The organism is Actinoplanes sp. NPDC051346 (assembly GCF_040682215.1).
Classification (GTDB): Bacteria; Actinomycetota; Actinomycetes; order Mycobacteriales; family Micromonosporaceae; genus Actinoplanes.
Window position 1 is genome coordinate 701,478 of record NZ_JBFBAJ010000001.1, and the last position, 226,335, is coordinate 927,812.

Consider the following 226,335-nt stretch of genomic DNA (forward strand, 5'->3'; position numbering starts at 1 on the left):
CACTGACCAGGGGACGCAATTGATCACCGATCGGCAGCGCGCCGCACACCGCCGCTCACTGACCAGGGGACGCAATTGATCACCGATCGGCAGCGCGCCGCACACCGCCGCTCACTGACCAGGGGACGCAATTGATCACCGATCGGCAGCGCGTCGCGCGGGGACTGCACACGGTCGCCGAGGTTCTGGAGTTGGCCGAGAACGGCCTCGTCGTTCTGGATCCGTATTCGGTGCTGATCAGCACGTCGGCGCGGCTCGGCCCCGGCAGTGTCTGCTATCCGGGCGTCGTGGTCGAGTGCGACGCGGAGAGCACGTGCGTGCTGGGCGTGGACAACGTGCTGCTGCCCGGCACCTACCTCGTGGCGACCGGCGGGGGCTCGGTGCGCCTGGGCGACGGCAACCGGATCGGTGAGGGAGGTGCCCGACTTACCTCGGAGCATCCGGACGCACCGGTGCGGATCGGCGACCGCGTGCGCGTCAACGGCGGTGCGGCGATAGCCGGTCCTGCCTGGCTCGGCGACGGCAGTCAGGTGCTCGGAGCGATCAACGCTCAGCGGGTCACCCTGGCCGCCGGGGGCGACTGGACCCATCCGGATCCCGACGCCCGCGGCGGGGTGCTGAAGGGGCTGGGCCGCGCCCGGGGAATCGAGGTCGGGCTCGGCGAGGTCGTCAACGGGTGCGGTGACTTCGCCGCGGCACCCGTGGAGCGGCAGTTGGTCTATCACCCTCGCTGACGACAGGTGCGGTGGCGGGCGATCGTGTCGCGGAACCAGAGGGCCGACTGCTTCGGCGTACGCTGCTGCGTCCCGTAGTCGACGTGCACGATGCCGAACCGCTTCGCATAGCCCTCCGCCCACTCGAAGTTGTCTATCAGGGACCACGCGAAGTAGCCACGGATGTCCACGCCCTGTTCGCACGCCGCCGCCACCGCCGCGATGTGCTCGGCCAGATAGGCCGTGCGGTCCTCGTCCGCGACGAAGCCCGACGCGTCGGCCGTGTCGTCGAAGGCCGCGCCGTTCTCGGTGATGACGAGCGGCAGACCGGGGTAGTCGCGGTGCAGCCGGACCAGCAGCTGGGTGAGGCGTTCCGGGGTGATCGGCCAGTTCATCGCCGTCCGCGGGCGGTCCAGTGGCACCCCCCGGACGACCGGATGCCCGTCCGGGCCGATCCTGCCGCCGTTCTCGTCGGTGCCGCTGAAGTCCTGCCCGAAGTAGAAGTTGACGCCCAGCACCTCGATCGGCGTGGAGATGACGTCGAGGTCGCCGTCCCGCACGGGGAAGGCGGTGCCCCGGGCGGCGAGGTCGTCGACCACATCCCGTGGGTACGAGCCCTTGCGCAGCGGGTCGAGGTAGGCGCGCAGTCCCATGCCGTCGGCGCGGCGGGCGGCGTCGTGGTCCGCCGGTGCGTCGGTCGCCGGGTCGGCCGTACCCATGTTGAGGGTGATGCCGAACGTGTGCTCGCGGGTCGCCGCGGCCTTCATCCGCCGGGTGGCGAGGCCGTGGCCGAGCAGCAGGTGGTGGGTCGCCGCGACGGCCGCGTCGAAGTCCCGGCGGCCGGGGGCGTGTACGCCGGTCTGGTAGCCGAGCCACGCCGAACACCACGGCTCGTTGAGCGTGGTCCACGTGTCGACGCGGTCGCTGAGCCGTTCGAAGACCAGCATCGCGTAGTCGGCGAAGCGGTACGCGGTGTCCCGGTTCGGCCAGCCCCCGGCGTCCTCGAGCGCCTGCGGCAGATCCCAGTGGTACAGGGTGACCCACGGGTCGACGCCGGCGCCGAGCAGTTCGTCGGTGAGCCGGTCGTAGAAGGCGAGACCGGCCGGGTTGACCGGCCCGCGCCCGTGCGGCTGGACCCTCGGCCAGGCCACCGAGAAGCGGTAGCTGTCCACGCCCAGGCTCTTGATCAGTGCCACGTCCTGCGGCATCCGGTGGTAGTGGTCGCAGGCGACGTCGCCGTTGTCTCCGCCGGTCACGGCCCCGGGCGTGCGGCAGAACGTGTCCCAGATGGACGGTGTGCGGCCGTCCTCGGCGGCGGCGCCCTCGATCTGGTAGGCGGAGGTGGCGACGCCCCAGGTGAATGACGGGGAAAAGGCGGGGATCATGCGTCTCCTGAGATGGGGTGGAGCCAGCAGGCCACGGTCCGCGTCGACCCGTCGGGGGTGTCGGGGTTGCCCAGCACCGGGATGTGTCGGGCGCACGGGTCGAAGACCTTGGGGCAGCGGGGGTGGAACGAGCACCCCGTGGGCATGCCCTTGAGGTCGGGCGGCGAGCCGGGGATGCCGCTGAGCTCGCGCCGCGGGCCGCGCAGCGCGGGGAACGAGCCGAGCAGGCCGGCACTGTAGGGGTGCAGCGAGTTGCGGTAGAGCGTGGCGGCCTGTGCCTGTTCGACGATGCGGCCGCCGTACATGATGGCGATGCGGTTGGAGAATTCCACCAGCAGCGACAGGTCGTGGGTGATGAAGATGACCGAGAAGCCCAGCCGTTCGCGCAGGTCGATGAGCTGGCCGAGGATCTGCCGCTGCATCACCACGTCGAGGGCGGTGGTGGGCTCGTCCATGATGACGACCTGGGGTTGCAGGATCAGCGCCATGCCGATCATCACGCGCTGCCGCATGCCGCCGGAGAGCTGGTGCGGGTAGGCGTCCATCCGGTCCGACGAGATGCCGACCAGCCTGAGCATCTCCCGGGCCCGGGCGTCGCGGCGGGCCGCCGGCATCGACGGTTCGTGGGCTCGAAGGACATCGGTCAACTGCGTCGAGATTTTGTGTACGGGGTTCAGCGAGTTCATCGCACCCTGGAACACGATCGCCGTCTGCGCCCAGCGGAACCGTCGCAGGCCGTCGTCGTCGAGGCCGAGCACGTCGTACGGCTCCGCGTCCAGCGGGTGGTAGACGACCTTGCCGCCGCTGATCACGCCGGGCGGGGCGAGCAGCCGGGTGAGGCCGTACGCGAGGGTGGACTTGCCGGAGCCGGACTCGCCGGCCAGGCCGAGGACCTCGCCGCGGTGCAGGGTGAGGTTGACGTCGCGGACGGCGTGCACCGCCTGGTCGCCCAGGCCGTAGTCGACGTTGAGGTTCGTGATCTCCAGGACCGGCTCGCGGCTCACGGCGTCGCCTCCTTCGATGAGCGGTTCACCGGCGTCGCAGCGGTGGTGATCGCGGGGATCGGTCGCGCGTGGGTGTGTGGCGCCGGTGAGTTGCTCAGCACCGGGGTGAAGCCGACGCGCATCCGTACCGTGCGGCCGGAGGCGGTCTTGACCTTGGTCTTTCCGGCGCTGCGCAGGCGCGGGCTGACGAACTCGTCGATGCCGAAGTTGATCAGCGAGAGAGCGGTGCCCAGCAGGGCGATGGCCAGGCCGGCCGGGACGAACCACCACCAGGCGCCCTGCGCGAGCGCCTGCTGGCTCTGCGCCCAGAAGAGGATGGTGCCCCAGTTCCACTCGGACACGGTGCCGATGCCGATGAAGGCGAGGGTGATCTCGGAGGTGACCGCGAAGATGACCGTACCGACGAAGCCGGAGGCGATGATCGCGGTGAGGTTGGGCAGGATCTCGAAGAGGATGATCCGCCAGGTCTTCTCGCCGTTGGCCCGCGACGCCTCGATGTAGTCGCGGCGCCGCAGCGACAGGGTCTGCGCCCGCAGCACCCGCGCGCCCCAGGCCCACGAGGTAAGACCGATGATGAGCGCGACCAGGGTGTCGCCGCCGCCCGGCGCCGCCGCCGTCACGATGATGATCAGCGGGAGCGCCGGCATCACCAGGAAAACGTTGGACAGCGCGGAGAGGCTGTCGTCCCAGCCGCCGCCGAGATATCCGGCGGTCACTCCGATGAGGACACTCAACACGGTGGCGAGCGCCCCGGCGGTGAGGCCGACGAGCATCACGCCGCGGGTGCCGACCAGCACCTGGCTGAACACGTCCTGGCCGAGGTGCGTGGTGCCGAACCAGTGCTCGGCCGACGGCCCCGCCACGAGGTGTGTGCCGCGGGCGTCCGGATCGTAGGGCGCGATCCACGGTCCGATGATCGCGAAGAGGACGTAGACGCCGAGCAGGGCCAGGCCGGTGGCCGCCTTGGCGTTGGCGACGAAACGGAACCGCCTGCGCCGGGCCGGTGGCTCTCCCACGACCTGCTCGATGCTGGAGGGGGTAATGGTCACCGGTCAGCCCTCCTTGCGGGTACGGGGATCGAGCAGCAGATAGGCGACGTCGGCGACGAGGTTCGCCAGCAGCACCGAGATGGTGATCACCAGGAAGATGCCCTGCATCAGCGGGTAGTCCTTGGCGCCGACCGCCCGGAAGAGCAGGAAGCCCAGCCCGGGATAGGAGAAGACGATCTCCACCAGCAGCGTGCCGCCGACGATGAAACCCAGCGCCAGCGCGAATCCGGAGACGTTGGGCAGCAGCGCGTTGCGGGCCGCGTAGCCGAGCGCCACGCGGCGCTCGGGCAGGCCCTTGGCGTGCGCGACCGTGATGTAGTCCTCCGCCGCGACGGTCACCATCATGTTGCGCATGCTGAGGATCCAGCCGCTGACCGACGAGACGAGGATCGTCAGCGCGGGCAGCAGGCTGTGCTGGATCGCGCTCGGGATGAAGTACTGGTCCCAGGCCGGCACCAGGCCGGGCTCGAACCCGCCGGAGGACGGGAAGAAGCTGCCCGGCCCGGCGAGCAGGTAGATCGCCAGCAGCCCGAGCCAGAAGTACGGCACCGAGGAGAGGAACGTGGTGGTGGGCAGCAGGCCGTCGATCCACGACCCGCGCCGCCAGCCGGCGAGCACGCCGAGGCCGGTGCCGAGCAGGAAGCTGATGACGGTGGTGATGCCGACCAGGGCCACGGTCCAGGGCAGCGCGTCGCCGATGACCTCGGAGACCGCCGTGGGGAACGCCGTGAACGACAGGCCCAGGTCGCCCCGGAAGAGCTGCTGCCAGTAGTCGAGGTACTGGCTCCAGAGGCTGGCGTCCTTGTCGAGGCCGAAGAGCACGTAGAGGGAGTTGATCGCATCGGTGTTCATCGACCCCTGGTAGCGCGCGAGCAGCGACTGGATCGGGTTGCCCGGGATCATGCGGGGGATGAAGAAGTTGATGGTGATCGCGGCCCACGCCGTGAAGGCGTAGAACAGGATCCGCTGAAGCAGATATCTCATCGCACGCCCTCTCGGTCGTACAGCCAGCAGGCGGCCCAGTGACCGGGCACGTCGCCGATCTCGATGCGTACCGGGAGGTCGGTGGCGCAGCGCGGCATCGCCGCCGGGCAGCGCGGATGGAACCGGCAGCCGGCCGGGGGTCGGATGAGGCTCGGCGGCTCGCCGTCGCCCCGGTCCGCCGCGTCGCTCGCCAGAGCGTGCAAGCGGTCCGGGTCGGGGGCCGAATCGATCAGGAGCCGGGTGTACGGGTGGGCGGGCGACTGGGTGACGCTCTCGCTGTCGCCGCCCTCGACCATCTTGCCCGCGTACATCACCAGCGTCTCGTCGGCGAAGTAGCGCGCCGACGCGATGTCGTGGGTGATGTAGAGGATGGCGAGGTCGAGCCGATCCTTGAGGTCGCGCAGCAGGTTGAGCACGCCCAGCCGGATGGACACGTCCAACATGGACACCGGTTCGTCGGCGAGCAGTGCCTCCGGGTTCGCGCCCAGAGCCCGGGCGATCGCGACGCGCTGCCGCTGACCCCCGGAGAGCTCGTGCGGGAACTTGTCGAGATAGCGCTCGGGCGGGGTCATGCTGACCCGGGTGAGCAGGTCGGCGAGGGCCTTCTCGAGCTCCGCCGCCGTCCTGCCGGCGTTGCCGTGGATCCGCAGCGACCGGGTGAGGTGGTAGCGGACGGTGTGCACCGGGTTCAGCGACGCGAACGGATCCTGGAAGATCATCTGGACCCGCCGAACGTAAGCCCGAAACTGCCGGCCGCCCCTGACCCGGGTCGACTCACCGTGCAGCCGGATGTCCCCGCCGGTCCGCGGATACAGCTGCGCGAGCAGGCGCGCGACGGTGGACTTGCCGGAGCCGGACTCGCCGACCAGCGCGACCACCCGGCCGCGCCGCAGCGTCAGGTTCACGTCGTCGGCCGCGTGCACGGCGTCGTGCTCGCGCCGGAACAGCTCACGCAGCCCGCGGCGGACGGGGAAGTGCTTGGTCAGGCCGATCGCCTCGAGCACCACCTCATCGGCCGGCGGTGCCGCGTCGGGGCTCAACGTCATGCCGACTCCTTCGCATTCCTTCGCAGAGGGAACCGCGCGCCCCCGGGGCGGCCCGGGGGCGGCGGAGCGGGTCAGGAGTTGGCGGGCCTGAGGTGCAGGACGACGTCGAGCGCGTTGGCCTGGGTGGGCTGGCCGGCACCGTAGGGGTTGGTGTCGTCGGGCCAGCCGACCCAGTTCTTCGTGCTGTACGCCATGCCGACGTTGTCCGCGCCGAGCGGGATCATCGGAACCTGCTCGACGAAGATCTTCTGGATCGTCTGGAGCGCGGCGGTCCGGGCGGCGTCGTCCGTGGCGTTCGCGTACGCCTCGAGCGCCGTCGTCGCCGCTGCGTTGTCGAAGCGGCCGAAGTTGCCGCCGGGCGACGCGGTGCCGATCGGCTTGAGCAGCTTGCCGTTCATGATGGTCTGGTAGATGTCGTAGGGCGTCGAGCCGCCGTTGGTCCAGCGGACGGTGGCGCCGAAGTTGCCCTCCTCGACGTTGCGGAACCACGCGTCCTGGTTGGCCTTGTCGACGGTGGCCGCGATGCCGATCTCGGCCAGGTTGCTCTTCACGATCTCGATCGAGGTCTGGTAGTCGGACCAGCCGCTGGGATCGGTCAGGCTCAGCGTGACCGGCTTGCCGGACGGGTCGGTCAGCGTGGTGCCGTTGAGCTTGTAGCCGGCCTGCGCCAGCAGGGCCTTGGCGCCCGCCACGTCGACGCTGTGGTTCTTGCCCTTGAACTCGGGGGCGATGAAGGCGTCGCCGGCGGGCGTCGGCAGGCCGGTCACGCTGGTGATCAGCGGATGGAAGTAGCCGCCCTCGGCCTGCTGGAAGATGTCCTGGCGGTTGACGACCAGGTTGACCGCCTGGCGCAGCTTCGGGTCGTCGAACGGCTTCTTGGAGGTGTTGAGGTAAAGGCCGTGGATGCCGAGCACCGCCGGTGCCCAGACCTTGTAGTGCGCCGGGTCCTTGTCGAGGAACACCGTCTTGTAGTTGGGGATGAAGACGAAGCTCCACTCGTTGGAGCCGTCCGTCAGCGCGGTGGTCTGCGCGTTGTTGTCGGTGTAGGACGTGTACCGCAGCTCCTTGACCTTCGGCAGGTCCTGCCAGTAACCCTCGGTGCGCGCCGACAGCGTCGTGGTCTGCGGCGTGAAGGACTTCAGCGTGTACGGACCCGAGCCGACCGGGCTCTTGTTCGGGTCCTTGCTCGGGTCGGCGACCTTCTCCCAGATGTGCTTGGGCACGATCGGCGTCTGACCCAGCCACTTGTCCTTGTAGACGAACATCGACCGGGTGAACGTCACCGTCACGGTGTTGCCGCTGGCGGAGATGGCACCGTACGGGGTGGCGGCGGAGTTGATCGCCTCGTTCTTCTTGGCCAGCTCGAAGGTGTACGCGACGTCGGCACCGGTGACCTTCTGGCCGTCCGACCAGGTGGCGTTGTCCCGGACGGTGATCGTCACCTTCCTGAAGTCCGGCGTCCACTCGGCGCCGGTCGCGAGCCAGGGCTTGGATTTCTCCGCCGGCTTGACCGGGTTCCACATCATCAGCGGCTCGTAGATCATCCACTTGTAGCCCAGCGAGGCGGCGGCCGACGTCGTGAGGAACGGATTGTGGTTCTCCGTCTGCGGACCGTTCGGCATGCCTACGGTGAGGAAGGGTGTGCCGCCGGCCGAGTTTCTGTTGCCGGCGTTCGGCGAGTCGCTGCACGCGGCGATTCCGCCCGTGGCGAGCACGCCCGCCAGGGCAGCCGCGAACAAAGTCCTTCTCTGCATTTCCGATCTCCTCAGGTGATGCGAGTGGGGTTCCAGGGGTGCCGGATCGCCGGCGACGAAGTCACTCAGTGACCGGGCCGGCTCCGGTGGAGGCCCGGGCCACGAAGGTGGCGGGTATGACGGTCGGGCGGTTGGGCAGGGGTGAGCCCTCGAAGTGGGCGAGCAGGGTGCGCGCCGCGGCCTCGCCCATCTCGCGCAACGGTTGGTGCACGGTGGTGAGCGGCGGGCGGGTGTGTGCCGCCAGCGGGATGTCGTCGAACCCCACCACCGCGACGTCCTGCGGGATGCGCCGGCCGCTGTCGAGCACGGCCCGCATGGCGCCGGCGGCGGAGAGGTCGTTGTGGGCGAAGACCGAGTCGAACTCGAGCCCCGCCTCGATCGCCGCGGTGACCGCCGCGACGCCGCAGGCGATGGTGAAGTCGCCGGAGAGCACGTGCTCGGCGGGGATCGGGTGGCCCGCCTCGGCGTACTCGGTGGCGAAACCGTCGAGGCGCTGTGCGGTGCAGCCGAAGCGTGCCGGCCCGGCGATCACCAGCGGCCGGCGGCGGCCGATCCCCAGCAGGTGCCGGGCGGCCGCGCCGGCACCGGTGAAGTGGGTCGTGCCCACGCTCGGAATCTTTCCGGGCTGGACGTCGCGGTCGTCGATGAGGACCACCGGCAGGCCGCGGGCGTAGAGGCCGGCGATGTAGTCGAGAGTGCCCTCCGGCTCGATCACCAGCAGGCCGTCGAAGCTCTTGGCGGACACTTGGGCGCTGAACTGGCGCATCGACTCCTCACCGCGATTGCAGGTGAACAGCAACAGGCCGTAACGCTCGGTCTCGAGCACGTCGACCGCGCCCTGCAGGACCTCGCCGATCCACGGCCAGGTCAGCGAGGGCACGAGCATGCCGACCACGCGGGTTCGTCCGCGGGCCAGCCCGACAGCCCGGGAGCTGGGCACGTAACCCAACTCCTCGATCACCGCCCGGACCCGTGCGGCGGTCGACGCGTCCAGCTCACCCTTGCCGTTGAGCACTCGCGACACCGTGGTCTTGCTGACCTGCGCGCGGGCGGCGACATCGGCGATGGTGATGGGCACGGGTCCTCCGGCAAGTGACGTCCGAGCGCGCGGCATCGCCATCTCGGAACCGGTTTCGGGAGCGGTTCCGGAAGTAAACATTGGTGAGTCTCGTCACGTCAACGAGGGCATATCTTTATTTAGGTCTCGAGGCCATAACCACGAAGGCCATCGCTCGTTAACGACTTTTCGACCCGGTCGACGAGCTCCGGTAGCACCCGACCCAGCGGGCCGTCGACCACGAGGTCCGCGTACGGCTTCCCCCGGGTGACGCCCTGGTTGACGATCGCGACGCGGATGCCGTTCTTCGCCGCTCGCAGCACGAACCGTCGGCCGGACATGACGGTCAGCGACGAGCCGAGGACGAGCAGGGTGCGGGCCCCGGCGACCAGTTCGAAGCCGCGGGAGACCCGCTCCGGCGGCACCGTCTCGCCGAAGTAGACGACGTCCGGCTTGAGCAGGCCGCCGCAGGCCGCGCAGTCGACCACCGTGAAGCCGTCCAGCGCGGCGTCGTCGATTTCCACGTCGCCGTCGGGGTTCACCGCGGACACGGCCGCTCCGAAGCCGGGATTGGCGGCGTCGAGCCGGCGCTCGAGCTCGGTGCGCTCGCTGCGGCGTCCACAGCCGAGGCAGGCCACGCGGGAGAGAGCGCCGTGCAACTCCACGACGGCGTGGGCGCCGCCGGCCTGGTGCAGGCCGTCGACGTTCTGGGTGATGATCCCGTCGAGCCGCCCGAGCTCCTGCAGGCGTGCCACCGCCCGGTGCCCGGCGTTGGGGCGGGCGTCGCCGATCGTGCGCCAGCCGAGGTGACTGCGCGCCCAGTAGCGCTGCCGGGCAGCCGGATCGCCGATGAACGTCTGGTATGTCATCGGGGTGCTCCGCCGGGCCGCCCCCGAGGGGCCGCGGTAATCCGGGATGCCCGACTCGGTGGAGAGCCCCGCGCCGCTGAGCACGACCACCCCACCGTCGCCGACCCAGTCGGCCAGCTCATCTACTCGCTCCACCCGACCATGGTCCCTCGCCGAAGTCACCCGCCGGAGTGGGACGAAGTGCTCAGTCGATGTGATCTGTGCACGGACCAGCGGATGACGGTAGGTTGATCGGGTGGCTGTCGTCGCGCGCCTGCTTCCCCGTCTCTGGGACGGGCGCCGCCTGCTGCAATTCCTGACCGGCCTGGCGCTGATCGCCCTCGCTTTCGCCGCCCCGGCCGTGGCCGCCGCGCCCACGCCGTCGGACACCGCCGTGATCGTCACCGTGCATGCCCCGTGCCGCGGTGCGGCTCCGGACCGGATCGAGGAGCGTGCACCGGCCGAGCGCGCCGACTCCGTCCCGGCGGCGCGGGTCCCGGTGCTCGGGCCCGATGTCGCCGCCGACGCCGCGCGGCTCGTCGACCGGCGACTGCTGCTGCCCGGCAGCGTCGCCCAGAGCTGCTATTCCGGGCGCGCCCCGCCGCTCGCCTGAGTCACCTGTTCCTCACCCGTGACGCCACGGGCCGTCCGCTTGCCCGTGGGCGGCGCGCCGGGCGTCGCCGACGTCGTTCCCCTCACCGAAAGCGAACCCCCCGACGCACACGAGAGAAACCGGTGCCGACCGTGGAAACCGCTGCCGTCCTTTGGATGACCCTGATGCTCGCCGTCGCCGCCGCGGCGGCCGCCCTCGCCCTGCCCCGTCGTGCCCATCCGCACGACCGTCGTCCGTCCGCGCCCGCCAATCTCGCCGCGGCGCATCCCGCTGGATACGCCGACGAGGTGGGGCGGGCCGTCACCTGTGCGGCCGAGACCGCCCGCCTCCGTCGCGCCGATTGGCAACGCGCCCAGGAAACGGTCGACGAGGCCTGGGCCGCGTTCGACGCCGCCGACCGTGTGGCGCGCCGCTGCACCGCGGCGGCGGCGTTCCCGATCCTCAGGCAACGCCGCACCCGCGCCGAGATCGCGGACCGGGAACGCTTCCTGCACCGCACCGCGCTCGCCGCCTGCCGGCGCAAGGAGCTGTCGATCGCCCAGCTCAACGAGGCCCTCGCGCACCGCGACGGATGGAATCCCCGCCGGCACCCGGTGGCTCAGGAAGCCGCCCTGCGCTCCGCCGTCCGGGAGCATCGCTTCGCGGCGTACCAGGCGGCCACCGAGCGGGAACGCGCCGCCTGGGAGGAAGCGGAGAAGGCAGCCGCGGCCCTGCGCACCCTGCGTGCCGAGGCGCTGGCCGCTCGGCTGCGCGCCGGCCGTGACCCCCGCCCCATCGGCGACCCCCGGTCCGCGCACGCACGGGAGCGGGCCGGACAATGGAGTCCCACCGAGCCGGTGGCGCGCCCAGCCACCCTCGCGGCGCATTGACCCTCCAGTGTGGATCGTCCGCTGACGTTCCCCGTTGCGACGCGGGAGTTAGACGAGCCGGGTACCGTCACAGAGGCGTTGACGGGTGAAAGGCAGGAAGCCACAGTGTCATTGACTCCGGCGGGCCGCCCGCCCGACGCGCGGCTGCACCGCGCCGCGCGGATCGAGGACGCCGTCCACGAGGTCGTCGAGCGCCGGCTGCGTCAGCGTGGCTGGCGGCCGGTGATCACGGCGTACACCGGATATGGCGCCCCGGGCTGGGCCCGCGTCATGGCGCGGGTCGTGCTCACCCGTCGCTCCCCGACGCCGAAGCGACGGGAAAAGGTGCGCGGCTGGCGCAGCTTCACCAGTTCGCCGGTGAACAACGCGTTGGTGCGGATCGAGATCGGCGGCCAGGTGCACGAGACGCGCACCGACCGTAGCGGCTACGTCGACACCCGGGTGAGAGGCGACCTCGCACCGGGGTGGGGCTGCGTGCGGCTGCTCACCGAGGGCGCCGAGCCGGTGGAGGCGCCGATCCGGGTGGTCGACCCGGCCATGAAGTTCGGCCTCGTCAGCGACATCGACGACACCGTCATGGTGACCGCCCTGCCGCGTCCGCTGCTCGCGGCCTGGAACACCTTCGTGCTCGACGAGCACGCCCGCACTGCCGTGCCGGGCATGGCCGTGCTCTACGAGCGGCTCGTCACCGCGAACCCGGGCGCGCCGGTGTTCTATCTCTCGACCGGCGCGTGGAACGTGGCGCCCACGCTGAACCGCTTCCTGTCCCGCCACCTCTACCCCGCCGGTCCGCTGCTGTTGACCGACTGGGGGCCGACCCCGGACCGCTGGTTCCGCAGTGGCCAGGAGCACAAGCGCAACACCCTGGCCCGGCTCTCCGCCGAGTTCCCGGACATCCGGTGGCTGCTCATCGGCGACGACGGACAGCACGACCAGGAGATCTATTCCGAGTTCGCGCAGGCGCACCCCGACAGCGTGGCCGCGGTCGCGATCCGTCGCCTGTCACCGACGCAGGCCGTGCTCGCCGGTGCCATCCCCGGGCCCACGAGCGACGCGGAGGCGGTCGGCTCGGGAGGCAAGACCTGGTTCTCCGCGCCGGACGGCGCCGGCCTGTGGTCGCTGCTGAGGGACACCCACGTTGTCTGAGCGCCGGGCGTCCGGGCGTCAGTCGTCCGCCGTCGTCGTCCTCGGCTGGTCCGCCGTCGTCGTCCCCGGCTGGTCCGCCGTCGTCGTCCCCGGCGGCTGGTCCGCCTCGGAGACCCGGGCGTGCAGGCGCTCCCGGATCTCGTCCGGCGAATACGCCCGCCTGCGCCGCTCCTGGCGCGCCATTACCACCCCGGTGGCGGCGACTCCCGCCAGCCCGGCCAATCCCGCTACTTTCCACCAACGCATCTGCCGAGGATAGACACGTGGTTGCCGACATCAGCCTCGACGAGGCCATCGATCTGACGCGTACGGGTGACGTGTGGCTGTTCCGCGGTCGCTCCGGCCCGGACCGCGCCATCCAAGCCATGACCAACAGCCCGGTCAACCACGTCGGCATGGCGATCGTCATCGAGGACATGCCGCCGCTGATGTGGCACGCCGAGCTGGGCAAATCCCTGCCCGACCTGTGGTCGGGGACCTTCCAGCGCGGGGTGCAGCTGCACGACCTGCGCGACGCGGTGACGGTCTGGGCGCACCGGTACGGCCAGCGCGGCTGGCTGCGTCAGCTCGAGCAGCCGGTGACCAGGGACATGGAGGACCGGGCCCTCAAGACGGTGGCCCGGCTCGACGGCACGCCGTTCCCCTCGACCGCCCGGCTCGCCTGGCGCTGGGCGCGGGGCCGGGTGCCGCAGATCCGCCTGCCCTGGCAGCAGAGCGTACGGACCGGCGACGACGACCTGGAGTTCGCGTACTGCGCGGAGGTGGTCGCGGTGACCTACGAGGAGATGGGTCTGCTTCCCCGGGGCCGACAGCCCAACTGGTACGACCCGGGCCGCTTCTGGAGCGGGGACGACCTGGAGCTCTCCGACGGCTACCGGCTCGGCGCCGAGATCGCCGTCAGCATCCCCTGACCGGGCGTCAGCTCGCACCTACGCCGAAGCGGCCGCCCGAAGGCGGCCGCGTCACGATCAGCGGCCGCGGCGCCCGCCGACGCGGGTACCCGACGAGAAGGCGGCCGCACCGCCGGACTGGGTGGTGTGCACGGGCGTCGAACCCGTGCCGGCACTGCGCCGGCTCCGGGGCTGACCGCCGCCCTGGGCCCGTCCCGGCTGACCGGCGCGCGCGCCGCCCTGACCGGCTCGTGCACCCTGGCCGCTTCGCGCGCCACCCTGGCCACCTCGCGCGTCACCCTGGCCGCCTCGTCCGGCCTGGGAACGGCCGCCCTGCGCGGGAGCGTCGGACGGGCCGCGGCCGCCGGTGCTCTGGTCGCGTCCGCCGCCGGCCCGGCTCCGCCGAGACCGTCCCGGCCGGGCCTCGCCGGCCCCGGAGGGCTCCGCGGCGGCCGGCGCCGACGGCGCGGTGAAGGTGCGTTCGCCCGGTGCGAGCTCGGCCAGCAGGGGGTGACCCGGCCGAGTCCTGGTCGTGGTCGGCTTGATGCCCGCCTTGCGGGTCAGGTCCCGCACGTCGCCCTGCTGGTCGTCGGTCATCAACGTGATGACCGTGCCCTGCGCGCCGGCCCGCGCCGTACGCCCCGAGCGGTGCAGGTAGGCCTTGTGCTCCACCGGCGGATCGGCGTGGATCACCAGCGCCACGTCGTCCACGTGGATGCCGCGGGCGGCGATGTCGGTCGCGACGAGGGTCTGCGCGCTGCCGTCCGAGAACGCCGACAGGTTGCGGTTGCGGGCGTTCTGCGCGAGGTTGCCGTGCAGCTCGACGGCCGGCACCCCGGCGGCGACCAGCTGGCGGGTCAGCGTCTTGGCCCGGCGCTTGGTGCGGGTGAACACGACCGTGCGGCCCGGCGCGGCCACCAGGTCGACCAGCACACCGAAGCGGTCGTCGTGCTGCACGTGCAGCACGTGGTGGGACATCTCCACCGGCGCCTCGGCGGCCGAGTCCACGTGGTGGGTGACGGGCTTGTGCATGAAGCGCTTGACGAGCACGTCGACGCCGCCGTCGAGGGTGGCCGAGAAGAGCATCCGCTGGCCGTCGCGCGGCGTCGCGTCCATCAGCCGCCGGACCACCGGCAGGAAGCCGAGGTCGGCCATGTGGTCGGCCTCGTCCAGCACGGTGATCTCGATCGCGTCGAGGCTCGCGTGCCCGCTCTGCAGGTGGTCGGCGAGCCGGCCCGGGCAGGCCACGACGATGTCGACGCCCGCCTTGAGGCCCTTGATCTGCGGGTTGGGGCCGACCCCGCCGAAGACGGTGAGGGTGCGCAGGCCCATCGCGGCGGCGAGCGGGGCGAGGGTGGCGTCGATCTGGGTGGCGAGCTCCCGGGTCGGCGCGAGGATCAGCGCCCGGGGCCGCCCCGGCCGGCGCGGCGTCGCCGACTGGGCGAGGCGGGCGATGACGGGCAGGACGAAGGCGTAGGTCTTGCCGGAGCCGGTCCGCCCGCGGCCGAGCACGTCACGACCCGCGAGCGAGTCGGGCAGCGTCGCGGCCTGGATGGGGAACGGGGAGCTGATGCCGAGACCGGCGAGTACCTCGGCGAGCTTCGTGGGCACGCCGAGGTCGATGAACGAGGACATGTAGGTGTGAACTCCGAACGGTTGAGGGGTCGTCCTGCCCGGCGCAGACCTCACGGGTCGCGGCGCGTGGTGGTCGATCCGTAACGCGGCCCGAGGCAGAACTGGTCGTGACCGCGAGATCAAGTGTACCCACCCCTCGACCGCAACCCCGCTGCACCCGAGTGTGACCCGTCCTGCACCCGGCGAACCGGACCGTTTCTCCTCAGTGCCGGCGTCTCCCCCCGACCCGGCCAGGTACTGAAGGAGACCCCCATGAGCGGTGTTGTTGAGGTTGACCGCCGTCGCGAGGACACGGTACGGGCGCACATGCCGCTCGTCGGGCACCTGGTCCGCGAGATGCTGGCCCGGGTGCCTTCCCACGTGAACCGGGACGACCTGCTGTCGGCCGGGTACGCGGCTCTCGTCGCCGCGGCCCGAGGGTTCGACGACGACCGCGGCGTGCCGTTCGCGCGGTTCGCGGCGGCCCGGGTCCGTGGCGCCCTGCTCGACGAGCTGCGCGGGCTGGACTGGGCGAGCCGCTCGGTGCGGCAGCGGGCCCGGCGTACCGACTCGGCGCGCCAGGAGCTGACCGCGGAGCTGGGCCGTACGCCGACCCTGGCCGAGGTCGCCGAGCGGCTGGGCTGTTCCGTCGAGGACATTGAGTCGGCGGACGACGACGTGCAGCGCGCGGTCGTGTTCAGCCTGCAGGGCTTCGCCACCGCGGGCGCGGACGACATGGTGACCGAGCCGAGCGCCGGCCCGGAGGACATGCTCATCCGCCGGGAGCGGGTGGGCTACCTGCGACACGCGGTCGAGGTGCTGCCCGACCGGCTGAAAGCGGTCATCACCGGCTACTTCTTCGACGAGCGCCCGATGGCGCAGATCGCCGCCGACCTCGGTGTCACCGAGTCGCGGGTGTCACAGCTGCGGGCCGAGGCGTTGTCGCTGCTCAAGGACGGGCTGAACACCCATCTGGAGCCGGGCATCGCGACGTCGGAAAAGGACGGCTGTGTGGCGCGCCGCCGCGCGGCGTACTACGACCAGATCGCGACCCGCGGCACGCTGCGGGACCGGCTGGCGATCACCGGCCCGGACGGTCTGCCGGTCGCCGCCTGAATCTCCGCAAGCCGGGGCTCGGTCATCACGCGATGACCGAGCCCCGTGGCGTTGGTGGGGGCGTTTGTGGGCAGGTCAGGCGTTGGCGCAGGTGCCGGCCTTCTTCTGGGCGGCGATTGCCTTGTCGGCGCCCTTGGCGTAGAGGGCCAGGCCCTCCTTGGCGGGCTCGAGCTTCCAGCCCTGCTGCTCGTACACCATGGTGTAGGACTGGGCGGCGACGAGCTGCTTGGCGATGACCACCGCCTTGTCGGTGCCCTCCATGCGGGCACTGGTCAGCTGGATGGCCAGGCCCTTGCGGGAACACGCCTCGTTGAGCTTGACGTACTCGGCCTTGCTGATGGCGGCCTTGCCGGCGGCCGTGTACATCTCCCAGGCGCCGCCGAAGTCGCCGCCGCTGAAGCGGTCGAACACGGTCTGCGCGGCGGCCTTGGCGCCCTCGATGGTCTTCGGCTCGGGACCGCCGGCCGCGGCCGCGGCGGCGTTGCCGGCGGGAGCGTTCTCGGCGTCGTCGGAGCAGGCGGAGGTGAAGGCGAGGGCGGCGACGGCGGCGAGCACCAGGGCGCCGGCGCGCCGGAACGGGTGGTTGTGGTTCATGACCCCGTTCAACCCGGCACGGGCCGACACGTAACGGCAAGCGTCGCTGTTGACGGATTCCTGACAATCGCTGCGGCGGCCGTAACCTCGCTCAGCCGGTCGCCGCCGGAAACCCGCGTCGGCTATTCTGAGCGTTTCCACGGGAAACAAAAAAGCGACCAGGAATGGTCGCTGACCTGCAGAATGCTACCACAACAGGGAGTGGTTTTGTCAAGCTCCGCCGACGGTACGGACACCTTGCGGAACGATGACATCGAGTCCGAACAGGCCTATCTGACCGCCCTCTACGCCCGCCTCGACGAGCTTCGTGACCAGGCCGGCGAGCGCCTGCGCGCCATCCTGCTCGAGGCCGGCGGCACCCCACAGGGCCGTTCGCAGCGGGAGGCCACCCGCGGCCACTGGGCCGAGCAGGTCGCGCAGATGAATGCCGTCGAGAACGGATTGTGCTTCGGCCGCCTCGACTTCTCGGCCGGAAATCCGACCTACATCGGGCGGCTCGGAATGTTCGCCGAGGACCGCGAGCGCGATCCGCTGCTGATCGATTGGCGGGCGCCGGCCGCGCGGCCTTTCTACCTCGCCACGGCGGTGTCCCCCGAGGGGGTCACCCGGCGCCGGCACCTGAGGACCCGGGGGCGCGAGCTCACCGGCATCGACGACGAGGTGCTCGACCTGCACGCCGGCGGTGCGGGCGGACGGGAGGACGTGACCGGCGAGGCGGCGCTGCTCTCCGCGCTCACCGCCGGGCGTACCGGCCGGATGCGCGACATCGTCGAGACGATCCAGGCCGAGCAGGACGAGGTGATCCGCTCCGGCCTGGCCGGCGTCATGGTCGTGCAGGGCGGGCCGGGCACGGGCAAGACCGCCGTCGCCCTGCACCGCGCGGCGTACCTGCTCTATACGCATCGCGCGCAGCTCACCAAGCAGGGTGTGCTGATCCTCGGTCCGAACGCGACGTTCCTGCGCTACATCTCCCAGGTGCTCCCGTCGTTGGCCGAGACCGGTGTGTTCCTCGCCACCCTGGGCGACATGTTCCCGGGTGTGACGGCCCGCGCCGGCGAGTCCCCGCGGACGGCGGCGCTCAAGGGCCGGCTCGCGATGCTCGACGTGCTGGCCCGGGCGGTGGCCGATCGGCAGACCGTGCCGGACGACTACGTCGAGGTCGACCACGACGGCTATCCGCTGCGGATCGAGCGGTGGGTCTGCGAGAACGCCCGGGCCGCCGCCCGCCGCTCCGGCCGCCCGCACAACGTGGCCCGGCAGATGTTCGTGACCGAGGCGATCCACGCGCTGTCGGTGCAGATCGCCGAGCGCATCGGCGCCGACCCGCTGGGCGGCGACAACCTGCTGGAGGAGGCCGACCTGGCGGAGACCCGGCGAGAGCTGCGCGAGGACGAGGACGTGCAACGGGCCCTCTTCGAGTTGTGGCCGGTGCTGACCCCGCGGCAGGTGCTGCGGGACCTGCTCGGCGACCCCGACCGGCTGGAATCCGCGGCCCCGGAGCTCGACGCGGACGAGCGGGCGCTGCTGCTGCGCGACCGTCGGTCCGGCTGGACCCCGGCCGACGTGCCGCTGCTCGACGAACTCGCCGAACTGCTCGGCGAGGACGAGACCCTGCGGGCCCGGGCCGTGGCACGCGAACGACGGCGGGCGATCGAGTACGCCGAGGGCGTGCTGGAGATCGTCGCGGGCTCCCGGTCGCTCGACTTCGAGGACGAGTCCGAGGAGAAGGACGAGATCCTCTCCGCGCTGGACGTGGTCGACGCGGGCGCCTTCGTGGAGCGGCACGAGGTGATCGACACGCGGACCGCGGCCGAGCGCGCCGCCGTGGACCGCACCTGGGTCTTCGGTCACGTGATCGTCGACGAGGCGCAGGAGCTGTCCCCGATGGCCTGGCGGCTGCTGATGCGCCGCTGCCCGAGCCGGTCGATGACGGTGGTCGGTGACGTCGCGCAGACCGGTGAGCTGGCCGGGACGACGACCTGGGACCAGGTCTTCGAGCCGTACGTGGAGCAGCGCTGGCGCCTCGCCGAGCTGACCGTGAACTATCGCACGCCCGCCGAGGTCATGGCCGTCGCGGCCGACGTGCTGGCCGCCGTCGATCCGTCGCTGCGGCCGCCCCGGTCGGTTCGCGAGTCCGGGTGCGTGCCCTGGGCCAGCCGGGTGTCACCCGACGCGCTCGCCGGCGACCTGATCGCGGCGGTGCGCCGGGAGGCGGCGACGGTGCCCGACGGCCGGGTCGGCGTCATCGTGCCCGCCGCCCTCGAGGAGTCCCTGGGCGACGCGCTCACGGCGGCGATCCCCGAGGCGGCCGTGGAGGAGCAGCCCGACCTGCGCAACCACATCGTGCTGATGACCGTGCGGCAGGCGAAGGGCCTGGAGTTCGACAGCGTGCTGGTGGTGCGGCCGGACGAGATCATCGCCGAGAGTCCGCGCGGTCTCAGCGACCTGTACGTCGCCGTGACCCGGGCCACGCGACGGCTCGGCGTGCTGCACACGGCGGACCTGCCGAAGGTGCTCGCCGGCCTGGCGTGACAAAGCGGAGGGGGCCGGCGCAGGTGCGCCGGCCCCCTCCCGCTCAGGTACGAACCTGTCAGGCGGCGCCCTTGGCGAACGGCGTGTGGCCGTAGGCGTTGGTCATCGCCAGCCGCGACTGCATGGAGGTGTTGCTCGAGATCGCGGCGTAGTAGCCGGCCCGACGACGGGCGGTGATGCCGTCCGGGTTCTCCGGCACCGGGGCCAGGTGCGGGTCGAGGTGGGTGTTGAGGCCGTCCTTGAGCAGCGACAGCGCCTCGGCGCGCAGCTGCGAGATGCGGCTCTCGGTGACGCCCAGGTCGGCGGCGATCTCCGCCATCGGGCGCTCCTTGAGGAAGTACTCGGAGATGACGTAGTGCAGGCGCTCGGGCAGCGAGTCGATCGCGTGGTGCAGGTAGCCGATCTGCTCACGGCGCAGCAGCATGTCCTCCGGGCCCGGGGTCGGCTCGGTCACCAGGTCGTCGGCGCTGCTCGTGGTGAAGCCCTGCAGCGACAGCACGGTGGCGCGCTGCACGTCGTTGTCCGTCTGGTGCAGGTCGTTCGTGGTGGTGCCGAGCGCCTGGGCGAGCTCCTCGGGGGTGGGGGTGCGGCCCAGCGTCGTGGTGAGGTTCTGGCGGGTCGCGTCGGTGGCGCGCGCCTTGGTGCGCACCGAGCGGGTGGCCCAGTCCAGCGACCGCAGCTCGTCGAGGATCGCGCCCCGGATGCGGGTGGTCGCGAACCGGTGGAACGGGATGCCGCGGGTCGGGTCCCAGCCGCGGGCGGCGGTGACGAGCGCGTGCAGGCCGGCGCTGGTGAGGTCGTCGCGGTGGATGTGGTTGGGGATGCGGGTGAGCATGTCGCGCACCAGGTGACCGACGAGCGGCATGTGCGTACGGATCAGCTCTTCCTGCTCCGCGGCGGACAGGGCCGGCACAGTGGTCGCGGTGTCGGCGGCGAAGTCGGCAACGGTCGTCATGGTGCTGGTCATGTCGTTTCCCCCGTGTTCTCGTCGGTGGCCCGTGACTGGTGGGCGACACCGGCTGACAGGGAGAAACTTTGGGTGACTCCGGGTGGAGGAAACGGTCGCGGACAGTTGCCGCCTGGTTGCTTCGTCTCTTTTCCTCAAGAACCCCGGAAGGGGCCCTTCTCAGACGCTCCGGAGGAGGTCCCAGACGAAGCGCTCAGGCGCGAACGCCTCGGCGTAGCGCACCCGCGCCTGGGCGCCGTAGTGCCGGGCGGTGGCGGTGGGCAGCTCGGGATCGGTGACCACGGCGAGCTTGCGTTCGAGATACGCGGTGATGTCGACGTACAGGGTGGGTTCGAACCTGAGCGTCGACTCTCCGGCGTAGTGCAGGATCCGACCGCTGTGCCGGGCCGCGCATCCGGTCGCCGCGGCCGCCGTTCGCCGCTCGGCGTCGGAGTCGTCGGGCGCGGGCACATAGATCACATCGGCGTCGACCCCGGTGAGCACGTTCTCGATGGCGGCGACCGCGGCTCCGTCCCAGGCGGCGCCGGGCACGTCCCGCGTGCGGCGGTCGGCGCCGCCGCGGCCGCGCTCCCGCCGGTCCTGCGAGCGGCGGCGATCGGCCGCCTCGGGGCCCCAGACCAGCAGGCAGTCGAGGGCGCGGGCGGACGCCTCGGCGCCGCGGGTCAGCGGATGCTCCGGGCCGTCGCAGGAGAGCACCAGCATGGTCACCGAGTCTCCGGCGGCCCGGTGGGCGGCGAGCGTTCCGGCGCAGCCGAGCTCGAGGTCGCCGGGGCGGGCACCGACGGCGAGGACGCTGCGTGCCACGGACTGCCCTCCTCGTCGCTCGGCGCCGAGCCGGGGTCGGCGGCGCTGAGAGTCCATCGGCGGGCGCACCCTCCGAGTTGAGGGTTGTGGCGCGGCTACGGCAGGCTGGTCACATGGACCTCAGCGACACCGGCACCATCGTCACCGTTATCGCCGGCATCGCCATGCTGGTGGGCGTTCTGGGAGTGGTGATCCCGGTGCTCCCCGGGCTCATCCTGTGCTGGGCGGCGGTGCTGCTGTGGGCGCTCCTGGGCGACGCCTCCGGCGGGCGGTGGCTGGTGCTGGCCCTGGCAACGGTGGTGGCGGTCGGCGGCACGGTCGTGAAGTACTTGTGGCCCGGGCGGCGGTTGAAGAGCAGCGGCGTGCCGACCTCGTCGCTGGCCGCCGGGGGAGTGCTCGGCGTGATCGGCTTCTTCGTGGTGCCGGTGGTGGGGCTGGTGCTCGGTTTCGTCCTCGGTCTCTTTCTCGCCGAGCGGGCGCGGCTGGGACCGGGACAGGCGTGGCCGTCGACGCGCGGGGCGCTCGCGGCGGTGGGCCTGTCGATGCTCGTCGAGTTCGCCGCGGCCCTCGGCGTCGCGGTGATCTGGATGTTCGGCCTGCTGAGCACCTGACGCCGCTTCAGTCGAACAGCTGGGTGCGGGTGCGCCGGATCCGGCGGCGCTGTCGGCGGAGCAGGAGCAGCAGCGGCGCGGCGGCCAGCGTGACCGCGATCGCCGCGGCCGCCCCGGTGGGCAGCGTGGGAGCCGTCGCGGCGCGGGCCTCGCCCGGCGCGGGCGCCGGGCCGCTCGCCGCCGGCGCGGCCGACGGAGCGGACCCGCCCGGGGCCATACCGCCGGGGTCCACGAGCTTGCCCACCGAGGCGTCCTCGGGCAGCGAGAAACCCCAGTCCAACAGGGCGGCGCCCTGCTGCCAGCTGAGCAGCGGTCGGCGCTCGGCGCCGAGGAGTGTGGCGACCAGCCGCCGACCGTTGCGTTCCGCCGCGCCGACATAGCTGTGCCGGGCGAGGTGGGTGAAGCCGGTCTTGCCGCCGAGCGCGCCCGGATATTCGAAGATCAGCCGGTTCTCGTTCTGAATCTGGAAACCGCCCACCTTCGGCCGCTTCTGCGCGGGGACCCGGGCCGTTCTGGTGAGCGCGTACCTGACGAAGACCGGATCGGCGAAGCACTCGCGCGCGATGAGCGCCAGGTCGTACGCGCTGGTGAACTGCCCGGGACCGTCCAGTCCCGAGGGGGTCACCGCGTGGGTCTGGAAGGCGCCGAGCCGCTGTGCCTCGGCGTTCATCGCGGCGAGGCCCGCCTTGACCCCGCCGGCGCCTCCACCGAGGCGCGCCAGCGCGTTCGCCGCCTCGTTGCCCGAGTTCAGCAGGAGGCCGAGCCACAGCGTGGCGATCGAATACTTCCCGCCCTCGACGAGCCCGACCGCGGAACTACCCGGCTCGATGTCGAGATCGCCTCGGGTGACCGTGATCGTCCTGCGCGGGTCGAGCTTGTCCATGACCGCGGCGGCGAGCAGGAGCTTCTGCACGCTGGCCGGTGTGCCGTACACATGCGGTCCGCAGCCGCCGAGCACCTCGCCGGTGTCGAGGTCGGCGACCAGCCAGCTCGTCGCGGTGAGCGCGGGCGGTCGCCTCGCGCCGCTCGGGATCACGAGTCCGTCCGTGGCCAGGCCGTCGCCACCGACCGCCCGCAGCACGGGGTCGTCCTTCGGCGGGGTGGGCAGCGGCTCCCGATCGGTGGGCGGCGGCTTCACCTCCAGCCGGGGACAGGGCACGGTCGCCGGCGTCGCCGGCGCCTCCACCGCGGTGGCTGCCGCCGGGACCGGCGCGTGAAGGGCGGCCGCGCACACGGCGACAACCGTGGCGACCGCCGCCGCGGCACGGCGCCCCGGTCGGGAAGGTGTGCCGTCGGTCAGCACGGCTCGAATGCCTCGGCAGTGGTGGCGACGCCGGCTTCCATGGCAACGACCCTAACGCCCATCGTCAACGAGCGCCGGCCGCCGAGTCCGCTGGCGCTCGCGGCCCGACCCGGGATTGCGCGCAAATTGCGCCGAGGCATTTTGTGAAGGCCATGGCTCGATAATTGCCGGCCCTCGCCGATATTCTGTGAACTACGGCAGAACTGTTGCGCGCGGAGTCCATCGCGCGCCACACTGAGCCCGGTTCTTAGGATTCTCTTCAGGAGTCGTTATGGCGCGGCAGGTAATCACCACCCTCATCGACGACATCGACGGAAAGCCGGCCGACCGCACGGTGGAGTTCAGTCTCGATGGCACGGCCTACACCATCGATCTGTCCGAGGCCAATGCCGGCAAGCTTCGCAAGGCGCTGGACCCGTTCATCAACGCGGGCACGCGAATCGGCCGTTCCGGGTCCGGTCGCGCGGCCGCCCGCACGGCGCCGGTGCGCACCGCCGGCAGCCGCGACGAGAACAGGCTCATCCGTGAGTGGGCTGCACAGCACGGACACCAGATCTCGGAGCGCGGTCGCATCCCGCAGAGCGTCAGCAGCGCCTATCGGGCGGCGCACGGGCGCTGAACGCCGCCGGCGGTGCGGGCCATTAGCGCTCCGCCTGTGGCATCGCAGATGGTGAATGCCGGGGACTCGTGCCCCGGCTTCGTGTTATGGCATGCCGGCCTAGCGAATGCCGCCCGGCGATGCCCGACGTGCGTGTGACAGCAAAGTTTCCGCCGGGTTAGGCTCCGACCGGCCGAGTCCTGCACGGAAAGGCCTGCACTCGGCGCGGGGATTCTCGGCCGCCGTGGGGATTCGGCGTCTTTGTCGGTCCGGCCCTCAGCAATCCCGCAGGCGCGGCAGCATCTCCGCGACCTTTTCCAGCACCTTCTCGTCGCCGGCGTACCAGCTCGACGACCGGGGCCAGTGCGTCATCACGTCGGTGAATCCCAGCTCCGCCGCGCGGCCCACCGCGTCCTCGAACGCGCCCACACTGCTCAACGAGTAGACCGGCGACGAGTCCAGGTTGAGATAACGGGCGACGGCCGGCCGGCCCGCGCGGTCCAGTGCCGCGCCGAAGCGGTCGCCCGCCTCGCGCACCGAACTCCACCAGGCCCGCTCGTCGTCCAGCGCCTGGGCTCCCGTGGTCACCCAGCCGTCGCCGTGCCGCGCCGCCAGGTTGATGGCGCGCGGGCCGTTCGCCGCGACGATCAGCGGGGGCCGGGGCTGCTGGACCGGTCCCGGCAGGGTACGGGCGTCCACCGCCCGGTAGTGCTGGCCCGTGTACGAGACGTGGTCCTCGGCTGTCAGCCGGCCGAGGAGCTCCACGAACTCGGTGAAGCGGTCGACCCGCACGCGCGGGGTGAGCGGCTCCTGGCCCAGCACCTCGGAGTCGAAGCCGGTGCCGCCGGCGCCCACACCCAGCAGCAGCCGACCGCCGGAGATGTCGTCGATGGACAGGGCCTCGCGGGCGAGGTGCACCGGGTGGCGGAAGTTCGGGGAGGCGACGAACGTGCCCAGGCCGATGTGCTCGGTGACGGTCGCCGCGGCCGTCAGGGTCGCGATCGCGTCGAACCACGGTCCGTCCACGAGGTCCCGCCAGCCGAGATGGTCGTACGTCCAGGCGTGGTCGAACCCGTACTCCTCGGCCCGCCGCCAGCGGTGCCGCGCGGAGGACCAGCGTTCTTCCGGAAGGATCACGATGCCGATGCGCACCGGGGGACCGTACCTCAGGGCGAGGATCAGGCCGTACGCAGTCCGTCGCTGGCGCCGTCGGACACCGCCGTCGCCGCGTCGTCGAAGGCGGCGAGGGCGCGCACGAGCTCCGCGCGGCGTGCCGGGCTCATCCGCTCCAGCACCTCGCCGAGCGCCGCCCGCCGGTGTTCCCGCAGCTCGTCCAGCAGCCGGTGGGCGGCCGGGGTGGGCATCAGACGCACCTCGCGGCGGTCCCGCGGATCCGGCACCCGCCGCAACAACCCGGTGGCCTCGAGCCGGTCACACAGGCGGCTCGCCGACGACGGCACCACGTTCAGGGCCTCCGCCAAGCGGTTCATGTTGGTGTGCTCGTTGCGCGAGATGATCGTCAGGACTCGCAGTTGCGCGGGCGGCACCGCGGGTGACTGTGCCAGCCGCGCGCTCTCGAAAACGCCCAGCAACGCCTCGACCGTCGACTCCACCGCCGCGGCCACATTCGTCAGGCGCTCCATGCCGGTCCTCTGTGCGCAGGTAGTGGTGCTTGCAGCCCGCATCCGTTCGCCGAGGCGAGGATCAGCGCCGCCAGTCGAGGCAGACGGTGACCGCGTCGTCGTCGGGCTCCACACCTCCGTGGTATTCGCGGAGGTTGCGCATCACCGTACCGACTGCCTCGGTGGCCGGCTGCAACCGCGTCCTGCGCAACGCGGTCAACAGGGCGGATTCACCGTACGGGGGCCGCCCGCCGGGAGCCGCGGCGTGCACACCGTCGCTGACCACCAGCAGCCGGTCGGCCGGTTCGAGGAGGAACTTCTGGGTTTCGTACCGGGTCTCGCCGAACATTCCGAGCGGAAGCTGCTGCTCGAGGACGACCGGCTGGATCTCGCGGTCCCGGGCGATCACGGCGCGGGGTGAGCCGGCGTCGACCGCCTCGACCTGTCCGTCCACGAGGTCGATCTCCAGCAGCAGGGTGGCGGCGTGGCCGTCGCCGCCGAACCGGGCGTAGACGGCGTCGGAGGCGAGTTCGGCCTGCTCGACGATGTTCGCGCCGGAGCGGCGGGCGTTGCGCATCGCGTTGACCGCGACCGTGGTGAGGACCGCCGCCTCCAAACCGTCTCCGTGCCCGTTGAGCACCGTGAGGGTGAGGCGGTCACCGGCGATGGACCAGTCGTAGTGATCACCGAAGACCGCGTACGCGGGCTGAAGCTGGCCCGCCACGAGGAACCGGTCGTCGCCCAGTGAGCGGCCGGGCAGCAGCTCCCATTGCAGTTCGGCGGCCATGGTGAGGCGCTCGCGTCGCTGGGCGCGCCGGTAGCGGTCGGTCACCGCGTCGGCCGCCCGCAGCGCGACCGCGAGCTCGTCGGCGACCGTCGCGAATTCCTCGGTGAGGCAGCCGTCCGGGGGCGCCGGGGTCTCCACGGAGAGGACGCCGAGTCGTTCGCCCCAGACGCTCAGCGGCAGATAGGTCCTCGCGGAGTCGGACGCGATGTCGGCCACCGGCCGCTGACTGCCGAAGCAGCGCTGGGCGAGCACGTCGCCGAGCGGGCCGTCCGGGTCGAGCAGGGGCCGCAGGGCGGTCAGAGTGAGGTCGCCGAGCAGCACCTCGACCCGGCCGGCACGATGGTGCCGGCGCAGGTGCTCGGCCGCCACCTCCGGCAGCCGGTCCGGCGGTGCCGCACGCAACAACGCGCCCACTGGCGTCGGACGGTCGGACAAAGGGAAGCCTCTTTCGCGCGGGAGACGGCAATATTTGCTGTAGAGCAAGAATGATAGGGAACGCGTGCGGGGACTCCGCGCCGGGCCGCGCGGTGGATGGTCCGCTCCGGGGACGGGGCGCGTCAGCGCGTCGCGGCGAACGACTTCTCGAAGTGGATGATGCTGCCCCGGCGGGGCGTGGACTGCATGCGTACGTTCTCGCTGAGCGCCTTGATGAGAAACAATCCGCGGCCCCGTTCGCCGGCCGCCTCGGGCCCGCCGACGGTCTCGGCGTCGAAGCCGGCGCCGTTGTCGGCGACGTCGATCGCGCAGTGGTCCTCGGCGACGTCGAGGCTCACCTCGATGGCGTCCGCCCCACGGGCGTGGTTCACCACATTGGCGCAGGCCTCGGTCAGGGCGACCTCCAGGTCCTGGCCGGCCTCCCGATCGACGTGGAAGACCGACAGGGCACAGCGCAGCAGCCGCCGTACGGCCGGGACGCTGTCGACCTCCCGGGGCAGGTTCAGGTGAACCGAGATCCGCATGCGATTCGTCCTCCTCCCACTCGACCGGCCGCGCCGATACCCGCACCCCCTGTGTTCCCGGCCAGGTACCGGGCTAACCACACCCGGTGTGCGACGGCGATAGGGTCGGACCATGATTCGGTTCGGCTACAAGGCATCGGCCGAGCAGTTCGCCCCTCGCGAGCTGCTCCGCTACGGCATCGACGCGGAGCAGCACGGCTTCGACTCCGTGTTCGTCAGCGACCACCTTCAGCCGTGGCGGCACGACGGCGGGCACGCCCCCGCGGCGCTGCCCTGGCTCGGGGCGCTGGCCGCCAGCACCGAGCGGGTGCTGCTGGGCACCAGCGTGCTGACGCCGACGTTCCGCTACCACCCGGCGGTCATCGCGCAGGCGTTCGCCACGCTGGGCTGCCTCGCCCCGGGTCGCGTCATCCTCGGCGTGGGCTCCGGCGAGTCGCTCAACGAGGTGCCGCTGGGCCTGACCTGGCCCGAGGGCAAGGAGCGGTTCGCGCGGCTCAAGGAGGCGGTGGCGCTCATCCGGCAGCTCTGGACCTCCGACCGGGTGACGTTCGAGGGCGCGTTCTACCGCACCGAGCTCGCCACCATCTACGACAAGCCCGAGCAGCGGGTCCCGATCTACATCGGCGCCTCCGGTCCGGCCGCGACCCGGCTCGCCGGCCGCGTCGCCGACGGCTTCATCACCACCAGCGGCAAGGGGCACGGGCTCTACACCGACACGCTGCTCCCGGCCGTCCGGGAGGGCGCGGAGAAGGCGGGCCGGCCGCTCGACGACCTCGACCTGATGATCGAGGTCAAGGTCTCCTTCGACCCCGACCTCGAGAAGGCCCGCAACGACACCCACTACTGGGGTGCGCTCGCCCTCTCGCCCGAGGAGAAGACCGGCGTCGAGGATCCGATCGAGATGCAGCGCCGGGCCGACGCGCTGTCGGTCGACCGCACGGTGACCCGCTGGATCGTCTCCTCGGACCCCGACGAGCACGCCGCGAAGGTCGCCGAGTACCTGGACATGGGCTTCAAACACCTGGTGTTCCACGCGCCCGGCCCCGACCAGGACCGGTTCCTGCGCGTCTACGGCGAGCAGGTTCTGCCCCGGCTGCGTGACCGGAAGTCCTAGGGGTTGTCGCGCCGATCGCCTCTGATGATCCGCTGGTCGCCGCGGCGGCGGGGGCGTGGCGGAGGGGACACGGAGTGCCGGGCGCTACGACGGCCGGTTTCCTGCTCCGGCACGACGGCCTCCGGGGCAGCCGTCGTGCCGAGGGCCGGACGGTCGGCGGACCGCAGCGGGGCCCGGCGGCGGGCGTACTCGATCGCCACCGCGCGTGCCATCCGCAGGGCGACGGGCAGCAGGCGCCGCTGCCGGTCGCCGTGGAGCCGGGGGTAGCCGACCGTGGCGACCTCCACCACCCGCAGCCCGCGGGTCGCCATCCGGATCGTGATGAGGGTCTCGATCTCCGGGCCGTCGCCCCAGGCGGCCCGCCCGCGCTTGAGCCCCGGCACGTCCGGCCCGGGCAGCTCGAGCAGCGGCAACAGCTCCCGCCAGTACGCGTTGTAGCCGCAGCTCAGGTCGGTGAACCGGGTCCTGAACAGCAGGTTGACGACCCGGCTCAGCAGCGCGTGCCCGACGCGCTCGGCGGGCCGGGCGTCCCGGTGCTCGCCGCCGTATCGGAACCGTGAGCCGTGCGCGGCCTCCGCGCCGGACAGCAGCGCGTCGACGAACCGCAGGATCTCGCCCGGGTCCGCCGACCCGTCGGCGTTGACGGTCACCACGATGTCGCCGGTGGCCGCGGCGAACCCGCACGCCAGGGCGTTGCCCTTGCCCGAGCGCGTCTGGCGTACGACGACCACGTCGGGGCGCACCTCACGGGCCACCGCGACGGTGTCGTCGTCCGAGCGCCCGTCCACGACGACGACCTCGTCGACCGGGGGCAGGTTCTCCAGCACCAGCGGGAGGTTGTCCTCCTCGTTCAGGGCGGGGATCACGACGGTCACGGTGGGTGACGACGCGGCGCGGGACGGCGCCGAGCGTCGCGACGAGGGAGGCATGGGCGGTGGCTCCTCGGCGGCGGGATGGCGATGGGGGTCGCACGGACGGGTCACAACTTACCAACTGATTACGGTGCGTCAACTCCGGCGCCAGGCCCAGTAAGGTGCGGGGAGTCGCCCACCAAGAGGGGAAGTCCGTGACAACGATCGAGGCTGTGGTCTTCGACCTGGACGGCGTCATCATCGACACCGAGGAGGTCTGGGAGCAGGTGCGCCGCGCCTATGTCGCGGAGCACGGCCGTGAGTTCCTCCCCGACAGCCAGACCCGCATGATGGGCATGAGCACCGGCGAATGGTCGCGGCACCTGAGCGAGGAGGTCGGGGTCCCGCGCCGGCCCGAGGAGGTGGCCGCCGACGTGCTCGGCCGGATGGCCGGGCGCTACCGCGAGGCGCTGCCCCTGATCCCCGGGGCGGTCGAGGCCGTCCGCCGCCTCGCCGCCCACTTCCCGCTCGCCCTGGCCAGCTCGTCGGCGCGGGTCCTCATCGACCAGGTGCTCGAGACGGCCGGGCTGCGGGACGCCTTCCGCGTCACGCTCTCCACCGAGGAGGTCGACCGCGGCAAGCCCGCGCCGGACGTCTATCTCGCCGCCGTCGACCGCCTCGGCCTCACCCCACGGGTCTGCGCCGCTGTCGAGGACTCCAGCAACGGCCTGCGGGCGGCGGGCGCGGCCGGCCTGGCCGTCGTCGCCGTCCCGCACGGTGTCTATCCGCCCGCGGCCGACGCCCTGGCGCTGGCGAGCCTCGTCGTCCACGACCTGGCCGAGCTGACGGTCGAGGCGGTCGGGAAACTGCGCTGAGCGGCCTGTCCGCCGCGGCGGTCAAGGCAGCTTGTGCCCTGGGCGCACCCGCGCGGTGAGGCCGTGGGCGGTCGACGGTGCCGACGACGACGGGGTCAGCGTGGCGGGCCCGGCGACCGGCAGGACCAGCGTGCTGCGTGCCAGGTCGACCTCGACCGTCGCCCGCCCGTTGAGCCAGTCGACGACCGCCTTGCTGATCACGCCGTTCGCGTCGTACTCCTTGAGCTCGCTCTCGTTGCCCCGGCCGCAGCAGGAGTAGTAGGGCGACGCGTCCATGACGACCGGGACCTTGACGCCGGGTGCCGTTCGCGGGCGGACCAGGTCGACCGCCACGCGGTCGGGCACGCCGTCCTCGTCGGCGTCGCTGGGCGTCCGCACCCAGACGCTCTCCCGGATGGCGTTCCGATCCTCGGTGGCGAAGAGGGTTCGGGGAGGCCCGGGGGCGACTGAACGGCAACCGTGGCGGCCCTTTTGATGGAGAAATCGGTGCGGCTCGGGTGCAGCTGGGTTGCACAGCGTCCCCAAGGTTCCAGTCGGGCGCCCTGCTTCCGATACTCAGGGGCATGGAACCCGTCGCCTCAGTGAGCCTCGCCAGCGGCGCGACACAACGCCCGTTTGGCTGGCAGATGCAGCTTCGTGTCGACTACGTCGTCAACCAGGTCATGCTGACGCACCGCGGACAGTCCGAGGATGCGGTGGCACAGGAAATCAACGATCAGCTCCGCAATGTCGGCGTCGTGCCGAACAAGCGGCAGATCGCCCAATACGCGGTGGCGATCAGCCAGTTGCCCGAGATGCCCCCCAGTAGCCGCACATCCTGAAGGTTCTTCGAGTTCCCCGCCCCGTGACCCGTCACCGGGCGGGGAACCTCAGAATCCGGTCGTCGCCATCGCGGACGTCACCACGCCCGTCGGTGTTCGACGTGGTGAGCCACAGCGCGCCGTCCGGTGCCACCTCCACGGTGCGCAGCCGGCCATAGCGCTCCTTGAGCTCGGCCTTCGCCGTGCCGCCGCCGAGCGGGACGGTCCACAGTCGTTCGCCGCGCAGCCCCGCCACATAGGCGGTGTTTCCCGCGACGGCCACGCCTGACGGTGACGCCTCCGGGGTCGTCCACGTGACCAGTGGGTTCACATACCTGCTGTCGTCGCCCTTGCCCTCGACCTCCGGCCAGCCGTAGTTGCGCCCCGGTTCGATCTTGTTGAGCTCGTCGAAGCGGTTCTGGCCGAACTCGGCGGCGTACATGGTCTTGTCGGCGGTCCAGGCGAGGCCCTGCACGTTGCGGTGCCCCAGGCTCCAGACCGGCGATCCCGCCCGGGGGTTGCCCGGCGCGGGCCTGCCCTCCGGGGTGAGCCGCAGAATCTTGCCGTTCGGATCATTCGGGTCCTGCGAGGCCGACGGGTCGCCGGCGTCGCCCGTGCCGGCGTAGAGCATGCCGTCCGGCCCGAAGGCGATCCTGCCGCCGTTGTGGATCCCGGCCTTGTCGATGCCGTCGAAGATCACCTTCGGGGCGGCGGCGTCGTCGAGCGTGAACCGGACGATGCGGTTGTCGTCGGCCGCGGTGAAGTACGCGTACACATGTTTGGTCGTGGCATGGTCCTTCGCCACCGCGAGACCGAGCAGCCCGCCCTCGCCGGCGGCCGAGACCCCGGGCACCCGGTAGACCTCGCGGGGCGGGCCGCCGCCGGCCGGGATCCGCAGGATCCGGGCGGTGTCGCGCTCGGCGACCAGCGCGCCGCCGTCCGGGAGGAACGCGAGTCCCCACGGCGTGTCGAGGTCGTCGGCCACCGTCTCCGCCCGGCTGAGGTCGGGAACGCCGCCGGTCGCCGACGGTGTGGCGGAGGAGGGGGTGGAGGCGACCGACGCCGACGGTGCAGGCACGACCGGCGCGGCGGGGGAATTCTCATCACTTTCAGAGCAGGCTGTAAGCAAGACAGCACAGGCCGTTGCGGCGGCGAATCCCCAGCGTGTGGCGGAAGTCATCCCTCTACCGTGCCCGGGTTGCCTGTGAGGAAACTGAAAATTCACCCGTCTGAATGCTTGACACCGCCTCCGACCTGCGGTCAAGGTCCACTCACGACCTTGGAATCCATGGAGGCCTCCACCATGACACCAGCCCGCTGGGCGACCGCCTGCGCGCTCTCCCTCGTGACCGCGGCCGCCGCGGTCCTACCAGGGATCACGCCGGCCGCCGCGGCTCCTGCCGACGACCCGCTGAGGGTCTATGTCGGCACCCTCGACGCCGCGCAGCTCCAACGGTTGCGCGCCGTCGGCATAGACCACGACGAGAGCGCGGTGACCGCTGCCGCGGACGGCAAGGTTGCCGTCGAGACCATCCTCGGTGAGCGGCAGGCCGAGCGGCTCGTCGCCGCCGGCGTACCGCTGACCGCCAAGCGCACCACGGCCCGGATGCGGGCCGAGGCGGCGGCACCCACCGTCTTCCGGCCGTACGCCGCGGCGGGCGGCATCCGCGACGAACTGGCCACCACGGCCGCGAGCCATCCGCGACTCGCCAAGCTCGTGACCATCGGCAAGTCGGTCAAGGGCGTACCCATCCAGGCGGTCAAGGTGACCCGCGACGCGCGCCACGTGCCCGACGGACGCCGTCCGGCCGTGCTCTACATGGGCGGGCAGCACGCTCGCGAGTGGATCACCCCGGAGATGAACCGCCGGCTGCTGCACCACGTCCTCGACTCCTACGGTACGGACGCCACGATCACGAAGGTGCTGAACACCACCGAACTGTGGTTCGTGCCGGTCGCCAACCCCGACGGTTACGACTTCACGTTCACCGAGGGCCACCGCCTGTGGCGCAAGAACCTGCGCGACAACAACGGCGACGGCCAGATCACCGCCGGCGATGGCGTCGACCTCAACCGCAACTTCGCGGAGAAGTGGGGCTACGACAACGAGGGGTCCTCGCCGGACCCGGCCAGCGAGACCTACCGCGGTCCCGCGCCCGCCTCCGAGCCCGAGACCCAGGCCCTGGACGCGCTGTTCCGGCGGATCGGCTTCGAGTTCCTGATCAACTACCACTCCGCCGCCGAGCTGCTGCTCTACGGCATCGGCTGGCAGGTCAGCACGCCCAGCCCGGACGACCAGATCGCGGTGGCGCTGGTCGGCGACGACGCTCACCCGGCAGTGCCCGGCTACGACCCCGACATCTCCGCCGAGCTCTACACCACCAATGGCGACACCGACTACCACGCCCAGGTGCGCACCGGCGCCATCGGCTTCACGCCGGAGATGAGCACCTGCCAGACGATCTCCGGGCTGGACCCGGACGACCAGTGGGACCCCGACGACTGCGAGAGCGGCTTCAACTTCCCGGACGACGAGAAGCTGATCCAGGACGAGTTCGCCAAGAACCTGCCGTTCGCGCTCTCCGTCGCCCAGTCCGCCAAGGACCCGGCCAACCCGGTGTCGGTGGTCGGCCGCAGCACGCCCGACCTGGCCGTCGACGCGTTCGACACCTCGTACGGCTCCGCGCAGCAGGTCGCCGTCACCGCCCGGCGCGGCATGCGCGCCGTCACCCTGCACTACTCGATCAACGGCGGCCGGGAGCGGACCGCGCGCACGGCCGAGTGGAAGGGTGGCGAACGCTACGGCGGCGTTCTCGACAGCTACTTCGCCGAGGTGCGCGGCACCGTGCCCCGAGCCCGCCCCGGCGACAAGGTCAAGGTGTGGTTCACGGCCCGCAAGGACGGTGCCAAGGTCACCTCGACGGACTTCACCTACACCGTCGCCGACAAGATCGGCGGTGACGTGCTGGTGCTGGCCGCAGAGGACGTCACCGGCATCTCGCCCGCCGCCACCGACGGCGCGACCAGCGCCCGGTACGCAGGCGTTCACGTCGCCTCGCTGAAGAAGGCCGGATACCGAGCCGACGTCTACGACCTCGACACCCACGGTCGGGCGGCGCCGCACCCGCTCGGCGTGCTGTCGCACTACGAGGCGGTCGTCTGGGAGACCGGCGACGACATCATCCCGCGGGCGGTCGGCCAGCCGGCGGGCACGGTGGCCCGCTCGGCGGTGGAGACCGAGCTCGCCGTCCGCGACTACCTCAACGAGGGCGGCAAACTGCTGCTCGGCGGCAAGAACGCGGGCCTCGCCCAGGGCGCCGACGGCTCCTACCGTTACCTGCCCACGGGGCCGGGGGAGTGCACCGACCCGGAGAACCCGGCGTGTCTGCAGCTCTTCAACGATTTCCAGCAGTACTGGCTGGGCGCGTACTCGTACGTCGACGAGGGCGGCTCCGGCACCGACGGCAACCCGTTCCCGCTCGACGGCGTCGCCGGCGCGTTCGAGGGCTACTCCGCCACGCCGGGCGCCGGGCACACCGCCGCGTTCCTGGCCACGTCCAGCTTCCTGGACCCGAAGAAGTTCCCGCAGTTCGCGTCCTCGGCCGCACCGGTCGACTGGAAGCTGCCGGGCGCCGCGCCGTACGAGCCGTACGACGGTGACTGGTATCTGTGGAGCGGGCAGGCGGACAGCTCGTACAAGCGGCTCACCAAGACCGTCGACCTCACCGGTGCGCAGGCCGCGCGCCTGAAGTTCCGCACGTCGATCGACGTCGAGACCGACTGGGACTTCATGTTCGTCGAGGCGCACACGGTGGGTTCCGACGACTGGACGACCCTGCCCGACGCTGGCGGGCTCACCACCGCCAACACCGGCGAGAGCTGCAAGTCGGAGGTCGTCAGGCTGCACCCGTTCCTCGCCCACTACCAGGGCGCGGACTGCACGCCGACCGGCACGACCGGCACGTGGAACGCGGTCACCGGTTCCAGCGGCGGATGGAAGGAGTTCGACGCCGACCTGTCCGCGTACGCGGGTAAGAAGGTCGAGCTCTCCATCAGCTACATGTCCGACTGGGGCACCCAGGGCCTCGGCGTCTTCCTCGACGACGTCCGGGTCGAGATCGGCGGCACGGTGGCCGAGCGGACCTCGTTCGAGAGTGACCTCGGCGGCTGGACGGTGGCCGGACCGCCGCCGGGCTCGGGCGCCAACAGCACGAACTGGTCGCGCAGCCAGCTCGCCTTCGACTCCGGGGCCGCGGTGACCACCACCGACAGCGTCTATCTCGGATTCGGCCTGGAGACGCTGGCGCCGGCGGACCGCGACGAACTGGTCCGGCGGGCGATGAAGCACCTGAAGATTCCAACTTTCCGGGGCTAATGTCCCCAATCGGTGGATCGCGCCGCGCGCTTCGTCTAGACATGAGGCGCGCGGCGCGCTGCCGTGTAGGGCGGAGACATCGCGGTGCGTGCAACCCCCCGGTCGTTCCTGGCCGCGTTCCTGGCCGTCCTGACTTCGGTGGTGTCCGCGGCGAGCCCGGCCCAGGCCGCCCGCGACCGGACGCTGACCTGGAAGCCCTGCGTCGAGGACAAGACGGCGCAGTGCGCGAGCCTGCGCGTGCCTGTCGACCGCGCCGCGCCCTACGGCCCGTCGGTGACCGTCGCCCTCGCCCGCCGCCTCGCCACGGACCCCGAGCGCAGGATCGGCACACTGGTGGTCAACCCCGGCGGTCCCGGCGGCTCCGGCGTCGACTTCGCCCTGGACAGTCCCTGGTTCTTCAGCAAGGCGATCCGCGGCCGCTTCGACATCGTCGGCTTCGACCCGCGCGGCGTGGCCCGCAGCAATCCCGTGAAGTGCACGGCGAAGCTGCTCGTCGCCGGCCCACCCGTCCTCGTGGCCAGTGCCCGGCGCTACGACGAGACGATCGCCTACAACCGCCGCCTCGCCGCCGACTGCGCCCGCCGCACCGGAGCCGTCTTCGGCCACGCCGACACGCTGAGCGTGGTGGACGACATGGACGCCGTGCGGGCCGCCCTCGGCACGGAGACGATCAGCTACTACGGCGCCTCGTACGGCACCCTGCTCGGCGCGCAGTACGCCGAGCGTTACCCGCACCGCGTCCGCGCCCTGGTCCTGGACAGCGTCATGGACCACAGCGGCGACACCGGCGCCTTCCTCGACGCCGAGACCCGGGCGGCCCAGGACTCCTTCAACGAGTTCGTCGCCTGGTGCGCCCGCAACGCCCGGTGCGCGCTGCACGGCCGCGACGTCCGGGCCGTCTGGGCCACGCTGATGAACCGGGCGCGCCGGGGCACCCTGACCGATCCGTTCGACCCGTCATACCGCCTCAACCTGTATGACCTGCTCGGCGTGGCGTTCGGCTCGTTCTACGACCCGCAGTGGCACACGCTCGCCCACTTTCTGAAGGAGGCGTCGGGGCCGGCGGGACGCCGCGCCCGCGAGCCCCTCACCGACGCGGAGTACAGCTTCCCGGCGGTCTTCTGCGACGACTGGGCGCTCCCGGTGCGAGGCTGGAACGACCTGCGCGACCGGCTCGCGACGCTGGCCCGCGGCAACCCGGAGATGCCCGTGTCGCCCCTCGCCATGACCTCGGTGGCGAGCTGCCTGGGCTGGCCGCTGCCACCGGACAACCCGCAGCGCGCGTTGGCGACGGCCCGCACCGGACCGGTCCTGCTGATCAACGCCCGGCATGACCCGGCGACGCCGCACGTCTGGGCCGCCGAGACGGCACGGCAGCTCGGGCCGAAGGCCACGTTGGTCACGTACGAGGGGTGGGGCCACACCGTCTACGGACGTTCCCCCTGCGTGACGACCCTGGTGGACCGCTACCTGCTGACCGTACGGCCGCCGGCCGCCGGCAGCTCCTGCCCGGGAGTCGAACCGAAGCCGGGCGGGGTGGGCAGACGCCCGTCGCACGCGGCACTGCTGCGCCGGGCGGCCAATCACGCTGGGTGACGCGCGTGTCCCGGGTTGTGCCGGCTCGCCGGTGCCGGTAGAGAGGGATCGTCCACTCTCATCTATCGCGCCGGAGGCACGATGCGGTTCACGCTCGCGCTCGCCACCACCGCCACCCTAGTCAGCCTCACCCTCGTGCCCACCGGCGCGACGGCCCAGACCCGCACCGCGGGCCCCACCGCGACCGGCTTCGGCGGAGCGATCTCCACTGTCGACGCCACCGCCACCGCTGTCGGCCTGGACGTGCTGCGCCGCGGCGGCAACGCCGTCGACGCCGCGATCGCCGCGGCCGCCGCCCTCGGCGTCACCGAGCCCTTCTCCGCGGGCATCGGCGGCGGCGGCTTCTTCGTGTACTACGACGCGAAGGACAAGACCGTCAGCACCATCGACGGGCGCGAGTCCGGGCCGGCCACGATGACCGAGGACGCCTTCATCGACCCGGCGGACGGCCTGCAGTACGACTTCCCGGAGGCCCGGGTCAGCGGCCTCTCGGTCGGCACCCCCGGCACCCTCGCGACCTGGGAGGCGGCCGCCCGGAAGTGGGGCACCCGCCCGCTGGGCAGCCTGCTGCGCCCGGCCGCCGACGTCGCCGACCGAGGATTCACGGTCGACGCCACCTTCCGCCAGCAGGTCGCGGAGAACGCCGCCGCCTTCGGCCAGTTCGACTCCACCCGCGAGCTCTACCTGCCCGGCGGCGCGCCACCCACGGTCGGCACCACCCTGCGCAACCCCGACCTCGCGGACACCTACCGGCTCATCGCCAAGCGCGGCACCGGCGTCTTCTACCGCGGCTCGATCGCCGCCGACATCGTCCGGACCGTCCAGCACCCGCCGGTCGCGGACGATCCGACCGGCACCTGGACGTACCCGATCCGCCCGGGAGACCTCCGCAGGTCGGACCTGGCGGCGTACGAGGTCCGCTACCCCGAGCCGACCAAGTCCGACTATCGCGGCCTCACCGTCTACGGCATGTCGACCCCGTCCAGCGGCGGCACAGCCGTCGGCGAGGCCCTGAACATCCTCGAGAAGACCGACCTGTCGAAGGAAACAACCATCCAGGCACTGCATCGGTACGTCGAATCCACCGCGCTCACCTTCGCCGACCGCAACCGTTACGTGGGGGCGTACACCCCGCAGTCGGTTCTCGACAAGCTCATCAGTGACGACTGGGCGAGCCAGCGTGCCTGCCGGATCGACCCGGCGAAGGCGATGACCAAGCCGGTCCCGCCCGGCGACCTCACCGCGACCGGCTGCACCCCGGCGTCCGTGGGCGGCCCGGTCGAGCAGGGGCAGAGCACGACGAACCTGACGGTGGCCGACCGGTGGGGCAACGTCGTCGAATACACCCTGACCATCGAGCAGACCGGCGGCAACGCCATGGTCGTGCCCGGCCGTGGGTTCCTGCTCAACAACGAGCTCACGGACTTCAACTTCGTACCCACCCAGGGCACCGCGCCGGACCCCAACCTGCCCGGCCCCAACAAGCGCCCCCGCAGCTCGATGTCCCCGACCATCGTCCTCAAGGATGGCAAGCCCTTCCTCGCCCTCGGCTCCCCGGGCGGCGCCACGATCATCACCACCGTGCTCCAGGTGCTGATCAACCGCATCGACCTCGGCATGACCCTCCCCGAGGCAATGGCGGCACCGCGCGCCTCCCAACGCAACAGCGCCGGCATCCCGTCCGAGGCGGCGTTCCACGCCCGCTACGGCCCCGGCCTCGAAGCGCTCGGCCACACCTTCGCGGCGGACGTGACGGAGCTGGGCGCGGCAACGGCGATCGAGTTCACCCGCCACGGCGGCATGATCGCCTCCGCTGAACCGGCCCGCCGGGGAGGCGGCTCGGCCGCGGTCGTCCGACCCCGCTACTGACAGCTTGGACATAAAGGGGCGGGCCCGCCGGGCCCGCCCCTTTTATGATTCGCGGGTGAGGTCGACGCGCCGGGGTGGCGGACCGAATTCCTCCTGGCAGGCCTGCATCGTGCGATCGAGCAGGTCGCGGAGCTGGGCCAGATCGTCGGCGGGCAGCCGGGCGAAGACGGCTCGTTCCAGGGTCGCCTGCTCGACCACGATGGCACGGAAGAGCTCCACGCCGTGCTCGGTGAGCTCGGCGAGCATGGAGCGCCGATCGGTCGGAGCCGGCACCCTGCGGAGCAGGTCGAGTCGCTCCAGCCGATCCAGGCGGTTGGTGATCGTGGTCGCCGGGGCCTGGGTGCCGGCCGCGAGCTGACTGGGCGCGAGCCGGTACGGCTCACCGGTCCAGTAGAGCCGGGCCAGGATGTCGTAGTCGCGGGCGCTGATGGCGTGCGGGGCGGCGATCCGGCCGCACGCGTTGGCCAGGTATCGGCTGATCAGATGGATCCGTTCGACGACCCCCTCGGTGAGGGGGTCGATCTCGTTCACGCGCGAAACCCAGTCTGAAATCAGCGGATCCGTCACAGCTCGAACTCCTCGTCATCCACTCTGGACATCCATCGATGCTACGGCCTACCCTCCCCTCAGATACTACGACTTCGGAATAACCGATGTGGGAGGAACTGTGCGCGTCCGAGCAATACTCGTGCTGGCGACCGCCTTGGCGGCCTCGCTCACGATGCCCCCGGCCGCCTCCGCGGCCCCGGCTCCGGCTCCGGCGGCCGTGCCGGCCAGCTACCACTGGGAAAACCCGGCGACCCCGAACGCCCGGACCTTCACCCAGGCCGCCGTCGACCAGCTCGGCCGTTCCTACTGCTGGGGCGGTGGTGACCTCTCCGGCGCCACGTACGGCAACCCCGACTCGGGCTGTCACCCCCACCAGAGCACCGTGGGCGCCGGCTTCGACTGCTCCGGCCTGGTCCACTACGCGCTGGGCCGGGCCAACCTGCCCATGGAGGACCGCACCGCCCAGGGATTCAGCGCCCTGGGGTCCACGGTGAGCGCCAAGGAAGACCTCCTGCCCGGTGACCTTCTCTTCTACGACAGCGGGGCCGACGGAGAATACGAGCACGTCGCCATCTATCTCGGCCGCAACCTCGACAACGCCGACCGCCCGGAGGTCGTCGAGGCGCACGGCATCAAACCGGGATCGGTCGCGCCGGAATTCCAGGTCAGGATCCGCGCCTACGATCCCGGCGAAGCCACGCTCGTCAAGCGGATCTTCACCCTCGCGCCGGCACCCACCGCGAGCGCCACGGTGACCGGCCCCGGCAGCGTCACGGTGAACTGGACCGACCGCTACGCCACCGAGCACGGCTTCCAGATCATGACCGGCCTCACCTTCTCCGAGGTGCCCGCCGACGTCACCACGAAGACCTACACCGGCCTGGCCGCCGGAACCCAGGTCTGCTTCACCGTCCTCGCCTTCATCCGGTCACCCTTCGCCGGCGGCGGCTACGAGCAGCGCTCCGACTGGAGCAACAACGCCTGCGTCACCGTCCCGGCCGCCTACCCACCCGCCGCTCCGGGAAGCCCGATCGCCACCCCGGTCAACGCCACCACCATCCGCGTCAGCTGGACGGACCGCTCCAACAACGAAACCGGCTTCGAAATCAACAACGGCGTGACGACGGTACGGGTCGCCGCGAACGCCACCTCCTACTTGTGGAGCGGCCTCACTCCGGGCACCTACATGTGCTTCCGCGTCCGAGCGGTCAACGCCGTCGGCGCCTCCCCCTGGACCCCCGGCTGGACCTGCACCACCACACCCAACAACGGCCCCGCCGCACCATCCGCCGTGGCGGTGACCACCCTCGGCACCTCGGTCCACGTCACCTGGCGCGACAACTCCTCCAACGAAACCGGCTTCAAACTCACCAAGCGCCAGGGAGGCACCGTGACGCAGGCGGGCGTCACCGGCCCCGACACCACCGAGGTCTGGCTGCCCGGACAGCCGCCTCGCACGCAAATGTGCTTCGCCGTCGCCTCGTTCCACGCGGGCGGCCAGTCACCCTGGACCCCCGAGGTCTGCGTGACCACCCCCTGACCGGCCTCATAGGTCCGGGGCGGTCTCCGCCCCGGACCCCCAATCGGTTCTTCAAACCCAGGACAGGCGGGGCGGGTCGTCGCTTCCCTCCATGACCTGCTCGGCGGCCTCAATGGCGGCACCAGGCTGGAAGCCATCATGGTGCTCTTCTGCCGTCGTTCCACCGTCGTTGATGGCAAAGCGGGTTTCAGCCGTAATCGGTATTCGAGCCGATGCGATCGTGACGTTCCGCGACGCGGACGAGCCGCGCCCGCTCAGCGGCCGTCTCGTCGCCGCCGCGCACCGGCATCCGGACGGGTGGTCGCTGTTCATCCCGGACTTGGATCTGCGCACCGGCCACGAGACGGTTGACGACGCGGCGGCGACCGTCGCGCGCATCACCGGGATCCGGCACGTGTTGATGGTCTGGACCGAGGTAGGCGTGGCGTGATCGGCCGCCGATGGTGGCGATGCCTGCCGTGGGTTCGGCGCCGCGCCCGGCGGGCGGCCCTGGAGGCGGCGTGGGCTTGGCAGGCGGAGGAACGGGAGGCGGCCCGCCGTCGGATCATTGCCGCCGCCCGGCAGAGCACCGACCCGGTGTGGACGTTGCTCGACCAAGGAGAGCCGCCTATGCCGTCAGGGCGATCGTCAGCGCGCCCGCCGTCACCATGACGGCCGCCCAGAGTTTGTCCACGTTGAACCAGGCTCGGCGCAGTACCTTCAGTCCGGCGAACTCATAGACCGCGACCGCGCACATTCCCAACACCACGAACATGGCGACCGTGTGCACCCCCGCCGCGAGGATCCCGGCGAGTGCCCCCGCTGGTGCCGCCGCCAGGGTTGCCGCGTGGCTGGCGTGGGCGCCGGCGGTCACCGGTGTCGTCGCCAGGACCGGGAGGAGCATGAGGCCCGCGCCGTGGGCGGAGGACATCAGGAACGACCAGCCCGCGAGCTGGGTCGGTGACAGCCGCATGCCCGCCCAGCGGAAGTGCCGCGCCGACAGCAGCCGCCACAGGCCGAAGGCGACCAGGACGGCACCGCCCGCGATCGCGACCGCGTTGCCGGCCACGAGCGATTCCGTGGCCGAGACCACGGCCGCCACGATCGCCACCGAGGCGAGGTGGCCGGCGGCGATCGGTGGCAGGGACGTGAGCAGCACTGCACGGCTGCCTTCCTGCATGCCGCGCGCGACCGCGAAGAGCCAGCCCATGGCGGGGTTGAGGCCGTGGAAGGCGCCCAGGGCGGCGAGCGCGGCCAGGTGGCCAACCGTCACGGGAAGCAGTACGAGTCGGACGAGGCGTCGCCGCCCTGCAGGCGGGTCTGGTGCACCCGCAGGCCCCGGAAGTCGTCGCCGTGCGGGAAGAAGCGGTCGTCGAGCGTCATGCCGCCGGCCTCGGTGTCTACGTCGATCTTGGCCATCCAGGCGCCGACGCCGTCGGGGTAGAACTGGTCGTCCCAGGAGCCGTACAGCGAGTTGGTGACGTAGACCCGGCGGCCGTCGCGGGAGATCTCCACCATCTGGGGGCCGCCCGCGAGGCGTTCGGTGGGGGAGGCGGGGTGGGCCACGCGGCCGGTGATGCCGCCGAGGCGGATCGAGCCGGTTTCCCTGGGGTGGAAGGGGTCCGAGACGTCGAACTGTTTGAGTTCGCCCGTGCCCCAGGCGGAAACGTAGAGGAAGCGGTCGTCGACGGAGAGGTCGATGTCGGTGATCAACGGGGGAACCGCGCCGAAGGGTTGCAGGGCCGGGGGCAGGTCGGCGGCGTCGGCCGGTTCGGCGGGAATATCGATGATCTTGGTGACCGCGAACTGTCCGTTGTGGCGGTGCCACACCCAGACCGAGGCGGAGAGGTCCTCGACGTTGGTCACGACGCCGACGAAGCCGTACTCCTTGCGCGGATCGTGGGCCGGGCGGAGCTCCAGCGGCATCTGGTACTGGTCGCCGAGGTCGACGGTCTGCACCAGGCTGCGCTTGGCCAGGTCCCAGAAGTGCAGGCGGTGGCCGTACTCGCGGCCCGCCAGCAGTTCGGGGTTGATCCCCTCCTCGATCATCGACGGCGTGCCCCATTCCGAGGACACCAGCACGTCGCGGGTGAGGTGCCACCAGAAGTCGTACGCGAAGTATTGGTCGCCCCGGTCGCGTTCCCACGGGCCGCGCACCTCGAACGTGGTGTGGTCGAGCACCGCGATGCCGCCGGGGCCGTCGGAGGAACCGCCGCCGAGCGCCGAGACGTAGATGCCGTCCGGTCCGCAGTGGATGGTGTGCGGCCGCGAGTAGCCCGCCTTGCCGGCGAGTTCCTCCGCGGTGATCTCCTTGACCAGCACCGGATTGCGCGGATCGTCCTTGGTGTCGAGCACATACAGCCGGGAGGACCGCAGGCCCGGCACGATCAGATAGCGGCGTTCGACGTGCGGATGCGGCGCCGTCGGGCACAGTGCGCTGCTGCACGCGTTCCAGCCGAAGTGATGGACCTCGTCGCCGGTGTGCGGAAGATCGGTCCAACCCACCACTTTCGCGTACGTGTCGGAGCCGGGATCGGTATCCACCACGGCGATGGCATCCGGCCTGGTGGCGGAGCGGTCGAAGGCCGCGACGTAGGCGAGGCGCTCGGCAGGCGCCGTGAGCGCGTCCCGCGGCGAGGGGTAGAACGTCGGATCGGGTGTCCACCTGGTCATAGGCCCATCGTCGTCCGACGACCACCGGCGTGAACAGGGTCACATCTGTGAAGAGGTCGTCAACGAGCGTCGAGCGGCAGGCGCACGAGAACAGTGATTCCCGACCCCTCGGCCTCGGTCAGCTGAATGCTGCCGTGGTGGCGCCCCACCACCGCCCGGCTCAGCGTCAGGCCGAGCCCGGATCCGGGAATGGCCTGGTCGCGGGTCCGGCTGGTCCGATACAGGCCGGTGAACATCTTCTCCCGCTCGTCCGTGGGTACGTCCACGCCGGTGTCGGTGACGGCCAACTCGGCGGCGCGCCCGGCGGCCCGCAGACGCACCGTGACGCGCCCACCGTCGGGGCTGAACCGGACCGCGTTGCCGAGCAGATTGTCCACGACCTGCCCCAGCCGTCGCCGATCGCCGGGCAGGACCAGCCGGTCCGGCAGGCTCTCCTCGACGGTGAGCGGTTCACCCTCGACCGCCTTGCGGGTACGGATGATCGACTCGCGTACGACCTCGGCGAGGTCGACCGGAGCGAACTGGACGCGGGCGTGTCCGGTGTCGAGGGCGGAGAGCTCCAGCAGCTCGTCGATGATGTGCCGCAGCCGGTTGGTGTTGCGGTCGATCACCTCGAGCATCCGCGGCCCCTGGAGCACCAGCATCTCGGAGTCGGCGTCCCGCAGCAGCTCGGTGTACGCGGCGATCGACGTCAGCGGCGTCCGCAGCTCGTGCCCGACCAGCGCCAGATACTCGTTCTTGGTGCGGGTCAGCTGCCGTTGCAGGTCCTCCACCATGCGCCGCTCGACGAACTGGCCGATGTGCGCGGCGATCCCGGACAGCAGCGCGACCAACTCGTCGTCGGCTTCCTCGGCGCTGTCGGAGAAGACGGTGAGCACCCCGAGCGTCTCCAGCCCGTTGCGTACGGGCAGCGCCAAAGCGGCGTGCAGCTGCGAACCCGCGGCGGTCTCGGGCGAGATGAGGCTCTGCGGCAGGGCGACGTCGCGGATCCACAGTGGCTTGCCGGCCTGCCACGCCCGCCCGGCGAGCCCGGTGCCGTACGGCAACTCCGCCGGCACCTCGATCTCCGCGGACCATTCCGGCACATGCCAGTGCGCGGCCGACCGGAGCACCCCGGCGGCGTCGTCGACCAGCCACAACTCGGCATGCGTCCAGCCCAGCGTCGAGACGATCGCCTCCAGCACGCGCGAACCGGCCGCCGCCACGCTCGGCGCGTCGCCCAGCGCGGTGATGACGCTGAGCTCGCAGGTGCGGAACCGCTCGGCCCGCTTGCGCCGGGTGACATCCCGCACGGCCTGGACCGCGCCGAGGGTACGCCCGTCCGGCCCGACGATCGGTTGCGCGTCGACGACGTAGTGCCGCGTCCGCCGTCCCCGCCCCGAGAAGATCAGGTCGTGGCCCCACAGCCGTTCGCCGCGCAGGGCCCGGTACAGCGAGATGTCGTCCGGCAGGACAGGCTCGCCGTCGCCGTCGGTGAGATTCGCGATCACGGCGTCGCCGTCGAGGTCCCCCGGCATCCGCGCGGCCTCCCACAACTGCTGCATGCGGGCGTTGACCAGCAGGATCCGGCCGTCCGCGTCGCACGCCGTCACTCCGTCGTGCAGGCTGTCCAGCACGGCGTCGAGGAACCGCCGCTGCCGGTCGATCTCGTGGGTCGCCCGCCGCTCGGTGATGAGCAGCGTGCCGACCTGGGCGGCCTCGGCGACAGCGGCCCGGTCGTCGTCGCTCCAGCGCCGGGGCTCGGCGTCGAAGGCGCAACATACGCCGATGACCGTGCCCTGCTCGTCGCGGATCGGCAGGCCCAGGTAGGAGCCGGCCAAACCGTGCGCCCGGATGGGGGAGTCCGCCGGCACCCGGTCGTCGGTCGTGAGATCGTCGATAGCCAGCCCTTCGCCGGTGCGCACGACGATGCCGGCGAGGGTGTTCCCGATCGGGATGTCGGCGTAGTCCGCGCGGGGAAAGGGAAGCCCGGACCCGCCGTAGAGCAGCAGCCGGTCGCCGTCGACGAAATAGACGACGCCGCAGCGCGCGCGCACCGCCCGCGCCACGAGGGCGGCCACCTGGTCGGCGGCGTCACTGATCAACGCCCCGCGCCGAAGCTTCGGTTCATCCACGGCCGGGCCGAAGTGCGAGGTGCGCGGCGACGACTCAACACCCGTACCCGGAATCCCGGCTGTCTCTGGGGTCTCACCGGTTTCGGCATGGTTGTCGCCGGACGTGCGGTGCTCGTCGGCGTTCGCATCATGACTGTCCGCACGCCCCAGGCGTGTCAGGCCCTGCATGCTCTCCAGGCTTTCGAGGCCGAGATCGCTTCGTGCCATGCTCCGACCTCCGCCCCCCAGGGTACGGGCGCGAAAGCCGTAAAATTGGCAAACCGGTTCAGCGTCGCCGGTACACGAGGTCGAAGATCTCCCGCCCCGCCCCCACGCCCCGCTGCTCGAACTTCGTCAATGGCCGGTGCGCGGGACGCGGCGCGAACCCGCCGTACGCGTTGATCAGTCCGGGATCGGCGTCGAGCGTCTCCGCCATCGCCCCGGCATAGTGCGCCCAGTCGGTGGCGCAGTGCAGCGTGCCACCTGGTCGCAGCCGCTCCCGCAGCAGGGCGACGTGCGCGGGCTGGATCAGCCGCCGCTTGTGGTGCCGCGCCTTCGGCCACGGATCCGGGAAGAACGCGTGTACGGCGTCCAGGCAGCCGGGCGCGAGCCGCCGGACCAGCTGCATCGCGTCGCCGTGCGCCACCCGTACATTCGTCAGGGAACGCTCGCGAACCAGGGCGAGCAGGTTGCCGATGCCCGGGGTGTGCACCTCGACGCCGAGATAGTCCCGGCCCGGGTCGGCCGCGGCCATGGCCACCGTCGTCTCGCCCATGCCGAACCCGATCTCGAGCACGCGCGGCGCGTCCCGCCCGAACAGTTCGCCCAGGTCGAGCGGGCTGCGATCCCCGTCGACGACGGTCAGCCCCAGCTCGGGCCACAGCTCGGCGAAAGCGTCGGCGTGCCGGTTGCCCATCCGGCCGCGGCGGGGGTGGAAGGTGCGGATCGCCCGTTCGGTCGTGTCGCTCATCAGGCGACCCAGGATACGCACCGCGCCGGCCCGAGATTTCGGACCGGCGCGGTGCGGTGGTTTCGGTTCATCGCCTCGGCTGGACGTTCGTGTTATCGCTTCGGCTGGACGTTCGGCTTATCGCTTCGGCTGGACGCTCGGCTGCGAGCCCTGGTGGAAGGGTGTGCGAGACCCGTTGGTCAGGCTGACCACCATCACCCAGGACCCGTTCTTGTAGGTGCCGGTCGCGACGGCCCGGGCCGAGTCCACGTACGCGAGCTCCCGATCCTGGCTGGCGCCGACGGTCCGCTTCGCCCCGGTCGCCACGTCGTACTCGACAACGTGCACCGGAAGATCCTCGGCCGTCGTCTCACCCTTCTGGTACGCGGTCCAGGCCAGCTTCGCCCCGTCGCGGCGCCAGGTCGGCAGGACCGCGAAACCGGAGGTCTGCCGGCTGCCCCCGCCGTACGCGTCGACGGTCTTCTCCCCGCCGGTGGCGATCGTCCCCACGGTCAGGCAGGCGTCATAGATCGACTCGCAGTCCCCACCCCGGAAGGCGACCTTGGTGCCATCGGGCGACCAAGCGACGGCGTCGTCGGCCCGCAGCCGGTCACTGAGCGACCCGGTCGGCGCGCTCCTGCCCTCGGGCTCGGCCGGCAGCTCCTCGCCCCGGCAGTAGGAAGGAAACACGACCTCCGGCACGGCGTTCACGGCGGTAGCGGAGATCTTGTAGACCCCCGGCCCACCCGAACACGACAGCGACGCGAAGGCGAGGAACCGGCCATCGGGCGACCACGAAGCCCCCGCCGCGGCCCGAGTCGTCACCCGCCGCTTCGCGCTGCCGTCGGCCTTCATGGTCCACAACTGACCGCTCTTGAGCAGCGCGATCGACTTGCCGTCCGGCGAGAACTGCGGCCGTGACCAGCCACCCCCGGTGGTCAGCCTGGTCTCGGCGGCGCCCTTGCTGACGTACACCTCCCCGCCCCGCACGTACGCCACCAGCGTCGCCATGCTCGGCACCGTGGCCGCGGCCGCCGGGACGGGCGCAACGACAGCCACTCCCGCGACTCCCGCCGCCGCCGTGAGAAGACTTCCCGCAACCCGCCCCAGAACCGACATGACCAACGCCCCCCGACGTCTTGCCCCCGCTTACACCGGAAGACATCGTCGCAACTCGGCTGCACCTAAGAAGTTCCCACTCCGAAACCAAAACAATTCCGACCGTTCGGGCGATCCACTACCCGCCGACGGGCCACCTGACCCTGGCCCGACCTGGCCCCGGGCCGCCGGGCCCCCGGGCCGCCGGGCCCCCGGGCCGCCGGGCCCCCGGGCCGCCGGGCCCCCGGGCCGCCGGGCCCCCGGGCCGCGCCGGGCCCCCGGGCCGCATCTGGCCCCGGGCCGCATCTGGCCCCGGGCCGCGCCGGGCTGCACCTGGTCCCGGGCCGCACCTGGCCCCGGCCCGGGCCCACCAGGCTCCGGTCCGACCTGGCCCGACCCGGCCGGGCTGCCTGACCTCGGCCTGCCCGACCTCGGCCGGCCCGACCCGGGCCCGTTTCGGCCAGACCCGAGCCGGCCGGGGTTAGGGCGTCATGCTGCTGTGGCGGTCCACATGGCGGTGAATGCCGCGGCCTCGCCCGCCAGCCATCGCTCCACGTCACCCGTCTTGGCTCCCGGGTCGATCCGGTGCGTCGTCCCGCGCCGCAGGTCGACCAGGACCGGCTCCGCGTCCGGCAGGATCTGGTCCATGTGGCGGGCCATGAGGTGCAGGGTTGCCGTGATGACCTCCGGTGTGGGTGGTTGCTCGTCGAAGTGCAGGCGCACCGCTTCGCGGCGGTTGTCCGCGTGGCGCAGTCCGAAGTGCGGGTTGATCTTCACTGCCAGCGGACCCACCGAGGCGAGCGCCTCGCGGATCTGGGCGAGGCTCACGTCCGCCGGGTCGCCGAGGGAGTGCAGGTAGGTCAGGGCGCCGGCGCTGACCGCCTCGTAGAGCGGCTTCCAGCGGGGCTTCACCAGGTCGACGACGCCTGTCAGGTAGCTGCCGCCGGTGTGGAAGGCGACGTCAGCCTTGAGGGCCTTTACAAGTTGGCCATGCGGGTTGAAGCCGGTGCGGCGCTCGCGCTGGCGGCGCAGGCCGCCCACGAACGTCGCTTTCGCCGGCCCCGTACGCGCGACGTAGCGCGTGAAGCCGAGCATGGTCGCATAGGGCGGGATCGTAGGCACCGAAGTGGACAAAACGGGCGTGGTCACTGTGATCTCCCCGCAGCTCAGACGCTGTTTTCGTACACACATTCTAATCGACGGGTACGACATTCCCAACGTCCCTCGGCAACGGGCAAACCAGGCGTAAAGGTCGAACGTCGCGAGGCCGGATTGACCTGGCACGCGAAGAGCCGTCGCGAACGGGTGAAGTCCCATCGGCTAGGTCTCTGCGTGTATATACGCGGTGTATACCCCTGGTGTATGGTCGCCGCATGAGTGTTCCTCTGACGCTGTTGGGGTTGCTGGAGCGGGAGCCCAGCCATGGCTACGACCTGAAACGGGACTACGACACGTTCTTCGGCCGCGGCAAACCGCTGCCGTTCGGGCAGGTCTACTCGACGCTGGGCCGGTTGGCCCGGGACGGCAAGGTGGTTATCGGCGAGGCCGAGCCGGGCGACGGGCCGGACCGCAAGCGGTACGTGATCACCGAAACGGGGGCGACCGAGGTCGACGCCTGGCTGACGGAGCCGGTCGAGCCGGAGCCGCACCTGCAGACGGTGCTGTTCGCCAAGGTGGTGTTGGCGCTGATGCTGGAGCGCCCGGCCGGTGAGTACCTTGACACGCAGCGCGGCGCCCACCTGCGACGCATGCGGGAGTTGACCGAGATCAAGCGTGCCGGCGGCCTCGTTGACGCGATGCTGGCCGATCACGGCCTGTTCCACCTCGAGGCCGACCTGCGGTGGATTGAGCAGACGGCGGCGCGGCTCGACGCGCTCGCGGCGGAGGTGCGGCCATGACTGCCGCGGGGCAGTCGGGCATCATCGAGGCGCGGGACGTCGTGCTGTCGTTCGGCGAGACCCCCGCGCTGCGCGGCGCGAGCGTGTCGGTGGCCGCCGGGGAGATTCTCGCCATCATGGGGCCCAGCGGCTCGGGCAAGTCGACGCTGCTGCACTGCCTCGCCGGCATCCTGGTGCCCGCGTCCGGGGAGGTCTACTTCGACGGACGCCGGGTCGACACCATGGCCGAAAACGAGCGCAGCGCCCTGCGTCGGGACCGGTTCGGGTTCGTCTTCCAGTTTGGACAACTGGTCCCCGAGTTGACCGCCGAGGAGAATGTCGCGCTGCCGCTGTTGCTCGGTGGCGCCCGCCGCGGCGAAGCGCTGCGACAGGCACGGATCTGGTTCGCCCGGCTCGGCTTGGACGGGCTCGAACAGCGTAGGTCCGGCGAGCTCTCCGGCGGCCAGGCCCAGCGGGTCGCGCTCGCCCGGGGCCTCGTCGCGCGGCCGAGGATTCTGTTCGCCGACGAGCCGACCGGCGCGCTGGACTCCATCGCCGGCGAACAGGTGATGGACCTGCTCGTCGACTCGGCCCGGGAGCAGGGCACCACGGTCGTCCTGGTCACCCACGAACCGCGGGTCGCGGCGTACGCCAACCGCGAGATCATCGTCCGGGACGGCAAGGCTCACTCCCTCACCCTGGAGCGGGTCGCCTCATGATCCGCTTCGGGATCCGGCTCGCCCTGGCCAGTGGGCGGGAGACGATGATCCGGCTGGTGATGATCGCCGCCGCCGTCGCGCTCGGCGTCGGGCTGCTGCTGACGACACTCGCCGGCGTCAACGCGGTCCAGGCTCAGTACACGAGAAGTGCCTGGCTCTATCCCAGTGGTGGCGCGGACGTCGCCGTCTCGACCGCCGACCCGGTGCTGTGGACCGGGCGCGACACCTACTACGACCGTGCCACGATCAGTCGGCTCGACGTCGCCGCCACGGGACCGACGAGCCCGATCCCGCCGGGCATCCCACGCCTGCCCGGCCCGGGGGAGTTCTACGCCTCTCCGGCGCTCGACGCGCTGCTGCGCGTCGCGCCCGCGAACCAACTCGGCGACCGCTTTGCCGGGCGCCAGATCGGGATCATCGGCGACTCGGCACTCCCTGGGCCCGACGCGCTGCTCGCCATCGTCGGCAACACCCCCGACGCACTGGCCCGCGTGCCCGATGTCCAGCGCCTGACCAGCATCGGCACCGAGCTGCCGGCGAGCCGGGTGGCGGCCTTCGCGAGGGCGCTCGACCTCGTCCTGTCCGTGGTCGCCGGGGGACTAATCTTTCCGCTGCTGATGTTCATCGGCAACGCGACCCGACTCTCGGCGGCCCGCCGGGAACAGCGCTTCGCGGCGATGCGCCTGGTCGGTGCGACGCCCGGGCAGGTGTCGGTGGTGGCGGCGGTCGAGGCGACCATCTCCGCGGCGATCGGCGCCGTTCTCGGCTTCGGCCTGTTCTTCCTGATCCGGGAGCCGGCCGCGGCGATCCCGTTCGCCGGGGCGGCGTTCTTCCCCGAGGACATGTCGCTCACCGTCGCCGACGCGCTGGCGGTCCTCATCGGAGTGCCGGCCGCGGCCGCGCTGGCGGCCCGATTCTCGCTGCGCCGGGTGCGCGTCTCTCCGCTCGGCGTCTCCCGACGGGTCACCCCGCGGCCGCCCAGCGCCTTCCGGCTGATCCCGCTCGGGCTCGGCCTGGCCGAACTCGGCTTCTTCGTCGTGGTCGGCGTCCCCGCTACTTCCCACGCCCAGGTTTTGGTGTTCCTGCCGGGCTTCCTGGTGATCATGGTCGGGCTGGTGGTCGCCGGACCGTGGCTGACCATGGTCGGGGCCCGGGCCGTGGCCCGGCGCACCAAGCGGGCGGCCAGCTTGATCGCCGCCCGGCGGCTCGCGGACAACCCGAAGTCCGGCTTCCGGTCCGTCAGCGGGCTGATCCTGGCTCTCTTCGTGGCCAGCGTGGCGATCGGGGTGATCACCACCATCAACATCCATCGCGGTGGCCCACTCGTCGGCCCGTCCGCGACCAGCCTGGTGCAGCGGACACCGGCGGAGAGCGCCGTGGTGCCGGACGGGCTCCGGCTCGATCTGCGCTCGATCCCCGGCGTTCAGCGGGTCGCGGTGATCCGGGACGCCTCGAACGATCTGCCCGCCATGGTGATCCACGGCTGGACGCTGACCAACCTCGTGTCCTGCGCCGACATCGCGGGCCACCCGGACTTCGGGAGCTGCGCGCCCGGCGCCGAGGTGGCCGCGGTCATCGAGGACCTCTCCCTCGAAACCCATTGGCCCGCGTCGGACAAGACGTGGCCGACGGTACACGTCAGCACCGAGACATTGGCGCGACTACCGATCAAGTCGGTCGTCGTCGGCACCGACGGGTCGTCCGCCGCGCTGGAGCGCGCCCGCACCACCCTGGCGATCGCGTACCCCCAGGCGGAGCGGTACGCGAGCACCGACGCCGAACACGAGACCGATGTGAGGTCGCTGCTCAACGGATGGCGGCAGCTGGCCGACGTGGTGATCCTCGCCAGCCTGGTGGTCGCCGGCTCCAGCCTCGCGGTCAGCGCCGTCGGAGGCCTCAGTGACCGCCGGCGCCCGTTCGGCATGCTGCGCCTCACCGGCGTGCCGCTGCGGTTGTTGCGCCGGGTGATCGCGTTGGAGACGGCAGTTCCGCTCCTCATCGCCGCCGGGGTGGCGATCGGGACCGGCTTTCTGGCCGCGCACCTGTTCCTCACCGCCCAGATGAGCTACTCGCTACGCCTCCCCACCGTCACGTACTTCGTGTTCGTGCTCGGCGGCTTGGCGGTCTCCCTCGGGATCGTCGCCTCCACCCTGCCCCTGCTGCGCCGGATCACCGGCCCCGAAACCGTCCGTAACGAGTAGGCCGACACTTTGGAGGACCAATGACCACCGCACTGACCCGCCGACGGCTGCTCACCGCCGCGTTCGCCGCCGGGGTCGCGGTGCCGCTGGAAGGCGCCGGCCGCGCTTGGGCGACCCCGGCCGGGCCGGGGCCGGCCCGGCTCAGGCTGCCCGCGCCCACCGGACCGCACCGGGTCGGCACCGTGTCGCTGCACCTCGTCGACAGATCCCGCCCTGATCCGGTCGCCGGCGCGGGACGCCACCGCGAGCTGATGGCAAGCCTCTGGTATCCCGCCGCCCGCGACGCCAGGCGTCATCCGGTGGTGCCGTGGATGCCCGCCGCGCCGCTGCGCGCGCTGCTCGTATCCGCCGGGTTCGACGCCGATGCCGTGGCGGCGCCCCTCACCGCCGGCCACGACGGCGCACCGGTGCTCCGCACGATCGGCCGGCGGCCCGTGATCGTGTTCTCCCACGGCGCGAACGGTCACCGTTCCGAGACCACCATCGTCGTCCAGGAACTCGCCAGCCACGGGTACGTCGTGGTCACGGTGGATCACACCGACGCGTTCAGCGAATTCCCCGACGGCCGGCTCACCGTCCCCGACGACGATGTGCCGGTCACGCCGTGGGACCACGCCCGCGACATCCGGTTCGTCCTCGACCGTATCGAGGATCTCGCCGCCGGGCGCAATCCCGACGCCGAGCACCGTACGCTGCCGACCGGCCTGAGCGCCGTGCTCGACCCGCGGCGTATCGCCATGTTCGGCTTCTCGAAGGGCGCGACCGCGACCGTCCTCGTCATGAACACCGACCGGCGGGTGCGGGCCGGGCTCAGCTTCGACGGTCCGATGCAGTCGCGGCCACCGGTCAGGGAGATCGACCGGCCGTTCATGCTGATGACCGCGGAGTTCACCCGGGCAGCCGAGCCAGCCGTCGAGGAACTGTGGTCGCTCCTGCGCGGATGGCGGCTCAACGTGCACACCGACGGCGCGCTGCACGGGGCGTTCTGCGACAACCAGTGGCTGATTCCGCAGCTAGCGGCGATCATCGGGATGAGCGACGAGGATCTCGCCGGTTGGATCGGCACCCTCGACCCGGCCCGGGCGGTGCGGATCCAGCAGGCGTACCCGCTCGCGTTCTTCGACCTGCGGCTGCGCCACCGGGGACACCTGCTCGATGGCCCGAACCCCGCCTTCCCGCAAGTGAAGTTCATCCCCTGATATGTCACACCCCCGGTGTTTCATGGCCGGCATGACGATTGCCGTGACTACACCCACTGGAAATGTCGGCTCCCGCGTGGCTCGTCTGCTCGTCCAGGCCGGCGAGCGTCCGCGTCTGCTGGTACGCGACGCCGCGAAATTGCCCGCTGACCTGCGGCCGCATGTCGAGGTGGCGGAGGGCGACCTGCTCGACGAGGCGTTCGTGACCGACGCCGTGAGGGGCGTCGACGCCCTGTTCTGGGCCAGTCCCGAGTCGTTCGGTTCGCCCGATCCTCTCGCCGACATGGTGCGGATGGGGGCGAACGCCGCGGTCGCCGTCCGGGCCGCCGGGGTCGCCCGGGTGCTCCAGATCAGCAGCGTCGGCGCCGAGCGTCGGAAGGGCGCCGGGCTGATCGACGGGCTGGCTCGCAACGAGCGGCAACTCGCCGAGACCGGTGCCGACGTGCTGACGCTGCGGTGCGGCTACTTCTTCACCAACCTGGTGGGCATGCTCGACGAGATGCGGGCGGGCTCGTTGACCACGACCTGGCCGCTCGATCGTCGGTTCGCGTGGGTGGACCCGCGCGACGTCGGCGAGGTCGCCGCGGCCAGGCTGCTCGCCGGCTGGTCCGGCAGCGGCGTCGCCGCGGTGCACGGGCCGGTCGATCTCAGCTGGGGCGAGGTGGCGGCGATCGTGTCGGCGGCGACCGGCCGCGAGATCGAGGCGCGGACCATCACCGATGGTGAGTTGCGTGACCTGCTGCTGTCGGCCGGGCTCAGTGAGGCGGCGGTGGCCGGCATCGTGGGGATGACCGCCGGCGTGCGCGACGATTTCACACCCGAGCAGCAGCGAGACGCGCGCACCACGACGCCGACCACTTTGGCATCGTGGGCATTCGGGACGCTGCGCCCCTGCTTGGCTGATGAGGTGTGAGCACACCGGGTGGGGTCGGCGAATTTGGGCGGCGTCGCCAATACTGGTGCGATGGCATTGATCCGCTGTGACTTCTATTCCGAAGCGCTCGCGCTCGCCACGTCCATGACCGTCCTGTTGCCGCAGCAGGCGAGCACTCAGATCGGCCTGAGTGGCCGGGCCGGCGGGGAGGCTCCGCCCGTCCTCTATCTGCTGCATGGGCTGACCGACGACGACACCGCCTGGACGCGGTACACCTCCATCGAGCGGTACGCCGACGCGAAGGGGATCACGGTCTTCATGCCGCAGGTGCACCGCAGCTTCTACGCCAACGAGCGGCACGGCGCCAAGTTCTGGACGTTCCTCACCGAGGAACTGCCCGAGGTGGTCTCGTCCTTCTTCCGGGTCTCCACCCGGCGTGAGGACACCTTCGTCGCCGGGCTGTCCATGGGCGGGTACGGCGCCTTCAAGTGGGCGCTGCGGCAGCCTGAGCGGTTCGCCGCCGCGGCCAGCCTTTCCGGGGCGCTGGATCTCGCGTACCTCTCCGAACAGGACAAGCGGCCGCACATCGTCGAGCTGATGGCGCGGGTGTTCGGGGACCGGCCCGTTGCCGGGACCGACGACGATCTGCTGCAGCTGTTGACGGACGCCGGTCCGGAGCTGCCCGCGCTGATGCTGCGCTGCGGTATCGACGATCATCTCGTGGCCCAGAACAGGCGCTTTGTCGAGGCCTGCCGCGAGCAGGGCGTCGACCTCGACGCGGAGTTCGGGCCGGGCGAGCACGAGTGGGGCTACTGGGACGCCCAGATCCAGAGTGTCCTCGACTGGCTGCCGCTGAAGAACTAGGGGGTCTAGGACTGCAACGCGGACGCCATCCGGGCCTGCTCCTCGAGCACGTCGTTCATGCGGGCCTGGACGGCGTCCATCTGCCCGATGGTTTCGCTGGTCGTCAGGATGCCCGAGGAGACCGTACGCGCGCTGTTCTGGATGCCGTTGATCTGTTCCGACACCCGTTGGGTGGCCTCGGCGGTCTCCCGGGCCAGGTCCTTGACCTCGCCGGCGACCACGGCGAAGCCGCGGCCGACCTCGCCGGCGCGGGCCGCCTCGATGGTCGCGTTGAGGGCGAGCAGGTTGGTCTGGTCCGCGATGGACGAAATGATTTTGATGACGTCGCCGATGGCCGTCGAGGCCTGGCCCAGCGCCTCGACCTCCTGGGTCATCTCGGAGGCGCGGGCGACGGCGTCCTGGGCCACCCGGGTGGCGTCGTCGCTGGCGGCGCGCAGCCGCGAGACCGTGTCGAGCAGGGAGCGGGCGTTCGCCGCGGAGATCTCGTTGCCGCGGACGATGTCGAGCCGTTGCGACACCAGTTGGGCCACGTTGCGCAGGGCGGACGTCCGGGACTCCGACAGCTCGATGAAGTTGGTGGTGAAGAAGTCCATGGTGCCGATGATCCGGCCGTGGCTCACCACCGGGAAGCAGACGCCCGACCGCACGCCGGCCCGCTGTGCGGCCGGTCCCCGGACGCAGTCGGTCAGCTCGCCGATGTCGCGCACGAACACGAGATCCTTGGCCCGCCACGCGCGTCCGGAGAGGCCGACGCCCTCGGCGAAGGTGGCGGCCAGGGTCACCTTGCGGAACTCGTCGCCGGCCGAGCCGGACTCCACCGCGAACTTGAGGACGTTGTCGACCTCGTCGATCTCCCAGTAGGAGCCGTACGCCCAGCCGAAGGCGGTCCGCACGGAGTCGAGGGCGATGCGCAGCGTGGTCGGCACGTCCCTGGCGTCGCCGAGGGCGGTGACCACGCTCGTGACGGCGAGCCGGTCGTCGGCCACCTGGCGCAGCTCGGCGGCGGCGAGCGCGGAGAAGCGGGCGCGTTCGGCGATGCGGGCGATGGCGGCCCACTTCTCGGTGCGCGGGCCGTCGATGTACATCGGCTCGGCCGAGTAGTACTCGAGCACCGCGATGACCTGGTTGTCCCGCAGCACCGGCATGACCACGGCCGCCTCCATCGAGGCCCGCGCGGCGGCCTGGCAGCGCAGGCAGTCCTCGCACTGGTCCAGCGCGTCGACGTACACCGGTTGCTTCGTGCGGGCCGCCCGGCCGACCAGGCCGGCGTCCATGGTCACCGGCTGCCCGGCGATCACGGCGTCCAGCTCCCGGACGATCGATCCGGTCTCGTACTGGATGGCGACCTGGCCGCTGCCGGTGGGCAGCCAGACGGCGCCGTAGCTGAAGTTGTGCGAGGCGACCGTGCTGTCCACGGTGACCCGCCAGGCGGCTTCCTCGTCGGTGACGGTCTCGAGATCGGCGATCAGCTTCTCGAGGCTTTCGACGTCGCGGGGGATGGGGCGCAGCGCCACCGGATCCGCCGCCACCCGCGATCGGAATGAGACCACCGGGACACTCCTGACACTCGTCGCCCGCCTGATCGTCCCATTCTGGGGCAGGTCAGCACCTTTCGGCTGGCGAATGACGGAATCGAAGGCGGTGCGGGCCGGGACGGGTGGGCGCCCCGGCCCGCACCGATCACTCGGTGTCGCGTGCCTGCTCGGCGAGGAAGCGTTCCAGCTCCGCCCCCAGCTCTTCGGCGCTCGGCAGCGCCCCGCCGGGCTCGGCCAGCAGATTTCCGGCCCGGCCGCGCAGGAAGGCGTCGTACTGCCCCTCCAAAGAGGTCACGAGGCGGCTCGCCTGCTCGTCGTCGGCGACCTGCTTGTCGATCTCCGCGCGCACCTCGGTGGCCGCCTCGTGCAGGGCCGCGGTGGGCAGCACCAGGCCGGTCGTGTTGGCAACCGATTCGATGAGGAGTTCGGCCGCGGCCGGATAGGTGGTCTGGGCCAGGTAGTGCGGGACGTGGGCGGCGTATCCCATCGCGTCGTGGCCGGATTCGCCGAGGCGGAATTCCAGCAGGTTGCCGACGCTCGCCGGCACCTGGACCCGCTGCAGCCACGATTCGCGCTCGCCGAGCAGGCGGCGGTCGGTGGCGTGCGCGGTGACGCTCACCGGGCGGGTGTGCGGCACGGCCATCGGGATCGCGTTGAGGCCGACGGTGAGGCTCACGCCGAAGCGATCGATGAGCGCGCGTACGGCCTTGATGAACCGTTCCCACTGCAGGTCCGGCTCGGGGCCGGCGAGCAGCAGGAATTGCGTGCCGGTCAGGTCTTTCAACAGGTGCAGCGCCAGGCTGGGACGTTCGTAGCTCTCCCAGTGGTCCTCGACGAAGATCATCGGAGGGCGGCGCGAGCGGTAGTCGAGCAGCTGGTCGAGGTCGAACGTCGCTATGACGCGTCCCTCGAACTGTTCCAGAAGGTGTTCGCGGGAGAGTTGGATGGCGCTTCCCGCGTCGACGAACCCCGTGAGTGCCTGGACGAGCACCACGCCGTCCAGGTCAGGCAGGTCGTCGGCCAACTCGTAGAGCCCGTGTGGGTCGAGCACGCTGCGGACCTCCTCATGTACGTCGCCCGTGGAGCCACGGGCGATAGGAGGACAACGCCCGTAGGTTCGGGTTCATTCCCGCGGTCCGCGACGAGTCAGACGCGGAACTGCGCGACCAGCGACTGGAGTTCCTCGGCGAGGCGGGCCAGTTCGCCGGCGGTGCGCTTGGACTCGGTCACGCCCTCGTTGGTGCTCTGCGCGGCCTCGGCCACGCCGGAGATGGTGCGGGCGATCTCGGTCGAACCGCTCGCGGCCTCGGCGACGCTGCGCCCGATCTCGCTGGTGGTGGCGGTCTGCTCCTCCACGGCCGACGCGATGGTGTCGGAGTACGCGTTGATCCGCTCGATCACCGCGGCGATCTCGCCGATGGCGTCGACGGCGGCGGAGGTGTCGGTCTGGATCGCCTGGATGCGCTGGGAGATCTCCTCGGTCGCCTTGGCGGTCTCCTGCGCGAGGTCCTTGACCTCACTGGCGACGACGGCGAAGCCCTTGCCGGCCTCGCCGGCCCGGGCGGCCTCGATCGTGGCGTTGAGCGCGAGCAGGTTCGTCTGCTCGGCGATGGAGGTGATCACCTTGACGATGTTGCCGACCTCGGCGGACGAGACCCCGAGCTTGGCGACCGTGGTGTTCGCCGACTTGGCGACCTCGACCGCGCCGCGCGCCACGCTGGCGGCGTCGGTGGCGCTGCCGGCGATCTCCCGGATCGAGGCGGTCATCTCCTCGCTGGCGGCCGCGACGGTGTCGACGTTGCTGCTCACCGAGCCGGCGGCCGTCGAGACGACGGCGGCCCGCGAGCTGGTCTGCTCGGCGTTGACCGCGATGCGGTTGCTCACCTCGGCCATCTCCTGCGCGGAGCCGGCCAGGGTGTGGCTGCTGCCGGTGATCCGCGAGATCGTGTCGCGCAATGTGGCGGTGGCCCGGTCGAGCTGCTCGCCCATGCGGCCGACCTCGTCCTTGGCCTGCATGCCGGCCGTGCGGGTCAGATCGCCCGCGGCGATGCCGTCGATGACCTCGGAGACCACCCGTACCCGTGCCACGATGCTGCGGGCGATGGCCAGGCCGAGCAGGGTCGCCAGCGCGAGACCGACAAGCAGCGTGGTGATCACGATGGTCCGGGCCGAGCTGTTCGCCTCGGCGACCGCGGCGACCCGATGTTTGGCGCCCTCGTCCTCCTTCGCCGTGAGCTGCTCGAGCTTCTCCTTGGAGGCGAGGATGGCCGGGATCAGCTGCTCCTGACGCGCGGCGATCGTGGCCGTCGGGTCGCCGGCGTCGGCGGTCTTCAGATAGGCGTCGCGGGCGGCCTGGTATTTGCCCCAGAGCGCCAACGTCTCGTCCGTGAGAGCGGGATCGACCGACTTGGCCCGGTATGCGGCGGCGGTCGCGGCGATGCGGCCGTCGAGTTCCTTGATCATGGCCGCGAGCTCCGGCACCGGCGTCTGGCCGTAGGCGATCACGTAGCCGTGCATCGAGCCGACGTCCGAGGTGACCCGGTTCAGCTGCTGCAGCCCGGTGTAGCTCTCCTTGTAGAGCCTCTCGCCGACCGTGTTCACCTGGGCCAGACGGGCGAGGGCGACGATGGCCACCGTGGCCGCGACGATCGTCATGGCGCCCACGATGATCAGGATCTTCGTGTTGAGCGACCGGTTGCCGACCCAGGCGCGCAGCGGATTTCCGCTGGCGGTCCGGCGGGGGGACGACAGTGCGGTCTTCTCGGCGGAAGGCATGTGGTGGCGACCTCGCGGTAGTGGGCGGGGGACGTGATCGTCCCCTCTCACTATCGGTTGCCGGGCGGTTTCGCTGAGGTGGTATCCCTCACGCCGGCCTCAGACGGTCAGCGGCCGGTGCGCGTCCAGGTGCTCCGCGACCTGAGTGGCGGACAGCGGGCGGGAGAAATGGTAACCCTGCGCGAAGCGGTAGCCGAGCCGGAAGAGGGTGTCCGCCTGCTCGGCGGTCTCCACGCCCTCGGCGATGGCCTGCAGGTGCAGGCCGTTCGTGATCTGGATCATCGCGGTGGCGATGACCGCCTCCTCCGACCGGCCGCCGATCCCGTCGACGAACGACTTGTCGACCTTGAGCGTGTCCGCCGGGCAGGTGCGCAGCAGGCCGAGCGAGGAGTGACCGGTGCCGAAATCGTCCAGTGCGATCCGCACGCCGAGGGTGACCAGATTCTGCAACGTGTCCAGTGCGACACCGCCGTCGAAGACCGCGGTCTCGGTGACCTCGACGACCAGCTTTTCCGGGTCGAAGCCGGTGTCGGCCAGGGCCGCGCGTACGTCGGCGGCGAAGCCCGGTTCGCGCAACTGGCGGGCGGACACGTTGACGCCGATCTCGGCCGGTGCGGCGGCGCCGTAGCGCTCCTGCCAGTCAGCGGCCTGACGCAGCGCGGTCCGCAGGATCCAGTCGCCGAGCGGCACGATCAGTCCGGTGCGTTCCGCGATCGGGATGAACACGTCCGGACCGATGAAGCCCCGCTCCGGGTGCTTCCAGCGGATCAGCGTCTCCAGTGAGGTCCACTCGCCGCCGGGCAGGGCCACGATCGGCTGGTAGACCAGCGTGAAGTCGCCGTTGTCGAGGGCCCGGCGCAGGTCGGCGCCGAGTTGGGCGTCGGCGGCCTGGTCCTGCTCGAGGCGGGCGTCGTAGACGGCGTGCCGGCCCTTGCCCCGCTCCTTGGCGGCGTACATGGCCAGGTCGGCGCGGCGCAGGAGCTCCTGCGGGCTGGCCTCCGGCCACACCTCGGCCAGGCCGATGCTCGCCTTGACCAGCAGGTCGTAGCCGAGCGCGTGGACCGGGCGGGTCAGGGATTCGGCGATCCGGTCCAGAACCTCGGTCGCCTCGTCGCTGCGCAGGCCGTGCAGCAGCAGGCCGAACTCGTCGCCGCCGAGCCGGGCCACCACGTCGTCCTCGCGGACCGCCTCGCGCAGCCGCTCGGCGACGACGACGAGCAGGGCGTCGCCCACGGCGTGACCGAGCCGGTCGTTGATCGCCTTGAAGTCGTCCAGGTCGATGAGCGCCAGGCTGAGCGTGTCGGCGTCGGTGCCCGAGCCGTCGGTCGCGGCCAGCGCCTCGCTGGTCCGCTGTTCGAACAGCGAGCGGTTGGCGAGGTCGGTGAGAGCGTCGTGGCTCGCCCGGTGCTCGAGCTGGTGCTGGAAGCGGTTGAGCTCCAACAGGCTGGCGTCGACGCGACGCAGCAGGCGGCCGTTCTCGGAGAGGGCGTTGATCTGGCGGGCCACCACCAGCGCGGTGAGGACCACGGCGGCCAGGGCGACGTTCAGGACGACGTGTCCCGCCCCGCTGCTGACCACCAGGAGCAGGGCGTCGGTGCAGGCGACCGCGACATAGGTCACGATGCTGAAGGAGTCTCCCTGCTGGACCGGGACCCGCAGGTGGGCTGCCCGGCGCTGCCGGTCGGCCGCGAAGGCGACGCACAGCAGGGTCGCCGGCACGAACATCATCGAGCCGCTGAGGCCCGGGTGCAGCTCGACGAAGATCGGGAAGAGCCCGCCGCCGGCCGCCCCGATGGCCGCGCCCACGGCCAGCAGCCGCAGGGCGACCCGGTCCAGGCCGCCGAAGCCGCTCACCGCGACCTTGACGAAGGCGAGCGAGCCGATGAGACCCAGCGCGGTGAGCGTCAGGATGGGCAGGGCGTTGCCGCTGCCGTCGTGCCAGGCGTCGAACACCCGGGTGATGAGGTACCAGCAGAAGATCCCGAGCGTGACGGTGACCGTGGCGGCGTCCAGGACGAAGCGGACCATGGTCCGGTCCCGCCGCCCACGGGCGCCCACCGGTAACCACAGCAGGGTCCAGAGCAGGACCACCATGGCCAGGGCGTACGCGATCGTGGTGGGAATGTCGTGGTCCTGGTCCACGGCCGTGGGATTCATCGCGTAATGCCGGGCGTCGCCCGCGACCCCGAGCACGATGAAGGCGCAGACCACGGCGAGAGAGCGCCAGACGCGTGCGGTCACGCGGTCGAGCCCGTCCGCGGAAGCGGTGTGCCAGCAGGCCCAGCCCGCGACCATGGTGCCGACGATGGCCGGCATCCAGCCCCAGGCGACCTGGATCCGCTGTTCGGCGTAGTTGACGGCGAAGAGCATGATGGAGGCCACGCAGACCGCGGCCGCCGTCAGCAGCACAGGAGTCGGCCGCAGCCGCTCCACCTGCTGTTCGTCGACCGTCATGCGGCGGTGCCTCCAGATGCGTCCCGGTGTTCCCGTCATTCGCTAATCGGTCGCACCGGGTAGGGCATGAGCAGAACACCGCGACGGGTACCGTCGCGTTGCTACCGCGGAGCTCGGAAAGCGGTGAACCCATGTCATGCACGTGCATCTGCAAGGCACAATGACATTGGCTCTCCCTCGTCCCCCTCGGAGCGAACTGGTGAACGAACCCGTCGTACCCTCCTCGCCGGCCCCGTCCGACGACGCCGGCCTTCCCGGCTCCCTGTGGGCCAGGATGAAGGCCGACCCGCAGTACGCCCCCGAACACCTCGCCCTCGAGGCGGTTCGCCGGATCGGCCCCCAGGCCCGGCTCTGGGCCGAGCGGGCGCGGGAGGAGCAGCCCGGCGTCACCGCCGACGCCCTGGCCGACCAGGCCGTCAAGCGGTTCCTCAGCCACGCCCGACTGTCCGGCGCCGTGTCGGGTGCCGCCGGCCTGCCCGGCGCGGTGGTCGACGTGGGCGTCCTCGCCTGGACCCAGGCCAGGATGGTGTTGCACATCGCCGCGGCGTTCGGCGTCGACCCGACCGGCTCAGAGCGCGCCACCGACCTGCTCGTCCTGCAGAAGGTGCACAAGGTCGCCGAGGCGGCCCGGCTCGCCCTCGGCGTGGCCGCGGGTCGCGAGCGGGCGAGCCGGCTGTTCGCCGTGGCCGGAGACCGACCGCTCAGTGGCGTGATGCTCCGGCTGGGCGTCAAGCTCGCCCAGATGGCCGGCGTCCGCGCGGCCAAGAGCATGTTCGCGAAGATCGTGCCGGGCGCCGGGGTGGTCCTCGGCACCTGGGTCAACTCAGCCGCCACCAAGGACCTCGCCCGCCGTACCCGGGAGCTCTACGCCTCGACTCCTAATGTCGCCCCCGCCGTCGACGATCTGACCCGGTATCGACGGGACTAGCGAGACTGGGAGGGCACAAATGAAGCACCGACGACGCTGGCTGCTGCTTTTGGCGCCCCTCCTGCTCACCGGCTGCGGCGCGCTCGGCGGTTCGGCAACCGCGGAGAAGGCGAGCTCCGAGGTGGCGGTCGCCGAGGGGGCCGGCAGCGGCGATTCCTGGCTCGTGGTCGCCCGGGGCAGCGCCACGCCCTCGCCCACGCCGTCCAGTGGCGTGCCGCCGTACCCGCTGCCGACCGCCACCGGATTCCTGCCGAAGCCGACGCCCACGAAATCCAGGCCCGCTGCTCGGTGTACGCCGTACACCGTGCACTTCACCCGCATCGGTTCGCTCGACGTCGTCACCGGCACCACCACCGCGACCGCCACCTGGAGCGACGTCAACGGGTACAACCTCATCGAGTACCGCCTCACCGCGCTCGCCCAGGACCTCAAGCCGGGTAAGCAACGTGCCATCGAATGGGTGGAGATTCCCGCCCAGGAGAACTGCGGGACGTTGACCGCCACGGTCAAGGGCCTCGACCCGAAGACCGGCTACGTCCTGTCCCTGGACGCGGTCGTGACCACCAACAGCGGCGAGGGCACCCGGTCCGGCACGATCCGGCGGTCGGGCGTCGTCTACACCAAGTAGTCCGTCAGGCTCAGCCGCGGCACGTAGCCCTGCCGCCGGGCCCGGGCCAGATCCAGCACCATGCCGTCGGTGAGCTGGTCGACGGCGTAGCGGGTCAGCGACGGCGACACCAGGGCCAGCCCACGGGCCAGCCCCGCCGGTATGTGCCGGACCGGCACCCCGAGCACCCGGCCGAGCACCTCGTCACGCCGGTAGGCCGCCGCGTCCGCGATGTTGTAGGCCCCGGCCGCCCAGCCCGGCGCCGCCAGGCAGGCCGCCGCCAGATTGCCCACCGAGGTCAGGCTCATCGCCACGTCCGCGCCCGGCAGCCACGCGTATCCGCCCCGGACGACCCGACGCAGTCGGGGCAGCAGGTGCCGGTCGCCGTCGCCGTAGACCGCCCGCGGCCGCAGGACGACCGCGCCCGCGGCCAGGGCCAGTCGCTCCCCGGCGGCTTTCGTGCGACCGTACGCGCCGCGCTGGCCGTCGACCGGGTGATCCTCGCGCACCGGCCCCGAGTAGGGCCCGGGCCGGTACACGCTGGCGCTGCTCACCCACACCACCGGGCGGCCCCGGGCGGCGTCCAGCAGGCGTGCCGTGCCGTCGACGTTGACCGCCCGGTAGGCCGCCTCGACGTGGCGGCCGGGGCGGGGATCGCCGACGGCCGCGGCGAGGTGCACGACCGCGTCGGCGCCGGCCAGGTCCGGAAGCTCGCGGGCGGCATCCCACCGCACGTACGCGCCCACGGGACCCGGGCGCCGGCCGAGGCAGACCACGTCGTGCCCGGCCGACGCGGCGAGCCGGGCGACGGCCGCGCCGCAGAAGCCGGAGGCACCGGTCACCGCGAGCCTCATGACGCCCGCACCACCAGCGTTCGCCACGAGGGCAGAGCCGCGCGGCGGTCCACCCGCGCCCGCACCACGACCGGCCGGTGCGGCGCGAGCGCCCGCAGCACGTCGCCGAGCTGGGTACGGGCCAGCCGGGCGCCGGGGCAGGCGTGCGGCCCGATCCCGAAGGCGAGCTGGGCGATCCGCGCGGGCGCCGGCCGGCGCGGATCGGGGTCGAGGCGGTGCGCGTCCAGGGCGTGCCGGGCGATGAGCAGCATCCGGTCGCCGGCGCGCACCGGGCAGCCGTCCACCAGCTCGCCCGGCGCCGCCGCGACCCGTGGCAACAGGGGCGTGGGGGCGGTCACCCGCAGCAGTTCGTCGGCGAGCGCCGGAAGGTGTGCGTGGTCCCAGAGGGCGGCGTCGCAGGCCCACGCCGCGGCGCGGGGCACGGCGGCGACCGTCGTGGTGATCGCGGCCACCGCGAGCATGGCGGCGAGCGGGGCGTGTTCCGCGCCGTCCGGTGCGAGCAGCGCGGTGAGTCTTTCCGTGGCGGCGCGCGCCGCCACGTCAGCACCCCGCCGGCGGATGCCGGGCAGGTGGGCCCGGGCCGCCGCCGCGGCGGCGTCGCACGCCGCTCGGGCGAGCGCCGGGCCGTCGACCCGCACGCCGAGCAGTTCGGCGGCGGTGGCGCCGGCCAGCTCGGCGGCGACCGGCACGAGGTCGACCTCGGCGCCGTCGGCCAGCGGGCGCAGGCGCCGCTCGAGCAGCCGCGTCCACGTCGGCCGCAGCTCGGCCACGCCCGACGCGCCCAGCGCGTCGGCGGTGTCCCGCCGGGCCCGACGGTGCGCGTCGCCGTGCTGGTCGAAGAGGAGCTCGCCGCCGGCCAGCCGACCGGCCGCCCCGCCGGTGGTGCCCGGTGCCGTCCGGTCCAGCGGCACCCGGGTGAGGGCGGCGACGAACGCGGCCCGGTCGTGCACGAGCAGCGTGCCGCCGAGCCGCAGGACCCGACGCCGGCGGGTGGCCGCGAGCAGGGCGAACAGCACCGGGTGGCTGCCGAGATAGACCCGGCGATCCCGGGTACGGGCGTTCATCGCACATGCACCGCTTCCGCCGCGGGCCGGTAGCGCCGGTCCCAATGCCACAGCAGCGTGCGGCGCGGTCCCCAGGCGCGCAGCCGCCGCAGGCTCGTCTCGACGATCAGATCCTCGGCGCGGACGATCCGGCCGCTGTGCTCGCGGGCCCGGTTGAGCAGCGTCACGTCTTCCGCGCCGTCCTCCAGGGCCTCGCGCGCGGTACCGCCGCAGCGTTCGTACAGCTCGGCGGTGATCGCCAGATTGTGGCCGTGGACCAGCACGAACGGTGTCCGCGCGGACGCCGAGCGGTGCTGCCACCGGCCGACGCGGGCGGCGGCGCGCACCGCGGCGGGATAGACCGTGCGCTGCGCCCACGTGGGATTCTCGTCGAGCCGGGGAACGCTGCGTCCGCAGGCCAGCTCCACGCGCCTCAGCAGGGACCGTCCGGTGGCGACCCAGTCCGGGGCGGGCAGGCAGTCCGCGTCGGTCCGCAACAGCTTCGTGGCGCCGCCCGCGATGGCGTACCGGAATCCGGTGTCGGCGGCCCTGCCCGCGCCGGGAAGGGGCTCGGTGACCACCCGGACGTCGCCGGCGAACCCGGCCGCGATCGCCGCGGTCTCGTCGGTGGACGCGTTGTCCACGACCACCAGCGTGAAGTCGCGGTCGGACTGGGCGGCGAGGGCGGCGAGCGCCCCGGGCAGCAGCCGGGCCTCGTTGAAGGCGGGCACCACGACGGCGAGCTCTCTCATGCGCCGGCCGCCAGGCGGGCGGTGGCGGCCCGGTCCGGCTTGCGGGACCGGCCGGAGAGCGGGACATCGGCGAGCACCACCGCGTCCGGCCGCGCCGAGCCCATCCGCTGGAGCGGGACGCGCAGCGCCGCCCGCACGGCGTCGGCCGAGGCGCCGGGCGCCGGCTGCACGACCGCGACGACCCGCTCGTCGCCGTCGCCGTCCGGCACGCCCACGATCACCGCCAGCTCGACGCCGGCGACGTGCAGCGCGGGTTCGTACAGTCCGGGATAGATGTTCTCGGCACCGCGCAGGATCATGTCCTTGCAGCGGCCGCCGAGCACCACGCGGGTGCCCTGGACCCGTCCGACGTCACCCGTGCCGATCCACTCGTGCGGCGGTTCACCGAGGTATCGGTGGGCGGCGTTCGGGCCGGAGAGCAGCAGCTGGCCCCGCTCGTCGGTGCGGGCCCGCACGCCGGGAACGAGGTCGCCGACCAGGTCGCCGTCGCCCGCGAACGCGGCCTTCTCGGTGCTCTCCACGGCCGCGGCGGGGAACACCTCGGTGAGCGCGTAGACGCCCCAGGCCCCGTCCGCGCCCGCTTGCCGGACCCGCGCGAGCAACCCGGCGCTGACCGGGGCGGACCCGCTGTAGACGCGGCCGCTGAACCGGATGCCGGCGGCGAGCGCGGCGCGCAGTTGCGGCGGCGTGAGATAGCTCGCCTGGGGTGCCAGGCCCGCTGTCTGCCGGGCCAGCAGGGCCGGGCGACGCTCGGGCAGGGCGACCGGGGCGCCGGCGGCCAGCGAGGGGACGAGGACGAAGAACGTGCCGCCCAGCACCGGCCGGTCCGAGCGCACCCGGACCAGATCGTGCACGGTACGCAGGCCCGCGGTGAGCCCGGACCGGGTGTGGACGACGGCGCGCGGACGACTGGTCGTGCCGGACGTGAAGACCACCACCGCGTCGCCGTCCCCGTCGTAGCCGCGGGGGGCCGGTCCGGCGGCGGGCCTCAGCGCCGCCGCGCTGCCCGGCAGCCGCCGCCCGACGGTGACGACCGGCGCCAGGGCGGTGAGCTCGGGCAGGGCCAGCCGGGCGCGACGGGCCAGCGGCGCGGCCCAGCCCGCGACGGCCTGCGCCGCCGCGTCGGCGAGCACCAGTCGCGGCTCGGCCAGGGCGAGCCGGGCCAGCAGCACGTCCGGGCCCGCGGCCGGGTCCAGCACCGCGACCCGCAGGCCCAGGTGGTACGCCGCCAACAGGACGGCGAGCGAGCGCGGTCCGGGGCGTACGGCGACGCCGACCGTGTCGCCGGCGGTCAGCCCACGGGCGTGCAGGGCGGCCGCGTAGCCGCCGACGAGCCGGCTCAGCTCGCCACGGGTCGCCCGCACCACCACTCTGCCGCCGCGCCGACAGCCGAGCAGGGCCGGGCGAGGATCGTCGTCGCGCAGGCTCGCGAGGAGTTCTCCGAGCATCAGCGCGGATCCGTCGTGAGCGAGCCGCTGCCGCGGTCGAGATACCACCGGGCCGTGCCGACGATTCCGTACGCCGCCAGCCGCCGCGTCGAGTTCTCCACGATCATCATCCGGCTCCGCCGGATCGCGGGCGTCGTGCGGCGTACCCGGTTGAGAAACGTGCGGTCGGTGGGCGAGGGACGACGGGGCATGCCGCCGCACGCCAGATAGAGCTCCGCGGTGATCGCCATGTTGTTGCCCGCGTGCATCCGGTAGGGCGCCAGATAGCCCTTGCGGTGCGCCGGTCGCAGCCGCCCGAACCCGGCGGCGATCGCCACGAGGACGCGGAACACCGCCCGACCCAGCGGACCGTGTTCGTCGCGCCGCGCGGTGATCCGGCCGCAGACCAACCCGGCGCCGCCGGTCAGCCCGGCCCGCGCCGCCGCCAGCCATCCCGGCCGGGGCAGGCAGTCCGCGTCCGTACGCGCCAGCAGCGTGGCGCCCCGCGCGATGGCGTGCCGAAAGCCGGTGTCGACCGCGCAGCCGACGCCCTTCTCCGTCTCGACCAGCACGTGCACCGGAAAGGGGGCCCGGAAGCCCCGCGCGATGTCCGCCGTGCCGTCGGTCGAGCCGTTGTCCACCACGAGCAGCTCGAAGTCCGTGTCGGTCTGCGCCGCCAGCGCGTCGAGGGTCTGCCTGATCCGCGCCGCTTCCTCGTAGGCCGGCACGACCACCCACATGGCGGTCACGACGACACCTCCCAGACCATGGTCATCAGGCTGACGCCGCCGCCGAGACCGACGAGCAGCACCCGATCGCCGGGTCGCAGTTGGTCGCGGACCCGGGCGAGTTGCACGCCCAGCGTGGCGCTGGCCAGGTTGCCCAGCTCGGCCACGGTGACCTCGAGCTTGTCGGCCGGGACCCCGGCCACCTCGATGAACCGCCGCAGGTAGGGCACGGTCACCTGGTGTACCAGCACCTTGGCGTAGTCGTCCCAGCCGAGGCCGGTGCGGTAGGCGACCCGTTCGAGCAGGCCGATTCCGATCTTCTCGAAGATGCCCCGCAGCCGGCGACCGTCTCCGGTGAAGTAGGTGTGCTCGTCGCCGCGCGGATGCCGTGAGCCGCCGCCGAAGATGCCGCCGACCGGCCAGTGCTCGGAGTGGGTCTCGCTGTCGACGTCCACGATCCCGCCGGTCTCGACCGGCTCGACCAGCACCGCCGCGCCCGCGTCGCCGAAGGTGTAGCCGGCCATCGCCGTCCTCGCCTGGGCCAGGCCGTCGAGCCGCGGTCGCATCGCGCGGCTCGGGGTCTCCCCGGTGACGACCAGGGCCCGCCGCGCCCGGCCCGCCATGATCATCGAGCGGGCCAGGTCGATGCCGTTGAGGAAGCTGTTGCAGGCGTTGGTGACGTCGAGGGCGTGCGCCCGGCTGCCCAGGGCCGCCTGCACCACGTGGGCGGTCGCCGGCTCCACCATGTCCCGGGTGGCGGAGGCGAACAGCAGCAGGTCGACGTCGAGCGCGTCCAGCCCGGCCCGGGCCAGGACCCGCCGGCCGGCGCGGACCGCGAGGTCGGAGGCGTACTCGTCGTCGGCGGCGACCCGGCGACGGTCGATGCCGGTCGCCCGCGCGAACATTCCGGCCCGCAGCGGCAGGCCGCTCGCCGCGGCGACCCGTTCTTGCAGGTCGGCGGTGGTCACCTCCCGCTCGGGAAGGGCACTTGCCACCGCGGTGATGCCCACGTGAACAACGATCGAGGTCATGGGCGCCAGCCTTCAGCATCGCCGGGGCCTGGTGCGTGAGTAGAACGGCTCAAATTTTCTAGGCCCTAAGCTTCGCGACATGCAACCCATTGTCGACACGGTCGTGATCCTGGCGATCTGTGTGCTCGGGGCGGCGCTCGCCCGGCGGCTCGGGTTCATCGCGCCGCTCGTGCTGCTGGTGGCCGGCCTGGGCCTGTCCTTCGTGCCCGGCGTCCCGGAGATCCAGGTCGAGCCGGAGCTCGTGTTGATCGGCATCCTGCCGCCGCTGCTCTACGTGGCGGCCCTGCAGACCAACCTGGTCGCGTTCCGGCGGGCGCTGCGGCCGATCCTCCTGCTCGCCGTCGGGCTGGTGATCTTCACCGCCTTCGTCACCGGCTTCGTCCTGCACGCCCTGTTGCCCGAGGTGCCCCTGGCGGCCTGCGTTGCCCTGGGCGCGGTGGTCGCCCCGCCCGACGCGGTGTCGGCGACGGCGATCGCCCGCCGCATCGGCCTGCCCCGGCGGGTGGTGGTCATCCTCGAGGGCGAGAGCCTGCTCAACGACGCCACCGCCCTGGTCATGGTCCGGATCGCGGCGGCGACGCTGCTCGGCTCGGCGGTGGGGTTCGCCGAGATCGCGGGCGAGGTCGCGCTGAAGGCCGGCGGCGGCGTGCTGCTCGGCCTGGCCGCCGCCGTGGGCGCGGCCTGGCTGCACCGCAGGATCGTCGACCCGCTGCTGGACGACGCCGTGTCGCTGCTCACCCCGTTCGTCGTGGTGATCGTCGCGGAGCAGGTGCACTCCTCCAGCGTCGTCGCGGTCGTGGTGGCCGGCCTCTACCTCGGGCACCGCGTCCCGTACCTGCTGTCGCCGACCTCGCGGCTGCAGATGGACGCGGTCTGGCGGCTGATCACCTTCCTGCTCGAAGGCGTCGTCTTCCTGCTCGTCGGGCTCCAGCTACGCGAGCTGATCGGTCACCTCGAGACCGACGGGGCGACCACCGCCCGGGTGACGGCGCTGGTGTTCCTGACCCTCGTGGCCGCCCGTTTCGTGTGGATGTATCCGGCCACCTACCTGGCCCGCCTCGTCCCGCGGATCCGGGCCCGCGAGGAACGGCCGCCGCCCGCGGTGCCGACCGTCGTCGCCTGGGCCGGCATGCGTGGCGTCGTCACGCTCGCCGCGGTGCTGACCCTGCCCGAGGCCGCCGAGGTGCCCGGCGGGTATCCGCGCGACCTGTTCGTCTTCGTGGCGTTCGCGACCATCGTGCTGACCCTGCTGGTCCAGGGCACCACACTGCCGATGCTGGCCCGGCGGCTGGGCGTGCGGGAGGACACCGCCGCCGAGGACGCGCTCGCCGAGGCCACCGTGCAGCACGCGGCGAGCCGGGCGGCCCGGGAGCGGCTGGAGGAACACGCCGACGGCGCGCCCGCCTCGGTCGTCGAGCGGCTGCGGGCGCTCACCGACAGCCGTGCCAACGTGGCCTGGGAGCGGCTCGGCAGCCAGGAGCAGGAGACCCCCTCAGCGGCGTACGGTCGGCTGCGACGCGAGATGATCACCGCCGAGCGGCACGTCTTCAAGATCGCCCGCAACGAGGGGCGGATCTCCGAAGAGGTGCTCAACCGCGCGCAGCGCGAGCTCGACCTGGAAGAGTCCCAGCTGACCCGGAGCGACGATTGACCTGCCAACATCTGTCAGACGCCACCGAGGCCGTGCCCGCGTCGCCCTACGACGCCGGCTGCCCGGAGTGTGTGCCCGCCGGCTTCACCGACTGGGTCCACCTGCGGCTCTGCCTCGACTGCGGCTACGTGGCCTGCTGCGACTCCTCGCCGCGGCGGCACATGTCCCGACACCACGAGCAGACCGGCCACCCGGTGATGCGGTCCTACGAGCCGGGCGAATCGTGGAAGTGGTGTTTCGTCGACGAGGTGCTGGGCGGCTGACCCCTGGCCGGGCGCAGGCGAACTATCTGGGGGTAACCGGACAGTCGCGCGGACGTCACCCCCCGCATCGGTGAGAATGACCGCTGACGCGGCCGTACAGGATTGAACCGCGCCCCGGCGGGGCAATCGAGCCCCGCCCACGGCGAGGCCCTCGCGGCCGCGGGTACCGACGGTCGAGGGCGGGAGCAGGCATGCAGGTGTGGCCGGGGCACCGGTATCCACTGGGGGCGACGTACGACGGGACGGGCACCAACTTCGCGATCTTCTCGGAGGTCGCCGAGGCCGTGGAGCTGTGCCTGTTCGATGCGTCGGGCAACGAGCGCAAGGTCCAACTGCACGAGCAGGACGCCTTCGTCTGGCACGCCTACCTGCCGGGCGTCGAGCCGGGTCAGCGGTACGGATACCGGGTGTACGGGCCGTACGACCCGTCGCGCGGGCTGCGCTGCAATCCGCACAAGCTCCTGCTCGACCCGTACGCGCGGGCTGTCGACTCGGACATCGACTGGCATCCGAGCCTGTACGCGTACGACTTCGACAACCCGGATCAGATGTCCGACCTCGACTCGGCGCCGCACATGGCCAAGGGTGTGGTCGTCAACCCGTACTTCGACTGGGGCAACGACCGGCGCCCGGACATCCCGTACCACCATTCGGTGATCTACGAGTCGCATGTGAAGGGTCTCACCGAGCGGCATCCCGAGGTGCCCAAGGACATGCGCGGCACGTACGCGGCGATCGGCCACCCGGCGATCATCGAGCATCTCGCCAAGCTGGGCGTGACCGCGCTCGAACTGATGCCGGTGCACCAGTTCGTGCACGACAACCGCCTGGACGACCTGGGCCTGCGCAACTACTGGGGCTACAACACCCTGGGCTTCTTCGCGCCGTACCACGGGTATTCGGCGATGGGCTCGCTCGGCCAGCAGACCCAGGAATTCCGGGGCATGGTCAAGGCGCTGCACGCCGCCGGCATGGAGGTCATCCTCGACGTCGTCTACAACCACACGGCCGAGGGCAACCATCTGGGCCCGACCATGAGCCTCAAGGGGATCGACAACCGGACCTACTACCGGCTCGTCGACGATCAGCCGAATTTCTACATGGATTACACGGGTACGGGTAACAGCCTCAACGTGCGCAGTCCGCAGAGCCTCCAGCTGATCATGGACTCGCTGCGTTACTGGGTCACCGACATGCACGTCGACGGCTTCCGCTTCGACCTCGCGTCCACCCTGGCCCGTGAGTTCTACGACGTCGACCGCCTCTCCACCTTCTTCGAGGTCGTGCAGCAGGACCCGGTGGTCGGGCAGGTGAAGCTCATCGCCGAGCCGTGGGACGTCGGCCCCGGCGGCTACCAGGTCGGCAACTTCCCGCCGAACTGGACGGAGTGGAACGGCAAGTACCGCGACACCGTGCGCGACTTCTGGCGTGGGGAGCCCGCGACCCTGGCCGAGTTCGCCAGCCGGATCACCGGCTCCGCCGACCTCTACCAGGACGACGGCCGCAAACCGTTCCACTCGATCAACTTCGTGACCGCGCACGACGGGTTCACGCTGAACGACATGGTCTCGTACAACGACAAGCACAACGAGGCCAACGGCGAGGAGAACCGCGACGGCGAGAGCCACAACCGCTCCTGGAACTGCGGCGTCGAGGGCCCGACCGACGACAAGGCCGTGCTGGCCCTGCGGGCCAAGCAGCGGCGCAACTTCCTGGCCACGCTGATGCTCAGCCAGGGCGTGCCGATGATCTCGCACGGTGACGAGCTGGGCCGCACCCAGCAGGGCAACAACAACGCGTACTGCCAGGACAACGAGATCAGCTGGATCGACTGGGACAACGCCGACGAGACGCTGCTCGAGTTCACCCGCAAGCTGACCGCGTTCCGCCACCGCCACCAGGTCTTCCAGCGGCGCCGGTTCTTCACCGGCCTGCCGGTCACCGCCCGCGGCGGCGGCGACCCGCTGCCGGATCTGGAGTGGTTCACCCCGGACGGTCGCCAGATGGCCGGCGACGACTGGGGCAACGACTTCGGCCGCGCGGTCGCCCTGTTCGTCAACGGCGAGGGCATCCGTGAGCGCGGCCAGTACGGCCAGCGGCACGTCGACAGCTCGTTCCTGCTGTTCTTCAACGCCCACGACGCGCCGATCGAGTTCGTCACCCCACCCACCGAGTACGGCGAGAAGTGGGAGAAGGTCATCGAGACCGCCGAACCATCGCCCGACCGCCCCAACGTCGTCGAGGCGGGCTCCACGATCCTCGTTCCGGACCGCTCCCTCATCGTCTTGGACAGGACGGTTTAATGCCCCCATCTGACCGCCCCGCCACCGCCCACGACCGGACTAAAGGCTTCCCTGCTGGTACCTACCGTGTCCAGATCCGTCCCGACTTCGGTTTCAAAAGCACCGCGGAGCTCGCCGACTACCTGGCCGACCTCGGAGTCAGCCACCTCTACACAGCGCCGATCCTCACGGCGGGACCCGGCTCCGAGCACGGCTACGACGTCGTGGACCACCAGCGGGTCAGCCCGGCGCTCGGCGGGGAGGAGGGCCGCCTGGCCCTGCGGGCGGCCCTGGACGCGGCCGGGCTGGGACTGGTCGTCGACATCGTGCCCAACCACGCCGGGGTGGGCGTGCCGGCGGCGAATCCGGCGTGGTGGGACGTGCTCAAGAACGGTGAGCGATCGCTGTACGCGAAATGGTTCGACATCGACTGGTCCGGCGGCAGGCTGCTGATCCCGGTGCTGGCCGACGACCCCGCCGCGCTGGACGAACTGCGCGTCGAGGACGGGGAACTGCACTACTTCGACAAGCGGTTCCCGATCGCGGACGGAACCGGCGAGGGCACAGCCCGCGAGGTGCACGACCGGCAGCACTACGAGCTGGTCAACTGGACGCGCGGCGACGCCGAGCTCAACTATCGGCGCTTCTTCGCCATCGTCGACCTCGCGGGTCTGCGGGTCGAGGATCCGGAGGTCTTCGACGCCACCCACCGCGAGATCCTGCGCTGGTACGCCGAGGGCGCGGTGCAGGGCATCCGCGTCGACCACCCCGACGGCCTGCGCGACCCGGGCGGGTATCTGCGCCGCCTGCACCAGGCGGCACCCGACGCCTGGCTCGTGGTCGAGAAGATCCTCGAGCCGGGGGAGGAGCTGCCGGACTGGCCGGTCGCCGGCACCACCGGGTACGACGCCCTGTCCGAGGTCTGCGGCGTGTTCGTCGACCCGGGCACCGAGGCGTTCTTCGACACCCTCGACCACCACCTGACCGGCGGCACCACGAGCTGGCAGGACCTGGTCCACGAGACCAAGTACCAGCTCGCCACCACCCAGCTCGCCGCCGAGCTGGCCCGGTTGTGCCGGCTCGCGCCGGAGATCGAGGGCGCGGGCCCGGCGCTCGCCGAGCTGGCCGCCTGCTTCCCGGTCTACCGCTCGTACCTGCCGTTCGGGTCCCGGCATCTGGCCAAGGCCCGGGCCGAGGCGGGCCGCCGCCGGCCGGCCCTGATCCCGGTACTGGACCGGCTCACCGCCCGGCTGCGCAACCCCGCCGACGAGCTCGCGCTGCGCTTCCAGCAGTACACCGGCGCCGTGATGGCAAAGGGCGTCGAGGACACCGCCTTCTATCGCTGGACCCGCTTCACCGCCCGCAACGAGGTGGGCAACGACCCGGCGAAGTTCGGGGTGAGCCCCGACGAGTTCCATCAGTTCGCCGAAGAGCGACAGCGGAAATGGCCGCACGGCATGACCACGCTGTCCACTCACGACACCAAGCGCAGCGAGGACGTCCGGGCCCGGCTCGCCGTCCTGTCCGAGCTGCCCGGCGACTGGACCGAGGTCGTCCGTCGCTGGACCCGGGTGGCCCCGCTGCCGGATCCCGCGCTGGCCCACCTCGTCTGGCAGGCCGCGGTCGGCGCGTGGCCGATCGAGCGCGACCGGTTGCGGGCGTACGCGCTGAAGGCGGCCCGCGAGGGCGGCGTCGGCACCAGCTGGACCCGGCAGAACGAGGACTTCGAGGCGGCGCTGGGTGCTCTGGTCGACAGCGTCTACGACGACCCGGCCCTGTACGGCGAGGTCGACGGCTTCGCCCGGTCCATCACCGCTCCCGGCTGGTCGAATTCGCTCGGTCAGAAGCTCGTGCAGCTCACCATGCCCGGCGTCCCGGACGTCTACCAGGGCACGGAGCTGTGGGACTTCTCCCTGGTCGACCCGGACAACCGGCGGCCGGTCGACTTCGGAGCGCGCCGCGAGTTGCTCGCCCGCCTCGACGACGGCTGGCAGCCGCCGATCGACGCCACCGGCGCGGCTAAGCTGCTGGTCACCAGCCGCACGCTGCGCCTGCGCCGGCGGCGTCCGGAGCTGTTCACCGACTACCGCCCCGTGTACGCCGAGGGGCGAGTCGCCGAGCACGTGCTCGCCTTCGACCGCGGCGGGGCGGTCGTGGTGACCACCCGCCTGCCGGTCGGATTGTCACGCCACGGCGGCTGGCACGACACCACGTTGTCACTCGATGGTCATACCTGGACGGAAGCCTTCACCAGCACCAGCTATGGCGGGAGTCGTCTGGCGGTGGCTGACCTGCTGCACACGTACCCTGTCGCGTTGCTGGTGAAAGAGTGACCATGACCCTCTTCGAAGTGTGGGTTCCCGAGAAGACCGTCAGGCTGCGGCTCGACGGGGTGGACCGCGACATGGAACGCGGCGACGACGGGTGGTGGCGGCTCGAGGTGCCCGAGGCGGGGCCCGGCAGCGACTATGCGTACGTTTTGTCGGATCACGACAGCCCGCTTCCCGACCCGCGGTCGAGGTGGCAGCCTGAGGGCGTGCACGGTCCCAGCCGGGTGTACGACCACGCGGCCTTCCCCTGGACGGACGGCGCCTGGACCGGACGTCAGCTCCCGGGCTCCGTCCTCTATGAACTGCACGTCGGCACCTTCACCCCCGTCGGCACGTTCGACGCGGCCGTCGAGCGGCTGGACCACCTCGTCGCGCTCGGCGTCGACCTGGTGGAGCTGCTGCCCGTCAACGCCTTCAACGGCGAGTACAACTGGGGCTACGACGGCGTCTGCTGGTACGCGCCGCACGAGGCCTACGGCGGCCCCGACGGGCTCAAGCGCTTCGTCGACGCCGCGCACGCCAAGGGGCTCGGCGTGGTGCTGGACGTTGTCTACAACCACTTCGGGCCCAGCGGCGCGTACGCGCCCATGTTCGCGCCGTACCTGAGCGCGGCGGGCGCCAACCCGTGGGGCGCCTCGGTCAACCTCGATGGGCCGTTCTCCGACGAGGTCCGCCGCTACGTCGTCGACAGCGTGCTGGCCTGGCTGCGCGACTACCACGTCGACGGCCTGCGGCTGGACGCCGTGCACGCGCTGGTCGACCACAACGCGATCCATCTGCTCGAGCAGGTGGCGGCCGAGGTGGAGAGCCTCTCGGTGCATCTGGGGCGGCCGCTGTCGCTGATCGCCGAGTCCGACCTCAACGACCCCACCCTCATCACGCCGCGGGAGGCGGGCGGGCACGGGCTGCACGGCCAGTGGGCCGACGACGTGCATCACGCCCTGCACACGCTGCTCACCGGGGAGCGGCAGGGCTATTACGGCGACTTCGGCTCGCTCGAGTGCCTGGAGACGGTGCTGACCGGGGCGTTCTTTCACGCGAACACGTGGTCGAGCTTCCGGCGGCGGCACCACGGCCGGCCGGTGGACCGGGCCCGGACGCCGGGGCACCGCTTTGTGGCGTACCTGCAAAATCATGACCAGATCGGTAACCGCGCGGTCGGCGACCGGCTCTCGGCGACGCTGTCGCCGGGGTTGTTGAAGGTCGGCGCCACCCTGCTGCTGACCTCGCCGTTCACGCCCATGCTGTTCATGGGCGAGGAATGGGCGGCGAGCAACCCGTGGCAGTTCTTCACCAGCCATCCGGAGCCGGAGCTCGCGGCGGCCGTGCAGACCGGCCGGCGGCGCGAGTTCGCCTCGCACGGCTGGGCCGAGGCGGAGGTGCCGGATCCCCAGGACCCGGCGACCTTCGAGCGTTCCAAGCTCGACTGGGCAGAGCGTGACAAACCGGGCCACGCGGAGATCCTCGACCTGCATAAGCGCCTCATCACGCTGCGCCGTCAGCACGCCGACCTGTCCGACCCGCGGCTCGACCGCGTCGACGTGTGGCACGGCGATCAGCATGTGGTGATGCGCCGCGGCCGGTGCCTGGTGGCGGCCAACCTGGCGCCGGTGCCGCAGACCGTGAGCCTGCGCGCGGTGCCCAGCAAGGTGCTGCTCGCCACCGAGCCCGGGGTGGTGCTCCAGCGTGACCGGGTAGAACTGCCGCCGGAGACGGCGGTGGTGGTCTTCGCCCGCTGATCAGCGTTGCGTCCGCCCCGGTCGCGGCCATGCGCCACCATGGTCACCATGTGGGGCTTGAAGCGGCGTCGCAAGCGGCGCAAAAAGGGAGACTGCGACATCGTCGCGTGCAACTGCGATTTCTGCGACATTCCAGGCTGTGACTTCGGCCTGCTGAGCACGACCCTGCTGGCCTTCGCCCGGCTACCCGGCGGGCGCGGAACGCCGGGCTCCGGCACCGATCGGGCCGTGACGACGGCCATCCGCGGCTATCGCCGGATTTCTCCCCGGCTGCCTACCCGGTGCCGCTTCACGCCCACGTGCAGCGCCTACGGGCTCGAGGCCGTGCGCCGCTACGGCAGCCGCAAGGGCCTGCGGCTCACCGCCGGTCGACTGCGCCGCTGCCGGCCGGGTGTCACGTTCGGTACCGCCGACCCCGTTCCGTGACCTTCGTCCGGCACGATAGGCGCTCCGCGACGGGGACGGGGGGTACCGCGTGTCGAGGTTGGACGCCGGGCGGGAGCGGGCGCCGGTTCGCAAGATAGTGGTACGCCGTCCACCACGACAGCGGGTCGTGCCCCGGCGCGACGCGGGTGCCCGGCAACGTCGCGGTGACCGGGCGCTGATCGGGCTGAGGCGCACCTTCGCCCGCCCCGACGTCGTCCGGACCTGGGGTGCCTCGCTGGCGCCCTGGCGGCTGGCCGCCGTCGGCGTGGTCATCGTCCTGGTGCTCGGATTCTCCTGGGTGCGGCTGTTCCACATGGGCCCGCCGTCGGTGGAGGACCTGCGCCGGGCGGCCGGCGTCGACGAGTGGCGCACGCTGCCCATCGGCGTCAAGGACGATCAGCCGGGAGTGGCCTACCGCGACCCGAGGGACGGCAGCTGGAGCGGGTTCGACGTCGACATCGCGTACATGATCGCCGAGGATCTGGGGTTCCGCCGCGACGACGTGCGCTTCTACGGCATCGAGAGCGAGGACCGGGCCCGCATGGAGGGCACCGACCGCAAGGGCAATCCGGTGCCGGTGAAGATGGTCATCGCGAGCTACAGCATCACACCCAAGCGCGAGGCCGAGCCCAACGTCATGTTCTCGGCGTCCTACCTGCACACCGAGCAGTCGGTGATCACCCTGCGCGGGCACGGCAAGGTCGCCAGCCTCGAGGAGTTCAAAGGCAAGGAGGTCTGCACTCTTTCCGCCTCCACCAGCGCGGTCACCGCCTCGTCGTCCGGCGCCACGCTGATCCGGCGCAACCGGGTGTCGGAGTGCTTCGCCGAGATGGAGAATGGTGCCGTCGGCGCGGTCAGCACCGATGCCGCCATCCTGGGCGGCTTCAAGGCGCGCGACCCCGACCGCTACGACCACTGGGATCTGGGCGACGACAAGACCGAGGCCTGGGGCATCAGCGTGGGCGACAACGAGGCGTTGCGGGACCTGGTCGACCTCAGCCTCTACCGCTCCTACGCCGACCCCAAGGACTCCCGCTGGGAGCGGGCCTTCCAAGCGAACATCGCGCCCGAGGTGGTTGCCAACATCGAGCCCGGCGGCACCGCCGTCCCGCTGGCCCGTGCCCAGCAGCCGCTCGCCCGCCGGCCCGAGGTGCGCGAGCTGCCCTGGGAGGAGGTCGTTCCGTGACCGCGGTGCGCACCCTGGCGCCGCGCCGCCGGCGCGCCCAGCTCAACTGGCTGTTCACCGCACTGCCCGCGTTTCCGCTGGTCCTGCTCGTGCTCCGGCTCTGGTACCTGAGCCGCCAGGACCTGCCCACGATGTTGCTGCTGGTGCAGTACATCAGCCCGCTGGGCATGATCAGCGCGCTCGTGATCACGCTGATCTGGACCGTGCCGGCGGTGGTGCTCGTGCTGCGGATGCTCGGCGGCATCCTGCTGGTCAGCACCCCGGACGAGGACGAGGCCACCCGCCGCTCGATGCTCGCGCTCACCGCGCAGCGCATGCCCGACTGGGTGGTGCTGCTCGCCGTGGCACTCGCCGGCTTCACCTGGCAGATGCGCATGCTGCCGACGTTGCTCATGCTCGTGGTGGCGATCCTCGGGCTGACGGCCGTGCAGCGTCACCCGGGCGAGCGCCGGATGCTGGTGGTGGTCACCCTGATCGTCCCGGTCGTGCTCGGGCTGGTCGAGCTGCTCTGGCTCCGGCCGGGCATCCGGGCGGCCCTGGCCGCGGGCGACACGAGTACGGCCGTTCTGCTCGTCGCGCCGCCGCTGCTCGGCTGGCTGTTGACCGGGCCGGTGCCGCCGCGCGCCGCCCGCCTCGCCACCCACTGGCCCGCGGTCGGCGCGGCGCTGGTCGCCCCGTTCGTGATCGGCCTGGTGTTCCTGCGGGCGCCCGTGCTGCCCAACAGCGCCGTCGAGGTCCGCGCCGGCACCGAACCGACGCAGGTGATCCGCGGCCAACTGATCACGGTCGATGACACCGCCACCACGATCCTGCGGCGCGGCGGCGAGGTCGTGTTCGTCCCCAACGATCACGTACGGTCCAAGACGCTCTGCCCCGAGCCGGTACGCACCCAGCACAGCCGGATCACCGTACGTGGATGGGCGGTGGACCAGTCGTCGCTGGAGTGGGTGGCACCCACCCGGTCGGTCTCCGACGTCGATCCCCGCTGCCTCGGCCGGCCGCTCGTTCCGTGATCGATTGCCTTTTTCCGCAGTTCGCGGACGGTTGTCCCGGCGCGCCGCCGACCGCGTGCAGACAGGGTGGACCCGACCTGGCAGGCTGCACGCCATGACCTTGCACCTGCGGTGGGCGGCCGTCACCGACAAAGGCCACGTGCGAAGCAGCAATCAGGACTGCTATTACGCCGGTGACCGGCTCCTGGTCGTCGCCGACGGCATGGGTGGGATGGCCGCCGGAGACGTCGCGAGTCGGATCGCCGTCGAGGCCATGGTGTCGCTCGACGTCGGCATCGACAACGAGCACCAGATGGACGCGCTGCACAAGGCGCTCGAGGTGGCGAACGGGCGCATCGCGGAGACTGTCGCGGGCGACGCCTCCCTGCAGGGGATGGGCACCACGCTGACCGCCGTGATCTTCTCCGGTGACCGCGCTGCGCTCGCCCACGTCGGCGACAGCCGGGCCTACCTGTTGCGCGACGGCCGGCTCAACCAGCTCACCAAGGACGACACCTACGTGCAGATGCTTGTCGACCAGGGCCTGATCCGGCCCGAGGAGGCGGGTAGCCACCCCCGGCGCGCGGTGGTCACCCAGGCCCTGCAGGGTGAGCCGGTCAGCCCGTCGTATGTCATCGTCGAGCCGGAGCCTGGCGACCGCTGGCTACTGTGCAGCGACGGCCTCACCACGGTCGTGCCCGCCGACCGGATCGAGGCCGAGCTGCTGGCCTGCGACGCGCCGCAGACCTGCGCCGAGCGGCTGCTCGACCTGGCCCTGCACGGCGGCGGCCCGGACAATATCACCGTGATTGTCGCTGATCTGACAGTCGGCGGCTGAGCGTCCCCGCCGGTCCACGGCGCACGCTTCTCGCAATCGGCCGCGGCTGCGGTACCTTACTCGCGGTCATGCGATGACCGGGTCGTTCCTCGAGGACGCTGCGGGTGGTGATGAGGGGTCGGCTGTCGACGCGGGTGCCCGTGACGCTGGCGCTCGTCGCCGCCGTCACGGCCGTCGGCATGTACGCCGTCCCCGCCGGCGCCGGCCAGCGGTTGTATGCCGACGCCTCCCAGTTCGCCGTCGGAGCGATCGCCGCCGCCGTCTGCTTCGCGGCGGCCCGCGACCACACCGGTGCGCGTGCCGGCTGGCGTGTGCTGCTCGGCATCGGCCTGCTCACCTGGACGCTGGTGCGGCTGGGATGGGCGTTCCGCGACATCCTCGAGCCGGACCGGGCGCCCACCGTCACCATCCTCGACGTCGGCCCGCTGTTGTTGCCCGCCCTCACCTTCGTGGCGCTGGTCGCCGGTTCCCTGGCGCTGCCCCGGCCGGTGCAGGCGTCGATGCGCCGCGACCGCACGGTGCTCGTCATCGACAGCGCGCTGATCGGCGGGTCGCTGCTGGCGCTGATCCGGTCGGCGGTGCCCGAGCGGTTCCTCGACCAGGCGGGCCAGGACCCGTGGGCTTCCGGATTCGCGGCGGCGTCCCCGGTGGCGGACCTGGTGCTGGTGGTGATGGGCCTGTTGCTGCTAGTAACCCGGCCGTCGTCCCGGGCCGGACGCGTGCCGTTGCGGCTGCTGGTGCTCGGCATGCTCGCCCTGGGCTGCTCGGACACGCTGCGGCTGCTGCACCTGGGCGACAAGGCGCTGACACCGCTCGAGTCCGCCGGATGGCTGCTCGGCCCCGCGCTACTGGCCCTCGCCGCGGTGAGCAACCGGGGAGTCGGCGACGAGGCCGTCGCCGAGCGCATCGACGGGGAGTGGCTGCACCTGCTGCTGCCGTACCTGCCCGTCGTGGCGACCGGGGTCTTCCTCGCGGTGCGCACCGGCAGCGGCGGGCAGCTGACGTCGTCGGAGGCGTACCTCGGCTGGCTCGTGCTGGGGCTGGTGGTGGCGCGGCAGATGTTCACCATTGTGGACAACACCGTGCTGCTGGCGCGGGTCTCGGAGGGCCGGCGGGAACTGCATCACCAGGCCTACCACGACCCGCTGACCGGGCTCGCCAACCGGGCGCTGTTCCGCGAACGGCTGGTGCTCGCCCTCGACGCGTACCGGTACAACCAGGTGCCGGTCGCCCTCATCTTCGCCGACCTCGACGACTTCAAGCTCATCAACGACGGCTTCGGTCACGCCGTGGGAGACAAGCTGCTGCGGCTCATCGCCGAGCGCCTCGCCGCCGCGGTGGGGCCGGGTGACCTGGTGGCCCGGCTCGGTGGCGACGAGTTCGCGGTCCTGCTGGAACGCCCGGGACACCAGGCCGAGGAGACCGGGCACCGGATCCTGACCGCGTTGCGGGAGCCGTACGTGATCGACGGGCACACCCTGGGCGTCAGCGCCAGCCTCGGCCTGGTCCTGCCGGAGCGCGCCGACGAGGAGCTGACCGCCGACGTCCTGCTGCGCCGGGCCGACGCGGCGATGTATGTCAGCAAGCGCCGCGGCAAGAACGCGATGGCCCGCTATGCGGCGGGCGCCGACGGCGGCCCCAACGCGGACCTGCCGGCGCTGCTGGCCCGTGCCGTCGGCGCGCCGGCCGAGTTCGGTTTCGAGGTGCACTACCAGCCGATCGTGCGCTTGAAGGACGGGGCGGTGGTGGCCGTCGAGGCGCTCGCCCGCTGGACGGATCCGATCGCCGGCCCGGTCGACCCCGAGGTGTTCGTGACGGTCGCCGAGCGCACCGGCCTGGTCGCGGCGATCGACGATTTCGTGCTGGACCGGGCCTGCGCCCAGGCGGCGGCGTTGGCCAGCGCCTACGGGCACCCGATCGACGTGCATGTGAACGTCTCGGCGGCCCGGCTGGGCCGGCACGGGTTGGAGGACGCGGTGCTGCGCGCGCTGAAGCAGCACGCCGTCCGTCCGTCCCGTTTGGTCGTGGAGATCACCGAGACCCGCCGCATCCCCGACCTGCCCCGCGCGGTGGAGGTGCTGCACCGCCTGCGGCAGTACGGCGTGCGGGTGGCCCTCGACGACTTCGGCAGCGGCTACAACGCGCTGGCGCAACTGCACTCGCTGCCGGTGGACATCGTCAAGCTCGACTCGAGTCTGACCGATGTGGACGTGAGCCCCGACCGGGCGGGCGCGCTGTGCCGGTCGGTGCTGCGGATCTGCGCCGAGTTGGGGGTGTCGGTGGTCGCTGAGGGCGTCGAGACGCCGGAGCGGGCACGGGCGCTGGCGGCGCTCGGTTGCGAGCTCGGCCAGGGTTACCTGTTCGGCCAGCCTGGCCCCGCCCACCGCCTGACCGCGACCATCCCGGCGCAGTCCGACCCCTCCACCGCACACCTAGCCTCCTAGGATGCCGTAGGGATGGTGCCTCAGGACCCGCGCCGGTTCGTGCGCCGGGTCGGCGCGGTGGTCGACGGATCCTCGGGCCACGGATGGCGGGGATAGCGGCCGCGCATCTCCGCGCGTACCCCCGGATAGGCGTTGACCCAGAAGGACGCGAGATCACTCGTGACGGCCAGCGGCCGGGCCGCGGGGGAGAGCAGGTGCAGCACCACCGGCACACCGGCCACCCTCGGGGTGTCCAGCCAGCCGAACGTCTCCTGCAGCTTCACCGCCAGCACCGGAGCGGCCGGATCCGAATAGTCGACGCGTACGGCCGACCCGCTCGGCACCGGCAGCCGCTCCGGCGCCACCTCGTCGAGCCGCCCGGCCACCGTCCACGGCAGCAACCGGCGCAGCGAACCGGCGACGTCGATCCGGGCGAGATCCGCGCGGCGCCGGGCCGATCCCAGGTCGAGCCACTCCGCCTCCGCCAGCGCCTCGTCGGACACGTCCGGCCACGGCTCACCGAGCGTCGCGTGCGCGAACGCCAACCTGGCCCGCAGCTCGGCCGCGCCTCGCGACCAGGTCAGCAGCCCCAACCCTTCGCGGCGCAGACCCTCCCGCAGGGCGGCGCTCACCAGCGCCGGATCTGGATCCTCGATCCGACGCTCGGCGAGTATGATCGCACCGAGCCGATCCACCCGCCGCGCGACGACGTCGCCGTCGATCCAGCCGATCTCCGTGGCCGTCGCGGTCAGCGTTTCCGCCGCGACGCGGGCCGTCGTCTCGTCGAGCGGGGCGGCGGTGCGGATGCGCGCGGTCCGTGCGCCCGGAGCCCGGTCCGCGTCGGCGACCGCCAGCCAGGTCGTGCCCGCCAGCGCGCTGCCGCCGTTCAGCTCCGCGGCGGTCCCGCCGGCCATGAGGTACGCGCGGGAGCCGGCTTCCCGGGCCCGCGCGACCCGCTCGGGGTAGGCGAGCCCGACGACCAGCCCCGCCGCGAGGTCGTCGGTGAGCCCGGTTCGCCCCCGCCGGTCCTGGGTAGGATCCGTGGGTTCCTGGCGGTCCAGGGCCGCGGTCAGACGGCGGACCTCGGCGATCCAGGCGCCGTCGCGCTCCGATCGGGCGCGGCGCCAGGCGGCAACGAGGTCGTCCGCGGTTCGGTCGGCGTCCAGCAGAGCCACGATCTCGGCCGCGCGCCGGGCACCCGCGAGCCGAGCCCCGTCCAGCAGCGCCCGGGCCAGGCGCGGATGCAGCCCGACGTCGGCCAGCAAGCGGCCGCGCGCGGTCACCCGGCCGTCCTCGCCGGTCGCGCCCAGCGTGCGCAGCGTTCCCATCGCCGCCCGCAACGCGCCCGGAGGCGGCGCGTCGGGCAGGGCCAGTCCGGCGCCGTCCGGATGCCCCCAGAGAGCCAGGTCGAGGGCGAAGCCGGTCAGGTCGGCGGCCGTGATCTCCGGCTCCGGTTGGGCGGGGAGGCGGTCGTGCTGCGCCTGCGACCAGCAGTGATACACCCGGCCCGGCGCCTCCCGTCCGGCTCGTCCGGCGCGCTGCGTGGCCGCCGCCCGCGACACCGGCACCGTCACCAGGGCGCCGAGGCCCCGGGCGTGGTCCATCCGGGGGACCCGGCTCAGCCCGGCATCCACCACCGCGCGTACGCCCGGGACCGTCAGGCTGCTCTCGGCGACGGCGGTGGCCAGCACCACCCGCCGTGACGTGCCCGGCCGCAGGGCGGCGTCCTGCGCGGCACCGGTCTGCCGGCCGTGCAGCTGCACGACTTCCGCGTCGACGCCCGGAAGGAGCCCGGAAACCGTCCCGATCTCCCTGGCGCCGGGCAGGAACACGAGGACATCGCCGTCGCCGTCGGCCAGAGCGTGGCGGACCGTCGCCGCTACGTGGGTGAGCAGGCGCTGATCGACGCGCAGGCCGTGCGGGGCGGCCAGCGGCTGCGGCGGCGGGCACCATCGCACGTCGACCGGGTGCAGCGCGGCCGCCGCGGTCACCACCGGAGCGCTTCCGTGGGGTTGCGGGTCCGCGCTGCCGCCTAGGAGCGTGGCGAAGCGGTCGGCCTCGGCGGTAGCGGAGGTGGCGAGCACGTGCAGGTCCGGGCGCAGGGCGGCGCGGACCTCGACGAGGAACGCGAGGGCCAGATCGGAGTCGAGATGCCGTTCGTGGCACTCGTCGAGCACCACCACCGCGGTGCCGGCCAGCTCGGGGTCGCGGTGCAGCCGCCGGACGAGGACCCCGGTGGTCACCACCTCGATCCGGGTGCGCGCGGACACGCGCCGGTCGCCCCTCACCGTGTAGCCGACCCGTCCGCCCACCTCCTCGCCGAGCAGAGCGGCCATCCGCCGGGCCGCCGCTCGCGCCGCGACCCGTCGTGGCTCGGCGACGACCACCCGCCCGCCGTCCGCCGTCGCCAGTGCGAGCGGCACGACCGTCGTCTTACCGGTGCCCGGGGGCGCCACGAGGACCGCCGTGCCGGCGTTCGCGAGCGCGGCGATCACATCGGGAAGGATCGCGCGGATGGGCAGATCCGGGAGGGCGTCGGCGGCGATCAGCACCGGACAAGTCTCGCCTACGCCGTCCGACGGCCGGGCAGCGTGGTAAATAGATCAGGTGAAGGCGTTCAATTCCTTACCCCCCGGCGAGCTGGAAGCCGACCTGCTCGCGGTCTGCGCCGTCCCGACCTGGGCGGCGGCGGTCGCGGCGGGTCGTCCGTACCCGTCTCGGGAAGCTCTGCTGTCCGCGGCAGACGCCGCAGCCGGCGCGCTGAGCTGGCCGGAGGTGCTGGCCGGGCTTTCCGCCCACCCGCGCATCGGGGAACGGGCCCGGGGCGACTCGAAGGAGGCCGCCTGGTCGCGCCGCGAGCAGGCGACCGCCGCGGCCGGCGGCGCGGCGGCGGAGCTGATCGAGGCCAACCGGGCCTACGAGGAGAAGTTCGGGCACGTCTTCCTCATCTTCGCCAGCGGGAAGACCCAGGAGGAGATTCTGGCGGCGGCCCGCGAACGCCTGGACAACGACGAGGAGACCGAGCGCCGCGTCGTGGCCGGGGAGCTTCGCAAGATCGCGACGCTGCGGCTGGAAAGGTTGATCGATGGGCTCGGATGAGCGGTTCGAGGCGCGGATCTCCACCCACATCCTGGACACGGTCACCGGCGAACCCGCCCGCGACGTCGACGTACGCCTGGAGCGCCAGGACGCCGGCGGCTGGAAGCCGGTCGCCGAGGGACGCACGGACGCCGACGGCCGGCTCAAGCCCCCGATGCCGGCGGACGACTGGCGTGCGGGCGGCTACCGGCTCGTGTTCCAGGTGGAGCCCTACCTGGGCGGCGAGGCGTTCTTTCCGGAGATCACGATCGCCTTCCACGTCCACGACCCACACCGGCACTACCACGTACCGCTGCTACTGAGCCGGTACGGCTACACCACCTATCGAGGGAGCTGACGCGTGGCGATCGTGCTGGGACCGAACCGATACGGCAAGGCGGAGACCCGGCTCGTGCACGTCACGCGCGACGGCGACACGCACGGCCTGGCGGATCTGAACGTCAGCGTCGCGCTCTCCGGCGACCTGTCGGCGACCCACCTGACCGGCGACAACTCCGGCGTTCTGCCGACCGACACGATGAAGAACACCGTGTACGCCTTCGCCCGCGAGCACGGCGTCGGCCAGCCCGAGGCGTTCGCGCTGCGGCTGGGCCGGCACTTCGTCGCCACCCAGCCGCAGATCCAGGCCGCACGGGTGAGCATCGAGTCGTACGGCTGGGAGCGGCTCGGCCCGCACTCCTTCCGGCGCAAGGGCGACTTCACGCGGCTCTGCGTGGTCACGGTGGGCGAGGACGCCACCCAGGTGGTGTCGGGGTTGAAGGACTTCGTGGTGCTGAACTCGACGGCCTCGGAATTCCACGGCTTTCCCCGCGACCGCTACACGACGCTGCCGGAGACGACAGACCGGATCCTGGCCACCGCCGTCGACGCCCGCTGGCGCCACGTCTCGGACACCACCGCGTGGGGCGAGTCGTTCGAGAAGGCTAAGGACGCGCTGGTCAACGCGTTCGTCAACACGTACAGCTACTCGCTGCAGCAGACGCTGTTCTCCATGGGCAGCCGGGTGCTGGACAGCCGTCCGGAGATCGCCGAGATCCGCCTCGCCCTGCCCAACCGGCACCACTACCTGGTGGATCTGTCCCCGTTCGACCTGGAGAACCCGGGAGAGGTCTTCATCGCCGGCGACCGCCCCTACGGCCTCATCGAAGGCACCGTCACCCGCGACGACGCACCGCCGGCGTCCGCCGACTGGTACCTGTGAGGCGCTGAAAGCCGTTTTTTGTCGCGGTGGCGTTGTCCACAGCCCGGGCACAGACCACGGCACATACCGATACGGTACGGGGAGTCAGCCGTGAAGGGAGTTCCCGCCCGTGACCGAGATCCTCTCCGCCGAGGCCGTGGCGTTCGTCGCCGACCTGAACCGGAGGTTCCGTCCCCGCCGTGACGAGCTGCTGGCCCGTCGCGCCCAGCGCAGGGCCGAGATCGCCGCCGGAGGGTCCTTGGGCTTCCTGCCCGAGACCGCCGAGATCCGCTCCGGCGACTGGACGGTGCCGTCCGCCCCCGCCGACCTCAGCGACCGGCGCGTCGAGATCACCGGGCCCACCGAGCGCAAGATGACGATCAACGCGCTCAACTCCGGTGCCAAGGTGTGGCTCGCCGACCTCGAGGACGCGAACACCCCCCACTGGGACAACGTCGTCGACGGGCAGCGCAACCTCTTCGACGCGATCCGCCGCACGATCCGGCTCGAGACCGACAAGAAGACGTACGAGCTCGGTGCGGGCCCCTACCCGACGATCGTCATGCGTCCCCGCGGCTGGCACCTCGACGAGCGCCACCTGCCGGTCGACGGCGAGCCGGCCGTCGGTGCTCTGGTCGACTTCGGGCTCTACTTCTTCCACAACGCCGCCGAGCTGATCGCGCGCGGCAGCGGGCCGTATTTCTACCTGCCCAAGATGGAGTCGCACCACGAGGCAGCCCTCTGGAACGACGTCTTCACCTATGCGCAGGAAACCCTCGGCATCCCGGTCGGCACCATCCGGGCCACCGTGCTCATCGAGACGATCCCGGCCGCGTTCGAGATGGACGAGATCCTGTGGGCGCTGCGCCCGCACATCTCCGGGCTCAACGCCGGCCGGTGGGACTACCTGTTCAGCATCATCAAGTATTTCCGGGACAACCCGGCCATGGTGCTGCCCGACCGGGCGGCCGTGACGATGACCGCGCCCTTCATGCGGGCGTACACGGAGTTGCTGGTCTCGACCTGTCACCGACGTGGCGCGTTCGCGATGGGCGGCATGGCCGCCTTCATCCCGAGCCGCCGCGACCCGGCGGTCAACGAGGTCGCGCTCGCCAAGGTGCGCGAGGACAAGGAGCGCGAGGCCGGGGACGGCTTCGACGGCTCCTGGGTCGCGCACCCCGACCTCGTGCCGGTGTGCCGGGAGATCTTCGACCGGGTGCTGGGCGACAAGCCCAACCAGCTCGACAAGCGCCGCGACGACGTGGACGTCGCCGCGCCGCAGCTGCTCGACGTGGCCGCCACCGGAGGGGCCGTCACCGAGGCGGGGCTGCGGTCCAACGTCTCCGTCGCCCTGCAATACCTGGAGGCCTGGCTGCGCGGGAACGGCGCCGTCGCCATCTTCAACCTGATGGAGGACGCCGCCACCGCCGAGATCTCGCGCTCCCAGGTGTGGCAGTGGATCCACAACGACGTCCGCCTGGAGGACGGCACTCCGATCACCGCGGAGCTCGTCGGCCGCATCGAGGACGAGGAGCTCGTGAAGATCCGCCAGGCCCTCGGCGACGAGGCCTGGACGGCGAGCCGCTTCGACGACGCCCGCAAGCTGTTCGAGCGGGTGGCGCTCGCCGACGACTTCGCCGACTTCCTCACGACCGCCGCATACGACTCCATCGACTGACGTGCGGCTCAGCGACGAGGACCACGCCGCGCTCGACGCCCGGCTCGCCGCCCACGACGCGTTTCTTCAAGCGCGTTACCCGGGCGAGCGGGCCGGGCGGCAGCCGGTGCACACGGTCTACATTCCCGCCGACCAGCTCGCCGGCTTCCGGGAATGGGGACCGCGGGCGCTGGCAGTGCTCGGCGAACACCCGCCGCTGCCGTTCCCCGCCGCCCTCGAGGAACGGGTCCGCGCCAAGCTCACCACCGAACCCATCGAGGACCTGCGCGTCGACTTCGAGGACGGATACGGCGTCCGCGACGACGACCAGGAGGACGCCGCGGTGAAACAGGCCGCGGCGGTCCTGCTCGACGGCCCGCGGCCGCCGTTCGTGGGAATCCGGATCAAGTCGCTGGAGGCACCGACGCGCCGCCGGGCGCTGCGCACGCTCGACCTGTGGCTCTCCCGCTATCCGGAGCCGTTCGTCGTCACCCTGCCCAAGGTCAGCGGCCCCGACCAGGTCTCCGCCATGGTCGCCCTCTGCGAAACCCTGGAAACGAGGTACGGGCTACCCCGCGACACGCTGACATTCGAGATCCAGATCGAGTTGCCGTCGGCGGTCCTCGGCGCGGACGGCACCGCCACCGTGGCCCACCTCATCACGGAATCCGCCGGCCGCTGCACCGGCCTGCACTACGGCACGTACGACTACAGCGCCGCCGCCGGAGTGGCGGCGGCCTACCAGGCCATGGACCACCCGGTCGCCGACTACGCCAAGGCGGTCATCCAGGCCGCCGCGGCCGGCACCGGAGTCCGACTCAGCGACGGCTCGACGAACATCCTGCCGGTCGGCTCCGACGTCGCCGTCCACGACGGCTGGGCGCTGCACTACCGCCTGGTGCGCCGCTCCCTCGAACGAGGCTTCTACCAGGGCTGGGACCTCCACCCCGCCCAACTCCCCACCCGCTTCGCGGCCACCTACGCCTTCTTCGCCGACGGCGTCGACGCCGCCACGACCCGCCTCCGCCGCTACGTGGCCCGCCAGTCAGGCGGCATCCTCGACGAACCCGCGACGGCCCGAGCACTCGCCGGCTACCTGCTCCGCGGCCTCGACTGCGGCGCCTTGGACCGCGCCACCCTGGAAACCGCGGGCTTCACCAGAACGGAACTCACCTCCCTGACCTGATCCCGTCTCCCTGGCCTGATCCCGCCTCCCTGGCCTGATCCCGCCCCTGCCGCGCCGCTCGCTTGGCCGGGCGAGGGGCCGTTCGGCCGGGCAAGGTCCTGCTTCCTCGAGCGAGATCGTGTTCCGCCGGGCGCAGATCCGGGCCGTCACCAGGTCGCCGGCGAGGCCCTGTTCCGCTCAGCGAGCCCCCTTCTGCAGGGCGACCCCCACTCCCGTTGGGCGACGTCTTGTTCCGCTGGGCGAGGTCTCGTTCTGTTTGGCGAGGTCCACTGCCGTTGGGCGACGTCCTGTTCCGCTGGGCGAAGCTCACTTCCACTGGCTGGGCCCGCTTGGGCGGGCGAGCCGTCCAAGTGCCGAGCCGGGTCAGCCGCCCGATGTGCCGCTGCTGACTCCGGAGCCGCTGGCGCGCCCCACGACGTTGGTCTTCACCGTGCCGTTGCCAACCGTGCCAGTGGCCGCCAGCCTGAATGAGCGCCGAGCCGCGCGGTCGCCGGCCGGGAAGTAGTCGCCGTCCTGCAACTGCGTGCCCGACGCCAGGTCGCGGCTGTAATACGGCGAGTGCCAGAGGAAGTACGTCGAGTCCCCGGTGTCGTCGTCGCAGTTCTCCTCCTCGACGACGTAGCCATCCTCGTCGGCGCAGTAGAACACCTCGTCGTGGCCGGAGCCGGCAGAGTTCCCGGGTTCGCCGCCGGTCGACGAGGAACCCGATCCGCTCGCGCTGGAGCTGCCCGTGGTGGAGCTGCCCGTGGTGGAGCCGCTCGCGCTGGAGCTGCCCGTGGTGGAGCCGCTCGCGCTGGAGCTGCCCGTGGTGGAGCCGCTCGCGCTGGAGCTGCCCGTGGTGGAGCTGCCCGTGGTGGAGCTCCCCGTGGTGGAGCCGCTTGAGCCGGAGCTGTATCCGCCCGAGCTGGAGCCGTCGGAGTCGTAGGTATAGCCCTCTGAGTCCGAGCTGTAGGTCGAGTCGTGGCTCTCCCAGTCGTCGTCCGAGGACGAGTCGCAGGCGGCCGTGCCCCCGGCGGCGAGCGCGAGAAACGCGGCGCTCAACGCCACTTTGCGGGAACTCATGCGTCGGGTCATGGCGTTCTTGTAGCTCCGTCCTCGTCAGCTGGCCAGGCCGGGGCGCTCGCCGAACCCCGTTTATATCGACAACGGGCAACCTCCTTCCGCGCCGGGGGTGCTGTGGTCGGGAACCCGACCCGCCGCGGGAAGCTGTGTGATCTTGCGATCGCTTCGCGTCACGGAGCCGCCGGAACTCGCGGGACCGATAGGCTCGGTCCATGGTCGATCTCGTGCTGCGGTCCCGCCGCGCCGTCACCCCCGACGGTGAACGCCCGGCCGCTGTCGTGGTCGGCGCGGGCCGCATCGTCGCTGTCGAGGCGTACGAGGCGGTCGTCGAAGCGGCCGAGGATGTTGATCTGGGCGAGCTTGCCCTGCTGCCGGGCCTGGTCGATACCCACGTGCACGTCAACGAGCCCGGCCGCACCGAGTGGGAGGGTTTCGCCACGGCCACCCGGGCCGCCGCCGCCGGCGGGGTCACCGCCATCGTCGACATGCCGTTGAACAGTCTTCCGCCGACGGTCACCGTCGACGCCCTGGCGGTGAAGAAGGACGCCGCGGCCGGTCGGATCCACGTGGATGTGGGCTTCTGGGGTGGGGCGATCCCCGGCAACGCCCCCGACCTGCCCGCCCTGCACGCCGCCGGGGTGTACGGCTTCAAGGCCTTCCTCGCCGACTCCGGCGTTCCCGAGTTTCCGCCGCTGAACCCGGGCCAACTCGCCGAGGCACTCGCCGCCGTGCCGGCCCAGTTCGTCGTCCACGCCGAGGACCCCGACCACCTGCATGCGGCCGTGCCGTCCTCCGCCTACGCGGACTTCCTCGCCTCTCGGCCACCGAGGGCCGAGCATGCCGCCGTCGCCACGGCGATCGAGGCGGCCCGTGCCGCCGGCGCCCGCGTACACATTCTGCATCTGTCGGCGGCCACCGCCCTGCCGCTGATCGCCGCGGCCCGGGCGGACGGATTGCGGGTCACCGCCGAGACCTGCCCGCATTACCTCACCCTCGAGGCGGCTGAGATCCCGGCCGGCGCCACCGAGTTCAAGTGCTGCCCGCCGATCCGCGATGCCGCCAACCAGGAGCAGCTGTGGTCGGCCCTCGCCGAGGGGCTCATCACCTGCGTCGTGAGCGACCACTCGCCCTGCACGCCCGATCTCAAGCGCCAAGATACCGGCGATTTCGCCGCCGCCTGGGGCGGTATCGCCTCGGTCCAGCTCGGGCTGCCGGTGATCTGGACGGCCGCCCGGGCCCGCGGGCACAGCCTCGCCGACGTAGTCGGCTGGATGGCACGCAGGCCCGCCGATCTCGTCGGCCTCACCGGCAAGGGCCGAATCGCCGTCGGCGCCGATGCCGACCTCGTCGCCTTCGACCCCGACGCCACCTTCGTGGTCGACCCCGCACGGCTGCACCACCGCAACCCTGTCACTCCGTACGCGGGAAAGACCCTGAGCGGTGTTGTCCGCACGACCTGGCTGCGCGGCCAGGCGGTGACGGGCGACGCCCCGCAGGGCCGTTTCCTCATCCGGGAGGTCTCCTGATGGAAGAGTTCACCCGCCTGCCCGACCTCGCGTCGCGCATTTTCGGTGGTGGGGTGGTGTATGCCAACGACGAGTTCTTCGCCGCCGCCGATCACCTGGTCGATCCGGCCACTCCGGTGTTCGCGCCCCAGACCTTCGGGCACAAGGGCCAGGTGTACGACGGGTGGGAGACCCGCCGGCGTCGCGAGCCGGGCCACGACACGGCGATCGTGCGCCTGGGTGCCCCCGGTGTGATCCACGGCGTGGACATCGACACCGCGTTCTTCACCGGCAACTACCCGCCGTACGCATCGGTGGACGGTTGTGCGCTCGATGGCTATCCGGACGCGGCGCAGTTGGCCGAGGCGTCGTGGGTGCCGCTGGTTCCCCGCTCGTCGCTGGCCGGAGACAGCCAGAATCTGTTCGCCGTTGACTCGCGGCAGCGGTTCACCCACGTCCGCCTCACCATCTACCCGGACGGCGGGGTCGCTCGCCTGCGCGTGCACGGCGACGTGGTGCCGGATCCCCGCCTGTTGCCCACGGTCTTCGACGTCGCCGCCGCCGAGCATGGCGCCCGCATCGCCAGCTGCAGCAACATGTTCTACGGACATCCGCAGAACCTCATCAATCCGGGAATCGCGCGGTCGATGGGCGACGGCTGGGAGACGTCCCGGCGCCGCGACGACGGCAACGACTGGGTCTTGGTGCAGCTCGCCGCGCCGGCCGTCGTCGAGCTCGCCGAGCTGGACACCAGCCACTTCAAGGGCAACGCGCCGGGCAGCGCGACCCTGCGGGGGATCGACGCGCGGACGGGCCTGCTCGACGATCCGGACGACTGGTTCGAGCTGCTGCCGCAGCTCCGGCTGAGCCCCGACACCCGGCACCGCTTCACGACCTCGGTGGTGCCGGTAGCCACCCACGTCCGGCTCGACATCTTCCCGGACGGCGGCATGGCCCGGCTGCGCCTGTTCGGGCGTCCCGACGGCGCCGTGCTGCGCGCCCGCTACGAAGCGACCACCTGACCGGGTCTCCGGCCATGCGGCCGGAGATTCGCGGCCCGGGCCGTGTAGAGGACTGCTGCTGGGCGGCGGTTTCCCGCTCCTTGCCGGCCTGGCGACGACGCCTGTGCACCTGGGCGAACCCACGGTCGTCGCCGGTCGGGGCCTCACCCACCTCACGTATGCGGTGCAGGCGACTTTCCACTGAGGATGGTTGCTGATGTCGGTCACCCGAACTGTTTATCGCATCCGCCGGCGGTGGCCCGCGGTTATCCACAGACCCGGTCAAGGCCGTCGCCGTTGTCCACAAGGGTCCGACACGTTGGTGGCCCCACACGCTACGGTCTCTCGCGTGGGCCGGACTGTGACTCTCGTACTCGTCAATGCCGTCGGCGGCGTGCTCGGTGCCCTGCCGCCCTTCGAGGTTGCCCTGCCGTGGTGGCAGGAGATCGCTGACGTGGTGGAGGCGGCCAGGGTGCGCCACGGCTTACGGGTCACGGTGCTGCGTCTCCTCGCGGCCGGAGAGCCCGCGCCGCCGGGCGGACCGGTCACCTATCTCGCACAGGTCTGTGAGCCGGTAGAGGTGCCGTTGAAGCCCTACGAGCTCGGCTCGCAGCCGTCACCGCTGCGCGCGCCGTGGGCCGTCCCCGGCGGTCCGGACGCTTCACTGCGTTGGGCATTCGGGCAGCTCGGCCGCGACGACATCGTGGCGTCCCAGCAGCGTACGTGGAATCTGTCGGGCATCTGGCGTCTCGACGCCGACGGCGAGCCGGTGGCCTGGTTGAAAGAGGTGCCGACGTTTTTCGCACACGAGGCGCCGGTGCTGAGGCTGGTCGCGGAGACGGCGCCGGGGCTGGTGCCCGTGCTGCTCGCGGCCGACGACGCAGGTCGCACGCTGCTCGCCCACGTGCCCGGGGAGGATCGGTATGGCGCGGGCGCGTCCTTCTGCGCGGAGGTGGCGCGTGACTTTCACCCCGTGCAGGTCCGTTTCGCCACTCGCGTCCGAGAGCTGCTCGCAGCGGGCGTGCCCGACGGGCGGCCGTGCCTCGACCGGCTGGCGCGGGTGGCGGCGCCATGGCGGGACACCGTCGAGGGCCTGGATGAGCTGATGGAGGAGTTGCCGGCCCGGCTCGCCGCCGTCGACGCGTGCGGCCTGCCCGACACGCTCGTCCACGGCGACCTGCACCCGGGAAACGTCCGCGAGTCGACGGCGGGGCGGGTCATCCTCGACTGGGGTGACGCGACCGTGGCCAACCCGGCGTACGACATCCTGAGACTGGCCGAAGATCTGCCGGAACAGCGGGCCGCGGCGTTGATCGGCGAGTGGGCGGGGTGGTGGCGCGAGGCCGTACCGGACTGCGATCCGGAGACCGCGGCGGCGCTGATCCGCCCGGTGGCGCAGTTGCGGGCGGCGGCGGCCTATCAGGACTTCTTGGACCGGATCGAGGAGAGTGAACGGCCCTACCACGAGGCAGACGTCCCGCAACGGCTGACCGCGGCCGTGGCCGCCGCCAGCGTCCCATGACGCCCGCGTTGCGGCGATGCGCGCCGTGGAAGCAAGGCGTGACCTGCTGTGGCTGAAGGCAGGTGATCCGGTATGGCGCGAGCCAGTGATCCGTTTTCAGCCGGACGGATTGCCCGTCGGAGTGGGGGTGATGATCTCGGAGTGGATGCGTCCCGTTCGGCGTGCGGCCAGGGGTGGTGGGTCTCGGAGTGGACGCCGCCACGCTCGGCATGTCGGCTGAGGGTGGTGGTCCCCGGGAGGGGACGCCCTCTCGCTCGGCATGCTGGCCGGTATGTCGGCGCAGGACGTTCGCGCGGTGGTCTTGGCGTTGTGGGGACGGATGGGTGGTTCCAGAGCGGCGGTAGGGGCCGGCACGCCCTACGGTGGAGGGCGTGACTGATCTGCGCCGTCGCTTCGTCGAACGGATCCGCCGCGATGGTGCCCCGTTGAGCCCGCAGCTCGCGGCGGCCTTCGCCACGGTTCCGCGTGAGGCGTTCGTGGCCGACGGCTTTCAGCGCCGCGACGGCAGCTGGGCTCGGCCAGGCAGCGCCGGGTTCCTCGAGACCGTTTACCGCAACGACGTCCTGGTCACCAAGGTCGAGGGCGGAATGCCGGTCAGTTCCTCCAGCCAGCCATCGCTCATGGCCATCATGTTGGCGGCCCTGGACGTTCACCCGGGCGCCCGGGTGCTGGAGATCGGCGCCGGCACCGGATACAACGCCGCGCTGTTGACTGCGCTTGGTGCGCACGTCACCACCGTCGATGTGCAGGCCGACGTGGTCCAGCGAGCCCGGGCCTCCCTCGCCCGGGCCAGCGTCGAAGGGGTACGGGTTCTCGCCGGCGACGGCTACGCGGGCGTGCCGGGTGAGCGCTTCGACCGGGTGATCGTGACGGTCGGTGTGGCCGGTGTGTCTCCGCACTGGCTCGAACAAGCCCAGCCCGGTCCACCCGGAGTCCGGGGCGCACTGCCAGATTCGTTCAGCGTTGGGGAGAAAGTCGCCCGGCTCAGTGCTGGGAAGGTCCGAGCGGAACAGGCCGCTTCGCTGAGCGCCGAGGAAGCCGAAGCCGAGGAATCCAAGGAGGCCGAGGAACAAGCCTGGGCGGAACAGCACGCCTCGCTCAGCGCTGAAAGGAAGGCCGGGGACGAACGCGCCGCCCGGTCGGGCCCGATCGTCGTGCCCGTGGAACATGCCGGTACCCACCCCGTCCTGGCCGTCTACGGTCCGACGGATGCCCTTGCCGTTCGTCCGCCGAACGCCTCGGCTCACCGCCCGGCGGCATCCTCGGCGAACGCCTCGGTCGATGATCCGGTGGCATCCTCGGGAGCCGCCTCGGCTGATCGCCCGGTGGACTTCTCGGCGAACGCGTCGGTCGATGGCACGGTGGATGGCCCGGCTTACGGCCCGGTCACCGCCAGGGTCATCTGCCCTTCGGGTTTCATGACCGCGGCCGGCCCGCTCACCGCCCAGCACGCCCGTGCCCATCCGCATCCGGTGCCGGCTGACGCACTTACCCCGTTTGCGCAGGCCACGCCGTACCGGTGGGACCGCCCGCTGGACTCCCTCGCCTACCGCGACCTCTGGTATGCGGCCGGCGTATGGAACACCCGGACGACCCACGCGGCGGTGCCGGGATTCGACGGCAGCACCTTGATCCTGCTGGACGAGACGGGTACGGGCGGAGCGGCGATCCTGCCCGACGGTGCCGTCCTGTCCGGGGGAGCGCAGGCGGCGAGGTACGCGGCAGAGGCGACCGACATCCTCGACCGCTGGGAGTCGGCGAACCGCCCGCCGATGCAGGCCTGGCGCATCACCCTGGCCCTCACCGGTGATCCCGCCGCCCCGATCTGGTGTCCGGCGACCTGGGAACTGGACCAATGACCTTGCGGGCGAATCCCGAGCCCCTGACTTGGTGTACGGCGCTCCCCGAGCCGGACCGTGGTCACGTGTGACACCCAGTGAGCCGAACCGTGGTCACGTGTGACACCCAGTGAGCCGAACCGTGGTCATGTGTGACAACTAGTGAGCCCGACCGTGATCACGTGTGACGACCAGTCAGCCGAACCGTGGTCATGTGTGACAACTAGTGAGCCCGACCGTGATCACGTGTGACGACCAGTCAGCCGGATCGTGATCAGGTGTGGTGAGCAAATTACCGGCCCCATGATCACCTAATGGCCGGAAGTCGGAACCGTGATCAGGCGCGCAGAAAGGCCAGCACCGCCAGCACCCGCCGATTGGTGTCCTCGGCCGGCGGCAGATTCAGTTTCGCGAGGATATTCCCGACGTGCTTACCCACCGCCGCCTCCGTCACGAACAAGCGCGCCGCGATGGCCGAGTTGGAATGACCCTCCGCGACGAGGGCCAACACCTCACGCTCCCGAGTGGACAGTGCCGTCAGCGGATCCTTCGGCCGGCGCAGCAGCTGGCGCACCACCTCAGGGTCTACGACCGTTCCGCCGCCCGCCACAGTGCGCAGCGCCGTCACGAAGTCCCGCACGTCGACCACGCGGTCCTTGAGCAGGTATCCCACGCCGGATCCCGTGCCGCTGTCCAGGAGGGCCGCCGCATATTCGTCCTGCACGTACTGGCTGAGCACCACGACCGGTAACAGGGGATTTGCCCGGCGCAGCGTGACGGCCGCCCGCAGGCCCTCGTCGCGGAAGTGCGGCGGCATCCTGATGTCCGTCAGCACCAGGTCCGGCGCGTGCTCGTCGACCGCGGCGACCAACTCGTCGGCGTCACCGACAGCCGCCACCACCTCGAAGCCGAAGCGGGCGAGCACGCCGCTCAGTCCCTCCCTCAGCAGGAGGCCGTCCTCGGCGATCACCACCCGGGTCGACGCCCGCCCATGACCGGGCTCAGAGGAGAGGGACGGTTCGGGCTGGGTGGAGAGGGGAGGGCCGGGCTGGGTGGAGAGGGGAGGGCCGGGCTGGGTGGAGAGGGGAGGCCCGGGCTGGGTGGAGGGGGAAGGCCCGGGCTGGGTGGAGAGGGAAGGGCCGGGGTAGGAGGAGCTGGAGGAGTCTGGAAGGCCACCGTGGGAAAGGATCGGGCTCACCCGCGCCACGGTAGCTCCACCCGGAGCAGCGTCGGGCCGCCCTCGGGGCTGGCCAGCAACAGCCGGCCGCCGACCGCCGCGACGCGGTCGGCCAGCCCGGTCAGGCCGGTTCCGCCGGACGGGTCCGCACCGCCGCGGCCGTCGTCGCGGATCTCCAGCACCAGGACCTCTCCGGCGTGGGCGAGCAGGATGTCCGCCCTGCCGGCGTCGGCGTGTTTTACCACGTTGGCGAGGGCTTCGGAGGCGGCGAAGTACGCCGTACCCTCGATCTGCTCGGATGGCCGGGGGACGCCGTCCGCGACCGACACGGCGACCGGGAGTGGCGATCGGCCGGCCAGTTCGCGCAGAGCGGCCGGCAGACCGAGATCGGCCAGCGCCTGGGGGCGGATGTCGTAGATCAGGTCGCGGAGCACCACCATCAGGTCCTTCGCCTGGTCGTGGGCCTGGGCCAGCGGTCCGGCGGCGGGTGATTCTTCGGGTACGTCGAGACGTGCCATGCCCAGTTGCAGGGTGAGGCTGGTCAGCCGGTGTTGGGCGCCGTCGTGCAGGTCGCGTTCGATGCGGCGTCGTTCGAGGTCGAACGCGTCGACGAGGCGGGCCCGGGACTGTGCCACCTCTCGGAGGGCGGCGCCCGCGCGGTCTCCGAGCAGTGCGCGTGCGGTGGCGGCCTGACCGATCGCGATCAAACCCATCAGATATCCGAGTACGGGGAGCAGCACCATGCCTAGGAGCGTGAGCGGAATCGCCTCGCCGGGCGTACGCACCTCGAACGTTCCGACCGTCACGCCGATCGTGTCGGTGCCGGCGAAGAACGGGCTCGTCAGGAAGGCGGCGTCGAGCAGAACGAGCAGGCCGAACGCGCCGTACGCGGCGGGGACGATGAGGCCGAGGAACGCGGCGTAGAGCACCTCACGCCAGGTGGCCATCTCGGTGTACCGGGTGCGGACCCAGCCGAGCGGGTCCGCCGGCGCCGGCGGGTGGGGTGAGGGCAACGGGCGCGGATCGATCAGGCCGAGACGGGTCCGTTCGACCGTCGCCAGCGGGATCGCGATGAGCGGGACGAAGCCGGCGAACAGCACCAGCGACACGGCCATGAAGACCAACACCTCCCCGCCGGGCAGGACGCCGTCGGTCAGCCGGGCCAGCAAGGCGACCCAGGGCAGCACCAGTATTCCCATCACCACGCTGGTCGGCGCTGCGATGGGCAGGGCCGTCACGAGGTAGACGAACGCCCGCCACGGACCGGCCGAGAGCAAGTAACGGCGGCGCAGGAGGGCTCGCATCGGAGCTTCTTCGATGGTCACCGCGTCACCGTAGGCGAGTGAGGGCTGACGGTCCCAGCCGTCCATCGATAGTTCGGAAGGTAGGGCTAACCCTACCAGGAGCCGGCACGCCGCTCGCGCCACGGGCGGCCGTCGGGGTCGTACACCAGGCGGTAGGCGGGTACGGCCCAGAGCCGCTGGTACCAGGGGAGCCGTTCGGTCTCGTGCGGCACCAGGCGGCCGGGCGGCCGAGGACCCCGCCCGCCGTCCCGGTGCCAGTCACGCAGCGCGTCGGCGGACGCGCGCACCGCCCGTACGGTGGAATCGGGGTCTACAAGGTCTTCGTCCCCGGAGCGGTCCAGGTGCTCGCGCAGCAGGCTGAGCCGCAGCTCGCGCGCGTAGACCCGCGCTCCGTCGCCCAGCCCGGCCGGGTCGGTCGGCGGCCGCTCGTCGCGCGTGCGGTCCAGCACCGTGCAGGACAATTCGCTGTCGTGCGTCCACGATCGACGGTTGAAGTTGTCGCTGCCGACGCTCGCCCACACGTCGTCCACGACGCACACCTTCGCGTGCACATAGACGGGATCGCCGTCGTGGTTCTCGACGTCGAAGACGTGGACCCGGTCGGGGGCGGCCTTGTGGCACAGCGCGATCGCTTCCGCGCGGCCGACCTGGTTGGGTGGCAGAGCGAAGCGGCCGTCCACGTCCGGATGCCGGGGTACGACCGCGATCAGGTGCAGCCCCGGGTTGTCGTTGAGCGCGTCCGCGAACAGCTGGGCGATCTCCTTGGACCACAGGTACTGGTCCTCGAGGTAGATCAGGCGCCGCGCCCGTTTGATGGCTTTCGTGTAGCCGCGCGCGATGCTGCGTTCGCCAAGCCGGGCGAAACTGTACGCCGGGCGCATGGCCGGATAGGTCCGCAACACCTGAACGTCGTGCGGCCCACATTCGCCCGGATCGGGCGGCTGCGGCGGAAGCCGATCGGCGCGCAGGTCGGCGTGGCGGAGGCGGTCGGTGAGCGTACTGATCGGCCCGTGCTGGTCCAGCGGCGCCGGATCGTTCCAGCGCTCCCGGAACGCCAGGTCGAGGGCGCCGACGACCGGGCCGCGCAGGGCCAGCTGGACGTCGTGCCAGGGCGGATTGCTCCCGTACGCCTTCGCCATGGCCACCGCCTGCGGATCGCCGCGATGACCGGCGCCGTCCCGGCGGCTGTGGCAGAGATCGATCCCGCCCGCGAACGCGATGTCCTGCTCGGGCGCTTTCAGATGCCGCAAGACCACCAGCTTCTGGTGGTGCGAGCCGCCGCGGCGGATCCGTTGGTCGAGCAGCACCTCGCCGCCCGCGGCCTCGACGTCCTCGCCGAGGTTGCGGTTCTCCTCCTCGCTGTAAGCCAGTTTGTCGAGGTGGGAGCGCCATAGCAGCCCCTTGACCACGACGCCACGCTTTGCGGCCGCGACGAAGAGCTCGGCGATCGTGGGACCGTGGTCGCGCATCCGCTCGTCCGGATCGCCGCGCCAGTCGGTGAAGAACAGATGGTCGCCGTCATCCAGCGTCTCGACCTCACTCACCAGGCGATCGAAGTAGTTTTCGCCGTGAAAGAGGGGCTCAGCGGTGTTTCCCGGCGACCAGGTGGGTATCTGACTGTCCGGGTTGCCGCGCTCTTCCTCGGACAGGAACCACTCCTGGTGTGACACGGGCAGCCCTTTCGAGGTCGACGACGCCCTCACGGTAGGCCCCTTGACAGCCGCCCGCACCCTGAGCCGCAGACACCGTGCGAAGGACCCCCTTATGAGCAGCCAGCCACTGACCCCGAACGCCGTACCGACCGACGCCAAGACTCCGTCCGAACGAGGCCTGCTCATCGCGGTCCTGCTCATGGTCCTGCTGGGCGTCGGCGCCATGCTCCTGATGTCCTGAGAGCCGCCGGCCGCGGTCATTTCGATGACTTTCCCATAACAGTGCTCAGCAGTGTCTCTTTCGTGACGCAATGCGGGCAGCGCGGAGACCGCCGACTCGTTCATACTCCTCGGCATGGCGGGGGAGCAGGCTTTCAGTAGCGCGTTGATCGAAGTCCCGCCGGCGGAAGCAGCCACCGGTGCGACCAAGATCGTCTGGACGCCGACGCACGGACCTCTGTCGGTGACGATTCCGCCCGGCACCGTGGATGGCGCGGTGGTGTGGGTGACGACCCCTACCGGCACGGTCGCGGTGACCATCCGGGTGCCGATGCCCTTCAGCCCGCCGCCACCGTTCCCGGCGAGCGGGCCGCCGGCGGCCGGCAATCCGCCGCCTGACGCCCCGCCGTGGTCTCCTCCGCAGCCTGGCATGCCGCCGTGGTCTCCTCCGCAGCCGGGTGCCTATCCGCCAGGTGTCCAGCCCGGTGCATATGCACCGGGCGATCCGTCCGGTGCATACCCAGCCGGCGCCTACCCACCGGGCGATCCGTCGGGTGCATACCCAGCCGGCGCCTACCCGCCCGGTGGCTACCCGGCGGGGGATCCGTCCGGTGCCTACCCGCCGGGCGCACTGCCGGGTGCCTATCCGGCGGCCGGCGCGGCTGGCTACCCGCCTGGCGCCTACCCGCCTGGCGCCTACCCGCCTGGCGCCTACCCGCCTGGCGCCTACCCGCCTGGCGCCTACCCGCCTGGCGCCCCGCCCGGGCAGGGTCCGTCGGCGTTCGCAGGTCCGCCGACCGCGACACCCCGCACTTCTCGGCGTAAGCAGATCATCGGTCTTTCCCTCGCGGCACTGCTGCTGTTCGGCTGCTTCGGCGTCGTTCGCGCCTTCTCGGGAAGCGACGAGACGCCAGGTGCGAGCAGGCGTAACGGCCTCGGAGCGAGCACCGCGCCCACCGCGGCGGGCCCGGTCACCCCCGCGCAGTACGCAGAGCTCCTTGCCGCCTCCGACAGCGCGATCAAGACGCCGTTCGCCAAGCTGAACACCGACGACGCCGCGGCCTTCTCGAAGGCGGCCCCGGCGGCGGCGACCGTGATTCGCGCCGAGGCGGACAAGTTGCGCGTCACCGTGCCTCCGGCGGGTGCGGAGCCCGCGCACGCCCAGCTCAGCCGCCAACTGGTAAGCCTCGGCGACATGGTCGAGGAGGCGGCGACAGCCAGGCGGGAATGCCCGGCGGCCTCGCCGTACGCGGCGGTGCTGCAGTCCGGCTGGGCCGACGGCCTCCGCGAGAACGCGAAGAAGCTCGCGACGACGGACGCCACCTACCGGTTCGGCACCTTCCTTCCGGCGGCCCCCAAGGAACAGAACAGGCGGCTGAAGAACGGCACCTTCATCGGGCGCTCCGGCTCTGGCGGCCTCGGTGAGTTGAAGATCAAGAATGGTGCCGCGGACACGACGATCACCCTGGTGCCCAGCAAGGGCAAGAAACCCAAGCCCACCCTGACCGTGTACGTGCGGGGCGGCGACACCTACACGGCCAAGGGCATTCGCGACGGCACGTACCGCATCTACACCGCGTCGGGCGAGGACTGGAACGCGGGTAGGAAGGGCTTCACCCGCGGCTGCGACTACAGCAAGTTCGACGACACGTTCAAGTTCACGACGACGTCGTCCTCGACCTCCATCTGGACGATCACCCTGACACCGGTCGTCGGCGGCAACGCGTCGACCAGCGACGTCGACCCGAACTCCTTTCCCCGCTGACCCCGCCTCTGGCCGGAAGCACCCCAATCGCGGCCCCGCGAACCGCGATCCTTGCTCCGCCGCATGACCCCGTGCGGTGGCGACGTCGCATTGACCTTGAGGTCGTCCGGCGTCGCCCGCGCTGCCGCCCTGGCCCGCGCTGCCGCCCTGGCCCGCGCTGCCGCCCTGGCCCGCGCTGCCGCCCTGGCCCGTGATGGCGCACTGAGCCGTGTTGGCGCGCCGGGCCCGCGATGGCGCACTGGGCCGTGATGGCGCACTGGGCCGTGATGGCGCACTGGGCCGTGATGGCCGCGCCGGGTCGCAATGGCGCAGTGGGTTGCGCCGGGCCGTGATGGCCGCGCCGGGTCGCAATGGCGCAGTGGGTTGCGCCGGGCCGTGATGGCCGCGCCGGGTCGCAATGGCGCACTGGGCTGCGCACCGTGCCGCGCTGCCGCGCCGGGCCCCGGTGCCACACCGGCCCGCGACGCCCCACCGGGCCCGCCCTGCCGCACTGACCCAGTGACGCAACACCGGGCCCGTGACGTCGCGCTGGCCAACTGCTGCCGCACCAGGCCCGCGAATCCGGCGCCAGGCCCGCGATCGGCGTCAGATCACGCGGAAGTCAGTGACGAACGAGGCGACGTCGCCCCTCGCCGTGCGGCCGATGAAGGTGGCGTAGTCGCCGTCTCCCCATCCCGTGCACACCGCCACGACGTTGGCGCCGGTCGGGGGGTGGGTGATCGCGTGGAGGGCGCCTGGCGCCGGGGGGCTTGGCTCGGGGAGGAAGGCCTGCTCGACGCGGGCGTAGCTCCAGGTGGTCAGGGCGGCGAGGGCGCGCTCGTCCGCGAGGGTTCCGAGGCCCGAATCGACCGGGTATGCGAAGAAGTGGTCCTCGTCGAGCCGGAGCGGGTCGGCATAGGGCAACAGGGCGGGCTCCCAGGCCGTGACCGGTTCGTCGCGCAGGACGAGTTGGAGGGCGGCTGTCCGCCGGTCTGACTCCGGGCGATGGCGGACGGACGGCCGGTCGGACCCCGGCCGGTGGTGGACGGACGGCCTGCCCCGCCCCGGTCGATGGTGGACGGAGGACCTGTGACTCGCGGAGGGTCGGTCGGCGGCCGGATGGACCACGGCCACCCAGGCGCGCAGGCGGTAACGCCCCGGCGCGACGGTGACGGTGAACGGCGGCGCGGCGCCGGGGAGAACGAGCGGATCGCAGGCGACCACCCGGCCGGTGGGCAGGGTCACCTCGCCGAGCGGGATCGAGGTCAGGCGGTAGTCGTGGGTGTCGTCGCGGTGTTGCGCGCCCTCGGTCAGCAGCCGATCCAGCATCTCGCCGATGTCCACAGCCATGCCGGGATGGTATCGGCGACCACCGACAGAATCGCCTGGCCGGCCGACGCCGGAGGAACGGCGCGCCCGGGGATCGCGCGTCACGCGAGGTGCGGGTCTCTCCTGAGAGGACGGTCTGTGGCGCAGGGGTGTCGGCGGGCACCGGTGCCCGCCGGCCGCAGCCGCGTCCCGAGCCGGGTGAACACCCGGGCGAGGACGGCGACCTCGGCGTCGTCGAGGTCGTCCATGAGGCTGTCGCGCACGGTGGCCAGGTGCAGGGGTGCGGCGGCGACGAGCGCGGCCATTCCCTCGTCGGTCAGGACGGCCTCCTGGCCGCGGCGGTCTCCGGGGCAGCTCTCCCGGCGGACCAGGCCGCGCTTGACCATGGAGGTGATCTGATAGGTGACGCGGCTCGGCGAGAAGACCATGAAGCCGGCGAGCTCTCCCATGCGCAGGCGGCGGCTCGGGGCTTCGGAGAGCACCACGAGCACGTGGTAGTCGGACATGCTCAGGCCGGTCCTGGCGCGCAGGTCCTCCTCGAGATGGGTTTGCAATGCCCAACTGCTCTCGATGTAGGCACGCCAACATTCCTGCTGCCGTTCATCCAGCGGTTCGACCATGGGCCCGAGAGTAGCTACTTCGGGAAGGGGCGGGTCAGTGTCGGTAGTAGACGCGCATGTCGTACCCGGTGTGGCTCAGGTGCCAGCCCACGTCGTCGACGTCGAGGATTTCGGGCCGTCCGGCCAGCCAGGTGGCCGCCATGCCCAGGGTCTCGGCCGGGGTCGCGCCGGTGAAGGTCATGCAGCGGGCCGCGGTGTCGCCGGGCGCGGGGGCGTGGCGGGGGAGTGCCTGGGCCGTCATGGTCGGTTCGGGGCCGGTGACCACGGCGGTCGCGCCGATCGCCTTGCCGTCGCGTACGCCCTGGACGAACCAGTCGTTGATCGTCTCGTCGTGCTCGACGGACCATCCGCTGACCGGGCCGACGTCGGCGGCGATCGCGTGTTTCGCGTTGTCGAGGGCGGCATCCAGGGTGGCAAGCTCGAGGTCCTCGCCGTTGTACTCGACCCGGTACGTCATGCCGCCCTCATACCCCGCGGCCCGCGAAAGTAGGCCGGTCAGGCCGCGTGCGCGTGGAGTGAGCGGGCGAGGTCGGCGCGGAGCGCCTCGACGTCGACACCGCGTTCCGCCACGATCCGCGCGCCGAGTCCCCGTCCTTCCCGCAGGACGCCCAGCATGATGTGCTCGGGCGCGATGAAGTTGTGTTTGAGGCGGATCGCCTCCCGCAGTGACAGCTCCAGCACCTTCTTGGCCTGGGGTGAGAACGGGATGTGGCCGCCGCTGCCGGCGAGCCGGCGGAAGAGGCCCTTGCGCTGGGGGGCGGGGTCGCGGGGCAGGTGCAGCGTCCCCGGCCCGAAGTTCTCCTCGATGGCCCGGCGGACCGCGTCGAGGTCGATGCCGATGGCCCGGAGGGCCTCGCGGTCGGCGGCGTCGGCGTCCGCCACGGTCGCGCCCGAGTCCTTGCCGGAACGCCGGATGATCTCGGCGCGCGCATAGCCGGCGTCGACCTGCTTCTCGCGCAGTGCCGGTGCCGAGGCGATCGGGCCGGCGGGGTCGGCGAGCAGGGCCAGGAGCAGGTGCTCGGTGCCGATCGGCGTGTGGCCCAACTCCCGGGCTTCGGCCTGGGCGCGGATGACCGCTTCGCGTGCGGGGCGGGTGAATCGCTCGAACATCTCAGTCCTCCCGGAGGTCCTGCATTGGCACACGGCTCGCGTGCTTTTTGTGTACGCCCTGGCGGGTCACCTCGAGGGCGTCCGCGATTTCCTGCCAGGACCAGCCCTTGCGGCGTGCGTTGGCCACCTGGAGGTGCTCGAGGCCCTCCAGCAGGCGGCGGAGCGCCACCACCGCGCGCAGGCCGACCCGGGGATCGGCGCTGCCGGCCGCGGCGGCGAGATCGGTCGCTTCGGTCATGCGTGTCAACCTACGTTGACACCGGAGGAATGTCAACCCAGGTTGACAGTGGGGGCGTGAAAAGGGCCGGCCGCATGGCCGGCCGGCCCTTCGCGAACGATCTCTATCCGCCGAACGTCAGCTCCATGCCCTTGTTCGGGGTGAAGGACATGGTCAGCTCGATCGGGATCGCCGCCGGCGCCGCGATCGAGAACGGCACGCCGGCGGGGTCGAGCAGCTCCGCGTACGTGCCGAAGCCCATGTCCTTGGCCCCGGACACCACGGTCGCGCCGTAGGCCCGGGCGTCCTCCAGCGTCTCGACGCAGTCGGCGACCTGGAACGCCGCCCGCCACCAGCTGCCGCCGCGGCTCGGGGCGAGGCCGGCCATCGCGTCGTGTGCGGTGGTGATCCACTCACCCCGGGTGCCGTCGCTGCCGTACTCGTCGCGCAGCAGCCAGCCGAACGCCTGGCCGTAGAAGTTGGCCGCGGCCACCGAGTCGTCGGTGAGCAGCTCGGGGAAGGTCATCGTGCTCGCCTCGCCGCCGACCTGCGCACCGGTGAACCCGCGTGGCTCCCAGATGCCCAGCCTCGCGCCGGCCGGATCGGCGATGACGGCGCTGCGGCCGCCGTCGCCGTCAATCGGCTCGCTGACCAGGGAGCCGCCCGCCTCGCGCACCCGCATGATCGAGGATTCGAGGTTGTGCTCGGTGAGATAGGTCATCCAACCCACCGGCCGGTCGGTGCGCACGCGGGTCAGCCCGGCGACGGCGTGACCCTGGAGCGTGAACCGGTCACCGGCTGTTTCCCAGCCGAAGAGGCGGGTGTAGAAGTCTGCCGCCCGGGCAGGATCGACACTCGCCAGCTCCACCCAGCAGGGTGTCCCCGGCGCAAAGCCCCGAATACGCATGGGTCACACCTTTCGTCGTCCATCGTGGAATACCGGCCTGGGGGAGCCGCCGATCACTTTACAGCTATGAATACGCTCTGCCACTACGCCGGGGTTCAATGTCCTTAATAAACCCACGATTTCGCGGAGCTCGATTACCCAGCGTGGCGGCGATTACTGTGCGTGTTTCTCTTCCGGGGTACGCGACCGCTCGTTGTATCGGTCCAGAAGCCGCATCACGGGCGTGGCCGCGACACCGTGCAACACCACGCTCACCAGAACGACGAATGCCGCTGTCGCCCATACGACATCCACTTGCGGGAACTTTGCGTGGCTCATCGCGTACCCAAGGTAGTAGAACGTGCCGATCCCCCGGATGCCGAAGGTGGCGATCACCCAGTGCTCGGCCGGATGGCCGGGCGCACCGTGCAGGGACAGGAATCCTGTCACAGGTCGGACGAAGAAGATCAGCGTCAGTCCCACCAGCGCGGCCGGCCAGGTGAGCGGCGCCAGCAGGCCACCGACGACGGCGCCGCCGAGCAGCAGGAGCAGCAGGACGGTCAGCAGCCGCTCGATCTGCTCCGCGAATTCGTGCAGAACCTGGTGATATTCGTGCGATCGCTGCGCGGCGCGGATTCCACGTGCCGCGACGAAGACCGCCAGGAAGCCATAGCCTCCGGCGACCTCGACCAATCCGTATGCCAGAAAGGTCGCGGCGAGGGCGAGAAAGCCCTCGGAATGGTGCGCCAGGCGCAATGTGTGGTTGCGGGCACGGAAGAAGAGCCGGCCGAGCAGCTTGCCGACGAGCCAGCCCCCGCCGAGGCCGACGACGACCTTGTAGAGGACGTCGACGAGCAGCCACTCGCCGAACCAGCTCTCGTGCGTCACCGCGGCCGTGGCCATCGCGATCGCCGCGTACACGAAGGGGAAGGCCAGCCCGTCGTTGAGCCCGGCCTCCGAGGTCAGCGCGAAGCGGACCTCGTCCTCGGAGTCCTCCTCGTCGGTCGGCTCGCCGACCTGCACGTCCGAGGCCAGAACCGGGTCGGTCGGCGCGAGGGCCGCGCCCAGCAGCAACGCCGCCGCCGGCACCAGCCCGGCCCACCACCAGCCGAGCAGGGCCACGGCCGCGATGGTGACCGGCATCGCGAAGACCAGCAACCGCCAGGTCGACGTCCACCGCCGGCCGCTGAGCGGTCGGTCGATCTTCAGGCCGGCGCCCATCAGGGCGACGATCACACAGATCTCGGTGAGGTGCTGCGTCAGGTCCGGGTGGGCGAGCGGGTCGGCCTCCGGAAGACCCAGGGGTACGGCGAAGAGCACCATGCCCAGCGCCAGGAAGACGATCGGCATGGACAGGGGGCGGCGTTCGAGGAGCCGCGGCAGGATGCCCGCCAGCAGGGCACCCACGCCGAAGATCGCGAAGAGGAGGTCAGGCGGTTGCACGCGCCCACACTGCCCGCCGTGAGGTCAAAACATGCTGCTAGGAAAAGATGTTCTTGATTGCCGAGCGGTCCAGGTCGGCGAGCAGGGCGGCGGGATCGTCGTAGGTCTCGACGGCTCCCGCCGCCATCAGCTCACCGGCGCTGGTGCCGCCGCAGGTCAGCCCGATGCAGGGGATGCCGAGCTTCGCCGCTGCCTTGACGTCCCAGACCGCGTCGCCCACGAAGACGCACTGTCGCGGGTCCACGCCGGACTGGTCGAGGGCGGCCTGGAGGATGTCCGGCGCCGGCTTGCTCTCGTCGGCGTCCGCCGAGGACGTCGCCGCCGTGATCACGTCGTCGGCGTCGATGACCCGGCGCAGCTTCGTCAGCTCGGAGCCCTTCGCCGACGAGGCCAGGACCACCGCGAGACCCCGGTCCGCGCAGGCGCGCAGCAGGTCGGCGGCGCCGGGCAGCGGGCGCAAGCGTTCCCACCAGGCGCCGTAGAGCACGTCGTGGGCGGCGGCCATCGCCTCGTCGTCGCCGGTGTCGCGGTCCTCGCCGAGCAGGTGGTCGAGGATCTTGTCGGAGCCCATCCCGATGGCCCGGTGGATCGCCGCCATGGGTACGTCCTCGTCGTGCTGGCGCAACGCTTCCCACCACGCCACCGCGTGGAGATAGGTGGTGTCGACCAGCGTGCCGTCGACGTCGAAGAGCACTCCTTTGGTTGTCATGTGCCCCAAATACCCCGATCCGAGGGGGGTATCAACATCTCGAACCAGACCGTCGATCCGCGGACGGAGGGATCGGTGCCCCAGGTGTCGCTGAGCTCCTCGATCAGGCCGAGGCCGCGTCCCCTGCTGCTCAGCGCGTCGGTGCGGGCGCGGGCCACGCTGCCCCGTGTGCCGGTGTCGGCCACCGAGACCAGCAGGCGCTCCGCGCTGAGATCGATGTGCACCTGTGCCGGCGTGCCGGCGTGCAGCAGGGCATTGGTGGTCAGCTCACTGGTGCACAGGATCGCCGCGCCGATCACCGGCTCCGGGACCGCCCACTCGCGCAGCCGGGTGCTCATCCACTGCCGCACCCGGCTCGGCCCGGTCGGTTCCGCCGGGACCTGCATCGTCGCCGACCGGCTGAGCGCCACCGCCCGCTCGACGGCGAGGACGGCCACGTCGTCGTCCGTACGCCCGGCGACGGCGGCCGTCGCCAGCGAGCACAGGTTGCGCGGGTCGCCGCTGGCGGCCGCGGCGGTCGCCGCCACGAGATCCTCGAGTCCCGCGCTGAGCGGCCGGTCCCGGCGCTCGACCACGCCGTCGCTGAACATCAGGATGGAGTCGCCGGGCTCCAGCCGCACGGTGACCGTCCGGCAGGTGCCGCCCAGCCCCAGCGGAGCGCCCGGCGGCACGGCGACCAGCTCGGCCGAGGCCCGGCCCTGCCCCGATCGGCGCAGCACCGGCGGCGGATGGCCCGCGCTGGCCAGCACGATCGTCCCGTCGCTCTGGTCGAGCACGCCGTAGACGACGGTCACGAAGATCTCTTCGTTGCGTGACTCGGCGCCCAGCGAGGTGACGAGCCGGTCGAGGCCCGCCAGCACAGTCTCGGGCGTGGGATCGGTGAGCGCGAGCGCCCGCAGCGCCGCCCGGACCTGCCCCATCACCGCCGCCGCGCGCACGTCGTGGCCGGCGACGTCGCCGAGGACCATCGCGAGCCGGCCGTCGCCCAGCTCGAACGCGTCGTAGAAGTCGCCGCCCGCGGCGTTGCCGTCGACGCCGACGTCGTATCGCGCGGCGATCCGGAACCTGTCGAGCTCGGGGAGGTGTTCCGGGAGCATGCTGCGTTGCAGCAGCTGGGCGGTGCCGTGCTGCGCCTCGAACCGCCGGGCCCGCTCCGCCGCCTGCGCGACCAGCTCGGCCGCGGCGTACAGCAGAGCCCGCTCGGCCGGCAGCCAGGTGTGCGCGGTGCGATAGCCGATGGTGAGCGCGCCGTGCAGGGAAGGCGTACGCAGCGGCATCGCGGCGAGCGCCCGGATTCGGCGCTCGTGCCGGTCCGTCGCGACCGTCAGCAGCGGCGAACCGTCGGACTGGAACGAGGGTCGGCCGCTCTGCGCCGCGAGCACCATCGGGGACCGTGGGTCGTTGTCGATCCGCTTCCACAGCGGGGGCAGTCGCTCGTCGACCTCGTCGACCATCTCGCCCCGGATGCGGCGCACATAGCGGAACTCCGCGCCGTCGTCGACCGCGAAGACGCAGTGGTCCACGTCGAACGAGGTCATCGCGTACGCCAGGACGACCCGCGCGACGTCGTCGATGGTGAGCGTGGAGGCCAGCCTCGCGGTCAGCTCGCCGAGACTCTGCAGCCGCCGGGTCACCTGGGTGGTCTCGGCCGCCACGGTGAGGACGCCGACGACCGAGCCGTGCCGGTCGCGCACGACCGAGTGCCCCCGGGTGAACGAGGCCTGTTCCACCTGCCCGCCCCGCGGGACCGCCATCTGGGCCTCGGCCTCGACGAAGGGCCGGCCGGTGCGGTAGACGTCGTCGATGACCCCGCCGATGCCGGGTGCCTGCCACAGATCGCCGAAGACCTGGTCCGCCGGGCGACCCATCGCCGCCGGGTGCTTGGCGCCGATGACCTCCGCGTACGCGTCGTTGTAGATGAGCAGGTAGTCGTCGCCGTAGGCGAGTGCCATCGGCACGGGCGAGGCGAGCAGAACCTCGACCGTGGCCCGGACGACCGGATCCCAGCTCTCCACCGGACCGAGCGACGTGGTGTCCCACGGCTGGTCCCGCACGAGCTCAGCGCAATCGGGAAGTCGCTGTGCCGCCGCTGCCTGCTGGGCGGGCAGCGCCGTCGCCGAAGGGCTCCCCATGCCGACCATGAGTTGAGGGTAGCCCGCCTCGGCCATTCGGACGATATGGCCACTGTACGTACGTCCGGTTGTACCCGGTACGTGCGGGTGAGGCGTGGAGTACATGTGACGAGGGCCGGCACCTCGGTGAGGTGCCGGCCCAGAACGGTCGGTATGGCCTGTCGGGTGGAGCGTGGTCAGCGGGCCGGCGGCAGGGTGCGGGCCAGGGTGCAGACCGCGAGCAGTCGGGTCAGTACCCAGTCGTCGGAGGCCCAGTCGATCGGGCCTTCCGGCGCACGCCAGCCGTGCTTGAAGGCGGCGTCGCGCACACCCTCGGCGTAGGCGGCCAGGATCACCGCGGTGAGCGGGCGCACGTCGGTCGACAGGCTGTCGCGGACGCCCGCCTCGTGCTGGTCGACGGCGGCCAGCAGGCCGGGGTTGTCGGCCGCGGCCTCGAGGCCGCTGACGCCGACGATGGTCATCAGCTCCGCGAGGCAGGCGTGGGCGGAACGCAGGGCAGCACGGGCGGCAGCGCCGCTGAACAGGCCATTCATGAGAAGAAACGTTAGGGACGCCGAGGTAGCCAACGGTTCGCCTGTTCGGTGCAGCTCGGTTGAACCGCGTGCCGTGGGGGAACTCACCCGAGCATGAGCGATGGACCCGACGATGCCCACCGCCGGCCCGAGGGCCTCGACGACACCACGGTCGAAGCCCTCGGCAAGCTGAGCGAGGCCCTGGAGATGGTGGAGCGCGTCCGCGGTCACCTCTACTCGATGCACCAGCTCATCGGCGAGGCCGACTTCAAGCTCGACGACGCCGTCGCGCTCTTCGCGCGGGCCGGTCACGCCGAGATGGCACAGCGCATCCAGCACGAGCTGATCGGGCGCAACGTCAGCCCCGGCCGGTGGACGTTCCAGCTCGTCGAGGAGTTCGACGACGGGTACTACGCCGAGTTCAAGGGCATTGAGCGGGACGCCCGGGACGAATTCGCCCAGGGGCGGCGCCACCTCTACGAGGCCGAGCTGAAGGAGCGTCGACGTACCCACGGCCGGGCGGGTCACGAAGCCCTTCCCTGAGCCGGGGGTGGTGGTTACTCGAGCTCGGTGTGCGGGCGGCGGCGCTGGGCGTCGTCGGCGACGATCACCGTGGCGACCAGAAGGGCCACGACGACCGCGAAGAGCCAGGAGGCGTCATCGATGAGCGACGCCGCCATCGGCGCCTGAAACGCGGCGAGCAGAAAGCCCACCCAGGCGAGACGACGTTGACGCTCAGAGAGGAAACCGGCAGATCGCATCCGGCTAGTCTGGCCCGATTCGGGCGCTTCGCCGTCACCCTTTCGGCCGATATCGGGTTGTCCGATGGTGCCCACTGCGCAGCGTCGTCGTCGTTCTACCGCCGGTACGTACGGTCCGTTTTCGCTGTTCACAGGCCTGTGGCCGGATCTTGATAGGTGGTTTTCCGCCGCCGCGGTCGTCATTCTTCTGGGGGTGACGCTCGCAGGCTGCGCGCCGGCCATCACACTCGGCGCCCGCCAGGTTCCCGCCGACGACGGACCGCAGCCGCACGTCCAGGCCGGCGCGTTGCACGGGCGTACGGCGGCGTTCCTCACCGTCTCCGACGCCGCCTCCCGGGTGGAGGTGCGGCTCGCGGAGCTCCCCGGTCTGCTCTACCGGGTCACCACCCCGGCGGACTCGGGCCTGGCGCCGCGGGTCACCGGCGTCGCGGGACGGGTGCGGCTCGCCCTGGTGCCGACCGGAGCGGACGGGCCGGACACCGTCGAGGTCCTGCTCAACCGCCGCGTCCGGTGGGACCTCCGACTGCCCGCCGGCGCTGGCGAGCAACACCTGGACCTGGCGGCGGGCCGGGTCGAGCGGCTGGAGCTCGGGTCCGGGGCCGGGCTGGTCAGCATGCGGCTGCCGCCTCCGACGGGGCCGGTGCCGATCACCCTGGCCGGCTCGGTCGGTGAGCTCGCCGTCGCCGTGCCCGCCGGGACCGCCGTCAAGCTGCGGCTGCGCTCGGGCGCGGGCCTCGTCGCGGTGCCGTGGGCGGACCGGGTCCCGGCCGCGCCCGGTGCCGCCGTCGCACCGCCCGGCTGGGGGGCGGCCAAGGACCGCTATCTCGTCGACGCCGGCGCCGAGGTGGGCAGCGTGACGGTCTGGGGCTGACCCGCGGGTACCCACGACGAAGGCCGCCGGAATCCCGGCGGCCCTCGATCGCGGATGACCTACGGCTGCGGGCGGTCCACCTCGCCGCGCCAGGCGCCGGTCTCGATGCCGCCGCGGCCCTCGATGTACTCCTTGAAGCGCTTCATGTCGCCCTTGACCTGGCGGTCGAGGAAGCCCAGCTTGTCGCCGGCCTGCTCCACCACGCCGTCGGGCTCGAAGTCCAGCTGGCACGTGACCCGGGTGTGGGTCTCGTCCAGGCGGTGGAAGGTCACGACGCCGGCCTGCTTGCTGCCCTCGACGGTGGTCCAGGCCACGCGCTCGTCGGGAAGCTGCTCGGTGATCCTGGCGTCGAACTCCCGCTTGACCCCGTCGATGTTCGTCTTCCAGTGGGTCATCTTGTCGTCGAGCTGACGGATCTCCGTCACGCCGCCCATGAACCGGGGGAACTCCTCGAACTGGGTCCACTGGTTGTACGCGGTGCGTACCGGCACGTTGACGTCAACGGACTCGGTGACTGTACTCACTGTGTTTCCCTCCTTTTGGCTTTCCCGCCTGGGGTCAACGTGCCCGACGCCCCGGCGGCTAAACCGTGTCGTCGTCGGCGGGCTCCTTCGGCGGCAGCGGCGGGTCCGGGTCTCCACCCGCCTGCAACTGCCGTCCACGCTGCACCTCGGCGTTGATCTCCACGCCGAGCATCAGCGCGGAGTTGGCCAGATAGAGCCAGACGAGGAAGGCGATGATCGCGCCCAGGCTGCCGTACGTCTCGTCGTACGAGCCGAAGTTCGCGACGTACAGCCCGAAGCCGAAGGAGGCGGCGACCCACACGAGCAGGGCCACCGAGCCGCCGAGGGTGAGCCAGCGGAAGCGCGGCTGCCGGACGTTTGGCGCGATCCAGAACAGCAGCGACAGCAGCAGCATCAGGATCATCACGAGCACCGGCCAACGGCCGATCGACCAGACCGCGCGCGCCGTGCTGCCGGCGTGCAGGACATTGCCGACCGCGTCGACCAGCGGGCCGCTGATGACCAGCCCGGTGCCCACCACCGCCATGAGGACCAGCGCGACGGCGCTCAGGCCGATCTGCAACGGCCGCAACTTCCACACCGGCCGTCCCTCCTTGACCCCGTAGATCCGGTTGGACGCCCGGGTGAACACGCCCACGAAGTTGGACGCCGACCACAGCGCGCCGAGCAGGCCGAAGCCGAGCAGCGTTTTGGGGGAGCTCTGCTCGACGATGATCGCGTCCAGCACCGCCCGGAAGTTGTCGTTGCCGATGACCGAGCCGGCGCCCAGGTCCTCGAGGATGCCGAGAATGGTGTCCACCGCCGTACGCCCGTCGGTGACGAGGTTGACCAGGGCGACCACCACGATCGCGACCGGGAAGACCGCCAGCACGGCGTTGTAGGTGAGGGCGGCGGCCAGGTCGGCGCAGTCGTCGTCGAGGTAGCCGTTGACGCTGCGCCACAGCACGCCGCGCCAGGTCGACCAGCGCAATTGCCGGAAGCCGCTGGGCAGGGGGCGCACGGTCGGGCGGCTGGTGGCGGCTGTCATCGGATCCGGCTCCCGTCCGTCACTGTGTGCGCATCGATCACTACCCGAAGAGGGTTTGCCGCAAACGGCCCGGGGTACGGTCCGCCCGTGGAACGAGCGGACGCGATCGTCATCGGTGCGGGTCACAACGGGCTGGTAGCGGCGAACCTGCTCGCCGATGCGGGCTGGGACGTCCAGGTCCTCGAGGCGACCCCGCACCCCGGCGGCGCGGTCCGCTCCGGCTACGTGACCGCGCCCGGATACCTCAGCGATCTCTTCAGTTCCTTCTATCCGCTGGGCTTCGCGTCCCCGGTGCTGAGCGGGCTGGAACTCGGCGCGCAAGGCCTGGAATGGACACACGCGCCCGACGTGCTGACCCACCTGCTGCCGGACGGCCGCGCCGCCACGGTCAACCGCGACCTGGAAACCACCATGGCGTCGATGGAGCAGTTCGCGCCCGGCGACGGGGAGCGCTGGAAGCGCGCGTACGAGGACTGGCACGACGTCTCCGCCCACATGCTGAAGGTGCTCTTCACGCCGTTCCCGCCGGTGCGGTCCGGCCTGGGCCTGGCGCGCCACCTGGGCGTCGGCGGCTCGCTGCGGCTGGCCCGGCGCCTGGTGCTCTCCGTCCGCGAGCTGGGCGGGGAGCTGTTCCACGGTGAGGGCGCCCAGCTCGCCCTGGCCGGCTGCGCGTTGCACACCGACCTGTCGCCCGAGGAGGCCGGGGGAGGGGTCTACGGCTGGCTGCTCGCGATGCTGGGCCAGGAGGTCGGCTGGCCGGTCCCCGTCGGCGGCGCCCAGCGGATCACGAGTGCGCTGGTGGACCGCCTGCTCGAGCGCGGCGGCCGGATCGATTACGAATCCCCGGTGTCGCGGGTCCTGGTCGGCGGGGGCAAGGCGATGGGCGTCCGCACCGCCGACGGCCGCAACTGGCGGGCTGGCCGGGCGGTGATCGCGGACGTCCCGGCCCCGACGCTGTATCTGGACCTGGTCGGCTCCCGCTGGCTCCCTCCGCGGCTCACCGAGGACTTTGCGCACTTCCGCTGGGACGGCGCGACGGTCAAGGTCGACTGGGCGGTCGACGGCAGGATGCCGTGGAAGAACCCGGCGGCGGCCGGCTCGGGCACCGTCCACCTGGGCGCCGACCTCAACGGCCTGACCCGCTATTCGGCGCAGCTAGCCACCGACTCGATGCCGTCGCACCCGTTCCTGTTGCTGGGGCAGATGACGACGGCCGACGCGTCACACTCGCCGGAGGGGACGGAGTCGGTGTGGGCGTACACGCACCTGCCGCACCGGTCCCACTGGGAGGCGGACGACATCGAGGCGCACGTCGCCCGGATGGAGGCGGTGCTCGAGGAGCACGCGCCCGGCTTCGGACGCATGGTCGTGGGACGCAATGTGTTCTCCCCGGCCGACCTGGAGGCCGAGAACCCCTCGCTGGTCGGCGGCGCGCTGGGAGGCGGCACGGCCGCGGCGTTCCAACAGCTGTTCCTGCGCCCGATCCCCGGCCTGGGCCGCGCGGACACGCCGGTGGACCGGCTGTTCCTCGCGAGCGCGTCGGCCCACCCGGGCGGCGGCGTCCACGGTGCGCCGGGAGCCAACGCGGCCCGGGCCGCACTCGTCCGCAACCGCTTCCTGGCCGGCCGGGCCTACCAGTCGGTGATCGACGCCGCCCACGCCGCCGTCTACCGCTGACAGCGGCTCAGCGGCGGCGCAGCAGCCCGGCCGCGACGAGGCCGAGGCCCGCGCCCACAGCGCCGGTGACCAGCGGCTTGTGCATGGTTGCCCAGAGCGCGAACGACCGGGTCCGGCTCTGGTCGTCGAAGACGCCGTGCGCTCCGAAGTCGCGGTTGGAGTCCAGCGGCTTGTCGACGTTGTCCTGCCAGGTCGCCAGGTCGACCTTCTCGCCGGTCTGCTGACCCGCGTATCCCCGCTTGTCCGCCGCCAGCAGGCGGTCCAGGAAGGCCGGCGCCACGATGTTGCCCAGGCGCGTCTTCAGGGTCGGTCCGCCCACGTTGATCTCGCGCTTGCCCTTGTCGGCGACCCAGAGCACGGCACGGGCCACCACCTCGGGCTGATAGATCGGGGGCACCGGCTGCGGGTGGCGGGGCAGCCGGGTGCGCACCCAGGAGAACTGCGGGGTGTTCACGGCCGGGAGCTGGACCATCGACAGCTTGACCCGGTCGCCGTCGTGCAGCAGCTCCGCGCGCAGCGAGTCGTTGAAGCCCTGGATCGCGTGCTTCGACGCGCAGTACGGTGCCTGCAACGGAATCCCCCGGTACGCCAGCGCCGAGCCGATCTGCACGACGGCGCCGCGCCCGGCCGGGCGCATGTGGCGCAGGGCGGCCAGCGTGCCGTGGACCGTACCCAGATAGTTGACCTCGGTGACGCGCCGGTACTCGGCCGGACTGATCTCCCACGCGGGCGCGAAAACCGACGCCATCGCGTCGTTGATCCACACGTCGACGCCGCCCCAGGCCGCCGCCACGTCGTCGGCCGCGTCCTGCACCGCGTCCGCGTCCGCCACGTCGACCTGATAGGTGCGGACGTCGGCGGCACCGGCGGCGCGGGCCTCCAGGGAGGCGCCCTCGAGGCCGGCGCGGCCGCGGGCGATCAGGGCCACCCGGGCCCCTCGCCGGGCATAGGCGACGGCCACGGCGCGGCCCACCCCGGCGCTGGCCCCGGTGATCACGACGTTGAAGCTCACGCACGGCTCTTTTCCCGCGTGGCGATGTCGCACAAACGTCGCAACGACTCGATGTTGCGCCGGTGCAGGACCAGATCGTTGAGCTTGGTATGCACCCACCGCAGCGGACCGGCGCGGAACGTCTCCTCCATCGTGATCCGGGTCCGCCCGCCCGCCACCGGCTCGAGCACGATCCGCACGTGCGCCTCGCCCAGCGGCCAGAGGCCGGCGAGGATCGTCAGCTCCCGCTGCGGCACGCAGGTCAGCACCTGGGAGCTCTCGTGCAGCGACAGGGGCCAGGGACCGGCCTTGTGATGCAGCCGCGAGCCCGGCTCGGGCCAGTTGGCGTCGACGTCGCGGATGTGCACGGTGCCGACGACCCAGTCGCTGTAACTCCAGCCGTCCGAGAGGACGGCGAACACCTGATCCGGCGGGGCGGGAACGATACGCTGCACGATAGCCACGAGTCCGGCATACCCCACCAGGCGATGTTTACGCTTTTGGGCGACGGGCAAGAGCACCGCGTATTCGTCACCTCGACTCCGGTCTTCTCCCGGAACAAAGCTGTCGCCAGGAGGACCACTTGCGCATCGCGATGATCTCCGAGCAGGCGAGCCCGCTGCCCGCGGACGACGCCCCGACTGGCGCTCAGCAGCGGCATGTCGCGGAGCTCTCCACGGCCCTGGCGGAGCTCGGCCATGACGTGCGCGTCTATACCCGTCGGGACGATCCCGATCTGCCTGACTGCGTCACGCTCGCCGGGGGCGTCCGCGTGCTGCACGTGCCGGCCGGGCCCGCCCAGCGGCTGCCCGAGGAGGCACTGCTGCCGCACCTCAGCGACTTCGCGCACTGGCTGCGCACCGAGTGGCATGACACCGACTGGCTGCCCGACGTGGCGCACGCCCACTACTGGACCAGCGGGCTCGCGGCGGTCACGGCCTCGCGGCAGGTCGGGGTCCCGGTCGTCCAGTCGTTCCACGAGATCGCCACCGGGGAGCAGCCCGGCCCCGGAGCCTCCCGCACCGGCTACGAGCGCGCGCTGGGCCGGGCCGTCGACCGGGTGGTCGCCCAGAGCCAGGACGAGCTGCGCGGGCTCATCCGCATCGGCGTGCCCCGATCCCGGCTGACGGTCGTGCCCGCCGGCGTCGACAGCGACCACTTCACCCCGGAGGGTCCGGCGGCCGAGCGTGACCACGAACGCTCCCGCATCCTGACCGTCGGCCGCCTCGTCGAGCGCAAGGGCTTCGGCGACGTCATCGAGGCCATGCGATACGTGCCGGGCGCCGAGTGCGTCGTCGTGGGTGGACCGCCCGCGGGGCAACTCGCGTCCGATCCCCAGGCGGAGAAGCTCCGGGCCATCGCCGAGCGGTGCCAGGTCGCCGACCGGGTGCGGCTCGTCGGCGGCGTCCCGGCCAAGGACATGGCCCGCTGGTACCGCTCCGCCGACCTGCTCGTCGCCGCGCCCTGGCAGGAGCAGTTCGAACTCGCCCCGCTCGAGGCGATGGCGTGCGGCGTCCCGGTCGTGGGCACCGCCATCGGCGGTCTCAACGAGACGGTCGTGGACGGACTCACCGGCGACCTGGTGCCGACCCGCGACCCGCGCGCGCTCGGCGGCGCCCTCCGGCGCTTGATCAACGACAAGGTACGGCGCTTCGCGTACGCGACGGCGGCGCTGGACCGGGCCCGCCAGGCCTACTCGTGGAAGCGCGTCGCCTCGCAGCTCGGCTCGGTCTACTCGGCGGTCGCCGGGCGTCGCGCCAACGAGGCGGAGGCCGTCGCCTGAGTAGTCCGCATCCACCAACCGGTGGATGCCAGGCGTCGCCCGTTGGTCGATTCGACGGCCGCCGCCAGCTGTGACGCTCGAGGCATGACAGTCATCGAGGTCCACCAGCTTCAGAAACGCTACGGCGACACGGTCGCGGTCGACGGGGTCTCGTTCGCCGTGGAGGCGGGCGAGATCTTCGGCATCCTCGGCCCCAACGGCGCCGGCAAGACGACGACCGTGGAGTGCCTGGCCGGCCTGCGGACGCCGGACGGGGGCTCGGTCCGCGTGCTCGGCCGCGATCCCCGGGACCGGGCCCTGCGGTCCCTGGTGGGAGTTCAGCTCCAGGAGAGCCGGCTGCCCGAGAAGATGACCGTACGCGAAGCTCTGGAGCTCTGGTCCGCCTTCTACCCGGACCCCGCCGACTGGCGGGAGCTCGTCGCCGACCTGGGGCTGTCCGGCAAGGTGGGCGAGCGCTTCGGCAGGCTCTCCGGTGGCCAACAGCAGCGGCTGTCCATCGCGCTCGCGCTGCTCGGCAACCCGCGCGTCGCGATCCTCGACGAGCTCACCACCGGGCTGGACCCGCGGGCCCGGCGCGACACCTGGGAACTGATCGAGGCCGTACGCGACCGCGGCGTCACCCTCGTGCTGGTCACCCACTTCATGGCGGAGGCCGAGCGGCTCTGCGACCGGCTCGCGTTCCTCGACGCCGGCGCGGTCGTCGCCGTGGACACTCCCGTCGGCCTGGTCGCCCGGGTCGGTGCCGCGCGGCGGATCCGCTTCCGTCCGTCCGTACCCGTGGACGACCGGCTGCTGACCGAGCTGGCCGAGGTCGACGAGGTCCGGCGGCACGGCGCCCAACTGGAGGTCGTCGGCCGCGGCGACGTGCTGCAAGCGGTCACCGCCACCCTCGCGGCGCACCGGATCATCGCCCACGACCTGCGGGTCGAGCAGGGCGGCCTGGACGACGCGTTCGTCTCTCTGACCGGGCGTCGGGAGGTTCGATGATGTCTGTTCTCGTCCGACTCACCCGTTCCGAGCTTCGCCTGTTCCTGCGCGAGCCGGCACTCGTCTTCTTCACCCTGGCTTTCCCGTCGATCCTCATCGTCATCCTGGGCAGCGTCGCGGCGTTCCGGGAACCGCGCGCGGACCTCGGCGGCCTGCGCGTGGTCGACCTCTACGCGAGCATCGCCACCATCCTGACCGTGGCGATGCTCGCCTTCCAGGTCGCGCCGATGGTGCTGGCGACGTACCGGGAACGCGGCATTCTGCGGCGGCTGGCCACCACGCCCGCGCGGCCGGTCGTGCTGATGGGTGCGCAACTGGTCACGAACCTGCTCACCGCGGTCGTGTCCGTCGCGCTGCTCCTCGGCGTCGCCCGGCTGGTGTTCGACGTGCCGCTGCCCCGCGAGATTCCGGGATTTCTGGTGGCGTTCCTGCTCACCGTGGGCGCCGCGGCGGCCATCGGGCTGGTCATCGCCGCGCTGGCGCCCTCGGGAAAGACGGCGAACACCGCGGGCACCCTGCTGTTCTTCCCGGCCATGTTCTTCGCCGGCCTCTGGACGCCCCGCGAGCTCCTCCCGGAGTTGCTCCGACGGGTCGGCGACTTCACTCCGCTCGGCGCGGGGGAGCGGGCCGTGCAGGCGGCGATGACGGGTTCGTGGCCCGAGTGGACATCGCTTACCGTGTTGCTGGCGTACATGGTGGTGTTCGGTCTGGCAGCGGCCAGGATGTTCCGCTGGGAGTAGAGACGATGCTGGTGGATGGTGTGGCCCTGGCCGACCGCTCCCAAGGGTGGCGGGTGCGGCTCGACCAGCGGCTTCGGCTGCTGCCGTACGTGGCGCTGGCGGCCTCGACCGCGCTGGTGGTCCTGGCCCGGGACACCCCGGAGCTCGTGCGGCAGCCGCTGCCGGCGTCGTTGGTGGCCGCCGTGGTCACCGCGGCCTGGCTGTGGCAGAGCGTCGTGCGTGGTCCGGTGTTCTTCGTCGGCCTGCTCACGCTCGTCGCGGCGCTGATCTGGACCAACCCGCTGTACGGCTTCTTCGCCTGGACCGGCTACCTCTTCGTCCTGCACGAGCTGCGCGGCCGCTGGCGGCTGCTCGGCGCGGCGGCGCTCGGCGTCTGCACCGCGGTGTCGCAGGTGGGCGGCGCGGGGGCGGTGCGGGTTCCGGACAACTGGGGCACCCTCGCGGTGGTCGTGGTCCTCAATGTCGTCATCGGTACGGCGATGACGCACCTCGCCATCACCACGCGGGACCATCACGCCCAGCGTGCCGAGATGGTGCGACTGCTCGAGGAGTCGAACGACAAGCTCGCGGCCGCCCTCGCCGAGAACGCCGGCCTGCACGCCCAACTGGTCGTGCAGGCGCGCGAGGCCGGCGTGCTCGACGAGCGGCAACGGCTGGCCGGGGAGATCCACGACGTGCTCGCCCAGGGATTGACCGGCATCGTCACCCAGCTGGAGGCGGCCGAGCAGGCGGACGGCCGGCCGGCGGACCGGCGGCGGCACCTCGGCAGTGCCCGGCGGCTGGCCCGGGAGAGCCTGGCCGAGGCCCGGCGGTCGGTCCAGGCGCTGCGCCCGACGTCGCTGGACGCGGCTACGCTGCCGGATGCCCTCGCCGACGTGGTGGACGGCTGGTCGGCGCGGCACGGCGTCGCCGCCGAGCTGATCACCACGGGCGCGGCCCAGCCGCTGCTGCCGGAGATCGAGAGCGCCCTGCTGCGGACGGCGCAGGAGGCGCTCGCCAACGTCGCCCAGCACGCCGGCGCGGACCGCGTGGCCCTGACACTGTCCTACCTGGAGGATCTGGTGACGCTCGATATCCGCGACGACGGCACGGGCTTCGATCCGGGCGCACCCCTACCGCGGGCGGACGACGGCGGCTACGGCCTGCTGGCCATGCGCGAGCGGGTCCGGCGGATCGCGGGCACGCTGGCGGTCGAGTCGGAGCCGGGCGGCGGGACGGCCGTCTCGGCGTGCGTGCCCGCGATCTCCCTCGACGGCTCGCGAGACGGTAGCCGCGCCGGGAGCGCCGCCGCGTGATCGGCCTGCTGATCGTCGACGACCACCCGGTGGTCCGTGACGGGCTGCGCGGCATGTTCGCCGGCGACGACCGTTTCGAGGTCCGGGGCGAGGCGGCCGACGGGCGCGAGGCGCTGGCCGTGGCGCGCGCCACCGAGCTCGACGTGGTGCTGATGGATCTGCGGATGCCCGGCATGGACGGGGTCAGCGCCATCCGGGCGCTGCGCGAGCAGGGCTGTCCGGCTCGGGTGCTGGTGTTGACCACCTACGACACCGACACCGACGTGCTGCCCGCGATCAGGGCGGGCGCGACCGGCTATCTGCTCAAGGACACCCCGCGCGAGGAGCTGTTCCGGGCGGTCGCGGCGGCGCACCGGGGTGAGTCGGTGTTGTCCCCGGCGGTGGCGGGACGGCTGATGGGCCGGATCCGCTCGCCCGATCGGGAACCGTTGAGCGGCCGTGAGCTGGAGGTGCTCGGCCTGATCGCGCGGGGGTGCACCAACAGGGAGGCGGCGTCGCGGCTGTTCATCAGCGAGGCGACGGTGAAGACGCACCTGCTGCACGCGTACGCGAAGCTGGGTGTGCGTGACCGGGCGGCGGCCGTCGCGGCCGCCTTCGCCCGCGGCCTGCTCGGCACCGGCGAGGCCTGACACCCGCGCCCCGTCCCGGACGAGACGGGGCGCGGAAGGTCAGCTCGCCAGGGCCTTCGCCAGCTCGTCGCGGAACACCCGCTCGCTCTCGGTGACCTGGTCGCCGCCGAGCCCCAGCACGCCACCGGTCGAGGCCGCGCCGACCACGTTGTCGGCGATCTCGACCAGCCAGTGCTTGTACGTCTCCGCGTCCGCCGGCGCGGCCTTGGCGGCCAGCAGCGCCGCCGCCTCCCGGGCCCGCGTCACGACGTCCTGGGCGTAGCCGACCGGGTCCGCCGGCTCGATGGCGGGCATCTCCTCGCCGCGGTCCGGGTCGCCGGTCGCGTCGAGCACCGCACCGGCGACCGCGGCGACCAGCGGGCTCGCCGAGGCCCGCGCGTCCGAGATCTCGTCGAGTCCCGCCGCGGTCTCCTGGCGGGTCTTGCGGGCGCTGTCGTGCGTCGCCACGCTCGCGGCGGTCAGCACCGACTGCGGCAGGCCGACCAGCAGCCCCCACTCGGCGTCGGTGAAACCGAACTGGGCGTACAACGGTTCGTCAGTCACGGATGTCCTCACTTCTTCTTCTCGGCGACCAGCAGAGCATGCTCCTCGACCACGGGCACGGAGAGGGTCTTGTAACCGACCTCCTCGAAGAGCACCGTCACCCGATCTTCCTCGTAGCCCATCACCATGCCGGGACCCCACTCCGGATGCCGCACGGTGCTGTGCACCGCGAACGGCTCGTCGCCGGCGGCCTGCTCGACCTCCTCGGCGGTGCCCTCGGCGCAGTTGTCGCAGTGGCCGCAGGGCTTGCGCACGTCCTCGCCGAAGTACGCGAGCAGGGTCTGGGTGCGGCAGGCGCGGGACTCGGCGAAGCCGCGCATCATGTCGGTGCGTGAGCGCTGGACCACCTGCTGACGCTCGTACGCCGACACGGCCGCCTCCGCCGCCGCGGCCGGAAGTGGTGCGAACACGGGCACCGTCCACTTGTTGCCCTGGCCCGCGGTGGCCGCCCCGACCTGCTCGAGCAGCCCGAGAAACTGGCCGAGTTTGCGCGGGCCGAGGCCGGTCTTCTCCTTCAGCGCGGTCTTCGTCGCCGGTCCGGCGCGCAGGGCGGCGGCCAGCTCGCGCAGCTCGGCGACATCCGGCGCGCCGCCGGTGAAGAACCGCTGGATGGCCTCGTCCTCGGCACGCCACAGCAGCAGCGCGCGGCCCGGTTCGCCGTCGCGGCCCATCCGGCCGATCTCCTGGAAGTAGCTGTCCGGGGAGTCGGGCAGGGCGACGTGCGCGACCCAGCGGATGTTGGGCTTGTCGATGCCCATGCCGAAGGCCGAGGTGGCCACCATGATGTCGACCCGGTCGTCGGTGAAGTCCTCGTGCCGCTGGTGGCGGGCGCCGGCCGCCATGCCGCCGTGGTAGAAATCCGCGGCGTACCCGGCGTCGGTGAGTCGCGCGGCGAGTTCCTCGGCGGCGCGCCGGGTGGCGACGTAGACGATGCCGGGGCGCGGTGCCTCGTCGAGCAGCGCGATGAGGCGCCGCCACCGGTAGTCCTCGTCCGGGCAGTACGCGACCTCGAGGAAGAGGTTGCCGCGGTCCAGTCCGGACACGTGGATCTCGGGCTTGCGCAGGTGCAGCCGCTCGATGATGTCGTCGCGCACCGGCGGCGAGGCGGTGGCGGTCAGGGCGAGCACCGGCGGCCGGCCGATGCCCTTGATGAGGTGGCCCAGCGACAGGTAGTCGGGCCGGAAGTCGTGGCCCCAGGCCGAGATGCAGTGCGCCTCGTCGACGGCCACCAGGCCGGGGCGCAGCGCGCGGACCTCGGCCATCCGCTCCGGGTCGCTGAGCTGCTCCGGAGTGATGAAGAGGAACTCGGCGTCCCCCTCGCGGAGCTGCTTCATGGCCTCACGTTGCTGCGCCGGGGTCTCCGCGCTGCTGACCCGGACCGCGCGGACCTTCGGGTCGCCGCGCTCGTTGAGCGCGGCGATCTGGTCCTGCTGCAGGGCCAGCAGCGGTGAGATCACCACCGTGGGTCCCGGCAGCAGGACCGCGGGAATCTGGTAGATCGCCGACTTGCCGGCGCCGGTGGGCAGAACCACCAGCGCGTCTTTGCGCCGCAGCACGGCGCGCATGGGCTTGAACTGGCCGGGGCGCAGGGAGGGCCAGTCGAAGTGCTTGCGGGCGACCCTGCGCAGGCGCGGCCCGTAGACGGGGATCTTCATCGAGCGGCCATTGTGCCCTGGCGGGTCGACACCGAAACGTAAGGGCGCGTCTCGCCCTACCGCTTCGGCAGGACGTGCTCGGCGTACAGGTCGAGGAGCCCTTGCCAGTGCGGGCCGGAGTTGGACACGTAGACCTCGTCGAAGCCGGCCTTGGCGTACTTGTCGATCATCTCGAGGTGAGCCTGGGGGTCGTTGCCGCAGACGAACGCCTCCTTGACCTTGTCCTGGGTGACGAGCTGGGAGGCCTGTTCGAAGTGCTGGGGCGAGGGCAGGACCTGGGAGAGCTCGCCGGGCACGCCGGCGTTCGGCCACTTCTCGTACGCGATCCGCGCGCCCTCCTCCTCGCTGGCCGCGTACGCCGCCTTGAACGCGCCCTGGCAGACGCGCTCGCCGCCACCGGCCGATCGGAACCGCCGCACGAGATCGCCGTCGGGCACGATGTGGATGTATCCCTCGCCGATGCGGGCGGCGACGTCGACGGCCTTCGGGCCGAAGCCGGAGACCAGGATCTCGATCGGCTTCTCCGGCAGGGTGTAGACCCGGGCGTTCTCGACGGTGTAGTGCTTGCCGCGGTGGGAGACCACGCCGCCCTTCCAGAGCTCGCGCATGATCTCGACGGCCTCCTCGAGCATCTCGAGGCGTACCTCGGTCTCGGGCCAGGCGTCGCCGAAGATGTGCTCATTGAGGGCCTCGCCGGTGCCGACGCCCAGCCGGAACTTTCCGCCGGTCAGGACCGCGCAGCTCGCGGCGGCCTGGGCGATGACGGCCGGGTGGATGCGGACGGTCGGGCAGGTCACGGCGGTGGTGATGGGTAGGTCGCAGGCCTGGCTGAGCGCGCCGATCATGGACCAGACGAACGAGCTCTGGCCCTGGGCGTCGACCCAGGGGTGGTAGTGGTCCGAGATCCACAGCGCCGAGAAGCCGGCCCGCTCGGCGCCCCGCGCCTGCGCGATCAGCTCGGCGGGGGTGTACTCCTCGCTGGACAGGAAGTATCCGATTCGCATGCCCGCCGGATACCCCGGTTACTTACCGCCGAACATGCGCTTGATGGCCCAGAACAGGATCAGCGCCGCGAGGGCGACACCGAGCAGGCGTACGGCGTGCACCTCGGACCAGTCGACACCAGACACGGGCGGCAGCCTACCGGGTGTAATAGAAAGGTTTGTTGACTGTAGCCTCGGCGGTGGGCGACCATAAGGCGTCGATCGCTTCGGAGGTATACGGACTAATGCGGATTTCTGGCGAACTGCCCGAGCTTGCCGCGACGGTGTTGCAGCCCGGATTCGTCGGCACGACGGTGCCGGACTGGGTGCGGCGCCGGCTCGCGGAAGGGCTCGGCGGCGTGGCGCTGTTCGCCCGCAACGTCGAGTCGCCCGCGCAGGTCGCGGCCCTGACGGCCCAGCTGCGCGCCGAGCGGCCCGACGTCATCGTGGCCATCGACGAGGAGGCGGGCGACGTCACCCGCTTCGAGTCGCGGCACGGCAGTTCGCGCCCCGGCAACCTGGGACTGGGCGCCGTCGACGACCCGGAGCTCACCGAGGCGGTCGCCCGGGACCTGGGCCTCGAGCTGGCCCACGCCGGCATCACCCTCGACTACGCGCCGGACACGGACGTCAACAACAACCCCGACAACCCCATCATCGGGGTACGGGCGTTCGGCGCCGAGGCCCACCTGGTCGCCCGCCACGGCACCGCCTGGATCCGCGGGCTGCAGGACGCCGGCGTGGCCGCCTGCGCCAAGCACTTCCCTGGCCACGGCGACACCGCCGTCGACTCGCACCACGACGTGCCCGTCATCGGTCACGACCCGGCCCGCCTCGACGAGTGCGAGCTGGTGCCGTTCCGCGCGGCCATCGCGGCCGGCGTTCAGTCGATCATGACGGGCCACCTGCTGGTGCCGGCGTACGACCCGGAGCTGCCCGCGACCCTGAGCCGGCGCATCCTGACCGGCCTGCTCCGCGAGGAACTGGGTTTCCAGGGCCTGATCGTCACCGACGGCATCGAGATGCAGGGCGTGCGCCGCGCGTACGGGCTGGAAGGAGCCACCGTGCGGGCGCTCGCCGCGGGCGCCGACGCCATCTGCGTGGGCGGCGACCACGCCGACGAGCGGACGGCCCTCCGCCTGCGCGACGCCATCGTGGCGGCCGTCCGCGCCGGTGAGCTGACCGAGGAGCGGCTGCGCGACGCCGCCGCCCGGGTCCGCAAGCTGGCCGCCTGGACGCTGCGCACGCAGACGGCGATCGGAGCCCGCGCGGTCGCGGACGCGGCGGGCTCGGCCAGCCACGGCATCGCCGTCCTTGGCGGCTCGGCGGTCCTTGGCGGCTCGGCCGGCCACGGCATCGCGGTCCTTGGCGGCTCGGCCGTGGGCCAGGCCGCCGCCCGCCGGGCGGTCAAGGTGACCACCACCGCGGACGCGCCGGCACTCCCGCTGACCGTCGCGCCGCACGTGGTGGAGTTCGCGCCGCCGCGCAACATCGCCATCGGCGCCGAGACGCCGTGGGGCGTCGGCGTGCCGCTGAGCAGGCTGCTGCCGGGAACCACCTCCGTCCGGCTCTGCGCCGACGATCTGGCCGGCACGAGCGACCCGGTGGCCCCGGTCCTCGACGGGAGCGGGGCGCGTCCCCTGGTGCTCGTCGTCCGCGACGCACACCGCCACCCCTGGGTCTCCGACGCGCTCGCCCGCGCCCTGGCCGTACGCCCGGACGCGATCGTGGTGGAGATGGGCGTTCCGGTCGCGGTGAGCGGGGGCGTGCACGTCGCCACCTACGGCGCCACCCGGGCCTGCGGTCAGGCCGCCGCCGAACTCATCGCCGGAGCGACCGTCCCGGACCGCCCGAAGCAGGCCCTCGCCGCCTAGGCCGGTCCTGCGCGTGGGCACGCGGCGCGGGCGGTCCCGGCCCGCGCCGTGTGCCCGGAATGTCGCGAAAATCTGCGGGCTCGCATGGCCGCCGTAGACTCGATCACGTGACGAAGACCGCCGCACGCCCGCTCGCCGCCCTGTTCACCGCCGCCCTCGGCCTGGCCCTGCTCTCGGGGTGCAGCGACAGCGTCTCCTGCGGCCTCGACCAGTGCACCGTCACCATCGACCGCAGCGTCGACGCCCGCGCCGAGGTGCTCGGCGTCGAGGCCAAGTTCGTCAGCGCCGACCAGAACACGCTCACCCTGGACGTGGCGGGCGAGCGGATCCAGCTCACCAAGGGCCAGCAGGCCGTCAACGTGGGCGGGCTGCAGGTCTCCCTCGACTCCATCGACTCCGACTCGGTGAGCTTCCAGGTCGCGCGCTAGCACGTCCCAGCCGCTTTCGGGGAAGGTTTGGGAAAGTTCGTCGTCGGTCACATTAGCGGCCATGACAGCCTCCTCATCCGCCCGCTCCAACCTGTCCCGTGCGGCGGACAGCAAACCGCTCGAATACCTGGCCCGCGGTGGCTTCATCGCGTACGGGGTCATCCATCTGATCTTCGCCTGGATCGCGCTGCAGCTCGCCTTCGGTGACCGGGCCGGGGAGAGTGACCAGTCGGGCGCCCTGCGGACGCTCGCGCAGCAGCCGATGGGCCGGACGCTCGTCATCGTCACCGTGGTGGGCATGGTCAGCCTGGCCCTCTGGCAGGCCCTCGAGGCGGCCATCGGAGAGAGCGGCGAGCGGAACCGCAGCGCGCTGGCCGAGCGCTTCATCTCGGGCTGCCGGACGGTCCTCTACCTGTACTTCGCCTGGGTGGGTGTCAAGATCCTCAAGGGTGCCAACGCCTCCACCGGCGACAGCCAGCAGCAGAGCGCGTCGAGCCTCATGGACAACACCGGCGGCCGGTTCCTGGTCGGCCTCATCGGCGTGGTGGTGGTCGGCGTCGGCATCGGCCTCGTGATCTACGGCGTGAAGAAGAAGTTCCTGAAGCACCTGAACACCGAGCAGATGAGCGCCTCGGTGCACCGGACCACGCGTCGGCTCGGGACCGCCGGTTATTCCAGCAAGGGAGTCGCGTACGGCATCGCCGGCGCGCTGATCGTGGCCGCCGCCGTGACCTACGACCCGGCCAAGGCCCGCGGCCTGGACGCCGCGCTCAAGACCCTCTCCGGTCAGGAGTACGGACCCTGGCTCCTGGGCCTCGTCGCCCTCGGCATCGCGGCCTTCGGCGTCTACTGCTTCTTCCAGGTGCGTTTCCGCAAGGTGTGACCAAGGTCTGACCTTCCCCGGCGAGGGTTCATCCCCAGGCGGGCAGGGCATGCTGGATCGCTGGCAACGAACCCTGGTGAGGAGAGGGAACCGTGACCAGCCTTCTGAGCGCCCTGCTCGCCGTCGTCGTGGCGGCGGGCGCGGCGATGGTGATCGTCGAGGCGGTGCACACGATCATCCAGCGCTTCGGGCGCCGTTCGTCGTTGCTCTGCGACCTGGCGACCACCGCGCACCGACCCTTCCTGGCCACCGCCACGGTCTTCGCCGTGCAGGTGGCCGTCCGCGGCTTCGCGGGCGACTTCCCGGGGCGCGGCGGCGTCCTGCACACCCTGGTGATCCTGGTGATCGCCGCCGTGGCGTGGCTGTTCGGCGCCCTGCTGCTCGTCATGGAGGACGTGGCGCTCGCCAAGTGGCGGGTCGACGTCCCGGACAACATGAAGGCCCGCCGGCTCAAGACCCAGGTGCAGATGCTGCGCCGGGTCACCGTCGCCGCGATCGTGGTGATCACCCTCGGCGTCGTGCTGATGACCTTTCCCGGGGTACGCGCGCTCGGCGCCAGCGTGCTCGCCTCGGCCGGCGTCATCTCGGTGATCGCCGCGCTGGCCGCGCAGAGCACGCTCGGCAACGTCTTCGCCGGGCTCCAGCTGGCCTTCAGCGACGCCGTCCGGATCGACGACGTCGTGGTGGTCGAGGGGGAGTGGGGCCGCATCGAGGACCTCACGCTGACCTACGTCGCCGTGCAGATCTGGGACGACCGGCGGCTCATCCTGCCCACCTCGTACTTCACCACCAAGCCGTTCCAGAACTGGACCCGCACCGGGTCCGCCGTCCTGGGCACCGCCGACATCGACGTCGACTGGTCGGCGCCCGTCGAGGCGATGCGCGCCGAGTTGCGTGCCGTGTGCGAAGGCACCGAGCTGTGGGACGGTCGGGTCTGCGTGCTCCAGGTGACCGAGGCGGTCGGCGGCATGATCCGGCTGAGGGCGCTGGTGAGCGCGCATGACGCGGGGTCGCTGTGGGACCTGCGCTGCCTGGTGCGGGAGCGACTCGTGGCGTGGGTCTTCGCCCACCGCCGCGACTCCCTGCCGCGGACGCGGGCCGACGTGACGGGCCTGGACCGTCAGGGGGACGTCTCCGTGCCCGGGGGCAACGGGGCCCGGCGCGCGGCGTGCCGCCCCGCCGACGCCGAGGCGGTGGACGACGCCCGGGTCTTCAGCGGCACGAGTGACGGCGACGAGCGGGCCGCGGCCTTCTCCGGGCCGGACGAGGAGGCCTCCGGGGCGCCGGATGTGGGCTCGTCAGAGCCGAGTCTTCCCACCGCGGCGCCGGTTCGGTGACCGTTGCCGGCCATGGTCCGCGACACTGAGGATTGATTCGGGGTTGGGCAGGGCATACAGCGTGCAGGGAAAGGAGGACACCATGGCCGATGTCCTGAACGGTAGCCCGGCCCGTCCGGGGACCGACCAGTCCACCTCGGAACTGGTCCAGAAGGCGAGTGAGCAGATCTCTCGCCTCGTCCGGGACGAGATCGCACTAGCCAAGGCGGAGCTCGCGGAGAAGGGCAAGCACGCCGGCATCGGTGTGGGTCTGTTCGGCGGGGGCGGCGTGCTCGCCCTGTACGGCGTCGGCGCGCTCCTCGCCACGCTGATCATCGTGCTGGACCTCTTCCTGCCGCTGTGGCTCGCCGCCCTGATCGTCTCCGTGGTGCTGTTCGCCTCGGCCGGCGTCCTGGCGTTGCTCGGCAAGAAGCAGGTGACCCAGGCGATCCCTCCGGAGCCGAAGTCCGCCATCGAGAGCGCGAAGGCGGACGTCGACGAGGTCAAGCACGCGATCAAGAACGCTAGGAGCCGGGCATGAGCGACAAGAACGGTGGATCGGGGACCAAGCCCGACGTGGACGCAATCCGTGCGGACATCAAGCAGACCCGCGCGGAGCTGGGCGAAACCGTCCAGGCCCTCGCGGCCAAGGCGGATGTGAAGGCACGGGCGAAGGAACAGGTCGAGATCACCAAGGCCAAAGCGAAGGCCCAGGTGCACGACGCGACCGAGAAGGTGCGCGGGGCGGCGGCGACCGCCGCGGCGGCGGCCTCCGGCAGGGTCCGGGCGGCCACCTCGCAGGCCGAGGACAAGATCGCACCCGCCCTCGACAAGGTGCGCGAGAGCGGCGCGCTGGACAAGGCTCAGGACGCCCGCGAGCAGGTGAAGCGCAACCCCGTCCCGTTCGCGGCGGTGCTCGCGGCAGGCGTGGCGCTGGTGGGCATCATTCTGATCGTGCGGGGGAGGCGTCGGTGAGCGGAAAGCTCCAAAAGGTGGCGTACAAGCCGGTAGGCCTGCTGCTGGGCATCGGCGCCGGCGCCGTGGCCGGTTTCCTCTTCAAGGAGGTCTGGAAACTGGCCGCCGGCGACGACGATGCTCCGAACGCCACCGATGAGGACCGCGGCTGGGGAGAGATCATCGCCGCGGCGGCCCTGCAGGGTGCGATCTTCGCGACCGTAAAGGCCCTCGTCGATCGAGGTGGGGCCGCCGGCGTCCGGAAGATTACGGGCACCTGGCCGGACTGATCTGAGCTGACTGTATCGACCACCGTCAAGGCCCTCGGCGCTGCCGAGGGCCTTTTCCATTGCCCTGGAAGTCGATGGGATTCGCTCGAGGGGAAGCTTTTGAGGCCGTTCTTCGGGTACAGTGTGGCCAGTTTTTGTGTAAGTGGTTCAGGTGGTAGGTCTTCTGCAGGGGACCGCTCCTTCTGAAAGGCCGTTCGCGGCGCCGCTGCTCGAAAACGACCATCGGCCCCGCATCACCGGGCCGGCATTTTCAGAAGGAGAGTTCAGCATGGCGCAAGGAACCGTGAAGTGGTTCAACGCAGACAAGGGCTTCGGCTTCATCACCGTCGACGGCGGGGGTGCTGACGTGTTCGTCCACTTCTCGGCCATCCAGACGAGCGGCTACCGCACTCTGGAAGAGAACCAGCGGGTCGAGTTCGAGATCGCCCAGGGTCAGAAGGGCCCGCAGGCGGAGCAGGTTCGCCCCCTCTGAGACCAACCGGCCGGCCGTGATGTCGGCAGTCGATCGCCTGGCCGGAGATCGGCTCTAGTAAGAAAGGCCCCGTGTCCTGGTCCCCCAGGGTGCGGGGCCGTTCTTCTTTCTGGCCCCGCGACCCTCCTGTTCGGACTCAGGGGCCCGTGCGCTCCCGCTGTTGCTTGAACCGGGCGCGGACCCGCACCCCGATCACCATCAGGGCCACACCCGCGACCGCCGCCACCGGACCCACGACGGCCATGGCGGTCACCCCGCTGAGCACGCTGTCGTGCACCAGGTCCAGGCCCTGCGCGGTCCAGAGGACGCCCACCACGAGCGCCAGAAGGCCACCGGTCAGCGCGAGCCAACCCTTCATGGGCACGCTGTCGTCCGCCGCCGCCGGCTGCTGTGCCGGTCCGTGCTCACCAGCGGTCATGGACCTGGGGCCTGATCAGCTCGTCGTAGACCGCCCCGACCGCCGCGTGGGCCTCGGGGGCCAGGGCGGGCAGGCCGGCCGCCGCGGCGTTGCCGCGGGCCTGGTCGGCGTTGCGGGCTCCGGGGATCACCACGGTCACCGCCGGGTGGTCCAGGATCCAGCGCAGAGCGAACTGGGCCATCGTCATCCCTTCCGGCACGTACGGCCGAAGTCTGCGTACCGCCTCGAGCCCGGTGCCGTAGTCGACCCCGGAGAAGGTCTCGCCCGCGTCGAAGGCCTCGCCGTGGCGGTTGTAGCTGCGGTGGTCGTCCGCGCCGAACCTAGTGTGCTCGTCGTAGCGGCCGGAAAGCAGCCCGGAGGCCAGCGGCACCCGGGCGATGATGCCGACGCCCGCCTCCGCCGCCGCCGGCAGGACTCGCTCGATCGGCTTGAGCCGCAAGGCGTTCAGGATGATCTGCACGCTCGCGGTGCCGGGCCGGGCGATCGCCGCGAGGGCCTCGTCCGTCGACTCGACGCTGACGCCCCACGCCGCGACGCGCTTCTCCTGCACCAGCGTGTCGAGCGCGTCGTAGACGGCCTCGGTGTGCAGGACCGCCGTCGGCGGGCAGTGCAGCTGCACCAGATCGAGGGTGTCCATGCCGAGGTTGGCCCGGGAGCGGTCGGTCCAGGCCCGGAAGTTGTCGAGTGTGTAGTTGCCGGGCTCCTGCGGCAGCCGGCGGCCCATCTTGGTGGCCACGGTCAGTCCCGGCGCCCCACAGCGGAAGACGCCGATGACCTGCTCGCTGCGGCCGTCGCCGTAGACGTCGGCGGTGTCGATGAAAGTCACGCCGGACTCCACGGCGGCGCGAAGGGTGGCGAGCGCGTCGTCCTCGCTCACCTCGCCCCAGTCGGCGCCGAGTTGCCAGGCGCCGAGGCCTATCGCCGCGACTTCCCGCCCCAGGCGGCCGAACCTGCGCTTTTCCACGACGGCGAGCCTAGTCTCCCGGTGATACGCTGCAAACAAAACGTACGTACGGTTTGGAGCGACCTATGTGGGATCCCACCGTCTACCACCGCTACGGCAGCGAGCGGTCCCGTCCCTTCGTCGATCTGTTGGCGCGCGTCGGCGCGGAGCACCCGCGCGCGGTCGTCGACCTCGGCTGCGGCAGCGGCGAGCTCACCGAGACCCTCGCGGGACGGTGGCCCGGGGCCCGTATCGCTGGACTGGATTCGTCCCCGGAGATGATCGCCGAAGCGGGTGCGCGGGGCACGGGCGTCGAGTTCCACCTCGGCGACCTGGCGCACTGGCGGCCCGGCCCCGACACGGACGTCGTCATCACCAACGCCGCGCTGCAGTGGGTCCCCGGTCACGACGAGCTGCTGACCCGATGGGCCCGCGCGCTCCCGCCGGGCGCCTGGCTCGCCCTGCAGGTGCCGGGCAACTTCGACGCGCCGTCGCACCGGATGCTGCGGGAGCTCGCCCGCAGCGCGCTCTACGCGGCGACGCTCGGCGAGGTGGTGCGCGAGGCCCCCGTCGACGACGCCGCCGGGTACGCGGCCCGCCTGGTCGCCGAGGGCGCGAGCGTGGACGCGTGGGAGACGACCTACGTGCACCTGCTGCCCGCCACCGGCGACGATCACCCGGTCCTGCGCTGGATGGAGGGCACCGCCCTGCGCCCCGTCAAGGCGGCGCTCGGCGACACGGCGTGGCGCGTCTTCCGGGCCGATCTCGGTGCGAAGCTGGCAGCGGTCTACCCTGCCCGGAGCGGAAAGGTGGCATTCCCGTTCCGCCGGATCTTCGTCGTGGCCCAAGTCCAGGAGGAAAAGTGACCGAGCTGGCCTCGTTCATCGCCGGCCTGCCGAAGGCGGAGCTGCACGTGCACCACGTCGGCTCGGCCTCGCCGCGCATCGTCGCCGAGTTGGCCGCCCGGCACGAGGGCGACTCACCGGTCCCCGCCGACCCCGCCGCGCTCGCCGACTACTTCGCCTTCCGCGACTTCGCGCACTTCATCGAGGTCTACCTGAGCGTGGTGGATCTGATCCGCGACGACGAGGACGTGCGCACGCTCACCTACGAGGTCGCCCGGGAGCTTGCCCGCCAGCAGGTCCGGTACGCCGAGCTCACGGTCACGCCGTACTCGCACGTGAGCCGCGGCATCCCGGCGCCGGCGTTCTGCGAGGCCATCGAGGACGCCCGCGCGGGCGCGGCCCGCGACTTCGGCATCGACCTGCGCTGGTGCTTCGACATCCCGGGCGAGGCCGGGCTGACCGCCGCCGAGGAGACGCTGCGCATCGCGCTGGAGGAGCGGCCCGACTCCCTGATCAGCTTCGGCCTCGGCGGGCCGGAGATCGGGGTGCCGCGGCCGCAGTTCAAGCCCTACTTCGACAAGGCGCGGGCGGCCGGGTTGCACAGCGTCCCGCACGCGGGCGAGACGACCGGGCCGGGCACGATCTGGGACGCGCTGCGCGACCTGGGCGCCGAACGGATCGGGCACGGCATCTCGGCCGCGCAGGACGCCCAGCTCATGGCCTATCTGGCGGATCACCGGATCCCGCTCGAGGTGTGCCCGACGTCGAACGTGCGGACCCGGGCCGTGGCCTCGATCGAGGAGCACCCGCTCGCGGCGCTGGTCGCCGCCGGAGTACCCGTCACCATCAACTCGGACGACCCGCCGATGTTCGGCACGACCCTCGAGGAGGAGTACGCCGTCGCGGCGCACCTGCTCGGCCTCGACGCGGCCGGCGTCGCGGACCTCGCCCGGGCCGCCGTTTCCGCGTCCTTCCTGCCCCACGCGGGCAAGGAGAAGCTGCTCACCGAGATCGGCGACTACGCCGCCGGCAACGCCTGACGCGCCCGCCGCCGCACTCCGGCGGGTGTCTCGCGCGGAGCGCGGTCAGGAGCGGTGGGCGTAGAGCGGGTCCTGCCAGATCGCCAGCACGGCGAGGATCCCGACCGTCAGGATCGTCACCACGCGTACGACCCGCCGCCGGTGGAAGAACGGTCGTCGATCGTCCTCGTCGGCTTCGGGTCCGGTGTGTATGTCCGTGTCGAGCATCGTCTCTCCCCCTCGCCCGGCGTCAGCCGGGCACCGCCGTCCAACTCTGGTGCCGGGCCTGCTCCGGGCGCTGCAGCACGAGCAGCCGGGCCGTGCCGAAGCGCTGGCTGCCCACCCCGACGGTCAGATCGCCGGCGCTGGTTCGCAGGCTGAAGCCGTGGTTGCTGGCGAAGAGCTTCCACCGGCGGCTGTCGGCCGCGACGCAGTCCTCCTGCACCAACGGCGCCCCGACCACCGGGTTGCCGCCGAGCGGTGCCACGCACTTGTTGGTCGCCCGCGATTGCAGCGTGAAGCTGTCGTTGCCGGCCGGGACGAGCCGCCACTGCTGCTGGGAGCCGCCGTCCGCGCTGCCCAGCGTGAGGGGTGTGCCGTTCGCCGAACGCGCGGCGTACAGGTCGGCCGCGCCGCCGGTCAGGGAGTTCACCAGCACGAACCAGGAGTTGGCCGCCGGCCGGGCCGCGGGCGCCGATTCCGCGACGCCCCGGGCGGCGTAGCCGGACGTGCTGCGGACGCTGACCTGATATTTCGTGTCCGGCTTCAGCCCGATCAGCCGGGCCCGGGTCGCCGTGGTGGTCGCGATGACCCTGCCGTCGACCTCCACCTGGTATTCCGCCTTCGGAGCGGCCGCGCTCCAGGTCAGCCGGACCGCGGTGCTCGTCGACTCGCGGACCTCGAGGACGGCCTGCACGGTCCGGGCCGCCGCCGGCTCGGTGACCGGGCCACCGCCGGCGTGGGCGAGCGGCTGTGTCGCGGGCCCGCCCGGCCCGCCCGGTGCGTCCCCGCCACCGTCGGCCTCGCCGCCCCCGGTGACCCGGGACGCCGTGGCGCCCGTCGCGGTCGTGGCGTCCGGGGTCGCCGGGGCGGTGGCGTTCGGAGCGTCCGGCGGCTCGTCTCCGCCGTCGCTGCGCAACAGGAACTCGCTCTGCGCCACGTTCCAGTTCTTCGCGAGGTAGCTGTCCGGCCGGGGGTCGGTGCTGAAGTAGTCGTCGTGCCCGCAGTCGAGGCGAATCTCCTGCTTCTTGGGACACACCGTCCGCAGTCGCTCGCCGGACCGGTCCTCGTGGCAGAGCGGATCGTGGTCGTCGGTGCAACTGCCCGCGCCGGTCGAGTTGGGGGAGTCGCGCAGCAGGGCGCCGAGCATGTTGGTCGTCTCGACCGCCGCGACCGCCGAGCTCCAGCAGCCGGCGTCCACCCGACCGTACGACGGCCCGCCGTTGTTGCGGTTGCCCAGCCCGGGGCGGTTGTCGGCGATGAACGTGCCGATGCCGCAGTACACGTTGGCGTCCGCGAAGATCAGGTATTTGCGGTCGTTGCGGTTGTAGCCGAGGGTCCGCAGCTTCGCGATGGTGCTCGTGAAGGAGGCGAGCGCGCCCTCGGGCATCTGCACCTCGGCGACGTCGACCCGGCACTGCGGCGTGGTGACGTACCTGATGTGCCGCGAACCGCCGGTCTCGGCCGCGCTGGCGTCGAAGATCTGGTCGACGCCGGCCGCCCAGTTGCGGATGGAGCCGAGATAGCCGGTGTAGCGGCTGGGCGTGCCGAACTCGTGCACATAGAGCACCTGGATGCGGTTACCCGTACGCCCGTCGCCGTCGCACGCCACGTCGTGCGCGCCCATGACGAAGTCGGCCTGACCCGGTGCGGCCTCCGGGATCAACGCGGGCGCGCCCGGTGCCAGCGAGATGCCGCCCTCGTCGCGCACGATCTCCGCGTCCGGCGGGACCGTGGCGGGCTCGCGCGCGGGCTGCGCGGGCTCCGGCACCTTGTCGGTCACCGGATTGACGTCGCGACCGACCTCCAGCCCGGCCGGCGCCGGATCCGGGCCGTGGGTGCAGGTCTCGGCGTCGAGCTCGTAGGTGCCGGCGCAGAGCGACTCCCGGCCGGCGGGCACCAGGCCGTCGTAGACCATGCCCCGGCCCGGGTCGTCGTCGGGCAGCGACGCGTACGTGATGCGCTCGCGGTCGTTCCCGTCGCCGGAACCCCACTGGCCGTCGAGGACGCCCGGCCCCACCACGACGCCGATGCCGAGCACGGCGACGCCGAGCACGACGGGCAGCAGGCGATGCGCGGCCGGGGTCGAATGCCGTCGGCCGCGGTCGGGGGTCGAGCGCCGCCGCTGCGGTGCCTCCCCACGAAGCTCAGGCCGTCGGTGGGCGGACAAACCTTCTCCTCGTGCTGCGGGAGCGCGGTGGGAGGGGGTTATGGGGTGACCACCTCCCACCGCGAAGTGGCTTCGCCGGCCCCGAAGGGGGGGACGTGCTGTGGGCTCGGCACCGGGAAGCCGGATGGGATCCGGGTAGAGATTGCCAGGCCTTCCCCGCCAGGGGAATGCCCTTAATACAGATCTAAGCAATACTTCTACCGTCCGGGGTAATTGCGTGGGGCGAGACGGCCGGGGCCGTTTCACGCGTCATCCGTACGCGGTTGCGGCCTTTTGCGCTTCGCCGGATCGCGCTCGCGGGCCAGTCGACCCACCAGACCGAAGCGGCTCGCCTGCTTGGGCGGGGCGTCGGCGTCGGCGAGCAGCATCACCACGCTGGCGCCGCCCATCGCGGCGCGGGCCAGGCTGACCGAGCCGCCCGCGGCCTGTGCGGCACGCCGGGCGATGTCCAGGCCCAGACCGGTCGAGCCCTGCTCGCTCTGACCGCGTTGCATGGCCTTCTCCGGGTCGTCGATGCCGGGACCGGCGTCGTCGACCCGCAGCCCCACCCAGCCGTCGCGGCGGGTGAGGCCCACCTCGAACGCCGTGCCCTGCGGGGTGTAGCGGAAGACGTTGCCGAGCACCGCGTCCAGCGCCGCCGCGAGCTCCGCGCGCGCCACCGGCACCGGGATGCGGAGCTGGGCCCCGACCACGCGGTACTGCCGGTTCTGGTCGCCGGCCAGGGCGGACCAGAAGACCATGCGGTCGCGGACCACCTCCGCCGCGTCGCACAGCCCCTCCTCGGGCGCGTCGGCGACCTGCGCGGCCACCGCGGCCCGGGTGGTGTTGATGAGCTGGTCGACCTCGCCCTCGAGGGTGATGATCGCCTGCCGGATCCGCCGGATGCCGCGTCGGCGATCCAGCTCGGCGGCGGAGAACTCGCCGATGTGGGTGTCGTCGGGGTCGAGCGCCTCGGCGTCCAGGCGCAGGACGGTGAGCGGGGTGCGCAGCCGGTGGGACAGGTCGGCGACCAGCTCCCGCTCGCTGGTGCGCGAGGTGACCAGGCGGTCGGCCATGCGGTTGAAGGCGTACCCGGCCTCGGCCAGCTCCCGTGGTCCGGACGGCTGGATGCGTACGCCCAGGTCGCCGCCGCCCACCGCCATCGCGGCGTGCACGAGGTTGCGCACCGAGGCGACGGCGCCGCGGGCCAGCCGGTCCACCACGATCACCGATCCGATGATCAGAGCGAGCATGATGCCGAGCAGGATCCACCAGGCCCTGGCGGTGCCCTCGTCGAGCTCGGCGTCGGCCACGAACGCCTCGACGACCGACGTCTTGCCGCCGACCGTCACCGGCTGCAGCCGGACGACGCCTCCGTCGACGTCGACCTCCACGGGCGCGGTGCCACGGGCGGCCGCGACGAGCTCTTCCGCGGAGACGCGGCTGTTCCGGGTGGTGCCGGGGGCGTGCACGACCACGCCGCCGCCCGCCGCGGTGACCGCCGCGTCGATGCCCTTCTTGCCGGCGTTGGCCGCGACCGCGCCGGCGACGGTGGCGCTGCGCTGCTCGGCCCCGGACATGGCGCTGTCACGGTGGTTCGTGCGCAGCTCCCAGCCCAGGGGGACGAGGAACGCGAGGGCGGCGACCGCGGTGGTGGCGGCGGTGACGCAGGCCAGCCGGGCCCTTAGTCCGGGGCCACCAACCTGAATCCGACCCCCCGCACGGTGCGCAGGTAGCGAGGCTTCGCCGCGGACTCGCCCAGTTTCCGACGTAGCCAGTACAGATGCACGTCGATCGTCTGGTCCTCGCCGACTGACGGCTGTCGCCATACCTCCTCCAACAGCTCACGACGGGAGACCACCCGGCCCGGGCGCGCGGCCAGGTAGGCCAGCAGGTCGAATTCCTTGCGGGTCAGGCTCAGCTGCTCGTCACCGAGGGTGGCGCTGCGCTCGCCCACGTCGACCCGCAGCTCACCGACCTCGTGCACGGCGGGTTGCGCCGTCCGGCTGGCCCGGCCGACGCGGCGCAGCACCGTGGTGATCCGCGCGTCGAGGTGGGCGCCGGTGAACGGCTTGACCATGTAATCGTCGGCGCCGGCCCGCAGCAGCCGCACCACGGTCTGCTCGTCGTCGCGGGCGGTGGCGATGATGATCGGCACGTCGGTGATGCCGCGCAGCATCCGCAGCGCGTCCGAACCGTCGAGGTCGGGCAGGCCGAGGTCGAGCACGACCAGATCGGGGGTCTCCGAGGCCACCCGGCGCAGGGCGTCGAGAGCCGTCCCGACGGCGTGCACGGCGTGTCCCCGGTCGGCCAGCGACCGGAGCATCGCACCGCGCACGACGTGGTCGTCTTCGACGAGCAACACCGTGGCCATGCGAAGAAGGTACTGCCCCTGGCAAGGGGAACCGAATTCGTCATTCACCGGCATCTGACGAATACGGAGAGTCACGGAAACTAGGGTAGTATCGGCGCACCGATGACCTTCACACTCTTTCGCGACACCCGCGCGGCATGCTTGCTGCCTGCTCGCCGCCCTGACCGAGGGTGACGACGCCGACCTCGACCTCGACCGCTTCGCCGACCTCCTCGGCCGCCATTTTGACCCCTACCGCGGCTACGGCCCCGGCGCGGTGGTGATGCTGCGGCAGATCCGCGGGGGCGTCCCGTGGCCGATCGCGGCGGCGGCCGCCTTCGACGGGCAGGGCTCGGCGGGCAACGGCGCGGCCATGCGGGCCGCCCCGCTCGGCGCCTGGCACGCCGACTCGCTCGTCCACGCCGCCCACCAGGGCGCCCGGGCCGCCGAGGTCACCCACGCGCATCCCGAGGGCGTCGCGGGCGGCGTCGCGGTGACCGTCGCCGCCCGGCTCGACGGCCAGCCGGTGGACCTGCTGGGCGCGGTGCTCGCGCACACCCCGCACAGCCGGGTACGCGACGGCCTGGTCGCCGCCACCCGCATCGACAACGCGGGCGAGGCCGCGTACGAGCTGGGGACCGGCGGCAGGGCGATGGCGCAGGACTCGGTGCCGTTCGCGCTGTGGGTTGCCGCGCGTCACCTCGACGACTACCCGGGCGCGATCTCCGCGTGCGTCGCCGCCGGCGGGGACGTGGACACGACCGCCGCCATGGCCGGGGGAGTCGTCGCCGCCCACACCGGGGTCGAGGGCATCCCACCGGAGTGGATCGCGGCCCGCGAACCGCTGCCGGAGTGGGTGGCCGCGTCGCGCGAGGGGTGAGGAAATGGACCTACTAGCATTCTTCGCGAACGCTCATCCCAACTGAACGAACGCTCATCCCAACTGAAGGAGAACCACCGTGTCCGCAGCTCTGGTCGTGCCGGCGGGGACGACGGCGGCCGACGCGGTGGCCGCCGCGGGCCTTCCGCAGTCCGGTCCCAAGGCGATCGTCGTGGTGCGCGAGGCGGACGGGCGCCTGCGTGACCTCGACTGGACGCCCGAGGAAGAAGCCACCGTCGAGGCGGTGTCGATCGACTCGCCGGACGGGCTCGACGTGCTGCGCCACTCGGCCGCGCACGTGCTCGCCCAGGCGGTGCAGAACGTGTTCCCGGAGGCGAAGCTCGGCATCGGACCGCCGATCCGCGACGGGTTCTACTACGACTTCGACGTCGAGAAGCCGTTCCAGCCCGACGACCTGGCCAAGCTCGAGAAGCGCATGCAGGAGATCATCAAGGCCGGGCAGACCTTCCGTCGGCGCGAGTACGCCACGCTCGACGAGGCCAAGGCCGAGCTGGCGCACGAGCCGTACAAGCTGGAGCTCGTCGACATCAAGGGTGACGTGGACGAGGAGGCCGCGGCGGTCGGAGCCGGCGAGCTGACCCACTACGACAACCTCGGCAAGGACGGCGAGCGGGTCTGGGGCGACCTGTGCCGCGGGCCGCACCTGCCCAGCACCCGGATGATCCCGGCCTTCAAGCTGATGCGCTCGGCCGCCGCCTACTGGCGGGGCAGCGAGAAGAACCCGCAGCTCCAGCGCGTCTACGGGACCGCGTGGCCGAGCCGCGACGAGCTGAAGGCGTACCTGAACCGGCTCGCCGAGGCCGAGCGCCGCGACCACCGCAAGCTCGGCACCGAGCTGGACCTGTTCTCCTTCCCCGACGAGATCGGCAGCGGCCTGGTGGTCTTCCACCCCAAGGGCGGTGTGATCAAGCGGGAGATGGAGGACTACGTCCGGGCGCGGCACATCGAGGAGGGGTTCCAGTACGTCGGCACCCCGCACATCTCCAAGGAGAACCTCTTCCACACCTCGGGCCACCTGCCCTACTACGCGGACACCATGTTCCCGCCCATGCACATGGAAGGCGCCGACTACTACCTCAAGGCGATGAACTGCCCGATGCACAACCTGATCTTCAGGTCGCGCGGGCGGTCCTACCGTGAGCTGCCGATGCGGCTGTTCGAGTTCGGCTCGGTCTACCGCTACGAGAAGTCCGGCGTGGTGCACGGCCTGACCCGGGTGCGCGGCCTGACCCAGGACGACTCGCACTCGTACGTCACCGCCGAGGACGCGCCCGCCGAGATCAAGCACCTGCTGAACTTCGTGCTGTCGCTGCTGCGCGACTTCGGCCTGGACGACTACTACCTGGAACTGTCCACCCGGGACCCGAAGAGCGACAAGTTCATCGGCTCGGACGAGCAGTGGGAGGTCGCCACCAAGGTGCTCGAGGACGTGGCGGTGGAGTCCGGGCTCGAGCTGGTGCTCGACCCGGGCGGCGCGGCGTTCTACGGTCCGAAGATCAGCGTGCAGGCGAAGGACGCGATCGGCCGGACCTGGCAGATGTCGACCATCCAGTACGACTTCAACCAGCCGGCCCGCTTCGGCCTGGAATATCAGGCGGCCGACGGCACCCGCCAGGAGCCGGTGATGATCCACTCGGCGAAGTTCGGCTCGATCGAGCGGTTCTTCGGCGTGCTGGTCGAGCACTACGCCGGCGCGTTCCCGGCCTGGCTCGCCCCGGTGCAGGTGGTCGGCATCCCGATCCGCGACGACCACGCCGGCTACCTTGAGGAGTTCGTCGCGGCTCTGCGCAAGGAGGGCATCCGGGCCGAGGTCGACCACTCGACCGACCGGATGCAGAAGAAGATCCGCACCGCCCAGCAGCAGAAGATCCCCTTCATGGCGATCGCCGGCGACGACGACGTCCAGGGCGGCACGGTCTCCTTCCGCTACCGCGACGGTTCGCAGCGCAACGGGATGGCGCTGGACGAGGCGGTGGCCCACGTGGTCGAGGTGGTGCGCTCCCGGGTCAACACCGGGCCCTCCGCCGCTTAGGGTGGGCGGGTGAGCGACGTAGGGGAACCGGACGGTCTCGATCGGCTCTGGACTCCGCACCGGATGGCGTACATCTCCGGTGCGGACCGACCCGAGGGCGGCTACGAGAAACCGTCCGGTTGCCCGTTCTGCGTCGCGCCCGGGCTGCCGGACGGCGAGACCCTGGTGGTGGCGCGCGGCGAAGCGGTGTTCGTGGTCCTCAATCTGTACCCGTACAACCCCGGGCACCTGCTGGTGTGCCCCTACCGGCACGTGGCCGACTACACCGACCTGACCGGCCCGGAGACGGCGGAGCTCGCGGCGTTCACCCAGCGGGCCATGCGCGTCATCCGCCAGGCGAGCAGCCCGCACGGCTTCAACCTGGGCATGAACCAGGGCGCGGTGGCGGGCGCGGGCATCGCCGCGCACCTGCACCAGCACGTGGTGCCCCGGTGGGGCGGCGACGGCAACTTCATGCCGGTGATCGGCCGGACCAAGGTCCTGCCGCAGCTGCTCGGCGACACCCGCGAGTTGCTCGCCAAGGCCTGGGCGACGGCGACCTGATCAGCGCGGCTGTTCCGCCGCGGCGACGGTGGACAGCGCCCGGACCCCGGCCGCGATCTGTTCGGCGGAGGGGGCCCGGGACGGATCCGTGAGCCACTGGGTCATCACGCCGGACATCAGCGCCATCGAGACCGCCCCGAGGGTGCGGACGGTCTGCTCGTCGAGGCCGTCCTCCTCCCGCCCGGTGAGCAGCGCGGCGAGCCCGCGCCGACCCTGCTCCATGCCCTCGGCGAGCTGCGCCCGCAGGTCGGGCGAGCGTTCGCTCTGAATCATCGCCTCGACGCTGGCCAGCCAGAGATCGCGGTGGGCGTCGAGGGTGCCGATCACCCGCCGCCAGTAGCGGACCAGCGGATCGCCGGGCTCGTCGCGCGGCTCCGCGGCCAGCGCGGCGCCGACCGCGTCGCCCCAGTCCTCGATCGCGCTGAGCATCGCCGCGTTCATCAGGGCCCGGATCGAGCCGTAGTGGTAGCCGATCGAGCCGAGGTTGGTGTTGGACACAGCCACCACGTCGCGCGCCGTCGTTCGTGCGTAGCCCTTCTCGTAGAGGCAGCGTTTCGCGCCCTCGAGCAGGTCCTCGCGGTGTCCCATGGCCGCCATCCTAGGGTCTATACGTATGTGTAAGACGTTTGTATAGTGACCGCATGACACGACGTGAGGTTCTGATCTCGGGTGCCGGACTGGCCGGCCCCGCCCTCGCCCTGGCTCTGTACAAGCACGGCCTGCGGGCCACGGTCGTCGAGCGGGCGCCGGCCCTGCGCGACGGCGGCTACAAGGTCGACATCCGCGGCGCGGCGATCGAGGTTCTGAAGAGGCTGGGCCTCTACGAGGCCGTGCGGGCCGTCGACACCGGGATGCGGCACATCACCTACGTGCGACCGGACGGGTCAGCGATCGCGACGCTCGACGCCGACCTGCTCATGGGTCGTCGCGGCGACGACCTCGAGGTGATGCGCACCGACCTGACCCGGATCCTGCACGCCGCCACCGCCGGCGACGTGGAATATCTCTTCGGCGAATCGATCGCCGGCCTCGACCAGCGTGCCGACGGCGTGGCGGTGACCTTCGCGAGCGGCGCCACCCGACGCTTCGACCTGGTCGTCGGCGCGGACGGGCTGCATTCGGCGACGCGCCGGGCCGTCATGGGCGACGTGCCGCTGCGGCACCTGGGTGCGTACATCTCGATCTTCGACGTCCCGGACGACCTCGGCCTGGACCATGAGGAGGTCTTCTTCAGCCGTCCCGGACGGATGGTCTTCGCCTACGGCACCGAGCCCTCGGAGCCTGCCAAGGTCGGGCTCGTGTTCGCCTCGCCGGTCATCGCGACCGACGATCCACGACGGGTGCTCCGCGAGCGCTTCGCCGGCATGGGCTGGCGGGTGGATTCCTTCCTCACGGCGCTGGACGGCCCCCGCGACCTCTACTTCGACTCCCTCAGCCAGGTCGAGCTGCCGCGATGGTCCGCCGGGCGGGTGGCGCTGCTCGGCGACGCCGCGCACTGCCCGGCGCCGTCGTCCGGGCAGGGCACGAGCCTTGCGCTGGTGGGTGCCTACGTGCTCGCGGGAGAGTTGGCCGCGGGCGACGGGCACGCGGCCGCGTTCACCCGCTACGAGACGGTGATGCGTCCCTTCGTCGAGCGCAACGTGCTGCTCGGCCGCGCGATGGCCCGGGACATGGTGCCCGGCGACCGGTGGCAGCTTGCCGTGCGCCACCACGGGCTGCGGACCCTGCGGTACAACCCGTGGAAGCGCCAGATCATCGAGCGGGTCACCCGGCCCCTGCGCCAGGCGGCCAACGCCATCGAGCTGCCCGCGTACCCGATGGCGGCGGCCGTCTGAGGCTCACTTGCCGGCGGCGTGCTCCTTGCGGACCGCGTCGGCCAGGTGGGCCGGCATCGGCTCGTGCCTCGCGTACGTGCGGGAGAACGTGCCCGCCCCCGAGGACAGCGCGCGCAGCTCCACGGCGTAGCGCAGCAGCTCGGTCGCGGGCACCTCGGCGCGGATGAGGCTGTGCTCGCCGTCGTCGTCGGTCTCGGTGCCCAGCGGGCGGCCGCGGCGGCCCGAGAGGTCGCTCATCACGGCGCCCACGTAGGTGTCCGGCACCCGCACCACGATCTCGTCGATCGGCTCCAGCAGCGTCATCTGGCCCTGCTCGGCGGCCTCGCGCAGGGCGAGTGAGCCGGCGGTCTGGAACGCGGCGTCGGAGGAGTCGACGCTGTGCGCCTTGCCGTCCACCAGGGTCACGCGCAGGTCGACGACCGGATAGCCGGCGACGATGCCGCGCTCGAGCTGCGCGCGCACGCCCTTCTCCACCGAGGGGATGTAGTTGTGCGGCACCGCGCCGCCGACGACCTTGTCCACGAACTCGAATCCGGAGCCGCGGGGCAGCGGCGTCACCTCGATGTCGCAGACGGCGTACTGGCCGTGCCCGCCGGACTGTTTCACGTGCCGGCCGTGACCCTTCGACGCGGTGCCGAAGGTTTCCCGCAGCGTGACCTTCACCGGTTCGGTGTCCAGGTCGGCGCCGCCGGCTCGCAGCCGTTCCAGCACGACGTCGGCGTGCGCCTCACCCATGCACCAGAGCACGAGCTGATGGGTGCTCGCGTTGCGTTCCAGGCGCAGCGTCGGGTCGCCCGCCACCAGCCGGGCCAGGTTCTTGGCCAGGGTGTCCTCGTCGGAGCGGGTCTTGGCGACCACGGCGATCGGCAGCAGCGGCTCGGGCATGGTCCAGGGCCGCATGAGCAGCGGCTGGTCCTTGCTCGAGATGGTGTCGCCGGTCTCGGCGCTGCCCGACTTGGTGATCGCGCAGATGTCGCCGGCGGCGCAGGCGGACACCTCGCGCAACTGCGCGCCCAGCGGCGAGTAGATGTGGGCGATGCGTTCGTCGGCGTCGTGGTCGGGGTGGCCGCGGTCGGTCAGGCCGTGGCCCGACACGTGCACCGTCAGCTCGGGGCGCAGGGTGCCGGAGAAGACCCGGACCAGCGAGACCCGGCCGACGTGCCGGTCGATCGTCGTCTTGACCACCTCGGCGACCAGGGGGCCGGCCGGGTCGCAGGTCAGCGGCGAACGGGGGCTCCCGTCCACGCCGGTGACCACGGGCAGTTCGTGCTCCAGCGGCGAGGGCGCGCTGGTCGCCAGCCCGTCGAGCAACGCGTCCAGTCCGACGCCGGTGCCCGCGCAGACCGGGATGACCGGATAGAAGTTGCCCCGCGCCACCGCCTTCTCCAGGTCCGGCACCAGGGTGTCCGTGCTGATCAGCTCGCCGGCGACGTACCGGTCCATCAGGGTCTCGTCCTCGCTCTCGGCGATGATCCCCTCGATGAGCAGGTCGCGGTCGTCCTTGATCGGGTTGAGGTGGGCGGGCTCGGCCTCGGCGGCGCGCGGGGGATAGCCCTGGGAATAGTCCAGGACCCGCAGCGTCACCAGCCCGATCAGGCCCTCGACGCTGGTGCCGTCGTCGCCGAGCATCGGCTGGTAGATCGGCATGACGTTCTCGCCGAACGCCTCCTGGCAGTCCTGCAGCGCCTGGTCGTAGTCGGCCCGGGGGTGGTCGAGCCGGGTGATGGCGACCGCGCGGGGCATGCCCACGGCGGCGCACTCCTCCCAGAGGGCGGTGGTCGCCTCGTCCACCCCGTCGACGGCGGACACCACGAAGAGCGCGGCGTCCGCGGCCCGTAGGCCGGCGCGCAGCTCACCGACGAAGTCGGCGTACCCGGGGGTGTCCAAAAGATTGATCTTGATGCCGTCGTGGACGACGGACGCGCAGGCGAGCGAGACGGACCGCTGCTGGCGTACGGCCGCGGGGTCGTGATCGCAGACCGTGGTGCCGTCGGCCACCGTCCCGGCGCGGGGAATCGTGCCGGTCGCCGCCAGCAGCGCTTCGACCAGCGTCGTCTTTCCCGCTCCGGAGTGGCCCACCAGCACCACGTTGCGTACTCTGCCGGGCTCGGTCACCACCGGCCCTGCCGTGTTGTCCTGGGTCTTCTGCGCCATCCCTGACGCACCTCCTGTCAGCCGGTCGGCGGCCATTCTCCTCCGAGGAGGTCAATGCGGATGTACTGGCCGCCTGGTGCGATGGCGCGCCGCACCACCCGGCCGTGCCGAACGGGGAGTTTCCCGGCTGTTACGACGCTGTCCTTGGATCTGACACCCACCGCAGTCGCCGGCGCAACCCCCTGTAGTCGCCGCGGGGACGTGACCTGGGTTCCCGGTGACGATTCGGCGACGTGGGGGCAGGGCCGTACCGTCCGTGGTCGGGCGCCGTTATGGTGGGACGGCCATGGCAAAGATCGTCAGCGTGCCCGCCCGAGCCGTCGTTGCGTACGGCGTCGACCCTACCGCCCGCCTCCTGCTGCGCCTCGGCGTCTCGCCAAACGCGGTCACCGTCGCCGGCACGGTCGGCGTCCTCGTCGGCTCCTGGTTCGGCGCCCAGGGCATGCTCTTCTGGGGCACGGTGATCGTCACCGCGTGCGCGCTGACGGACGCGCTCGACGGCACGATGGCGCGCATGCGCGGCCCCGCCGGCCAGTTCGGCGCGCTGCTCGACTCCTCGATGGACCGCATCGCCGACGGAGCGGTCTTCGGCGCCGTCGTCTACTACCTGGCCACCGAGGGCAATCCGTACGGCGGTGTCTGGGCGGCTCTGGCCAGCCTGGTCGGCGGCCAGGTGGTCTCGTACGTCAAGGCCCGCGCGCAGAGCCTCGGCCTCAACGCCGACGTCGGCATCGCCGAACGCCTCGAGCGCCTGCTCATCCTGGGCGTCGGCGGCCTGCTCGGCAGCGCCGACCTGGAGTGGGGGCTGCCGGCCGCGCTCTGGGTGGTCGCCGGCCTGTCGCTGATCACCGTCTTCCAGCGGCTGATCCACGCCGCCCGCAGCGACCGGCCCGGCGCCGCGCCGCCCGAGCCCGTCGCTCCGGCGGGCGATGCCTCGTGAAGGACCGGCTCACCGAGCTCGGCTACGCCGCGGGGTGGCGGCTGGTGCGGATGCTGCCGCTGCCGGCCGCCCGCGCGGTGTTCAACGTCGCCGCAGACCGCGCCGCCCGCGGCAACGGGCCGGGCACCCAGCGGCTGCGCCGCAACCTGCGCCAGGTGGTCGGGCCCGACCTGAGCGAGGGCGAGCTCGACGAGCTGGTCCGCGCCGGGCTGCGCTCGTACGCCCGCTACTGGATGGAGGCCTTCCGGCTGCCCTCGCAGTCGCGGGAGCGGTTCCTGGCCGACTTCGACCTGGTGAACTCCGACGAACTGCACGCGGCCATCGCCGAGGGCAACGGCGTCGTCCTCGCGCTGCCGCACGTCGGCAACTGGGACGCGGCCGGCGCCTGGCTCGTCTCCCACGGCTACAAGATGATCACCGTCGCCGAGCGGCTGAAGCCCGAGGGGCTCTTCGCGCGCTTCGTCGCGTACCGGGAGAAGCTCGGGATGGAGGTCCTCCCGCTGACCGGCGGCGAGCGGCCCCCGCTCGACGTGCTCGCCGATCGGCTCTCGCGGGGCTGGGCGGTGGCGCTGCTGGCCGACCGTGACCTGTCCGCGCGTGGCGTCGAGGTGCGGTTCTTCGGCGGTCGCACCCGGATGCCGCCCGGCCCGGCACTGCTCGCGCTGCGCACGGGTGCCCCGCTCTTCGCCGTCGACCTCTGGTTCTCCCCCGAGCGGACCATGGCCCGGGTACGCCGCATCGAACTCGCCACCGAGGGCGCCCTCGACGTGCGGATCAAGGAGACGACCCAGCGGGTCGCGGACGCGTTCGCGGTCGGCATCGCCGAGCACCCGCAGGACTGGCACATGCTCCAGAAGCTGTGGCTCAGCCAGAGCGCCCGGGTCTGAGGGGCGGGGCAGCCGTGCGGATCGGGATCGTCTCGCCGTACTCCTTCGACGTGCCCGGCGGCGTGCAGAACCACATCGTCGACCTCGCCGAGGCGCTGATCGGGCTGGGCCACGAGGTCAGCGTGCTGGCGCCCGCCGACGAGGACTCCGAGCTGCCGCCGTACGTGGTGCCCGCCGGGCGGTCGGTGCCGCTGCCCTACAACGGGTCGGTCGCGCGCATCGCGTTCGGGCCGGTCTCCACCGCGCGGGTACGGCGGTGGCTGGCCCGCGGCAAGTTCGACGTGCTGCACGTCCACGAGCCGATGACGCTCAGCCTGTCGCTGCTGGCGGTGCTCTCCGCGCGGGGGCCGGTGGTCGCCACGTTCCACACCGCCATGACCCGGTCCCGCGCGCTCTCCGCCGCGCAGGGACTGCTCCAGCTCGTGATCGAGAAGATCACCGCCCGGATCGCGGTCAGCGAGCTCGCCCGCAAGGTGCAGGTCGAGCACCTCGGCGGCGGCGCGGTCGAGATCCCCAACGGCGTGGCGGTGGCCAAGTTCGCCGCCGCCAGTCCGCTGCCGGGCTGGCCGGCCGACGGCGGCACGCTGGGCTTCCTGGGCCGCTTCACCGAGCCGCGCAAGGGCTTCGACCTGTTGCGTACGGCGTTCGTGTCGCTCGCCCGCGAACGTCCGGGCCTGCGCCTGCTGGTGGCCGGCCCCGGCGACCGCAACGACCTGCTCGAGGGCGTTCCCGCCGACGTGCGCCCCCGCGTCGAGTTCCTCGGGCTGGTCAGCGAGGCCGACAAGGCCCGCATGCTGCGCAGCGTCGACGTCTATGTGGCGCCGAACACGGGCGGCGAATCCTTCGGCATGATCCTCACCGAGGCCATGGCGGCCGGAGCGGCGATCGCCGCCAGCGACCTGGAGGCGTTCCGCCGGGTCCTCGACGGCGGGCGGGCCGGCGCCCTCTTCCCGACCGGCGACGCGGCCGCGCTCACCGCGCTGCTCCGCGAGTTGCTGGACGATCCGCAGCGTCGCGCTGAGTTGGCGACGTGTGCACGGAGCGTAGTCAAGACGTTTGACTGGCCGAGCGTGGCCCAACGCGTTCTTGAGGTGTACGCCACGGCGATCGAGGCCACCGACGGGCGGGTATTCGACGAAGAGTGGGCCGAACCACGCCACGGGACGTGACTCTCCGACACGATCAGGCACTACGATGCCCGGCATGTGGTGGGTCCTTGGTGCGCTTGCGGTGGTGGCTCTGCTGGCGTACCTGGCCTGGACCGCGCACCGCGTCAAACGGGTGCACGTCCGGGCCCAGTCCGGCGCTCGGGCCCTCGACGCCCACCTGCTGCGCCGCGCCGCCGCGGCGGCCGTGGTCGCCCAAGACGCCGGCTTCACCGAGCTGTACGCGGCCGCCCGCCGTGCCCTCGACGCCACGCCGGACGAGCGGGAGGCGGCCGAGAACGACCTCACCCGGCAGTTGCAGGCCGCGGAGCTGACCGGCGCCGACTCGGCCACCGCAACCCTGGTGGCCACCAGCCGCCGGCTCGTGCTCGCCCGTCAGGTGCACACCGACCTGGTCCGCGACGCCCTGACCGCCCGCGGGCGCATTCTGGTGCGGCTGCTGCGCCTGGCCCGGCAGTACGAGCGTCCCCGCTACTTCGAGATGGTGGACCCGGCGCCGCCGGTGCCGGTGGCCCCGCGCCCGGCGCAGCCCGCGGACCTGCGCATCCCCGCGGCCTGACAATTCGCCCGCGGCACGCGTGCAGGCCACCGGGGGGTCGATTGGCCATCGGTCGGCACCGGGTGGGTGCGTAAAATTCTCACGAATCCCAACCTCGTGAGGAGTCCAGACACCGTGTCCGAGAGCGCGCCCGACAGCCAGCCCACCACCGGTACCGCCCGCGTGAAGCGCGGCATGGCCGAAATGCTCAAGGGCGGTGTGATCATGGACGTGGTCACGCCGGAGCAGGCCAAGATCGCCGAGGACGCCGGCGCGGTCGCCGTCATGGCCCTCGAGCGGGTCCCCGCCGACATCCGCGCCCAGGGCGGCGTGTCCCGGATGAGCGACCCCGACATGATCGACGGCATCATCGCCGCGGTCTCCATCCCGGTCATGGCCAAGGCCCGCATCGGCCACTTCGTCGAGGCCCAGGTGCTCCAGTCGCTCGGCGTCGACTACATCGACGAGTCCGAGGTGCTCACGCCGGCCGACTACGCCAACCACATCGACAAGTGGGCGTTCACCGTGCCCTTCGTCTGCGGCGCGACCAACCTCGGCGAGGCGCTGCGGCGCATCACCGAGGGCGCGGCCATGATCCGCTCCAAGGGCGAGGCCGGCACCGGTGACGTCTCCAACGCCACCACCCACATGCGCACCATCCGCGGCGAGATCCGTCGCCTCACCTCCCTGGCGGAGGACGAGCTCTTCGTCGCCGCGAAGGAGCTGCAGGCGCCGTACGACCTGGTCAAGGAGGTCGCGGCCACCGGCAAGCTGCCCGTCGTGATGTTCACCGCCGGCGGCATCGCCACCCCGGCCGACGCGGCGATGATGATGCAGCTGGGCGCCGAGGGCGTCTTCGTCGGCTCCGGCATCTTCAAGTCGGGCAACCCGGCCCAGCGCGCGGCCGCCATCGTCAAGGCCACGACCTTCCACGACGACCCCGACGTGATCGCCAAGGTCTCCCGCGGCCTGGGCGAGGCCATGGTCGGCATCAACGTCGAGGAGATCCCGCAGCCCCACCGCCTCGCCGAGCGCGGCTGGTAATCGATCTCTGTGCCGCGCCGGTCGCCGCGACCGGCGCGGCGCCATGTGCGGAGGAAGCATGAACATCGGAGTCCTGGCCCTGCAGGGCGACGTCCGTGAGCATCTGAGCGCCCTCGCCGAGAGCGACGTCCTGGCGCGCCCGGTCCGCCGGCCCGAGGAACTCGACGAGGTCGACGCCCTCGTCATCCCCGGCGGGGAGTCCACCACCATGAGCAAGCTGGCCGTCACGTTCGGCATGCTCGACCCGATCCGCAAGCGGATCGCCGTCGGGATGCCCGCCTACGGCTCCTGCGCCGGCATGATCATGCTGGCCACGACCGTCCTCGACGGCCGTCCGGACCAGGAGTCGTTCGCCGCGATCGACATGACCGTGCGGCGCAACGCGTTCGGCCGGCAGGTCGACTCGTTCGAGGCCGCCGTACGCATCGAGGACGTCGAGGGCGACGATTTCCACGCGGTCTTCATCCGCGCGCCCTGGGTGGAGGAGGTCGGCGACGACGTGCGGGTGCTGGGCCGCGTCGCGGACGGGCCCGCCGCCGGTAGGATTGTCGCCGTTCGGCAGGGGAACCTGCTCGCCACGGCTTTCCACCCGGAGCTCACCGGCGACCTGCGCGTCCACCGGTACTTCGTCGAGATGGTCCGCCACGCCGCAGCCGCACGGTAAGCAAAACACGGAGGTTACGCATGTCCGGCCACTCAAAGTGGGCGACGACCAAGCACAAAAAGGCCGTCATCGACGCCAAGCGCGGCAAGATGTTCGCCAAGCTGATCAAGAACGTCGAGGTGGCGGCCCGCGTCGGCGGCGGTGACCCGGCTGGTAACCCCACGCTCTACGACGCCATCCAGAAGGCGAAGAAGAGCTCCGTCCCCAACGACAACATCAACAACGCCGTCAAGCGCGGCTCCGGCCTGGAGGCCGGCGGCGCCGACTGGCAGACGATCATGTACGAGGGGTACGGCCCCAACGGCGTCGCCCTGCTGATCGAGTGCCTCACCGACAACCGCAACCGCGCGGCGACCGAGGTGCGCACCGCGCTGACCCGCAACGGCGGCACCTTCGCCGACGCCGGCTCGGTGTCCTACTTGTTCAACCGCAAGGGCATCGTGCTGGTCCCCAAGGGCGAGCAGTCCGAGGACGACATCATGCTCGCCGTCCTCGACGCGGGCGCCGAGGAGATCAACGACCTCGGTGACTCGTTCGAGGTGGTCAGCGAGCCCGGCGACCTGGTCGCCGTCCGCACCGCCCTGCAGGACGCCGGCATCGACTACGACTCGGCCGAGTCCTCCCTGGTGCCGACGATGACCGTCGAGGTCGACGAGGAGGCCGCGCGCAAGGTCCTCAAGCTGATCGACGTGCTCGAGGACTGCGACGACGTGCAGAACATCTTCGCCAACTTCGACGTCAGCGACGAGGTCATGGCGAGGATCGACGCCTAGGCGTCGCGCTGTTCGTGACGGCCGTCCGGATCTTCCGGGCGGCCGTTTTCGTTCGTCCGGCTTTCGTTCGTCCGGCTTTCGTTCATCCGGTGCCGGAAGCCCGCGCCATGACGTGCACCAGCCCGCCGACGAGCAGGGCGCCGCCCGCGCCGACCCGGGCGTAGTGGTGCCACAGGAATCTCCGGTAGGCGTGCACCCAGGCGATCTCCGCCTCGGCCACCACCGCGGTCCCCTCGCGGACCGTCGACGGCAGCAGCGCGCCGAGCCGCTGCGCGACCGACACGCCCGCGGGTCGACGGAAGGTCTCGCCGGATCGGCGGCCCGTGACCTCGACCGGGTGGAAACGCTCCTCGCGCCACTCCTCGGTCCGCTGGGCCAGGCGCCGGGCGAGGTATTCGCCGCGCACGTCACGCCCGTGCAGCCGGCTCTGGAAATTCAGCCAGCGCCAATGGCCGGCCAGGTCGGTGAGCACCGTCGCCGTCGCCGTGGATCCGTCGCCGCCGCACAGGCGGGACGCCTCCCGGCGCAGCGGGTCGAGGCGCGTGGCTACGAACGCGAGATAGTCCTGCGGCGGCTCGGCGTCCATAGTTCCATCGTCGAGTGACGCCGGTCACCGCACAAGGGTTCGAGGTGCGTGTGTCGCCCGAGGCCCCCGGGGCGCGGCGTACTAGGGTGTCGAACACACGTCCGAGGAGAGGGGGCGCTCGTGCGGGTGCTCGGCATCGACCCCGGCCTCACCCGGTGCGGCGTCGGGGTGGTCGAGGGTGTGCCCGGCCGCCCGTGCACGCTCATCGGCTACTACGTCGTCTACACCGATGCCGACGACGACATCGCCCTGCGACTGCTGCACCTCGACCGCTCACTGGCCGACCTCGTCGCCGAACACCGCCCCGACAGCGTCGCCGTGGAGCGGGTCTTCAGCCAACACAACACCCAGACCATCACGGGTACGGCCCAGGCCAGCGGCATCGCCATCCTGGCCGGCGCCCGCGCGGGGCTGCCGGTGCAGACGTACACGCCCAGCGAGGTCAAGGCGGCCGTGAGCGGCTCCGGCACTGCCGGCAAGGCCCAGGTGACGAGCATGGTCACCCGGCTCCTCGGCCTCGACGGCCCGCCCCGGCCCGCCGACGCCGCCGACGCCCTCGCGATCGCCATCTGCCACATCTGGCGCGGAGGCACCCGAGCCCGGTTGCAGGCCGCCGCGGTGAAAGCCGCCCGCCAGTCCACCCCCGCTCGCAGGACAGGAGCTCGTCGATGATCGCCAGCGTGCGCGGCGTGGTCGCCGCCATCGCCCCGGACAGCGCCGTCATCGAGGTCGGCGGCGTCGGCCTCGCCGTGCAGTGCGCGCCCGGCACGCTCGCCGGCCTGAAGGCCGGCACCGAGGCCCGGCTGGCGACGAGCCTGGTCGTCCGCGAGGACTCGCTGACCCTGTACGGCTTCGCCGACGACGACGAGAAGCACCTCTTCGAGCTGCTCCAGACCGCCAGCGGAGTCGGGCCCCGCCTCGCCCAGGCCGTCCTGGCCGTGCACCAGCCCGAGGCCGTACGCCGCGCGATCTCCGCCGGCGACATCGCGGCCCTGACCCGCGTGCCCGGCATCGGCAAGAAGGGCGCCGAACGCCTCGTCCTCGAGCTGCGCGACCGCATCGGCGCCGTCTCGACCGGCCCGGACGGGGTCGTCGGCGCGCTCGCCGGCGGCTGGCAGGAGCAGGTGCGCCAGGGCGTCGTCGCCCTCGGCTGGTCCGCCCAGCAGGCCGACCAGGCGGTGGCCGCGGTCGCCGAGTCCCTCGACGGCGAGACGCCGCCGGTGCCGATCCTGCTGCGTCAGGCGATCCGCCTCCTGGGCCGGACCCGATGACCGACGACCTCGTGTCGCCGTACGCCGGAGACGAGGAGCTGGACGCCGAGGCCAGCGTCCGCCCCCGCCGCCTCGCCGACTTCATCGCCCAGCACCGCGTCCGCGACCAGCTGGAGCTCCTCCTCAAGGGCGCGATGGGCCGCGGCTCCCCGCCCGACCACATCCTGCTGTCGGGCCCGCCCGGCCTGGGGAAGACCACGTTGGCGAACATCGTGGCGGCGGAGCTGGGCACCGGGATCCGGACCACCAGCGGCCCGGTCATCGAGCGCTCCGGCGACCTCGCCGCCATTCTGACCAGCCTCGGCCAGGGCGACGTGCTGTTCATCGACGAGATCCACCGCATCGCGAAGCCCGCCGAGGAGCTGCTCTACAGCGCCATGGAGGACTTCCGGGTCGATGTCATCGTCGGCAAGGGGCCCGGCGCGACCGCGATTCCGCTCGACGTCGAGCCGTTCACCCTGGTCGGCGCCACCACCCGGGCGGGGTTGCTGTCCGGGCCGATGCGCGACCGGTTCGGTTTCGTGGCGCACCTCGACTTCTATTCGCCGGCCGACCTGGATGCCCTGCTCCACCGGTCGGCCCGGATTCTGGGCGTGCCGATCACGCCCGAGGGCGCCGCCGAGATCGCCGGGCGTTCGCGGGGAACTCCCCGGATCGCCAACCGGCTGCTGCGGCGGGTCCGGGACTATGCCGAGGTGCGCGGCGACGGGATCGTCGACGAGGAGACCGCCAAGGCGGCTCTCACCGTGTACGACGTGGACCAGCTCGGCCTGGACCGTTTGGACCGGGCCGTGCTGCGGGCGCTCATCGAATCGTTCCGGGGTGGGCCCGTGGGTCTGTCCACCCTCGCGGTGGCGGTGGGGGAGCAGTCGGACACCGTCGAGGAGATGTGCGAGCCGTTCCTGGTCAGGGCCGGGTTGCTGGCGCGTACGCCGCGCGGGCGGGTGGCCACCGACGCCGGTTGGCACCATCTCGGCAAGACGCCGCCGGAGGGTCGCACCGGCGCGCCGCACCAACCGGACCTGTTCGCCCGGGATGCGGATTCCTCTCCGTAATGTGAACGTGACGTGTGCCGCGCACGGACTTCCCAGGTACAAGGATTAGACTCGCCGCCGTCCAGCGGGATGTATATATCGCCACACCGCGCGCCCGGTGCCGCGGGCAGTGGCCCCACGGAAGGTTTTCCCTCGTGTCTTTGGCAGCTCCAGCGCAGGGTGGCAGCAGTTTCATGCCGCTGCTCCTGATAGTCCTGCTCTTCGGCGTCATGTATTTCATGATGATCCGCCCGCAGCAGAAGCGGCGCCGCGAGGCGCAGGCCATGCAGTCGGCGCTGGGGGCGGGCGACGAGATCGTCACCATCGGCGGCCTGCACGCCACGGTCGTCGCGGTCGACGACGAGGTCGTCACGGTCGAGATCGCTCCGGGAGTCAACGCCCGATACGCCCGTCCGGCGATCGCCCGCGTGCTCAAGCAGGAGTCCGCGCCCGTCGCTGAGGAGGCCGTCGTGGCCGAGCCGGCCGCCGACGAGCCGGTCCAGAGCCCGGTCGTCGAAACCCGCAAGACCAAGGACTGAGGTCGCGCTCGCGGCCCGTGATCGGCGGGCCGCGCAGCGGTAATCCACACCGGGCAGCGGGGCGGGGCACCTGCACGGCCCATTGTTGTGAATAATCGTCGCCGGGCGTCAAAACAGGCCGGACCACCATTTCCGGTCCGACGCTGGCTGCCCCGCCCTTTCCCCACCTGCGGCCGCGCTCCCGCGGCAGCTCTCAGCACGAGGAGATCGACAGTCGTGGCACGACCACCACAGGGACAACCGCATCCCGGGCGGCAACTCGCCGTGCTCGGTCTCCTCTTCGCCATCCTCTATGCGCTGGTGTTCTGGGGGCCGGGCACCAAGGGGCTCGGCTATGAGGAGCGGCTGCACCCCCGGCTCGGCCTCGACCTCGTCGGTGGCACGCAGGCGACGTACGTCGCCTCGCTCGTCGGCAGTGGCCAGGCGCCCAGCCCGGAGAGCATGGAGGAGTCCCGGAAGATCATCGACCAGCGGGTCAACGCCCTGGGCGTGGCCGAGGCCGAGGTCGTCGTCGAGGGCAACCGCAACATCGTGGTCTCCGTCGCCGGCGAGGCGAACGACCAGCTCAAGAGCGTCGGCCAGGCGGCGCAGATGCGCTTCCGCAAGGTCCTCAAGGTGACCGGCGACAACGCCGCGGTGGCGGTCAACCCGCCCACGGCGGTGCCGAGCGCGGCACCGAGCGGCGCCGCGGCGCCGAAGCCGAGCACCTCGGTCAAGGCTCCGGCCAAGGCCCCGGCGGTCACGGGCAGCGCTGTCCCCTCCGCCTCCACCGGCGGCCAGGGCGGTGGCGAGCGGGCTCCCGCGCCCAGCGCCAGCGCCTCTCCGGCGCCGTCGGCCGGGGCATCCGCGCCGCCGCTGGCCGTCCCGGCTCCCGCACCGATCACCTCCGACATCAAGGAGCTGCGCGCCGCGGTCGAGAAGAAGGTCGGCCCCGCGGCCTGGTCCGCGGCCGAGAAGCTGACCGACCCGGTCGATCTCTCCAACCCGACGGCGGGCCTGGCGTACAAGCCCTTCAGCACGCTCAGCGGCCAAGAGGTCAACGCCCTGACGCCGGAGATGCAGTTCAACGTTCCGACGATCAGCTGCGACCAGCTGAACAAGCGGACCGCGGGCGCGATCGACGAGGAGGGCGCCAAGGTCGTCGCCTGCCAGAGCGGCGCCAAGTTGTACCTGGACGTCGCCAAGGTGGTCGGCACCGACATCGACACCGCGACCCCGCAGCTGGACCAGACGACGGGCCAGTGGGTCGTCTCGCTGGACTTCAAGCCGGTCGGCCAGTCCAAGTGGACGGAGCTGACGCGTGAGGCGTTCCAGCCGGCCGCCAACGACTCGTGTGTGACCGCCGCGCAGGCCTTCTCGAGCGGCGCCACGCACTGCCTCGTCGCCGTGGTCCTCGACAAGGAGGTCATCTCGGCGCCGGAGATCCAGGGCGTGCTCAGCGGCCAGTCGCAGATCACCGGCCAGTTCGACGCCACCTCGGCCAAGGACCTCGCCGACAAGATCAAGTACGGCGCCCTGCCGGTCACCTTCGACCCGGGCACCACCCAGACCGTCTCCGCGACGCTGGGCCTCGCGCAGCTCGAGGCCGGCCTCATCGCCGCCGCCATCGGCATGGGCCTGGTGGCGATCTACGCCTTCTTCTACTACCGCATGCTCGGCTCCGTCATCTTCCTGAGCCTGCTGCTCTCCGGTCTGCTCACCTTCGGCGCCCTGGTGGTGCTCGGCCGGACCACGGGCTTCACGCTGACCCTCGCCGGCATCGCCGGTTTCATCGTGTCCCTAGGTGTCGCGGCGGACTCCTTCGTCATCTACTTCGAACGCCTGAAGGACGAGATCCACGAGGGTCGTAGCCCGCGAAGCGCGGTACCCCGGGCGTGGGCCCGCGCGCGGCGTACCATCATCTCGGCCAACACCATCACCATCATGGCGGCCGTGGTGCTCTACATCGTGTCCATCGGTGCGGTGAAGGGCTTCGCGTTCGCCCTGGGGCTGTCGACGGTCCTCGACCTCATCGTGGTGTTCCTCTTCCGGCACCCGATCATGACGATGTTCGCGAACACCAAGGCGTTCCTGTCGCCGCAGGTCAGCGGCCTCGGCCGTGCCCTCAAGCGCGCCCCGACCGAGAAGGAGGCCTGACATGGCCAAGGGCCTTGCCGAACGCCTCTACATGGGTGAGGCGAACCTCAACATCGTCGGCCGCCGCAAGATGTGGTTCGCCATCGCCGGCGCGCTGATCGTGCTCGCCATCGGTAGCTTCCTCGTCCGGGGCTTCCACCTGGGCATCGAGTTCTCCGGCGGCACCCAGTTCTCGCTCCCCGCGACCGTCGGCACCGCCGGGGCCGCGCAGGACGCGGTCGAGAAGGCGGTGAACACCGCCGGCGTCGCCGACGTGACCGTCGGCGCGGCGCAGAAGGTCGGCAACGGCGTCGACGCCACCTTCAACGTCCGCACCGGTGAGCTGAAGCAGGATCAGGCGACCTCGGTCAAGAATGCCCTGGTCAAGGACCTGGGCGTGCCGGCCGAGAAGATCAGTGACGACCGCGTCTCGGAGGCGTGGGGCGGGCAGGTCACCCAGCAGGCGCTGCTCGGCCTCGGCATCTTCCTGGTTCTGGTGCTCGGCTATCTCGTGGTCCGCTTCGAGTGGCGGATGGCCGTCGCGGCGGTCTCCTCGCTGCTGCTCGACCTCGTGCTGACGGCCGGCGTCTACTCGATGGTCGGCTTCGAGGTGACGCCGTCCACGGTCATCGGCTTCCTCACGATCCTCGGTTTCTCCCTGTACGACGTCGTCGTCGTGTTCGACAAGGTGCAGGAGAACACCCGGGGCATCACGGCCGGCAGCGCGAGGACGTACGGCGAGGCGGCCAACCTGGCGGTCAACCAGACCCTGATGCGCTCGATCAACACCGGCCTGGTGGCGCTGCTGCCCGTCGGCGGTCTGCTCTTCATCGGCGCCGGTCTGCTCGACGCGGGCACCCTGAAGGACCTCGGCCTGGTGCTCTTCGTCGGCATGGGCCTCGGCGTGGCCTCCTCGATCGTCTTCGCGACGCCGGTCCTGGCCGCGCTGAAGGACCAGGAGCCGCGGATCAAGTCGCACAACGCCCGGGTGCTCGCCCGCCGCTCGTCGGCCCGCTCCGGCGACGTCGCCCGCGGTGAGCGCGGTCGCACCGGTGCGACCACCGAGGACGAGCCGGCGCTCGCGAGCACGACGCCCAGCGTCACGCCGCGCCCCGGTGCGCGGCCGGCCGGCAAGCGCTCCGGCAACCGCGGTGGTGGCGCGGGCAACCGCCCCAGCGGCGGCCAGAAGCGCCGCTGACGCAGGCACGGAGGACGGCCCGCCACCGATCGGTGGCGGGCCGTCGCCTTTGTCTAGGCTGTGGCGCGTGACGGATACTGCTGCAGAGGTACGCGGGGACAGCGGCCCCGAGGTCGCCGCGCTGGTCGCCGGCCGGGTCGTGGACGTGCCCGACTTCCCCAAACCCGGCATCGCCTTCAAGGACCTGACCCCGCTGTTCGCCGACGGTCGGGTGTTCCACGAGATCGTCGACCGGATCGTCGCCCACCACGGCGCCGGCTCCTTCGATGTCGTCGCCGGGATCGAGGCGCGCGGGTTCGTGCTCGCCGCGGCCATCGCCTACGCGACCGGCACGGGCGTCGTGCCCATCCGCAAGGCCGGCAAGCTGCCCCGGGAGACGTTCGCGGCGTCCTACGCTCTGGAGTATGGCGAGGCGACCCTCGAGGTGCACCAGGACTCCTTCGGCGCGGGTCAGCGCGTGCTGGTGGTCGACGACGTGCTCGCCACCGGGGGCACCGCCCAGGCGGCTCTGGAGCTCGTCGAGCGGGCCGGCGGCGCCGTGTCCGGATTCACGGTCGTCATGGAACTCGGCTTCCTCCAGGGGCGCGAGCGGCTGAGCCCGCGTACCGTCCATGCCCTGCTGACCGTTTGATGCTTTTCGCCCCGCGTGGCGGTACTCTTTCGGAGCTTCGGGCCGGGCCAAACGGGAACCCCAGGCGGGTACGATGGCTTTTCCAACCAGGTGAGCAGTAGCGACGTGAGGAGGCCGGTGTCCAGCGACGTCGCCCCTCCTACGGAGGGCACGGTGCAGCCGACCGACGCGACCAAGGCTTCCACGCCGTCGAGCGATTCGGCGACCCCGGTGAAGCCTGACGGAGCTCAACCTCAGACGGCCGCGAACGGGGCCGCTGCGGGCGGCTCGTCCCCGGCCGCGACCCCGGTCGTCGGTGCACCCGTGCCCGACGGCGAGACGACCCAGCCACTGTCACCGGGCGACGAGCCCACCGTCGGCTTCGGGTTGGCCAGCGCGCCGACCGGGCGCCGGGTGCGGGCCCGGCTCGCGCGGTTCAACGCGCCGTGGCAGAGCACGCAGGTCAGCGAGGTGCTCGAGCCGCTGATCGCCACCCATCGGGCCAGCCATCCCAAGGCCGACGGGCGGGCCCTGCAGCGCGCGTTCGACGTGGCCGCCCGGTGGCACTCGGGGCAGTACCGCAAGTCCGGCGACCCGTACATCACGCATCCGCTCGCCGTCGCCACGATCCTGGCGAACCTCGGCATGGACACCACCACGCTGGTGGCCGCCCTGCTGCACGACACGATCGAGGACACCGACTACGGCCTCGAGCAGATGAAGACTGACTTCGGCGGCGAGGTCGCGCTGCTGGTCGACGGCGTGACCAAGCTCGACCGGGTCAAGCTCGGTGACGCGGCCAAGGCCGAGACGATCCGCAAGATGGTCGTGGCGATGGCCAAGGACCCGCGGGTGCTGGTCATCAAGCTGGCCGACCGGCTGCACAACATGCGCACGCTGACCTTCCTGCCCCGCGCCAAGCAGGAGCAGAAGGCCAAGGAGACGCTGGAGATCCTCGCGCCGCTGGCGCACCGCCTCGGCATGAACACGATCAAGTGGGAGCTCGAGGACCTCGCGTTCGGCACGCTGTTCCCGAAGCGGTTCGAGGAGATCAACCGGCTGATCGGCGAGCACCAGCCCCAACGCGAGGCGCTGCTGCGCCAGGTGACCAACCGGGTCGGCCTCGACCTGAAGTCAGCGAAGATCAAGGCCGAGGTGACCGGCCGCCCCAAGCACCTGTATTCGATCTATCAGAAGATGATCGTCCGGGGCCGCGACTTCAACGACATCTACGACCTGGTCGGCGTGCGCATCCTGGTCGACACGGTCCGCGACTGCTATGCCGCGCTGGGCGTCATCCACGCGAACTGGCAGCCGGTGCCGGGCCGGTTCAAGGACTACATCGCGATGCCGAAGTTCAACATGTACCAGTCGTTGCACACGACGGTCATCGGCCCGACCGGCAAGCCGGTCGAGATGCAGATCCGCACCTTCGCGATGCACCGCACGGCCGAGTTCGGCATCGCCGCGCACTGGAAGTACAAGGAGCAGAAGGGCGCCACGATCGTGGGCCCGCCCGCGCACATCGACGAGATGACCTGGCTGCGGCAGCTGCTCGACTGGCAGCGCGAGGCCAGCGACCCGAGCGAGTTCCTCGACGCATTGCGCTTCGACCTGTCCAGCCAAGAGGTGTACGTCTTCACCCCCAAGGGCGACGTCATCCCGCTGCCGACCGGGTCGACGCCGGTCGACTTCGCCTACGCCGTGCACACCGAGGTCGGCCACAAGACGATCGGTGCGCGGGTCAACGGCAAGCTGGTGCCGCTGGAGTCGACGCTGTCCAACGGCGACGTGATCGAGATATTCACGTCGAAGTCCGCGACGGCCGGCCCGACGCAGGACTGGCTCGGCTTCGTCAAAAGCCCCCGGGCGCGTACCAAGATCCGGCAGTACTTCAACAAGGAGCGCCGCGAAGAGGCGATCGAGGCCGGTAAGGAAGCGATCGTCAAGGCGATGCGCAAGCAGGGCCTGCCCCTGCAACGCATGCTGACCAGCGAGAACCTGACCACCATCGCCCGTGATCTGCACCTGGCTGACGTGTCCTCGCTGTATGCGGCGGTCGGGGAGAACACCGTCTCGGCGCAGTCGGTGGTGCAGAAGCTCGTCGCCGGTTTCGGCGGCGAGGAGGGCGCGGTCGAGGACATCGCCGAGACGGCGGTGGCGACCCGCCCGCCGCGCAACCGCAGCACCGCGCAGGACCCGGGCGTGGTGGTCAAGGACGTCAGCGACGTGTGGGTCAAACTGGCCCGCTGCTGCACCCCGGTGCCCGGCGACGCGGTCTTCGGTTTCGTCACCCGCTCCGGCGGCGTGAGCGTGCACCGCGAGGACTGCGCCAACGCCGAAGACCTACGCGAGCAGAGCGAACGCGTGGTCGAGGTGAGCTGGAAACCGACCTCAGCGTCCACCTTCCTGGTCGCCATCCAGGTCGAGGCACTCGACCGGCACAAGCTGCTCGCCGACGTGACGCGGGTCCTCTCCGAGGAACGCGTGAACATCCTGTCGGCGACGGTGACGACCACGCGCGATCGGGTGGCGGTCAGCCGCTTCACCTTCGAGATGGCCGACCCGAAGCACCTCGGCCACCTGGTCGCGGCGGTGCGCAAGGTGGACGGCGTCTTCGACGCCTACCGCGTCACGTCCGGCGCCTGACCAGGACAGAAAGAAGGGCGGACCCCGCTGGGGCCCGCCCTTCCTCGCGCTTACTGATCAGGCACCGGCCATCGTGATGCTCTTGATGTCGATCTCCTTCTTGGGGTGGCCGTCGCCCTGGCCGTTGGCGTTGTCACTGCCCGCCTTGGCTACGCCCTCGACGATGTCGAGCCCCTTGGTGACCGTACCCAGGACCGTGTAGTCCGGGGGCAGCTCCGTGTCGGCGTACACAATGAAGAACTGGCTGCCGGTGGTCTTGGGAGCCGAGGTCTTGGCCATCGCGATCGTGCCCTTGGGGTACGTCGGCTTGGCGTTCGTCGGGAGGTTCTCCTCCGCGTACTTGAAGTTCGGGCCGCCCTGGCCGTCGGTCTCGCGGTAGCCCTTGCCCGAGGCCGAGGGGTCACCGCACTGCAGGACCTTGATGTTCTCGGTGGTGAGCCGGTGGCACTTGGAGTTGTCCCAGAACTTCTTGCTCGCCAGGTAGGTGAACGCCGCCCCGGTGCACGGGGTCTTCGACAGGTCCACGGCCGCCGTGACGACACCCAGGCTGGTGTCGATGGTCAGCGTGCTCTTGCCGGTGTTCGGCGCGTTGGCCGGCGGAACACCCCCGGTGTCCTTGACCTTGCCGCCGCTGCCGTCCTCCGTGATCCAGTCACAGACGACCGTTCCTGGAGGCGGCGCCGCGCCATCGGTGCCCGACGAGTCGTCGTTGCCGAGCGCGGCGACGATCCACACGGCGGCGCCGGCGATCACGATCACCGCGAGTGCCGAACCGATGACGGCCTGACGCTGCCGGCGCTTCTTCGCGGCGGCGGCCCGCTCGGCCATCTCCTTCTCGAGGCGGGCCCGCGCCGCCGCGCGCTGCCTGTCCTTGATCGACGACACGGTGTTCCTCCTGGTATGCCTTCGTGCGGTGAGGGGGCTGCGATCGGTGGATGCTGCTCCGGACTGCTCAGGACCGGCGAGACGCCGAGGGTGCGGCCGACGGGGCCGCGACCGCCGACGGGATCACGACCGGTGGCGTCGCCGCCTCCGCGGCGCTGGGCGCGCCGACGGTGATGCTCTGCACGGCGATCTTCTCCTTGGGCTTGACCTTGTCGCCCGTGTCGTTGGCGACGGTCGGGATCTTGCCGATCGCCGTCACCGTCTCCATGCCACCGGTGACCATGCCGACGATCGGGTACTGCGGGGTGCCCTTGGGCGTGAAGTTCTTGAAGAAGATCAGGAACTGACTGCCGTTGGCGCCCGGCGGATCGCCGATGAGCGCCACCGTGCCCTTCGGATACAGCGGGGCGACCGGCGCCTTCGACGGTGCCGGCGAGCCGCTCGCGCTGGGCGTCGGCTCGGGCGCCAGCGGGACGTTCTCGTTGTAGATGCTGTAGGTCGGCCCGCCCTGGCCGGTGCCGCTGGGATCGCCGCAGCGGATCGCGCCCTCGGTCGTCAGCTCGTGGCACGTGGTGTTGTCGTAGAACTGCTTACCCGCGAGGTGGGCCAGATCCGCGGCGCTGCACGGCGCGTTCGCCAGGTCCAGGCTCACCACGATCGGCGCGCCCTTGTCGGTGGTGATCGTCATCGTCCGGCTGCCGGAGGTGGGAATGCCCGACGTCGGCGGCTCGCCCACGTCCTTGAGGCTCTTGTTGGTCTCGGCGTTCTGCTTCGTCCACGCGCAGACGTCAGAGTCGGCGGCGTCGGTGCTCGACTCGTCGCCGTCGAACGCGCCGCCGAGCCAGGCGACGCCGCCCACGACGAGAAGCAGGGCGGCCGCGGCGCCGACGCCGGCCTGGATCTGCCGCCGCCGTCGCTGTCTGGCGGCCCGGCGCGCCAACTGGCGATCAAGTTTCTCTCGCGCCAGTTTCCGCGCCCGATCCTTGCTGGAGACCACCTAGGGCTTCCCTTCCTCACTTGCGGGCGTGCGCCACGCCACACGCCCGCAAGAGTGTACGGGTAACGACTGGGAATGTGGTGTGCGAGGTTGCGTGCCGGTGTGTACGGTGCGTCCGGCTAGGCTTTCGAGGGATAGCGACGCGGTAAGTCAGCTAGAGAGGGGTGCCGAGTGCTCGTCACCGGCTTTCCGGCCGAGGCCTTCGGCACCAACTGTTACGTCGTGGCTCCCGGCCCGGGCGAGCAGTGCCTGGTGATCGACCCGGGCGTCGGCGTGCTCGACCGCCTCGACGAGGTGCTCGCCCAGCACCGGCTGCACCCGGCGGCGGTGCTGCTGACCCACGGGCACCTCGACCACACGTTCTCCGTCGCCCCGGTCTGCGGTGCCCGCGGCATCACCGCCTACGTGCACCCGGCCGACCGCGAGCTGCTCGCCGATCCCGCCAAGGGACTGGGCGTCGGCCTCGACGACCTGTTCGGCGGCCGGCTGACCTACTCCGAGCCCGACGACGTCGCGGAGCTCACCGACGGCGCCACGCTGACCCTGGCCGGCGTGGAGATCACCGTCGACCACGCGCCCGGCCATACCGGCGGGTCGGTGCTCTTCCGACTGCCCGGCGCGGCCACGTCGTGGGATGCGGAGCAGATCTGCCTCTCCGGTGACGTGCTCTTCGCCGGCTCCATCGGACGCACCGACCTGCCGGGCGGCAACACCACGGCGATGTTCGCCAGCCTGCGGGACAAGATCCTGCCGCTGGCCGACGACACCGTCGTACTGCCCGGCCACGGACCCGAGACGACGATCGGCCGCGAGCGCGCGGTCAACCCGTACCTGCGGGAGTTGACCGAAGCGCCCAGCCGAGGCCTCTGAGACCTCGCTAGGAGAACCAGCACCATGAGCAAGCCCACGTCCATCTCCGGCTTCCCGGAGTGGCTGCCCGCCCAGCGGATGATCGAGCAGAACGTCATCGAGCGCATCCGCGCCACCTTCGAGCTGTACGGCTTCGCACCCCTGGAAACCCGCGCCGTCGAGCCGATGGACCAGTTGCTGCGCAAGGGGGAAACCTCCAAGGAGGTGTACGTCCTGCGCCGCCTCCAGGAGGATCCGGCCTCCGGCGGCGACGCCGCGCTCGGCCTGCACTTCGACCTGACCGTGCCGTTCGCGCGGTTCGTGTGTGAGAACAGCGGCAAGCTGCAATTCCCGTTCCGCCGCTACCAGATCCAGAAGGTGTGGCGCGGTGAGCGTCCCCAGGAGGGCCGCTACCGGGAATTCCTGCAGGCCGACATCGACGTGGTCGACCGCGACACGCTGCCGTTCCACTACGACACCGAGATGCCGCTGGTGATCGGCGACGCGTTCCGCTCGCTGCCGATCCCGCCGGCCACGATCCTGGTGAACAACCGCAAGGTGTGCGAGGGCTTCTACCGCGGGCTCGGCCTCGAAGACCCCGACGAGGTGCTCCGCATCATCGACAAGCTCGACAAGATCGGCCCCGAGAAGGTCGCGGCGCTGCTCGGCTCCCAGGTCGGCGCGACCCCCGCCCAGATCGACGCCTGCCTGCGGCTGGCCGAGATCTCGGCGGTCGACGGTTCCTTCGTGGACCAGGTGCGCAAGCTCAATGTGGACAACGACCTGCTCAACGAGGGACTCGAGGAGTTGCTCCGGGTCGTCGAGACGGCCGCGGAGCACTCGCCCGGGCTGGTCCGGGCCGAGCTCAAGATCGCCCGCGGCCTCGACTACTACACCGGCACGGTCTACGAGACCCAGCTGCAAGGCTACGAACGCTTCGGCTCGATCTGCTCCGGCGGCCGGTACGAGAACCTCGCGTCGACGGGCAGCGAACGCTTCCCGGGCGTGGGCATCTCCATCGGCGTCTCCCGAATGCTGGGGCTGCTCTTCGGCCACCAGGCGCTGTCGGTCTCGCGAAGCGTGCCGACCTGCGTGGTGGTGGCCCTGCCCCAGGAGGACCTGCGAGGACGCTGCGACCGGATCGCCCAGAGCCTGCGCTCGCGGCGGATCAGCACCGAGGTCGCGCCGTCGGCGGCCAAGTTCGGCAAGCAGATCCGCTTCGCCGAGCGGCGCGGGATTCCGTACGTCTGGTTCCCGGGTGTGGACGGTCAGCCGGACACCGTCAAGGACATCCGCTCGGGCGAGCAGGTGGAGGCGGACGCCGGGAGCTGGACGCCGCCGGTGGAGGACCTCCTGCCGGCGATCAGCGGAGCTGAGACCCGGGTTCCCAGCGCGAACTGAGCACCCGGCTTCCCAGCGCGAACTGAGCACCCGGCGTCTCCGCGTGGGCTGAGCGCTCGGGGCGTCTCAGCGTGGGGTGAGCTTGCGCGCGTCGAGGAAGTCCTCGATCGCGGTGCCGATGGTGCCCAGGGCGTCGGTGAAGACGCGTAGCGGCCCGGGCGGGCGCAGTGCGTGATTGGCGTCATCGATGACCAGCACGTCCTTGCCGGTGGCCCGGGCCGTCGCGGTGTTCCACGACAGGTCGCCGGTGCCGCCGATCAGGAGCTGAGGCGCGGGGTTTCGCGCGATCGCCGCGGCGACGGCTTCGACGTGCAGCAGTGGGGTGAGCCAGACCGCGGGCAGTTCGCGTTCCGCGGCGAGCCGTGCAGCGTAGGTGCCGAGCGACTTGCCGATCAGCACTGGCGTCGCTCGCGGCGCCGCCCGGCCGGCCCGCAACAGCGCGGCTTCGACGTGGATGCGGACGAACGGCTCCGGGTCGAGGTCGGTGAGGCCGTCCGGCCCGGTCCACGCCACCTCTTCGAGGTGCGCCTTCCGATCGGTCAGCGCCTCCCAGCCGAGGTCGAGCAGGGTGGACTGGACGTCGTAGCGAAGTCCGGGTATCAGGATGCCGGCGATCACGACATCAGCGTATGTGTCGATGTCGATCCGGCCGACCCGGCGTCACCGGCCGGCCTGGCGTCACCGGCCGGTCGGCGGCGCCTCGAAGATCATGCAGCTGGAGGTGGCGTGGGCGACCAGGCGGCCGGCGGCGTCGGTCATCCGCGCCTCGGCCAGGGCCGTGCGCCGCCCGCGCTGGAGCACCGTGCCGGTTGTCGTCAGCCGGCCCGAGGAGAGGGTGACGGGGCGCAGGAACTTCACGGTGAGATCCAGGCTGGTGTAGCCGACCCCGGCCGGGAGTGTGGTCTGCACCGCACACGCGGCGCCGGTGTCGAGAAGCGTGGACAGCACGCCGCCGTGCACGCTGCCGAGCAGGTTGTAGTGGAACTCCTGCGGGTCCATGTGGATCGTGACGCTGCCCTCGGCCACGTCCATGCCGACCACGTCGATCAGATGCATCACCGGAGGAGGCGGAATCTCGCCGGCCGCCATGGCCTGCAGCAGCTCAAGACCGGAGCGGCCGAGCAGGCCTGCGTGCGGGGTCGGGTCCGACCACGCGAAGGTCCGGGAGCGTTCTGCGGTCTGGGTCTGCGTCATAGACGCAGGCTGCCACGGGCTTGCTGTGTCTGTCAATGAGACCTAGCCTCTGTACGTATGACCCAGACCACAGCGCGGCCCGAGGCTCTCGACTGGTCCGTCGAGCACTGCACCATCGCCCGCGCCATGGCCGTGCTCGGCGAGAAGTGGACCGTCGTCGTGCTGCGGGAGGTGTTCAACGGGGTTCGCCGCTTCGCCGACATGCGGGAACGCACCGGAGTTCCCCGGCAGGTCCTCGCCAACCGGCTCGCCTCGCTCGTCGAGCACGGCGTCCTGCGCCGGGAGCCCTATCGGGAGCCGGGTGCCCGGCTTCGACACGAATACCGGCTCACCCGCAAGGGCTTCGACCTCTATCCGCTGCTGGTCGCGGTCAAGGAGTGGGGCGACCGCTACCTGGCCGACGCCGACGGCCCGCCGCTGACGATGATCCACCGCGGCTGCGGCGAGGAGGTCCACACCGCGCTGCACTGCGCCGGCGGCCACCCCGTGACGGAGTTCCGCGACATCGCCCCTCGTCCCGGCCCTGGTGCCCGCCGCCGCTGACCCCTCGGCGTGCCGCAGCGCCCGCGGCGCCTGCGACGCCCAGCGCGCCCTGTGGGGGTGCGCGGCGCGGGTTGCGCGGCGCGCGGCCGGAAGCCCGCCGCCCCACGATGTCCCACGGCGCGTCTGGAACCCGCCGCTGCGACTGACCGGCTCCGGCCCGCTCCCCGCCCCGTTGGCTCGCTCTCCGTCCCGCCAGGCCTCTCGCCGGATAAGCCAGATGTTTCGCATTTGTTCCGTTTAACCTCATAAGCGAGCCGCTTTCCCGTAGCGCGCCTGTCGTTGCGGCCGGCGCCGGACCGCGGCGCCGCCCGGCGGCCGGCCGGCACGGCTGCCGACAGCGGCATGCGGAGGAGGTAGCTCGTGGCGGCCCGGTTGCTGATCATCGGCGGTGCCGAACGCCACGGTGCCAGCGGCACGGCCATCCTGCGGCGCTTCGTCGAGCTTGCCGGGGGACCCGCCGCGAACATCGTGGTCATCGCCACGGCCAGCGGCGAGCCCGCCATCCTCGAGGCCGAATACGCGGGCCTGTTCACCCGCCTCGGCGCCCGGCAGGCTCGCGGGCTGCGGATCGCCACCCGCACCCAGGCGAACGAGCCGGACGTCATCCGCGCCCTCGCGGCCGCCACCGGGGTGTTCTTCACCGGCGGGGACCAGACGCGGATCACCGCCGTTCTCGGGGGCACCCTCACCGACTCGGCCCTGCAGACACTCGTGCGGGACGGGACCGTCGTGCTCGGCGGCACCAGCGCCGGCGCCGCGATGATGTCCGGGACGATGATTCTCGGCGGTGTGGCGCCGGGCATCACCCGCGACGGCGTACGGACCGGTCCGGGCCTGGAGTTCCTGCCGGGCGTGGTGATCGACATGCACTTCGCCGAGCGTGGCCGCCTCAACCGCCTGCTGAGCGCCGTAGCGCTCTACCCGCACGAGTTGGGCCTCGGGATCGACGAGGACACCGCGATCCTCGCCCAGGGCGACCGCTTCGAGGTGCTCGGCTCCGGCACGGTCACCGTCGTCGACGCCGGCGCGGCCACCGACATCCGCGTGCCGGCCTCCGGGCCTATCGCGCTCGCCGGGGCGCGTCTGCACGTGTTGCCTGCCGGGAGCAGGTTCGAACTGTCCAGCCGCCGTCCCTCGATCGTCGACAGGGCCGCCTGAGGAACGCAGGAACCGTCCGATGAAGATTCTCAGCCTTCGCCACCTGCGGGGTCCCAACGTTCACGTGTCCCGGCCCGCCATGGTGGCGAGAGTGCGCCTCGACGAGCTCACCGGCCGGGAGACCTCGGATATCGCGGGCTTCCCGGAGCGGTTGCTGCGCGCCCTGCCGGGCCTGACCGAGCACCACTGCGCGGCGGGGGTGCCGGGCGGCTTCGTGAGCCGGATGCGCGGCGGCACCTACTTCGGGCATGTCACCGAGCACGTACTGATCGAGCTGTCGCAGCGCATCGGGCGGGACGTGAGCTTCGGGCGTACCGTGTCCACTCCCGAACCGGGGGTCTACGACCTGATCGTGGAATGCCCGCCGGACGAGTCGCCGGAGTCGACCCTGCCCGAACGGCTCCTCGAGGCCGCGGTCGAGCTGGTCACGACGGTGGCCGCCGGCGCCTCGGTGCCCGCGGCCGACCTCGCGCACCGGTTGCGGGCCCTGGCCGAGCGCGCCGAGCGGGAGGCGACCGGCCCCAGCACCACGGCCATCATCACGGCTGCCCGCCGCCGCGGCATCCCGGTCGAACGGTACGGCGACCTCAGCCTCCTGCGCCTGGGCTGGGGCACCCGCCGCCGGCTCGCCTGGGCCGCGATGACCGACCGCACCGGCGGCGTCGGCATCGATGTCGCCGCCGACAAGGTCGTGACGCGGCGGCTGCTCGGAGACGCGGGCATTCCGGTCGCGCCCGGCGGCGCCGCGCACGGCGCGGAAGAAGCCGTGCGGCTGCTCGGTCGCCTCGGTGGCCCGGTCGTGATCAAGCCGCGCCGGGGCCGGCAGGGGGCACATGTCGCGCTGAACCTGCGTACCCCCGCGGAGGTCGAAGCGGCCTGCGCGGCCGCCGGCGCGGAGGTGATCGTGGAGCGGCAGCTGCCCGGCCGGGACTACCGGGTTCTGGTGGTGGCGGGCGAGGTGGTGGCCGCGGCCGAGCGGACCGCGGCGCATGTCGTCGGCGACGGGCATCTCACCGTCGCGGAGCTGGTCGCGCGCGTCAACGCCGACCCGCGACGCGGTCCCGGACACTCGCGCATGCTGACCCGCATCACCCTCGACGACACCGCTCATGCCGTTCTGGCCCGGCAGAACCACACGGTCGACTCCGTGCCCGAGGCCGGGCGCCAGGTGTGGTTGCGCGACAACGCCAACCTTTCCACGGGCGGCACCGGGTGCGATGTCACCGACCGTGTCCATCCCGACGTGACCCGGCTCTGCCTGCGCGTCGCCGCGGTCATCGGCCTCGATGTCGCCGGCATCGACCTGCGGCTGCCGGACATCGCCGCGCCGGTGCCGCTCGCCGGGGACCCCGACGAGGTCACCGCGGGCGTCATCGAGGTGAACGCCGTACCCGGGCTGCGCATGCACCTCTCGCCGGTGCGGGGTCGGGCCCGCGACGTGGGCGACGCGATCGTGCGGGCGATGTTCCCGGGCGGCTCCGACGGGCGGATCCCGGTCGCCGCGATCACCGGCACCAACGGCAAGACGTCGGTGTCGCGGATGGCGGCTCACCTGCTGGCCGGCGCCGGGGTTCGGGTCGGGCTGACCACCACCGACGGGGTGAGCGTCGACGGGCGCGGGGTCTATCGCGGCGACGCCACCGGGCCGCGCTCGGCCCAGATGGTCCTCGGCGACCCGGGGGTGCAGGCGGCGGTCCTGGAGACCGCGCGCGGCGGCATGCTGCGCCGCGGCCTCGGGTACGACTGGAGCGACGTCGGCGTGGTCACCAACATCACCGCGGACCACTTCGGTCAGGACGGGCTGGAGTCGATCGAGGACATCGCCCACGTGAAGGCGCTGGTGGCCGAGCGGGTCAGGGACGGGGGCACGCTCGTGCTCAACGCCGACGACCCGTGGGTGCGCAGCCTCGCGGACCGGCCCCGGGTGCGCGCGGACCGCAAGCGCATCGTCTGGTTCGGCGCCGATCCAGCCCAGCCGGTGGTCGTCACCCACCTCGGCCGCGGCGGTACGGCGTACCTGATGCAGGACGGCTGGCTGGTGCAGGCGACCGGCGCGCGCCGCACGCCGTTGATGCGGGTCGCGGAGGTCCCCGGCGCGTTCGGGGGAGCGGCGCCGTACGCGGCCGTCAACGCGCTGGCCGCGATCGCGACCGCGCGGGCCCTGGGCGCCCCCGCCGGCATCGTCGAGCGGCTGACCGAGTTCGAGCCGCGGGTGCACAACCCCGGCCGGGGTACGGTGCTGCGCCTCGGCGAGGTGAGTCTCTTCGTCGATTACGCGCACAATCCGGCGGCGATCGCGGCGGTGCTGCGTACCCTCGAGCGGCTCTATGGCCAGGACCGCTGCGTCGCGACGGTGACGCTGCCGGGGGACCGGCGCGACGACCTGCTCGCCGCGTCGGCGCAGGTGCTCGCCGACGGCGTCACGCGCGCGGTCCTCTACGACGACGAGGACGACCGCGGTCGGGAGCCGGGAGAGGTGTCGGCACTGGTCGAGCGGGAGATGCGGGGGCGGCGGCCGAACCTGCGCGCGGTCCGGGCCGAGGGCTTCCAGGCGGCCGTCCGTGAGGCGTTGCGCCTGGCCGTCCCGGGCGACGTGGTGCTGGTGCTCTACGAGAGTCTCGCGCCGATGCTGAGGTACCTCGAGGAGTTGGGCGCGGTGCCGGTGGACGCCCCGCCGGTGGCCGGATTGCGGCACGCGCCGGTCAGCCTCGCGGGGCGGGGACGCCCCGGCGTCCTTGATCCCGCGACAGGGTGAACTGACCCAGTTTGTCCCATGTTCCGGTGAGCAGGACCAATAAGGCATGATCGGCGCCGAACTTTCATCCGATCGGGCGGGGTGACGCAGGTCATTGCCCTTGGAGCGAGCGGGTCGGCCACCCTCCGTGAGGGACGGTCCCGGGCGGAAACTTGTCGCCGGAGCGTGATGCAATCGCGACTGCACGTGCAGATTCCCTTGTGGATACCTTCCCTATCGGGGGATACCCGCAAGTACCGACAAGCCGGGCAATAGCCGCAGCTGCGACAACCATGATCATCCACATTGCCCTGACCAGGCCATACGGGGCCCGCTCCGGGTGTGCACCCGCGGCGCATGCGACGAAACGTACGGTGACGAGCCGCAGGTCATCCCCGCCCTCGATCAGTCGAGGCGGAGGCCGAATGTCGGTTACGATCCTGGCCGTCGATGGGAACGCTCAGTCCGAACGTCGGACCGATAGCCGCCCCGGCACCAGGACACATGGCGGTGTGCTCCCGGTGTTTCATCCGATCGCGCATGTGGGGGCACATGAGCACGACGGACCTGCCCGGTTCGAGTCTGCTGGCCGGTCGATACCGACTGGTCGAGCGGCTCGGCGCCGGCGGGATGTCAGTGGTGTGGCGAGGCTTCGACGAGGTTCTCGGGCGGCAGGTGGCGGTCAAGGTGCTGCCGCCGTCGACGAGCGCCGATCCCTCCTTCCGGCGCCGGCTGCGTGCGGAGGCGCAGGCCGCCGCGCGCCTGAGCCATCCGCACATCACCAATGTGTACGACTACGGCGAAGCGACGACCGTCGACGGTGAGCCGGTCCCGTACGTCGTCATGGAGCTCGTCGACGGCGAGTCCCTCGCCGCGGTGCTGGCCCGATCACGGCGCCTGCCCTGGCCGGCGGCCGTCCGCGTCACCTCCGAGGTGGCCGCCGCGCTGGCCGCGGCGCACGCCCGCGGCATCGTCCACCGCGACGTCACCCCTGCCAACGTCATGCTCACGCCCGCCGGCGCGAAGGTCGTCGACTTCGGCATCTCGGCCCTGATCGGCGAGAACGACATCGACCCCGACGGCAGCCTGCTCGGCACGCCGGCCTACCTCGCGCCCGAGCGGCTCGAGGGCGGCCAGGTCAGCCCGGCCACCGATGTGTACGCCGTCGGCCTGCTGATCTACCGCACGCTGATCGGTCAGCTCCCGTGGGATGTGGGCACCACGACCGCGCTGCTGCGCGCCCACCAGTACACCGAGCCCGAACCGCTGCCGCCGGTCGACGGACTGCCCGCCGCGGTGTCCGCCCTGATCGCCCGGTGCCTGGAGAAGCGGCCCTCCGACCGCCCGTCCAGCGCCGAACTCGCGCACATCCTCGGCACGGTCTCGGCCGGCGTACCCGCGGCGCGGGCGTTCGTGCCGGAATGGGCCGACAACGGCGAGGACACCACGATCCTGCCGACCGCGCACTCGTACACCGCCGCTCCGGGCCGCATCGGCGGCGGATACGCCCCGATCGTTGACGCTCGGCCCGGCCACGGGGTCGCCGCGGTCTCGCCCGCTCCCGGCGACTCCTTCGCGGATGACTCTTCCGCCGATGCCGGCGATCCCTACGCGGGCGACTCCCTGGCTGGTGCTGGGGCGCTTGCCGGTGCCGGACCCGCGGTCGGAATGGCCGGGGGTTTCGGTGCGGAACCGGAGAGTTCGGACCCCTCGACGCCCGCCGGGTCGGCGTCGGGAAACCCCGTCGCGGCGGCCGAGGCGGCCGTGGGGACTCCTGGTCAACCGGCCACGAACGCTCCGGCGCCGGGTACGAACGCTCCGGCGCCGGCTACGAACGCTCTGGCGCCAGCTACGAACGCTCCGGCGCCGGCCGCGGCGCCACAGCGCGGCGGTCGCAACAGCCGGTTCGGTCCGATGCCGCCCGCGCCGATGTCCTCGGGGCCCTTGGCGTCCGGTCCCGGCGGGCGTCCTGGCGGCTTCGGTCCCGGTTCACCGCACGGGGGCTTCGGTCCCGACGAGGGCTCCGGGCTCGGTGCGGGCGGTCGCTCCGATGGCTTCCGCGCGGAAGCTGTACTCCCCGGCCAGGACCCCTTCGCGGATCCCGCATCGGGCGTTCGGCCCGACGAGTTCGGCGCGCCCGGTGCCGCGGGTGGTGGGCCGGCCCTTCGTTCCGCTTTCGGCGCGGCTCCGCTCCGCGCGGCTCCGTTCGGGGCGGCTCCGTTCGGGGCGGCTTCGTTCGGGGCGGCTCCGAGTCGGCCGCCGATGCGCGTCGACGCTGCCGGGGCGCCGTCAGGCGCGGCCGCTGGGGGCCCGCTGACCCGGCGGCCCGGGGAAGCGCCGGGGAGCAGGGCCGGGGCGGCCCAGCGACGCCGGCTCTTGATCGTGGCAGGTTCGGTGGCGCTGGTGGTCGGTGCTGGCACCTGGGCGCTGGGCCAGGCGGCCGGCGGCTCGCCCCGAGGTGTGACGGCCAACGCGGTCGGCCCGCATCCGACCCAGGTCGCCAACGCCAACAAGTGTGTCGTCAGCTACGCGGTCTGGTCCGACGACGGCGACCGGTTCAAGGCGGCTGTCACCATCGCCAACCGGGACGTGAAGGCGATCAAGGACTGGAAGCTCTGGTTCCTCATGCCGGGCGACCAGGTGGTCTCCGGCAACGGCAAGCTCAGCCTCGACCAGCAGGCCCGCGCCGTCACCGTGCGGACCGGCCGGACGCTGAGCCCGCAGGCGACCGAGACCATGCAGTTCACCGGTCGCTACAAGGACAGCAACGCCGCCCCGATGGTGTTCCAGCTCGACGGGCAGACCTGCGAGACGTTCGTGTCGCCGAAGCCCGGCGAGCCGTCCCGGCCGGTCGAGCATCTGAGCAACGGCACGGTGCGGCTCGGGCCGGTGCCGTCGAAGAGGTCACCGCAGCCCGGCATCTCCATCGGCCCGGGCGGCGTGGTCGTCCCGGTCCCGGTGCCTCCCGGCCAGAGCCCCGGCCCCACGCCGTCGAGCGCGCCGTCGTCGTCGCGGCCGCCTGACGACGAAGAGCCGCCGCCTCCCTTGCCGCCGTCCATCTCGTCGCAGCCGCCGACGGGGACGGACGACGAGGACGAAGAGCCGTCCACCCCGCCCTCGATCCCGTCCGTGTCGCCGGAGGCCGTGGACCAGGACGACCCACCGTCAACATTCGGATAGCCCCACAGTCAACATTCGGATAAACAGCGCGAAAACTATGGGCGGTCGACCGGAGTGCCGGTCGGCCGCCCAATAGCGCGATAAAGTCAAAAGCGATCCCGGCAGGCATATTCGTCCCGTGCGGACGCGACGCCCGTGGTGGACGGCGCGACCGCAGGGGGCCCGACGCAGATATCAATGCAAACTGCATCGGCGCGCCTCCGGGCCCGCTCGACGCCCGCGAGGAAGATGGTTGATACCGGTCTGCAACCCAACCGGTTCCGGTCCGCACCACCGCGAGCGTTAGCTGGATCACAAGCAAGTCGTCGCACATCGGGGAGTCCGACATGATCAGCACCGTTCGAGAGCTCGCGGCGGAGGCACTGTTCGTCTCCGACCTGCAGCCCTCCCAGTGCCCCAGCCGCGCGACGGTCGAGCAGACCGTGACCGCGATGATCCTCCGCCACGGCAGTGACGGCTGCGCCGCCGGCGTGGCCGAGGAATTCGGCGACCACCCTGAGGTCGCGGTCCGCCGAATGAACTGGGTCCACCAGGAGCTCCGCAACGTGATGGCGGCCCAGCGCCGCCCGCACTTCGCCAGCTGAGATCACCACGGCTTGCAGTATGCGGCTCGCAGCCCTGCTGCCAGCCAGCTTCCTGGCACTTGGCCTCCTGGCCTTCGGCTGCTCAGCCGAAGTTGTCCGCGGCTTGAGGGCCGCTTGGTCGTGCTCCGCCCGACCGCCTTCGCACCCGGCCCGGCACCGTCCCCGGTCCTGGCACCGCCCCGGCCCCGGCGCCGCGCTGGCCCGGCACTGGCCCCGGCCCGGCGCCGCGCTGGCCCCGGCGCCGCAGTGGCCCCGGCTCCGCGCCCGCCCTGCCTGCGCACCAGTTCCGCTTCGCGTTTACGTCGCCCGCCCCGCGTTGTCTAGGTAGCAGATTGCGCCCCCGAGAAGCCATCCGCCTCCGGGAAGTCGCTCGCTTCGCAATGTCACGGCTCTGGTGATGTCATCGCTCTTGCGCGCTGCCAGCTGGGTGAGCGGGGCGCTGGCGGCCTATCGAGCGGCGCGCTTTCAGCTGGATGAGCAGCGGCGCCGGTTCATTGATCGCGACGCTGCTGGTTGCTCGGGGTGGGTCGTGGGTACCTGTTAGACACGGCGCCACTTGTGGATGAGCGTGGCGTCGATATCGCTCGAGTGCGGCGTACGTGCCCTCGAGCGTGGCTCTGCTGCCTTCTGAGCGCGGCGCCGCGGCGGAAGCCCCCCACAGCATCTGAGCCTTTTTACGAAAAAACTCCATAAAAGCAACCGAGTTCGGCCGCCCCTGCACCCGTCGGCCGCAAATGTCTTCCTCATCGGCCGGTTCACCTGCCGGCCCTTGTACGAGCGAGGAGGACTACGTGACCGTCACGACCGAACTCCCCGCCACCATCGGCACGACCCACGACGCGCCGTCTGCGCGCGCCATCGAGGACCTCGTCCGCGAACACATGCCGATGGTGGGCCACCTGGTCCGGGAGCTGCTGAACCGCGTGCCCGGCCATGTCCACTCCGACGACCTGTCATCCGCAGGGTTCGCCGCGCTCCTCGGTGCCGCGCGCTCCTTCGACGTGAGCCGCGGTATCCCCTTCCACCGGTTCGCCGCCGTGCGGATCCGTGGTGCGCTCCTCGACGAGCTGCGTGGACAGGACTGGGCCAGCCGTTCCGTACGCGCCCGGGCCCGTCGCACCGCACAGGCTCGTCAGGAGCTCACCGCCGCCCTGGGGCGCACGCCGAGCGAGGCCGAGGTCGCCGAGATGCTGGGCATCGGCGTCAACGAGCTCGCCGCCGTCGAGGACGACGTGCAGAAGGCGGCGTTGCTCAGCCTGCAGGGGTTTCCCACGGGCGCGGCCGAGGAGATGGTGCCGGAGCTGTCCGAGGGGCCGGAGGACCTGCTGCTCAAACGGGAGCGTCTCGGCTACCTGCACCAGGCCATCCAGGCTCTGCCAGAGCGGCTGCGCATGGTCGTCACCCAGTCGTTCCTGCAGGAACAGCCGCTCAGCGAGGTGGCCGCCGAGCTGGGAGTGACCGAATCCCGGATCTCCCAGCTGCGCACCGAGGCGCTGCGGCTGCTGCGGGAGGGCCTGAACAGTTCCCTGGCGCCAGAGCTGCTGACGGTGGCCGCGGGGGGCCCGCGTACGCGCAAGGGCTGCCTGCAACGCCGCCGCAGTGAGTACTTCGCGCGGGTGGCGGAGCAGGGCAACCTGCACACCCGGCTGGCACTGACGGACAGCCACGGGGTGCCCATCGCCTTCGCCGCTTGACCGAGCGGGGCAACTGCCCAGCGGGATATGTCCGAGGTCCGCGTCGACGGGGGGAAGTCGCCGACGCGGACCCGGTCGCCGTTCAGGGGCCGGCCGGGTCCAGGGGAAACTGTTCGGCCAGGCCGTCCACGTCGACGAGGGGCGCCGCCAGCAGGGCTCGGACGTCGTGGTCGCGGCGGGCCAGGGCGGCGCGCTGGGCCGCGGTGAGCGGGACCCACGGCGGCGACGGTGCCGGCAGGCGCGGGTGCAGGAGCCTGCCGCCGACGTACGTGGCCTCGTTGACCAACCGCAGCGGCGCCCGGCGGACCTGGCGGTGGGCGTCGGCCACCTCGAAGGGGCCTTCCTCGATCCGGAACACCGCGATGTCCGCGGGAGCGCCGGGTGCGAGCGTGCCGGCGTCGAGGCCGAGGGCACGGGCGGGGCGCTCGGTCGCCGCGGCGATGACGTCGGCGAGGGGCAAGCCCACCGCCAGCAGTTTGGCCATCGTCGTGGGCAGGTCGAAGGCCGGACCGTGCACCGAGCGGGCGTGCAGGTCCGTCGAGATCGTGTACGGCGCCAGCCCCGCCGCCACCTGCGCCTCGGCCACGTCGAAGGCGAACCCGCCCGAGCCGTGCCCGATGTCGAACAGCACCCCGCGGGCGTACGCCTCCCGCGCGGCTGGCCCGACCGCCGAGGCGATCCCGCTGGCGCAGTGCGTGACGATGTCTCCCGGCCGCAGGAGACCGAGGACGTCGTCGAGGGGTGGCGGCGCCGCACCGATGTGGACCATGACCGGCACCCCGGACGCCGCCGCGGCGGCCAGCCCGCGGCGCAGCGGCTCGACGCCGTTGGCGCCGACCGTCTCCCGGTCGATGCGGACCTTGACGCCGCGGATCAGGTCACGGTGGGCGCGCACGGTGTCGGCGGCCAGGTTCGCCTCGCAGTTGGCCAGGTCGCGGCCCTCTCCGGTGCGTCCGGCGAGCCCGATCGCGGAGATGTTCAGCAGGGCGGGCACGCGCACGCCGTACGACGCCACCGCGCGGCGCAGGCCCTCGAGGGTGTACGCCCCGGCCGATCCCGCGTCGACCCAGGTGGTGACGCCGGTGCGCCAGGCGATCGGGTCGGGGTCGATGCCCCAGTAGCCGGGGCCGACGTGGGTGTGCAGATCGACGAGTCCCGGGGTGACCAGCAGGCCCGAGACGTCGTGCACCCGGTCGCCGGTCAGGCCGGGGCCGACCGCGGCGATCCGTCCCGCCCGGACGGCGACGTCGGCCCGGCCGTGGCCGAACACCTCGCCGCCGGTCAGCACCAGGTCGTGGATCACGACATGCTGTCCGGGACGGGAAAGTGTCGCTGGTGGACGGTGTGCGGCACGCGCCGCCTCCTTGGCACCTGTCGGTGCGTCGGTGATCCGTAGTAGCTTCCACACCATGCGTGACGGCGCACCGGCGGTCAAGGGAGGACTCCCATGATGCTCGATGTCCCGGACGAGCTCCTCGACTGGCGGGCCAAGGGCTTCTGGTTGCCGGAGGGTGAGGTGCCGGCCCGGGTCTTCGCCGCGGCCCGGCACTCTCTGTTCGGTGGGGCCTTCACCTGGCCGCTGCTGGTCGTGCGGGATTCCGCGGTGCGGGCGAACATCGCCACGATGGCCGGGTATGCGGCCCGGCACGGCTTCTCCTTCGCACCGCACGCCAAGACCACGATGGCGCCGAGCCTGCTGGCGGCGCAGCTCGAAGCGGGAGCGTGGGCGCTCACCGTGGCCACCGCGAACCAGGCCCTGGTGCTGCGGCGCCTGGGCGTGCCCCGGGTGCTCATCGCCAACGAGGTACTGGATCGCACCGCGCTGAGTTGGCTGGCGGCGCAGGCGGCGCGGGGCTGGGAGGTGATCGTCCAGGTCGACTCGGTGGCCGGGGTGCGGGCGGTGTCCGACGCCGGCGGACTGCGTGTACTCGTGGAGCTCGGTCATGCGGGTGGGCGCACCGGATGCCGTACCGTCGAAGGGGTTGTGGAGGTCGCCCGGGCCGCCGCCGGCGCGCCGGGGGTGACCCTCGCGGGGGTGACCGCCTACGAGGGCGCGCTGCCGGACGTGGAGGCGGTCGACGCGTTCCTGGCGACGCAGGTCGAGGCGGTCCGGGCCATCGCGGGACTACTGCCGGCCGAGGTGATCGTTTCCGCCGGCGGCAGCGCCTGGTTCGACCGGGTCGTCAAGGCGCTCGAGGGGCAGTGGCTCGACGGGCACACCGTGCGCGCGGTCCTGCGCAGCGGCGCGTCGGTCACCCACGACGATGGCTTCTATCGCGCGCGTACGCCGTTCGGCCGCGTGCCCGCCGAGGGCTCGCTGACGTCCGGGTTGGAGATGTACGCGCAGGTCCTGTCCACTCCGGAGCCGGGCCTGGCGATCGTCGGCATGGGCAAGCGCGACGCGCCATTCGACGAGGGGCTCCCGGTCACCGAGGCCGGCGAGGTGGTCCGGATGAACGACCACCACACCTACGTACGCGGCACCGCGGCGACCGTGGGCGAGCTGATCCGCTTCGGACTGTCGCACCCGTGCACGGCGTTCGACAAGTGGCGGTTCATCCCCGTCGTGGATGACGCCGACGTGGTCGTGGACGTGCTGCACACCTACTTCTGAGGGCGCCGCTCGATGGACACTTCCGTGGGATTGACCGGCCTCGGGGACGCCATCAGGCTTTCCATAGCCTTTCGCCTGCTGCGTAAGGCTTTGAGGAGTTCGCGTGCGTTCTGCTGATCTTCGGAATGTGATCGTCGTCAGGCAGCGGGAGCTGGCCTCCCGCCATGAGGTGCTGGGCCGCGAGGGGCGCGATCCCGGCCGTTACGAGGACCTGCTGCTGCGTGTCTTCGACGCCACCAACGATCTCGTCAGAGACCTTGACAGGCTCCGCGCGCGATCCGCCCGGCGCCGCTGGCTGACGGCGGTCGGGCTCGCTGTCGTCGCGCTCGTGTTGGCCGCGCTGGTCGCCGCCGCCGTGCTGCCGATATACGGACTGATCGGCGCGGCGGTCGCGCTGGTCGCGGCCACCACCCTCGCGGTGGTCGCGCGGGCCACCGCCCCTCCCGCCGAAGCGTCGACCGGCTCCGGCGATCCGCGCGCCGCGAGCCGTGGCAAGCCCGCGGCCCCCGACGCCGAGCCGGCGCCGATGGTGGAGGACGAGGGTGAGCCCGGGGTCCAGCATGGACCCGGCGGCCTCCCGAGGCCCCGACGGCAGGCGGTGGCGGAGCCGGCCCTGCGACGGCGGTCCGAGCGGGACGCGATCGGCACCCGGAAGGCGGGCGCATGACCAGCACCGAGGCCCCGAGCGACCTCGCCCGGGTCGCCGACTCGCTGCGCAACGAGCTCAAGCGCAAGGTCAACACCCTGCGCCTGCAGCTGACCGACGACCTTCGCGAGGTGGCCCGCGTCGCCGAGGAACGGTCCGCGGAGCTGGGCCGGAGGCTGGACGACGCGGACAGCCGTCTCGCCCGCCTCGCCGAAGCCCACGACGAGCTGCGTCGGCAGTCCGAGGCGGAGCTTCGCGGTGCCCGGCAGGCCATCACCCGGCTGACCGGCGAGATCCACCTCATCGAGGGCCGGCTGCGGCTGGAACACGGTGTGCGGCCCGTCGACCTGGACGCCGTGCCGCCGGAGCTTTCTCAGGTGGTCGCCCAGGTGCGCGAGGCCGAGGCGATCCGGTCGGGCATGCTCGACGATCGGACCCGCGACGCCCATCACGCCGCGCTGGACGCGTACGCGGAGCTGCGACGTCTCGCCGCCGAGAGCCGGGCGCGCGCGCTCGACGCCAGCGCCGTCCTGGCTCGCGCCCGGTGCGGTCGGCGCGAATTCCGCCGTGCCGCCGCCTCCTATCGCCATCATCGGCAGCGGCTCGGGGCGCAGAACGCGGAACTGGCCGCGACGCGGGCGGCTGTCGCCGTCGCCGAGGAGGAGCTCGCCACCGATCTGCGGCAGCAGGAGGAGTTCCGCACGCACCGGGGTTCCGCCGCCGTCGCCGAGCTCACCGCTCACCTGCGCCGGCGCATCGACGCCGCCGTCGAGACGCACGCGCTCTTCCCCTCCTGGTTCACGATCACCGAGCTCGGGCACCGGCCCAGCGCCGCTGGCGCCGGCGTGTGGTGTGAGGTGGCCACCCGGGTCGCGCTCTACCGGCTCACGTACGGGATCACCGACAGCGTCTCCGCGCTCGGCGATCCACCGGAGGGAGGCCACCGCGCGCAGCGCTACGCCGAGGTGCGGGCCGCTCTGTCGGAACTGTCGGCGTGATCCACGGTCATCCGCACCGGTGACCTCTCTTTGGGGGATGGGCGTGGCCGAGCTGTGATCTTAGGGTCGGACAGTGCCGATCTGTGGTGTTTTCGCCCTGATCGCCGGTGCCCTCACGCTGTCCCGCGAGCGGAGTCGTCCATGTCGGTTTTCCGTGGCTCGAACTCGTCCACCGCCTGGCCGGAGGGTGCCGACCCGTACCCGTACCCGGACGGCCCGACCGAGCGGCTCGGCCACGAACCCGACCGTGCACCCGGGCCGCCGCGTCGCGGCGCCGTCCTCGCCGTCCTGCTCGCGATGCTCGCGTTACTGGCCGCCGCCGCGTCCGGACTGCTCGCCTGGCGTGCCCTGGAACGGGCCGACCAGGCTTTCGCCCGCCAGCTCCCGGCGGCCGCCGCGGCGTCGCCGGCCGAGGTGGGCGCGTACGGGGAGGAGGTTCTCCGGATCCAGGCGGGCTGCACCGGCGTGACGTTCCTCGACCTGGACGAGCCCAGGGTCAACGCCGCCGGTCCGGTCAGCGACCTGCGGTACGACAGCCGCTGCGGCGACCAGGCACCCCAGCTCACGCTGGCGCCCGGCGCCGTCGGGGGCAGCGACGTGGGAGACACCGACGTGGACGGCCCTGGATGCGCGAAGGCCGTGCGGACCAGCCCGCTGGGCGGCGGCCTGATCGTGCCGGTCCGTACGGGCCTGGTCATGTGCGTGCTCACCGGCACCGGGACCCCGGCCACCGTCGGGATCCGGCTGGTCCGGGTGGAGGTGGACGAGGTGAACAAGGACGGCACCGCGCGGCTGCGGGCGACCGCCTGGCCGGCCGGCTGAGCGCCGGAGTTCCGGGCCGGTGCCGGTCACGCCGGGTGCCTCCTGACAGAATGTCGGGTGCGCCCCGTGAATCCGTGTGAGGAGACGTTTCCGTGATCCGTACCCATGAAGCCGGCAGCCTGCGGGCCGAGAACGCCGGCCAGTCGGTGACGCTCGCCGGGTGGGTGGCCCGCCGGCGCGACCACGGCGGCGTGATCTTCGTCGACCTCCGGGACGCCTCCGGCGTCGTGCAGGTCGTCTTCCGGGAGGAGGACGCCCACGCGCTGCGCAACGAGTTCTGCGTGAAGGTGACCGGCGAGGTCACCGCGCGCCCCGACGGCAACGAGAACCCGGAGCTGGCCACCGGCGCGATCGAGGTCGTGGCGAGCGAGCTGGTCGTGCTGTCCGAGGCCGCGCCGCTGCCGCTGCCGGTCGACGACAACATCGAGGCCGGCGACGACCTGCGCCTCAAGTTCCGCTACCTCGACCTGCGGCGCTCCGGGCCGGCCAAGGCGCTCAAGCTGCGCAGCCGCGCCAACCAGATCGCCCGCGAGGTGCTGCACGCCCGCGACTTCCACGAGATCGAGACGCCGACCCTCACCCGGTCGACCCCCGAGGGCGCCCGCGACTTCCTCGTTCCCGTGCGCCTCCAGCCCGGCACCTGGTATGCCCTCCCGCAGTCGCCGCAGCTGTTCAAGCAGCTCCTGATGGTCGCTGGCATGGAGCGCTACTACCAGATCGCCCGCTGCTACCGCGACGAGGACTTCCGCGCCGACCGGCAGCCCGAGTTCACCCAGCTCGACATCGAGATGTCCTTCGTGACCCAGGAAGACATCATCGAGCTCGGCGAGGAGATCGTCGGCAAGCTGTGGGGCGAGCTGGCCGGTTACACCGTGCCGACCCCGATCCCGCGGATCACCTGGCACGACGCGATGAACCGGTACGGCTCCGACAAGCCCGACCTGCGCTACGGCGTCGAGCTGACCGAGCTGACCGAATACCTGAGCGGCACCGAGTTCCGCGTGTTCGCCGGGGCGATCGCCGCCGGCGGCTACGTCGGCGCGGTCGTCATGCCGGGCGGTGCCTCGCAGACCCGCAAGGAACTGGACGGCTGGCAGGACTGGGCCAAGGCGCGCGGTGCCCGTGGTCTCGCTTACGTGGTCCTCGACGCGGAGACCGGCGAGGCTCGTGGCCCGGTGGCGAAGAACCTCTCGGCCGACCACCTGTCCGGTCTCGCGGACGCCGTCGGCGCCAAGCCCGGCGACGCGATCTTCTTCGCGGCGGCGAACGAGCGCCGCGAGGCCCAGGAACTGCTCGGCGCGGCTCGCATCGAGATCGCCAAGCGGTCCGGCCTGATCGACGAGTCCGCCTGGGCGTTCTGCTGGGTGATCGACGCGCCCATGTTCGAACGGACGTCGAACGACGATGGGACTGCGGGCGGCTGGACGGCCGTGCACCACCCGTTCACCTCGCCCAACGAGGAGTGGCTGAACCGCTTCGAGGAGGCGCCCGATCAGGCGCTGGCCTACGCCTACGACATCGTGGTCAACGGCAACGAGATCGGTGGCGGCAGCGTCCGTATCCACCAGGCCGACGTGCAGAGCCGGGTCTTCGCCCTGCTCGGCATCACGCCGGAGGAGGCGCAGGACAAGTTCGGCTTCCTGCTGGAGGCGTTCAAGTACGGCCCGCCGCCGCACGCCGGCATCGCGCTCGGCTGGGACCGCACCTGCATGCTGCTGTCCGGCAACGACTCCATCCGCGAGGTCATCGCCTTCCCGAAGACCCGCGGCGGCTTCGACCCGCTGACCACCGCGCCGACGCCGATCACCGCCGAGCAGCGCAAGGAGGCCGGCATCGACGCCAAGCCGAAGGCGCCCCAGCCGACCCCCGGCACGGACGGCCAGGCCGCACCGGTCGAACGCTCCAACTGACGCCGACGCCGACGTCCGGCGGCACAGCGCCGCCGGACCCGGCATGATGGGTCGCATGCTGGCGGAACCCACCATTGTCGAGCGGTCCGAGCAGACGTACGTCGGGCGGCGCGAAGCCATCACCATGACCGAGTTCGCCCGCGTGGCGGATCACCTGCCCACGATGTTCGGGTGGCTGGGCGAGCGGGGTGTCACGCCCTCCGGAGCGCCCTTCTTCCGGTATCGCGTCATCGACATGTCCGCCGAACTCGTCGTCGACGCCGGGATCCCGGTGGCCGGGCCGGTCGACGTCGAGGAACCGACCTTTGTGGACGTGCTGCCCGCCGGCCGCTATGCGACCGTCGCGCACGTCGGCCACCCGGACGAGCTCATGGCAGTCACCGCGAGCCTGCTCGACTGGGCCCAGCGGCGCGGCCTCGAGTGGGACCGGACGCCCACGCCGGAGGGCGAGGTGTGGGGCGCCCGGCTCGAGGTGCTGATGACCGACCCGGCCGTCGAACCCGACATGCACAAGTGGGAGACGGTCCTGCTCTTCAAACTCGCGGACTGATCAACTCGGTGGCGTGCCGCCCCGCGACGAGCAGCGCGGGGTCGCCGGATCGGGTCCAGGCCTCGACCGCCGCGTCCGCGAACTTGATCGCATGGGCGTCGCCCGAGACGACCGCGCTCTCGATCACGGCATCGGCGTCGGGCTCGGACGAACTCGCGCCGGCCGCCGCCGTGGCGGTGGAGTAGGCCGCCGTCACCGCCGCGCTCGCCGCCCACGCCGCTTCCAGGCTCGCCGTGTGCAGGACGGCCGGCAACGCCGGAAGTGTGCGCAGGACCGCCGCCGGTGCCGTCGCCGCGTGGACGAGCATGACCGGGCTGCCGTACCCGTGGGTGGTGTGCCGGCGGACCGCCGCGGCGACGATCGCCGTAAGCCGGGCCGTCGCGTCACCGTCGCCCGGCACCGCGCCGGCGGCCCGCGGCCAGTCCCGCAGGTCGGCAAGCTGGGCGAGCCGGTTGCGGATGCCGAACCGCTGATCCGGTACGCGGGGAACGGCGTCGAGCGCCGTCCGGGGGTCGTCGCGACGGTACGGGCCCCGCCCGGCCGGAGCCAGCGGCTGCCAGCGGGCCGCCCAGTACGCCAGGCCGTCCCCGAGTTCGGCGACGCGGGCCGGCGTCTCCTCCTCGAGCAGGGCGCGCACCGCGTGGCCGACCCGGATCACCCCATGGGTGGCGCCGGCGGCGATGCCCGGCAGCAGCCGTGGCCACCAGGTGGCGAGCACGTCACGCCACGGCGCCAGCGCGGTCTCCCGCTCGAAGAAAGCGAGCCAGTCGCCGGTGCGTACGGGATCGCCCAGCGGATCGCGCCACTGCGCTGCCGGGATCGGCACGATGCCGCGCGGCTTGTCCTCGAGCCGGGACGAGTAGCCGTCCAGCCAGCGGTGCACGATCCCGGCGCGGCCGTGGCGCACCAGCGCCTCCACCGCCATCGGGGCGTGGTTGGACAGCCACCCGTCGCGTTCGGGACCGGTGTGGCGCAGACGGAGAAGTGCCTCGTCGAGAACCATGACGGCACTCTCCACCTTGAAGCGAGGTTGAGGTCAAGGCGTCGGGACGTACAGGCGCATCGCCGGGTCGTCGGTGCGGTGGAATCCGAGGTCGGTGTAGAGGGGTTCGCCGTCGCGCGTGGCGCGTAGGTCGACGACGCTGACGCCTCTGGTCGCGTACCAGCCGATCAAGGCGATCATGCAGGCCCGGGAGTAGCCCCTACGGCGGTGGGCGGGGTCGGTCGCGACGTTGTAGACGTACCCCCGCAGTCCGGTCGGGTCGCCCGGATTCGGGAGTCGCTGATCGACCGCGCCCACGACGCAGGCCGCGAGTCCCGTGCCGTCCGGGCGGTCCACGACGAACGCGGCCAGCATGCCGGCGGGATCGCCGAGCTGCTGGGAGAGGACCGCGGCTCCGGTGCGCTCCCAGTCGCCCGACGGTGCGGGATCGGGGCGCATCGAGTCGAGCATCACCTTGCGCAGCCGCATCAGCTCCCCGGCGTCCGCCGGGGTCGCCTGTCTCGCATTGATCATGAAACCATGCTCGCACAAAAGGGTTGCACAACTTCTGTGCACAAGTATTGTGCAAGCATGGAACAGCGCGAGGTCCACCTCGACTCCCGGCAGATCCGGGTGCTCGCCCACCCCCTGCGCTTCCGGCTGCTGGGTCGACTGCGGCTGGACGGTCCGGCGACCGCGACGCGGCTGGCCCAGGCGCTCGGCACCAACACCGGGGCGACCAGCTACCACCTGCGGCAGCTCGCCGACGTCGGCCTGGTCCTCGAGGAGGAGCGTCCCGGCAGCGGCCGGGAGCGTTGGTGGCGCTCGGCGCACGACGTGTCCAGCTGGCAGCGGGACGCCTTCGCCGGTGACGCCGACGCCACCGCCGCGGCGGACTGGCTGGAGGGTTCCTGGTTGCGCGCCCTCGTCGAGCAGGCCGAGGCCTGGCAGCGCGTCCAGGGCGACGCACCACCGCAGTGGCGCCAGGCCGTCAGCTTCTCCGACGTCTGTCTCGACCTCTCGGCGGCGCAGCTCGACGCCCTCAACGCCGAGCTGGCCGAGGTCATCGAGCGCTATCGGGCCGCGGGTCCGGCGCCGGACTCCCGGCAGGTCGTCTACTACTTCTACGGCATGCCGAGGGTGGAACCGTCATGAGCGTCCTCACGGTCGCCCAGGCCCAGCGCCGCTTTCTCCTGCTGCTCGTGCTGCGCTGGCTGCCCGTCGGGCTGATGATCCCGGTGATCGTCCTGCTCCCGCTCGAGCGCGGACTGACCCTGGCGCAGTACGGCTCGGCCGCCGCCCTGCAAGGCCTCGTCGTCCTGCTGCTCGAGCTGCCCACCGGCGGCCTGTCCGACGCGCTGGGTCGGCGGCCCGTGCTGGTGCTCGCGGGCCTGGTCGACATCGCGGCCCTGAGCCTGCTGACCGTCGCGGACTCGGTTCTGCTCTTCGTGATCTTCTACCTGCTCCAGGGCGTCTACCGCGCCCTCGACAGCGGACCGCTCGAATCGTGGTACGTCGACCAGGCCCTGGCCGCCGACGAGCACGCCGACATCGAGACCGGCCTGAGCCGCAGCGGAGCGGTGGTGGGCGTCGCGATCGCCGGCGGCGCCCTGCTCACCGGTGGACTCGTCGCCCTCGGCCCGTTCGGCGCCGTCACCGCCCTGAGCGCACCCGTGTACGTCGCTCTCGGTCTGCAGATCGTCTCCCTGGTGGCGGTGGCCACGCTGATGACCGAGCCGCGTGCCCGGCGCGGCCTGGGCGCCCTGGCCGCCTCGGTGCGCGGGGTCCCGTCGGCGATCGGGGGCGCGCTCGGGCTGCTGCGCCGGTCCCGGATCATCGCCGCGCTCATCGCCGTCGAGGTGTTCTGGGGCTTCGGCATGATCGCCTTCGAGAGCCTGACGTCCGTACGCCTCGCCGACGTGCTGGGCGACGCCAACCGTGCCTCCGCGCTGATGGGCCCGGTCGGCTCCGTGGCGTGGCTGGCCTCGGCGGCCGGCGCCGCGTTGGTTCCCCTGCTCGCCCGCCGCATCGGCGCGCCGTGGACCGGCTTCACCCTGCGGATCGTGCACGGCCTCACCGTCGCCGGCATGGCCCTGCTCGCCGGACCGGCCGGCGTCGTCGCGGCGTTCCTGCTCTGCTACACCGTGCACGGCGCCGCCAACCCGGTGCACAGCGGGCTGCTGCACCGGCAGGTTGAGGGGCCGTACCGGGCGAGCCTCGTCTCGCTGAACTCGATGGTGGCCCAGCCGGCGGGCGCCCTCGGCCTGGTCGTCCTCACGGTGATCGCCACGCGGGCCAGCCTGGTGGTCGCGCTGCTGGTCGGGGCGGTCGTCCTGGCCGCGGCCGCGCCGCTCTACCTGGTGGCGCGGCGGGCCACGCCGGAGACCGTGCCCGCCGGAACCCCGGAGGTCGTTCCGGCGCCGTGACCGGGGTTTGCGTGCGACCACCCCGGGGGTAACAGCACGTCAAGTGCTCTCACCCCCCGATGGAGGACCCCCATGCTTGCGATTGCCGCGGCCGTCGTCTTCGGTATCTACCTGTTGCTCGACCTGCTCGACGTCAAGACCCCCGACCTGGTCAACTTCCCCACCTTCGCCGCGCTCGGCCTGCTGCTGATCTCGCTCTACCTGGCAGGGGTCGGCAGCGGCCCGCGTAGCGGCACCGGCACCGGCCGCCGGTTCTACGGCCGCCGCCCCGGCCGCGGCTGATCCACGGCACTCCGGCCCGCCCCAATCGGTGCATTTCCGGCACCGCAGGGCGGGCCGGTACTGTCGGTGCCGATGGAATTCGACGGACTCTTCCCCCTGACCGGACCGGGCGGCATCCGCACCGAGTCACCGGCCGGCGCGGAGTCCGGCTTCACCCGACCCGCGCCCGACTCGCCGCTGCCCGTGCGCATGCGACCCGCCGGCCTGGACGAGCTCGTCGGCCAGCAGCACCTGCTCGCGCCCGGTGCACCGCTGCGCCAACTCGTCACCGGCAGCACCCCGATGTCGGTCATTCTCTGGGGTCCGCCCGGCACCGGCAAGACCACGATCGCGCACCTGGTCGCGGCGGCCACCGACCGTACGTTCGTGGCCATGTCCGCGCTGACCGCGGGCGTCAAGGACGTGCGTGCGGTCATCGACAAGGCCCGCCGCGAACGCCGCGCCGGAGGCTCGCCCACCGTCCTGTTCATCGACGAGGTGCACCGCTTCAGCAAGACCCAGCAGGACTCGCTGCTGGCCGCCGTCGAGGACCGCACGGTCACGCTGCTCGCGGCCACCACCGAAAACCCCTACTTTTCGGTCATCTCGCCGCTGCTGTCCCGCTGCGTGCTGCTCACCCTGCGGGCCCTCGACGAGAACGACGTCCGTCACCTCATCCGCCGCGCGGTCACCGACGACCGCGGCCTCGGCGGTGCGGTCACGCTCACCGACGAGGCGGAAGACCATCTGGTACGGCTGGCAAGCGGCGACGTCCGCAAGGCACTCACGGCGCTGGAAGCCGCGGCCGGGTCGGCGGCCGCACAGGGAGCCACCGAGATCGACCTCGCCACGGCGGAGAAGGCGGTCGACGTGGCCGCCGTGCGCTACGACCGCGACGGCGACGCCCACTACGACGTGACCAGCGCGTTCATCAAGAGCATGCGCGGCTCCGACCCCGACGCCGCCCTGCACTGGCTGGCCCGCATGCTGGTCGCCGGCGAGGACCCGCGCTTCATCGCCCGCCGCATCGTCATCTTCGCCAGCGAAGACGTCGGCATGGCCGACCCGCAGGCCCTGCTCGTCGCCACCGCCGCGGCCCAGGCGGTGCAGTCGGTCGGCCTGCCGGAGGCCCAACTCAACCTGGCACAGGCGGTGGTGCACCTGGCCACCGCCCCGAAATCCAACAGCGTCACCACCGCCATCTCCGCCGCGATCGCCGACATCCGCGCCGGCCGAGGCGGCGCGGTGCCGCCCCACCTGCGCGACTCCCACTACCCCGGATCACGTGGTCTAGGTCACGGCAAGGGCTACCGCTATCCACATGACGACCCCAAGGGTGTTGTGAGGCAGCAGTACGTGCCGGATGATCTGACCGGCGCGGAGTACTACACCCCGACGGAACACGGCGCCGAGCGGGCGGTCGCGGACCGCTTGCCCCGGCTACGCAGAATCGTCAGGGGAACGGGACCGTCCACCCACGGCCCGGTCTCCGCCCCGCAACGCGACGACAGCGGCCCAGCCGCCGGAGAGGACCAGCCGTGAGCAGGCGCGGTGCCGAAGGGCCCGACGACTACGACGACCAGCGCAGCGAGCAGACCGGCCGCGGACGCCGGCTGTTCGGTCGCGGCCGTCCGGAGCCGGTCGAGCCCGAAGAGGTACCCCGCGAGGAAACCGGCTGGCTGGACGACCTGCGCACCGCCAAGGAACAGGGCGGATCGATCGGCCCCGGCACGGCACCGGGCGAGGCCCGCACGAGCAAGAGCGGCCGCCGCGCGCCCGGCCCGGACGACGTAGGCGGCGGGGACCCGTTCCCGCCGCTCCCTTCGTCTGCGTCGCCCGCCTCGTCTGCGTCGCCCGCCTCGTCTGCGTCGCCCGCCTCGTCTGCGCCGCCCGCCTCGTCTGCGCCGCCCGCCTCGTCTGCGTCGCCCGCTTTTTCCGCGCCGCCCGCCGTGGGGCCGGTGTCGGCTCCGCCCTCTTCGGCGACTCCGCAATCTCCGGCGGGTCCGCGTTCCGGGGCTGGCCCGCGTTCCGGGCCGGGTCCGCGTTCTGCGGCGGGTCCGCGGTCCGGGGCTGCGGCTCCGCGTTCTGGGGCAGGCCCGCAGGCCGCGGCGGGTCCGCGTTCCGCCGCGGCTCCTCGTTCCCCGGCTGCGGGGTTCTCGGGGCCGGGTGCACCGGCTACCGGAGTGCCGGCCTCGGGTAACGCCCCGGAGATCCCGTTCGCCGCTCGACCCGTTTCACCCGGCGGACCTCCCGGCGGCCGGCGGATGCCGGACCGGGCGGGCGGCGGTCGTCCTATGCCCGACCAGCCGGGTGGCGGTCGTCCCATGCCCGACCAGTCGGGCCGAGGTCGTCCTATGCCCGACCAACCGGGCCGTGGCCGTCAGATGCCTGATCAGCAGGGCCGCGGTCCCCGCCACGGTGGTCACCCCGTGTCCGAGGAGGCCGGCCCTGCCGCCGGCCGGCATGGCGGCCACGCGATGCCGGATCAGCACGGCCGCGGAGCGGTAGGCCCCGCAGCGGCTGGCCCCGGTCCCGCCGGACCCCGCCACGGCGGCCCCGCCCACCCCGCGCCGGATGGCCGCGGCGGTCGCCTCCAGGGCGACGGTGGTGCGGCCCGGCCGATCAGTGCCCCAGCTGCACCCGGCGGTGGTGCGGTCCGGCCGATCAGCGCCCCGGCCGCGCCTGGCAGCGGCCCGGCCCGTCCCGTCTCCGCCATTCCCGGCGCTGACGGAATGTCGTTCGGTGCCCGCAACGCCGCGGCACCCGGCCGGGGACGCCCCGGCGGTCCCCCCGGTGAGCAGGGCGGCCGCCACGGCCGGTCCGACGCTGAGGAGAACTCCGGCCCGATGCCGGTCAACCGCGGCGCCACGGGACCGATTCCCCCGGGCGGACCTCATGGCCACCAGAGCCCCGCGGGCGCCGCGCCCGCCGCCCGTCACAGCGGACCGGGCGCGCCCGCCGGTCGTCACGACGGGCCGGACGTGCCACCCGCTGGCCGCCACGGCGGACCGGGCGCTTCCCCCGGTCGTCACGACGGGCCGGACGTGCCGCCCGCTGGCCGTCACGGCGGACCGGGCGCTTCCCCCGGTCGTCACGGCGGCCCGGAGGCGCCGACCCCTGCCCGGCACGGTGGGCCAGACGGTCGCTTTGGCGGGCCGGACACCGGGCCCTCTGCCCGTCACGGTGGGCCGGACACATCCGCCGGCCGCCACGGTGGACCAAACGCATCCGCCGGCCGCCACGGCGGGCCGGACGCATCCGCCGGCCGTCACGGTGGACCGGACGCATCCGCCGGCCGTCACGGTGGGCCGGAGGAACCGATCGGCCGTCCCGGCGGACGAGGCTCGAGCACCGGCCGTCGCGCGGCGCCAGACCCTGCCCCCGGACAGCAGGGGCCAGCCGGACAACCCCCGTCGGCACGGGCTTCCGCCTCGGTCGTGCCGCCCGTCGTGCCGGGCCGCCAAGGCGTCCGCACCCCCCCGATCCCAGGGCGCGCCGGCGCGATGGCAGGCAGCACGTCTGGCGTCATCAGCACCACCGGACAGATCGCCCAGGCCGGAGGTCGCGCGTCCGGCACCCCGACCAGGGGAACGGGCCGCGTGCCGCGTCCCGGGCAGCCCGGCCGTCCGAACGCGGGCCAGCCGGTCTCGCCCGGCCAGCCGGGCCAGCCGCATACGCCGGGCCAGCCGCACGCACCGGGCCAGCCGCACGCACCGGGCCAGCCGCACGCACCGGGCCAGGCTCGTAACCCGAATCGGCCGACTACGCCGAGCCGGCCTGTCTCGGCCCAGCCAGTCTCGGCTCAGCCGATCTCGGGCCAGCCGATCTCGGGCCAGCCGGTTTCTCCGGGGCACCCGGGTCCTGGATTCCCGGGCGCGGCGCGCTCCGGTCCCGGCCAGCCTTCCCACGGCCAGCCAGGACCCCGTCAGCGCGGAGTGGGACAGCCCGGAGCGGGTCAACCGGGTCACGCTCAGCAGGGTCACGCTCAGCAGGGTCACGCTCAGCAGGGTCACGCTCAGCAGGGTCACGCTCAGCCAGGTCACGCTCAGCCAGGTCACGCTCAGCCAGGTCACGCTCAGCCGGGTCACGCTCAGCCGGGTCACGCTCAGCCAGGTCACGCTCAGCCGGGCCAGGTTCAGTCTGGTCAGGGTCAACGCGGTCAGGGCCAGCACGGTCAAGGTCAACGCGGTCAGGGACAACCGGGTCAGGGACAGCCAGGTCAGGGACAGCCGGGTCGAGGAGGACCCGGGCCGTCCGGTGGGCGGCCCGGCGCGGGTCAGGATGGTGCTCGGGCTCAGGTGCGCACCGGGCCGGGGCAGTCGACGACCGGGCGAGCCGCCGCGGGCCGTGCCGTGCCTGGGCAGGCTGCCGGAATGGCCGCCGCCGGCATACCGTCCGGTCTAGCGGGACCGGGCGCACCGGGCCGGGCCGGGGGCCGCAGGCCCGCCGGCGACAACCCCCCGACCGGGAATCAGCCCGCTCGCGGTGGCGCCCCGCTGCCGCCGGGCCGAGGTGCCGCACCGGGACAGCCTGGCCGAGGCGCTGCCGAGGCTACGGGCAAGCCGACGCCCTCCGACCCCACCGGGCCCGTGAGCGGCGTAGTCCGGCCCGCCGGAATCAACCCGGTCGTCGGGCAGGGCCCCGCGACCGGGGCAGTGCCCGTCGCCGGGCCTTCGTCCGGCGCCCCGATCCGGCCAGGCTCTGGCGCCGCGGCCGGGCCGGTTCCCGGACGTGGAGGGCCGGGTCGTGGAGCCGCCGCCGGACCTGTTCTCGGACGTGGAACCGCGGCAGGGCCGGGCCATGGAGCCGCACCCCGGCCCACTTCTGGGGCCGGGGCCGCGCCCCGGCCTACCTCTGGGTCTGGGGCCGCGCCCCGGCCTACCTCTGGGTCTGGGGCCGCGCCCCGGCCTACGTCCGGGCCTGGGGCCGCATCCGGGCCCACCTCCGGGTCTGGGGCCGCACCCCGGCCTACGTCCGGGCCTGGGGCGGCACCCGGGCCCATCTCCGGGCCTGGGGCCGTAGCTCGACCCACCTCCGGAGCCGGAGTCTCCCCGGCCGCCGATGAGGGCCGCACCGCCCGGGCCGCCGCCCCCGTCGTCGGCGGCACCTCCAAGGCCGGAACCGCCAGAACTTCCGGAACCGCCAGAACCTCCGGAACCGCCGGAACTGCCGGGAGCGCCAGAACCGCCGGAACTGCCGGGAGCGCCGGCAGCGCCGCGACCGCAGGCGTAGCCGGATCCGCCGGGAATGCCGCACCTGGATTCGCCGGCAATGCCGCGACCGCGGGTAGGGCCGGTGTGCCCGGAAGCGCCCAGGTCGCTGGTAGCGCCACAGTCCCGGGCAGGGCTGGATCAACAGCCGGCACCGCCTCTGTAGCCAGTAGTGCCGCGGCTGCGGGCCGAGCCGGAGCGGCCGGAAGCGCCGCGGTCGCCGGCAGGGCCGGACGACCCACTGACCTCGGTTCGGCGACGGCGGCCGCAGCGTCCCCGATTCCCAACGGGCCCGCGCCGGTCGCGGCGAGCGCCTCCGTCGGCGCCGGTGTCGCTCGTGTCGCCGTACCTGCCGGAAGCGACGAGTCGCCCAGGCTGCGGGCCGCGACGGCCTCCGCGGACGAGGCGGAGAATTCCGGCGGACCGCTCGGCAGTCTGCGCGTCGCCCGTTCCGAGCTGCGTAAGCAGATGCGGGCCAAGCGCCGCCTGCGGGTCATGACGCTGCTCACCCTGAGCGTTCTGGTTCTCGGCCTGTTGCCGCTGCTGTTCGGGATCCGGTCCGCCACGCGGGACCCGGTCTTCACCTCGCTTGATGCTCTGCGGGTGCCGTCCTGGGCCGGCAGGAATGTCGATGATCGCAGCAGTGGCAGCCGGTGGTGTTTCCTCGAGTGCCGGTTCCGGGAGCGGATCGCTCAGTCGGAGCGGGCGTTCGAGGACACGAACCAGGTCTACTCGACCGCGCTGCGGTCCGCAGGCTGGCGGGTGCGGGGTGGTCAGTGCACCGACCAGCCGACCACGCAGGGCAAGTACACCTGCTGGACCCGGGATGAGTTCACTCTGGACCTGTGGGTGCGCCTGCCCGAGTGCGCCGTCGACGCCGTGGCGGCGAGGGATCCGGCGACCGTTCCGTCGACCGGGCCGAATGGGGCCGTGCCGACCGCCGATCCGAAGAAGTGCGTCGGGTCGACCGTCACCATCAAGGTGCAGAACGCGGTGACCGATGTGCGGGGCAAGCCGGAGCCCGCGGTGGATCCGTCGTTGATCGGCGAGACGCCGGACCCCGTGCTGACAAATGATCCCCTGCTGGAGCCGACACCCTCGGCGTCGTGACGCGGACCGCGGTGACGGACGGTAGGGTCTGCACGTTGTCACGCTTAGCGGTCCGTCGGTAGAGGAGACGCGTGTAATGAACGCCGGAGAAATCGCAGGCCTGATCGCGGCGGGCGCGTTCCTGATGCTCGTGGTGGTGCTGGCTTTTCCGATTCTCAAGCTGCGCCACACGGTGGACGCGGCCACGCAGGCCATCAATGACCTGAACGACCGGACCGGCCCGCTGCTCGGTGGCGTCACCGAGACGGTGGAGAACGTGAACACCGCGCTGGGCCAGGTGCAGGTCTCTTTGGACGGTGTGAACGTGCAGCTCGCGAAGGTCGACACGATGACCGAGCACGCGCAGAACGTCACGGCGAACGTCGCCAACCTGGTCACCGTCGTGTCCGCCGCCGCCGCCAACCCGCTGGTCAAGGTGGCCTCGTTCGGGTACGGGTTGCGCAAGGCCGCCGCCGCCCGTCGGCACGCGGAGGAGGAGCGCGAGGTGCGCGCCTCCCTCAAGCAGCGCCGCAAGGCCGCCCGCTAGCCGAGGCCCGCCGGCGTCGGAAGACGCCTGCCGGCACGGCAGCACCTCGCGAAGAATCCCAAGAAACCCTCCCGGAGCGGATCAGCCCGGCGCGAAAGACCCCGGAGCGGGGGAGACCGGTGCGAACAAGCCCGGAGCGGAAGAACCGGAGAGAAGACTCATGAAGCGGTTGCTCTGGCTGGGCGTGGGCCTGGCCGTCGGCGCCATCGTCGTGCGCAAGATCTCGCGGAAGGCCAACGAGTTCACGCCGTCCGGCATCGCCACGTCGCTGTCGGAATCCGCTGGCGGCCTCGTCGAGTCCCTGCGTAGCTTCGTGGAGGACGTACGCGAGGGAATGGCCGAGCGCGAGCAGGAGATCCACGCGGCCTTTGCCGCGGGCGAGCTCTACGAGGACAAGTTCGCCGACCTGCGCGACGACGCGCAGGGCGGTTCACACGGGCGCCACGCCCAGGAGGGTCAGCGATGAAGACGGCGGAGATCAAGCGGCGCTATCTGGCGCATTTCGAGGCCAACGGGCACACGGTCGTGCCGAGTGCCCCGCTGCCCGCTATCGAGGACCCGAACCTGCTGTTCATCAACGCCGGCATGGTGCAGTTCGTGCCGTTCTTCCTGGGCCAGCGCACCCCGCCCTACCAGCGCGCGGTGAGCGTGCAGAAGTGCATCCGTACGCCGGATATCGACGAGGTCGGCAAGACGTCGCGGCACGGCACGTTCTTCCAGATGAACGGCAACTTCTCTTTCGGCGACTACTTCAAGGAAGGCGCGATCAAGCTCGCCTGGGAGCTGTCGACCAAGTCGGTGGAGCAGGGTGGGTTCGGGCTGGACCCGGAGCGGATCTGGCCGACCGTCTACCTCGACGACGACGAGGCGTTCGAGCTGTGGCGCGCGACCGGTGTGCCGGTCGAGCACATCGTGCGCCGCGGCAAGAAGGACAACTACTGGTCGATGGGGATTCCGGGTCCGGCGGGCCCGTGCTCGGAGTTGTTCTACGACCGCGGCCCCGAGTACGGCAGCGAGGGCGGCCCCGAGGTCGACGAGGACCGCTACCTGGAGTTCTGGAACCTCGTCTTCATGCAGTACGAGATCACCGACGTGAAGAGCAAAGAGGACTTCACGATCGTCGGTGACCTGCCCGCGCAGAACATCGATACCGGCATGGGTCTCGAGCGCATCGCGTCGATCCTGCAGGGCGTCGACAACCTGTACGAGATCGACGAGGTCCGACCGATCCTGGCGCGGGCGGCGGAACTGACCGGCAAGACCTACGGCGCGCACTCCGGGCACGCGGCGAGCCAGTCGCATCCCGACGACGTGCGGCTGCGGGTGATCGCGGACCACGTGCGCACCGCGTTGATGCTCATCGGTGACGGGGTGATCCCGTCCAACGAGGGCCGCGGCTACGTGCTGCGGCGCATCATGCGCCGGGCGATCCGGGCGATGCGGCTGCTGGGCTGGCAGGACAAGGCGCTGCCCGAGCTGCTGCCGGTGGCGCGCGACTGCATGGCGCCGTCCTACCCCGAGCTGGCGCAGGAGTTCGAGCGGATCTCCACGTACGCGTACGCGGAGGAGGACGCGTTCCTGTCCACTCTGCGCGCGGGCACCACGATCCTCGACACGGCGATCACCGACACCCGGAGCAAGGGAGGCAAGGCGCTGTCCGGCGCGCAGGCGTTCCAGCTGCACGACACGTACGGATTCCCGATCGACCTGACCCTGGAGATCGCGGCGGAGCAGGGCCTCACCGTCGACCAGGACGGCTTCCGCCGGCTCATGGCGGATCAGCGGTCCCGCGCGAAGGCGGACGCGGCGGCGCGCAAGACCGGCCACGCGGACCTGTCGTCGTACCGTTCGGTGCTCGACGCCGGCGGGCCGGTGGAGTTCACCGGTTACGCGGAGGTCTCCCGCGAGTCGCGGGTGCGGGCGCTGCTCGGCAGCGGCGGCGCGCGCGTCGAGGCGGCCGGCGAGGGCGACTACATCGAGCTGGTCCTCGACAGCACCCCGTTCTACGCGGAGGGCGGCGGCCAGCAGGCGGACACCGGCCTGATCAACGTCGGTGCCGGCCAGGTCGAGGTCGTCGACGTGCAGCAGCCGCTGCCCGGCCTCATCGTGCACAAGGCCAGGGTGGTCCGCGGCGAGGTGCGCGCGGGGGAGGCGGGCTTCGCCGAGATCGACGTGACGCGCCGCAGGGCCATCTCGCGGTCGCACACCGCGACGCACCTGATCCACCAGACGATGCGCGCCTTCCTCGGCGAGTCCGCGACCCAGGCGGGTTCGCTGAACGCGCCGGGCCGGCTGCGGTTCGACTTCAACACCCCGGGCGCGGTGCCGGCGAGCGTCCTGCACGACGTCGAGCAGCAGGTCAACGAGGTGCTGCTGCGCGACCTCGAAGTGCATGCGTTCGTCACCTCGCAGGAGGAGGCGCGCCGGCTCGGCGCGATGGCCCTGTTCGGGGAGAAGTACGGCGACGAGGTCCGAGTGGTTGAAGTCGGCGACTACGCGCGTGAACTTTGTGGCGGCACGCACGTCGCCCGCTCCGGCCAGCTGGGCCTCGTGAAGATTCTCACCGAGTCGTCGATCGGTTCCGGCGTACGCCGGGTCGAGGCGCTCGTCGGCATCGACGCGTTCGGCTTCCTCGCCAAGGAGCATCTGCTGGTCACGCGGCTCGCGGAGCTGTTCCGGGTGCCGGGGGACCAGGTGGCCGACCGGGTCGAGCAGACCGTCACGGCGCTGCGCGACGCGGAGAAGGAGCTCGAGAAGATGCGCGCCCAGATGGTCCTCGGCGGTGCGGGTGCGCTCGCGGCGCAGGCGAGGGACCTGCGGGGCGTGGCGTTCGTCGGCACCGAGGCTCCCGAGGGCGCGGCGACCAACGATGTGCGTACGCTGGCCCAGGAAATCCGCGGAAAGATCGACTCTGGCCGTCCGGCGGTGGTCGCGGTCGCGGCCCGGTCGAATGGCAAGGCGTCACTGATCGTAGCCATCAACACACTGGCGAAGGACCGCGGGCTGTCCGCGTCCGAGCTGGTCAAGGGCGCGTTGTCCGGTCGGGGCGGCGGCAACGCCGACCTCGCACAGGGTGGTGGAGTGCCCGCTGACCAGGTGCCTACGCTGCTGGCGGCGGTGGAGAAGGCGGTCGGCGAGGCCGCCTGAGAGAGAGGGCGACCCATGAACGCGCTACCACGGGGTAGGCGACTGGGCGTCGATGTCGGTAAGGTGCGCGTCGGGGTCGCGCTGTGTGACCCCGACGGGATCCTGGCCACCCCCCTGGTCACGGTGCCCCGTGACATGGGGGCGGCGCCCGACGCCGTCCCCGGCGACATCGCCGAGCTCGTCCGCCTCGTGGGGGAGCACGAGGTGGTGCAGATCGTGGTGGGTCTCCCCGTGCGCCTCAATGGTGCCGAGGGGCATGCCGCTGTTGACATCCGTACCTACGCTCGCCGCCTGGAACAGGCGGTCGGGCCGGTTCCCATCGTTCTCGCGGACGAGAGGATGTCGACCGTGGTCGCGACCCGTAGGCTTGCCGAGCGAGGAGTCCGGGGTAAGCGGCAACGGGCGGTTGTCGATCAGGCAGCCGCGGTGGAGATCCTGCAGAGCTGGTTGGACGCACAGCGGAGGCAGACGAGATGATCGACGAGCTGGACCTGGCGTTCGATGAACAGATCGAGCGCGGTAAACCCCGCCATCGGCGGAGTTCCCGCGGCGGCAAGGGTGGCGCAGGCAAGTCCACCGTCGCGTTCCTGATGGTGTTCATCCTGCTGGGCGTCCTGGGCGTTGGCGGCTACCTCGGCTACGAGAAGATCAAAGGCTTCTTCACGGCCGCCGACTACGACGGAGCGGGCACCGATCAGGTCGACGTCGCTCTGAAGGAAGGCTCGCTGACCGAGGTCGGCAATACGCTGGTCGAGGCGGACGTGGTGAAGAGCACCGCCGCGTTCATCGATGCCGCCGAGGAGAATCCGCGCGGCAAGAACATCCAGCCGGGCACCTACAAACTTCGCAAGCAGATGTCCGCCAAGAACGCGGTCGCGATGCTGCTCGACCCGAAGGCTCGGATCACCAAGGGCGTCACCATCCCCGAGGGCAAGACCTCGGTGGAGATCTACGCGATCCTGTCGAAGGCCACCGGCGTCCCGGTCAAGGACTTCCAGGCGGCGGCGAAGGACCCCGAGGCGCTCGGCGTGCCGGACTTCTGGTTCAACCGTACGGACGAGCAGAAGGTCACCAAGTCGATCGAGGGCTTCCTGTTCCCCGACACCTACGAGTTCCCGCCCAAGGGCTCCGCGACCGACTACCTGAAGCTCATGGTGGAGCGGTTCCTGACCGTGGCGCAGAGCACCGACTTTGTGAAGAAGTCGGAGGGCGATCGGCACATCAGCCCGTACGAGGTGCTGACCGTGGCGTCGTTGGCGCAGGCCGAGGCGGGCAACGCCGAGGATCTCGGCAAGATCTCCCGGGTGGCGTACAACCGGCTCTACGGCGACAACTTCCACTGCAAGTGCCTCGAGTTCGACGTCGGCATCAACTACTACTACCGGCTCACCGGCAAGCCGACGAAGTCGTCCGGTCAGATGACCGCCGCGGAACTCCGCGACCCCAAGAACCCGTATCGCCTGCACGACAAAGAGGGCCTCACGCCCACGCCGATCAACAGCCCGGGCAAGGCGGCGCTGGAGGCCGCGCTCGTGCCGCCGAAGGGCGACTGGCTCTACTTCGTGGCGATCGACAAGCAGGGCCACTCGGCGTTCGCCACGACGTTGGACCAACACAACGCGAACGTGGAGAAGGCCAAGAAGAACGGCGTCCTCTAGGGTCGTAGCCGTGCCTTCGAACCCCGGCCGCCGGGCCGCCGTCTGCGGCAAGCCGATCGCCCACTCCTTGTCGCCGATCATCCACTCCGCGGGTTTCGCCGCGACGGGGCTGCTCGACTGGTCGTACACGGCCATCGAGTGCGCCGAGGCCGAGCTCGCCGGGCTGGTCGCCGGCCTCGGCCCGGAGTGGGCCGGCCTGTCGCTGACCATGCCGCTGAAAGAGGCGGCCCTTGCGGTGGCCGCGGAGGCGTCGCCCGTCGCGGTCGCGACCGGTGCCGCCAACACTTTGGTACGCCGCGACGACGGTTCCTGGTATGCCGACAACACCGACGTGCCGGGCATGGTTCGGGTGCTGCGGGACGCGGGTCTGACCGGGGAGCCGTCGGTCACCGTGCTCGGCGGCGGCGGCACGGCCCGTGCCGCGCTGGCGGCGGCCGCCGCGCTGGGAGCCGCCGAGGTGACGGTCGTGACCCGCCGCCCGGAGGCCCGCGACGAACTGGCACCGGCCGCCGACGCGCTCGGCGTGTCGATCACCGGCGTCGACTGGGCGGACGCCCCCTCCGCGTTCGCCGCCGACGCGATCATCTCCACCGTGCCGAAGGGCGCCGCCGACGGCCTGGCGTTGCAGGTGACCTGGCGGCCGGGCACGGTGCTGTTCGACGCGATCTACGATCCGTGGCCGACCCCGCTGGCCTCGGCCGCGATCGCGCACGGGGTCCGGGTGGTCTCCGGCCTCGATCTGCTGCTGGCCCAGGCCCTGGGCCAGTTCGAGCGGTTCACCGGCGTCTCCCCGGCCCCGGAGACAGCGATGCGAGAAGCCCTCATCGCCGCCGCCTCTGTGCGCTGAGCCGCCGTCGCGGGGTGTGCGGTCGCCTATGCGGTGCGGCGGGAGCCGGCCGTGAGCAGGAGCAGCGTGAGCAGCGCGACCGCGGCGAACGCCAGGACCGCCGCGCCCATCGGCACTCCCAGCCCGGGATCGCCGATGCCGACGAGCGGCGCGGCGAGTGCGGCGATCACCGACTGGATGCCGCCCATCACGGCCGCGGCCGTGCCGGCCCGGTGGGGGTGCCGGTCCAGCGCCAGCGCGGTCGCGTTCGGCATCACCATGCCGATCGCGCCGACCACGACGAACAGTCCCACGGCGAGTCCGACGAGCGAGCCGAGCAGGGCGCCAGCGAGCACCGCGACGCCCGCCAGCGCCTGCGTGGCCAGTGCCGTGAGCAGCAGGCGGCGGGGAGTGACACGGTCCAGGAGGCGGCCGTTCGCCTGGCTCAGGGCGATCAGGCCGCACGCGTTCACTCCGAACAGGATGCTGAACAGCGTCGGCGAGACGCCGTACCCGTCCTGCAGGACGAACGACGAGCCGGAGATGTAGCTGAACATGGCCGCGAACGAGAGGGACTGGGCGAGCGTGTAGCCGACGTACACCCGGTCGGCGATCAGCGTGCGGGCCGTGCGGGCGGTGTCCCGCAGGCCGCCGGAGCTGCGCCGCTCGACCGGCAGAGTCTCCGGAATGCGCCAGGCCAGCAGGGCCGTCAACAGGGCCGCGATGATGCCCAGCGTGACGAAGATGCCGTGCCATGACGTCACCCTCAGCACGGCGCTGCCCAGCAGCGGCGCCGCGATGGGCGCCACACCGAAGATCAGCGTGAGCCGCGAGAAGAACTTCGCCGCGCCCACTCCGGAGTGCAGGTCCCGGACGATGGCGCGGGCCACGACCACGCCGACGCCGCCGGCGAAGCCCTGCAGCAGCCGGACCCCCGCCAGCAGCGGCGCGCTCGGGGCGAGAGCGCAGAGCAGGGACAGGATCGCGTACGCCCCCACGCCGATGAGCATCGGCCGGCGCCGTCCCCACCGGTCGCTGAGCGGGCCGCAGACGAACTGTCCGAGCGCCAGCCCGATGAGGCAGGTGGTGAGCGACAGCTGCACCTCGGCGGGCGCGACGGCGAGATCGTCGGCCACGGCCGGGAACGCGGGCAGATACATGTCCAGCGACAGCGGCCCGATCGCCGTGACGAGCCCGAGCATGACCACGAGCAGGGGGCCGCTCGGCCGCTCGGCGGCGACGGTCGGGGCGATGGGCTGCGATGACACGCGTGGACAATACCTCTGACCTTTTGTTTCGTGTGCCCCGTCCGCCCGGTGGGCGGGACGGCGACGGGCTGTCGACGGGCCGCGATGCCCACATGCCAGACTGTGACCCGTGTTGCGTTGGCTGACCGCAGGGGAATCGCATGGTCCGGCGCTCGTCGCCCTGATGGAGGGCGTGCCCGCCGGGGTGCGGGTGACGAGCGAGGATATCGGCCGTGATCTCGCGCGCCGCCGTCTCGGATACGGGCGGGGCGCACGGATGTCGTTCGAGCGGGACGAGGTCGAGATCGTCGGCGGCATCCGCCATGGCGTGACCCTCGGTAGCCCGGTGGCCATCCGCGTCGGTAACTCCGAGTGGCCGAAGTGGCAGACGGTGATGGCCGCCGATCCGGTCGACCCTGACGAGTTGGCCGCCCAGGCGCGCAACGCCCCGCTGACGCGACCCCGCCCCGGCCACGCCGACCTGGCCGGCATGCAGAAGTACGGGCACACCGACGCCCGCCCGATCCTGGAGCGGGCCAGTGCCCGGGAGACCGCGGCCCGCGTCGCCGCCGGCGTGGTGGCGAAGGCGCTGGTCAAGCAGGCGCTGGGCATCGACGTCGTCTCGCACGTGATCGAGCTCGGCTCGGTCGCCGCCAAGGCGGGACTCGTTCCCACGCCCTCCGACGCCGAGCGCATCGACGCCGACCCGCTGCGCTGCCTCGACCCGGAGGCGAGCGCGCGCATGGTGGCCGAGGTGGACGCGGCGAAGAAGGACGCGGACACCCTCGGTGGCATCGTCGAGGTGCTGGCTTACGGCGTACCCCCGGGTCTGGGTTCGCATGTGCAGTGGGACCGCAAGTTGGACGCCCGGCTGGCCACCGCGTTGATGTCCATCCAGTCGGTGAAGGGCGTGGAGATCGGCGACGGCTTCACCCAGGCCCGCTCGCGCGGCTCGGTGGCGCATGACGAGATGATCCCGACGCCGGAGGGCGTCAAGCGGGTCACCGACCGGGCTGGCGGCCTGGAGGGTGGCATCACCAACGGTGAGGGCCTGCGGGTACGCGCCGCGCTCAAGCCGATCTCCTCGCTGAACCGGGCGTTGCAGACCGTCGACGTGGTCACGGGCGAGCCCGCCACGGCGATCAACCAGCGCTCGGACGTGTGCGCGGTGCCGGCCGGCGCGGTGGTGGCCGAGGCGATGGTCGCGCTGGTGCTCGCCGAGGCCGCCACCGAGAAGTTCGGCGGCGACTCGGTGGCGGAGATCCGCCGCAACCTGGCCGGATACCTCGACAGTCTGCTGATCCGCTGATGGCACCGGCGGTCGTGGTCGTGGGCCCGCCCGGCGCCGGTAAGACGACGGTGGGCGAGGCCGTGGCGGCCCTGCTCGGCGTCACGTTCGCCGACACCGACCACCTGATCGCGCAGCGGGCGGGCAAGCCGATCCCGGAGATCTTCTTCGACGACGGCGAGGACGAGTTCCGCCGGCTCGAACGCGAGACGATCGCCTCCACGCTCGCGTCCTTCGACGGGGTGCTGGCGCTGGGCGGCGGGGCGGTGCTCGACCCCGGCACCCGTGACGCCCTGCGGACGCAGCGGGTCGTCTTCCTCTCGGTGGAGCTGTCCGACGCGGTCAAGCGGGTGGGGCTCGGTGCCGGGCGGCCGTTGCTGAGCGTGAACCCTCGGGCGACCTTGAAGTACCTCATGGAGCAGCGCCGCCCGCTGTACGAATCGGTGGCCACGCACACGGTCAAGACCGACGGGCGCGACCCGGACGAGCTCGCCGCCGAGGTCGCCGCCCTGCTCCGGGCCGGATAGCGACGGTTACCGAGGGAGAACGGCGTACGCCCGGACCGGGAACGTGCCGAAGCCGCGCACCCTCGGCGGTGCGGCGTGCAGGCGGGCCCCGCTGACGGGCACGTCGGCGAGGCCGGTGAGGTGCTCCAGCACCGGGATGCCGGCGTCGAGCAGGATGGAGTGCGCCGGGCGCTCGCCGCCGCTGTGGGTGTCGTCGATGTTGACGCTGTCGATGCCGACGAGGCGCACGCCGGCGGCGACCAGGTGCTTGGCTCCCGAAGCGGTGAGGAACGGGGCCGGCTCGCCGTAGGCGGGGGTGCCGAAGTGCCGGTCCCAGCCGGTGTGCAGCAGCACCGCGGCGCCGGCAAGACCGGACCCGCCGGTGCCGTACCCGCCGAGCGCCTCCGCTTCGATGCCGCGCCGCGTGCTGTCGGTGAGGCGGATCACCACGGCGGGCAGGTCGGCCACCGTGTCCAGCGGCAGGCCCGCCAGGTCGACGCCGTCGGCGTAGCGGTGGTACGGGCTGTCGACGTAGGTGCCGGTGTTGCCGACCATGCTGATCCGGTCCATCGCGAACTCGACGCCGGGCGCGTAGAGGGCCCGGGACGCCTCCCGGGTCAGGTGCGGGGTGATCTCCGGGCCGGGCAGCCCCGGATAGGTGACCATGCCGGCGGTGATGACATGGCTCAGTTCCACGAGGCGGGCCGGGCCGGCGGCCGGCGCGGCGACTTCCGGGTGTGGACCCTTGTGCGCTTCCGCGACGATCTCGTGCCGGATGATCCGGACCCGTTCGACCATCAGCAGGCCGAGGTGGGCGAGAAACAGTTCGGCGATGTCGGCCTCGGTCACGTCGGCGCCAGGCAGATCCAGGCGGAAGCCGTTGGTCTGCAGGCCACCGCCGTTCAGGAAGGTCACCTCGGCGTCGAACACGGCACGGTAGTCGGGCATGCGGTCATGCTGCCCGACGGCGGCGTTCAGTGGTAGCACCAATATGTAAACCCGGTATGTAGTGTTTCCGAATGCGGATCGACCCGCGCCGCCTCGCCGTCCTCGGCGCGGTGGCCAATGCCGGTGGCGTGCTCGCCGCGGCCGGCGTGCTGCGACTGACCCCGTCAGCGGTGTCTCAGCACATCGCGCGGCTGGAGGCCGAGACCGGCGTGACCCTGCTCGACCGGTCCCGCCTCGGCGGCCGGCGCGCGGCCGGCCTCACCCCGGCGGGGCGGCTCCTGGCCGCGCACGCCGCCCGCCTCGCCGAAACGCTCGCCACCGCCGAGCGCGACCTCGCCGCGCTGACCGGCCAGGTCAGTGGGCCGGTCGAGGTCGGAGGCTTTCCGACGGCGATCCGGCATCTGCTGGCTCCGGCCGCCGCGGCGGTGGCCATGGTCAATCCGGCCGTGCGGGTGCGCATCCGCCAGATCGAACCCGAACCGGGCTTCGCCGCGCTCCGGGCCGGCGGACTCGACCTGCTCGTGCACGACGCCCGCCCGGGCGATCGGCCCGGCGGGCCGCACCTGCGCACCGTACGGCTGCTCGACGACCCCTTCCACGTCGTCTACCCGGCGAGCTGGGCACCGGTCGCCGGGGTCGAGGCCCTGCTGGGCCGCCCGTGGACCGACGGGCCACCGGGCTCCGCCGCCCGCGAGGCCCTCGACCGGATCGCCGCCGCCCACGACGCGGACCTCAGCCGCGGCCACGAGTGTCTGGAGTTCCCGGCCGTCGTCGCCATCGTGGCGGCCGGGCTCGCGGCGGCGGTGCTCCCGGCGCTCGCCCTGCCCATGGTCGAACCCGCCCTGGTCCGGATCCTGCCGGCGCCCGAGGCCGGCGCCCGCCGGATCAACCTGACCCACCGGCGCGGCCGGCACGAGCCCAGCCCGGCCGCCGAGCTGGTCGTCGACGCGATCCGCGCACAGGCCGCGCGATAGAGCCCGTCGTGGAGCCTCGCCGCACCGGACCAATGGTGTCGCCACTACGATCGAGGCCGATGGACGACATGACTCGCATATCCGTGTCCGGCGACCGGCCCTACGACGTGCTCGTCGGCCGTGATCTGCTCGGAGCCCTGCCCGCCCTCCTCGACGGTGCCGTGCGTGCCGCGATCCTGTATGCCGCGCCGCTGAAGCAGCGCGCCGAGAGGATCGCCGAGGTTCTCCAGCGGGCCGGCGTGCGCCCGCTGCCCATCGAGGTCCCCGATGCCGAGGCGGGCAAGTCCGTCGAGGTCGCGGCCCGCTGCTGGGACGCGCTCGGGGCGGCCGGCTTCACCCGTACGGACGTCGTGGTGGGCGTCGGCGGGGGAGCGGTGACCGACCTCGCCGGGTTTGTGGCCGCCGGCTGGCTACGCGGAGTGCGCTGGGTGCCCGTCTCCTCGTCGCTGCTCGGCATGGTCGACGCGGCCGTCGGCGGCAAGACCGGCGTCAACATCGCCGCGGGCAAGAACCTGGTCGGCGCGTTCCACCCGCCGGCCGGCGTGCTGTGCGACCTCGACCTGCTCGACACTCTGCCGGCCGACGACCTGACCGCCGGGCTCGCCGAGGTGATCAAGTGCGGCTTCATCGCCGACCCGGTGATCCTCGACCTGGTCGAGGCCGACCCGGCGGCCGCCGCCGACCCCCGCAGTGCCGTGCTGCGCGAGCTGGTCGAACGCGCGATCCAGGTGAAGGTCGACGTGGTCGGCGTCGACCTGCGCGAATCGGGACTGCGCGAGATCCTCAACTACGGACACACCCTCGCACACGCGATCGAGAACCTCGAGGCGTACGGCTGGAAGCACGGCCACGCGGTCGCGGTCGGCGTGGTCTACGCCGGTGAACTGGGCCGCCTGACCGGCCGCCTCGACGACGCCACCGCCGCCCGGCACCGCTCGGTGATGTCCCTGCTCGGCCTGCCGGTCTCCTACCGCGCCGACGCCTGGACCGACCTGCTCGCCGCGATGCGCATCGACAAGAAGGCCCGCGCCGACACCCTGCGCTTCGTCGTGCTGGACGGCCTCGCTCGCCCCGGCATTCTCGCCGTCTCGGACGAGTCCGTGCTAGCCCAGGCCTACCGGGCGGTCGCGGCATGACCGCCCGCACCGAGCCTCCCCGGCCGTGCGCCGCGGTCGGCCTTGACGGCGAGGGCCAGAAGGGCATGCCAATGGAGGGCACAGCATGACCCGGGTGTACGTGCTCAACGGTCCCAACCTCGGGCGTCTCGGCACCCGGCAGGTCGACGTGTACGGCGTGACGTCGTACGCCGACCTCGTCACGTTGTGCGAGGAGACCGGCCGGGACCTGGGCCTGGACGTCGAGGTGCGGCAGACCGACGCCGAACACGAGATGCTGGCCTGGCTGCACGCCGCGGCGGACGAGCCGGCGCCGGTCGTGCTCAACCCCGGCGCCTGGTCGCACTACTCGTACGCGGTCCGCGACGCCTGCGCGATGCTGCGCGCCCCCCTGGTCGAGGTGCACATCTCCAACATCCACGCCCGCGAGGAGTTCCGGCACCACTCGGTCGTCTCGGCGGTCGCCACGGGGGTGATCGCGGGTCTGGGCGTCGACGGCTACCGCCTCGCCCTGCGGCATGTCGCGGGGCGGCTCTGACCCGATTCGCCGGGTGACCGTGTGCGCCGGTAAACTCCATCGGTCACCTCTACGTTTCCCCAGAACAAGGCAGGACATGGCTTCCACCAACGACCTGAAGAACGGCCTGGTGCTCAACCTCGACGGCGAGCTGTGGGCTGTGGTTGAGTTCCAGCACGTCAAGCCGGGCAAGGGTGGGGCGTTCGTGCGCACCACGCTCAAGAACGTGCTCTCTGGCAAGGTCGTGGACAAGACCTTCAACGCCGGCACCAAGGTCGACACCGCCACGGTCGACAAGCGCACGATGCAGTACCTGTACCTGGACGGTGAGGACTTCGTCTTCATGGACCTGGACACCTTCGAGCAGATCCACGTGCCCAAGGGCACGGTCGGCGAGCTGGCCAACTACCTGCTTCCCGAGGCCGAGGCCACGGTGGCGACGCACGAGGGTGTGCCGCTCTACATCGAGCTGCCGACCAGCGTCTTCCTCGAGGTGACCTACACCGAGCCCGGCCTGCAGGGCGACCGCTCGACCGGCGGCACCAAGCCGGCCACCGTCGAGACCGGCGCCACCGTCCAGGTCCCGCTCTTCATCACCACCGGCGAGAAGATCAAGGTCGACACCCGCGACGGCCGTTACCTCGGCCGCAGCTGATGGCCGAAGGCCCCAAGACGCAGATGCCGGCGCGCCGCAAGGCGCGCAAGCGCGCGCTCGACGTCCTCTACGAGGCCGACCTGCGCGACCTGCCGCCGAGCCAGGTCCTCGCGACCTACCTGGATCGGATCGCCAAGCCCCACCCCGAGCACCTGGAATACACGGTCGGCCTGGTGGAGGGCGTCGCCCGGCACCTGGACCGCATCGACGAGCTGATCGCCAGCTACGCCGAGGGCTGGACCCTGGAACGCATGCCGGTCGTGGACCGCAACCTGGCCCGCATCGCCGTCTACGAGCTGCTCTACCTCCCGGAGATCGACGACCCGGTCGCGATCACCGAAGCGGTCGAGCTCGCGAAGCAGATGTCAACCGACGACAGCCCCCGCTTCCTCAACGGCATCCTCGGCCGCATCGCCGAATTCGCCACCCGCTAACCAGCCAAAACACGCAAAAGCCCGCATCGCCATGCGATGCGGGCTTTCGTCTACCCACGGCTACATCCTCGCTCAGCCTCACCCTGGTGTAACCGCAACCAAAGTCGGATCGCGCCCGTCGTTGTCGAGGGCGCCGAAACGGACTAGGCGAACTTTGCCGTGGTCCGTTTCGGTGTCCTCGACAACGACCTAAAGGGGCGCGATCCCCGCCGAGCGAAGCGAGGCCATGTAAACAGCCATGTAACAGCTCAGCTAGCGAAGAAGGCGCGGGGGTCGGCTACCAGGACGCCGGCCTCAGTGAGGCGCTCGATCAAGCCGGACGGCGAGATGTCGTACACGATCGCGAGCGCCCGCAGGTCGTCCGCGCGGATCGACAGCACGCGTCCGTTGTAGTCGCCTCGCTGCTGCTGGATGGCCCGGGCGTAGCGCGCGACGTAGGCGAGGTCCTCGCCGGCGGCGTCGTACAGCTTCTCCAGGTCCAGCACGATCTTGTTGGTGGCTTCGAGCCGGACGCCGCTGCCGTCGGGCAGCAGCTCCGACACGGGCACGCGGTAGAAGTCGGCCAGTTCGGCCAGGCGCGATACGGTGACGGCGCGGTCGCCACGCTCGTACGAGCCCACCACCACGGCCTTCCACCGGCCGTTCGACTTCTCTTCCACGCCCTGCAGGGACAGGCCCTGCTGCTGGCGGATGGAGCGCAGGCGGGCGCCCAACGACTTGGCGTACTCAGACGGCATTCGGACACTCCAAAACTGTGCTGGCCCGGGGGGTTCTTCCCCCGGATCGCTACGCTGCGTGACGGTACGGAGTTTGCCAGCCCTGGTCAAGTGTCGGTCGCCGATGAGTCGCTGAGCCAGGGAGAGAGTTGCCCGCATTCGTCCGTCTGGTCCGTGGGTCGGCCACGTCACCATGGTCATCGCCGCGCTCACTGGTAACGTAGCGTCAGCCATCGGGCGGCCCTTGATCGGGGTGCCCGCTGCGCCTACAAAAGAGCACTGACGTCCTTTAACGACCCGTCCCGTGAGGCGGGGAAGGAGGTCCGCCGTGGCATACCCACGCGCCGACACAGGTTCTACCAAGATCATTCTTTCGGGGTCCGACCTGCAGCGGGTCGTCGACCGGATCGCTCATCAGATCCTCGAGAAGACGTCCGGCGCCACCGACACGGTGCTGCTCGGCATCCCGACCCGTGGCGTGCCGCTGGCGCGCCGTCTCGCTTCCCGCATCCATGCCTTCGAGGGCATCGACATTCCGGTCGGGGCGCTGGACATCACCCTCTACCGCGACGATCTTCGGCTGCACGCCACCCGGGCGCTCGGCAAGACCGACATTCCGGGCGGCGGTCTCGACGGGCGCCGGGTGATCCTCGTCGACGACGTGCTGTTCTCCGGGCGTACGGTGCGGGCCGCGCTGGACGCCCTCAGCGACGTCGGCCGGCCGAGCTCGGTGCAGCTCGCCGTGCTGGTCGACCGGGGACACCGCGAGCTGCCGATCCGCGCCGACTACGTCGGCAAGAACATTCCGACCGCGCTGGCCGAGAAGGTACGCGTGTCGCTCGCCGAGACCGACGACGGCGTCGACGAGGTCAAGCTCTTCGGAGGCACCGCATGATCAAGCATCTGCGCTCCGCGGCGGATCTGGACGCGGACACCGCCACACTGATCCTGGACACCGCCGGGGAGATGGCGGCTCTCGCCGGCCGGGAGGTCAAGAAGCTGCCGACCCTGCGGGGCCGTACGGTCGTGAACCTCTTCTACGAGGACTCCACCCGTACCCGGATCTCGTTCGAGGCCGCGGCCAAGCGGCTGTCGGCGGACGTCATCAATTTCTCCGCGAAGGGTTCCAGCGTCTCCAAGGGCGAGAGCCTCAAGGACACGGCGCTGACCCTGCAGGCGATGGGTGCCGACGCGGTCGTGATCCGGCATCCGGCCTCCGGGGCGCCGCACCGGCTCGCGTCCTGGGTGGACGGTTCGGTGATCAACGCCGGCGACGGCACTCACGAGCACCCCACGCAGGCGCTGCTGGACGCGTACACGATGCGGTCCCGGCTCGGGAAGATCGACGGCTTGAGGGTCGCGATCGTGGGTGACGTATTGCACAGTCGCGTCGCGCGGTCCAACGTTCTGCTGCTCACGACCCTGGGGGCGCAGGTCACCCTGGTCGGCCCGCCGACCCTGATCCCGCTGGACGTGGCGGCGGCGCTCTCCGAGAAGACTGAGCCTGCCCGCGGCGGAAAACCGAATGAACCCCCAGTGGAAGTGTCGTACGACCTCGATAGCGTCCTCCCCGAAGCTGACGTCGTCATGATGCTGCGGGTGCAGACCGAGCGGATGCAGGATTCGTTCTTCCCTTCCGCCCGCGAATACAGCCGTCGCTACGGGCTCGACGCTCCGCGCATGAAGAAGCTGCCGGAGCACGCGATCGTCATGCACCCAGGGCCGATGAACCGGGGCATGGAGATCGCTCCCGAGGTGGCCGACTCCACGCGTTCCACGATCGTCGAACAGGTCGCCAACGGCGTCAGCGCCCGGATGGCGGTTCTCTATCTCTTGCTGGGAGGCAAGGCATGACCTCATATCTCCTCAGAGGTGTCTCCGTCGTGGGTGGAGCGCCGACCGATCTGCTGATCTCCGACGGCGTGATCGCCGAGGGCGGCGGCAGGGCCGACGAGACGATCGACGCCGCGGGCCTCGTCGCCCTGCCCGGCCTGGTCGACCTGCACACCCACCTGCGCGAGCCCGGCCGCGAGGACGCCGAGACGGTCGAGACCGGCTCGCGCGCGGCGGCCCTGGGCGGCTACACCGCCGTCTTCGCGATGGCCAACACCTCGCCGGTCGCGGACACCGCCGGCGTGGTGGAGCAGGTGTGGCGGCTGGGCCGCGAGGCGGGCCTGGTCGACGTGCAGCCCATCGGCGCGGTCACCGTCGGCCTCGCCGGCAAGCAGCTCGCCGAGCTGGGCGCGATGGCGACCTCCGCCGCAAAGGTGCGGATCTTCTCCGACGACGGCTTCTGTGTCGCCGACCCGCGCCTGATGCGCCGCGCCCTGGAATATGTGAAGGCCTTCGACGGCATCATCGCCCAGCACGCCGAGGAGCCGCGGCTCACCGAGGGCGCCCAGATGCACGAGGGCGAGGTCTCCACCCGGCTCGGCCTCACCGGCTGGCCGGCGGTCGCCGAGGAGGCGATCATCGCCCGCGACGTGCTGCTCGCCGAGCACGTCGGCAGCCGCCTGCACGTCTGCCACGTCTCCACGGCCGGGTCGGTCGAGGTGCTGCGCCAGGCGAAGGCCCGGGGTGTGCGGGTGACCGCCGAGGTCACCCCCCACCACCTGCTGCTCACCGACGAGCTCGCGGCCAGCTACGACCCGGTCTTCAAGGTCAACCCGCCGCTGCGCACCGCCGCCGACGTGCGGGCGCTGCGGCAGGCTCTCGTCGACGGGGTCATCGACATCGTCGCCACCGATCACGCCCCCCACGCCGTGGAGGACAAGGAGTGCGAGTGGGCGTACGCCCGCCCCGGCATGGTCGGCCTCGAGACCGCCCTGCCAGTGGTGCTGAGCGTCCTAGGCGATCTGAGCCCCGATCATTGCTGGGAGCTGATCGCCGAGCGCATGTCGCGCGCTCCCGCCCGGATCGCGGGCCTGGCCGGGCACGGCACGGATCTCGCCGCCGGCTCGCCGGCCAACCTCACGCTGGTGGACCCGTCCGCCCGCCGGGTCGTGGACCCGGCCGAGCTGGCCAGCCGCAGCCGCAACACACCGTACGAGGGCACCACCCTGCCGGGTCGCATCGTCGCGACCTTCCTCCGGGGAGAGCCGACTGTCCTGGATGGGAAGGCCGTTAGATGAATTCCAACTCTTTTAGTGCAGTGCGGCGAAGCCGCCTTGGCAGCCCAGCGATTCTTGTGCTCGAGGATGGGCGCACCTTCACCGGCACCTCCTATGGCGCCGAGGGGGAGACCTTCGGCGAGGCCGTGTTCACCACCGGCATGACCGGTTACCAGGAGACGCTGACCGACCCGTCGTATCACCGGCAGGTCGTCGTGCAGACGGCGCCGCAGATCGGCAACACCGGCGTCAACGACGAGGACGACGAGTCCGACCGCATCTGGGTGGCCGGCTACGTCGTGCGTGACCCGGCCCGGCGGCCCTCCAACTGGCGTGCCACGGGGGACCTGGGCGAGCGCCTGACCTCCGAGGGCGTGGTGGGCATCAGCGGCGTCGACACCCGCGCGCTGACCCGGCACCTGCGCTCGCGCGGGGCGATGCGCGTCGGCATCTCCACCGTCGACCTCGACCCGGCCTCGTTGCTGGCCCGGGTCAAGGCCGCGCCCGAGATGCTCGGCGCCGACCTGTCCGCCGAGGTCAGCACGGCCGAGCGCTACACGGTCGACGCGGTCGGGGAGCATCGTTTCACGGTCGCGGCCCTCGATCTGGGCATCAAGCGCAACGTCTCGCGCCGGCTGGCCGCGCGGGGCGTCACCACGCATGTCTTCCCCGCCACATCCTCCCTTGAGGACCTGCTCACGGTGAATCCCGACGCGGTCTTCCTGTCGCCGGGGCCGGGCGACCCGGCTACCGCCGACGGTCCGGTCGCGCTGGCCCGCGCCGCGCTCGCGCGCCGCTTGCCGCTGTTCGGCATCTGCTTCGGCAGCCAGATCCTGGGCCGGGCGCTCGGCTTCGGCACCTACAAGCTCGGGTACGGCCACCGCGGCATCAACCAGCCGGTGTTCGACAAGACCACCGGCAAGGTCGAGGTGACCAGCCACAACCACGGCTTCGCCGTCGACGCCCCGCTGGACACCGTGATCGACACGGAGTTCGGCGGCGTCGAGGTCTCGCACGTCTGCCTCAACGACAACGTGGTCGAGGGCTTGCGGGCGCTGCACGTGCCCGCCTTCACCGTCCAGTACCACCCCGAGGCGGCGGCGGGCCCGCGTGACGCGGACTACCTGTTCGACCGCTTCGTCGAGCTCGTCGAGAAAGTGGACGCCTGATGCCGAAGCGCACCGACCTCCAACACGTCATGGTGATCGGCTCCGGGCCGATCGTGATCGGGCAGGCCTGCGAGTTCGACTACTCCGGCACCCAGGCCTGCCGTGTCCTACGCGCCGAGGGCCTGCGGGTCTCCCTGGTCAACTCCAACCCCGCGACGATCATGACGGACCCGGAGTTCGCCGACGCCACGTACGTCGAGCCGATCACGCCCGAGTTCGTCGAGATGGTCATCGCGCGGGAACGGCCGGACGCGATCCTGCCCACCCTCGGCGGGCAGACCGCGCTGAACACCGCGGTGGCCCTGCACGACAACGGCGTTCTCGACAAGTACGGCGTCGAGCTGATCGGCGCCAACATCGACGCGATCCGCCGCGGCGAGGACCGCCAACTGTTCAAGGACATCGTCGCGAAGGCCGGGGGCGAGACACCGCGCAGCCGGGTCTGCCACTCGATGGACGAGGTCACGGCGACCGTCGCCGAGCTCGGTCTGCCGGTGGTCATCCGGCCGTCGTTCACCATGGGCGGCCTGGGCTCCGGCATGGCGCACACCGACGAGGACCTCGAGCGCATCGCCGGCTCCGGCCTTGCCGCCTCCCCGGTGCACGAGGTGCTGATCGAGGAGAGCGTGCTCGGCTGGAAGGAGTACGAGCTCGAGCTGATGCGCGACAAGCACGACAACGTCGTGGTCGTCTGCTCCATCGAGAACATCGACCCGATGGGCGTGCACACCGGCGACAGCGTCACCGTGGCCCCCGCCATGACGCTGACCGACCGCGAATACCAGCAGCTGCGCGACCTCGGCATCGCGGTGCTGCGCGAGGTCGGCGTCGAGACCGGCGGTTGCAACATCCAGTTCGCGATCAACCCGGAGAACGGCCGCCTGGTCGTGATCGAGATGAACCCGCGGGTGTCGCGGTCCAGCGCGCTCGCCTCGAAGGCCACCGGCTTCCCGATCGCGAAGATCGCCGCCAAGCTGGCGATCGGCTACACGCTCGACGAGATCCCCAACGACATCACGCTCAAGACGCCGGCGGCCTTCGAGCCGGCGCTGGACTACGTGGTCGTGAAGATCCCGCGGTTCGCCTTCGAGAAGTTCCCCGGCGCCGACCCCGAGCTGACCACGACGATGAAGTCCGTGGGCGAGGCGATGAGCCTGGGCCGCAACTTCGCCGAGGCGCTCAACAAGGCGATGCGCTCGATGGAGACCAAGGCCGCCGGGTTCTGGACGGCACCGTCGTTCACCGACCGCGACGAGGCGCTCGCGGCGCTGCGCATCCCGCACGACGGCCGCCTCTACACCGTCGAGGCGGCGCTGCGCCTCGGCGCGAGCGTCGAGCAGGTGCACGAGGCGAGCGGCGGCATCGACCCCTGGTTCCTCGACGAGATCCAGGCCCTGGTCGACCTGCGTGCGGAGATCCTCGCCGCGCCGGTGCTGGACGAGGCCCTGCTGCGCCGCGCCAAGCGGTGCGGGCTCTCCGACCGCCAGCTCGCGGCGCTGCGCCCGGAGCTGGCCGGCGAGGACGGGGTCAGGGTGCTGCGGCACCGGCTCGGCGTCCGGCCCGTCTACAAGACCGTGGACACCTGTGCGGCCGAGTTCGAGGCGCGGACGCCGTACCACTACTCCACGTACGACGAGGAGACCGAGGTCGCGCCCTCCGACCGGCCCAAGGTGCTGATCCAGGGGTCGGGACCGAACCGCATCGGGCAGGGCATCGAGTTCGACTACTCGTGTGTGCACGCGGTCATGGCGCTCAAGGGGGCGTACGAGACCGTCATGGTCAACTGCAACCCGGAGACCGTCTCCACCGACTACGACACCGCCGACCGGCTGTACTTCGAGCCGTTGACCTTCGAGGACGTCCTCGAGGTCTTCCACTCCGAGGACGTCTCCGGCAAGGCCGCCGGCGGCCCGGGTGTGGTGGGCGTGATCGTGCAGCTCGGCGGCCAGACCCCGCTGGGGCTGGCCCGTCGGCTCAAGGCGGCGGGGCTGCCCGTCGTCGGCACCTCGCCCGAGTCGATCGACCTGGCCGAGGACCGGGGCGCCTTCGGCGCCGTGCTCGCCAAGGCCGGCCTGCGCTCGCCCGAGCACGGCACGGCCACGTCCTTCGAGCAGGCCAAGGCGATCGCCGACGCGATCGGCTACCCGGTGCTGGTCCGCCCGTCCTACGTGCTGGGCGGCCGCGGCATGGAGATCGTCTACGACGAGCCGACCCTGGCCGACTACATCGCCCGCGCCACCGAGATCTCGCCCGACCACCCGGTGCTGGTGGACCGCTTCCTCGACGACGCGATCGAGATCGACGTGGACGCGCTCTGCGACGCCACCGGCGAGGTCTACCTCGGCGGCGTGATGGAGCACATCGAGGAGGCCGGCATCCACTCCGGCGACTCGTCCTGCACGCTGCCGCCGGTCACCCTCGCCGGGTCGCACCTGGACGAGGTACGCCGCTACACCGAGGCCATCGCTCGCGGCGTCGGTGTGCAGGGCCTGCTCAACGTCCAGTACGCCCTCAAGGACGACACCCTGTACGTGCTGGAGGCCAACCCCCGCGCGTCGCGGACGGTGCCGTTCGTCTCCAAGGCGACCGCGGTGCCGCTGGCCAAGGCAGCCGCCCGGATCATGCTCGGCGCGACCATCGCCGAGCTGCGCGAAGAGGGCATGCTGCTGCGTACCCGCGACGGCGGCGACATCCCGCCGAACGCGCCGATCGCGGTCAAGGAGGCGGTGCTGCCGTTCAAGCGGTTCCGCACCCCGGCCGGCAAGGGCGTGGACAGCCTGCTCGGGCCCGAGATGAAATCGACCGGCGAGGTCATGGGCATCGACCCGAGCTTCGGCCCGGCGTTCGCGAAGTCGCAGGCGGCCGCGTACGGCTCGCTGCCGACCGGCGGCAAGGTCTTCGTCTCGGTGGCCAACCGCGACAAGCGCTCGATGATCTTCCCGATCAAGCGCCTCGCCGACCTGGGCTTCGAGATCGTCACGACCGCGGGCACCGGCGAGGTCCTGCGCCGCCACGGCATCGAGTGCGAGATCGTCCCCAAGCACTTCGAGAGCCCCGGCCGCAACGCGGTGGCGTTGATCGGCGCGGGGGAGATCGCGCTGATCATCAACACGCCGCAGGGTTCGGGGGCGAGTGCCCGCTCGGACGGCTACGAGATCCGCAGCGCGGCGGTCACCTTCGACATCCCGAGCATCACGACGGTGCCGGGTGCCGCGGCGGCGGTGATGGGCATCGAGGCGCTGATGCGCGGCGACATGTCCGTACGCCCGTTGCAGGAGTTGCACGCCGCGCTGCGGGAGACCGAGTGACCATCTTCGAGACCGCCGTCCGCCCGGTGCTGTTCCGGGTGGGCGGCGGCGACGCCGAGCGGGCACACGAGTTCACCCTGGACCGGCTGGCCGGGCTGAGCTCCGGCGCCCGGGCCCTGCTGCGCCGCCGCTACGCCGTGAGCGCCCCGGTCGAGCACTTCGGCGTGCGGTTCCCCAATCCGGTCGGGCTCGCCGCCGGCATGGACAAGAACGGCGTGGCGCTGCCGGCCTGGCCCGCCCTCGGGTTCGGCTTCGTCGAGGTCGGCACGGTGACCGCCCGCCCGCAGCCCGGCAACGACCGTCCCCGGCTGTTCCGGCTGCGCGACAGCGAGGCCGTGATCAACCGGATGGGCTTCAACAACGAGGGCGCGGAAGCGCTCGCGGGCCGGCTGAAGGCGCTGGGGCCGCTGGGCATTCCGCTCGGTGTCTCGCTGGGCAAATCCAAGATCACCCCGCTCGAGGAGGCGGTGCAGGACTACCTGACCTCCTACGAGCTGCTCCATCCGTACGCGGACTACATCGCGGTGAACGTTTCCTCGCCCAACACGCCGGGCCTGCGCACGCTGCAGGACAAGTCGGCGATCGCCGCGCTGCTCGGCGCCCTGGTCGGCAAGACGCCGGTCCTCGTGAAGATCGCCCCCGATCTCTCCGAGCCCGCCATCGCCGAGCTCCTCAGCGTGTGCCTGGCCTACGGCGCGGCCGGGGTGATCGCCACCAACACGACGCTGAGCCGCGACGGCCTCGCCCCCGCCGACCAGGCGCGGGCGGCCGAGGCCGGCGGGCTGTCCGGGCGGCCGCTGACCGAGCGGGCCCGGGAGATCGTCCGGTTCGTCCACCGGGAGACCGGCGGGAAGCTGCCGATCATCGGCGTGGGCGGCATCGTGGAGCCCGACGACGCGACGCGGATGTTCGACGCGGGCGCGTCGCTGGTGCAGCTCTACACCGGTTTCATCTACCGGGGCCCGGCGTTGGTCAGGGCGGCGGCCCGGGCCCGCCGATGAATCTGCTCGCCCTCGACCGGGCCCATGTCTGGCATCCGTACGGGCCGATGCCCGGCCGCGGCGAACCCTACGTCGTCGACAGCGCCCAGGGCGTCCGCCTCAGGCTGGACGACGGCCGTGAGCTGGTCGACGGCATGGCGTCGTGGTGGGCGGCCATCCACGGCTACCGCCATCCGGTCCTCGACGCCGCCCTGACCGACCAGGCCGCGCGGATGAGCCACGTGATGTTCGGCGGCCTCACCCACGCGCCCGCGGTCGAGCTGTGCCGCACGCTGGTGGAGCTCACCCCGGACGGCCTGGAGCACGTCTTCCTCGCCGACTCCGGCTCGGTCGGCGTCGAGGTCGCGATCAAGATGGCCCTGCAGGCGCAGCTCGCGCGGGGGCGGCCGGGCCGGCGACGGCTCGCGACGTGGCGTGGCGGCTATCACGGCGACACGTTCCACCCGATGAGCGTCTGCGACCCGGTCGGCGGCATGCACGCACTGTGGACCGGCGTCCTGCCGACCCAGGTCTTCGCGGACGCGCCGCCGGCCGACTACGACGAAACGTACGCCGCCGCGCTGGCCGGCATGGTCGAGCGACACGCGGACGAACTCGCCGCCGTCATCGTCGAGCCGGTCGTGCAGGGCGCGGGCGGCATGCGGTTCCACCATCCGGAGTACCTGCGGGTGCTGCGGGAGGCGACCGCGGCGCACGACGTGCTGCTGATCTTCGACGAGATCGCGACCGGCTTCGGGCGTACGGGTGAGTTGTTCGCCGCGGACCACGCCGGGGTGACCCCCGACATCATGTGTCTGGGAAAGGCACTGACCGGGGGATATCTCACCCTGGCCGCGACCCTGTGCACCCCGGCCGTCGCGCACGCCGTGAGCGCCGGGAGCGCGGGCGGGCTCGCGCACGGCCCCACCTTCATGGGCAACCCGCTCGCCTGTGCCGTCGCGAACGCCTCCATCGGCGTGCTGAGGGCTCAGGACTGGCGTGGGCGCGTAAAGACCCTGGAGCGGGGGCTGCGGGCCGGTCTGGAGCCGCTGAGAGGCCTTCCCGGGGTCGCTGACGTGCGTGTTCTCGGCGCGATCGGCGTCGTGCAGCTCGACCGGCCGGTCGACATGGCCCGGGCCACGGCGGCGGCCGTGGGCGCGGGGGTGTGGCTGCGGCCCTTCCGGGACCTGATCTACACGATGCCGCCCTACGTGGCGGACGACGCCGACGTCGCCCTCATTACCCGGGGAATCGCCGCCGCGGTGTCCGCCACCTGACACGAAAGGGGAATCACCGCCCATGGAGACCTTCGGACGGCGGCTGCGCGCCGCCACGGATGCCAGGGGACCGCTGTGCGTCGGCATCGATCCCCACGCCGCTCTGCTGGCCCAGTGGGGCCTCTCGGACGACGTCGCCGGCCTGGAACGCTTCAGCTTTACGGTTGTCGAAGCACTGGCCGATCGGGTCGCCGTCTTCAAGCCGCAGTCGGCGTTTTTCGAGAGATTTGGATCACGCGGCATCGCCATCCTTGAGTCAACTATCCGACAGTCACGAGAGGCCGGCGTGCTCGTGCTCTTGGACGTCAAAAGGGGCGACATCGGCTCGACGATGGGCGCGTACGCGAGCGCCTATCTGGATCCGGACAGTTCTCTGTGTGCTGACGCGATTACTGTGAGTCCCTATCTCGGCGTCGGCTCGTTGCGGCCGGCGTTCGACGTGGCGGCCGCGAACGGCGGCGGCGTCTTCGTTCTCGCGCTCACCTCGAACCCCGAGGGACCGTCCGTCCAGCATGCGCGCGCCGCCGACGGCCGGACCGTCGCGCAGACCGTCATCGACGAGATTTCCCAGCTCAACGCAGGTGCGGGAGATCTTGGAAGCGTGGGACTCGTGGTCGGCGCGACGATCGGAGAGACCGGTCACGATCTCTCGGCCGTCAACGGGCCGCTGCTCGCTCCGGGCCTCGGAGCCCAGGGCGGAGACCCCGCCGGCCTCAAGGCGATCTTCGGCGAGAGCCTGCGGAACGTGCTGCCCTCGTACTCACGCGAGGTTCTGTCGGCGGGCCCGGACGCGGGCGCGCTGCGGGCCGCCGCGGAACGCGCTGCGGCCGCCTGCCGGGCCGTGATCGGGTGAAACGGGCCGCCTACCAGGCCGGGCCGCAGGCCGGTGAGGGGTACCCCCACGTTGCCGAAAGCGCCGTTGAGCCGCTAGTTTTCCCGGCGCCGGGAACCACATGCCCCTTTGGTTCCCAGGCACACCACGTTTCACAGATGCGCCGGTATTCAACTACCAGCGCGATAGGGACCTGAGGAGAACTGGTGCCGCTCCCGTCATTGACCCCCGAGCAGCGTGCAGCCGCGCTAGAGAAGGCCGCGGAAATTCGCAAGGCCCGGGCAGAGCTGAAGGATCAGCTCAAGTCTGGCAAGACCACCCTCGCCGCCGTGCTCGACCGGGCTGAGGGCGACGATGTCGTCGGCAAGCTGAAGGTCTCGGCCGTGCTCCAGGCGCTGCCGGGCATCGGCAAGATCCGGGCCACCCAGATCATGGAGAAGCTCAAGATCGCCGACAGCCGTCGCCTTCGTGGCCTCGGTGAGCAGCAGCGTAAGGCCCTCCTGGGGGAGTTCGCTGCGAACTGACTTACCGGCTCGTGTTCAATGAGCCTGTGAGCATGGATGACGACGCGCGCCCGGCAGCCCGACTCACCGTCCTTTCCGGCCCCTCGGGGGTGGGCAAGGACAGCGTGATCGAGCTGATCCGGGCGCGCTCGCCATGGATCAAGCTGTCGGTGTCGGTGACCACCCGCAAGAAACGGGACTACGAGACCGACGGTGAGCACTACCACTTCGTCACCCGTTCGGAGTTCCAGCGCCTCGTCGACGGCGACCAGCTCCTGGAGTGGGCGGAGTTCGCCGGCAACCTCTACGGCACGCCCCGGGCCCAGGTCGAGGGATGGCTGTCGCAGGGCCGACCGGTGCTGCTGAAGATCGACCTCCAGGGCGCCCGCCAGGTCCGCGGCACGATGGCCGACGCCCAGCTGGTGTTCCTGGCCCCGCCGAGCGTCGAGGAGCTCCGCCGCCGCCTCATCGGCCGTGGCACCGACGACGAGGAGACCATCCGCCGCCGCCTCGCCCACGCGGACGAGGAGCTGGCCGCCGAGAAGGAATTCGACCGTACGGTGGTCAACGACTTCGTCGAGCGCGCCGCGGACGAGCTGGTAGGATTGCTCGGTTCGTCGTTCCTGACTCCCGCCCAGGCGCCGGAGGCGTAGGGACGCCGACTCGCAGGCTCAGCTCCCAAAATCGTGAGGAAACCATTCCGTGGGAACCATCGCCAACCCCGAAGGCATCACCAACCCGCCGATCGACGAGCTGCTCGACAAGACCTCGTCGAAGTACTCGCTGGTGATCTTCGCGGCCAAGCGCGCCCGCCAGGTCAACGCCTACTACAGCCAGCTCGGTGAGGGTCTCCTCGAGTACGTCGGCCCCCTCGTGGAGACGACGCCGCAGGAGAAGCCGCTGTCGATCGCGATGCGCGAGATCAACGCGGGGTTGCTCACCGCCGAGGCCACCGACCAGCCCTGAGCGTCCTCCGGGCTTACTTCGAGCAAGTTCCGACCCGCGTCCGCGCTGCTGCGGCCGCGGGTCGTCTCGTCTGACGGGAGTGGTCATGACCGAGGTCGTGCTCGGCGTCTGCGGTGGGATCGCCGCGTACAAGGCCTGTGAGCTGCTGCGGCTCTTCACCGAGTCCGGTCACGGGGTGCGCGTCGTGCCGACCGCGTCGGCGCTGGAGTTCGTCGGCCAGCCCACGTGGGCGGCGCTGTCCGGGCGGCCGGTCACCGCCGCGGTGTGGGACGACGTGCACGAGGTGCCGCACGTGCGGATCGGCCGGCAGGCCGAGCTCGTCGTCGTCGCACCCGCCACCGCCGACCTGCTCGCCAAGGCGGCCCATGGCCTCGCCGACGACCTGCTGACCAACACGCTGCTGACGGCGACCTGCCCGGTGGTCTTCGCGCCCGCGATGCACACCGAGATGTGGGAGAACGCCGCCACCCAGGCCAACGTGGCCACGCTGCGCGAGCGCGGTCACGTCGTCATCGAGCCCGCGGTCGGCCGGCTGACCGGCGCCGACACCGGCAAGGGACGGCTGCCCGACCCCCAGGAGATCTTCACCACCGCGCTGCGGGTGCTGCGGCGCGGCACCGCCGGCGGCGCCGATCTCGCCGGACGTCACGTCGTGGTCACCGCCGGCGGCACCCGGGAGCCGCTCGACCCGGTGCGCTTCCTCGGCAACCGGTCGTCGGGCAAACAGGGGTACGCCCTCGCCCGCGCGGCGGTCGCCCGCGGCGCCCGGGTGACCCTGGTTGCGGCGAACGTCACACTCGGCGTGCCGGCGGGTGCCGACGTGGTGCCCGTCGGCACAACCGAGGAACTGCGCAAGGCCACGGTCGAGGCCGCCGCCGGAGCCGACGTCGTCGTCATGGCCGCCGCCCCCGCCGACTTCCGCCCCGCCGACGTGGCCGAACACAAGATCAAGAAGACCGACGACGGCGTGGTGCCGGCCATCGCGCTCGTCACCAACCCGGACATCGCCGCCGAGATCGGCGCGGCAAAAGGCCCAGGTCAGCTCTTGGTGGCCTTCGCCGCCGAGACCCGCGACGCGCTGGAGAACGCCCGGATCAAGCTCACCCGGAAACGCGCCGACCTGATCGTCGTTAACGAGGTGGGCACTGACCTGGTCTTCGGCGCCGACCACAACACGGTGACCATCCTGGGCGCCGACGGCAGCACCCGTGGCCTCGGCGAACTTCCCAAAGACGAGGTTGCCGACGCTATCTGGGACGAGGTCGTCTTTCGTCTCGAACCCCAGGCCAAGCAGGATGGGACGGCATAAGACCGGGCCTGCGCCCATTAAGCCGCGGTGACTACACTGCCGCGGAACGAACCTTCGACGAATCTGAGGAGCACCGTGGCACGCCGCCTGTTCACTTCCGAGTCGGTCACGGAAGGCCACCCGGACAAGATCGCTGATCAGATCAGCGATGGCATTCTCGACGCACTGCTCTCGCAGGACCCGCGCAGCCGCGTCGCGGTGGAGACCCTGATCACCACCGGTCAGGTGCACGTCGCCGGAGAGGTGACGACCCAGGCGTACGCCGACATCCCCAGCATCGTGCGCGAAACCATCCTCGGCATCGGCTACGACTCGTCGAAGAAGGGCTTCGACGGCGCCTCCTGCGGCGTCAGCGTCTCGATCGGCTCGCAGTCGCCCGACATCGCCCAGGGCGTCGACAGCGCCGTCGAGCTGCGCGAGGGCAACTCCGAGCACGTCCTCGACGCGCAGGGCGCCGGCGACCAGGGCATGATGTTCGGCTTCGCCTGCTCGGAGACCCCCGAGCTCATGCCGCTGCCGATCGCGCTCGCGCACCGCCTCGCGCGGCGCCTGTCGGCCGCCCGCAAGGACGGCACGATCCCCTACCTGCGCCCGGACGGCAAGACCCAGGTCACCATCGAGTACGACGGTCTGCGCCCGGTCCGCCTCGACACGGTCGTCGTGTCGTCGCAGCACGCAGCCGACATCTCGCTCGAGTCGCTGCTGACCCCCGACGTTCGCGAGCACGTCATCGCCCCCGAGCTCGAGGGCCTCGGCCTGGACACCGAGGGCTACCGCCTGCTGGTCAACCCGACCGGCCGCTTCGAGATCGGCGGCCCGATGGGCGACGCCGGCCTCACCGGTCGCAAGATCATCGTCGACACCTACGGCGGCTACGCCCGCCACGGCGGCGGCGCGTTCTCCGGCAAGGACCCGTCCAAGGTGGACCGCTCCGCGGCGTACGCGATGCGCTGGGTCGCCAAGAACGTGGTCGCCGCGGGCCTCGCCGAGCGTTGCGAGACCCAGGTCGCCTACGCCATCGGCAAAGCCCACCCGGTCAGCCTCTTCGTCGAGACCTTCGGCACCGAGAACGTCCCGGTCGAGCGGATCGAAAAGGCCATCAACGAGGTCTTCGACCTGCGCCCGGCCGCGATCATCCGC

At 71.7% G+C, this 226,335-nt stretch carries 208 protein-coding genes and 1 pseudogene (1 of these 209 cut by a window edge); 129 read left to right on the forward strand and 80 right to left on the reverse strand.

All coding sequences use genetic code 11. The features are described 5' to 3' along the window. Positions 1–131: 131 nt before the first annotated feature. Positions 132–734, forward strand: coding sequence for a hypothetical protein (locus AB0M36_RS03120; protein ID WP_364151470.1), 603 nt, complete (start codon positions 132–134; stop codon positions 732–734). Here the strand turns inward: AB0M36_RS03120 and AB0M36_RS03125 are convergent. The 8 genes from AB0M36_RS03125 to AB0M36_RS03160 all read right to left on the reverse strand — a co-directional run bounded on the left by AB0M36_RS03125 (position 722) and on the right by AB0M36_RS03160 (position 9,996). After that, entirely contained in the window at positions 722–2,098 is a 1,377-nt protein-coding gene (locus tag AB0M36_RS03125) for a GH1 family beta-glucosidase (RefSeq protein WP_364151473.1), read from the reverse strand. The genes AB0M36_RS03120 and AB0M36_RS03125 overlap by 13 nt on opposite strands. Next, positions 2,095–3,102, reverse strand: a complete 1,008-nt coding sequence (locus AB0M36_RS03130) for an ABC transporter ATP-binding protein (protein ID WP_364151476.1) — start codon at positions 3,100–3,102, stop codon at positions 2,095–2,097. Before AB0M36_RS03130 ends, AB0M36_RS03125 begins: the two co-directional genes overlap by 4 nt. Beyond that, positions 3,099–4,151, reverse strand: a complete 1,053-nt coding sequence (locus AB0M36_RS03135; RefSeq protein WP_364151478.1) for an ABC transporter permease — start codon at positions 4,149–4,151, stop codon at positions 3,099–3,101. The genes AB0M36_RS03130 and AB0M36_RS03135 overlap by 4 nt, the downstream gene beginning before the upstream one ends. Before the next feature lie 3 nt (positions 4,152–4,154). After that, positions 4,155–5,135, reverse strand: coding sequence for an ABC transporter permease (locus tag AB0M36_RS03140; protein WP_364151481.1), 981 nt, complete (start codon positions 5,133–5,135; stop codon positions 4,155–4,157). Further along, positions 5,132–6,181, reverse strand: a complete 1,050-nt coding sequence (locus tag AB0M36_RS03145) for an ABC transporter ATP-binding protein (protein ID WP_364151484.1) — start codon at positions 6,179–6,181, stop codon at positions 5,132–5,134. The genes AB0M36_RS03140 and AB0M36_RS03145 overlap by 4 nt, the downstream gene beginning before the upstream one ends. 71 nt (positions 6,182–6,252) lie before the next feature. After that, on the reverse strand, positions 6,253–7,935 hold the full coding sequence (locus AB0M36_RS03150; protein WP_364151486.1) for an ABC transporter substrate-binding protein: 1,683 nt from the start codon (positions 7,933–7,935) through the stop codon (positions 6,253–6,255). A gap of 61 nt (positions 7,936–7,996) precedes the next feature. Continuing rightward, a complete protein-coding gene (locus AB0M36_RS03155) occupies positions 7,997–9,013 on the reverse strand; it encodes a LacI family DNA-binding transcriptional regulator (RefSeq protein ID WP_364151489.1) in 1,017 nt (338 codons plus the stop codon). Positions 9,014–9,132: 119 nt separating this feature from the next. Next, complete coding sequence (locus AB0M36_RS03160) at positions 9,133–9,996, reverse strand: NAD-dependent protein deacetylase (protein ID WP_364151491.1); 864 nt, start codon at positions 9,994–9,996, stop codon at positions 9,133–9,135. 100 nt (positions 9,997–10,096) lie between these two features. Between AB0M36_RS03160 and AB0M36_RS03165 the strand changes: the two genes are divergently transcribed. From AB0M36_RS03165 to AB0M36_RS03175, 3 genes are all read left to right on the forward strand, one after another. Continuing rightward, entirely contained in the window at positions 10,097–10,453 is a 357-nt protein-coding gene (locus tag AB0M36_RS03165; protein WP_364151493.1) for a hypothetical protein, read from the forward strand. Positions 10,454–10,608: 155 nt separating this feature from the next. Next, positions 10,609–11,322, forward strand: coding sequence for a hypothetical protein (locus AB0M36_RS03170; RefSeq protein ID WP_364151496.1), 714 nt, complete (start codon positions 10,609–10,611; stop codon positions 11,320–11,322). A 105-nt stretch (positions 11,323–11,427) separates the two neighbouring features. Then, positions 11,428–12,468, forward strand: a complete 1,041-nt coding sequence (locus AB0M36_RS03175) for a phosphatase domain-containing protein (protein ID WP_364151499.1) — start codon at positions 11,428–11,430, stop codon at positions 12,466–12,468. A gap of 18 nt (positions 12,469–12,486) precedes the next feature. Here the strand turns inward: AB0M36_RS03175 and AB0M36_RS03180 are convergent, their stop codons facing one another. Further along, positions 12,487–12,714 (reverse strand): hypothetical protein, encoded by a 228-nt coding sequence (locus AB0M36_RS03180; protein WP_364151502.1) that lies wholly within the window; start codon positions 12,712–12,714, stop codon positions 12,487–12,489. A 17-nt stretch (positions 12,715–12,731) separates the two neighbouring features. Here AB0M36_RS03180 and AB0M36_RS03185 point away from each other — a divergent pair, with 17 nt between their 5' ends. Next, positions 12,732–13,379 carry a hypothetical protein gene (locus AB0M36_RS03185; protein ID WP_364151505.1) on the forward strand — a complete coding sequence of 216 codons (648 nt, stop codon included), beginning with the start codon at positions 12,732–12,734 and terminating at the stop codon, positions 13,377–13,379. A gap of 57 nt (positions 13,380–13,436) precedes the next feature. Here the strand turns inward: AB0M36_RS03185 and AB0M36_RS03190 are convergent, their stop codons facing one another. After that, positions 13,437–14,993 carry a DEAD/DEAH box helicase gene (locus AB0M36_RS03190; RefSeq protein WP_364151507.1) on the reverse strand — a complete coding sequence of 519 codons (1,557 nt, stop codon included), beginning with the start codon at positions 14,991–14,993 and terminating at the stop codon, positions 13,437–13,439. A 252-nt stretch (positions 14,994–15,245) separates the two neighbouring features. On the opposite strand from AB0M36_RS03190, the gene AB0M36_RS03195 reads away from it, so the two are divergent. Beyond that, positions 15,246–16,088: a sigma-70 family RNA polymerase sigma factor gene (locus AB0M36_RS03195; protein WP_364151510.1), complete on the forward strand. Its 843-nt coding sequence runs from the start codon at positions 15,246–15,248 to the stop codon at positions 16,086–16,088. A gap of 75 nt (positions 16,089–16,163) precedes the next feature. Here the strand turns inward: AB0M36_RS03195 and AB0M36_RS03200 are convergent, their stop codons facing one another. Continuing rightward, complete coding sequence (locus AB0M36_RS03200) at positions 16,164–16,682, reverse strand: hypothetical protein (protein WP_364151512.1); 519 nt, start codon at positions 16,680–16,682, stop codon at positions 16,164–16,166. 183 nt (positions 16,683–16,865) lie between these two features. Between AB0M36_RS03200 and AB0M36_RS03205 the strand changes: the two genes are divergently transcribed. Next, positions 16,866–19,214, forward strand: coding sequence for an ATP-binding domain-containing protein (locus AB0M36_RS03205; RefSeq protein WP_364151514.1), 2,349 nt, complete (start codon positions 16,866–16,868; stop codon positions 19,212–19,214). 58 nt (positions 19,215–19,272) lie between these two features. Here AB0M36_RS03205 and AB0M36_RS03210 read toward each other — a convergent pair whose 3' ends face one another. After that, positions 19,273–20,181, reverse strand: a complete 909-nt coding sequence (locus AB0M36_RS03210) for a FliA/WhiG family RNA polymerase sigma factor (RefSeq protein ID WP_364151516.1) — start codon at positions 20,179–20,181, stop codon at positions 19,273–19,275. Between the two features lie 159 nt (positions 20,182–20,340). Continuing rightward, complete coding sequence (locus AB0M36_RS03215) at positions 20,341–20,985, reverse strand: PIG-L family deacetylase (RefSeq protein WP_364151518.1); 645 nt, start codon at positions 20,983–20,985, stop codon at positions 20,341–20,343. Positions 20,986–21,098: 113 nt separating this feature from the next. Between AB0M36_RS03215 and AB0M36_RS03220 the strand changes: the two genes are divergently transcribed. Then, positions 21,099–21,596, forward strand: coding sequence for a DUF456 domain-containing protein (locus AB0M36_RS03220; protein ID WP_364151521.1), 498 nt, complete (start codon positions 21,099–21,101; stop codon positions 21,594–21,596). Between the two features lie 7 nt (positions 21,597–21,603). On the opposite strand, the gene AB0M36_RS03225 is transcribed toward AB0M36_RS03220, so the two are convergent. Then, the gene (locus tag AB0M36_RS03225) at positions 21,604–22,830 is read right to left on the reverse strand and encodes a serine hydrolase (protein WP_364152244.1); all 1,227 of its coding nucleotides are present in this window, start codon (positions 22,828–22,830) and stop codon (positions 21,604–21,606) included. Between the two features lie 340 nt (positions 22,831–23,170). On the opposite strand from AB0M36_RS03225, the gene AB0M36_RS03230 reads away from it, so the two are divergent. Then, on the forward strand, positions 23,171–23,518 hold the full coding sequence (locus AB0M36_RS03230; RefSeq protein WP_364151523.1) for an Lsr2 family protein: 348 nt from the start codon (positions 23,171–23,173) through the stop codon (positions 23,516–23,518). A gap of 255 nt (positions 23,519–23,773) precedes the next feature. Here the strand turns inward: AB0M36_RS03230 and AB0M36_RS03235 are convergent, their stop codons facing one another. From AB0M36_RS03235 to AB0M36_RS03250, 4 genes are all read right to left on the reverse strand, one after another. Next, complete coding sequence (locus AB0M36_RS03235; RefSeq protein ID WP_364151525.1) at positions 23,774–24,649, reverse strand: LLM class flavin-dependent oxidoreductase; 876 nt, start codon at positions 24,647–24,649, stop codon at positions 23,774–23,776. A 26-nt stretch (positions 24,650–24,675) separates the two neighbouring features. After that, positions 24,676–25,140, reverse strand: coding sequence for a MarR family transcriptional regulator (locus tag AB0M36_RS03240; protein WP_364151528.1), 465 nt, complete (start codon positions 25,138–25,140; stop codon positions 24,676–24,678). Between the two features lie 61 nt (positions 25,141–25,201). Next, complete coding sequence (locus AB0M36_RS03245) at positions 25,202–26,341, reverse strand: PP2C family protein-serine/threonine phosphatase (RefSeq protein ID WP_364151530.1); 1,140 nt, start codon at positions 26,339–26,341, stop codon at positions 25,202–25,204. Positions 26,342–26,463: 122 nt separating this feature from the next. Beyond that, the gene (locus tag AB0M36_RS03250) at positions 26,464–26,865 is read right to left on the reverse strand and encodes an ATP-binding protein (protein WP_364151533.1); all 402 of its coding nucleotides are present in this window, start codon (positions 26,863–26,865) and stop codon (positions 26,464–26,466) included. A 112-nt stretch (positions 26,866–26,977) separates the two neighbouring features. Between AB0M36_RS03250 and fgd the strand changes: the two genes are divergently transcribed. Continuing rightward, positions 26,978–27,979, forward strand: a complete 1,002-nt coding sequence (fgd, locus tag AB0M36_RS03255; RefSeq protein ID WP_364151535.1) for a glucose-6-phosphate dehydrogenase (coenzyme-F420) — start codon at positions 26,978–26,980, stop codon at positions 27,977–27,979. Here the strand turns inward: fgd and AB0M36_RS03260 are convergent. Further along, on the reverse strand, positions 27,976–28,845 hold the full coding sequence (locus tag AB0M36_RS03260; RefSeq protein WP_364151538.1) for a glycosyltransferase family 2 protein: 870 nt from the start codon (positions 28,843–28,845) through the stop codon (positions 27,976–27,978). The two genes, fgd and AB0M36_RS03260, sit on opposite strands and share 4 nt — an antisense overlap. Positions 28,846–29,045: 200 nt before the next feature. Here AB0M36_RS03260 and AB0M36_RS03265 point away from each other — a divergent pair, with 200 nt between their 5' ends. Next, complete coding sequence (locus AB0M36_RS03265; RefSeq protein WP_364151541.1) at positions 29,046–29,705, forward strand: HAD family phosphatase; 660 nt, start codon at positions 29,046–29,048, stop codon at positions 29,703–29,705. 21 nt (positions 29,706–29,726) lie between these two features. On the opposite strand, the gene AB0M36_RS03270 is transcribed toward AB0M36_RS03265, so the two are convergent. Continuing rightward, a complete protein-coding gene (locus AB0M36_RS03270; protein ID WP_364151543.1) occupies positions 29,727–30,083 on the reverse strand; it encodes a CocE/NonD family hydrolase in 357 nt (118 codons plus the stop codon). 185 nt (positions 30,084–30,268) lie between these two features. Between AB0M36_RS03270 and AB0M36_RS03275 the strand changes: the two genes are divergently transcribed. Continuing rightward, complete coding sequence (locus AB0M36_RS03275) at positions 30,269–30,526, forward strand: hypothetical protein (RefSeq protein ID WP_364151546.1); 258 nt, start codon at positions 30,269–30,271, stop codon at positions 30,524–30,526. A gap of 31 nt (positions 30,527–30,557) precedes the next feature. On the opposite strand, the gene AB0M36_RS03280 is transcribed toward AB0M36_RS03275, so the two are convergent. Then, entirely contained in the window at positions 30,558–31,583 is a 1,026-nt protein-coding gene (locus tag AB0M36_RS03280; RefSeq protein WP_364151549.1) for a PQQ-dependent sugar dehydrogenase, read from the reverse strand. A gap of 225 nt (positions 31,584–31,808) precedes the next feature. Between AB0M36_RS03280 and AB0M36_RS03285 the strand changes: the two genes are divergently transcribed. The 3 genes from AB0M36_RS03285 (at position 31,809) to ggt (ending at position 38,345) form a co-directional block, all read left to right on the forward strand. Then, complete coding sequence (locus AB0M36_RS03285) at positions 31,809–34,880, forward strand: M14 family zinc carboxypeptidase (protein WP_364151551.1); 3,072 nt, start codon at positions 31,809–31,811, stop codon at positions 34,878–34,880. An 84-nt stretch (positions 34,881–34,964) separates the two neighbouring features. Continuing rightward, positions 34,965–36,476: an alpha/beta hydrolase gene (locus AB0M36_RS03290; protein WP_364151554.1), complete on the forward strand. Its 1,512-nt coding sequence runs from the start codon at positions 34,965–34,967 to the stop codon at positions 36,474–36,476. A gap of 81 nt (positions 36,477–36,557) precedes the next feature. Then, on the forward strand, positions 36,558–38,345 hold the full coding sequence (ggt, locus tag AB0M36_RS03295) for a gamma-glutamyltransferase (RefSeq protein WP_364151557.1): 1,788 nt from the start codon (positions 36,558–36,560) through the stop codon (positions 38,343–38,345). A gap of 42 nt (positions 38,346–38,387) precedes the next feature. Here ggt and AB0M36_RS03300 read toward each other — a convergent pair whose 3' ends face one another. Further along, positions 38,388–38,876, reverse strand: a complete 489-nt coding sequence (locus AB0M36_RS03300) for a MarR family transcriptional regulator (protein ID WP_364151559.1) — start codon at positions 38,874–38,876, stop codon at positions 38,388–38,390. Positions 38,877–39,012: 136 nt separating this feature from the next. On the opposite strand from AB0M36_RS03300, the gene AB0M36_RS03305 reads away from it, so the two are divergent. Further along, a complete protein-coding gene (locus tag AB0M36_RS03305) occupies positions 39,013–40,434 on the forward strand; it encodes an NlpC/P60 family protein (RefSeq protein WP_364151560.1) in 1,422 nt (473 codons plus the stop codon). 220 nt (positions 40,435–40,654) lie between these two features. Further along, on the forward strand, positions 40,655–40,864 hold the full coding sequence (locus tag AB0M36_RS03310; protein WP_364151562.1) for a hypothetical protein: 210 nt from the start codon (positions 40,655–40,657) through the stop codon (positions 40,862–40,864). A gap of 177 nt (positions 40,865–41,041) precedes the next feature. Here AB0M36_RS03310 and AB0M36_RS03315 read toward each other — a convergent pair whose 3' ends face one another. The 6 genes from AB0M36_RS03315 to AB0M36_RS03340 all read right to left on the reverse strand — a co-directional run bounded on the left by AB0M36_RS03315 (position 41,042) and on the right by AB0M36_RS03340 (position 48,321). Continuing rightward, entirely contained in the window at positions 41,042–41,686 is a 645-nt protein-coding gene (locus AB0M36_RS03315) for a hypothetical protein (RefSeq protein ID WP_364151564.1), read from the reverse strand. Further along, entirely contained in the window at positions 41,683–43,086 is a 1,404-nt protein-coding gene (locus AB0M36_RS03320; RefSeq protein WP_364151566.1) for a selenium-binding protein SBP56-related protein, read from the reverse strand. Before AB0M36_RS03320 ends, AB0M36_RS03315 begins: the two co-directional genes overlap by 4 nt. A 59-nt stretch (positions 43,087–43,145) precedes the next feature. After that, positions 43,146–45,407, reverse strand: a complete 2,262-nt coding sequence (locus AB0M36_RS03325; RefSeq protein WP_364151568.1) for a GAF domain-containing protein — start codon at positions 45,405–45,407, stop codon at positions 43,146–43,148. Positions 45,408–45,465: 58 nt separating this feature from the next. Further along, positions 45,466–46,149, reverse strand: coding sequence for a tRNA (guanosine(46)-N7)-methyltransferase TrmB (gene trmB / locus AB0M36_RS03330; protein ID WP_364151570.1), 684 nt, complete (start codon positions 46,147–46,149; stop codon positions 45,466–45,468). 117 nt (positions 46,150–46,266) lie between these two features. After that, complete coding sequence (locus tag AB0M36_RS03335) at positions 46,267–47,187, reverse strand: hypothetical protein (protein WP_364151572.1); 921 nt, start codon at positions 47,185–47,187, stop codon at positions 46,267–46,269. A gap of 528 nt (positions 47,188–47,715) precedes the next feature. Continuing rightward, positions 47,716–48,321, reverse strand: coding sequence for a hypothetical protein (locus AB0M36_RS03340; RefSeq protein ID WP_364152247.1), 606 nt, complete (start codon positions 48,319–48,321; stop codon positions 47,716–47,718). A 278-nt stretch (positions 48,322–48,599) separates the two neighbouring features. Here AB0M36_RS03340 and AB0M36_RS03345 point away from each other — a divergent pair, with 278 nt between their 5' ends. From AB0M36_RS03345 to AB0M36_RS03370, 6 genes are read left to right on the forward strand one after another with little or no spacing between them, the layout of a single operon-like run. Beyond that, on the forward strand, positions 48,600–49,124 hold the full coding sequence (locus AB0M36_RS03345; protein WP_364151573.1) for a PadR family transcriptional regulator: 525 nt from the start codon (positions 48,600–48,602) through the stop codon (positions 49,122–49,124). Then, positions 49,121–49,822: an ABC transporter ATP-binding protein gene (locus AB0M36_RS03350; protein ID WP_364151575.1), complete on the forward strand. Its 702-nt coding sequence runs from the start codon at positions 49,121–49,123 to the stop codon at positions 49,820–49,822. The genes AB0M36_RS03345 and AB0M36_RS03350 overlap by 4 nt, the downstream gene beginning before the upstream one ends. Beyond that, complete coding sequence (locus tag AB0M36_RS03355) at positions 49,819–52,023, forward strand: FtsX-like permease family protein (protein ID WP_364151577.1); 2,205 nt, start codon at positions 49,819–49,821, stop codon at positions 52,021–52,023. The genes AB0M36_RS03350 and AB0M36_RS03355 overlap by 4 nt, the downstream gene beginning before the upstream one ends. Positions 52,024–52,043: 20 nt before the next feature. Then, on the forward strand, positions 52,044–53,222 hold the full coding sequence (locus AB0M36_RS03360) for an acetylhydrolase (protein ID WP_364151580.1): 1,179 nt from the start codon (positions 52,044–52,046) through the stop codon (positions 53,220–53,222). A 31-nt stretch (positions 53,223–53,253) separates the two neighbouring features. Next, positions 53,254–54,135, forward strand: coding sequence for an NAD(P)H-binding protein (locus AB0M36_RS03365; protein ID WP_364151582.1), 882 nt, complete (start codon positions 53,254–53,256; stop codon positions 54,133–54,135). Between the two features lie 51 nt (positions 54,136–54,186). Beyond that, complete coding sequence (locus tag AB0M36_RS03370; RefSeq protein WP_364151585.1) at positions 54,187–54,960, forward strand: alpha/beta hydrolase family protein; 774 nt, start codon at positions 54,187–54,189, stop codon at positions 54,958–54,960. A gap of 5 nt (positions 54,961–54,965) precedes the next feature. Here AB0M36_RS03370 and AB0M36_RS03375 read toward each other — a convergent pair whose 3' ends face one another. The 4 genes from AB0M36_RS03375 to AB0M36_RS03390 all read right to left on the reverse strand — a co-directional run bounded on the left by AB0M36_RS03375 (position 54,966) and on the right by AB0M36_RS03390 (position 61,724). Further along, the gene (locus tag AB0M36_RS03375; RefSeq protein ID WP_364151588.1) at positions 54,966–56,510 is read right to left on the reverse strand and encodes a methyl-accepting chemotaxis protein; all 1,545 of its coding nucleotides are present in this window, start codon (positions 56,508–56,510) and stop codon (positions 54,966–54,968) included. A gap of 130 nt (positions 56,511–56,640) precedes the next feature. After that, complete coding sequence (locus AB0M36_RS03380) at positions 56,641–57,546, reverse strand: PAC2 family protein (RefSeq protein ID WP_364151591.1); 906 nt, start codon at positions 57,544–57,546, stop codon at positions 56,641–56,643. Between the two features lie 95 nt (positions 57,547–57,641). After that, positions 57,642–59,270, reverse strand: coding sequence for a methyl-accepting chemotaxis protein (locus AB0M36_RS03385; RefSeq protein ID WP_364151593.1), 1,629 nt, complete (start codon positions 59,268–59,270; stop codon positions 57,642–57,644). A gap of 99 nt (positions 59,271–59,369) precedes the next feature. Then, positions 59,370–61,724 carry an EAL domain-containing protein gene (locus tag AB0M36_RS03390; protein WP_364151595.1) on the reverse strand — a complete coding sequence of 785 codons (2,355 nt, stop codon included), beginning with the start codon at positions 61,722–61,724 and terminating at the stop codon, positions 59,370–59,372. A gap of 160 nt (positions 61,725–61,884) precedes the next feature. On the opposite strand from AB0M36_RS03390, the gene AB0M36_RS03395 reads away from it, so the two are divergent. Together AB0M36_RS03395 and AB0M36_RS03400 are read left to right on the forward strand one after the other, a co-directional pair. After that, positions 61,885–62,652, forward strand: coding sequence for an EcsC family protein (locus tag AB0M36_RS03395; RefSeq protein WP_364151597.1), 768 nt, complete (start codon positions 61,885–61,887; stop codon positions 62,650–62,652). Between the two features lie 19 nt (positions 62,653–62,671). Further along, positions 62,672–63,280 (forward strand): hypothetical protein, encoded by a 609-nt coding sequence (locus AB0M36_RS03400; protein WP_364151600.1) that lies wholly within the window; start codon positions 62,672–62,674, stop codon positions 63,278–63,280. Here AB0M36_RS03400 and AB0M36_RS03405 read toward each other — a convergent pair. The 6 genes from AB0M36_RS03405 to AB0M36_RS03430 are packed head-to-tail and all read right to left on the reverse strand — an operon-like array spanning position 63,268 to position 69,094. Next, the gene (locus AB0M36_RS03405) at positions 63,268–64,113 is read right to left on the reverse strand and encodes an NAD(P)-dependent oxidoreductase (protein WP_364151603.1); all 846 of its coding nucleotides are present in this window, start codon (positions 64,111–64,113) and stop codon (positions 63,268–63,270) included. The genes AB0M36_RS03400 and AB0M36_RS03405 overlap by 13 nt on opposite strands. Next, complete coding sequence (locus AB0M36_RS03410; RefSeq protein WP_364151606.1) at positions 64,110–65,177, reverse strand: cytochrome P450; 1,068 nt, start codon at positions 65,175–65,177, stop codon at positions 64,110–64,112. Before AB0M36_RS03410 ends, AB0M36_RS03405 begins: the two co-directional genes overlap by 4 nt. Further along, entirely contained in the window at positions 65,174–65,908 is a 735-nt protein-coding gene (locus AB0M36_RS03415) for a glycosyltransferase (protein ID WP_364151609.1), read from the reverse strand. The genes AB0M36_RS03410 and AB0M36_RS03415 overlap by 4 nt, the downstream gene beginning before the upstream one ends. Beyond that, positions 65,905–67,356, reverse strand: a complete 1,452-nt coding sequence (locus tag AB0M36_RS03420; RefSeq protein ID WP_364151612.1) for a class I adenylate-forming enzyme family protein — start codon at positions 67,354–67,356, stop codon at positions 65,905–65,907. The genes AB0M36_RS03415 and AB0M36_RS03420 overlap by 4 nt, the downstream gene beginning before the upstream one ends. Beyond that, positions 67,356–68,075, reverse strand: coding sequence for a glycosyltransferase family A protein (locus AB0M36_RS03425; protein WP_364152249.1), 720 nt, complete (start codon positions 68,073–68,075; stop codon positions 67,356–67,358). Before AB0M36_RS03425 ends, AB0M36_RS03420 begins: the two co-directional genes overlap by 1 nt. A 5-nt stretch (positions 68,076–68,080) precedes the next feature. Beyond that, complete coding sequence (locus AB0M36_RS03430) at positions 68,081–69,094, reverse strand: 3-oxoacyl-[acyl-carrier-protein] synthase III C-terminal domain-containing protein (protein WP_364151615.1); 1,014 nt, start codon at positions 69,092–69,094, stop codon at positions 68,081–68,083. Between the two features lie 79 nt (positions 69,095–69,173). Between AB0M36_RS03430 and AB0M36_RS03435 the strand changes: the two genes are divergently transcribed. From AB0M36_RS03435 to AB0M36_RS03480, 10 genes are all read left to right on the forward strand, one after another. After that, a complete protein-coding gene (locus AB0M36_RS03435) occupies positions 69,174–70,745 on the forward strand; it encodes a Na+/H+ antiporter (protein WP_364151618.1) in 1,572 nt (523 codons plus the stop codon). After that, complete coding sequence (locus AB0M36_RS03440) at positions 70,742–71,008, forward strand: UBP-type zinc finger domain-containing protein (RefSeq protein WP_364151621.1); 267 nt, start codon at positions 70,742–70,744, stop codon at positions 71,006–71,008. Before AB0M36_RS03435 ends, AB0M36_RS03440 begins: the two co-directional genes overlap by 4 nt. Positions 71,009–71,199: 191 nt before the next feature. Next, complete coding sequence (gene glgX / locus AB0M36_RS03445; protein WP_364151624.1) at positions 71,200–73,311, forward strand: glycogen debranching protein GlgX; 2,112 nt, start codon at positions 71,200–71,202, stop codon at positions 73,309–73,311. Beyond that, a complete protein-coding gene (gene treY / locus AB0M36_RS03450) occupies positions 73,311–75,623 on the forward strand; it encodes a malto-oligosyltrehalose synthase (RefSeq protein ID WP_364151627.1) in 2,313 nt (770 codons plus the stop codon). Before glgX ends, treY begins: the two co-directional genes overlap by 1 nt. A 2-nt stretch (positions 75,624–75,625) precedes the next feature. Continuing rightward, a complete protein-coding gene (gene treZ, locus AB0M36_RS03455) occupies positions 75,626–77,359 on the forward strand; it encodes a malto-oligosyltrehalose trehalohydrolase (RefSeq protein WP_364151629.1) in 1,734 nt (577 codons plus the stop codon). Between the two features lie 228 nt (positions 77,360–77,587). Then, positions 77,588–77,785: a membrane protein insertion efficiency factor YidD gene (gene yidD, locus AB0M36_RS03460; protein ID WP_364152252.1), complete on the forward strand. Its 198-nt coding sequence runs from the start codon at positions 77,588–77,590 to the stop codon at positions 77,783–77,785. 49 nt (positions 77,786–77,834) lie between these two features. Then, on the forward strand, positions 77,835–78,971 hold the full coding sequence (locus AB0M36_RS03465) for a transporter substrate-binding domain-containing protein (RefSeq protein WP_364151631.1): 1,137 nt from the start codon (positions 77,835–77,837) through the stop codon (positions 78,969–78,971). Beyond that, positions 78,968–79,984 (forward strand): hypothetical protein, encoded by a 1,017-nt coding sequence (locus tag AB0M36_RS03470; protein ID WP_364151634.1) that lies wholly within the window; start codon positions 78,968–78,970, stop codon positions 79,982–79,984. The genes AB0M36_RS03465 and AB0M36_RS03470 overlap by 4 nt, the downstream gene beginning before the upstream one ends. Before the next feature lie 94 nt (positions 79,985–80,078). After that, complete coding sequence (locus tag AB0M36_RS03475) at positions 80,079–80,801, forward strand: PP2C family serine/threonine-protein phosphatase (protein WP_364151637.1); 723 nt, start codon at positions 80,079–80,081, stop codon at positions 80,799–80,801. 110 nt (positions 80,802–80,911) lie between these two features. Continuing rightward, positions 80,912–83,245: an EAL domain-containing protein gene (locus AB0M36_RS03480; RefSeq protein WP_364152255.1), complete on the forward strand. Its 2,334-nt coding sequence runs from the start codon at positions 80,912–80,914 to the stop codon at positions 83,243–83,245. A gap of 20 nt (positions 83,246–83,265) precedes the next feature. On the opposite strand, the gene hrpB is transcribed toward AB0M36_RS03480, so the two are convergent. Then, the gene (gene hrpB, locus AB0M36_RS03485; protein ID WP_364152258.1) at positions 83,266–85,770 is read right to left on the reverse strand and encodes an ATP-dependent helicase HrpB; all 2,505 of its coding nucleotides are present in this window, start codon (positions 85,768–85,770) and stop codon (positions 83,266–83,268) included. Between the two features lie 61 nt (positions 85,771–85,831). Between hrpB and uraD the strand changes: the two genes are divergently transcribed. The 5 genes from uraD to AB0M36_RS03510 all read left to right on the forward strand — a co-directional run bounded on the left by uraD (position 85,832) and on the right by AB0M36_RS03510 (position 90,346). Further along, the gene (gene uraD, locus AB0M36_RS03490) at positions 85,832–86,323 is read left to right on the forward strand and encodes a 2-oxo-4-hydroxy-4-carboxy-5-ureidoimidazoline decarboxylase (RefSeq protein WP_364151640.1); all 492 of its coding nucleotides are present in this window, start codon (positions 85,832–85,834) and stop codon (positions 86,321–86,323) included. After that, positions 86,310–86,660 (forward strand): hydroxyisourate hydrolase, encoded by a 351-nt coding sequence (uraH, locus tag AB0M36_RS03495; protein WP_364151642.1) that lies wholly within the window; start codon positions 86,310–86,312, stop codon positions 86,658–86,660. Before uraD ends, uraH begins: the two co-directional genes overlap by 14 nt. A 3-nt stretch (positions 86,661–86,663) precedes the next feature. Continuing rightward, a complete protein-coding gene (gene pucL / locus AB0M36_RS03500; protein WP_364151644.1) occupies positions 86,664–87,524 on the forward strand; it encodes a factor-independent urate hydroxylase in 861 nt (286 codons plus the stop codon). Between the two features lie 109 nt (positions 87,525–87,633). After that, the gene (gene aceB, locus AB0M36_RS03505; protein WP_364151646.1) at positions 87,634–89,181 is read left to right on the forward strand and encodes a malate synthase A; all 1,548 of its coding nucleotides are present in this window, start codon (positions 87,634–87,636) and stop codon (positions 89,179–89,181) included. A 1-nt stretch (position 89,182) separates the two neighbouring features. After that, complete coding sequence (locus tag AB0M36_RS03510) at positions 89,183–90,346, forward strand: aldolase/citrate lyase family protein (protein WP_364151649.1); 1,164 nt, start codon at positions 89,183–89,185, stop codon at positions 90,344–90,346. Between the two features lie 363 nt (positions 90,347–90,709). Here AB0M36_RS03510 and AB0M36_RS03515 read toward each other — a convergent pair whose 3' ends face one another. Beyond that, positions 90,710–91,408 (reverse strand): hypothetical protein, encoded by a 699-nt coding sequence (locus AB0M36_RS03515; RefSeq protein ID WP_364151652.1) that lies wholly within the window; start codon positions 91,406–91,408, stop codon positions 90,710–90,712. A 212-nt stretch (positions 91,409–91,620) separates the two neighbouring features. Between AB0M36_RS03515 and allB the strand changes: the two genes are divergently transcribed. From allB to AB0M36_RS03535, 4 genes are all read left to right on the forward strand, one after another. Continuing rightward, complete coding sequence (allB, locus tag AB0M36_RS03520; RefSeq protein ID WP_364151654.1) at positions 91,621–92,934, forward strand: allantoinase AllB; 1,314 nt, start codon at positions 91,621–91,623, stop codon at positions 92,932–92,934. Continuing rightward, entirely contained in the window at positions 92,934–93,935 is a 1,002-nt protein-coding gene (gene alc / locus AB0M36_RS03525) for an allantoicase (protein WP_364151657.1), read from the forward strand. Before allB ends, alc begins: the two co-directional genes overlap by 1 nt. Positions 93,936–94,263: 328 nt before the next feature. Beyond that, positions 94,264–95,436: an aminoglycoside phosphotransferase family protein gene (locus AB0M36_RS03530; RefSeq protein ID WP_364151660.1), complete on the forward strand. Its 1,173-nt coding sequence runs from the start codon at positions 94,264–94,266 to the stop codon at positions 95,434–95,436. Positions 95,437–95,807: 371 nt separating this feature from the next. Further along, entirely contained in the window at positions 95,808–97,295 is a 1,488-nt protein-coding gene (locus tag AB0M36_RS03535; protein WP_364151663.1) for a methyltransferase domain-containing protein, read from the forward strand. Positions 97,296–97,611: 316 nt separating this feature from the next. Here AB0M36_RS03535 and AB0M36_RS03540 read toward each other — a convergent pair whose 3' ends face one another. The 3 genes from AB0M36_RS03540 to AB0M36_RS03550 all read right to left on the reverse strand — a co-directional run bounded on the left by AB0M36_RS03540 (position 97,612) and on the right by AB0M36_RS03550 (position 101,425). After that, positions 97,612–98,247 carry a response regulator transcription factor gene (locus AB0M36_RS03540; RefSeq protein WP_364152260.1) on the reverse strand — a complete coding sequence of 212 codons (636 nt, stop codon included), beginning with the start codon at positions 98,245–98,247 and terminating at the stop codon, positions 97,612–97,614. Positions 98,248–98,468: 221 nt separating this feature from the next. Continuing rightward, the gene (locus AB0M36_RS03545; RefSeq protein WP_364151666.1) at positions 98,469–99,776 is read right to left on the reverse strand and encodes a sensor domain-containing protein; all 1,308 of its coding nucleotides are present in this window, start codon (positions 99,774–99,776) and stop codon (positions 98,469–98,471) included. A 71-nt stretch (positions 99,777–99,847) separates the two neighbouring features. Then, entirely contained in the window at positions 99,848–101,425 is a 1,578-nt protein-coding gene (locus AB0M36_RS03550; protein ID WP_364151668.1) for a phospholipase D-like domain-containing protein, read from the reverse strand. 94 nt (positions 101,426–101,519) lie between these two features. On the opposite strand from AB0M36_RS03550, the gene AB0M36_RS03555 reads away from it, so the two are divergent. Together AB0M36_RS03555 and AB0M36_RS03560 are read left to right on the forward strand one after the other, a co-directional pair. Then, complete coding sequence (locus AB0M36_RS03555; RefSeq protein ID WP_364151671.1) at positions 101,520–101,648, forward strand: hypothetical protein; 129 nt, start codon at positions 101,520–101,522, stop codon at positions 101,646–101,648. Positions 101,649–101,762: 114 nt separating this feature from the next. Further along, positions 101,763–103,391 carry a hypothetical protein gene (locus AB0M36_RS03560; RefSeq protein WP_364151674.1) on the forward strand — a complete coding sequence of 543 codons (1,629 nt, stop codon included), beginning with the start codon at positions 101,763–101,765 and terminating at the stop codon, positions 103,389–103,391. A 585-nt stretch (positions 103,392–103,976) separates the two neighbouring features. On the opposite strand, the gene AB0M36_RS03565 is transcribed toward AB0M36_RS03560, so the two are convergent. The 10 genes from AB0M36_RS03565 to AB0M36_RS03610 form a co-directional block, all read right to left on the reverse strand. Then, positions 103,977–104,720, reverse strand: a complete 744-nt coding sequence (locus tag AB0M36_RS03565) for a DUF4241 domain-containing protein (protein WP_364151676.1) — start codon at positions 104,718–104,720, stop codon at positions 103,977–103,979. An 80-nt stretch (positions 104,721–104,800) separates the two neighbouring features. After that, positions 104,801–105,319, reverse strand: a complete 519-nt coding sequence (locus AB0M36_RS03570) for a MarR family transcriptional regulator (protein WP_364151679.1) — start codon at positions 105,317–105,319, stop codon at positions 104,801–104,803. Between the two features lie 34 nt (positions 105,320–105,353). Then, positions 105,354–105,776, reverse strand: coding sequence for a hypothetical protein (locus AB0M36_RS03575; protein WP_364151682.1), 423 nt, complete (start codon positions 105,774–105,776; stop codon positions 105,354–105,356). 38 nt (positions 105,777–105,814) lie between these two features. After that, the gene (locus AB0M36_RS03580) at positions 105,815–106,429 is read right to left on the reverse strand and encodes a Clp protease N-terminal domain-containing protein (RefSeq protein ID WP_364151685.1); all 615 of its coding nucleotides are present in this window, start codon (positions 106,427–106,429) and stop codon (positions 105,815–105,817) included. Position 106,430: 1 nt separating this feature from the next. Then, the gene (locus AB0M36_RS03585; protein WP_364151688.1) at positions 106,431–106,667 is read right to left on the reverse strand and encodes a helix-turn-helix domain-containing protein; all 237 of its coding nucleotides are present in this window, start codon (positions 106,665–106,667) and stop codon (positions 106,431–106,433) included. A gap of 103 nt (positions 106,668–106,770) precedes the next feature. After that, positions 106,771–107,553, reverse strand: coding sequence for a VOC family protein (locus AB0M36_RS03590; protein WP_364151691.1), 783 nt, complete (start codon positions 107,551–107,553; stop codon positions 106,771–106,773). Positions 107,554–107,706: 153 nt separating this feature from the next. Next, the gene (locus AB0M36_RS03595; protein ID WP_364151694.1) at positions 107,707–108,975 is read right to left on the reverse strand and encodes a cation:proton antiporter; all 1,269 of its coding nucleotides are present in this window, start codon (positions 108,973–108,975) and stop codon (positions 107,707–107,709) included. Between the two features lie 37 nt (positions 108,976–109,012). Beyond that, entirely contained in the window at positions 109,013–109,684 is a 672-nt protein-coding gene (locus AB0M36_RS03600; RefSeq protein ID WP_364151696.1) for an HAD family hydrolase, read from the reverse strand. Continuing rightward, positions 109,681–111,825 carry a SpoIIE family protein phosphatase gene (locus AB0M36_RS03605; protein WP_364151699.1) on the reverse strand — a complete coding sequence of 715 codons (2,145 nt, stop codon included), beginning with the start codon at positions 111,823–111,825 and terminating at the stop codon, positions 109,681–109,683. The genes AB0M36_RS03600 and AB0M36_RS03605 overlap by 4 nt, the downstream gene beginning before the upstream one ends. 167 nt (positions 111,826–111,992) lie before the next feature. Further along, positions 111,993–112,349, reverse strand: coding sequence for a DUF6401 family natural product biosynthesis protein (locus AB0M36_RS03610; protein ID WP_364151702.1), 357 nt, complete (start codon positions 112,347–112,349; stop codon positions 111,993–111,995). 93 nt (positions 112,350–112,442) lie between these two features. On the opposite strand from AB0M36_RS03610, the gene AB0M36_RS03615 reads away from it, so the two are divergent. Then, positions 112,443–112,871, forward strand: a complete 429-nt coding sequence (locus AB0M36_RS03615) for a hypothetical protein (RefSeq protein WP_364151705.1) — start codon at positions 112,443–112,445, stop codon at positions 112,869–112,871. Between the two features lie 14 nt (positions 112,872–112,885). On the opposite strand, the gene AB0M36_RS03620 is transcribed toward AB0M36_RS03615, so the two are convergent. After that, on the reverse strand, positions 112,886–113,089 hold the full coding sequence (locus AB0M36_RS03620; protein ID WP_364151708.1) for a hypothetical protein: 204 nt from the start codon (positions 113,087–113,089) through the stop codon (positions 112,886–112,888). 193 nt (positions 113,090–113,282) lie between these two features. On the opposite strand from AB0M36_RS03620, the gene AB0M36_RS03625 reads away from it, so the two are divergent. Further along, on the forward strand, positions 113,283–113,960 hold the full coding sequence (locus AB0M36_RS03625; RefSeq protein ID WP_364151711.1) for a hypothetical protein: 678 nt from the start codon (positions 113,283–113,285) through the stop codon (positions 113,958–113,960). A 59-nt stretch (positions 113,961–114,019) separates the two neighbouring features. Here AB0M36_RS03625 and AB0M36_RS03630 read toward each other — a convergent pair whose 3' ends face one another. Then, positions 114,020–114,484, reverse strand: a complete 465-nt coding sequence (locus tag AB0M36_RS03630) for an SRPBCC family protein (protein ID WP_364151714.1) — start codon at positions 114,482–114,484, stop codon at positions 114,020–114,022. 58 nt (positions 114,485–114,542) lie between these two features. After that, a complete protein-coding gene (locus AB0M36_RS03635; protein WP_364151717.1) occupies positions 114,543–115,511 on the reverse strand; it encodes a YihY/virulence factor BrkB family protein in 969 nt (322 codons plus the stop codon). Positions 115,512–115,598: 87 nt separating this feature from the next. Between AB0M36_RS03635 and AB0M36_RS03640 the strand changes: the two genes are divergently transcribed. Further along, positions 115,599–117,188 (forward strand): NAD(P)/FAD-dependent oxidoreductase, encoded by a 1,590-nt coding sequence (locus AB0M36_RS03640; protein WP_364151720.1) that lies wholly within the window; start codon positions 115,599–115,601, stop codon positions 117,186–117,188. A gap of 7 nt (positions 117,189–117,195) precedes the next feature. On the opposite strand, the gene AB0M36_RS03645 is transcribed toward AB0M36_RS03640, so the two are convergent. Together AB0M36_RS03645 and AB0M36_RS03650 are read right to left on the reverse strand one after the other, a co-directional pair. Then, a complete protein-coding gene (locus AB0M36_RS03645; RefSeq protein ID WP_364151723.1) occupies positions 117,196–118,200 on the reverse strand; it encodes an SDR family oxidoreductase in 1,005 nt (334 codons plus the stop codon). Continuing rightward, positions 118,197–118,643, reverse strand: a complete 447-nt coding sequence (locus AB0M36_RS03650) for an SRPBCC family protein (protein ID WP_364151726.1) — start codon at positions 118,641–118,643, stop codon at positions 118,197–118,199. Before AB0M36_RS03650 ends, AB0M36_RS03645 begins: the two co-directional genes overlap by 4 nt. 119 nt (positions 118,644–118,762) lie before the next feature. Between AB0M36_RS03650 and AB0M36_RS03655 the strand changes: the two genes are divergently transcribed. The 5 genes from AB0M36_RS03655 to AB0M36_RS03675 all read left to right on the forward strand — a co-directional run bounded on the left by AB0M36_RS03655 (position 118,763) and on the right by AB0M36_RS03675 (position 123,613). Next, on the forward strand, positions 118,763–119,962 hold the full coding sequence (locus tag AB0M36_RS03655) for a glycosyltransferase (RefSeq protein WP_364151729.1): 1,200 nt from the start codon (positions 118,763–118,765) through the stop codon (positions 119,960–119,962). Positions 119,963–120,046: 84 nt separating this feature from the next. Continuing rightward, positions 120,047–120,949 carry an ABC transporter ATP-binding protein gene (locus tag AB0M36_RS03660; protein ID WP_364151732.1) on the forward strand — a complete coding sequence of 301 codons (903 nt, stop codon included), beginning with the start codon at positions 120,047–120,049 and terminating at the stop codon, positions 120,947–120,949. Further along, the gene (locus AB0M36_RS03665; protein WP_364151735.1) at positions 120,949–121,689 is read left to right on the forward strand and encodes an ABC transporter permease; all 741 of its coding nucleotides are present in this window, start codon (positions 120,949–120,951) and stop codon (positions 121,687–121,689) included. The genes AB0M36_RS03660 and AB0M36_RS03665 overlap by 1 nt, the downstream gene beginning before the upstream one ends. Positions 121,690–121,694: 5 nt before the next feature. Further along, positions 121,695–122,984: a sensor histidine kinase gene (locus AB0M36_RS03670; RefSeq protein WP_364151738.1), complete on the forward strand. Its 1,290-nt coding sequence runs from the start codon at positions 121,695–121,697 to the stop codon at positions 122,982–122,984. Continuing rightward, positions 122,981–123,613, forward strand: a complete 633-nt coding sequence (locus AB0M36_RS03675; RefSeq protein WP_364151741.1) for a response regulator transcription factor — start codon at positions 122,981–122,983, stop codon at positions 123,611–123,613. The genes AB0M36_RS03670 and AB0M36_RS03675 overlap by 4 nt, the downstream gene beginning before the upstream one ends. A gap of 39 nt (positions 123,614–123,652) precedes the next feature. Here the strand turns inward: AB0M36_RS03675 and AB0M36_RS03680 are convergent, their stop codons facing one another. From AB0M36_RS03680 to AB0M36_RS03690, 3 genes are read right to left on the reverse strand one after another with little or no spacing between them, the layout of a single operon-like run. Then, on the reverse strand, positions 123,653–124,156 hold the full coding sequence (locus AB0M36_RS03680) for a hypothetical protein (protein ID WP_364151744.1): 504 nt from the start codon (positions 124,154–124,156) through the stop codon (positions 123,653–123,655). Between the two features lie 8 nt (positions 124,157–124,164). Beyond that, a complete protein-coding gene (locus AB0M36_RS03685; protein ID WP_364151746.1) occupies positions 124,165–125,811 on the reverse strand; it encodes a RecQ family ATP-dependent DNA helicase in 1,647 nt (548 codons plus the stop codon). A 56-nt stretch (positions 125,812–125,867) separates the two neighbouring features. Further along, positions 125,868–126,815 (reverse strand): TIGR03557 family F420-dependent LLM class oxidoreductase, encoded by a 948-nt coding sequence (locus AB0M36_RS03690; RefSeq protein WP_364151749.1) that lies wholly within the window; start codon positions 126,813–126,815, stop codon positions 125,868–125,870. Between the two features lie 224 nt (positions 126,816–127,039). Between AB0M36_RS03690 and AB0M36_RS03695 the strand changes: the two genes are divergently transcribed. The 8 genes from AB0M36_RS03695 to AB0M36_RS03730 all read left to right on the forward strand — a co-directional run bounded on the left by AB0M36_RS03695 (position 127,040) and on the right by AB0M36_RS03730 (position 133,011). Next, positions 127,040–128,668, forward strand: coding sequence for a glycoside hydrolase family 3 N-terminal domain-containing protein (locus AB0M36_RS03695; protein ID WP_364151752.1), 1,629 nt, complete (start codon positions 127,040–127,042; stop codon positions 128,666–128,668). A 107-nt stretch (positions 128,669–128,775) separates the two neighbouring features. Next, a complete protein-coding gene (locus AB0M36_RS03700) occupies positions 128,776–129,096 on the forward strand; it encodes a hypothetical protein (protein ID WP_364151755.1) in 321 nt (106 codons plus the stop codon). Between the two features lie 61 nt (positions 129,097–129,157). Further along, positions 129,158–129,979, forward strand: a complete 822-nt coding sequence (locus AB0M36_RS03705; protein ID WP_364151758.1) for a DUF1206 domain-containing protein — start codon at positions 129,158–129,160, stop codon at positions 129,977–129,979. A 146-nt stretch (positions 129,980–130,125) separates the two neighbouring features. Then, entirely contained in the window at positions 130,126–131,316 is a 1,191-nt protein-coding gene (locus AB0M36_RS03710) for a mechanosensitive ion channel family protein (protein ID WP_364152263.1), read from the forward strand. A gap of 82 nt (positions 131,317–131,398) precedes the next feature. Next, positions 131,399–131,836, forward strand: coding sequence for a phage holin family protein (locus AB0M36_RS03715; RefSeq protein WP_364151761.1), 438 nt, complete (start codon positions 131,399–131,401; stop codon positions 131,834–131,836). Further along, the gene (locus tag AB0M36_RS03720) at positions 131,833–132,270 is read left to right on the forward strand and encodes a DUF3618 domain-containing protein (RefSeq protein WP_364151763.1); all 438 of its coding nucleotides are present in this window, start codon (positions 131,833–131,835) and stop codon (positions 132,268–132,270) included. The genes AB0M36_RS03715 and AB0M36_RS03720 overlap by 4 nt, the downstream gene beginning before the upstream one ends. Beyond that, positions 132,267–132,539 carry a DUF4235 domain-containing protein gene (locus tag AB0M36_RS03725; RefSeq protein ID WP_364151765.1) on the forward strand — a complete coding sequence of 91 codons (273 nt, stop codon included), beginning with the start codon at positions 132,267–132,269 and terminating at the stop codon, positions 132,537–132,539. The genes AB0M36_RS03720 and AB0M36_RS03725 overlap by 4 nt, the downstream gene beginning before the upstream one ends. Positions 132,540–132,807: 268 nt before the next feature. Then, positions 132,808–133,011, forward strand: a complete 204-nt coding sequence (locus AB0M36_RS03730; protein ID WP_011905669.1) for a cold-shock protein — start codon at positions 132,808–132,810, stop codon at positions 133,009–133,011. 136 nt (positions 133,012–133,147) lie between these two features. Here AB0M36_RS03730 and AB0M36_RS03735 read toward each other — a convergent pair whose 3' ends face one another. Together AB0M36_RS03735 and AB0M36_RS03740 are read right to left on the reverse strand one after the other, a co-directional pair. Next, positions 133,148–133,429, reverse strand: a complete 282-nt coding sequence (locus AB0M36_RS03735) for a hypothetical protein (RefSeq protein ID WP_364151768.1) — start codon at positions 133,427–133,429, stop codon at positions 133,148–133,150. Next, positions 133,416–134,393 carry an aldo/keto reductase gene (locus AB0M36_RS03740; protein ID WP_364151770.1) on the reverse strand — a complete coding sequence of 326 codons (978 nt, stop codon included), beginning with the start codon at positions 134,391–134,393 and terminating at the stop codon, positions 133,416–133,418. Before AB0M36_RS03740 ends, AB0M36_RS03735 begins: the two co-directional genes overlap by 14 nt. 65 nt (positions 134,394–134,458) lie before the next feature. On the opposite strand from AB0M36_RS03740, the gene AB0M36_RS03745 reads away from it, so the two are divergent. Then, positions 134,459–135,238, forward strand: coding sequence for a trans-aconitate 2-methyltransferase (locus AB0M36_RS03745; protein ID WP_364151773.1), 780 nt, complete (start codon positions 134,459–134,461; stop codon positions 135,236–135,238). Then, positions 135,235–136,257: an adenosine deaminase gene (locus tag AB0M36_RS03750; protein WP_364151776.1), complete on the forward strand. Its 1,023-nt coding sequence runs from the start codon at positions 135,235–135,237 to the stop codon at positions 136,255–136,257. The genes AB0M36_RS03745 and AB0M36_RS03750 overlap by 4 nt, the downstream gene beginning before the upstream one ends. Before the next feature lie 45 nt (positions 136,258–136,302). Here the strand turns inward: AB0M36_RS03750 and AB0M36_RS03755 are convergent, their stop codons facing one another. The 4 genes from AB0M36_RS03755 to AB0M36_RS03770 all read right to left on the reverse strand — a co-directional run bounded on the left by AB0M36_RS03755 (position 136,303) and on the right by AB0M36_RS03770 (position 140,978). Next, positions 136,303–136,464: a hypothetical protein gene (locus AB0M36_RS03755; protein ID WP_364151778.1), complete on the reverse strand. Its 162-nt coding sequence runs from the start codon at positions 136,462–136,464 to the stop codon at positions 136,303–136,305. Between the two features lie 22 nt (positions 136,465–136,486). Beyond that, positions 136,487–138,625 carry an RICIN domain-containing protein gene (locus AB0M36_RS03760; RefSeq protein ID WP_364151781.1) on the reverse strand — a complete coding sequence of 713 codons (2,139 nt, stop codon included), beginning with the start codon at positions 138,623–138,625 and terminating at the stop codon, positions 136,487–136,489. Positions 138,626–138,867: 242 nt separating this feature from the next. Continuing rightward, positions 138,868–140,184 carry a HAMP domain-containing sensor histidine kinase gene (locus AB0M36_RS03765; RefSeq protein WP_364151783.1) on the reverse strand — a complete coding sequence of 439 codons (1,317 nt, stop codon included), beginning with the start codon at positions 140,182–140,184 and terminating at the stop codon, positions 138,868–138,870. A 104-nt stretch (positions 140,185–140,288) separates the two neighbouring features. Then, the gene (locus tag AB0M36_RS03770; protein WP_364151786.1) at positions 140,289–140,978 is read right to left on the reverse strand and encodes a response regulator transcription factor; all 690 of its coding nucleotides are present in this window, start codon (positions 140,976–140,978) and stop codon (positions 140,289–140,291) included. 139 nt (positions 140,979–141,117) lie between these two features. On the opposite strand from AB0M36_RS03770, the pseudogene AB0M36_RS03775 reads away from it, so the two are divergent. The 3 genes and pseudogenes from AB0M36_RS03775 to AB0M36_RS03785 all read left to right on the forward strand — a co-directional run. Then, positions 141,118–141,837 (forward strand): annotated as a pseudogene (locus AB0M36_RS03775) (ADP-ribosylglycohydrolase family protein); the annotation flags it as partial. A gap of 79 nt (positions 141,838–141,916) precedes the next feature. Beyond that, positions 141,917–143,890 carry a threonine--tRNA ligase gene (thrS, locus tag AB0M36_RS03780; RefSeq protein ID WP_364151789.1) on the forward strand — a complete coding sequence of 658 codons (1,974 nt, stop codon included), beginning with the start codon at positions 141,917–141,919 and terminating at the stop codon, positions 143,888–143,890. A gap of 63 nt (positions 143,891–143,953) precedes the next feature. Next, positions 143,954–144,433 (forward strand): HIT domain-containing protein, encoded by a 480-nt coding sequence (locus AB0M36_RS03785; protein WP_364152266.1) that lies wholly within the window; start codon positions 143,954–143,956, stop codon positions 144,431–144,433. Here the strand turns inward: AB0M36_RS03785 and AB0M36_RS03790 are convergent, their stop codons facing one another. Next, positions 144,434–145,021 (reverse strand): TetR/AcrR family transcriptional regulator, encoded by a 588-nt coding sequence (locus AB0M36_RS03790; RefSeq protein ID WP_364151792.1) that lies wholly within the window; start codon positions 145,019–145,021, stop codon positions 144,434–144,436. 53 nt (positions 145,022–145,074) lie between these two features. Here AB0M36_RS03790 and AB0M36_RS03795 point away from each other — a divergent pair, with 53 nt between their 5' ends. Continuing rightward, on the forward strand, positions 145,075–146,268 hold the full coding sequence (locus AB0M36_RS03795) for an FAD-dependent monooxygenase (RefSeq protein WP_364151795.1): 1,194 nt from the start codon (positions 145,075–145,077) through the stop codon (positions 146,266–146,268). A 3-nt stretch (positions 146,269–146,271) separates the two neighbouring features. On the opposite strand, the gene AB0M36_RS03800 is transcribed toward AB0M36_RS03795, so the two are convergent. Continuing rightward, positions 146,272–148,422 carry an elongation factor G-like protein EF-G2 gene (locus tag AB0M36_RS03800; protein WP_364151798.1) on the reverse strand — a complete coding sequence of 717 codons (2,151 nt, stop codon included), beginning with the start codon at positions 148,420–148,422 and terminating at the stop codon, positions 146,272–146,274. Positions 148,423–148,708: 286 nt separating this feature from the next. Here AB0M36_RS03800 and pgsA point away from each other — a divergent pair, with 286 nt between their 5' ends. The 7 genes from pgsA (at position 148,709) to AB0M36_RS03835 (ending at position 154,434) form a co-directional block, all read left to right on the forward strand. Further along, entirely contained in the window at positions 148,709–149,362 is a 654-nt protein-coding gene (gene pgsA, locus AB0M36_RS03805; protein ID WP_364151800.1) for a phosphatidylinositol phosphate synthase, read from the forward strand. Further along, positions 149,359–150,249, forward strand: a complete 891-nt coding sequence (locus AB0M36_RS03810; RefSeq protein ID WP_364151803.1) for a phosphatidylinositol mannoside acyltransferase — start codon at positions 149,359–149,361, stop codon at positions 150,247–150,249. The genes pgsA and AB0M36_RS03810 overlap by 4 nt, the downstream gene beginning before the upstream one ends. A 14-nt stretch (positions 150,250–150,263) precedes the next feature. Continuing rightward, complete coding sequence (locus tag AB0M36_RS03815) at positions 150,264–151,418, forward strand: glycosyltransferase family 4 protein (protein ID WP_364151806.1); 1,155 nt, start codon at positions 150,264–150,266, stop codon at positions 151,416–151,418. A 25-nt stretch (positions 151,419–151,443) separates the two neighbouring features. Beyond that, positions 151,444–151,974: a hypothetical protein gene (locus AB0M36_RS03820; protein WP_364151808.1), complete on the forward strand. Its 531-nt coding sequence runs from the start codon at positions 151,444–151,446 to the stop codon at positions 151,972–151,974. A 114-nt stretch (positions 151,975–152,088) separates the two neighbouring features. Then, positions 152,089–152,997 carry a pyridoxal 5'-phosphate synthase lyase subunit PdxS gene (gene pdxS, locus AB0M36_RS03825; protein WP_364151810.1) on the forward strand — a complete coding sequence of 303 codons (909 nt, stop codon included), beginning with the start codon at positions 152,089–152,091 and terminating at the stop codon, positions 152,995–152,997. Positions 152,998–153,055: 58 nt separating this feature from the next. After that, positions 153,056–153,661, forward strand: a complete 606-nt coding sequence (pdxT, locus tag AB0M36_RS03830) for a pyridoxal 5'-phosphate synthase glutaminase subunit PdxT (protein WP_364151813.1) — start codon at positions 153,056–153,058, stop codon at positions 153,659–153,661. A 20-nt stretch (positions 153,662–153,681) separates the two neighbouring features. Further along, positions 153,682–154,434 (forward strand): YebC/PmpR family DNA-binding transcriptional regulator, encoded by a 753-nt coding sequence (locus tag AB0M36_RS03835; protein ID WP_364151816.1) that lies wholly within the window; start codon positions 153,682–153,684, stop codon positions 154,432–154,434. A gap of 82 nt (positions 154,435–154,516) precedes the next feature. On the opposite strand, the gene AB0M36_RS03840 is transcribed toward AB0M36_RS03835, so the two are convergent. Continuing rightward, positions 154,517–155,020, reverse strand: a complete 504-nt coding sequence (locus tag AB0M36_RS03840) for a hypothetical protein (RefSeq protein WP_364151819.1) — start codon at positions 155,018–155,020, stop codon at positions 154,517–154,519. 120 nt (positions 155,021–155,140) lie between these two features. Here AB0M36_RS03840 and ruvC point away from each other — a divergent pair, with 120 nt between their 5' ends. From ruvC to AB0M36_RS03880, 8 genes are all read left to right on the forward strand, one after another. Beyond that, a complete protein-coding gene (gene ruvC / locus AB0M36_RS03845; RefSeq protein WP_364151821.1) occupies positions 155,141–155,692 on the forward strand; it encodes a crossover junction endodeoxyribonuclease RuvC in 552 nt (183 codons plus the stop codon). After that, on the forward strand, positions 155,689–156,291 hold the full coding sequence (gene ruvA, locus AB0M36_RS03850) for a Holliday junction branch migration protein RuvA (protein ID WP_364151824.1): 603 nt from the start codon (positions 155,689–155,691) through the stop codon (positions 156,289–156,291). The genes ruvC and ruvA overlap by 4 nt, the downstream gene beginning before the upstream one ends. Continuing rightward, positions 156,288–157,346 (forward strand): Holliday junction branch migration DNA helicase RuvB, encoded by a 1,059-nt coding sequence (ruvB, locus tag AB0M36_RS03855; protein WP_364151826.1) that lies wholly within the window; start codon positions 156,288–156,290, stop codon positions 157,344–157,346. Before ruvA ends, ruvB begins: the two co-directional genes overlap by 4 nt. A gap of 173 nt (positions 157,347–157,519) precedes the next feature. After that, entirely contained in the window at positions 157,520–157,864 is a 345-nt protein-coding gene (gene yajC, locus AB0M36_RS03860; RefSeq protein ID WP_364151828.1) for a preprotein translocase subunit YajC, read from the forward strand. 216 nt (positions 157,865–158,080) lie between these two features. Then, a complete protein-coding gene (gene secD, locus AB0M36_RS03865) occupies positions 158,081–160,000 on the forward strand; it encodes a protein translocase subunit SecD (protein WP_364151830.1) in 1,920 nt (639 codons plus the stop codon). Between the two features lies 1 nt (position 160,001). Then, positions 160,002–161,177, forward strand: coding sequence for a protein translocase subunit SecF (gene secF / locus AB0M36_RS03870; protein ID WP_364151833.1), 1,176 nt, complete (start codon positions 160,002–160,004; stop codon positions 161,175–161,177). A 67-nt stretch (positions 161,178–161,244) separates the two neighbouring features. Further along, positions 161,245–161,808, forward strand: coding sequence for an adenine phosphoribosyltransferase (locus tag AB0M36_RS03875; RefSeq protein ID WP_364151836.1), 564 nt, complete (start codon positions 161,245–161,247; stop codon positions 161,806–161,808). A 117-nt stretch (positions 161,809–161,925) separates the two neighbouring features. Next, the gene (locus AB0M36_RS03880; RefSeq protein WP_364151838.1) at positions 161,926–164,436 is read left to right on the forward strand and encodes a bifunctional (p)ppGpp synthetase/guanosine-3',5'-bis(diphosphate) 3'-pyrophosphohydrolase; all 2,511 of its coding nucleotides are present in this window, start codon (positions 161,926–161,928) and stop codon (positions 164,434–164,436) included. A 57-nt stretch (positions 164,437–164,493) separates the two neighbouring features. Here AB0M36_RS03880 and AB0M36_RS03885 read toward each other — a convergent pair whose 3' ends face one another. Next, positions 164,494–165,321, reverse strand: coding sequence for a peptidylprolyl isomerase (locus AB0M36_RS03885; RefSeq protein WP_364151840.1), 828 nt, complete (start codon positions 165,319–165,321; stop codon positions 164,494–164,496). Positions 165,322–165,388: 67 nt separating this feature from the next. Further along, entirely contained in the window at positions 165,389–166,318 is a 930-nt protein-coding gene (locus AB0M36_RS03890; RefSeq protein WP_364151843.1) for a peptidylprolyl isomerase, read from the reverse strand. Between the two features lie 171 nt (positions 166,319–166,489). On the opposite strand from AB0M36_RS03890, the gene AB0M36_RS03895 reads away from it, so the two are divergent. Continuing rightward, the gene (locus AB0M36_RS03895) at positions 166,490–167,188 is read left to right on the forward strand and encodes an MBL fold metallo-hydrolase (RefSeq protein ID WP_364151845.1); all 699 of its coding nucleotides are present in this window, start codon (positions 166,490–166,492) and stop codon (positions 167,186–167,188) included. 24 nt (positions 167,189–167,212) lie between these two features. Next, the gene (hisS, locus tag AB0M36_RS03900; protein WP_364151847.1) at positions 167,213–168,568 is read left to right on the forward strand and encodes a histidine--tRNA ligase; all 1,356 of its coding nucleotides are present in this window, start codon (positions 167,213–167,215) and stop codon (positions 168,566–168,568) included. Positions 168,569–168,634: 66 nt separating this feature from the next. Here hisS and AB0M36_RS03905 read toward each other — a convergent pair whose 3' ends face one another. Beyond that, entirely contained in the window at positions 168,635–169,186 is a 552-nt protein-coding gene (locus AB0M36_RS03905; RefSeq protein ID WP_364151850.1) for an alpha/beta hydrolase, read from the reverse strand. A gap of 60 nt (positions 169,187–169,246) precedes the next feature. Beyond that, a complete protein-coding gene (locus tag AB0M36_RS03910) occupies positions 169,247–169,762 on the reverse strand; it encodes a PaaI family thioesterase (RefSeq protein ID WP_364151852.1) in 516 nt (171 codons plus the stop codon). 57 nt (positions 169,763–169,819) lie between these two features. Here AB0M36_RS03910 and AB0M36_RS03915 point away from each other — a divergent pair, with 57 nt between their 5' ends. The 6 genes from AB0M36_RS03915 (at position 169,820) to AB0M36_RS03940 (ending at position 179,655) form a co-directional block, all read left to right on the forward strand. Next, a complete protein-coding gene (locus tag AB0M36_RS03915; protein ID WP_364151855.1) occupies positions 169,820–170,305 on the forward strand; it encodes a helix-turn-helix domain-containing protein in 486 nt (161 codons plus the stop codon). A 360-nt stretch (positions 170,306–170,665) separates the two neighbouring features. Beyond that, positions 170,666–171,463, forward strand: coding sequence for a cyanophycinase (locus AB0M36_RS03920; RefSeq protein ID WP_364151857.1), 798 nt, complete (start codon positions 170,666–170,668; stop codon positions 171,461–171,463). Positions 171,464–171,482: 19 nt separating this feature from the next. Next, positions 171,483–174,218 carry a cyanophycin synthetase gene (cphA, locus tag AB0M36_RS03925; protein ID WP_364151861.1) on the forward strand — a complete coding sequence of 912 codons (2,736 nt, stop codon included), beginning with the start codon at positions 171,483–171,485 and terminating at the stop codon, positions 174,216–174,218. A 531-nt stretch (positions 174,219–174,749) separates the two neighbouring features. Next, positions 174,750–177,377, forward strand: a complete 2,628-nt coding sequence (locus tag AB0M36_RS03930; protein ID WP_364151863.1) for a serine/threonine-protein kinase — start codon at positions 174,750–174,752, stop codon at positions 177,375–177,377. A 326-nt stretch (positions 177,378–177,703) separates the two neighbouring features. After that, a complete protein-coding gene (locus AB0M36_RS03935; protein ID WP_364151865.1) occupies positions 177,704–177,961 on the forward strand; it encodes a hypothetical protein in 258 nt (85 codons plus the stop codon). Between the two features lie 791 nt (positions 177,962–178,752). Beyond that, on the forward strand, positions 178,753–179,655 hold the full coding sequence (locus AB0M36_RS03940; RefSeq protein WP_364151868.1) for a sigma-70 family RNA polymerase sigma factor: 903 nt from the start codon (positions 178,753–178,755) through the stop codon (positions 179,653–179,655). A gap of 82 nt (positions 179,656–179,737) precedes the next feature. On the opposite strand, the gene AB0M36_RS03945 is transcribed toward AB0M36_RS03940, so the two are convergent. Next, positions 179,738–180,958, reverse strand: a complete 1,221-nt coding sequence (locus tag AB0M36_RS03945) for an amidohydrolase/deacetylase family metallohydrolase (protein WP_364151871.1) — start codon at positions 180,956–180,958, stop codon at positions 179,738–179,740. A gap of 144 nt (positions 180,959–181,102) precedes the next feature. On the opposite strand from AB0M36_RS03945, the gene AB0M36_RS03950 reads away from it, so the two are divergent. The 6 genes from AB0M36_RS03950 (at position 181,103) to AB0M36_RS03975 (ending at position 187,195) form a co-directional block, all read left to right on the forward strand. Next, a complete protein-coding gene (locus tag AB0M36_RS03950; protein ID WP_364151874.1) occupies positions 181,103–182,269 on the forward strand; it encodes an alanine racemase in 1,167 nt (388 codons plus the stop codon). Positions 182,270–182,372: 103 nt separating this feature from the next. Further along, positions 182,373–182,936: a hypothetical protein gene (locus AB0M36_RS03955; protein WP_364151876.1), complete on the forward strand. Its 564-nt coding sequence runs from the start codon at positions 182,373–182,375 to the stop codon at positions 182,934–182,936. Continuing rightward, entirely contained in the window at positions 182,933–183,913 is a 981-nt protein-coding gene (locus AB0M36_RS03960; RefSeq protein ID WP_364151878.1) for a hypothetical protein, read from the forward strand. Before AB0M36_RS03955 ends, AB0M36_RS03960 begins: the two co-directional genes overlap by 4 nt. Positions 183,914–184,054: 141 nt before the next feature. Beyond that, positions 184,055–184,735, forward strand: coding sequence for a hypothetical protein (locus AB0M36_RS03965; protein ID WP_364151880.1), 681 nt, complete (start codon positions 184,055–184,057; stop codon positions 184,733–184,735). 92 nt (positions 184,736–184,827) lie between these two features. Next, complete coding sequence (gene aspS, locus AB0M36_RS03970; RefSeq protein WP_364151883.1) at positions 184,828–186,645, forward strand: aspartate--tRNA ligase; 1,818 nt, start codon at positions 184,828–184,830, stop codon at positions 186,643–186,645. 55 nt (positions 186,646–186,700) lie between these two features. Continuing rightward, positions 186,701–187,195, forward strand: a complete 495-nt coding sequence (locus tag AB0M36_RS03975; RefSeq protein WP_364151886.1) for a GyrI-like domain-containing protein — start codon at positions 186,701–186,703, stop codon at positions 187,193–187,195. Here AB0M36_RS03975 and AB0M36_RS03980 read toward each other — a convergent pair. Continuing rightward, positions 187,179–188,198, reverse strand: coding sequence for a hypothetical protein (locus tag AB0M36_RS03980; RefSeq protein WP_364151889.1), 1,020 nt, complete (start codon positions 188,196–188,198; stop codon positions 187,179–187,181). The genes AB0M36_RS03975 and AB0M36_RS03980 overlap by 17 nt on opposite strands. 33 nt (positions 188,199–188,231) lie before the next feature. Further along, the gene (locus tag AB0M36_RS03985; protein WP_364151892.1) at positions 188,232–188,711 is read right to left on the reverse strand and encodes a GNAT family N-acetyltransferase; all 480 of its coding nucleotides are present in this window, start codon (positions 188,709–188,711) and stop codon (positions 188,232–188,234) included. A gap of 57 nt (positions 188,712–188,768) precedes the next feature. Here AB0M36_RS03985 and AB0M36_RS03990 point away from each other — a divergent pair, with 57 nt between their 5' ends. The 12 genes from AB0M36_RS03990 (at position 188,769) to AB0M36_RS04045 (ending at position 203,362) form a co-directional block, all read left to right on the forward strand. Continuing rightward, positions 188,769–189,332 (forward strand): helix-turn-helix domain-containing protein, encoded by a 564-nt coding sequence (locus AB0M36_RS03990; RefSeq protein WP_364151895.1) that lies wholly within the window; start codon positions 188,769–188,771, stop codon positions 189,330–189,332. Continuing rightward, on the forward strand, positions 189,329–190,603 hold the full coding sequence (locus AB0M36_RS03995) for an MFS transporter (RefSeq protein WP_364151896.1): 1,275 nt from the start codon (positions 189,329–189,331) through the stop codon (positions 190,601–190,603). Before AB0M36_RS03990 ends, AB0M36_RS03995 begins: the two co-directional genes overlap by 4 nt. Positions 190,604–190,675: 72 nt before the next feature. Next, complete coding sequence (locus tag AB0M36_RS04000) at positions 190,676–190,885, forward strand: hypothetical protein (protein ID WP_364151899.1); 210 nt, start codon at positions 190,676–190,678, stop codon at positions 190,883–190,885. A 72-nt stretch (positions 190,886–190,957) separates the two neighbouring features. Next, positions 190,958–192,406, forward strand: a complete 1,449-nt coding sequence (locus AB0M36_RS04005; RefSeq protein WP_364151902.1) for a replication-associated recombination protein A — start codon at positions 190,958–190,960, stop codon at positions 192,404–192,406. Between the two features lie 1,353 nt (positions 192,407–193,759). Next, positions 193,760–195,268 carry a pentapeptide repeat-containing protein gene (locus AB0M36_RS04010; RefSeq protein ID WP_364151904.1) on the forward strand — a complete coding sequence of 503 codons (1,509 nt, stop codon included), beginning with the start codon at positions 193,760–193,762 and terminating at the stop codon, positions 195,266–195,268. A 1,274-nt stretch (positions 195,269–196,542) separates the two neighbouring features. Then, positions 196,543–197,184: a hypothetical protein gene (locus tag AB0M36_RS04015; protein ID WP_364151906.1), complete on the forward strand. Its 642-nt coding sequence runs from the start codon at positions 196,543–196,545 to the stop codon at positions 197,182–197,184. Between the two features lie 76 nt (positions 197,185–197,260). Continuing rightward, positions 197,261–197,710: a DUF948 domain-containing protein gene (locus tag AB0M36_RS04020; RefSeq protein ID WP_364151908.1), complete on the forward strand. Its 450-nt coding sequence runs from the start codon at positions 197,261–197,263 to the stop codon at positions 197,708–197,710. A gap of 160 nt (positions 197,711–197,870) precedes the next feature. Then, on the forward strand, positions 197,871–198,176 hold the full coding sequence (locus AB0M36_RS04025) for a hypothetical protein (protein ID WP_364151910.1): 306 nt from the start codon (positions 197,871–197,873) through the stop codon (positions 198,174–198,176). Then, the gene (alaS, locus tag AB0M36_RS04030) at positions 198,173–200,857 is read left to right on the forward strand and encodes an alanine--tRNA ligase (RefSeq protein WP_364151913.1); all 2,685 of its coding nucleotides are present in this window, start codon (positions 198,173–198,175) and stop codon (positions 200,855–200,857) included. The genes AB0M36_RS04025 and alaS overlap by 4 nt, the downstream gene beginning before the upstream one ends. Before the next feature lie 15 nt (positions 200,858–200,872). Further along, the gene (gene ruvX, locus AB0M36_RS04035; RefSeq protein ID WP_364151916.1) at positions 200,873–201,334 is read left to right on the forward strand and encodes a Holliday junction resolvase RuvX; all 462 of its coding nucleotides are present in this window, start codon (positions 200,873–200,875) and stop codon (positions 201,332–201,334) included. Then, positions 201,331–202,515 carry an endolytic transglycosylase MltG gene (gene mltG / locus AB0M36_RS04040; protein ID WP_364151919.1) on the forward strand — a complete coding sequence of 395 codons (1,185 nt, stop codon included), beginning with the start codon at positions 201,331–201,333 and terminating at the stop codon, positions 202,513–202,515. Before ruvX ends, mltG begins: the two co-directional genes overlap by 4 nt. A gap of 10 nt (positions 202,516–202,525) precedes the next feature. Then, on the forward strand, positions 202,526–203,362 hold the full coding sequence (locus tag AB0M36_RS04045; protein ID WP_364151921.1) for a shikimate dehydrogenase: 837 nt from the start codon (positions 202,526–202,528) through the stop codon (positions 203,360–203,362). Positions 203,363–203,388: 26 nt separating this feature from the next. Here the strand turns inward: AB0M36_RS04045 and AB0M36_RS04050 are convergent, their stop codons facing one another. Next, a complete protein-coding gene (locus AB0M36_RS04050) occupies positions 203,389–204,543 on the reverse strand; it encodes a multidrug effflux MFS transporter (RefSeq protein WP_364152269.1) in 1,155 nt (384 codons plus the stop codon). A 175-nt stretch (positions 204,544–204,718) separates the two neighbouring features. On the opposite strand from AB0M36_RS04050, the gene aroC reads away from it, so the two are divergent. Beyond that, positions 204,719–205,897, forward strand: a complete 1,179-nt coding sequence (aroC, locus tag AB0M36_RS04055; protein ID WP_364151924.1) for a chorismate synthase — start codon at positions 204,719–204,721, stop codon at positions 205,895–205,897. Beyond that, positions 205,897–206,403: a shikimate kinase gene (locus tag AB0M36_RS04060; RefSeq protein ID WP_364151927.1), complete on the forward strand. Its 507-nt coding sequence runs from the start codon at positions 205,897–205,899 to the stop codon at positions 206,401–206,403. Before aroC ends, AB0M36_RS04060 begins: the two co-directional genes overlap by 1 nt. Before the next feature lie 6 nt (positions 206,404–206,409). Here the strand turns inward: AB0M36_RS04060 and AB0M36_RS04065 are convergent, their stop codons facing one another. Further along, positions 206,410–207,330 carry a cyclase family protein gene (locus tag AB0M36_RS04065; protein WP_364151929.1) on the reverse strand — a complete coding sequence of 307 codons (921 nt, stop codon included), beginning with the start codon at positions 207,328–207,330 and terminating at the stop codon, positions 206,410–206,412. Between the two features lie 71 nt (positions 207,331–207,401). Between AB0M36_RS04065 and AB0M36_RS04070 the strand changes: the two genes are divergently transcribed. The 5 genes from AB0M36_RS04070 (at position 207,402) to nusB (ending at position 211,025) form a co-directional block, all read left to right on the forward strand. After that, complete coding sequence (locus AB0M36_RS04070; protein ID WP_364151931.1) at positions 207,402–208,304, forward strand: LysR family transcriptional regulator; 903 nt, start codon at positions 207,402–207,404, stop codon at positions 208,302–208,304. A gap of 59 nt (positions 208,305–208,363) precedes the next feature. Further along, positions 208,364–209,440 (forward strand): 3-dehydroquinate synthase, encoded by a 1,077-nt coding sequence (aroB, locus tag AB0M36_RS04075; protein ID WP_364151933.1) that lies wholly within the window; start codon positions 208,364–208,366, stop codon positions 209,438–209,440. Between the two features lie 85 nt (positions 209,441–209,525). Next, positions 209,526–209,957, forward strand: coding sequence for a type II 3-dehydroquinate dehydratase (gene aroQ, locus AB0M36_RS04080; protein ID WP_364151935.1), 432 nt, complete (start codon positions 209,526–209,528; stop codon positions 209,955–209,957). 76 nt (positions 209,958–210,033) lie between these two features. Beyond that, on the forward strand, positions 210,034–210,591 hold the full coding sequence (efp, locus tag AB0M36_RS04085; protein WP_364151938.1) for an elongation factor P: 558 nt from the start codon (positions 210,034–210,036) through the stop codon (positions 210,589–210,591). 23 nt (positions 210,592–210,614) lie between these two features. Then, positions 210,615–211,025 (forward strand): transcription antitermination factor NusB, encoded by a 411-nt coding sequence (nusB, locus tag AB0M36_RS04090; protein WP_364152272.1) that lies wholly within the window; start codon positions 210,615–210,617, stop codon positions 211,023–211,025. A gap of 248 nt (positions 211,026–211,273) precedes the next feature. On the opposite strand, the gene AB0M36_RS04095 is transcribed toward nusB, so the two are convergent. Further along, on the reverse strand, positions 211,274–211,762 hold the full coding sequence (locus AB0M36_RS04095; protein WP_071807762.1) for a transcriptional regulator: 489 nt from the start codon (positions 211,760–211,762) through the stop codon (positions 211,274–211,276). Positions 211,763–212,069: 307 nt separating this feature from the next. On the opposite strand from AB0M36_RS04095, the gene pyrR reads away from it, so the two are divergent. From pyrR to metK, 13 genes are all read left to right on the forward strand, one after another. Then, positions 212,070–212,636, forward strand: coding sequence for a bifunctional pyr operon transcriptional regulator/uracil phosphoribosyltransferase PyrR (gene pyrR / locus AB0M36_RS04100; protein WP_364151941.1), 567 nt, complete (start codon positions 212,070–212,072; stop codon positions 212,634–212,636). Further along, positions 212,633–213,595 carry an aspartate carbamoyltransferase catalytic subunit gene (locus tag AB0M36_RS04105; protein ID WP_364151943.1) on the forward strand — a complete coding sequence of 321 codons (963 nt, stop codon included), beginning with the start codon at positions 212,633–212,635 and terminating at the stop codon, positions 213,593–213,595. Before pyrR ends, AB0M36_RS04105 begins: the two co-directional genes overlap by 4 nt. Next, on the forward strand, positions 213,592–214,872 hold the full coding sequence (locus AB0M36_RS04110) for a dihydroorotase (protein ID WP_364151946.1): 1,281 nt from the start codon (positions 213,592–213,594) through the stop codon (positions 214,870–214,872). Before AB0M36_RS04105 ends, AB0M36_RS04110 begins: the two co-directional genes overlap by 4 nt. After that, entirely contained in the window at positions 214,869–216,020 is a 1,152-nt protein-coding gene (gene carA / locus AB0M36_RS04115; RefSeq protein ID WP_364151948.1) for a glutamine-hydrolyzing carbamoyl-phosphate synthase small subunit, read from the forward strand. The genes AB0M36_RS04110 and carA overlap by 4 nt, the downstream gene beginning before the upstream one ends. Further along, entirely contained in the window at positions 216,020–219,328 is a 3,309-nt protein-coding gene (gene carB, locus AB0M36_RS04120) for a carbamoyl-phosphate synthase large subunit (protein ID WP_364151951.1), read from the forward strand. Before carA ends, carB begins: the two co-directional genes overlap by 1 nt. After that, positions 219,325–220,329: a quinone-dependent dihydroorotate dehydrogenase gene (locus AB0M36_RS04125; RefSeq protein WP_364151953.1), complete on the forward strand. Its 1,005-nt coding sequence runs from the start codon at positions 219,325–219,327 to the stop codon at positions 220,327–220,329. The genes carB and AB0M36_RS04125 overlap by 4 nt, the downstream gene beginning before the upstream one ends. Further along, positions 220,326–221,585: an adenosylmethionine--8-amino-7-oxononanoate transaminase gene (locus tag AB0M36_RS04130; protein WP_364151956.1), complete on the forward strand. Its 1,260-nt coding sequence runs from the start codon at positions 220,326–220,328 to the stop codon at positions 221,583–221,585. Before AB0M36_RS04125 ends, AB0M36_RS04130 begins: the two co-directional genes overlap by 4 nt. 22 nt (positions 221,586–221,607) lie before the next feature. Further along, a complete protein-coding gene (pyrF, locus tag AB0M36_RS04135) occupies positions 221,608–222,438 on the forward strand; it encodes an orotidine-5'-phosphate decarboxylase (RefSeq protein WP_364151958.1) in 831 nt (276 codons plus the stop codon). Between the two features lie 185 nt (positions 222,439–222,623). Beyond that, the gene (gene mihF, locus AB0M36_RS04140; protein ID WP_285684834.1) at positions 222,624–222,941 is read left to right on the forward strand and encodes an integration host factor, actinobacterial type; all 318 of its coding nucleotides are present in this window, start codon (positions 222,624–222,626) and stop codon (positions 222,939–222,941) included. A 32-nt stretch (positions 222,942–222,973) separates the two neighbouring features. Continuing rightward, complete coding sequence (gmk, locus tag AB0M36_RS04145; protein WP_364151961.1) at positions 222,974–223,573, forward strand: guanylate kinase; 600 nt, start codon at positions 222,974–222,976, stop codon at positions 223,571–223,573. 49 nt (positions 223,574–223,622) lie between these two features. Next, positions 223,623–223,886, forward strand: a complete 264-nt coding sequence (gene rpoZ / locus AB0M36_RS04150) for a DNA-directed RNA polymerase subunit omega (protein ID WP_071807772.1) — start codon at positions 223,623–223,625, stop codon at positions 223,884–223,886. A gap of 85 nt (positions 223,887–223,971) precedes the next feature. Continuing rightward, on the forward strand, positions 223,972–225,195 hold the full coding sequence (gene coaBC / locus AB0M36_RS04155; RefSeq protein ID WP_364151965.1) for a bifunctional phosphopantothenoylcysteine decarboxylase/phosphopantothenate--cysteine ligase CoaBC: 1,224 nt from the start codon (positions 223,972–223,974) through the stop codon (positions 225,193–225,195). A 75-nt stretch (positions 225,196–225,270) separates the two neighbouring features. Continuing rightward, positions 225,271–226,335, forward strand: the 5' portion of a protein-coding gene (gene metK / locus AB0M36_RS04160; protein WP_364151967.1) for a methionine adenosyltransferase. Its footprint extends 126 nt past the window's final position; only the first 1,065 of its 1,191 coding nucleotides appear in the window; its start codon is at positions 225,271–225,273; the stop codon falls past the right edge of the window.

What these genes read in the sequence shown, in the direction of transcription:
- AB0M36_RS03125 (WP_364151473.1), bottom strand. Translation starts at nt 2,098, where the DNA reads ATGATCCCCGCCTTTTCCCCGTCATTCACCTGGGGCGTCGCCACCTCC.
- AB0M36_RS03140 (WP_364151481.1), bottom strand. Translation starts at nt 5,135, where the DNA reads ATGAGATATCTGCTTCAGCGGATCCTGTTCTACGCCTTCACGGCGTGG.
- AB0M36_RS03145 (WP_364151484.1), bottom strand. Translation starts at nt 6,181, where the DNA reads ATGACGTTGAGCCCCGACGCGGCACCGCCGGCCGATGAGGTGGTGCTC.
- AB0M36_RS03150 (WP_364151486.1), bottom strand. Translation starts at nt 7,935, where the DNA reads ATGCAGAGAAGGACTTTGTTCGCGGCTGCCCTGGCGGGCGTGCTCGCC.
- AB0M36_RS03170 (WP_364151496.1), top strand. Translation starts at nt 10,609, where the DNA reads ATGACCCTGATGCTCGCCGTCGCCGCCGCGGCGGCCGCCCTCGCCCTG.
- AB0M36_RS03180 (WP_364151502.1), bottom strand. Translation starts at nt 12,714, where the DNA reads ATGCGTTGGTGGAAAGTAGCGGGATTGGCCGGGCTGGCGGGAGTCGCC.
- AB0M36_RS03190 (WP_364151507.1), bottom strand. Translation starts at nt 14,993, where the DNA reads ATGTCCTCGTTCATCGACCTCGGCGTGCCCACGAAGCTCGCCGAGGTA.
- AB0M36_RS03195 (WP_364151510.1), top strand. Translation starts at nt 15,246, where the DNA reads ATGAGCGGTGTTGTTGAGGTTGACCGCCGTCGCGAGGACACGGTACGG.
- AB0M36_RS03200 (WP_364151512.1), bottom strand. Translation starts at nt 16,682, where the DNA reads ATGAACCACAACCACCCGTTCCGGCGCGCCGGCGCCCTGGTGCTCGCC.
- AB0M36_RS03205 (WP_364151514.1), top strand. Translation starts at nt 16,866, where the DNA reads ATGCTACCACAACAGGGAGTGGTTTTGTCAAGCTCCGCCGACGGTACG.
- AB0M36_RS03210 (WP_364151516.1), bottom strand. Translation starts at nt 20,181, where the DNA reads ATGACCAGCACCATGACGACCGTTGCCGACTTCGCCGCCGACACCGCG.
- AB0M36_RS03220 (WP_364151521.1), top strand. Translation starts at nt 21,099, where the DNA reads ATGGACCTCAGCGACACCGGCACCATCGTCACCGTTATCGCCGGCATC.
- AB0M36_RS03230 (WP_364151523.1), top strand. Translation starts at nt 23,171, where the DNA reads ATGGCGCGGCAGGTAATCACCACCCTCATCGACGACATCGACGGAAAG.
- AB0M36_RS03240 (WP_364151528.1), bottom strand. Translation starts at nt 25,140, where the DNA reads ATGGAGCGCCTGACGAATGTGGCCGCGGCGGTGGAGTCGACGGTCGAG.
- AB0M36_RS03250 (WP_364151533.1), bottom strand. Translation starts at nt 26,865, where the DNA reads ATGCGGATCTCGGTTCACCTGAACCTGCCCCGGGAGGTCGACAGCGTC.
- fgd (WP_364151535.1), top strand. Translation starts at nt 26,978, where the DNA reads ATGATTCGGTTCGGCTACAAGGCATCGGCCGAGCAGTTCGCCCCTCGC.
- AB0M36_RS03275 (WP_364151546.1), top strand. Translation starts at nt 30,269, where the DNA reads ATGGAACCCGTCGCCTCAGTGAGCCTCGCCAGCGGCGCGACACAACGC.
- AB0M36_RS03285 (WP_364151551.1), top strand. Translation starts at nt 31,809, where the DNA reads ATGACACCAGCCCGCTGGGCGACCGCCTGCGCGCTCTCCCTCGTGACC.
- ggt (WP_364151557.1), top strand. Translation starts at nt 36,558, where the DNA reads ATGCGGTTCACGCTCGCGCTCGCCACCACCGCCACCCTAGTCAGCCTC.
- AB0M36_RS03320 (WP_364151566.1), bottom strand. Translation starts at nt 43,086, where the DNA reads ATGACCAGGTGGACACCCGATCCGACGTTCTACCCCTCGCCGCGGGAC.
- AB0M36_RS03325 (WP_364151568.1), bottom strand. Translation starts at nt 45,407, where the DNA reads ATGGCACGAAGCGATCTCGGCCTCGAAAGCCTGGAGAGCATGCAGGGC.
- trmB (WP_364151570.1), bottom strand. Translation starts at nt 46,149, where the DNA reads ATGAGCGACACGACCGAACGGGCGATCCGCACCTTCCACCCCCGCCGC.
- AB0M36_RS03340 (WP_364152247.1), bottom strand. Translation starts at nt 48,321, where the DNA reads ATGCTCGGCTTCACGCGCTACGTCGCGCGTACGGGGCCGGCGAAAGCG.
- AB0M36_RS03345 (WP_364151573.1), top strand. Translation starts at nt 48,600, where the DNA reads ATGAGTGTTCCTCTGACGCTGTTGGGGTTGCTGGAGCGGGAGCCCAGC.
- AB0M36_RS03350 (WP_364151575.1), top strand. Translation starts at nt 49,121, where the DNA reads ATGACTGCCGCGGGGCAGTCGGGCATCATCGAGGCGCGGGACGTCGTG.
- AB0M36_RS03355 (WP_364151577.1), top strand. Translation starts at nt 49,819, where the DNA reads ATGATCCGCTTCGGGATCCGGCTCGCCCTGGCCAGTGGGCGGGAGACG.
- AB0M36_RS03360 (WP_364151580.1), top strand. Translation starts at nt 52,044, where the DNA reads ATGACCACCGCACTGACCCGCCGACGGCTGCTCACCGCCGCGTTCGCC.
- AB0M36_RS03365 (WP_364151582.1), top strand. Translation starts at nt 53,254, where the DNA reads ATGACGATTGCCGTGACTACACCCACTGGAAATGTCGGCTCCCGCGTG.
- AB0M36_RS03370 (WP_364151585.1), top strand. Translation starts at nt 54,187, where the DNA reads ATGGCATTGATCCGCTGTGACTTCTATTCCGAAGCGCTCGCGCTCGCC.
- AB0M36_RS03385 (WP_364151593.1), bottom strand. Translation starts at nt 59,270, where the DNA reads ATGCCTTCCGCCGAGAAGACCGCACTGTCGTCCCCCCGCCGGACCGCC.
- AB0M36_RS03390 (WP_364151595.1), bottom strand. Translation starts at nt 61,724, where the DNA reads ATGACGGTCGACGAACAGCAGGTGGAGCGGCTGCGGCCGACTCCTGTG.
- AB0M36_RS03395 (WP_364151597.1), top strand. Translation starts at nt 61,885, where the DNA reads ATGACATTGGCTCTCCCTCGTCCCCCTCGGAGCGAACTGGTGAACGAA.
- AB0M36_RS03400 (WP_364151600.1), top strand. Translation starts at nt 62,672, where the DNA reads ATGAAGCACCGACGACGCTGGCTGCTGCTTTTGGCGCCCCTCCTGCTC.
- AB0M36_RS03405 (WP_364151603.1), bottom strand. Translation starts at nt 64,113, where the DNA reads ATGAGGCTCGCGGTGACCGGTGCCTCCGGCTTCTGCGGCGCGGCCGTC.
- AB0M36_RS03410 (WP_364151606.1), bottom strand. Translation starts at nt 65,177, where the DNA reads ATGAACGCCCGTACCCGGGATCGCCGGGTCTATCTCGGCAGCCACCCG.
- AB0M36_RS03415 (WP_364151609.1), bottom strand. Translation starts at nt 65,908, where the DNA reads ATGAGAGAGCTCGCCGTCGTGGTGCCCGCCTTCAACGAGGCCCGGCTG.
- AB0M36_RS03420 (WP_364151612.1), bottom strand. Translation starts at nt 67,356, where the DNA reads ATGCTCGGAGAACTCCTCGCGAGCCTGCGCGACGACGATCCTCGCCCG.
- AB0M36_RS03425 (WP_364152249.1), bottom strand. Translation starts at nt 68,075, where the DNA reads ATGTGGGTGGTCGTGCCGGCCTACGAGGAAGCGGCGCGGATCAGGCAG.
- AB0M36_RS03430 (WP_364151615.1), bottom strand. Translation starts at nt 69,094, where the DNA reads ATGACCTCGATCGTTGTTCACGTGGGCATCACCGCGGTGGCAAGTGCC.
- AB0M36_RS03435 (WP_364151618.1), top strand. Translation starts at nt 69,174, where the DNA reads ATGCAACCCATTGTCGACACGGTCGTGATCCTGGCGATCTGTGTGCTC.
- glgX (WP_364151624.1), top strand. Translation starts at nt 71,200, where the DNA reads ATGCAGGTGTGGCCGGGGCACCGGTATCCACTGGGGGCGACGTACGAC.
- treY (WP_364151627.1), top strand. Translation starts at nt 73,311, where the DNA reads ATGCCCCCATCTGACCGCCCCGCCACCGCCCACGACCGGACTAAAGGC.
- treZ (WP_364151629.1), top strand. Translation starts at nt 75,626, where the DNA reads ATGACCCTCTTCGAAGTGTGGGTTCCCGAGAAGACCGTCAGGCTGCGG.
- AB0M36_RS03475 (WP_364151637.1), top strand. Translation starts at nt 80,079, where the DNA reads ATGACCTTGCACCTGCGGTGGGCGGCCGTCACCGACAAAGGCCACGTG.
- AB0M36_RS03480 (WP_364152255.1), top strand. Translation starts at nt 80,912, where the DNA reads ATGAGGGGTCGGCTGTCGACGCGGGTGCCCGTGACGCTGGCGCTCGTC.
- uraH (WP_364151642.1), top strand. Translation starts at nt 86,310, where the DNA reads ATGGGCTCGGATGAGCGGTTCGAGGCGCGGATCTCCACCCACATCCTG.
- AB0M36_RS03515 (WP_364151652.1), bottom strand. Translation starts at nt 91,408, where the DNA reads ATGAGTTCCCGCAAAGTGGCGTTGAGCGCCGCGTTTCTCGCGCTCGCC.
- allB (WP_364151654.1), top strand. Translation starts at nt 91,621, where the DNA reads ATGGTCGATCTCGTGCTGCGGTCCCGCCGCGCCGTCACCCCCGACGGT.
- alc (WP_364151657.1), top strand. Translation starts at nt 92,934, where the DNA reads ATGGAAGAGTTCACCCGCCTGCCCGACCTCGCGTCGCGCATTTTCGGT.
- AB0M36_RS03555 (WP_364151671.1), top strand. Translation starts at nt 101,520, where the DNA reads ATGAGCAGCCAGCCACTGACCCCGAACGCCGTACCGACCGACGCCAAG.
- AB0M36_RS03560 (WP_364151674.1), top strand. Translation starts at nt 101,763, where the DNA reads ATGGCGGGGGAGCAGGCTTTCAGTAGCGCGTTGATCGAAGTCCCGCCG.
- AB0M36_RS03565 (WP_364151676.1), bottom strand. Translation starts at nt 104,720, where the DNA reads ATGGCTGTGGACATCGGCGAGATGCTGGATCGGCTGCTGACCGAGGGC.
- AB0M36_RS03570 (WP_364151679.1), bottom strand. Translation starts at nt 105,319, where the DNA reads ATGGTCGAACCGCTGGATGAACGGCAGCAGGAATGTTGGCGTGCCTAC.
- AB0M36_RS03575 (WP_364151682.1), bottom strand. Translation starts at nt 105,776, where the DNA reads ATGACGTACCGGGTCGAGTACAACGGCGAGGACCTCGAGCTTGCCACC.
- AB0M36_RS03580 (WP_364151685.1), bottom strand. Translation starts at nt 106,429, where the DNA reads ATGTTCGAGCGATTCACCCGCCCCGCACGCGAAGCGGTCATCCGCGCC.
- AB0M36_RS03585 (WP_364151688.1), bottom strand. Translation starts at nt 106,667, where the DNA reads ATGACCGAAGCGACCGATCTCGCCGCCGCGGCCGGCAGCGCCGATCCC.
- AB0M36_RS03590 (WP_364151691.1), bottom strand. Translation starts at nt 107,553, where the DNA reads ATGCGTATTCGGGGCTTTGCGCCGGGGACACCCTGCTGGGTGGAGCTG.
- AB0M36_RS03600 (WP_364151696.1), bottom strand. Translation starts at nt 109,684, where the DNA reads ATGACAACCAAAGGAGTGCTCTTCGACGTCGACGGCACGCTGGTCGAC.
- AB0M36_RS03605 (WP_364151699.1), bottom strand. Translation starts at nt 111,825, where the DNA reads ATGGTCGGCATGGGGAGCCCTTCGGCGACGGCGCTGCCCGCCCAGCAG.
- AB0M36_RS03610 (WP_364151702.1), bottom strand. Translation starts at nt 112,349, where the DNA reads ATGAATGGCCTGTTCAGCGGCGCTGCCGCCCGTGCTGCCCTGCGTTCC.
- AB0M36_RS03615 (WP_364151705.1), top strand. Translation starts at nt 112,443, where the DNA reads ATGAGCGATGGACCCGACGATGCCCACCGCCGGCCCGAGGGCCTCGAC.
- AB0M36_RS03620 (WP_364151708.1), bottom strand. Translation starts at nt 113,089, where the DNA reads ATGCGATCTGCCGGTTTCCTCTCTGAGCGTCAACGTCGTCTCGCCTGG.
- AB0M36_RS03635 (WP_364151717.1), bottom strand. Translation starts at nt 115,511, where the DNA reads ATGACAGCCGCCACCAGCCGCCCGACCGTGCGCCCCCTGCCCAGCGGC.
- AB0M36_RS03660 (WP_364151732.1), top strand. Translation starts at nt 120,047, where the DNA reads ATGACAGTCATCGAGGTCCACCAGCTTCAGAAACGCTACGGCGACACG.
- AB0M36_RS03665 (WP_364151735.1), top strand. Translation starts at nt 120,949, where the DNA reads ATGTCTGTTCTCGTCCGACTCACCCGTTCCGAGCTTCGCCTGTTCCTG.
- AB0M36_RS03670 (WP_364151738.1), top strand. Translation starts at nt 121,695, where the DNA reads ATGCTGGTGGATGGTGTGGCCCTGGCCGACCGCTCCCAAGGGTGGCGG.
- AB0M36_RS03685 (WP_364151746.1), bottom strand. Translation starts at nt 125,811, where the DNA reads ATGAAGATCCCCGTCTACGGGCCGCGCCTGCGCAGGGTCGCCCGCAAG.
- AB0M36_RS03690 (WP_364151749.1), bottom strand. Translation starts at nt 126,815, where the DNA reads ATGCGAATCGGATACTTCCTGTCCAGCGAGGAGTACACCCCCGCCGAG.
- AB0M36_RS03695 (WP_364151752.1), top strand. Translation starts at nt 127,040, where the DNA reads ATGCGGATTTCTGGCGAACTGCCCGAGCTTGCCGCGACGGTGTTGCAG.
- AB0M36_RS03705 (WP_364151758.1), top strand. Translation starts at nt 129,158, where the DNA reads ATGACAGCCTCCTCATCCGCCCGCTCCAACCTGTCCCGTGCGGCGGAC.
- AB0M36_RS03710 (WP_364152263.1), top strand. Translation starts at nt 130,126, where the DNA reads ATGGTGATCGTCGAGGCGGTGCACACGATCATCCAGCGCTTCGGGCGC.
- AB0M36_RS03715 (WP_364151761.1), top strand. Translation starts at nt 131,399, where the DNA reads ATGGCCGATGTCCTGAACGGTAGCCCGGCCCGTCCGGGGACCGACCAG.
- AB0M36_RS03720 (WP_364151763.1), top strand. Translation starts at nt 131,833, where the DNA reads ATGAGCGACAAGAACGGTGGATCGGGGACCAAGCCCGACGTGGACGCA.
- AB0M36_RS03730 (WP_011905669.1), top strand. Translation starts at nt 132,808, where the DNA reads ATGGCGCAAGGAACCGTGAAGTGGTTCAACGCAGACAAGGGCTTCGGC.
- AB0M36_RS03735 (WP_364151768.1), bottom strand. Translation starts at nt 133,429, where the DNA reads ATGACCGCTGGTGAGCACGGACCGGCACAGCAGCCGGCGGCGGCGGAC.
- AB0M36_RS03745 (WP_364151773.1), top strand. Translation starts at nt 134,459, where the DNA reads ATGTGGGATCCCACCGTCTACCACCGCTACGGCAGCGAGCGGTCCCGT.
- AB0M36_RS03755 (WP_364151778.1), bottom strand. Translation starts at nt 136,464, where the DNA reads ATGCTCGACACGGACATACACACCGGACCCGAAGCCGACGAGGACGAT.
- AB0M36_RS03765 (WP_364151783.1), bottom strand. Translation starts at nt 140,184, where the DNA reads ATGTCCGGGGCCGAGCAGCGCAGCGCCACCGTCGCCGGCGCGGTCGCG.
- AB0M36_RS03770 (WP_364151786.1), bottom strand. Translation starts at nt 140,978, where the DNA reads ATGGCCACGGTGTTGCTCGTCGAAGACGACCACGTCGTGCGCGGTGCG.
- AB0M36_RS03785 (WP_364152266.1), top strand. Translation starts at nt 143,954, where the DNA reads ATGGCGTACATCTCCGGTGCGGACCGACCCGAGGGCGGCTACGAGAAA.
- AB0M36_RS03790 (WP_364151792.1), bottom strand. Translation starts at nt 145,021, where the DNA reads ATGGGACACCGCGAGGACCTGCTCGAGGGCGCGAAACGCTGCCTCTAC.
- AB0M36_RS03795 (WP_364151795.1), top strand. Translation starts at nt 145,075, where the DNA reads ATGACACGACGTGAGGTTCTGATCTCGGGTGCCGGACTGGCCGGCCCC.
- AB0M36_RS03800 (WP_364151798.1), bottom strand. Translation starts at nt 148,422, where the DNA reads ATGGCGCAGAAGACCCAGGACAACACGGCAGGGCCGGTGGTGACCGAG.
- pgsA (WP_364151800.1), top strand. Translation starts at nt 148,709, where the DNA reads ATGGCAAAGATCGTCAGCGTGCCCGCCCGAGCCGTCGTTGCGTACGGC.
- AB0M36_RS03820 (WP_364151808.1), top strand. Translation starts at nt 151,444, where the DNA reads ATGCCCGGCATGTGGTGGGTCCTTGGTGCGCTTGCGGTGGTGGCTCTG.
- pdxT (WP_364151813.1), top strand. Translation starts at nt 153,056, where the DNA reads ATGAACATCGGAGTCCTGGCCCTGCAGGGCGACGTCCGTGAGCATCTG.
- AB0M36_RS03835 (WP_364151816.1), top strand. Translation starts at nt 153,682, where the DNA reads ATGTCCGGCCACTCAAAGTGGGCGACGACCAAGCACAAAAAGGCCGTC.
- AB0M36_RS03840 (WP_364151819.1), bottom strand. Translation starts at nt 155,020, where the DNA reads ATGGACGCCGAGCCGCCGCAGGACTATCTCGCGTTCGTAGCCACGCGC.
- ruvA (WP_364151824.1), top strand. Translation starts at nt 155,689, where the DNA reads ATGATCGCCAGCGTGCGCGGCGTGGTCGCCGCCATCGCCCCGGACAGC.
- ruvB (WP_364151826.1), top strand. Translation starts at nt 156,288, where the DNA reads ATGACCGACGACCTCGTGTCGCCGTACGCCGGAGACGAGGAGCTGGAC.
- yajC (WP_364151828.1), top strand. Translation starts at nt 157,520, where the DNA reads ATGCCGCTGCTCCTGATAGTCCTGCTCTTCGGCGTCATGTATTTCATG.
- secF (WP_364151833.1), top strand. Translation starts at nt 160,002, where the DNA reads ATGGCCAAGGGCCTTGCCGAACGCCTCTACATGGGTGAGGCGAACCTC.
- hisS (WP_364151847.1), top strand. Translation starts at nt 167,213, where the DNA reads ATGAGCAAGCCCACGTCCATCTCCGGCTTCCCGGAGTGGCTGCCCGCC.
- AB0M36_RS03910 (WP_364151852.1), bottom strand. Translation starts at nt 169,762, where the DNA reads ATGACGCAGACCCAGACCGCAGAACGCTCCCGGACCTTCGCGTGGTCG.
- AB0M36_RS03915 (WP_364151855.1), top strand. Translation starts at nt 169,820, where the DNA reads ATGACCCAGACCACAGCGCGGCCCGAGGCTCTCGACTGGTCCGTCGAG.
- cphA (WP_364151861.1), top strand. Translation starts at nt 171,483, where the DNA reads ATGAAGATTCTCAGCCTTCGCCACCTGCGGGGTCCCAACGTTCACGTG.
- AB0M36_RS03930 (WP_364151863.1), top strand. Translation starts at nt 174,750, where the DNA reads ATGAGCACGACGGACCTGCCCGGTTCGAGTCTGCTGGCCGGTCGATAC.
- AB0M36_RS03935 (WP_364151865.1), top strand. Translation starts at nt 177,704, where the DNA reads ATGATCAGCACCGTTCGAGAGCTCGCGGCGGAGGCACTGTTCGTCTCC.
- AB0M36_RS03950 (WP_364151874.1), top strand. Translation starts at nt 181,103, where the DNA reads ATGATGCTCGATGTCCCGGACGAGCTCCTCGACTGGCGGGCCAAGGGC.
- AB0M36_RS03960 (WP_364151878.1), top strand. Translation starts at nt 182,933, where the DNA reads ATGACCAGCACCGAGGCCCCGAGCGACCTCGCCCGGGTCGCCGACTCG.
- AB0M36_RS03965 (WP_364151880.1), top strand. Translation starts at nt 184,055, where the DNA reads ATGTCGGTTTTCCGTGGCTCGAACTCGTCCACCGCCTGGCCGGAGGGT.
- AB0M36_RS03975 (WP_364151886.1), top strand. Translation starts at nt 186,701, where the DNA reads ATGCTGGCGGAACCCACCATTGTCGAGCGGTCCGAGCAGACGTACGTC.
- AB0M36_RS03980 (WP_364151889.1), bottom strand. Translation starts at nt 188,198, where the DNA reads ATGGTTCTCGACGAGGCACTTCTCCGTCTGCGCCACACCGGTCCCGAA.
- AB0M36_RS03985 (WP_364151892.1), bottom strand. Translation starts at nt 188,711, where the DNA reads ATGATCAATGCGAGACAGGCGACCCCGGCGGACGCCGGGGAGCTGATG.
- AB0M36_RS03990 (WP_364151895.1), top strand. Translation starts at nt 188,769, where the DNA reads ATGGAACAGCGCGAGGTCCACCTCGACTCCCGGCAGATCCGGGTGCTC.
- AB0M36_RS03995 (WP_364151896.1), top strand. Translation starts at nt 189,329, where the DNA reads ATGAGCGTCCTCACGGTCGCCCAGGCCCAGCGCCGCTTTCTCCTGCTG.
- AB0M36_RS04000 (WP_364151899.1), top strand. Translation starts at nt 190,676, where the DNA reads ATGCTTGCGATTGCCGCGGCCGTCGTCTTCGGTATCTACCTGTTGCTC.
- AB0M36_RS04005 (WP_364151902.1), top strand. Translation starts at nt 190,958, where the DNA reads ATGGAATTCGACGGACTCTTCCCCCTGACCGGACCGGGCGGCATCCGC.
- AB0M36_RS04010 (WP_364151904.1), top strand. Translation starts at nt 193,760, where the DNA reads ATGGCCACCAGAGCCCCGCGGGCGCCGCGCCCGCCGCCCGTCACAGCG.
- AB0M36_RS04015 (WP_364151906.1), top strand. Translation starts at nt 196,543, where the DNA reads ATGCGGGCCAAGCGCCGCCTGCGGGTCATGACGCTGCTCACCCTGAGC.
- AB0M36_RS04020 (WP_364151908.1), top strand. Translation starts at nt 197,261, where the DNA reads ATGAACGCCGGAGAAATCGCAGGCCTGATCGCGGCGGGCGCGTTCCTG.
- AB0M36_RS04025 (WP_364151910.1), top strand. Translation starts at nt 197,871, where the DNA reads ATGAAGCGGTTGCTCTGGCTGGGCGTGGGCCTGGCCGTCGGCGCCATC.
- alaS (WP_364151913.1), top strand. Translation starts at nt 198,173, where the DNA reads ATGAAGACGGCGGAGATCAAGCGGCGCTATCTGGCGCATTTCGAGGCC.
- ruvX (WP_364151916.1), top strand. Translation starts at nt 200,873, where the DNA reads ATGAACGCGCTACCACGGGGTAGGCGACTGGGCGTCGATGTCGGTAAG.
- mltG (WP_364151919.1), top strand. Translation starts at nt 201,331, where the DNA reads ATGATCGACGAGCTGGACCTGGCGTTCGATGAACAGATCGAGCGCGGT.
- AB0M36_RS04050 (WP_364152269.1), bottom strand. Translation starts at nt 204,543, where the DNA reads ATGCTCGGGCTCGTCACGGCGATCGGGCCGCTGTCGCTGGACATGTAT.
- AB0M36_RS04060 (WP_364151927.1), top strand. Translation starts at nt 205,897, where the DNA reads ATGGCACCGGCGGTCGTGGTCGTGGGCCCGCCCGGCGCCGGTAAGACG.
- AB0M36_RS04065 (WP_364151929.1), bottom strand. Translation starts at nt 207,330, where the DNA reads ATGCCCGACTACCGTGCCGTGTTCGACGCCGAGGTGACCTTCCTGAAC.
- AB0M36_RS04070 (WP_364151931.1), top strand. Translation starts at nt 207,402, where the DNA reads ATGCGGATCGACCCGCGCCGCCTCGCCGTCCTCGGCGCGGTGGCCAAT.
- aroB (WP_364151933.1), top strand. Translation starts at nt 208,364, where the DNA reads ATGGACGACATGACTCGCATATCCGTGTCCGGCGACCGGCCCTACGAC.
- aroQ (WP_364151935.1), top strand. Translation starts at nt 209,526, where the DNA reads ATGACCCGGGTGTACGTGCTCAACGGTCCCAACCTCGGGCGTCTCGGC.
- efp (WP_364151938.1), top strand. Translation starts at nt 210,034, where the DNA reads ATGGCTTCCACCAACGACCTGAAGAACGGCCTGGTGCTCAACCTCGAC.
- nusB (WP_364152272.1), top strand. Translation starts at nt 210,615, where the DNA reads ATGCCGGCGCGCCGCAAGGCGCGCAAGCGCGCGCTCGACGTCCTCTAC.
- AB0M36_RS04095 (WP_071807762.1), bottom strand. Translation starts at nt 211,762, where the DNA reads ATGCCGTCTGAGTACGCCAAGTCGTTGGGCGCCCGCCTGCGCTCCATC.
- AB0M36_RS04105 (WP_364151943.1), top strand. Translation starts at nt 212,633, where the DNA reads ATGATCAAGCATCTGCGCTCCGCGGCGGATCTGGACGCGGACACCGCC.
- AB0M36_RS04110 (WP_364151946.1), top strand. Translation starts at nt 213,592, where the DNA reads ATGACCTCATATCTCCTCAGAGGTGTCTCCGTCGTGGGTGGAGCGCCG.
- carA (WP_364151948.1), top strand. Translation starts at nt 214,869, where the DNA reads ATGAATTCCAACTCTTTTAGTGCAGTGCGGCGAAGCCGCCTTGGCAGC.
- carB (WP_364151951.1), top strand. Translation starts at nt 216,020, where the DNA reads ATGCCGAAGCGCACCGACCTCCAACACGTCATGGTGATCGGCTCCGGG.
- AB0M36_RS04130 (WP_364151956.1), top strand. Translation starts at nt 220,326, where the DNA reads ATGAATCTGCTCGCCCTCGACCGGGCCCATGTCTGGCATCCGTACGGG.
- pyrF (WP_364151958.1), top strand. Translation starts at nt 221,608, where the DNA reads ATGGAGACCTTCGGACGGCGGCTGCGCGCCGCCACGGATGCCAGGGGA.
- gmk (WP_364151961.1), top strand. Translation starts at nt 222,974, where the DNA reads ATGGATGACGACGCGCGCCCGGCAGCCCGACTCACCGTCCTTTCCGGC.
- coaBC (WP_364151965.1), top strand. Translation starts at nt 223,972, where the DNA reads ATGACCGAGGTCGTGCTCGGCGTCTGCGGTGGGATCGCCGCGTACAAG.